Genomic DNA, 169,551 nt, shown 5'->3' with positions numbered 1-169,551 from the left:
ACCGACAACCTGTTGATGCTCACCCTGAGCCGGGGCGGCCCGATCATCTGGCTCAGCGAAGACGACGCCAAGCTGATCGGCGTGGAGGACAACGACTGGATCGAGGCCTACAACGTCAACGGTGCGATTTCGGCGCGCGCGGTGGTGAGCCAGCGCGTCAAGCCCGGCATGGTGATGATGTACCACGCGCAGGAAAAGATCGTCAACACGCCGGGTTCTGAAATCACCGGCCAGCGCGGCGGCATTCACAACTCGGTGACCCGGATTGTGCTGAAACCCACGCACATGATTGGCGGCTACGCGCAGTTGAGCTACGGCTTTAACTACTACGGAACCATTGGCACCAACCGCGACGAATTTGTCGTGGTGCGCAAGATGGACAAGGTCGACTGGTTAGATACGCCGCGCGATGACGACCGCGCCCAACTGGTGCAACAAATGGGAGAAGCAGCATGAAGATACGCGCGCAAATCGGCATGGTGCTCAATCTGGACAAGTGCATTGGCTGCCACACCTGCTCGGTCACCTGCAAGAACGTCTGGACCAGCCGCCCGGGCATGGAATACGCCTGGTTCAACAATGTGGAAACCAAGCCCGGCATCGGCTACCCCAAGGAGTGGGAAAACCAGGACAAGTGGAACGGCGGCTGGCGTCGCCTGGCCGACGGCTCCATCGAGCCGCGCCAGGGCGGCAAGTGGAAGCTCTTGATGCGCCTGTTCGCCAACCCGAACATGCCGGAAATTGACGACTACTACGAGCCCTTCACCTTCGACTATGACCATTTGCAGTCAGCGCCCGAGATGAAGGCCACGCCGACGGCGCGTCCGCGCAGCCTGATCACCGGCAAGCGCATGGAGAAAATTGAATGGGGCCCGAACTGGGAGGAAATTCTGGGCGGCGAGTTTTCCAAGCGCAGCAAGGACGCCAACCTGGCCAACTTTGACCAGGTCCAGAAGGACATGGTCGGCCAGTTTGAAAACACCTTCATGATGTATTTGCCGCGCCTGTGCGAGCACTGCCTGAACCCGACCTGCGTGGCGTCCTGCCCGTCGGGCTCGATCTACAAGCGCGAGGAAGACGGCATCGTGCTGATCGACCAGGACAAGTGCCGGGGCTGGCGCATGTGCGTGTCGGGCTGCCCATACAAAAAAATCTACTACAACTGGAAAAGCGGCAAGGCCGAAAAATGCACTTTCTGCTACCCGCGCATTGAAGCCGGCCAGCCCACGGTGTGCAGCGAAACCTGCGTCGGCCGCATCCGCTACCTCGGTGTGGTGCTCTATGACGCCGACCGCATCCAGGAAGCGGCCAGCGTTGAACATGATCGGGACCTGTACCAGGCGCAACTCGACATTTTCCTCGACCCCAACGATCCCAAGGTGATCGAACAGGCGCGCATCGACGGCATTCCGGACAAATGGATGGAAGCGGCCCGCAAGAGCCCGGTGTACAAGATGGCAGTGGACTGGAAAGTCGCCCTGCCCCTGCACCCCGAGTACCGCACGCTGCCCATGGTCTGGTATGTGCCACCGCTCTCCCCGATCAGCGCCGCGGCCAATGCCGGCCACATCGGTGTCAACGGTGAAATCCCGGACGTCAAGCAACTGCGTATCCCGGTCAAGTACCTGGCCAATCTGCTGACAGCTGGCGACACCCAACCCGTGGAGCGTGCGCTGGAACGCATGCTGGCAATGCGCGCCTACCAGCGCGAAAAACATGTGGATGGCCGCATCAACACCGCTGCCCTAGATCAGGTTCAAATGACCCAGGCGGATGTGGAAGAGATGTACCACGTGATGGCCATTGCCAACTACGAAGACCGGTTCGTGATTCCCAGCACGCACCGCGAATACGCCGAGAACACCTTTGACATGCGCGGCGGTTGTGGCTTCTCGTTTGGCAGCGGCTGCTCTGACGGGACCAGCGAAGCCAGCCTGTTTGGCGGCAGCAAACGCCGAACCATTCCTATCAAGGCGGGGGTCTAAATCATGGCACTAATGTCCAAACTCCCCAATGCATCCATCAGCCTGCGAGTGCTTGCGCGCTTGCTGTCCTACCCTGACGCGGAACTGCGGGGCCAGTTGCCCGACATGCGCCAGGCCCTGCACGCGGACAACACAGTACCTGCTGCTCGCCTGGCAGAACTGGACGCGCTCATGGCCACCCTGGAGAGCGGCGATGCGCTCGAGAATGAGGCCGAGTACGTTCAAATCTTCGACCGGGGCCGTGCAACGTCATTGCACCTGTTTGAGCATGTGCATGGCGACTCGCGCGAGCGCGGACCGGCCATGATCGATCTGGCTCAGACCTACGAAAAAGCAGGGCTTTTTCTGGGTCCGGACGAAATGCCGGACTACCTGCCCGTGGTGCTTGAATTTGTGTCAACCCAGCCACCCAAGGAAGCCCGTGCTTTCCTGGGCGAAATGGCGCACATTTTCAATGCCATCTTCAGCGCGTTGGCAAAGTCCGAAAGCCCGTATGCCAGTGTCATCGGCGCGCTGCTGGAAATCGCCGGCGAGACGGCCCATGCCGTCAAAGTCGTGCCGGACGAGCCACTCGACGTCGCCTGGGAAGAACCCGTTGTTTTTGATGGCTGCTCCACCAAGGGACAGGCCAAACCCGGTGAAGCCCAGCCCATTCACTTTGTAAAAAATGAAGCGATCCGCGCTGGCGCGAAGGCCGCTGCGCAACAAGGAGCATCACTATGAACGCACTCGACAATTTCCTGTTTGGACTGTATCCCTACATCTGCCTCACTGTCTTTCTGCTTGGCAGCCTGATCCGGTTTGACCGGGACCAGTACACGTGGAAGAGCGACTCATCGCAGTTGCTCAAGGCCGGTCAATTGCGGGTTGGCAGCAACCTGTTTCACATCGGCGTGCTGTTCCTGTTCTTTGGCCACTTCTTTGGCATGCTGACGCCGCATTTCTTGTATGAGGCCTTCATCAGTGCGGGCACCAAACAGGTCGTGGCGATGGTTTCCGGCGGTATCGCTGGCGTGCTGGGCCTTATCGGCGTGACCGTACTCTTGCATCGTCGTTTGTCCGAGCCGCGCATTCGCATCAACTCCAAGACCAGTGATATCGTGCTGCTGGTGCTGCTTTGGCTGCAACTGGCGCTCGGCTTGGCGACCATTCCCATGTCGGCGCAGCATCTGGACGGCAGCATGATGATGAGACTGGCCGAGTGGGCGCAGCGGATCGTGACCTTCCGTGCAGGCGCACCCGAGTTGCTGGCTGAAGCGGGCTGGATCTTCAAGATGCATATGTTCCTGGGGATGAGCATCTTCCTGATCTTCCCCTTCACCCGTCTCGTCCACGTCTGGAGCGGCTTCGCCGCCGTGACCTATCTGGTCCGCCCGCATCAGGTGGTTCGGGCTCGCCGCCTGAATGTGCCCGCCGGACACAATCAGCCGCGTCGTCCCGACGCTGGCGTTTAAGGAATTGGCCATGGAAATCAACACCCCCGTCCAATCAAGTATTGCCAGCATCAACGGTGTCGCACTGAATGCGGCCGCTGACGTTCTGAGCGCCGATGACCTGCGTCAGAGGGCCTACTCAGAATTGCTGCGGCAGGCCGCGAAGAACAGCGGCTTGCTCGCGGACAGTGATGTGCCGTCAACCGATGGCGTTCTGAGCGAAGAGGCGTCCAGTGCCATTGAAGCACTGCTGGAGCAAGCCCTGGTGATTCCCGAGCCCTCGGAAGAGGCGTGCCGACGCCACCATGCAGCGAATGTGGCCACCTACAGCACAGGTGAGCGCGTCAATGTGCGCCACATCCTGTTTGCAGTCACCCAGGGCGTGGATGTGGTGGCCCTGCGCAACCGTGCCGAAACCACCCTGCTGGATGTACGCTGCCATGATGGGAGCAACGTGGAAGACACTTTCACCAAGGCAGCCAGCACCCTGTCGAACTGCCCCAGCGGGGCCGAAGGCGGCAGCTTGGGATGGCTGACTGCGGCGGACTGCGCCCCTGAATTTGCCAAAGAACTCTTTGGGCACGCAGAGGTCGGCGTTCTGCCGAGGCTGGTGCACAGCCGTTTCGGCCTGCATGTGGTTGAAGTGCTGGAGCGGGTGCCAGGCGTTGAACAGCCGTTTGACGCAGTCCGCGGCGCCGTGGCCATGGCGCTGCGGCAAAAGACCTACGTGACGGCCTTGCGCCAGTATTTGAGCCTTTTGGCAGGCGAGGCGGACGTGGTGGGGGTGGATCTGGAGGCGGCTGACACACCTCTGGTTCAGTAGCGGATGAATCAAGAATGGGTTTCCCGTGCCTGATGAACTGCTAGACCGACTTCGGCGCTTCCACGACCACACGTTCCCGGGGGCCCAGGAACAATTTCAGAATCTGGTCAAGGATGGTCAACATCCGACCATCCTGTTTATTGGCTGCTCTGACTCACGCCTGGTCCCCTACCTCCTCACAGGCACCGGCCCAGGAGAACTGTTCATTGTGCGCAACGTGGGTGCGTTTGTTCCGCCCTATGACGGATCGGCCGGCTACCACGGCACTTCTGCGGCCATTGAGTTTGGGGTTTTGAACCTCAAGGTTTCCCGCATCGTGGTGTGTGGTCACAGCCATTGCGGCGGTATCCGTGCGCTCTATGAAGAAGTAGCTCCGCAGGCCAAAAACCTCGCGGCCTGGCTGGAACTGGGTCGGGAAGCGGCCCTGCCGGTGCAGGTGACACCGGAAGCCCTTCGCCGCACGGAGCAGCGAGCCGTCGTACTTCAGCTGGAGCGGCTGATGGGCTACCCGATGGTGCGCGAACAGGTCGAAGCAGGGAGACTTTTTCTGCACGGCTGGCACTATGTGATTGAAGATGGCGAAGTACACGTCTTTGACGTTAAAAGCGGTGAGTTTGTTCCGGCGTCCACGGCCTCTCACAGCGGTACGGGGCCTTACCAGGCGTTCGAAGATTCGATTGCCAGCCCGGTGTTCAACGAAATAGATGACAGCTACGCCAAGCAACCCCAATCAGACAAGGCGATATCCGCTATGCCTGACTGACTAAGGTCGCTGACTTGGAACAGGTCTCAAGAATGGACGTCGAACAATTCGATACGCCGCGGTATCTGTCAGTGTTGCCACTGTTCAGCGACCTGTCCCAACAGGAGCGCGAACGGCTGGCCCTGAGTTGCCAGCTTCGGCGACTCGCCCGGGGCGACATGGTGTTTCGGGTTGGGGAAGAATGCGACGCCTTTTACGTCGTCGTCGTCGGGCAGGTGAAACTGTACGTCGCTTCGCCGACCGGCCAGGAGAAGGTCATTGAACTGGTCGGCCCTGGTCAGAGCTTTGCAGAAGCCATGATGTTTCTCAGCATGCCCTGCATCCTGAACGCCCAGGCACTTGCCGAGACCTTGCTTCTGCGCGTTACCAAGCAAGCCGTATTCGGCGAGATCGAGCGCGACCCGCGCTTCTCGATGCACATGCTCGCCGGCATTTCACGCCGGCTACACGGCTTGGTGCGAGACGTCGAGGGCTATGCATTGCACAGTGGGATGCAAAGACTGATTGGCTATTTGCTGCGCGACCTCCAGGATGAAGACACCTTGAAAAGTGGCGTCATCACGGTGTCTCTGCCTGTCAGCAAGGCGACCATTGCCTCGCGGCTATCGCTGACCCCGGAGTACTTCTCTCGCGTGTTGCACGAGCTGGAAGCGGAAAATCTGATTGAAATTGACAAGCGCGAGATCCGTATTCTTGACGTGCAACGCCTCGCCAGCTATGGTTCGCACTGACAGTTCACACTGACTGACAGTTGCAGGCAAGGTGATGAAGTCCAACCCCATCACGCCAGCGTCAACAAGTGACACCTCGCGCGCCGCGAAGATAGACGTCATGGCATTGCCGTGGAGGCCGATCTGGCTCCTGGCAGCACCCCACCGTCTTGCTTTCTTCATGGCTTCGCTCATGCTGGTGGCAAGCTCGCTGTGGTGGGGATTCATATTGGCGGCTCGGTCTCTCAACATGGCCCTCTTCTGGGCAGTACCTGTTTCAGCGGCCCATGCGCTGCTCATGACCATGGGATTCATGCCCCTGTTTTTTGTGGGCTTTCTCTTTACCGCAGGGCCCAGGTGGTTGGGCTTGCCGGAGGTCAACGCGCGCAGTCTGTTGCCGGGCCTGACGCTGATGCTGGGTGGCTGGGTCGTCGTCCTGATCGGGTTTCATACCCATGTCACGGTGGCATGCGCCGGGATGTCACTGGTGGCTGCCGGTTGGACCGGCCTGGCCCTGAAGTTCCTGGCCATGCTGCGGCGAAGCCATGAGCCTGACCGTGTTCACGCCCGCGCCGTGACGCTCGCATCCGGCGTCGGCGTCATCGCGTTATGGATGACGGCGGTGTCGCTGGCTGTCGACTCGGAGTTGCTACTTCGTACAGCCACGCAGGTCGGCCTGTGGGGCTTCATAGCGCCAGTGTTTGCCATTGTTTCGCACCGCATGATTCCATTCTTCGGCGCCAGCGCCGTTCAGTTTCTCGATGCATGGCGCCCGATGTGGCTGCTATGGCTCATGGTGTGCATGTTCTGGATGAAAGCCGTACTGAGTGCTGCAGATTTGTGGTGGTGGCCTGTATCCATCACCCTGCGCTGGTGTCAGGTGGCCCTCGAACTCCCCTATGCCTTCTTGCTGCTCTGGCTGGCGCTGCGCTGGGGTCTGGTGCAGAGTCTGAAAATCCGGCTGATCGCCATGCTTCATGGTGGCTTCGCATGGCTCGCAATCTCCTTCGCGCTGCATGCCGTGTCTCATGCACTGATGGCGCTTACCAATGGAGAACTGTCTCTGGGACTGGCACCGCTTCATGCCATGACTATGGGCTACCTGGGCGCGACCATGTTCGCGATGACCACGCGCTTGAGCAGTGGGCACGGTGGCCGCCCCGTCGCGGCCGACAACCCGGCCTGGACCCTGTACTGGATACTGCAAATGGCTGTGCTGCTGCGTGTCGTTGCAGCCATTTGGCCCGCCGCCAGCACGCCGCTCACCCTGCTGTCAATTTCGGCCTGGACGGCTGCGACTGCAGGCTGGGCCATTCGCTATGGTCGATGGTTTGGGCGACCCCGTCTTGACGGCCGGCCCGGCTAGGCAATCTACCCTCTTGTCCGAAGTCAACGAAGTCGGGCCCATGGATGTCGCCACCGGCGGGGCTCGGGTCTCGCCGCGAACGCCGCGAAACGCGACGGTCGGTGAACAGGCGCCTCTAGCCAAGCATCACCGGCTGGCCCTGCCGGTCAAATGGAATAAAGGTTCCCAGGGTGCCTGCCTTGATGGCTTCCACCATGCGCTCCAGCGGCTTTTCAGCGGCCTGACTGGTCGGCGCGAGCCCGCCGCTGCCGGAAAGGGCTGCTGCAAACACGATGCTCCACTCTTTCCCGAACTGATGCGACTCCTGCACCAGATCGGCGAAAGTGTGCAGTTCCTCGGGTGTCTTGTCCACATACATGAGGGGCACCAGCGCGCCACCCTGGCCTGCCAGAAATTGCTCGCGCTGAGCCGGGGTGCTGTCCTCCGGCAAATCTGCGCCGGCAAATACAAACAGCAAGCGTTGCGGTTCGGACTGTTGTCGTGCAGCCTGCAATAAATCATCAAAACTGGAGATATTCATGGTTCAGTCCTTCTTAAAAAATACGATTTGAGCAGCCAAGCCAGGGAATCCGGCGAACTTCCCCTGAAACAACTTCTCCAACAAGCCCAATCCGCGGGCCTGCTATTGTGTTTCAAACCAAAAGGATGTTGCTTTTCGGGAATTCTTGTTGAGCGCTTGCACTACCTATAGTGTTCAACCATCACGTTGACCACTACCTATAGCGCCCCAAGAGCTAGAATGGTTCGAGCAAGCTTGTTTTAGATCAATGAAACTGGATAGGCCTGGCCCTAGTATTCCACAGCCTTTTTCAGGAAACACCCCATGTCGCAAAAAACCCCCGAACGAACAAAATCAGCCCTTACGCTGCCACCTCAGCAGATCAGCCAGGAGGTGCTTATTGAGAAGTACAGCAAAGGAACCGAGCAGAGCATATTCGACGTCAACCAGCGCGTGGCCCGCGCCTTGGCCCAGGTCGAGGCACCTGAGCACCAAAAGCAGTGGGAGACCAAATTCCTGCAGGCGCTGCAAAACGGATTTCTGCCAGCCGGGCGCATTCAATCTGCTGCCGGCACCGATCTGGCTGCCACGCTGATCAACTGCTTCGTGCAGCCCGTCGGTGATTCCATAGCCCACGTGGAAGATGGTCATCCCGGCATCTACACCGCCCTGACCGAGGCCGCCGAGACCATGCGCCGCGGCGGGGGTGTCGGCTATGACTTCTCGCGCATTCGACCGCGCGGCGCGTGGGTTGGCAGCACGCAAAGCAGTGCGTCAGGACCCGTCAGTTACATGCGGGTGTTTGACCGCTCCTGCGAGACGGTCGAATCCGCCGGCGCCCGACGTGGCGCGCAAATGGGCGTCTTGCGTTGCGACCACCCGGATATTGAAGAGTTCATCCACGCCAAAGACACTGGCGACCTGAAGAACTTCAACATCTCCGTGGGTGTCAGCGACGCTTTCATGCAGGCGGTGCAACAAGACGGTGAGTTCACGCTGGTTCATCGGGCCGAGCCAGGCGCCCCCCAAAAAGCGGCGGGCGCCTACCAGGAGCAGGACAGTGGCTTGTGGGTTTACCGCAAACTGCAGGCGCGCGAGTTGTGGGATCAGATCATGCGATCCACCTACGATCATGCGGAGCCTGGCGTCCTGTTTCTGGATCACATCAATCGGGACAACAACCTGTCCTATTGCGAAACCATCGCCAGCACCAATCCGTGTGCTGAACAACCGCTGCCCCCTTATGGCTGCTGCTGCCTGGGCTCGATCGACCTGACGCGCTTCATCGACCATCCCTTTGAAGAAAACGCCCATTTCGACAAGGCGGCATTTGCCGAAGTGGCGCGCGTTGCCACGCGCATGCTGGACAACGTGCTGGACGTGACGGTGTGGCCGCTGCCACAGCAACAGGAAGAAGCCCGCAGCAAGCGCCGCGTAGGCCTGGGTTTTACCGGACTGGGCGACGCCTTGGTGATGCTCAACTTGCGCTACGACACGCAGGAAGCGCGTGACATGGCCAGACAAATTTCCGAGTTGATGCGCGACACCGCCTACGATGCATCGGTTGAGCTGGCGCGCGAACGCGGCGCCTTCCCGCTGTTCAATGCCGATCTGTACCTCAGCGGCCAGACCTTTGCGTCGCGCTTGCCGCCCGCGCTGAAAGAGCGCATTCGTGCCAACGGCCTGCGCAATTCGCACCTGCTCTCCATCGCGCCGACCGGCACGATCAGCCTGGCATTTGCCGATAACGCCAGCAACGGAATCGAGCCGGCGTTCAGCTGGAGCTACACCCGCAAGAAACGCATGGTTGACGGCAGTTTCAAGGAATATGCCGTCGAAGACCACGCATGGCGTCTGTATCGCCACCTGCACGGCGAGGATGCGCCGCTCACTTCAGCCTTCGTGACTGCACTGGAGATGAGCGCACAGGCCCATGAAGCGATGGTGGCCGCCGTGGCGCCTTTCATCGACACCGCCATCTCCAAGACCGTCAACGTGCCGGCGGACTATCCCTATGCCGACTTCCGGCACCTGTACATGGAAGCCTGGCTGTCCGGCTTGAAGGGGCTGGCCACGTACCGGCCCAACTCGGTGCTGGGGTCGGTGCTGAGCGTCACACCCAGTTCTGCGCCGGCAACCGCCACACCCCTGCAGATCGATGGCGCCAATCAGCGCCTGTCACTGGAGCGCCTGCCCGCCCCCGTGCTGTCTTCCCTGCGCTGGCCAGGCCGACCCGAATTGCCAGGGGGCAATCCGGCCTGGACCTTCATGGTGCATCACCCATTTGGCGACTTCGCGCTGTTCGTGGGTGAACTGGCGCCCGAGGAAGGCGGCGCGCCGAAGCCGTTCGAGGTGTGGGTCAACGGTACGGAACAGCCGCGGGGTCTGGGCGCACTTGCCAAGACGCTGTCCATGGACTTGCGCGCCAACGACCCGGCGTGGCTGCAACTGAAACTGGACGCATTGGCCACGGTGGCAGAAGAACATTCATTTGAGATGCCGTTTCCGCCGCACGGCGAGAACCGCTTGTTCCCGGGCGTGGTGGCGGCGACGGCAGCCGTCATTCGCTGGCGCTGCGACCAGCTCAAGGCCTTGCCTGGCAAGGATGTCAAGGTGCCTACGCCTGTGATCGACGCCATGTTCAGCCGCGGCGAGCCGCAAACCGGTCCTTCAGGCACGCTGGCGTGGTCGGTGGACGTGGACAATCCCGCCACCGGCGAGTCTTTCACGGTCACCCTCAAAGAGGTCAACCTGCCGGGCCATGATGGCGCGACCGTCACCCGGCCCTGCGCCGTGGGCTTTTCAGGCAACTATCCCAGGGCACTTGACGGCCTGGCGCGGCTGTTGTCGCTCGACATGCGGGTGATCGATCCGGCCTGGATTGGCATGAAGTTGCGCAAGCTGCTCAACTATGCGGAACCGCTGGGCCACTTCATGGCCTTTGTGCCGGGTCTGCCACATGGAGAACGCCGCCAGCAAACCTGGCCCTCGACCGTCGCGTATATCGCCCGCCTGATCATTCACCGCTACGCCATGCTGGGCGTGCTGAACGAAGAAGGTTTTCCGCTGCGCGACATGGGTGTGCTCGACTCCCCGGAACATGAGGGAACAGCCACCACCATGGCCGGTAAAGTCTGCCCGGAGTGTGGAAATCCCACCGTCATTCACAAGGACGGCTGTGATTTCTGTACCGCGTGCGGCTACGTCGGGCAGTGCGGTTGACGGTCAACAAAGCCTGCGAGTTCAGTCGCGCACCACCAGAACGGGCAACCGGGTGTGCGATAGAACCGCTTGCGTGACGCTGCCAAGCACCAGCTTCTCCAGGCCGCTGCGTCCATGCGAGCCCATGACGATCAAATCGGCCTGCACTGACTCGGCCGCCTGGACCACGCCGCGCCAGGCGGTGTGAGCTTCAATGACAGAGGTTTCCACGGCAACCCCCGCGCCCTCGAATGCAGCCTTCGTCGCCTTGATCGCCGCATTGGCCTCGGAAGTGGCGGCATTCAGGTACTCGGCCTGGCCATAGGCGAAATCAGTCCCGACCCCGGTAAACGGGTAGGGATCAATGACAAAAATCGCTGTAACCCGACTGCCAAATGCTTTGGCCAGGCCGATGGCTTTCTCGACTGCCAGCTGTGAGGTCGGCGAGCCGTCCACCGGAACGAGGATGTGCTTGAACATGATGAAAACTCCTTGTGACTTGACAGTGGCTAGTGTCTGATTGACTGGTCCGCAAAACCTTGACGGAAATCAAGCTATTGACTATCTCCCTGAAAACCCGAAGCGCGCAAGGTCACCACCAGGGTGTCGCGATGGCCGCCCTGCGTGATTGACTCAAGCGGCTGGATCGGCGTCGACTCATGAATGACACGGGCATCATCCAGCAACAGCACAGACCATGGCTCGGTCAGCGTGAAGCGCTGGCCATTCGGCCCGGCCGCCTCAAACACACGGGTTTCCCCGCCTTTGACACCTTCCCGGTCCACCAGAAACACCGCCACCAGGTCCACCCCATCGCGATGGGCCCCCTCCGGCGTGGGCCGGCCAATACCGTCCGTGGTGTCAATGCGAAACTGGTGCGCCTCTACAAACCAGGGCTGCTCGCCTTTCAGGCCCGAGCACACCTGACCGAGCCACACCAACAATTTCTGCCACACCGGCTGGGCCAGCATTGCGGGCAATATCGGCTCGAACAATCTCTGCATTCCGCCATGCAGGGCGTTGTACTCCACCGGCTGCCAGTGCGCCCGATGCGGCGCCTGGGTCACCTGCCCGTTCTGCACCACGAAGCAGGCATGCCGACGCCGGCGGTAACGCCCACCATCCTTCATGAACGTGTCCGGTGGCAGGTTGGCCCAAAAAGGACGCAGCGCATGCAGTTCAGCCGCTGAGCATCCGCCCAACAGGCCCACGTCATGGGCATCCAGCACGACATAACCTTGCTGTCGCAGAACCGTACCCAGCTCGCGGGGCGCGGCCAAAGAAGGGGGAGAAAATGAGGTGGTCATGGTGCACAAGCTTACAACCTCCGGACTCGAAAGCAGAAGCCGGCGAACGCCATGCGCCCGACGCAGTGCGCTTCGAGGATTCCCATGGGCCGTTTCACAATTTCCTGACTTTGGTCAAACCTGGAAACACCGGATTTCCGTATGCTCGAACAAACTCTCCTGGAAATATCAGCATGTCCACACTGCAATGGTCTGATTCGCTCGCACTCGGTTTGTCTTTCATGGATGACACTCACCATGAATTTGTCGACTTGCTGGCCGAAGTGGTCAATGCCCCTGACGCCACGCTGCTTGGGGCGTGGCGAACATTGATTGAGCACACCGAAGACCATTTCGGCCGTGAAGACCAGTGGATGCAGAGCACCCGTTTTTCAGCCGGCAACTGCCATTCCACGCAACATGACGTAATTCTGCAGGTGATGCGCGAAGGCGACAAACGCGGGCAAGCCGGCGACCTTGCCGTCGTGCGGCAGATGGCTCACGAACTGGGCATCTGGTTTCCTCAACATGCGCAAAGCATGGACGCGGCACTCGCCCTGCATCTGCGCAGCGTGGGCTATGACCCGGCGACGGGCATCGTTCATTCGCCCCAGTCCTTGCCGCAGGAAGTGATTCATGGTTGCGGAGGTGCCACATGCTCCAGCCCGCAGAGCGACAAGGCACAGACAGCCGACGGCGTCCCAGTCTGACCTGTCAGGGCAGCCCTGAGAAAAAGGGTCGACTCAGCAAACCGCCCAATCGCCGAACCAGCCACTTGGGGCTGCCGCGCGACGCCATCATCGCCGCTTGGTTGATCGCACCCGGCACGCAAATGACATCGCCATTCATGCAGGCCTCAAAGCCCTGCCGCGCAACATCGCGCACATCACCGACAAGAAAACCGGGGATTTCACTGACCCTGGCATTGGCGTTCCTGGCCTCGCGCAGCATCGGCGTCGCCGTAATGCCGGGGCACAGTGCGGTGAGCGTGACACCCGTGCCCTTGAGCTCCTCGGACAGCGATTCCGTCAGCGAAAGCACATACGCCTTGCTGGCTGCATACGTGGCCAACGAGGGCACCGGCTGGAACGCCGCAATTGAGGCGACGTTGAGCACACGCCCGACCGCCCCGCTGGTCGCTCGCGCCACCATGCCCGGCACAAACGCCGACAGCATGGCGGTGAGACCGACGATGTTCACGCTGATCATTTGCTGGTGAACCTCCGGCTTGAGGCCGACAAAACTGCCCTGTGACAGCACCCCGGCGTTGTTTACCAGCACGTTCACCGTGCACCGTCTGCGTTTGAGTGTGGCCGCCAGCCGTGCCGCTGCGCCGGGCTCCGACAAATCTGCAACCTGCACCGTCGCAGCAATGCCGTGGCGCTGGACCAACTCATCCGCCAGCGTGCGCAACTTCTCCCCATTGCGGGCGACCAGCACCAGATGATGGCCTGCCTGCGCAAAGCAATGGGCCAGCGCTTCACCAATGCCGGATGAGGCCCCGGTGATCAGCGTCGTGAGGACGGGTTGGGTCGGTGTCGCAGGCATGACAAGGTCTCCTTCAAGGGCATGACGCCGCGGCCAGCATAAACCTCTTTGACGGTACGGCTGTCGCTTGCGCTACCCGCGTCTGAATCGCCTCGCGCTAGGATTCACCGGTTTCACATTCCGGAGTATTCCATGTCCACACTAGTCCCCCTGACCAACCACCAGATTCGCCTCGCCGCCCGCCCGGTCGGCCTGCCCACACGCGCCAACTGGCAAAGCACGAGCGAAGCGGTCGCGGAGCCTGCCGAAGGTGGCGTCCTGCTCAAAACCCTGGCGCTCTCGCTGGACCCCGCCATGCGCGGCTGGATGAATGAGGGCAAAAGCTACATCCCGCCCGTGGGCATTGGCGAAGTGATGCGGGCGGGTGGCGTCGGCCGGGTGATTGCTTCCAAAAACGCGAAATTTGCAGTTGGCGATTTTGTCAGTGCCAGCTTTGGCGTCCAGGAGTATCTGACGCTGGCAGAGGCTGACTTCAAACGCAGTGGTCTGGTGAAAATTGACCTGAACGTGGGCACGCTGACGCAGTGGCTCAACGTGCTGGGCATGCCCGGCATGACCGGCTACTTTGGCCTGATGGATGTGGGCCAGCCCAAGGCGGGCGAAACCGTCGTGGTCTCTGGCGCTGCCGGTGCCGTGGGGCAGACTGTCGGCCAGATGGCAAAGATCAAGGGCTGCCGCGTGGTCGGTATTGCCGGAGGCCAGGCCAAGTGCGACTGGGTCGTCAAGGAACTGGGCTTTGACGCCTGCATCGACTACAAGGCTGGTCCCAGTGCTGTCAAGGATGGTTTGAAGCAACACTGCCCCGCCGGCGTCGATATCTACTTCGACAACGTCGGCGGCGAGATCCTGGACACCGTGCTGACCCGCATCAACCGGGGCGCCCGCATCATCATCTGCGGCGCCATCAGCCAGTACAACAACACGACGGCTGTGCAAGGCCCCAAGAACTACCTGAGCCTGCTGGTCAATCGCGCCCGCATGGAAGGCATCGTCGTGTTTGACTACGCGGACCGCTACCCCCTGGCGGTGGCCGAGATGGCGGCCTATCTGAAGGACGGCCGCATGAAAAGCAAGGAAGACGTCGTGCAGGGACTGGACGCATTCCCCGAGGCCCTCAACAAACTCTTCACCGGCGAGAACTTCGGCAAACTGGTGCTGCAGGTGGCCGAGGCCTGAGCGCTTATATGCTATCAAATAAATAGCATATGAGGCATATAAAACGGGGGCTACAGCCTGATTTCTTATAAATCAGAAAAGAGCCGCGTCAGTCCAGCAGCGTGGCGTACACCAGATCGCGAAACAGCATGCGGTAGTACTCACGCTGGTTGGGGGCCTGCAGCATCAGACAGGCGAACATGTCTTCGGCAGGATCGACGAAGAAGGTCGTACCCGCCATGCCGCCCCAGAAGTACATGCCGACTGAACCCGGCACGGACGCAACACCCAGGTCTTTGCGCACCGCAAAGCCCAGGCCGAAGCCATGTCCGGGTGGCAGCAGATCGCGCGACGCCCCGCCGTTGACAGGAATATCACCCAGATGGTCTGCGGTCATGAACGCGACCGTTCTGGACCCCAGCAGGCGTACACCATCCAGTTCGCCCTTGTTCACCATGAACTGCAGAAACCGCGCGTAATCCCTCGCGGTCGAAGCCAGACCGCCACCGCCCGACTCCATCGCCCCGGCTTCGCGCACATCGATCACCCGCATCTGCAGCCCGCCCTCGGGGTCGCGGGCAAACGGTTCGGCAATGCGGCTGTGATGCTCTGGCGGCACGGAAAAACCCGTGTCGGTCATGTCCAGCGGCTTGAATATGTGTTCCTGCAAATACGCGCCGAGCGTCTGGCCGCTCACCATTTCCACCACGCGCCCCAGCACATCCGTGGCACGGCCGTACTCCCACATGGTGCCGGGTTCGAACATCAGCGGCAAGGCCGCCAGTTGATGCGAAAACTCGGCATTGCTGCGCTCGCGCGAACCGATTCGGCTCTGCGCATACTGCCGCTGCACCGGTCCGTTGCCCATGAATTCATAGGTCAGGCCGGCCGTGTGGCGCAACAAGTCCTGGATGGTCGCCCCCTGCTGCACAGCAGCCAGTTGCACGGCCCCATCCACCATGTGGGCGACTTTCTGGGTCGCGTACTCGGGCAGGTACTTGGCCACCGGGTCATTCAGCAGCAGTTTCCCCTGCTCCATGAGCATCATGACGGCGACCGACACGATCGGCTTGGTCATCGAGTAAATACGGAAGATGGCGTCCCGCGTCATCGCGGTACCCGTCGCCGGGTCCAGCGCGCCCAGGCTTTCAAACAGGGCCAGCTTCCCGTGCCGGGCAATCAGGACGACCGCACCGGGCAGGCGCTGGCGATCCACCTCGGACTGCAACACCGCCATCATCCTGGCCGTGCGCAGCGGGCACAGGCCCGCTTTCTCCGGCGAGACCATGGGTAACGCCAGGGCGGGGGAACCAGCGGTGGAACGCGCCCGGCTCATCAGGCTGCCCCCGCCGTGTCGTAGCGTTGCCGCGCCAGTGCCGCACCGGCCGCCAGCGCCTCCAGTTTCTTCACGGCGATCTCGCGGCTCATCGGCGCCAGCCCGCAATTGGTACACGCAAACAAGCGGTTCCTGGGCACGAACTGCAATGCCTTGCCAATCGTGTCCGCCACCTGCTCAGGCGTTTCGACCTCGTCGCTGGCGACGTCGATCACGCCCACCATCACGTCTTTGCCTTCGAGCAGCTTCATCAGATCCGGCGGCACATGCGAGTGATAGCACTCCAGACTCACCTGCTGGATGCTGCTTTTGGCCAGAGCCGGAAAAATGGCCTCGTACTGGCGCCACTCCTGCCCCAGGGTTTCTTTCCAGTCCAGGTTGGCCTTGATGCCGTAGCCATAGCAAATATGCACGGCGGTGGTACAGGTCAGGCCCCGGGCGGCACGCTCCAGTGCTTTCACACCCCAATCGGCGGCGTCCTGCATGTAGACGTTGAAAGCCGGTTCATCAAACTGGATGATGTCCACGCCGTCGGCCTGCAGGGCCAGCGCTTCCTGATTGAGCAACTCGGCAAAGGCCATCGCCATATCGACCTTGCTCCCATAAAAGCGGTCGGCCACGGTGTCCACGATGGTCAGTGGGCCGGGCAAGGTGAACTTCAGTTTCTTTTTGGTATGTGCGCGCGCCAGTTGTGCTTCGAACGCATGCACGCGGCCTTTGAGCTTCAGCGGCGCAATCACCTGCGGCACCTGGGCGTCGTAGCGCCCATTGCGGATGCCCATGGTGACCTTGTGCTCGAAGTCGATGCCCTCCACCTGCTCGAGAAAGCCATGAACAAAATGCTGGCGCGACTGTTCGCCATCGCCCACGATGTCCAGCCCGGCGTCTTCCTGCAGCTTGATCCATAACAGCGTTGCGTCCATCTTGGCTTGCTGCAACTCTGCGCCTTGCACCTTCCATTGAGGCCAGAGTTTTTCGGTCTCCGAAAGCCAGGCTGGTTTGGGCAGGCTGCCCGCGATAGAGGTTTGAAACACGTCGATCTCCAAAAAAAATAATGCTAATCCTGCGGCAGCCGCTCAAGGGCGGCGTCGTTGAAATATTCAGACAATTTGGCCCCGCAATGCAGACAGAAGTTGGCCTCCGGCAGCTGCCCTTCGGTGAGGCACTCCTGACAGGTGCGCGTCGTCGGTACGGTGGCGAGCCGTCTGGCCGTCATCTCCGCCGTCACGATGCCGGTCGGTACCGCCAGTGTGCCCCAGCCCAGAAGCATCATGGCCGATGAGATCAGGCGGCCCAGATCGGTCTTGGGGGTGATGTCGCCAAACCCGACTGTCGTCATCGTCGTGATCGCCCAATACACCGACGTTGGAATACTGGTGAATCCGTTGGCGGGCCCCTCCACCACATACATCAGGGTGCCCATGACCAGCACAATCATCAACACCGCCGAGAGAAACACAAGAATCTTGCGCCGGCTGGCCTTCAGCGCACGGCCCAGCGACTGGTACTCAGAGACGTAGGCCGTCAATTTGAAGATGCGAAACACGCGCAACAAACGCAGCACCCGCACATCAATCAAGGCGTGCACCTCGGGCACCAGCAGCGCCACATAGGTGGGCAGGAGTGCCAACAAATCAATCACGCCGTAAAAACTGAGGGCGTAACGCAAGGGATGGCGCACGCACAACAGCCTTGCCGCATACTCCAGCGTGAAGGCGATGGTGAAGATCCACTCCAGCCACGAGAAGACCGTGCGGTAGGCCGGCCCTACCCCCTGCACGCTGTCAGCGACGACCACCGCCACACTCGCCAAAATGACCGCAATCAACCACTGGTCAAACAGACGCCCGGCGCGTGTGTCGGCCTCAAAGATGATGGTGTACAGCCGCAGCCGCCACCCGGTCAACGGCTTGCCAAGACTCTCCTGCGCGGGAACTACCATTACTTTCCTTCCGCCTCCTGCAAGGAGCGCCACATCACTTTGCCCGCACCACTCTTGGGCAAGGCATCCACAAACTGCACGACACGCGGCACTTTGTAAACAGCCATATTGTCGCGGCACCAGGTGATGATGTCCTGCTCACTGACCGCGCCCTTGTGCGACGGGCGCAGGACAATCACGGCCTTGACCGATTCACCCCGATAGCTGTCCTTGGTGGAAATAATGCAGGCTTCCTGCACCGCCGGATGCCGGAACATGAGCGCCTCGACCTCGGCTGGCCAGACCTTGAAGCCGGACGCATTGATCATGCGCTTGAGACGGTCGGTCAGGAAGAAATAGCCATCTGCGTCCACATGGCCGAGGTCGCCGGAACGGAAAAAACGCTTGCCCTCGAAGTCAATAAAGGCCGCTTCGGTGGCGTCGGGTCGCTTCCAGTAGCCCTGAAAGACTTCCGGCCCATGAATGATGATTTCGCCCTGCTCGCCCATTGGCATCTCAAGCAGCGTGTCCGGATCAATCACCCGCGCGTCGGTGCTCATGAAGGGAATGCCCAGGCACTGCTGCTTGGGCGCATCCGGCGGATTGCTGTGGGACGGCGCGGCCGTCTCCGTCAGGCCGTAACCCTCCACGTACCGCAGACCAAACTGCTCATACAGCCGCTGCGCCACCGCCTGCGGCATGGCGGCGCCGCCGCCACCAATGTAGACCAGGCTGGAGAGATCGAACTGCTCGAAGTTGGGGCTACCCAGCAGGTCAATCACCATGGTGGGGATGTTGGTCCAGTGCGTCACCTGCCAGATTGATATGAGGCGCCCGGCCAGCTCGCGGTCCCAGCGCGGCATCATGATGAGGGTGGCGCCGCCCCGGATGCTGGTGTGCATCAGGCTCACCATGCCGGTGATGTGGAACATGGGCACCACGGTAAGAACCACGTTCTCGGCCGAACCATTGCCCCACAGGCTGCTGGCCACGGCGTTGTGCATGATGCTGGCATGGGTATGCATGCAGCCTTTGGGCAGCCCAGTGGTGCCGCTGGTGTAAGGCAGGATGGCCAGATCGGCCGGCCCCACGGACAGCTCCGGTGCCGCGGCAGTGACGCTCATCGCCTCATCCCAGCTGTGCACCTGGCCGTCCTGCAAAGTGGGGAGCGCGTGACGTGTCAGCAACCAGTCTGTCCAGGCGGCGGGGGGCACATTGTCACCGGACACCGTGGCGTCAAACGCATCGGTGAAATGCGTCACCAGCAGGTGCGACAGCCGCTGGGCGGGCGCCAATGCGTCGCTGGCGCGCGCCAGTTCAGATGCCAGATCGGCCGTCGTGATCGCCACTTTCGCGTCCGGATCGGTGATGTAGTGCTTGAGCTCTTCGGCGCGGTTCATCGGGTTCACCGGCACCACCACGGCGTTGGCCCGCAGGATCGCAAAGTGCGCAACCACCAGTTGCGGACAGTTCTGCATGTTGAGCACCACCCGGTCACCCTTTTTGACCCCCAGCCCTTGCAGGCAGGCTGCCAGCCGCTCTGCTTTTTGTAGCACCTCGGCGTAACTGAAGACCCGGCCAAAAAACACCAGCGCTGCCTTCTGCGGATAACGCCGGGCGCTGGTCTCCAGGTTGTCCCACAAGGAGGTCGCCGGCAGCGTGATGGCATGGGGCAGGCGCTTGGGCCAAAAACGATGGTGGGCCCGGATGACCCTGGAACCTTGGGAACTTGCAGACTGATTCATATTGCAGTGCTTTCTTGATCTGGCGTGAACAGTAACTGAAAATCGTGCGCGCTCAAAGGATACGGGAGGCCCCATGCACCGCAAGCATTCAGCTGTCGCCGTTGGGACGCGATTGGAATGGGCACGGTGCACCAATTCGGCGCCAATGCGTGCCGTTCTGAATCCCCTGAGCCGTCAAGCGCTGGCACGGTTTCTGCTGAGGACATTGAGAGTTCACGCATGGGCGCGGATCAGGTTATGAACTTTTTGCATGAAGTGCAAGAGTAAACCCCGATGACCACACCGGCCTGGTGGCGCTAAAGTTCGTGTTCCGGGTGACTCTGCAGGAAACTGTCCGAATCCATTTTTTATTACCGCTTTTACTGGAGCAATGCAAATGACCAACAATAAACTGAAGACCATGGCTGCCATCGTGGCCGCCATGGGCGCGATGATGGTGGCCCCCGCCCACGCGGGCAAGACACTGGACGGTATCAAGGCTCGCGGTCAGCTTATTTGTGGCGTGAACGCCGGCCTGGCCGGGTTTTCGGCGGCTGATTCTGCCGGAAAATGGTCAGGGCTCGACGTGGATGTCTGCCGCGCGCTGGCTGCAACCGTCTTGAACGACGCAGAAAAAGTCAAGTACGTTCCCCTCAACGCCCAGCAGCGCTTCACGGCCCTGCAATCTGGCGAGGTCGATGTATTGCCCCGTAACACGACCTTCACCCTGACCCGCGACGCCTCGCTGGGTCTGAACATCACCGTGCCCAACTACTATGACGGCCAGGGCTTCATGGTGCCGACGAAAACCAAGATCAAGAGCGCCAAGCAGCTCAAAGGTCAAACCGTGTGCGTGCAGTCCGGCACCACCACCGAAAAGAACCTGACCGACTACTCCAAAGCCAACAACCTCGGCATCAAGCCCGTCGTGTTTGAAAAACTGGAAGCCGCTGAGAACGCCTACTTCACAGGACGCTGCATTGCCTACACCACCGATGCTTCAGGTTTGTCGTCCACACGGAGCAAAGTTGCCAAAGACCCCAAAGAACACGTCATCCTGCCGGACCTGATCTCCAAGGAACCCCTCGGCCCGATGGTTCGCCGGGGTGACGACGAGTGGTTTGCCATCGTCAAGTGGGTCATGTACGGTCTGATCGAAGCCGAAGAGTACGGCATCACCCAGGCCAATGTGGACAAGATGAAGTCCGACACAAATCCTGTCGTGCAGCGACTGCTCGGCGGCGGCAATGAAGACACCGGCAAGCTGCTGGGTCTGGACAAGGACTGGCTGGCCCGCGCCGTCAAGGCGACCGGCAACTACGGTGAGAGTTTCGAACGCAACGTCGGACCGAACTCACCCCTCGGTCTGCCGCGTGGCCTGAACAACCAGTGGAACAAGGGCGGCCTGATGTACGCCTACCCGGTCCGTTGATGTCAGACTGATCCCGGGCTGACAAGCTAGCTGCTGCCAGTACACGCTGTTTGTGCTGGCAGCATTTTTTTTACTCTCCGTGCCAAGTTCCGCCTTTTCTTGAGAGCGCAAGACAATGACCCCCAAGTCCCCCCCGAAGAAGAAGAGCTGGTCCTGGCGCAGTCAGGCGTTCAGAGGCTTCATCTATCAGCTGGTCGCTATCGGTCTGATTGCTGCTGTCGTCTGGTTCATCGCGCACAACACGATGTACAACATGAAAATCCGCGGCATCCAGAGCGGATTTGACTTTCTCACCGGCCCTGCCGGATTTGATATCGGCGAAAGCCTGTTCCCCTTTGACTCCGCGCAGCCCTACTGGCAGGCCTTTCTGGTGGGCCTCTCCAACACGCTGCGCGTGGCGATCCTGGGCATCATTTTGACGACCATCCTGGGCACGCTGCTGGGCGTTGGCCGGTTCTCGCGCAACGCTCTGGTTCGCGGCGTGTGCTACGCCTATGTGGAGTTTTTCCGCAATGTTCCTGTGCTGCTGCAATTGCTCATGTGGTATCTGCTATTTACAGAGGCACTTCCAGCCGCCGCTGACGCGTGGACCGTTGGCCCCCTGTTCCTGAGCAAGGGGGGCTTGAGCTACCCGATTCCGGTGTGGGCGACAGGTCATTTGTGGGCCGTGTTCGGCCTGCTGGCTGGCATAGTGTTGGCGGTGATCTACCGCAGATGGGCCTACAGGCAATTTGAAGCCACAGGGAAACTCAAAAGCATGTTCTGGGTTCCTGTGGCCATTGTTCTGGCAGGCGCCGTATTGGGATGGCTGGCCGGGGGCGCACCGACTGAGTTGGACTCACCTTTCAAAGGCGAATTTTCCATTGAAAAAGGTGGCTCGCTGACACCAGAATTTCTCGCGGTCCTCCTCGGTTTGACCGTCTACACGGCCGCCTTTGTGGCCGAAGTGGTGCGCTCCGGCATTCAGTCGGTCGCGCGGGGCCAGGGCGAGGCCGCTGCTGCGCTCGGGCTGAACCCGGGCCAGTCGATGCGGCTGGTCATGCTGCCGCAGGCGCTGCGGGTGATCATTCCACCCATGACCAACCAGTTCCTGAACCTCACCAAGAACTCGTCTCTCGCCGTGGCCATTGGCTATCCGGATGTGGTGTCCATTGCCAACACGGCATTGAACCAGACCGGACGGGCCGTGGAATGCATTTCCATCGTCATGCTGGTCTACCTGAGCACCTCGCTGGCGACCTCCTTGCTGATGAACTGGTACAACACCCGCTCTGCGATTCAAGAACGCTGACCCCAGGCAACACCATGACCGCACAAACTTTTCAGCCCATTGAACCGCGCCCGGCTCCGACTCAAACCGGAGGCCCCGTTGCCTGGATTCGGACCAATCTTTTTGGCGACTGGGTGACCGCCCTGATGACCATCGTGATCGGCGGGGCCATTCTCTATCTGATACCCCAACTGCTCAGTTGGGCCATCTTTCGGGCCGCCTGGCGACCCGACTTCAACGCCTGCCGCGTGGAAGGCGTTGGGGCCTGCTGGGGCGTTGTTGCAGAAAAATACCGCATCATCCTGTTCGGCCGATACCCGTTTGAGGAGCAATGGCGCCCCCTGGTAGCGACCCTGCTGATGCTGGGCCTGCTGGCCGCGAGTTGCACCCGTGCCTTCTGGCGGCCCTGGCTGGCCATTCTCTGGGTCGTCGTTCTCACCCTGTTCTTTACCCTGATGTACGGCAACGTCATGGGTTTGAGCAAGGTCGAGACGGACCGCTGGGGCGGCTTGCCCCTCACCATCCTGTTGGCCTCCCTGTCGATGGCGATGGCTTTTCCCATTGCCCTGGTCGTGGCGCTGGGACGGCGCTCCAACTTGCCGGCGATCCGGACCTTCTGCACCATCTATGTCGAGTTGATCCGCGGCGTGCCCCTGATTTCCGTGCTGTTCATGGCCTCATTCATGTTCCCGCTGTTCATGCCGCAGGGTTTCACCATTGACGTGCTGATTCGCGTGCTGGTCGGTATCACACTGTTTGCAGCGGCGTACATGGCTGAAGTCATTCGCGGCGGGCTGCAGGCCATTCCCAAAGGACAAATTGAAGCGGCGGCCACGCTGGGCCTGTCTTACTGGCAAACCCAGCGCAAGATTGTTCTGCCGCAGGCGCTGGCCATGGTGGTGCCCAGCATCATGAACAGTTTCATTTCGACATTCAAGGACACATCACTGGTGACTATCGTGAGTCTGTACGAACTCACGGGCGCCCTGTCACTGGCCTTGAACTCGGATTCGGACTGGCGACCGTTCAAGATTGAAGGCTATCTTTTCATCGCCATGATCTATTTCATTTTTTGTTTTTCCATGTCCCGTTACAGCGTCTGGGTGGAAAAACAGGTCAACAAAGGCAAGCAGCGCTAGAAGGTCATTCACTCACTGCCCTGTTGGCCCATCAAAAATCAACTTCCTTCAGATCATCATGTCAGAACCCATCATCAAATTTGAAAAGCTCAACAAGTGGTACGGCAACAACTTTCACGTGTTGCGCGACATTGACCTGAGCGTGGCCCCCGGTGAGCGCATCGTCATTTGCGGCCCGTCAGGCTCCGGTAAATCAACGCTGATCCGTTGTATCAACCGGCTCGAAGAACACCAGGAGGGACATCTGTTTGTGGACGGCGTTGAAGTCACCGACGACGTCAAAGCGATCGACGACATCCGCAAGAAGGTGGGCATGGTGTTCCAGCAGTTCAACCTGTTCCCGCACCTGACCGTTCTCGAGAATCTGACGCTGTCGCCCATGTGGGTCGGCAAGATGCCGAAGAAGGACGCCGAAGAGAAGGCCATGATCCAGCTCAAGCGCGTCCGCATCGCAGAGCAGGCCAGCAAGTACCCGCTGCAACTCTCCGGCGGCCAGCAGCAGCGTGTGGCGATTGCCCGGGCGCTGTGCCTGACGCCAAAAATCATGCTGTTCGACGAGCCCACCTCGGCACTTGACCCCGAGATGATCAAGGAAGTGCTGGACGTGATGGTGGAGATGGCCAGCCAGGGCATCACCATGCTGTGCGTCACCCATGAAATGGGTTTTGCCAAGGCGGTAGCGGACCGGGTGATCTTCATGGACCAGGGCCAGATCGTCGAGCAGAACAACCCGCACGACTTTTTCAACAACCCGCAAAGCGAACGCAGCAAGGACTTCCTGTCGAAAATCCTGGGGCATTGAACCTTCGGGACAATTGAACCTGTCTGCAGCGGGCTTATCATTAGCTTATGCGTGTGCTGCTTCTCGCCCTCATGATTGCCTTGCTGCCCCTGCGCGGCTGGGTCGGCGATGCGATGGCGATGGAGATGGCTTCCGGGCACTCATCTGCTATGCAAAATATAGCTACTCCCGCATATTCCGCGGGGGCTGGGGCCAGTTATTCCATAAATTCAGGGCGATCCCACAGCGAATGCCATGATGCCGTTGCGGCCCCGGATGCCAGCCTGAACACCGCCGGGCTGGCAGACCATGGCGACTGCAGCGACTGCCGTGACTGCCAGATTTGCCACACAACTGCTGTGCCGTCCGCCATGGGCCGCAATGTTCACGTCACCCGGCCCCCTTTGCTGCAGCCGCGAGGCGGCATCCAGTTTGCCAGCGCTACGCCGGCGCCGCGCCTGAAACCACCGATTTCCTGAACCGGTACCCGTGGTTCGTCCGGAGACGACCGATGGCGGTTGCCAAAGCGCAAGCGCCGCCTCCGGCAAGCTCCCTTAAATGCTATCAAATTAGTAGCTACTAGCCCAATTCTGACGAGGGCTAATGGCACTTTTCATACAAATCAAGATCACCTGGAAGTTGATCAAATCCGAGGACCCCTCATGCAAAGACGCACCCTCCTCCACGCCGCTGCCGCGCTGCTCGGCACCGCCTTCCTCGCATCGCCACTGAGCGGACTAACTCAAACCAAGCCGCTGGTCGAAGTCTGGAAAACCCCGACCTGCGGCTGCTGCCACGACTGGGTCACCCACATGGAGTCCAATGGTTTTCAGGTCAAGACCTACGACATCAGTGACGCCGCCAAAGCTGCCCAGCGGCGCCAACTCGGGCTGGCCGACAAATTTGGTTCCTGCCACACCGCGCTCGTCGACGGCTACGTGCTCGAAGGCCACGTGCCCGCGCGTGAGGTCCGCCGACTTCTCAAGGAGCGCCCCAAAGCGCTGGGCCTGGCCGTGCCGGGCATGCCGATTGGCTCCCCCGGCATGGACGGCCCCGCCTACGCTGGCCGCAAAGACCCGTATGGCGTGTTGCTGGTGCAGCGCGGCGGTGGCTCATCCGTGTACCAATCCTACTGATTGAGACACCGTCCATGAGCAATACCACGCACTTCACCACCCGGCGCGCCTTTGTTGCCGCCACCGGCTTTGGCGGTGTCAGTCTGTACGGACTGTGGGCGGCCTATGGCGCGGCCCCCGGACCGCTGGCACTGCTCGGGCTTGACGCTGCGCACGACGGGACACACGCCCCAGAGGCCGTCCAACTCAACGAGCAGCCTGTCGCCAGTGGCGGTCATGGCGGTCACGGTGCGCCAGCCACAGGGCCGGACTCCAGGGAGTTCAGTCGGCTCACCGCTGAATTCAGTGAGCGCTACCGCATGCCCGATGGCAGCGTGTACCCGCGCCGGCTCGCCGCCGTGGCGGATCAGCACGACGATCCGCACGCCGGCCATGACATGCAAAACATCGCCCTGCCAGCCGACTCGCACGCCGCAAACGGCGACGCCGCCGTCACGACAGTCGGCCTTGCGCCCATCGACGTCCTGATGACAGCCGGCAAGTGGTATTACCTGCCCAATGTGTTGCGTCTGGACGCGGGCCAACCCTACCGTTTCAAAATGATGGCACTGGACATCACCCATGGCGCGTCCATTCAGTTCGGCAAGGGAGGGCGAATGATGCGCCTGCAGCCAGGCCAACTCTCGCAGACCGAGCTGACATTTCGAAAACCAGGGCGATACCTGATGCATTGCACGGTCTACTGCGGTCAGGCGCACGACATGATGCAGGCAACGATTGAGGTGGTATGAGCATGGCACACACACCCAACTACACGGAGCGCTTTGCAGGCCTGCCACCCGGTGACCGGCGCCTGCTCAACAGCATGGCGGCTGTCGCGCTGCTGGCGCTGGCCATCGGCATCGTCGCCGGCCTGGCGACCGCCCTGGTGCGCGGCGGACTGTTGAGCGCAATTCCCAACACCGGCTACCGGTTTCTGACGGTGCACGGCGTCAGCATCTTCTTCTACTGGTTATTCACCACGCAGGCCGCGCTGCTGCTGGGCTTTGCCAGCACCGAACGCGGCAACGGGTTGGCGTGGCCACGCCTGGCGTGGGTCGGCTTCGCGCTGATGCTCGCCGGCCTGGGCCTGAGCATGGCGGGTTCACTCACCGGTACGCCACTGCTTTACAACGGTGCGCCGGAAATAGCCATTGACAAGCCGGGCGACCTGCTGTTGTTCAACCTGGGTTACCTGTCGTTGGCGCTGGGGCTGATGGCCCTGCCCGCCTGCGCCATCGTGACCCTGCTGCGCCCGCGCTGGCGCGGTCAGCAGGAACGCTTGAGCGCGCTTGGGTTTGCCCTGTTTACCTGGGCCGGGTTTTTGATGGTGACCGGCTTTGCCGCCTTGTACACCTTCACGCCGGGCGTTTTGTGGGCGCTCGGCCTCGGGCCTTTCCCGACCAGTCATGGCACCCGTTGGCACATCGTCTTTCACAACATGCATTACCTGCCCCTGATGGCCACGGTGATTCTCTGGTACGTGCTGATGCAGGTGCTCACCGGCGTCAAGTCGGTGTTCGGCGAGCGATTCTCCAAAATCGTGTTCTCGATGTACCTGATCTTTGTGCCACCGACCTCGCTGTACCACATGTTTCTGGAGCCAAATTTACCCAAGGCGGTTCAAATCGGCGGATCGATCTTGTCGCTGTTCGTCAGCGTGCCTACCCTCACCGCTTTTCTCATCATCGTAGCGTCCCTTGAAGTTCACGCCCGCGCCCAGGGCGCTGGGGAAAAAGGCGCAGGACTGTTCGGCTGGCTCCGGCTGCTGCCCTGGCGTCACCCGGCGATGGCGGCAATGGGCGTAGCGGTACTGAGCATGGGACTGGGCCTGGTGTTTGCCTTTGTACTGATTCAGGCGCAACTCGCACCACTGTTGTCCGACACCTTCTTTGTGCCGGGCTACTTCCACTTCTTCACTCTGGGTACCGTGAGCATGACACTGCTGGCCGCCCTGTCGGTGATGTTGCCGGCCATCGGCGGGCGAGCGCTGTGGCGCCCGGAGCTGCTGCGCTGGATGCCCTGGCTGGCGTTTGCCGGTCTGCTGGTGTTTGGAGCGGCTGGCATCACGGCCGGCTACCTGGGCGTGCCGCGTCGGGTGATGAATGTGAGCTACCAGAATCAGGCGCCCGCGCTGTGGCAAGGGTTGATGGTCACGGTGGCCATTGGCGGCGCCCTCATGGCCGCCGCTTTAAGTGTGTTCGCCACCGGCATTGCCGTGTCCCTGTTTCCGGCGCGCCACAAGCTGGCTTCAACCGTTGCACCGCCAGGCGCCAGCCTGACCGTGTCCTGGGGCGGCACGCTGGTGCGACCCGGGCTCAAGGCCTGGGTCGGGCCGATTTCGATCGGGGTGATCGTGATCGCGATGTACGCCTTCTCGGCGATCGGCTTTGAGCTGATGCAGACGCTACCCGTCACCGTTACGGGCAACGGATCGGCGCACTAACGCTCAGGGAGCAAACACATGAATGAAGATTTCTGGCTGATCGTCCCCATCGCCATCGTCTGGGCCATTCTCGGCGTGGTTTATGCCCTGGTGCCCTGGGGTGACATGATTGGCTACGCCTGGGTGTGGGGTTTCGGCTCCATGCTGTTTCTCGGACTGTCCGGGCTGCTGCTTTGGCGCAAGCCATCCCCGGGAGCGCGTGGATAATGAAACGCTATGTCCACAGACCCGCATTCCCGGCCTCCTGAATCTGACCAAGCGCCTGGCGTTGCCCTGGCCGGCTCCGGGGGCTCCATCACCGATGTCGCCGGCATTGAGGTCGGCCACTTCACCGACGCACGCCGCCCCACCGGCTGCACGGTGATCATCACGCGCGACGGCGCCGTGGCCGGCGTGGACGTGCGCGGCGCCGCGCCCGGCACGCGCGAAACTGACCTGTTGCACCCTTCCAACCTGGTAGACCAGGTGCACGCCATCACACTGGCCGGCGGCAGCGCCTGGGGGCTCGATGCGGCCAGCGGCGTGATGCAGTGGCTGGAAGAGAACAACATCGGATTGAGAGTGGGTTTCGGTCTCGTTCCCATCGTGCCTGCCGCCGTACTGTTTGATCTGCCTGTGGGCGACGCCAGAATCCGGCCTGACGCCCAGGCCGGCTACCAGGCTTGCGTCGCCGCCAGCCACAACGCACCTGCAGAAGGCAATGTCGGCGCCGGTGCTGGGGCACTGGTCGGCAAAGTCTTTGGCCTGGAGCGCGCCATGCGCGGCGGTATCGGCACCGCCTCCGTCACAGTCGACGGCATCACGGTCGGCGCCATCATCGCCTGCAACGCCATGGGTGACGTCATCAACCCCGCTACCGGGCAGGTTCTTGCGGGTGCCAGAACGCAGGATGGTCTGTCACTGCTCAACGCCCGCGACGCCATCCTGGCCGGCCAGGCGCCAAAGCCGGTGCTGGCGGGCACCAACACCACGATCGGCGTGATTGCCACCGACGCTATTCTGACCAAGGCCCAGGCACACCGCTTGGCCCAGGTGGCACACGACGGACTGGCCCGTACGATCAACCCGGTGCACACCATGTCCGACGGAGACACCTTGTTCGCGTTGGGAACCGGCAAAGCGGGCAGGCCAGCCGGCATGCTGCTGCTGAGCACCCTGGCGGCCGAGGTCACCGCACGCGCGGTAGTGCGTGCGGTGCTGGCCGCGAGGGGCGCCAGCTCGGGCGGCATGAGCTGGCCCGCTGCGTATGACCTGTCCGCCCCTGCCGCTCCCTGACTCGCCACGACATCGCACACCATGCCCAAATCCATCCGCTACACACTGCTGTCATTGCGCGAGATGCTGACCTCGGCAGGCCCGTTTGTCCTGTTGACCATCGCGTTGCTGGCGCTGGCGTACTGGTGGCTTGACCCGACGCCGTCCAGACACGTGACGCTGGCCACCGGACCCGCCCAGAGTGCCTATGAAGAATTCGGAAAGCGCTATGCCAAGGCCATGGCCGCCTACGGCATTGAGGTGCAGCTTCTGCCCAGCGAAGGCTCGTCACAGAATCTTGAATGGCTGGCGACGGGCAAGGCGGACATCGGTTTTGTTCAGGGCGGCAGCAGTGCTGTGCCCACCAGTGGCCACGAAGGGCTTGTCTCGCTGGGAAGCCTGTTCGTCGAACCCGTGTGGCTGTTCTATCGCGCAGAAGCCGCGCAGAAAGTAACCAAGGATGCCACCCTGAATGCACTGACCCAGCTCAAAGGCCTGCGCATCAATGTGGGCACCGCGGGCAGCGGCGTGCCCAGCTTGATGGACAAATTATTCGAGATCAACCACGTTGACGACAGCGCCATGACGCTGTCCCGGCTGGAGCAGACACCGGCCACCGTGGCGTTTTTGAACGGCGAGCTGGATGCGCTGGTATTCGCCTCGGCGCCCGAATCGCTCATGGTCCAAATGCTGCTGCAGACGCCCGGTGTGAAACTGATGGATTTTGCGCAGAGCGAAGCCTACTCGCGCCGTTTCGCGTTTTTGACGCCGGTGACGCTGCCGCGCGGTGTCGTCGACCTGGCCAATGACATTCCGGCCCAGGACGTGCGGCTGGTGGCCCCTACCACGACGCTGTTGGCTCGGGACACTGTGCATCCGGCCGTGCTGCAACTCTTCTCCCAGGCGTCACTGGGCTTGCACGGCCTGGCCGGCTGGTTCAGCCGTGCCCGCGAATTCCCCAATGCGGCCAATACCGAATTTCCCCTGTCCAAAGAGGCTGAGCGCGCCATGCGCGACGGCGTGCCCATGCTGCAGCGCTACCTGCCTTTTTCCTATGCAAATCTGGTGGAGCGCATGTGGCTGGCACTGGGCATCATCATTGCAATTCTGCTGCCTCTGAGCCGTATCGTGCCGCCCCTGTACGAGTTCAGAATCCGTTCCCGGGTTTTTCGCTGGTACAGGCAGTTGCGTGAAATCGAAGACCGTGCCAATCAAAGCCCGGACTCGGCGCCGAGTCTGGTCGATGAACTGAACAAGCTGGAAACGCGCGTGGGCAAGATCACCGTGCCCTTGTCGTATGCGGACGAGCTATACGCCCTGCGCAACCATATTGAACTGGTCCGGCGAAGGTTGCTCAGAGCCTGACGTCGTCCATGCCGTCACGCATGAACGCGTCACCGTTACCGATTACTTCAGCGCCTTGAACCGCATGCGCTTGGGCTTAGCGCCCTCTTCGCCCAGGCGTTTCTTCTTGTCGGCTTCGTATTCCTGGTAATTGCCGTCAAAGAAGGTCCACTGGCTGTCGCCCTCGCACGCCAGAATGTGGGTGGCGATACGGTCCAGGAACCAGCGGTCATGGCTGATCACCATCACCGATCCGGCAAACTCCAGCAAGGCATCTTCCAGCGCACGCAGTGTTTCCACGTCCAGGTCGTTGGACGGCTCGTCCAGCATCAGAACATTGCCGCCGGCAATCAGGGTCTTGGCCAGATGCAAGCGCCCGCGCTCACCGCCGGACAGGGTACCGACGCGTTTTTGCTGGTCGGCGCCGTTGAAATTGAAACGTCCGCAATAAGCGCGGCTGGCCATCTGGAACTTGCCCACGTTCAGAATGTCGAGCCCGCCGGACACGTCTTCCCAGACGGTTTTTTCGTTCGACAGGTCATCCCGGTGCTGGTCCACAAACGCCATCTTGACGGTGGAGCCAATCTTGACCTCGCCGCTGTCAGGCTTTTCCTTGCCCGCAATCATGCGGAACAGCGTGGATTTGCCGGCGCCGTTGGGGCCGATGATGCCGACAATGGCGCCCGCTGGCACCTTGAAGCTCAGGTTGTCAATCAGCAAACGGTCGCCAAAAGACTTGCTGACATTGACAAATTCGATGACCTCATTGCCCAGGCGTTCGGCCACCGGGATGAAGATTTCATTGGTTTCATTGCGCTTCTGGTATTCAAAGTCCGACAACTCTTCAAAACGGGCCAGACGCGCCTTGCTCTTGGCCTGGCGTGCCTTGGGGTTCTGACGTGACCATTCAAGCTCTTTCTTGAGCGCTTTGGCGCGTGACTCTTCGCCTTTTTGTTCCTGCGACAGTCGTTCCTGCTTCTGCTCCAGCCAGGAACTGTAGTTGCCTTTGTAAGGCATGCCGTTGCCACGGTCCAGTTCCAGAATCCACTCGGCCGCATTGTCCAGAAAATAGCGATCGTGGGTGATGGCCACCACGGTCCCGGGGTAGCGCTGCAGGAACTGCTCCAGCCAGTCGACCGACTCGGCATCCAGGTGATTGGTGGGTTCGTCCAGCAGCAGCATGTCAGGCTTGGACAGCAGCAGGCGGCACAAGGCAACGCGGCGTTTCTCACCACCCGACAACAGACCCACCTTGGCGTCCCACGGCGGCAGGCGCAACGCATCGGCGGCGATCTCGAGCTGGTGCTCGGAGTCGGTGCCAGCGCTGCCAATGATGGCTTCCATCTTGGCCTGCTCCTCGGCGAGCTTGTCAAAATCGGCGTCTTCTTCGCCGTAGGCTGCGTAGATTTCTTCCAGGCGGGCTTTGGCCTTCAACACGTCGCCCATGCCCGCCTCCACACTTTCGCGCACCGTCTGCTCGGGGTCCAGCTGCGGCTCTTGTGGCAGATAGCCGATATTCAGGCCGGCCATGGGGATGGCTTCGCCCTCAAACTCCTTGTCGACACCGGCCATGATCTTGAGCAGCGTGGACTTGCCGGACCCGTTGGTGCCCAGCACGCCAATCTTGGCGCCCGGGAAAAAGCTGAGGGAAATGTCTTTGAGAATGAAACGCTTCGGCGGCACGATCTTGCCGAGGTGGTTCATGGAGAATACGTATTGAGCCATTGGTCTTGCGAGGTAGTTCTGGAGGTAAATACCGCATTATCCCCGCTTGGCCCGTTTTCACGCGGCCGCCCCCCGGATCAGCGCTATTGACTCACCTGGCCCAGATCATTCTGCAAAGCGCTCTGAGCCACCGCATCCAGCGCATTGTCAACCACATGACCGTCTGATACGAAGCGGATAGAGCCCCGCATGCGCAGGCGCTCCATGGTGCGGCGTGACATCGAATGAGCCAGACCGCCGCGTGAGACGAACATGAACAGGGTTCGGTGCGGACTGGCCCAGGTCAGTTGCGCACGCAACCAGACCCCATTCACGATCAATTCGACCCACACCCCGGTATTGAGGTCCCCCACGGACCAGGGACGCTGAACAGTCTCACCCGGTCGCTCGGCATCGTCTGGCAGATAACCGGACTCCTGGGCCTCATCATCCGCGACCCAGAACTCAGCGGCATCATCGAAGCCGGCGTCCTCCATCATCTCGACACTTTCTTGAGGCGACTGATCTGCGGGCCGGGCCACAGGCCTGACTGGATGGCCTTCGAAGGCCTTTTCATGCACCGAGATCAATGCGTCAAAAAAGGCCGGTATGCGATCCTCCGGGTACTGAATGAGCTGCAGGCCCTGACGCAGCGTGACCAGCAAGTTGGGCACCATCTGCACAAGCCGGGCCCGGTTGCGCTGGGTCAGACGGAGTTGCACACTCCAGAGCAGGTCGTCCACCAAGGCCAGATAACCGCCCGGATCAGCGCTGCCATCGGCACACCCCAACTGGGATTGCGCCACCACCTGCGCCCAGGGCCCGCGCAGAAAGCCGGCCACCAGTTCAGGAATGTCCTTGTTCTTCTGGCGTTCATGAAAGTCGTCGGCCCAGCGCTGCGCCAGCAGGTTTCTTTGCTCGGCATGCTGTAGCGCAAGAGCCGCTTCCTCCTGCTGCTGGCGCTGTACCGTTTCATCGCGACCCCAGCCGGCCTCCAGTTCGCGCAACAGCTGCGCAAACGCGGCTGAATCGCCATCTCCACTCGTCAAAACGCCAACAGCATCGGAAATAGACTTGAGAAACCGGAAGAAACCCTCGTCGTTCTCGGACGTGTACGCCAGGCTGCGGTGGGTGAGCCGGTCCAGAAACTGGCGTGCCGGGTGCTGCCGTTCGCTGAAAAAACGTGCGTCGGCCCGGGAGAGCGCCAGCAGCACTGGCTCCAGCGTCTTGATGAGGTCGCGCACCTTGGGCAGCAGCCGGTCGTCCTGCATGAGGTTGTCGACCATCATGCGAACCACTTCCTCACCCAGTTGCTTGCCCAGCTGCTTGCCCTGGGTTGGTTCCCGCACGATCTGCTGCGCGAACATATCCGGATTGACTCCGTCGTCCGACGGCAGACTGGCCCGCTGCGCCAGGCGTCGCATCATGGGCTCGACCAGCTTCATGTCCTCCAGCGCCACATAGGAGGCTGGCACGGTGTGCGTGAAATCCCGAAGACTTGAATTTCCCGAACCGCCGTCCAGCTCACCCGACAGCAGTTTTCGGAGTTTGTCCAACGTCAGCAATGTGCGCGCAACCGAGGTCTCGGCGCCCTTCCCCTTCGCCAGGCTGCCACCGCCAACAGGGGTTCCCACCGGAGTGGCTGCCTCAACGCCCTGCGACCGCAACCACACGCAGATTTCCCGGTAAAGCTGGTGAAGACTGACGCCGAGCAGTCCGGCGGCGGGCATGATCAGCGCGGATCGGCCCTGTTCATCGGGTACATGCTGGAGCAGGCAGGCCTGCAGTGCACGAACAAAAACCTCCGGTTTCAGGGGGTTCAGCTGCGGCTGTACCGTGATCCAGCCCAACAGATTGCTGATCAGTGCATTCAGCGCCGGAAGCACGTCGTCAACACATCGGGAGACTTCCTGCTGGACCATGGCAAATTCAATGCTGGCATCGATCTGTCGGCTGTCGAGCAACTGCAGATCCTCAAAACGGACCAGCGTTTGCTCGGCGAAATCCTGCGACCCACTGTTGTAGATGCCTAGCCGCAACTGCGCCGCGAATGTCTTTTTGACAGCGGACGCCTGGCTGCACAGCGAATCGATGGCGAGCTTGTTGGCGGGCGCACGATCACCAAAACTTCCCTTTTCCTTGCCCTTTTTCTGGGTGATCGAAGTGGCCAGGCCCTCGAGTACCTCACCCATCAGGGTATCTGCCTGCTGCAGCACCACCTCAAGGCAGTCATGCAGTGACGGGCGAACACCGGACCGGTCATCCGCCACACCGATGCGTCGAAGCAGAAATTTCTTCATCAAACACAGTCCCCCAGTTACTTATTCGGTCCGCCTGTGAGATTCTCCCAGTTGCAGGCGCCCGTGAACAGCCTCGTTAACAGACTGTTGCGAATAGGCTCATTGCGGCAGTTCAGGCCGGGTTTTGGGCCTGCTCAGGGCGAAATCCCCCGCTCGTGCGACAATGCAGTTTGTTGTGGAGCGTCAGTTGCCCACAATGCCAGCACCTTGCTGGGAACAATGCCTCTGCGCAACGTTCCACTTTTGTACCCCATCTGCCTTTGACTGACTCGGTGTTTCAAACACCAAGACGGGCCGATGCCATAGCGCCCAGGATAGGCGCCACACTATGAACTTTGAAGAACTAAATCTGGCTCCGGCCATCGTTAAAGCCGTGCTTGAGCAGGGTTACGAGACCCCCACAGCCATTCAGGCCCAGGCCATTCCGGCCGTCCTGGAGGGGCATGACCTGCTCGGCGGCGCACAAACCGGAACCGGAAAAACGGCCGCTTTTGTCCTACCCATGCTGCACAAACTGAGCGCAGGCGAAGCCCCGAAGAACAAATTTGGCGGCGTCGGCATTCGTGCCCTGGTCCTCACACCGACCCGCGAACTGGCGGCGCAGGTGGAAGAGTCGGTGCAGACCTACGGCAAATACCTGGAGCTGTCTTCGACCGTCGTTTTTGGCGGCGTCGGCATGAACCCGCAAATCAGCCGTGTCAAAAAAGGCGTGGACATTCTGGTGGCCACCCCTGGCCGCCTGCTGGACCTGCTGCAACAAGGTGTGCTCGACCTGGGTCAGGTCCAGATCCTCGTGCTTGACGAAGCAGACCGCATGCTGGACATGGGTTTCATCCATGACGTGAAGAAAGTTCTGGCCGTGGTGCCAAAAGACAAGCAGAGCCTGCTGTTCTCGGCCACCTTCAGTGATGAAATTCGCGACCTGGCTGCCACGCTGCTCAAGAACCCGCTGAGCATCCAGGTGACCCCGCGCAATACCACCGTGCAGCGCATCACGCAGGTGATCCACCCGGTGGGCCGCGGCAAAAAGAAGGCCCTGCTGGCTCACATCATCCAGGAACATAACTGGAGCCAGGTGCTGGTGTTCACCCGTACCAAATTCGGCGCCAACAACGTCGCCGAGTTCCTGACCAAAAACGGCATCCAGGCGATGGCGCTGCATGGCAACAAGAGCCAGGCAGCCCGCACCCAGGCACTGGCCGGCTTCAAGAGCGGCGACGTTCGCGCGCTGGTCGCCACCGACATTGCCGCCCGCGGCATTGATATCGACGATCTGCCGCACGTGGTGAACTATGAAATCCCCAATGTGTGCGAAGACTATGTGCACCGCATTGGCCGTACCGGCCGCGCCGGTGCGGACGGCACTGCATCCAACCTGGTGTGTCTGGACGAAGAAGGCTTCATGCAGGCCATTGAACGCTTCACCAAGCAGGATATTCCTGTGCAGGTCGTAGAAGGCTTCATGCCCGAGCCCGGCGAAAAGGCCGAGCCCATCGCCATGGGCCGCCAGACGGTCTGGGGTGGTGCCGGCAAACCGCCGAGCCGTGACGTCATGCAGGCTGCGGCCAAGGCGGCGCGCACTGAAATGCTGACCCGGGTCCGCGAAACCAAGGGCGCCCAGGGCGACCGTGGCGGCAATGCCGGCGGCGGACGTGGTGGCAACGGTGGTGGACGTGGTGGCAATGGCGGCCAGCGCAGCCACAGCCCGGCCGGCGATCAGGCGGCACGCGGCCCCGGCCAACGTCCCGCGCAGGGGCGCGGCGGTAACGGCGGTGGCTATAGTGGTGGCAACACGGGCGGCAATGGCGGTGGATATGGCGGCGGCGCACCAGCGCGGCCGGCTCAAGGCCAGCCCGATCCGATGCGCACCAGTGTGGACATGATGGCCGAACGCGGCGCCCGCCGCGGCGGCGGTGGCTTTGGCGGGGGCAACCGTACTGGTGGAGGTTCCTATGGTGGTGGCGGATCAGGCGGTCGCTCCGGCGGCGGGACGGGTGGCTTTGGTGGCGGGGGCAACGGGTCTCGTGGGCCGGGAAGTTCTCGCGGCTCTTTTAACCGATAAACGCTATACGGCGGTTCACTGTGTGGGCCGCCGGCCGTTGACGGTCAAGCACAGCAAACTGTTCAGTCATGTGGTGGATTTCGCCACCCTGGACACCTTGCCCGGCATCGATCACGTGGACGATGTCTACATCGCGCTGGGCACCACCATCAAGGTGGCAGGCAGTCAGCAGGCCTTTCGCGCTGTCGATTTTGACGCTGTTCTGGCTGTAGCCCGCGCAGCCAAAGCGGCAGGCGCTACTAAATTGGGAGCAATCAGCGCCATGGGCGCCAGCGCCGGCTCGGGAGTTTTCTACAACCGCGTCAAAGGCGAGATGGAGGATGCTCTCAGCCAGCTGGGCTACATGGCCCTGGTCTTTGCGCGGCCCTCCATGCTGGCGGGTGACCGCGAGGCGCTGGCTCAAGCGGCTCGTCCTGCGGAAAAGCTGGGCCTGTTCGCCATGACGCTGCTCAAACCCCTGATTCCGGCCAACTACCAGGCCATCACGGCCACACAAGTGGCCCGTGCGCTGGTCAGCGCCGTTCAAAGCGCAGACAAAGGAACACGCGTCTTGCTCTCGGGTGAAATGCAACAGGTCCACTAGACCGCCGACTGGCTAGCGGTCCGCGGACGATGGCACAGGACGCAATGCGGGCCGCAGCAGCCAGGCGGGCCGCGCCCCGGCGCCGACCGCAAGGCCGACTGCCCAGAACACCACCGACACCCCTACCACCGCCCCGGCCGTGCCAAACAGCATCGGCATCAGCACGCTGGACGCATTGATGGTCATCAACCGCAGACCCAACGCCTCGCCGTGCCGTGCCTCGGGCGTGATCTGGTGCAGCGTGCTCATGATCATGGGCTGGACCGACCCCAGCGCCAGCCCCAGCATCACCGAACAGGCACCCATGGCCAGCGGTGAGACCATGAACGGGTAGACCGCAAAGAGCACCGCCGTCATCACCATGGCCGAGGCGACAACAACCCACTCCCGCACGTGGGCAGCAAACACCGGCAACAGCACCCGGACAAAGGCCGCCGCGATGGCAAAGGCACCCAGAATCGTGCCGATCACGGAGGCGCTCAAGCCGCGCTCGTGGCCCAGAATGGGCACCACAAACGTGTGCACATCCCAGCACGAAGACAGGAGCCAGTTCACCAGCATCAGGCGGCGCATCATCGGCTCCCGCAACAAGTCCCATGCCTTCTTTGGCGCACTGCCCACAACCACCGGCACCGGTGGCAATTCCACCGTGCGGCGCACCCAAAACCAGGTCGCCAGCGGCAGCAGGGCCATCAGCAGAAAGGCGGCGCGAAAACCGCTGTAGTCAATCAGCAGCCCCGCTGCCAGCGGTCCGACGAAATTTGACACCGCCGGACCAATGGCGAGCCAGCTGAATACCTTTTTCAGCTCGGTCGCGTTCTGCGCGGCCCGCCCCACATGGCGCTGCAACGCAATGACGGCCACACCGGTTGCACCTCCCGTCATCAAGGCACTGAGGCACAGGACGGGAAAGACCGGAAATGCCACCGCCAGCCCCGCGCCCAGCGCTGCGGCCACAACACAAAAGCCGACCGGACGCTTGAGCCCGTGCCGGTCCACGTAGCGGCCTGCCGGCAGCGCCAGGAAGACCTGGGTCAGGGCAAACAGGGCGAGCAGGAACCCGACCGCAATGGCGCTGTAGCCCTCTCGTAAAGCCAGCAGGGGCGACGCCATGCGCATGCCGGCCATGCAGGCATGCAGGCAAATCTGTCCGGCAATCAGGCGCGCCAGTGCAAAACGGGGCGGCGCCGGATGGGCGGGCGCCAAGCTCACGCCCGGTCGACCTCCGCGTCGCTGTCAAAGTCCTTGTCCATCGGGATCAGGGTCTGCACCTGCGTCTCGGGCAGTGCTTCGACTTTCTTCAACGCACGGCCCATGGCGCGGCTGCGGGTCTCGGCACTGTCCAGCGTATTGAGCACCGTTTGCGTCTGCGACTTGACCTTGGCCAGCACGTCGCCGAACTTGCCAAACTCGGTCTTGACCGCACCCAGCACCTGCCACACCTCGCTGGAGCGTTTCTCCAGCGTGAGCGTGCGAAAACCCATCTGCAGCGAGCTGAGCATGGCCAGCAGTGTGGTCGGCCCGGCCAGCGTGATGCGGTGCTCGCGCTGCAGCGCCTCCATCAGGCCGGGGCGGCGCAGCACCTCGGCATAGAGGCCTTCCGTCGGCAGGAACAGAATGGCAAAGTCGGTGGTGTGTGGCGGCTCCACGTATTTTTCGGAGATCGACTTGGCTTCCAGGCGGATTCGAATCTCCAGCGCCTTGCCTGCCGCCTCCGCCCCCAGCACGTCGGCCCGGCCCTGCGCGTCCAGCAACCGCTCGTAGTCTTCATTGGGAAATTTGGCGTCAATCGGCAGCCACAGCGGCTCGCCGTGGTCGGATCTTCCGGGCAGCTTGATGGCAAAGTCCACCACATTTTTGCTGCCGGGACGCGTGGCCACCTGCGCCGCGTACTGATCCGCCACAAACACCTGCTCCAGCAGCGACGCCAGTTGCGCCTCGCCAAAAATGCCGCGCGTCTTCACGTTGGTCAGCAGATGCTTGAGGTCGCCCACGCCCTGAGCCAGCGTCTGCATCTCACCCAGGCCCTTGTGCACCTGCTCCAGCCGGTCGGCGACCTGCTTGAAGCTTTCGCCCAGGCGGGTTTGCAGGGTGGTCTGCAGTTTTTCGTCCACCGTGGCGCGCATCTCGTCGAGCTTGGCGGCGTTGGTGGTTTGCAGTTGCACGAGTTGTTTTTCCAGCGTCTCCCGTACTTCGTTCATGCGCCGCGCGTTGGATTCGCTCAGGCCCGAGAGCTGGTTGTTGAGCGTGTCAGACAGCGTTTTTTGCAACAACGCCAGCTGTTGGCCAAAGGCGTCGATCTGCGTGTTTTGCGTGCGCGTGGCCTCTGCCCCCTGCTGCACCAGTGCCAGTTGGAACGTGGCCAGGTTTTGCGTCAGTTCCTGGCGCCCATCGCGCGAGGACTCGCTGATCTCGCGGCGCAGTTCACGCTCCAGCCGCTCCGTGTGGTCGGACGCGCTTTTCACCGCCGCCAGCAGTTCCACTTTAGCCTGCTCTGCGGCACCGCCGTCAGAACGGCGCAGCGCCAGCCACAACAGCAACACCACGTTCACCACACCCAGGGCCACCACCCACCACAGCACCATATTGTTCAAGCCAGATTCCTCCATGCCTCTATTGTTGTGCAAAACGTGGTTTGCCTTACTTTTTAGCAAAATTGGCCTCTAGCCCTCGTGGGATATGCGCCATTAGCTATCCTTTTAATAGCAATTGAAGCCGATCAAGCCGCGGGGTAGCAACGGCGGCAAGGCAAGCCCTGGCAAGTGAACCAGCGCCGCAGACCGATAGAATGGATCAACGGACCGAAGAGTTTGCCAAGAAAGCAAACCGGGGTAAGACATGCCGATTTTGACGAAACTCAGCCTGCATCAGGGCTACGAAACTTTTGCCACGCACGATTCCTCCACCCATGAAAACCGCACTGCTCATCATTGACGTCCAACAGGGTCTGTGCGACGGCGAGCACGCCGCTTTTGAGTCACAGCAAGTGATCAATCGGATCAACCAGGTCGCCGCGAAGGCGCGTGTGGCAGGTGCCGTCGTCATCTTCATACAGCACGAGTCCACGTCCGGCTACCTTGAGTTTGAAACGGATGACTGGCAGCTGGCCCATGGCCTGCACCTTGAACCCCCTGACTTGCGCATTCGCAAGACCACCGTGGATTCTTTTCATCGTACCGAGTTGGAGGAAACCCTGAAACACCATGCGGTGACCGATCTGGTCGTCTGCGGCATGCATACCGAGTTCTGTGTCGACACGACCGTTCGCCGGGCGTTGGCGCTGGGGTACCCGGTTGTGCTGGTGGCAGACGCCCACACGTCGGAGGGCAACGCGCATTTGTCGGCGGCTCAGGTGATTCAGCACCACAACGCAACGCTCACCAACATCAGCAGCTTCGGCCACCGAGTCCGTGCGGTCTCGACCGAGGCGCTGCACTTTGGGGCTTGACCCCCTGCTGATCCGTCAAGCTGCATGGCCGCGCCGGCTGACTTCCCGCTTGAGGTTGATGACGACTGCTGCCGGAGCCCCATGGTTCCACGGATAATCCAGGGTTGGAAACGCAACCCAAACCCCTGATGCCCACACCGCCCGTCCCTCCTCCACTGCCGTCAAAGAGCATTTCCAAAGACGCGGGCGTAGCGCAGCCGGGGATCTGGGGCCCGCGGTCCGACATGGCGCGTCGCGCCGGCATCCTGATCGTGGTTCTGTTCGCCACCGGGTTGCTGGCCCTGTCCGACACGGTTCACCAACAGATCGCCTCCGGCATTGCATTGGTCGAGCCGGTGATTGCGCAGCACCCTGTTCTGGGCGCCCTGATTTTCATGGGGCTGGCGGCGCTGTCGGCCATGCTGGTGTTCTTCTCTGGCGTGCTGCTCGTGCCTATTGGCGTGCAGACCTGGGGCGAACTGGGCTGTTTCTTCCTGTTGTGGAGCGGCTGGTGTCTGGGCGGGCTGGTCACCTACGCGATTGGCCACCGCCTCAAGCGACCCGCCGTGCAGCGGATGTTGTCCGAAGGAATGATCCATCGCTACGAGAGCCGTATTCCCGAAGGGGGCTCGTTCCTCACCGTCCTGCTGGTTCAGCTGGCGGTACCTTCCGACGTGGGAGGGTACTTCTTTGGTCTGCTCGGCTACCCGCTGCGCGTTTATCTCGGTGCGCTGATGCTGGCCGAGCTGCCGTATGCGCTGGGCACGGTTTTCCTGGGCAATGCCTTCATGCAAAAGCAGTATGTGCTGCTGCTGTCGGCCGCCGGTATAGCGCTTGTCGCGCTAGGCCTGGCCTGGCTGCGGTGGCGGCACCAGCGGGCGTCCCGCTCGTAGCCACAAGCGCCCGCGGCGGATCCGCCTGCACGACCAGGTGGTGAACCCTCTCCTCCTTGCTATTTGTCAATCAGCCGGAGGCTTCTTGTCGTTGAATCGACGGATTGGTGAATGTCGATGAGCGATGAACGAACCTCCAGCAAAACAAAACGATCCGCCAACCCCGGAGGTGCAGGGGATTTCCCGTGCGCCGGGCCCCGAATCGCTGGCGCCGCGCTTGCTCGCAACGGTGCGCAGCCTGGCCGACGAGTTGCGGCCGCAGGCCCGGCTGGCGTCCACACTGGGACTGGACCACTCGCTGGAGCGTGACTACGGTCTGGACAGCCTGGCGCGTGTCGAACTGCTTGCCCGCATCGACCACGACCTCGGCGTGTCGCTCGGTGAAGCGGCGCTCACCGAGGCCGAGACGCCACGCGACCTGTTGCGCTTCGTGATGTCGACAAGAGAGCAAGGCGCAATGGCGGCGCCATCTGTCGTGGTGACTGCAACAAAGGCCGATACCTCCCAGCAAGCCGTCAGTGACGGTTATCCGCCGGACTCGGTCCAGACGCTGGTGGATGTTTTCGAATGGCACCTGCAACAACACCCAGAGCGCGTGCTGATCACCTTGTACGAGAACGGCAACCAGAGCGTCGATCTGCGCTACACCGATCTGCACCGCGATGCCGTCGCCCTGGCGGCGGGCTTGCGTGCGCTCGGGCTGGACAAAGGAGCCAAGGTGGCGATCATGCTGCCCACCGGGCGCGAGTTCTTTGCCGCGTTCTATGGCGCGCTGTATGCGGGTCTGGTTCCGGTGCCGCTGTACCCACCGGCGCGGCCGTCGCAGCTGGAGGACCACCTGAAGCGTATCGCCGCCATCCTGCGCAATGCACAGGCTCGGCTGCTGATCACGGTGGAACGCGCAAAGCCGCTCGCCCATCTGCTGCGGGCGCAGGCCGAAGCGCTGCACGGCGTCCACACCGTGGCCGATCTGTCGATGGCGGACGCGCCCCTGGTGCGCCCGGCGCTCACCGCATCGGACATCGCGTTCCTGCAGTACACATCGGGCAGCACCGGCGACCCCAAGGGCGTGATCCTGACGCACGCCAATCTGCTGGCCAACCTGCGCGCCATGTGGAGTGCATCGAAGGTCGGCAGCACCGACACCTTCGTCTCCTGGCTGCCGCTGTATCACGACATGGGGCTGATCGGTGCCTGTCTTGGCGCACTTTACCTGGGCTTTCACCTCGTATTGATGTCGCCACTGGCGTTTCTCGCCCGACCCGCGCGCTGGCTGGAGACCATTCACCGCCATCGCGGCACGGTGTCGGCGGCACCCAATTTTGCTTACGAGTTATGTCTGGCCAAGGTCACCGACGCCGAACTCGCCACGCTGGACCTGTCGTGCTGGCGGCTGGCGTTCAACGGGGCCGAACCGGTGAGTCCCGATACGCTGGAGCGCTTCGCGGCGCGGTTCGCGCCCTGCGGCTTTCAACGAACGGCACTCATGCCGGTATACGGCCTGGCCGAGAACACCGTCGGCCTGTCCTTTGGGCCGGTGGGCCGCGGCCCGCTGGTGGATCGCGTCGATCGGGCCACGCTCGCCCGCGATGGCGTGGCGCAACCGGCGCGACCCGACGACGCGCAAGCGCTGCGCATCGTCTCCTGCGGCTCGCCACTGCCCGGTCACGACCTGCGCGTGGTCGGCGCCGGCGGGCGCGAGTTGCCCGAGCGTGAGCAGGGGCACGTGCAGTTCCGCGGCCCGTCCAGCACGCAGGGCTATCTGAACAATCCGGCGGCCAATCAGGGCCTGTTCGACGGCGACTGGCTCAACACCGGCGACCTCGGCTACATGGCAGGTGGAGAACTGTTCCTCACCGGACGCGAGAAGGACATCATCATCCGCGGTGGTTTTAATATTCATCCGCAGGAACTAGAAACTGCGGTGGCCGGCATCGTCGGCGTGCGCAAAGGCGGCGTGGCGGTGTTCGCGGCCACCGATCGGCGCAGCGGCACGGAACGGCTCGTGGTGCTCGCCGAGACCCGTGTCCGTGAACCGGCGCAGCGTGCGCAAATGATCCGGGCCATCACCGCCCTGTCGGCCACGCTGCTGGGCGCGCCAGCCGACGACGTGGTGCTGGCGCCGCCACGCTCGGTACTGAAGACGTCCAGCGGCAAGACCCGCCGCGCTGCCTGCCGTGAACTGTACGAGCAGGGTCGGCTCGGCGTGACGCAGCGCCCGCCCTGGCAGCAATGGGCGGCGTTGACAGCCACTGCGGCTGCGGCGCGGGCACGCCGCGCACTGCACACCGCAGTGCGCGTGGCGTGGGGCCTGTGGGCCTGGTGCGTCTTCTGCACGCTGGGTGTGCTGGCGTGGTGCGCCGTGATGGTGTTGCCCGGCGTGGCGCGGCGCCGGCGTGCCGCGCGTGCGCTGACGCGCGTGGCCATCCGCCTGATGGGTTTGCCATTGCGGGTGGAGGGGCTGGAGCGGCTGCCTGCGCTGGGGCCGCGCATTGTCGTCGCCAACCACGCCAGCTATGCCGATGCGATCCTGTTGGGTGCGGTGCTTCCACCCGAGTTTTCCTTTGCCGCCAAAAGCGAGCTGGCTGACGTGATGCTGATCGGCGCGGCGCTGCGCAGGCTGGGTATCGCCTTCGTCGAGCGTTTCGACGCAGCGCAGGGCGTCGAGGACACCCGGGCGCTGCAAGCGCGTGTGCGTGCCGGCGAATCCATCGTGTTCTTCCCTGAAGGCCGGCTGCGGCGTGCCGGTGGCCTGCAGCCCTTCAAGCTCGGGGCCTTCGTCATCGCCGCCGAAACCACAACGCCAGTGGTGCCGGTGACGCTGAACGGCACCCGCTCGCTGTTGCGCGACGGCGCCTGGTTGCCGCGGCGCTACGCTATTGAGGTGACGATGGGTGAGACGATCCCTGCAGTGGGTCCAGGCTGGGACCAAGCGCTGGCACTGCGCGATATGGCGCGCAAAGCGCTGGCCGCCCATCTGGCAGAGGCCACGCATGACGATTGAAGGACACCACGAGCCGCCCAATAGCAGTCCAAGGCGGTGCTCGCGTTTCAATTGCTGTGAAGACTGGCGGCCGTGCAGAAACTGGACGGCGCCCCGCCGGAAAAGTCGCTCTGGATCATCTTCTCGCACGCAACGCCAATGTTGACGAACGATTGCATGCCGTCGGGTGAAGGCTCACCGGATGTGGAACAACTCCTGATGGAAGTCGTCGGGGGGCAGCCCCCTGGCGATGAAGTCCTTGCGCAAAGCCTGGCCAAAGCCCGCCGGGCCGCAGAACCAAACGTCGGCGGATTGCCATTCCGGAATGGCCTGACATATGCGCTCTGTGCTTAGCAGGCCATCCCTGGCGTCCACCAGCACATGCAGCCGCACATTCGCGGCCAGCGCGTCGCGCTCCAGCTTGGCTATGGCTGCGTCATCGAGCACCGCAGTGGTGTGGAACAGGTCGATGGTCGTGCCGTCTGGCTGATTCGCCAGCACCTTCATGCGGGCAATGAAGGGCGTGATGCCGATGCCGCCGCCCACCCAGATTTGACGCGGCTTGCTGCTGCGGAAATTAAAGCGCCCATAGGGGCCCTCGACCTTGACGACATCTCCGGTTTTGAGGGCGGCAGACAGTGTGTGGGTGTAATCTCCCAGCCCCTTGATGATGAACGCGATGCGCCCATCCCCCTTCCAGGCCGAAGAGATGGTGTACGGGTGCGCGCCCTCTTTCTCATCGAAGGTCACGAAGGCGAATTGCCCGGCCTCATGACCGGCCCAGCGGCCCTTGAACTGGATCGTGACCTCGATCACCTGAAGATCCTTGTGGTGCGCGATGGCCTCGATCTCACCCACCGCCTGACGGCTTTGCCCCACCCGTCTGAACAAGACGACAAAAGCTGCAACGCTGCCCCCGATCATCAAAACCGCCATTACCGGGCCAACGACTTCACCCCAGAAGCTGAACTTCATCAACACCACGGCATGGAACACGAGGAACAGGTACACGATCGCCAGCAGGCGGTGGGTCTTGAAGAAGTGGCGGTAGGGAAACCGCTTCACCAGCGCCAGGATGATGAGCACCACAGCAGCGTAGAAGGCCCATTCGCCAATGGCTTCCGCCAAGCCACGCTGGCTTTGGAAGTATTTGAAAATCGCCACGGTTTCCTCGGGCGGTCGTATGCGCACGGGGCGCTCGATCAGGCCGGAACCGACCAGCCATTTCGGCACCTGCGCCCACGCCCAGTGAATGACGGAGATCACCAGACCGGTGATGCCCAGCCATTTGTGCAGCCGGTACATCTTGTCCAGGCCGCCCAGATACGGCTCGAACAGCACCGGTCTGACGGCCAGCATAATGGCCACGCTCATGACCCCGATACCCAGGATTCCGCTGTAGTTGATGAGCGAAGCACGTAAGGCAAAGAAGCTGTACGCCGTCGACAACACGGTGTCGGCCATGAGCCAGAGTCCGGTGAGGGCGATGAACAGAGCCACATACGCCAGCTTGATCTTCTTCATGGGGTCACTTCTTTTGAAAGCCTGTCATTCGGACAATGTAACCCTGGCGTGTGAACGGTTCGTGTCTACTGCGTCGACCCCACGCAAAGCGCGGCCAGATCAAGGCTCTGAAAATTAAATCGGCACCTTGGCGTTGAGCGGTGTCAGCGGCTTGTTATTGAGCAAAAACCCGATGAGGTTGTCCGCCGCCAGATTGGCCATGGCCAGCCGCGTGGGCAGGGTGGCGCTGGCGATGTGCGGCGTCAGCACCACGTTGGGCACTGTCAACAAGTCCGGGTGCACCTTGGGCTCGCCTTCAAACACATCGAGTCCAGCTGCCGCAATGGTCTTGTTGCGCAGCGCATGCGCCAGGGCCGCGTCATCCACAATGCCGCCGCGCGCGATATTGACCAGGGTCGCGGTAGGTTTCATCAGCGCCAGCTCAGGCGCGCCAATGGCATGGTGCGAGGCCGCCGAGTACGGCAGCACCAGCACCAGGTGATCGGCCGTCTTGAGCAGTTCTTCCTTGCTGACGTAGTTCGCCCGGCACTCGGCCTCGGTCGCCGCGTCCAGCCGTGAGCGGTTGTGGTAAATCACCTCCATGCCAAAGCCGTAAGCGCCGCGCCGGGCAATGCCCTGCCCGATGCGGCCCATGCCCAGGATGCCGAGCGTGGCGCCGTGGATGTCGGAACCGGCGAACATGTCGTAGCTCCACTTGGTCCAAAGGCCTGCCCGCAGGAAGTGTTCAGCTTCCGCCATGCGCCGGGCCGTGGCCATGAGCAACGCAAAGCCGAAGTCGGCCGTGGTCTCGGTCAGCACATCGGGCGCGTTGGTGCCCAGCACCCCGGCCGCCGTCATGGCGTCGAGATCAAAATTGTTGTAACCCACGGCCATGTTGGCGCAGATTTTCAGGTCGGGGCAGGCCGCCAGCAGCTCGGCGTCAATGCGCTCGCCGCCGGTGGTGAAGACGCCTTGTTTGCCTTGCAGCTTCGCTGTCAGCTGCGCTTTGGTCCAGAGCTCATCGGTCTGGTTGGATTCGACATCGAAGTGCTGCGCCAACTTGGCGATCACTTCGGGGAAGACGGCACGGGCGACAAGAATTTTGGGTTTGTTCATGGGGTGGTTTCTAGCGGAAGAAGTGGCAGTTCATGACGACAAATATCAAGTCGCCGGCTGGGGAATGTCAAACACCTGACGCAGGTAGGCCAGGTATTTCTCGTCGTCGCACATGTCCTTGGACGGCGTATCGCTGAGCTTCGCCACCGGCTGGCCATTGCAGCGCACCATCTTGATGACGATTTGCAGCGGCTCGTAGCCGAGGTCGTTGGTCAGATTGGTGCCAATACCAAAGGCCAGCTGGCAGCGCCCCTTGAACTGCTGGTAGAGCTCGATGGTGCGCGGTATGGTCAGGGCATCGCTGAAGATCAGGGTTTTGGTACGCGGGTCGACCCGGTTGCGGATGTAGTGGTCGATCATGCGCTCACCCCACTGGAAGGGGTCACCACTGTCGTGGCGGGCACCGTCAAACAGCTTGCAGAAGTACAGGTCAAAGTCGCGCAGGAAGGCGCTCATGCCGTAGACATCGCTCAGCGCAATGCCGAGGTCGCCGCGGTACTCCTTGGCCCAGGACTCGAAGGCATAGATCTGGCTGTCGCGCAGACGCGGGCCCAGCGCCTGGCACGCTTGCAGGTACTCATGCGCCATGGTGCCCAGCGGTGTCAGGCCCAGCTTCATGGCGAACAGCACATTGCTGGTGCCCGCGAATTGCCCTGCCGTGCCCGGAACATTGCCGGGGCTCTGGCCCGTGCCCAGGCGGGCCGACAGAACGCGCAAGACCTCTTCATGCCAGGCCACGGAAAAACGCCGGCGCGTACCGTAGTCGGCAATTTTCAGATCGCTCAAACCCTCCGAACGCAGTTGCCCGATCTTGACGTCCAGTCGTTGACGCCCCGCCATCAGGTCCGGCAGTTTTTGCGTATTGCGGAAGTAGACCTCGTTGACGATGGCGAGCACCGGGATTTCAAACAGGATGGTGTGCAGCCACGGGCCCTGGATCGCAATGTCAATCTCGCCCGAGGGCAGCGCCGTGACGGTGATGTATTTTTCGTTGAGCTTGAACAGCCCCAGAAAATCCACGAAGTCGCTCTTGATGAAGCGCAGCGAGCGCAGGTAGGCCAGTTCGGCGTCCTGGAAATGCAGGCCGCACAGCGAACGGATTTCCTCCCGGATTTCATTGGCATGCGCGGCCAGGTTGCGCGCCGCCTGACCGGTGGCGGGGTCGATGCCCGGGTTGCGGCACTTGAATTTGTACTCGGCCTGCGCGCCCGGGAACTGGTGCAACACCACTTGCATCATGGTGAACTTGTACAGGTCGGTGTCAAGGAGACTGGTGATGATCATGGTCAGACTTTAAGGGCTAAGCTGCCCCGCCACCAGCGTAATTACCCGGTCTGCGCGGTCAGCCAGCAGATTGTTTTGCTCGGCCACCAGCATCGGCATGCCCTGGGCCCGCAGCAGCAGCAGCGCGTCCACAATGGATTCGACTAGCACTGGCGAAATGCCTTCGCACGGTTCGTCCAGCAGGAGCAGCCGCGGTGAGGTCATGAGCGTGCGGGCGATGGCCAGCATTTGCTGCTCGCCGCCGCTCATCTGGCTGCTCAGGCGGCGCAGCATGGTCTTCAGCGCCGGGAACAGGGCCAGCACCCGCGCTTCGTTGGCATCCACATCGCCCCGGGCGGCCACCCGCAGGTTCTCGTGCACGGTCAGCCCGGTGAACAGGCGGCGGTCTTCGGCCACGTAGCCCAGGCCCGCCTGTGCCCGGCGGTGCGATTCCCAGGTGGAGATGCTATTATTTTCATAGCTAATGACGCCCGATACACGGGGGCTAAGACCCATAATGGCTTGAAGAAGCGTGGATTTACCGGCGCCGTTGAGTCCCTGCAGCACCACCAGTTCGCCAACGCCCACATTCAGTGACACGTCAAACAGCGCCTGCGCCGCGCCGTACCAGACACTGAGGTCTTGCACCGCCAGGATGGGCGTCGGCGCAGTCAATGACTTTGTCGCAACCATCAAGGGTGGCCTCCATCGGCACGGTCTGACAAGGCCATATGACCCGCCCGGCCCAGATAACGCGTGCGCACCGTCTCGTTTTGCGCGATCTCGTGCGGCGAACCCTGCGCGGCGAGCTGGCCGTCAATCAGCACCAGCACCCTGTCGGCAACGCCGAAGACCGCGTCCATATTGTGTTCGGTGTAGAGCACGGCCATCCCTGCCGCAGTGGAGTCCGCCGCCGGCGCGTCATGGGCCAGCGACTTCACCAGCGCCATCAGGGCCGCGCGCTCCGGTCCGGCCAGCCCGGCAGCGGGTTCGTCAAGCAGCAGCAACTGGGCGCCGGATTTCGGGTAAGCGACATCGGCGCCCACCACGCCCGCCAGCGCCATCGCCAGCTCCAGTCGCTTCTTGGCGCCATAGGACAGTCCGAGCACGTCGGCCTGGGCCAGGTCCTGCAGACCCACGCGGGCCAGCAGGGCATGAGCTGCCTCAAGCGGCATGGCGTCAAGGATGTTCCAGGCCGCCAGCCCCCGTGGCGCCTGCAGCAGCAGCTGCACATTTTGTAGCACGGTGAGTGCTTCAAAAGTCTGCGCCACCTGAAAAGTGCGGGCCACGCCACGCGCCAGCCGTTGCGCCGGACTCAGGCGGTCGATGCGCTCCCCCGCCCACAGCACTTCACCGCTCGTCAAGCGGTGCTGCCCGGCAATGCAGGCAAAGGTGGTGGACTTGCCCGCGCCATTGGGACCGATCAGGGCCACGCACTCGCCGGCACCCACCTCAAAACTGACGCCGCGCACGGCCTGCACGCCATCAAAGTGCTTGAGCAGATTGCGCACTTGCAGCGTCATGCCCGCCTCCACCGCGTGATCAAGCCCAGCAGACCGGACGGCGACACGACCATGATGACCATCACAAACAGGCCCAGGGCACCACGCCAGTAGTCAAAGCCGCGCCCCAGCTCGGCGCCGGCCCAGACCAGCACGGCGCTGCCCGCTGCCACACCCCACAGCTGGTGCACGCCGCCCAGCAGCACCACGAGCAGGGCATCCAGCGAGGTGACAACATTGGCAACGGATGGAAACACCGCGCCCTTGTGCGCCGCAAACAGGCCGCCTGCCAGCGCAGCCAGCACGGCGCTTTCGACAAAGATGCGGTATTTGATCCAGCCCACCGGCAAACCACTGGCTTGCGCGCGCACCGGTGCATCGCGCACCGCCTGCAATGCGGCACCCAGGCTGGAACGGCTCAAACGGCCCAAGGCCCAGACACTGAGCAAGGCCAGGCCCACCAGCAAGAAATAAAACACCGTGCGTGTGTCGTCCACCACCAGGTTCAGGCCGATGACGCCGTTGTCACCGCCGGTCAGGCTCACCCATTGCGTGGCCGTGGCCCACACGACTTGCGCCAGCGCCAGCGACAGCATGGCCAGATAGACACCGCTGCTGCGCACCACCACGGCGCCAAACACCGCCGCCACGGCCAGGGCGGCGGCGCAACCGGTGGCCAGGGCCAGCGGCAGCGACACGCCCCAGTTGCCGTGCGCCAGCGCCGCGCCATAGGCCCCGAGCGCGAAGAACGCCGCGTGGCCAAAGCTGACCAGCCCGCCCAGCGCCATCATGGCTTGCAGGCTGATGCCAAAAATCAACAGGATCAGGCCATCCGCCGCCAGCGATTGCCAGTAGCCACCCGCCCACCAGACGGCACTCAAGGCGATGCCAATCGCTATGAAAGTCATCGCTGACCACGCCCGTTTCACGGGGGCCCGGCTGAACTTCTGCGCGATCTCCTTGGGGCCCGCATCCAGCGCCTTGCCGAACAGACCCATGGGCCGCACCACCAGCACCACCGCCATGGTCAAAAACACCAGCACCAGCGTCGCCTGCGGGAAGAAACTGATCCCCAGGGCATGCACCAGCCCGATCAGCAGCGCGGCAAAAAAAGCCCCGGCAATGCTGCCCAGCCCGCCGGTGACCACCACCACAAAGGTTTCCACCACCACGTTCACATCCATCTGCAGGGTCGCCGGTTCGCGCGGCAACTGCAGGGCACCGCCCAGGCCGGCCAGCATGCAGCCCACCACCACGGCGCCCAGCATCAGCGGCTTCGGGTTCACCCCCAGGGCCGCCAGCATGGCGCGGTCCTGCGTGGCCGCGCGCAGCCGCTGGCCAAACCGCGTGCGGTGCAGCCACAGATACAGCCCCAGCCAGACGAGCGGCCCCAGCGCGATGGTGAGCAGCTGGTATTGCGGAAAGTACTCGCCCCACAACTCCACCGATCCCTTGAGCCCGGGAAAGCGCGGCGCAAACACCTCCTCGGGCCCAAAGCCCCAGCGCATGGCGTCAGACAGGGTCAGGCTCAGGCCGAAGGTGGCCACCAGCTGGTACAACTCGGGGGCGCCGTACAGCCGTCTTAACAAGACAAATTCGGCCACAGCCCCCGCAATACCTGCGCCGATAGCTCCCAAAAGCATAGCAAATGCGTACAGCAGTGCACTGTCACCCCAGGCCGGGTACCAGCGGGTCACCCAGTGCGCGGTGAACAGCGCCCCCAGCATGAAGAAGCTGCCATGGGCAAAGTTCACGATGCGGGTGACGCCAAAAATCAGCGTCAGGCCCGCGGCCATCAGGAACAGGGTCGTGGCGTAGCTCAGGCCGTTGAGGCACTGGATGGCGATGAAAGTCATCTACGACCTGGTGCCACGCATGCTGAAGAGGTGAATGGGGTCCAACGGGTGGCCCCGCTCACTCCAGCCAGTGCGTGAACTCTTCCACCCGCACCCGGGGCGTGTGAAAGGTATTCACCACGTCGCTCTCATCGGCATAGCCCAGCGCCATGCCGCAGACCAGCATCTCGTCGGCACCGGCCCCGATATGCGGCAGGATGATTTTGGCGAAGCCGTTCCACGCCGCCTGCGGGCAGGTGTGCAGACCGTGACCCCGCGCGGCCACCATGATGTTCTGCAGAAACATGCCGTAGTCCACCAGCGAGCCGCGGCCCATGACGCGGTCCAGCGTGAACATCAGGCCGACCGGCGCATCAAAAAACTTGTAGTTGCGCTGGTGCTGCAGATGCATCTTGTCCTTGTCGCCCTTGCCAATGCCCAGCAGGCCATACAGCCCCCAGCCGTTCTCGCGCCGGCGGTCAATGTAGGGGCTGACCCATTTCTCCGGGTAGTAGTCGTACTCTTCGCGGTAGTCGGCGGCCAGCGCCGGATTGGCACGAATGGCATCGTGGGCGGCGCACACCTTCTCGCACAGGGAGTCGCGGCTGGCACCCTGCAGCACGTACACATTCCAGGGCTGGGTGTTGGTGCCCGAGGGTGCCCGGCTGGCCACCTGCAGCAGATCGGTCAGGGTCTGGCGCGCAACCGCTTGCGGGGTAAAGACGCGGACCGACATGCGCGAGGTGATCGCGGCATCCACGATGGTTTGGGTCATACAAGGGTCTCCAGAACAGTTTTGAGGTTCAAAGGCAAGGGCACGGGGCGGCGGGTCTGCTTGTCCACATACACATGGATGAAGTGCCCCTTGGCGGCGGTGAGGGGCTCGCCCTGCGCAAACAGGCCGACTTCGTAGCGAACGCTGCTGGTGCCCAGTCGGGCCACGCGAATGCCTGCCTCCACCGTCTGCGGAAAGGCCAGCGAGGAGAAGTAGTTGCACTGGGTCTCGATCACCAGACCGATGGTCTCGCCCTGATGGATGTCGAGCACGCCCTGCTCGATCAGGTAGGCATTCACTGCGGTGTCGAACCAGCTGTAATAGACCACGTTGTTCACGTGGCCGTAGGCGTCGTTGTCCATCCAGCGCGTGGTGATGGTGCGAAACACCTTGTAGGCACTGCGCGGCGCGGCCTGCGGTTTGTCAGATTTGATTTCAGTCATGGGGCCTGATTTTGCCAGTGCGACAGCCCCCCGCTTTTGTCACGCCGCCATCAAACCGGCAAGGCCTGCCAGCGTTGCCAGTATTCGAGCGCGATGCGATAGGTGTTGAGCTGAATCTGGACGGTGTCCTCGATCTTCACGCCGTAGCCACCGGCCATGACGAAGGCCAGCGGAATGCGCCGGGCAAAGCACCAGTCAAAGACCCGCCGGTCACGCGCCTCCAGCGCATCGATGCTGAGTTTGAGCCGGCCCAGCCGGTCGCCCTCGAACGGGTCCGCACCGGCCAGAAAGATCACCAGTCCGGGATCAAAGCGGCCCGCCAGTTCATCGAGGGCGCGATCCAGGGCCGCAGCGTAGTCGGCGTCGCCACAGCCATCGGGCAGCGCCACATCCAGATCACTGCTCTCCTTGCGAAACGGAAAGTTCTTGTCGCCGTGCAGCGACAGGGTGAACACGCTGTCGTCATCCCGGAAGATGCTGGCAGTGCCATTGCCCTGGTGCACATCGAGATCAATCACCGCCACCCGCAAGGGCGGGCGGCGGACCGCGCCTGACTGCCCTGAGACTGGGGCCCTGCCCGGCCGGCTCCACTCGGCCTGCGCCAGCCGCGCGGCCACGGCCACGTCATTGAATACACAAAAGCCGCCGCCCTTGTCGGCATAGGCACGGTGTGTGCCCCCGGCCAGGTTGGCGGCAATACCCTCGGTCAACGCACGGCGCACGGCGGCGACGGTGGCCCCGACCGAGCGACGCGCGCGCTCCGCCATGGCAGGACTCCAGGGGAAGCCAATCTCCCGCATGGCGGCGGCGGCAATGCTGCCTTCCATGATCGAGGCGACGTAGGCCGGGCTGTGCACCAAAGCCAATTCGCCATCACTGGCACCAGGCGCCTCCAGCAGCGTCGCCGCTGGCAAGGCCTGCGTCACCTGATCGCGCAGCATGGCGTATTTCGCCATGGGGAAGCGATGCCCCGGCGGCAGGGGCAGGACGAAGTGATCCGAGTAAAAAGCCTTCATGCCACTATTGTGTCGGGACCGTGAAAACCCGGCTTTCTAGAACTTCCAGCCTAATATGTTGCAATGCAGCAAAAACCGCTTGCATGGATGCGGGATAACCCTATAATTCGCCTCATGCTGCACTGCAACATAAATCAAGCCTAGGCTGGGTTTCGGCGCAGATACCTTTTTTACCTCACTCTATTGGAGATATTTATATGTTGACCGTCGAACAAGTCATGGCCTCGCAAAAAGCAAGCATCGAAACCCTGTTGGGTTTGACTTCCAAAGCCTTTGAAGGCGTTGAGAAGATTGTTGAACTCAACCTGACCGCATCCAAAGCTGCTTTGGCCGAGTCCGCCGAGCACGCCAAGGCGATGCTGAGCGTGAAAGACGCACAGGAACTGATGGCCCTGCAATCCGGCCTGCTCCAGCCTCTGGCTGAAAAGACCGCTGCCTACAGCCGTCACCTGTATGACATCACCACTGGCTCTACTGCTGAGCTCAGCAAGGCTTTCGAAGGCCAGGCTGCTGAAGCACAGAAGAAATTCATGGGCCTGGTGGACAACGCCGCCAAGAACGCACCCGCTGGTTCCGAGACCGCTGTTGCAGTGATGAAAAGCGCCGTGGCTGCTGCCAACAACGCGCTTGAGTCCGTGCAAAAAGCTGTCAAGCAAGCGACTGACGCTGCCGAAGCCAACTTCACCGCAGTCGCTGCCAGCGCTGTGGACGCAACGAAGCCAGTGTCCAAAAAGCGTTAATTGTGATGTTGGGGTGAAGTAACAAAGAGAAATAAAGTATCTTTCTGGAGCTTGGACTCTATAAAATTAGGGGAAACCCTGAGATACTTCACCCAAGTTAGATTTTTTAGAAACACTTAGTTTCTACAGGTTGTCTCCTCGGGTCCTTTCGAAACCTTCAGGTTCAGGGATCCCTTAATAGGGCTGGTCGCAAGACCAGCCCTTTTTTTTGGCCGCTTCACAAGATTGCCCCGAAAATCCCGAACATGCTGCCGGCACCCGATACCAAACGCCCAAGCTGCGCCATCTGCATGCGTCCGCTCAGCGCCTGCATCTGCCAGTGGATTAAGCCGATTTCCCATGTGGTTGAGGTGGTGGTTTTGCAGCACCCGCTGGAAGTGGCCAACGCCAAAGGCAGCGCGCGACTGTTGTGCCTGAGTCTGCCGCACAGCCGACTGGTAACCGGCGAAGAGTTCGACAGGCAGGAACTGCAGGCCCTGCTGACGGCGCCACTGCAGCCGCAGACTGAGGCCGGCAGCCCGAAACAGGCGATCCTGCTGTACCCGGACACGCTGGACGACCCTGCCTCGCGCCTGCCGACGCCGCCCGCCCTGCCCCGCACCTTGTTGCGTGATCCCTCGCAATTGCGCCTGATCGTGCTCGATGGCACCTGGCGCAAGAGCCGCAAGATGCTGTACCTCAACCCGCTGCTGCAACAACTGCCGCGCCTGTCGCTGCGCGACACACCGCCATCCCACTACCTGATCCGCAAAGCCCACCGCCCCGACCAGCTCTCCACGCTGGAATCAACTTGCGCTGCGCTGATGCAACTGGAGGGCAGTGTGGAGCGGTTTCAGCCCCTGTTGACTGCGTTTGACGGCTTCGTGGCGCAGCAGATGGCGCACCATCAGGCGTCGCGCGCCAGCCGCAGGCCGGAGAACTGCCAGCGCGCATCGGGCGGGAAGAAATTGCGGTAGGTCGCGCGCACATGGCTTGCCGGCGTAGCGCAGGAGCCGCCGCGCAGCACGTACTGGCCGCACATGAACTTGCCGTTGTACTCGCCGACGGCGCCCATGGCGGGCTGGAAACCGGGGTAAGGCCCGTAGTCGCTGCGGGTCCATTCCCACACGTCACCAAAAGCCTGCGCCAGGATGCCGTCGGCCACAGCCTCCCGGGGTGCGAGCGGATGCAGGGCGCCGCTCTCCAGAAAATTCCCGGTGCGCGGCACGCCGCCGGCGGCAATCTCCCACTCGGCTTCGGTCGGCAGCCGGGCCTTGGCCCAGCGTGCAAAGGCGTCTGCCTCAAAAAAACTCACGTGACAGACCGGCGCATTGGGGGTCCACCGGCACCTCGCCGTGCAGCGTGAAGGCGTGCCACTGACCATCGCGCTGCGTCCAATAGGCGGGCGCCTGCCATCCGCGATCGGTCACGGCGTCCCAGCCGGCGGACAGCCACAATTCCGGTCGGCGATAGCCGCCATCGCCAATGAACTCGATGAAGTCACCGTGGGTCACCGGGTGTGACGCAATCTGGAAGGCATCAAGCCAGACCCGATGGCGCGGCATCTCGTTGTCGAAACAGAAGCCGCGTCCATCGTGCCCGATCTCCCGCAGCCCTTCTGCAAAGGGTATCCAGCGCCCCTCGCGCGCGAGCACCTGCGTCAGGGGCCATTGCTTCTGGTAGGCGGGCTTTTGCGGATGGCGCGAGAGCAGATGCTTCACGTCCGTGAGGATGAGTTCCTGATGTTGCTGCTCGTGGTTGAGACCCAGTTCGATCAGGTCAGTGACGGCCGCCGGCAATGGGGTCGACGGCGCCCTGTCAAGCAAGGCGAGCATGGCTTCGTCGACATGCTGACGATAGGCAAGCACCTCTTCCAGCCCGGGGCGCGACAGCAGGCCACGTTCGGGACGCGGGTGCTTGTCGCCGATCGCGTTGTAGTACGAATTGAAGAGCACGCGGTAGGCGGGATCGAATGCACGATAGGCAGGACAGTGCGGCTCGAGCACAAATGTCTCGAAGAACCACGTCGTGTGCGCCAGATGCCACTTCACCGGGCTGGCGTCCGGCATCGACTGGATCGTGCAGTCTTCCGCCGACAGGGGCGCGGCGAGCGCCCGTGTGGCCTCGCGGATAGCGAGGTACTTTTCAGCCTGCCCTGGGGTCGCTTCGGCACGCTGACTTGCCATGGTTGAACTGAGCCCTGGATCCACGGTCACCTCCACCAATTCAGGTTTGCAGGCAACCGAGTTTAATCAACGATTGCACCAGCGAGTCTCACACGAACGGGCCCGCAAAGCCACCGAATAATTGCGGCCGCATAAAGATGGCCGGACGCGCTCAGCCTAGCTATTGCTCGCTGCGGCTATCGGGTCCGCCAGCAGCGCCAGCGATTCATCGATCAGGGCATGCAGCGCCAGCATCCGCGGCATGCCCAGCAGGCGGTTGAGGCGGGTCTGCGCCATCTTCCAGTGGCGCTGGGCGTCCTGGCGCTTCTCGCGGCCTGCATAGGTGATGGCGATCAGACGACTGCGCCCATCCACGCCCTCCGCCAGCTGGACCCAGCCCGCGGCGACCAGGGGCTTGAGATTGCGCGTCAGCGTGGAGGCGTCCATCTTCATGGCCTGCGCCAGATCGCCGGGGCGGATCGGACCCAGCTTGAGCACGTGGGACAAGAGCGAATACTGGGTTGTTTTAAGCCCGGCCTGCGCCAGCTCGGCGTCGTAATGCTGTGTGATGCGCCGCGTCAACTGGCGCAGCTTCAAATTGGTACAGCCCTGCAATTTCGTCGCGGCGACCATCGGCGGGGAAAGCGTGTTTGCATTCATGGTTATTATTGTAGCTACAATTGTTGCATATGCAATTTAATGACTGACTGGAGCTGCCATGACCAAACCGAACCACCTGGAAGCCTGGCTCGCCCAGGAACAGACCATCCGCGCCCTGCTGGACGCTGGCGCGGGGCCGGGTGTTGCCCGCCCCGACCAGATCGCCGGCAAAACCGGGCTGGAGTTGATGCAGGCGATGCTGCGCGGCGAAGTACCTTACCCGCCGATTGCGCAAACGCTGGACTTCCTGATTGTGGAAGCCGGCCATGGCCACGCCGTGTTTCAAGGCACGCCCGGTGCCGCCCACCTGAACCCGATGGGCACGGTGCATGGCGGCTGGTTTGCCACCCTGCTCGATTCGGCCCTGGGTTGCGCCGTCCACACCCGCATGGCGCCGGGCCAGGGCTACACCACGGCCGAACTGAGTGTGAACATCGTGCGCGCCCTGACGCCGAAAGTGACACGGGTGCGGGCCGAAGGAAAAGTCATCCACTGCGGACGGCAACTCGCCACGGCGGAGGCCCGCCTCGTCGGCCCGGACGGCACGCTCTACGCCCATGCCACCACCACCTGCCTGGTGTTTGAACTTGCGCCACAATTGACGACATGAGATTTCTTCACACCATGCTGCGCGTTGGCAACCTTCAACGCTCGATTGATTTCTACACCCAGGTACTGGGCATGCAGTTGCTGCGCACCTCGGAAAACCCCGAGTACAAATACACGCTGGCCTTTGTCGGCTACGGCAGCAACCCGGAGCACGCCGAGATCGAACTCACCTACAACTGGGGGGTGGATTCGTATGAAGCCGGCACCGCTTTCGGCCACATTGCGCTGGGTGTGCCCGACGCCTATGCGGCCTGCGAAAAAATCAGGGCCGCCGGCGGCAACGTCACGCGCGAAGCCGGCCCCGTCAAGGGCGGCACCACCGTGATTGCCTTTGTGACCGACCCCGATGGCTACAAGATCGAGTTGATCCAGCGCGCTGAACACGGCTCTGGCGCCGGCCTGCGCTGACACTAGCTATCATCTAGATAGCTACTGAAGCATAAAGGACGGGGGCTACAGCCAATTTCCTCTTGAAATCTTGAGTGTCGCACGCCAGTTGGGTGATGCGCGCCCAGTCGCCCTGTGCCAGGGCGTCCGCCGGCACCAGCCAGGAGCCGCCCACGCACACCACGTTGGGCAGCGCCAGAAAATCCGGCGCATTGTGCAGGGTCACGCCGCCGGTGGGGCAAAACAGCACATCAAAAAATGGCCCGCTCCAGGCCTTGAGCATGGCCGGGCCACCGGCTTGCATGGCCGGGAAGAACTTCAGTTCGGTAAAGCCATCTTCCTGCGCCATCATGATTTCGCTGCCCGTCGCGACGCCAGGCAACAGCGCCAGCCCGACATCGCGGCAGGCCTGACCGACCGCCGGGGTGTAGCCGGGGCTGACCGCAAAGCGGGCCCCCGCCATCGATGCCGCCTGCGCATCCGCCTTGGTGCGCACCGTGCCAGCACCCACCACCGCCTCCGGCACTTCTCTGGCAATCGCCTCGATGCAGGCCAGTGCCTGCGGCGTGCGCAGCGTCACCTCCAGCATGCGGATACCGCCGGCCACCAGCGCGCGTGCCATCGGCACGGCATGCGCCACGTCGTTCAATACGATGACCGGGATGACCGGCGCGTCCTGCATCACCTGCAGGGCGGTCAGTTTCGGGCTTGAATGCATGCAGTTCTCCAGACCATTAGTGGGGGCCGGCTCATAGCCAGCTGCAGGCGCCTGCTTCGGCAGCCAATGCGTTGTGGCGCATGCTGGCAAACAGCTCACGTCCCATGCCAAGACCATTGGCGACACGCAGCGCCTCGGGCATCGTGGCCAGCGCGCGTGCGGCCCATTCGTCGGCGTCCACCAATGCATCCAGCGTGCCGGCCGTGGCGTCCAGGCGAATGCGATCGCCGTTACGCACCTTGGCCAACGGGCCACCCGCCGCGGCCTCCGGCGACACATGGATGGCGGCCGGCACCTTGCCCGAGGCGCCACTCATGCGGCCATCGGTGACCAGCGCCACCCTGAAACCCTTGCCCTGCAGCACGGCCAGCGGCGGCGTCAGCTTGTGCAACTCGGGCATGCCATTGGCTTGCGGCCCCTGCCAGCGCACCACGCAAATGATGTCCTGATTCAGCTCGTCGGCATTGAATGCCTGGTGCAGCGCCTCCTGCGAATCAAACACCCGGCAGGGCGCTTCAATCACATGCCGGTCGTCCGGCACCGCCGAGACCTTGATCACGCTGCGCCCCAGATTGCCCGTCAACAGCATGAGCCCTCCATGCGGGCTGAAAGGCGCACTGGCCGGTCGCACCACGGTGTCGTCCTTGCTGGCACCGGCATCCACCCAGTGCAGCGCGCCACCGGGGGTGTCGGGACTGGCGGCGGGGATGCCGGTGTATTCACGCAGACCGCCGGCGCGCACCGTCAGCACATCGGCGTGCATCAAGCCGGCATCCAGCAACTCACGAATGACAAAGCCGGGCCCACCTGCCGCCTGAAACTGGTTGACGTCGGCGCTGCCATTGGGATAGACGCGCGTCAGCAGGGGCACCACTTCGGACAGGGCCGAAAAGTCATTCCAGTCGATGACCAGTCCTGCCGCACGCGCCACCGCCACCCAATGGATCAGGTGATTGGTGGAGCCGCCGGTGGCCATCAGGGCCACCATCGCGTTGACGATGCTGCGCTCATCCACCACCTGACCAATCGGAGGACATTTGGCCCCTGTCCCGGCGGCGCTCGATCCCCTGCCCTGGAGCACCGTGCGCACCGCTTCGCGCGTCAGCTCCTCCCGCATCGCGGCGCCGGGGTTGATGAAGGCCGTGCCCGGCACATGCAGGCCCATGGCTTCGAGCAGCATCTGGTTGCTGTTGGCGGTGCCGTAAAAGGTGCAGGTGCCCGGGCCGTGGTAGGCCCGGGACTCGGCTTCCAGCAATTCCGCCCGCCCCACCAGGCCTTGCGCGGCCTTCTCGCGCACCCTGGCTTTTTCGTTGTTCGACAGGCCCGAGGTCATGGGGCCGGCCGGCACAAACACGGTCGGCAAGTGACCAAAATGCAGCGCGCCGATCAGGAGGCCGGGCACGATCTTGTCGCAGACCCCGAGCATCAGCGCGCCATCAAACACGTCATGGCTCAAGGAAACCGCGGTGGCCATGGCAATCACGTCGCGCGAGAACAGGCTGAGCTCCATGCCAGCGGTACCCTGGGTGACACCGTCGCACATGGCGGGCACACCACCGGCCACCTGCGCCGTGGCGCCCAGCCGGCGCGCTTCCACCTTGATCAGTTCCGGGTAATGCTGCAAGGGCGCGTGGGCCGACAGCATGTCGTTGTAAGCGGTGACGATGCCAAGATTGGGCGCGCGCTCGGTCACCACCCGAAATTTGTCACTGATGGGCAACGCGGCAAAGGCGTGCGCCACATTGGCACAGCCCATCCGCTCTGCGCCTGGTTTGCGATTGGCGGCCAGCGCCAGGCGTTCGAGATAGGCGCTGCGCGTTGGTTGGCTGCGCTCGCGGATGCGCGCCGTGACAGCCTCGACAGTGGAATGGAGTTTCATGGCATGTTGGTAACAAAATTACAAGTGCCATGGTACTCCTGAACCCCTGCGAATAGGTGCACTTGCCGTTACCAGTTGGTTACCAAAACAGCTGCACTGGACAGGTCGGGACAAAGCTTCAGGCTGTGAGACGTCGCCTTGCGCGATCCGCCCGATTGCCCTACATTCGCAGCTCACATTCCAACCAGAGGGGGGACTCCAATGATTCGACTTGTTGCACCTGTTGCTGCGGCTTTCTTCGTGACTGCCTGCGCCACCTCGCCCTCCGGCCCTTCTGCTTCGGCCCAGTTGATGGCCACCAAAGGCAACGCCGTGAACGGTCACATTCAGTTCGCCCAGAAGGGTGACAGGGTATTGGTCACCGGTGAAGTCCGGGGGCTCAAGCCCCATGCGGAACACGGCTTTCATGTGCACGAAAAAGGCGATTGCGCCAGCGGCGACGGCATGAGTGCCGGGGGGCATTTCAACCCCGACGGCAAGGCGCATGGGGCACACGGACACGGCGAACACCATGCCGGCGACGTGCCCAGTCTGAAAGCCGACGCCACCGGCACTGCCCGCTTCAGCTTCGAGTCCAGCACCCTGTCAGTGGGGAGCGGCAAGGGAGACGTAGTGGGCCGCGGCCTGATCGTGCACCGCGATCCGGACGACTACAAGACCCAGCCCACCGGCAACTCGGGTCCGCGCCTCGCCTGCGGCGTTATCACCAGGAACTGAGCACAGACCTGATCCTCAGGCCTTCACACACCTTGCAGCAGCCGGGCGGCGGCCTGCAGATCCTCGACGGTGTCGATGTCGGTCACGCAGCCGACATCATTCACTATCAATTCAATAGCAGCATGTGCACTAACGACGGGGGCTGCGCCCTGATTTCCCTTCAATCCCAGAAGTTCCGGGCCACAACGGGCAGAGAAGCCGACCGGGTGCCCGCGCTGGCCGCGGTAGACCGGCACCACTACATCGCGATCACTCAATGCCGCCGCCACGGCACACAGGGTATCGCTTTGGATCAGGGGCAAATCACCGGGAAGAATCAACCAACCAGAAGCCTGTGGCGTAGCCCGCACCGCGGCCGCAATCGAGTCGCCCATGCCGGGGTGGCCGGCGTCTTCAAGATGCCACGGCAGACCACTGGCCCGCACGGCATCCAGCGTGTGTTGCAGCACGGACTTGTCTCCCAGCCGCGCCTGCAGCTTGTGGGTGGTGCCGCCTGAGGCGGCATAGCGCTCACCGCGCCCGGAGGCCAGAACAATGACGGTAGGCAAGTTCACGTGAGTACAGAGCCCGCCGTGCCATGAATGTGAAATTGGACGCTCATCGTGTTGCCTTCCGGGTAGTTTTGGTGTTTGACGAGATGCAAAAGCCCCGTCTATTCTCGCCCCGGACCTGCCTATACTGCTCACATGACCTCCATAGCCGACCTCCGCAAGAGCTACGAACGCGCTGAACTCAGTGAAGACGCCTCGCACGCCAATCCCCTCCTCCAGTTTGAACAGTGGCTGAAGGAAGCCATTGCCTCCGAGGTGCCCGAACCCAACGCCATGACCGTGGCCACCGTGGCCAGCAACCTGCGCCCCAGCACCCGCGTGGTGCTGATCAAGGGCTATGACGAACGCGGCATCACCTGGTTCACCAACTACGAGAGCCGCAAGGGACAGGAACTGGCCGGCAACCCCTATGCCGCCCTGCAGTTCCACTGGGTGGAACTGGAACGGGTGGTGCGCATCGAAGGCGTAGTGGAGAAAGTCAGCGCGCAGGAAAGCGACGACTACTTTCGCAGCCGCCCGCTCGATTCACGCATTGGCGCCTGGGCCTCGCCGCAAAGCCAGGTCATTTCGGGCCGTGGCGTGCTGGTGGCCAACGCCGCCAGATACGGGGCGCAGTTTTTGCTGCGGCCCCCGCGTCCGCCGCACTGGGGTGGCTACCGCCTCAAACCCGACCACTGGCAATTCTGGCAAGGCCGCAAGAGCCGTCTGCATGACCGGCTGCGCTACACCCTGCGCGACAGCACCGGCACCCCGTCAGCAGGCGAACCGGTCTGGATCAGGGAGCGGCTGGCCCCTTGAGCTTCATGGCAGCAGGCTGACCAGCGCCATCACCAGCGAAATGGTGAGCAGCCCCAGCGCGGTGGACACCGCCACGCTGGCCGTGACCAGGTCTTCAGCCACTTCGTAACGCTGCGAGAACATGAACACGTTGGCGCCAATCGGCAGCGAGGCGGTGACGATCATCACGGTGAGCGGCAAGCCGCTCAAACCCAGGGCGATACAGAGAACGGCCACGACGGCCGGAAAGACCAGGTTTTTGGCCAGCGTCAGGCCCAATGCGCCCTTGAGTTGCTCCCCCACCCGCACGTTGGTCAGCGTGACCCCCACCAGCACCAGCGCCAGCGGGCCAAACGCATTGCCCAGCAGTTGCAGCGGGCGGTCCACCACCGCCGGCAGCACCAGGCCGGTCTGCGCAAAAAGCAGCCCGACGATGATGGGCAGCGGCACCGGGTGAATGATGCCGTTGCGCACCGCGCCCAGCACCGTCAGCATCATGTGCCGCCCGCCCCCCGTGCCAGCCGCCGCTTCTTCGCGCGCCACCGCCAGCTCCAGCACCACGGTTGCCAGGGTCAGCAGCACGAGCGCGTGCACAGAAATCAGCGTGAACAGCGTCACCAGCCCGGCGTCACCGTAGGCCAGCCCCACCAGCGGCGTCCCAATCGCCAGGGTGTTGCTGAAGGTGGCCGCCAGCGCCAGCACCGCGGCCCGGCGCGTGCCGCCCTGCCAGAGCAGCATGGCGCCAAACAGCAGAAAAGCGCCCACAAAATACATGGCTACCGGCTTGAAGTTGAGCTGCTCCACATGCACCGTGCTCATGGTGCGAAACAGCAGTGCCGGCGTGAGCACCATGAACACCAGGTTTGACAAGTCTTTTGTGGCCTCAGCCCTTATCCAGCCTGCGCGACCAGCTATAAAACCAATAGCAATCAGCAAGACAACGGGGATCAGGGCAGACAGGACCGGATGGCTCACGGGAGATCGCCTTTGGCATCCGTTGCGCTGGCGGCCCCGCCTGAGCGGGTCGGCACGACTGCGACCGGCTTCTGTACCGGGAGCGCTGCCTTGGACCCGTACTCGTGCGAGTAGACCCAGGTGAACTCGGCACCCAGCAGAAAAATCTGCGCCGAGAAATAGACCCATACCAGCAGCACCACCAGCGAACCGGCGGCGCCGAAGCTCGATGCCACGCCGGTCGTGCCCAGATAGAGACCGATCAGGAATTTTCCGATTTCAAACAGGAGCGCGGTGACCGCCGCGCCGACCCACACGTCCCGCCACGCGATGCTGGCCCGTGGCATCAGCTTGTAGATCATGGCAAAGAGCACCATCGTGATCGCGAAAGAAATGCTGAAATTGATCGCTTGAAGCACACCCTCCCAGCCCTGGAAGACACCATCGCTCCACCGGCCAAATGCTGCGATCACGGCGCTGACCACCAGGGACACCAGCAGCAGGAACGCCAGTCCCAGCACCAGTCCGAACGACAGCAGGCGCGTGCGCAACAAAGTCCACAGGCCGTTCTGCTTCGCCGGGGCGGGAACCCGCCAGATGCGGTCAAGGTCGCTCTGCAATTCCGCGAACACGGTCGTGGCGCCGATGAGCAGCGTCACCAGGCTGATCGCCGTTGCCACGATGCTCTGGGCCGGTTCATTGGCGCTTTTCAGCAGCCCCTGCACGGCGATGGCGCCTTCCTGTCCAATGAGGTCCTGTATTTGCGCGACGATTTCGCCACGGGCCGCGTCCTGGCCAAAAACCAGACCCGCCACCGCGATGACGATGATGAGCAGCGGGGCCATCGAGAACAGTGTGTAGTAGGCGAGCGCAGCACCCATGCTCGGGGCGTAATCGTCCACCCACATTTCGACGGACTTGGCTGTCAGGTCCCAGATCTGCTTGAGGTTCATGCCAGTCTCCGGGTATGGTAATGGGCCAGTATAAGTAAAGGATTGGGCGGCTGGCACCCACTGAGGGAGCGGGGCAATCCCGCCGGGGATGGGGCTATTCGCGCAGAAAAAATCGTTCCAGCGCTTCCACCGGCGCTGGGTGACCAAAATAGAAACCCTGAAAGTTGTGGCAGCCTTCGCGTTCCAGAAAATCGCGCTGCGCCCGGGTCTCCACGCCTTCGGCAATCACCGTCATGCCCATCCGCTGCCCCAGTGCCACGATGACACTGGCAATCACCGCGTCCCGGGGGTTGCTCAGGGCCTCATGCAGGAAAGACTGGTCGATCTTGAGCTGGTCCAGCGGCAGGCGCTTGAGATAGCTCAGCGACGAATACCCAGTGCCAAAGTCATCCAGCGCGAAACCCACACCATGCGCCTTCAGGGCCATCATCTTGGCAATGATGTCGTCCACATCCTTCACCAGCAGGCTTTCCGTCAGCTCCAGCTTGAGCCGTGAGGCCGGCGCGCCGGCGCGGTCAATCGTGGCCAGCACCTCGCGCACGAAGTCCGCGCGATGGAACTGGATGGCGCTGACGTTGACGGCCAGCGTCAGATGCGCGGTGTGCGGCTGACCGGCCCAAGCCTTGAGTTGATGACAGGCCGTCTCCAGCACCCATTGACCCAAAGGCAATATCAGCCGGGTGTCTTCGGCCAAGGGGATGAAGTCCGCTGGCGACACCATGCCGCGCCGGGGATGCTGCCAGCGCACCAGCGCCTCCACGCCGGTCAGGCGGCCCTGCTCGTCCACCTGCGGCTGGTAATGGAGCAGGAACTCGCGCTCCTGCAGGCCATGGCGCAGGTCTGCCTCCAGCGCCGCGCGGGCAGTCATGGCGGCCTGCATTTCCGGATCAAAAAAGCGCAGGGTATTGCGCCCGGCGTCCTTGGCCTGGTACAGGGCCAGGTCGGCGCGCTTGAGCAGTTCGTCCACCGAATGGTGGCTCTCGCTGAACAGCGCCACACCCAGGCTGGCGCTGCTGTGGTGCGTCAGCTGGCTGAACTGGTACGGCTGGCGCAGGGCCACCAGTATCTTCTCGCCCACCGCCTCGGCCCGGGTGGCCGCCTCGGTGAGGCCCTCGCTCAAATCCTGCAGCATGACCACGAATTCGTCGCCCCCCAGCCGGGCCACCGTGTCGCCTTCGCGCACGCATTCATTCAGGCGCCGCGCCACCTGCTGCAGCAGGAGATCGCCCTGGTCATGCCCCAGCGTGTCGTTGAGATTCTTGAAATGATCCAGGTCGATGAATAGCAGCGCCCCGGTGTGGTGACTGCGCGCGCAACTTGCCAGCGCCTGTCTCAGCCGGTCCGTCAGCAAGCGCCGGTTGGGCAGTCCGGTGAGCGGGTCATAAAACGCCAGTTGCTCGATTTCGGCATCCGCGGCCTTGCGCCTGGTGATGTCCGTGAACGTGCCCACGTGATGGGTGATCTGGCCCTGACCACCCCGGACCGCAGTGACAGTGAGCCATTCCGGGTAGACCTCGCCGCTCTTGCGCCGGTTCCATATCTCGCCCTGCCAGGCGCCCGTCTGCTGGATGCCTGCCCACATGGCCTCGTAGAAAGCTTCGTCCTGCCGGCCTGAGCGCAGCAGGCTCATCCTTTGCCCCAGCGCCTCGGCGGCACTGTAACCGGTGATCGCCGTGAACGCCTGGTTGACGCGCAGAATCAGGCCATCAGCATCCGTGATCGCCATCCCCTCATGGGATTCAAACGCCACGGCGGCAATGCGCAAGTCATCCTCGGCCAGCTTCCGATCGGTGATGTCGCGTATGTGGGCACAAAAAAAATGAACACCGTTCTGCAACAGGGCGGCAATCGTCAGCTCGATGGGAAACTCAGAGCCATCGACCCGCATGCCCCGTACTTCCACCCGCTGACCGACGATGGTGGGCGTGGCCGTCCTGATATAGCGCGCCATGCCCTGGCGGTGGGCCTCGCGGTGCGCCGGCGGCACGATGAGCTCGGCCACCTCGCGTCCCAGGGTCTGCGCCTGCGAGTAGCCGAACATGCGCTCGGCCTGCCGGCTCCAGCCCGTCACCCGGCCGGCCTCATCCATGTTGATGACGGCATCCAGCGCCGCTTCAAGATTCAGTTGGGCGCGCTCAAGCCTGTCCCGCAGCACTGCGATGGTGGCAAGTGATTCCTCGCTGGCGGCCGGGGTATTGGAAAGGTCCAGTGTCATGAAGCCGTATTTTCACAGACATGGCCACTCTGCGCGTGCGCGCTGCCATTCGCCTGCGTCTTTGACAGCCTTCTTCGTCGTCCCGGTGGTGTTTGTGTGCGGCTAGAATTCCGGACACACTTAAAGGGCACCGTTGGACGTCCTAGCCCTTGCTGGCCGCATGATCTATCCGTTTGTTTTCAGTTCATTGGCGACGGTCATCATCGGCTTCGCCTTGCTGCTGCATTGGCGCAAGTTCCCGGACGCCAAGTTCACACGCGACCTGGGCCTGGGCTACCTGATTCATGCCGCTGTCCCGCTCTTCTATTTTGCCTACACACAAGCCAGCGACGTCGGTCAGGCCCTGGCGCTGGCGGGCACGTTTGCCTGTGGTGTCGCGTATTGGACTTTTCTGATATTGGGCGTCGCCCGCCTGGCCAACCGCCAGTTCTCGGGGCCGATGGTCGCCGTGCTTGTGCCCGTGTTGTCGCTGGTGCTGGGTTACCCCCTGTACCAGCACGACTGGCCACTGGCCAGCGCAATGTCCGGCCTCATTACATTTGGCGTCGGACTGGTGGCCTGGTCCTGGCTGTGGCCGAGTCCGCGATCGGAGCGTTGGGTGGGCCCGCTGCTTTGTTTCATGGGCGTGATCCATTTCACACCGGTTGCGTTCGGGGTCGACGCGGTTGCCGCCCAGGTCACTGCCAACACCCTGCTTCGACTCGTGCTGGGGCTGGTGTTGTTGCATACCGGCTTGCAGCTCTCCATCGTGGACGCCAGACGTCTGCGCCTGCAGAGCGAGCGCCTGACCGAGAACTCCCACCAGGGCGTTGCGGTGGCTTATGCGGCGCAGGTCGTGTACTGCAACCCGGCGTTCCTCAGGATTTATGGTGTGACCAGTCTGCAGGAGGCGTCGGCCGAATGGATCAGTTCCTGCATTCCTGCCGATGAACTGGCATCGATCATGAAGATGCGGCACCAGGTTCTGGACGGCACCCTCGCGGAGGCCCGCTGGGAAGGCTTGCGCCGGCGCAAGGACGGCACGCCTTTGCACCTGCACTTTGTCATCTGGCGCACCGAATGGAACGGCCAGCCCGCGTTGCAGACAGTGATTACCGACGACACCGAGCATCACGACAGGATGGCCACCCTGCTGCACCAGGCGACGCACGATGAGCTCACTGGTTTGCCCAACCGCGCAGCGCTGCTGCAGCGGCTGCGCGAGCGCTGCCACGCGCCAGCGCCCGGCGCCGATTTCGGTCTGGTGGTGCTGGACATCGACCGTTTCAAGCTGTTCAATGACGCCCACGGCCATTCCGTGAGTGACGAAGTGGTCAAAGCCATGGCCGGCATGCTGCAACGTGGCCTGGCCGAGGTGGCCGAGGTGTCGCGCCTGGGTGCCGACGGTTTCGCGCTGCTCACCAGGGCCGGTGTGGCGCCGTCGGAGACGCACGAATTGGCGCAACGCGTGCGCCAGATGCTGGCGTGGCCGCTGGTGCTGACGGCGCAGGAGTTCTTCATCGATGTTTCCATGGGGATCGCCTTGTTCCCGCAAACGGGTACCGACGCCGAATCCCTGCTGCGCGCCGCCAATGCCGCCATGCGTGAAGCCAAGAAAACGCCCGGCACCTCGGTGCTCGTGGCCGACCCGCGTTTTGAGCGTGGTTCGGGCGAAATGCTGGAGCAGGAACAGGCGCTGCGCGCCGGCATCATCAACCGCGAATTCAGTCTGGCCTACCAGCCCAAGGTGGATGCGGCCAGCGGCGCACTGCTCGGTTTTGAAGCGCTCGCGCGATGGCAGCGCGCAGGCATTGGCCACGTCAGCCCAAGCCAGTTCATTGCGGTGGCCGAGCGCACCGGACTGATCGGCTCGCTGGGCATGCTGTTGCTGTCACAGGCGTGCGAGCAGGTGGCGCGCTGGCGCGAACAGGCGACCCGCCTGGTGCCGGTTGCGGTCAACGTGTCACCCCTGCAAATGCTGGACCCCCGGTTTCCACAACTGGTCAGCAGCACACTCCAGCGTCACGGCATCCCCGCGGACTTGATCACGCTGGAGGTGACCGAGAGCGCCGCGACAGCCAACATGGAACAGACGCGCGCGCAACTCATCCAGTTGCGCGATCTGGGTGTGACGGCGGCGCTGGACGACTTCGGCACCGGCTTCTCGTCGCTGGACATGTTGCGCAGCCTGCCGCTGAATGTCGTGAAGATCGATCGAAGCCTGATCGACCCGATGCCGGCCCCCGATGCCATCGCGGTGGTCCAGGCCATCTGCCAGCTTGCTGCCGTGCTGAAGCTCCGGGTGGTGGCGGAAGGCGTCGAGACCGAGGCGCAGGCCGCCGCGGCGCAGCAAGCGGGCTGCCACGAAATTCAGGGCGACTTCTATGGTGAGGCCCTGAATCCGGACGTGGCCCTGCAGTGGCTGCATGCGGGTGAGCAGCCGCGCCTTGTCATGGCGCGGTCTGATCTTCCGGCGCGGGTGGTCTAGAAACTCGCCTGCAGGCCCACCTTCAGACTGCGTCCTGGCAGCGGCGCCTTGCCCGCTGCCGTCTGAGTCAGGATGGAGGTGGCGGAATAGGCCAGGGTGTCGCTCAGGTTATCAATCCTGGCAAACCACAGCAGATTGGCGGCGCCGGCCTTCACGCGGTAGCCCAACCAAGCGTTCCACAAGGTGTAGGCGCCCGTGCCGAGCTGGCCGACGGGCCCTTCCGTCTGGGCGGCCACATGGCTGGCGCCCAGGCGCGCATTCCAGGGGCCCTGTGCCCACAACAGCGTGGCACCCACGCGCGCCGGGGCGATGCGCGGCAGCGGCTGACCGGTGCCGGTGTTCACGGCGTGAACCAGGTCGCCGCGCAGCTCCAGATCCACCGTTTGCGCGCCGTCCAGCAGTCGCGCACTGCCGCTGGCCTCCAGCCCGGTGAAGCGGGCCTGCACCTGGGTATAGGCGTATTCAGGCAAGGCATCGCGGATGGCGCCAGTCGCTTCCTGCGCGATGTAATTGTTGAACTGATTGACAAACGCACTGACGCCAAACCGATGGGCGCCATGCTTCCAGTTCACGCCCAGGTCCAGGTTGGTGGATTGCTCCGGCACCAGGCTGGCGTTGCCGACCTCATAGCTGTGGGTGGCGAGGTGCGGTCCATCGGCAAACAGCTCGTAGTCCTTGGGCGCGCGCTGGGTGTAGGCCAGATTGGAGCTGAGCTGCCAGCCCGGCGCCATGTTCCACAAGGCGCCCAGTGCGTAGCTGGCCGGGGCAAAGCTGCGGCTGCCCGGCGCAAAGCGGGCCATGAGCGGGTTGCCGAAAGATTCGACCGTCACCGACTCGATGCGCGCGCCAGCGCTCAAGCGGCCCCAGCCGGTACCCAACTCCTCATAGGCAAACAGGGCGGTCTGACGGGTTTGGCTGTAGGGCGCAAAGGCTTCTTCGCCATCGGCAGAAAAACGGGAGGTGTCGGCCTGCAACCCCACAACACCGTCGAGTGGGCCCAGCCTGGCGTGGCGTGCTTCCAGCCGCAGGTCGTTGCCGCTGTTTTTGAACACGGTGCCGGCGGTGGCGCCTTCGTATTCGGTGTGTTCGTAGACGCTACGCCCGAGCTGACCCTTGACGCTTTGGAACAAGCCGCCCAGGCCGCGCAGTTCGCCCTCCAGCGCATAGCGGTCCGACTTCATGCCGATGGTCACTTCGTCCTCTGCCACCGTGCCGTAGTCGCTCAGAAATCTGCTGACCGATGCACCCACATAGCCCTGGCTGAAAAACACCGAGCCGCCCACGGCCCCGCCCCGGGTGTCGCTGGCCGAGTTGCAAATCTTGTTGGCCAGACTTGGTGCGCCGGGCTTGCTGCAAGCCAGGGCCAGCGGCACCGACACGTCGCCGGTCGTGCGATTGAAAACATCGGCATGCAGGGCATAACGATCATTGCCGCCTTCCAGCAAAAAGCCGCCGCCCTGCTCGGCGTTGCCGCTGGCCAGCCCGAAGTCCACCTTGCCTGTCACGCCCCCCTTCGCGTCAAACAGGGCTTCACGGGGAATGCGGTTGTCGATCACATTGACCACGCCGCCAACGGCGCTGCCACCGTACTGCAGGGCGCCGGGGCCGCGCAGCACTTCAATGCGTTCGATGCTCAGGGGGTCTGCGGTGACAGCATGGTCGTAACTCAGGCTGGAGGCATCCGCCGTGGCGCCGCCATTGTTCAAGATGCGGATGCGGTCCCCGTCCAGGCCGCGAATGATGGGGCGGCTGGCATTGGGGCCGAAGTAGGTGCTGCTGATGCCGGGCGTGCCGTCAAGCGTTTCGCCCAGCGTGGTCTTGGTTCGAAATAGCAGCTCGGCCCCCGAGTACTGGGCGGCAGGGGCGATTAAATCAGTAGCACCCAGCGGGTTGCCGGTAATGGTGACGGGGGCCAGTGTGACCTCTGGCGGCGTCTGGGCGAACACGGTCGCGCCAGAGAGGGAGCCCAGCGATACGAGGGCGAGCGAGAATTTTTTCATGAGAGAGGTCCGTTGAATCGAAAAGACACGACTGCCCGCCAGCAATCGGGCCGGCGAGCAGTGACTTGCACAGGGGGGATTCAGCGAGCCGAAGGAGGGCCGCGCGCCTGGAACAGCGCATGCCAGCGGGCCACAGCCAGGCCCGGGAGAACAGAAAAGGCAAAAGGCTGCAGAACCAGAGGCAGCGCCAGCACCGGCACGCCCGGCATGGCGTCAAAGTGGCTGGACTGGTCGTACAAACGGCATTCAGGATCACCGTCGTGGCTGATGTGAGCACTGAACAGCCGGGCCAGGAAGTCGTCCGCGTCGTGATCGATTTCAGCCATGACCGCGGCCGCATTCGGCACCGGCGCCACCTGCGCGGCAGTCCCGGCGGCAACGGACGGCCGGTGCGCGATGCCATGCAGCAGACCCAGGGTCTGGTTGATTAGCAGAACGAGCGCGAGCACGCCCATCGGGAGCAGAGCCCAATGCCGTTGCAGGAATCTTCGCGTCGTCAAAACAGGAACGCCGCTACTTCACGCTGACCGCATCGGTGATGCGGTAGTACAGGCCGTAGGAATCGTCGCTCAAGACAGTGAACTTGCCTTCCACCGTGACCGGCTCCAGCGAATATTTGACCGGCGTTCTGGTTTTCACTTCCACCATGCTCTCCGGCCCGCCCGGCACGCAGAAGGAACAGCTCAGCGGCACGGAACTGAGCAGGAAATGCTTCTGCTTTTCGCCCGGCTCCAGCGGCATCATGAAGCCCTGAATGCGCTGGGTTTTATCGTTCAGCGCCTGCACCGTTGCGGGAAACACGGGCAGCAGGCGGTTGTTGACAGCCTTGGTCTTGACCTCCGTCAGCAGCGACCAGGGCAGCACATCGGCACGCGCCGGCAAGGGGGCAAACGGGCTGTTGGGGCTGTGCACACCCGCGCCGGTGCCGGCCGGGATGCCGCCCGCAACCGGCGGACTCAGCTGCGCCTGGGCACTCAAGCCCAGAGTCAGCAGCAACACCGCGAAGAATTTAATGCTCATGTTTCATTCCACAAAACTTGCCAATGGCCAGACCCTTGCAGGCGATCTGAAGTTCCTTGTTGCACACGTCTTCTTTCTTGCCGGATTCCAGGCACTTGGCCGCCGCCTCGTGCGCTGCGGCCATGGCGCGGTGGCGGGCAACATCGGCCTTGGTTTCCTTGTCGCCGTGCGTTTCGGCTGCTATGCAAACAGTAGCTGTCAGCGCAATGGATACGAGGGCTACAAGCACTTTTTCCATAAATTCACCTTGAGTTCAGAAGTTGACCGGCATCGACCCGGTAGGCACTGAGCGCGGGCAGCAAAGCCGCCAGACCGGCCACCGCCACCGCCGCGGCAGGAATCCACGCCTCGGCCGGCACCCACAGCCAGCCGGTCACCGGCAGGGATTTTTCAGCCTGCAGCATCCAGCCTACCAGACCTGTCAAGAGGTGGCCGCCCAGCAGCCCCAAAGCCGAGGCCAGCAGCGCCAGCCACAGCGCCTCGCACAGCAGCAGGCCCGCCACCTTGGCCGGGCTGGCGCCCAGCATGCGCAGCATGGCCAGATCGGCCCGGCGTTCGCGCACCGCGTTCCACAATGCGATGAACACGCTCAAACCGGCGGTCAGCAGGAGCACGGCGCCAAAGCCGCGCAGCACCTCGGTGCCGACGCCCACCATGCGCAGCAGTCGCGTCACTTCCACGGCCGGGGCGGCCGCCTGCATGCCGGTGCTGGAGTTGACATAGCGCGGCAAGGTCACCGCCGCCAGCGGGCTGCTGTACTGGATCAGCGCCAGCGTGATTTCACGTTCAGCCTCCAGCACCTTGCGGTCTTCCTCGCTGAGATCATCGCCAGCACTGGCTTTTTCGTGCACTTGCCACACCGATTCAGCAGCGGTCAGGATCAGCCGGTCCAGCACGCACTGGCAGGGCTTGAGCACGCCGCTGACCTGATAGGGGTTGTCGCCATGCGCATGGCCGCCGCCGCCCAGACCATGCGAGCCAATGAAGGTGTCGCCCGCCTTCATGCCGGTGGCCAGCGCCACCCCGGCCCCCAGCACCGTTTGCATGGACTGACGCCAGGGGGTGCCCTGCGCCAGCGTGGCGCCGTAATGGCTGAGGTAGTCGGGCGAGGTACCGACAATGCGAAAGCCGCGAAAGCTGTCGCCCAGGCTCAAGGGGATCAGCCTGGCCACGCGCGGGTCTTTTTGCAGCGCCTGCACCTCGGCCAGCGGGATATTGCCCGGCGGCACATCGATGTGGAACACGCCGGCCAGAATCAGCTGCATGGGGCTGCCCTTGGCCCCCACCACCAGGTCAATGCCGGCCAGATCGCGCTCAAAGGCACGGTCAATCTGTTCGGAAGTCAGCATCACCAGGGTGATCGACGCCAGCCCCAGCGACAGCAGCAGCAGGTTGAGTGCTGCCGCCAGCGGGCGTGACCACAGGTAGCGAAACGAGAGTGCTATCGTTTTCATAGCTATAAAGGCATATTCGACGAGGGCTGGAGCCTTATTTTATCATCAAACAGCACGACCGCCGCCTGGGGCAGTGCCTCCACCACCCGCGCATCGTGGGTGGCGATCACCAGCGTGGCGTTGGCGCGTGCGGCACTGCGCTTCAACAGGTCCAGCGCATCGCGGGCGGCCTCGTCGTCCAGACTGGCGGTAGGCTCGTCCACCAGGATGACCTGCGGGTTCAGCAGCACGGCGCGTGCCAGCGCCACGCGTTGCGCCTGGCCTCCCGAGAGCTGTGCCGGCCGGCGCCTGGCCAGATGAGCCACGCCCAGGGCGTCCAGCGCACGGCGAATGGCCGCCGCATCTTTGGCCAGACCGGCCGCAAAGTAGGCCAGCGCCAGATTGCCCTCGACCGTGAGGGCCTCACTCAAATGCAGCTTTTGCGGCAGGAAGCCAATCGCCCGTGCCCGCCAGGCGTCACGCGCGATGGGCTTGAGCGCACCGAGGGCCTGCCCCGCCACCGTCAGGGTGCCATGGGTCGCACCCAGCAACCCAGCGGCCAACGCCAGCCAGGTCGATTTGCCCGACCCGGAACGCCCACGCAACAGCAACACACCGCCCTGCGGCACGTCCAGGTCAGGGAAAGCCAGCGCGGGTCCGTTCAGGTACTGGTATTGCAGTCCGTGCGATGAAATCAAGGCTTCACCAGGCGGGCAAAGGTCTTGCGGAACTTGGCCACCTTGGGCGCGGCCACGGCAACGCAGTAGCCCTGGCCCGGGTTCTTCTCAAAGAAGTCCTGGTGGTAATCCTCGGCCGGCCAGTAGTTGGCCAGCGGCAGCACTTCAGTAACGATCGGGCGGCTGTAGACGCCGCTGTCGGCCATTTCCTGAATGAGGTCTTTGGCCACCGCCTCCTGCTCGGGCGTGGAGAAATAGATGCCGCTGCGGTACTGCGTGCCGCTGTCATTGCCCTGCCGGTTCAGCGTGGTGGGGTCGTGAATGACAAAGAATATTTCCAGAATCTCGCGCGCGCTGATCTGAGCCGGATCGAACACGAGTTTGACCACCTCGTTGTGGCCGGTGCTGCCGGTGCAGACCTGCTCGTAGCTGGGGCGAACGGCGTGCCCATTGCTGTAGCCCGACTCCACGTCCATCACGCCCCTGACGTTCACATAAACGGCTTCGGTGCACCAGAAGCAGCCACCGCCCAGGGTGATGGTTTGCAGCGAATCTGACATGGAAAACCTCCTCTCGAATCTGTTGATCGCGTCGAACCCGCGCATCTTACGCGTCGACGGATGCGACGCCCACCCATCGGGGCGCCTCACCAATTGACAGCCCATCCGGCAAAAGCTACATTAATAACCAGTTAGTCATTAATTTCATGCCCCTTTCCAAGCTGATCTGCAATACCAAGCCGACCGTGCCTGCCAAGCACGAGCGGCGCAAGGACGCGCGCCCGGGCGAACTGCTGGCCGCTGCGCTGGACCTGTTCGTGGAAAAAGGCTTTGCCGCTACCAAATCCGAGGAAGTGGCCCGCCGCGCCGGTGTTTCCAAAGGCACGCTGTTTCTGTATTTTGCAAGCAAGGAAGAGCTGTTCAAGGCGGTGGTGCGGGAAAACATCTCGGGACGCTTCCTGGAGTGGAACGCCGAATTCGAGGCCTTTGAGGGCAGCACGGCCGACATGTTGCGCTACGCGCTGGCGATGTGGTGGGCGCGCCTGGGCAGTTCCAAAGCGTCGGGCATCACGAAGCTGATGCTGAGCGAGGCCGACAACTTTCCGGAACTGGCGGTGTTCTACCAGCATGAAGTCATCCAGCCAGCCCGTGATCTGATCCGGCGCATCCTGCAGCGCGGTGTTGACCGCGGTGAGTTCGCGCCCGTGGACATGAAATATGGCGTCTATACGGTCCTGGCCCCCTTGCTTTTTCTGCAGCTGTTGATGCACTCCAAAATCGCCTGCCTTGACAATGCGGACGCGTCCCCGCTGGTGCCCGAGGAGTTCCTCGCGGTTCAGGTGCAAACCATTCTCGACGGCCTGCGCGTGCGACCGGCCTCCCCTCCCACTGACGAAGGACTTGAATCCCTATGAAACGATGGTTGAAATGGGCAATCGTCGCCCTTGTCGTCGCTTTGATCGCCATTGGCGTGTTGCGCGCCCTGGCAGCCCGCAAGGCACAACAGCAGGCGGTGGCCACCCAGGCGGCCCAGCGCACCCAGACCGTGGTGGAGTTGGGCGCGACCGATGTGGTGCAGGTCAAGACCCGCGAGCTGGCGCAGGGACTGCCGATCTCGGGCGCCCTCAAGGCGGTCAACACGGCCATCGTGAAGGCGCGGGTCGCCGGTGAATTGCAGGGCCTGACGGTGCGCGAAGGCGATTCGGTCAAGGCGGGTCAGATCCTCGCCCGGGTCGATTCCACCGAATACCAGGCCCGCGTGCAGCAGGCGCAGCAACAGGCTGAATCGGCCAGGGCCCAGGTGGACATTGCCCGGCGCAACTTCGACAACAACCGCTCGCTGGTGGACCAGGGCTTTATTTCCAAAACCGCGCTGGACTCTTCCGCTGCCAGCCTCGCCTCAGCCGAGGCCACCTACCGCGCCGCGCAGGCCGGCGCCACAGTGGCCGGCAAGTCGCTGACGGATACCGTGCTGCGCGCGCCCATCGCCGGCCTGGTTTCGCAACGACTGGCGCAACCCGGGGAACGGGTGGCGATCGACGCACGCATCGTGGAAATTGTCGACCTGAGCAAACTCGAGCTGGAAGTCAGTCTGAGCGCCAGCGATTCGCTGGACGTGCGGCTCGGCCAGAGCGCGCTGCTCCAGATCGAGGGCGCGGCCAGGCCGGTGACCGCCAGGGTGGTTCGGATCAACCCCAGCGCCGCGGCCGGCAGTCGCGCCATACTGGTCTATCTGGCGGTGGACGCACCCGCCGGCCTGCGCCAGGGCCTGTTTGCCCAGGGCACGCTGGGCACCGAGCGCCTGCAGGCCCTGTCGGTCCCGCTGAATGCCGTGCGCACCGACAAACCCGAGCCCTATGTGCAACTGGTCAGCAACAACCAGGTGGTTCATCAGACCATCGAGATCGGTGCGCGCGGCGAAGTCGACGGACAAACCATGGTCGCCATCAAAGGCGTTCCCGAGAACACCACCGTCGTCGCTGGTGCGGTAGGCACACTGCGTGCGGGCACTGCCGTGAAATTCGCAAACCCTGCGAACCCGGCACCCGGCGGTAAATAGACCATGTGGTTCACCCGCGTCAGCCTTCACAACCCCGTCTTCGCCACCATGGTCATGCTGGCCATCGTGGTGCTGGGTCTGTTTTCCTACCAGCGCCTGCAGGTGGACCAGTTTCCCAATGTTGACTTTCCTGTGGTCGTCGTCACTGCCGACTACCCTGGCGCTTCGCCCGAAATTGTCGAGAGTGAAGTCACGAAAAAGATCGAGGAAGGCGTCAACTCGATCGCCGGCATCAACGCCCTGACCTCGCGCAGCTATGAAGGCCAGTCGGTTGTCATCATCGAATTCCAGCTGCACATCAACGGGCGCAAGGCCGCCGACGATGTGCGCGAGAAAGTCGCCCTGATCCGCCCCAACCTGCGCACCGAGGTCAAGGAGCCGCGGGTCCTGCGCTTCGATCCGGCCAGTCGCGCCGTGTGGTCGCTGGCGGTATTGCCTGTACCCAGTGCCCCCACGCCCGCCGCTTCCGGCGCCGCACCCAGGCAACTGACCGCCGTCGAATTGACCAGCTGGGCTGACCAGACACTGAAAAAACGCCTGGAAAACGTGCGCGGCGTGGGTTCGGTAACCGTGGTGGGCGGCACCAAGCGCGAAATCAATATCTACCTCAACCCCCAGGCGCTGGAAGCCTTTGGCGTCACGCCCGACCAGGTGGTATCAGCGGTGCGCAATGAAAACCAGGACCTGCCGGTCGGCTCGATCCGTTCTCGCGAGCAGGAGCGGGTGGTACAGATCGAAGCCCGCATGAAGCGGCCGGAAGACTTTGGCAAGATCATCGTGACACGCAAGAACGGTGCCCCCGTGCGCGTGGATCAGATCGCCAGGGTCGTTGACGGCGCCCAGGAAATTGACTCGATGGCGTTGTACAACGGTGAGCGCACGCTCTTGCTCAGCGTCCAGAAGTCACAGGACGAAAACACCATTGCCGTCATTGACGGCCTGCTGAAAATGGTCGCAGAGATGAAGACCCAACTGCCGCCCGGCGTGCGGCTGGAGCCGGTCACCGACGGCTCCCGGCAAATCCGGGTCGCGGTGGAAAACGTGCGCCGCACCCTGTTCGAGGGGGCCGCGCTCACCATCCTGATCGTGTTTTTGTTCCTCAATTCATGGCGCTCCACGGTCATCACCGGCCTGACGCTGCCGATTGCACTGATTGGCACCTTCCTGTTCATGAACCTGTTCGGCTTCACCATCAACATGATCACGCTGATGGCCCTGAGCCTGTGTGTGGGCCTGCTGATTGATGACGCGATTGTGGTGCGCGAAAACATCGTCCGCCACGTCCAGATGGGCAAGAAGCCGTTTCAGGCATCACTGGACGGCACCGAAGAAATTGGCCTGGCGGTACTGGCCACCACCTTGTCCATCGTGGCCGTGTTCATGCCGATCGGCTTCATGGGCGGCATCATCGGCAAGTTTTTCCATGAGTTCGGCATCACCATCGTGGCGGCCGTACTGATCTCGATGTTTGTCAGCTTCACGCTGGATCCGATGTTGTCCTCCATCTGGCATGACCCCAGCATCGACGAGCACGGTCACCACGGCCGCAACGCTGACGGCAGCAAACGCCAGCCTGTCACGCTGTACGACAAGACCATTGGCCGGGTTACCGGCTGGTTCGACCATGCCACCGAGTTGCTGATCGATGCCTACCAGGGCATCCTGCGCTGGGCGCTCGTGCACAAGCTGAAAACCGTGTTCATGGCGATCGTCATCTTCGTCATCAGCCTCTTCATGGTGCCGCTGCTGGGCACCGAATTCGTCCCCAAGGCTGACTTCTCCGAGACCTCGCTCAATTTCTACACGCCCATGGGCTCCTCGCTGGAGGCCACCGAAGCCAAGGCGAAACAGGTCGAGGGCATCTTGCGCGAGTTTCCCGAGGTCCGCTACACGCTGGCGACCATCAACACCGGTAATGCGGTGGGCAAGAGCTACGTCGGAGTCTATGTGCGACTGGTGGACCGCAAGGATCGCACACGCAATGTGGACGAGCTGTCGGCCGTGCTGCGCGAGCGCCTGAAACAGGTGCCCGGCATCACCGTCACCCATGCCGGCCTGCTCGATGCGGTCGGTGGGCAAAAACAGGTGGAGTTTTCCCTGCAGGGACCGGATCTGGCTGAACTCGAACGCATCAGCCGGCTGGTCATGGAAAAAATCAGTCCGATTCCCGGCCTGGTGGACCTGGACTCCAGCGTCAAGCCCAACAAACCCACGCTGAATGTTGAGGTCAAGCTCGACACCGCGTCCGACCTGGGCTTGGGCATCGGGCAGATTGGCAGCGCCCTGCGTACCCTGGTGGCCGGTCAGACGGTGGGCAACTGGCGTGCGCCGGATGACCAGACCTACGACGTCAATGTGCGCCTGGCCCCTGAGGCGCGCAACAACCCCGCCGACCTGGAGCGCCTGCCGTTCGCGATGGGCAGCAACGCAGACGGCAGCCCCCGCATCGTGCGACTGAACCAGGTGGCCACGGTGAAGGACTCGACCGGCCCCAACCAGATCAACCGGCGCGACCTGACGCGCGAAGTGGCGATCAATGCCAACGTCTACAATCGCTCGGCTGGTGAAGTCTCCAACGACATCAAGGCCGCGCTGGAGAGCATCAGCTTTCCGCCCGGCTACCGCTACCAGTTTGGCGGCTCCACCAAGAACATGGCGGAATCCTTTGGCTACGCGATTTCGGCGCTGGTACTGGCCGTCGTTTTCATCTACATGATTCTGGCCAGCCAGTTCAAGAGCTTTTTCCAGCCCCTGGCACTGATGACGGCGCTGCCGCTAACCCTGATCGGCGTGGTGCTGGCGCTGCTGATGTTCCGCTCGACCCTGTCGATGTTCTCGGTCATCGGGGTGGTGATGCTGATGGGCCTGGTGACCAAGAACGCCATTTTGCTGGTGGACTTTGCCATCCGTGCCCGCGAACCCGGTATCGACGCAGACGGCCGCCCCATCGCTGGCATGGAGCGCAATGCCGCGCTGCTGATGGCGGCCAAGGTGCGGCTGCGCCCGATCCTGATGACCACGCTGGCCATGATTTTTGGCATGCTGCCGCTGGCGCTGGCGCTCACCGAAGGCTCGGAGCAGCGCGCCCCCATGGGCCAGGCCGTGATCGGCGGCGTGATCACATCTTCCCTGCTGACTCTGGTGGTGGTGCCGGTGGTGTACTGCTACATGGATGATCTGGCGCAATGGTTGCGCCGCCGCTGGGGCCCTGGCGACAGCGCTGCCGGGTAAAATTTTGCAGAATCGGTTAACATACCCCCTGGAGTACCTAAATGAACTTGGAACAAGCCCGCTTTAACATGATCGAGCAGCAGATTCGTCCTTGGGACGTGCTGGATGCCGACGTGCTGCACCTGCTGTCGGTGGTCAAACGTGAAGACTTTGTCCCCCTGGCGCACAAGGCACTGGCGTTTGTCGACATGGAAATCCCCCTGGGCCACGGCCAGTTCATGCTGGCACCGCGCGTCGAAGCCCGGATGCTGCAGGACGCCGCCGTTCAGAAGCATGAAAAAGTGCTGGAGATCGGCGCCGGCTCCGGCTACATGGCCGCCTTGCTGGCGCACCGGGCCCAGCGCGTGATTTCGCTGGAGATCAATCCGGAACTGGCAAAAATGGCCCGCGCCAACCTGCAGAAGGCCGGCATTCACAACGCCGAAGTGCGGCAGTTCGACGGCGCCAAAGGCGCCCCCGCGGAAGGTCCATTTGACGTGATCATTCTGAGTGGCTCGGTGGCCGAGGTACCGCAGGCCCTGCTGGCCAACCTCAAGGTGGGCGGTCGGCTGATAGGCATCGTGGGCGAGGAGCCCGTGATGCGCGCCACCATCGTCACCCGCACCGGCGACGCCAGCTTCAAGACCAGCACGCCATGGGACACCGTCGCCCCACGCCTGCTGAATTTCCCCGAACCCTCACATTTCCGATTCTGACCCCATGATTGCTCAAGTACGCCCCTCCGAATTGTCCGTATGGCTGGAAACAGTGCGCGCCCATGGCGCACCGGTTGTGCTGGATGTGCGCGAACCCTCCGAGTTGCGGGTGGCGAGCATCAAGGCCGACGGATTTGAGCTGTTGACCATCCCCATGGGGGTGATTCCGCCTCGTCTGAACGAACTCGACCCCGGGCAACCCATTGCCTGCCTGTGCCATCACGGCGCCCGCAGCATGCAGGTGGCTTCGTTTTTGAGAGGCAGGGGTTTTGCCCATGTCGCCAATATTGCCGGCGGCATCAACGCCTGGTCTGCCGAGCTTGACCCGACCGTTCCGCGATATTGAATCCGAGTGATCAATTCGCCCCCCACAGCTGTCACAACCTGTCATTGCAAATGACTTCAAGGCCCACCATGAAAAAATTCCGTCTTCTACCCCTTTTCGTGGCCGTCAGCGCTGCGCTGGCCCTGCCTGTGGGCGCGCAAAGCCTGGTGGATCTGTACGAGTCGGCACGGGTCTTTGATGCGTCCTATCAGTCCGCCAAATCCCAGTATGACGCCACCATGGCCAGGGCAGACCAGGCCAAGGCGGCCGTTCTGCCCACGGCCGGCCTGGCGCTCGGTGTGTCGCGGACCAACCAGGAAGTGATTCCAGACACAGGCGCCAGCAGCGACCGTACCTATGACACCCAAAGCGCCTCCGTCAGTGCATCGCAGCCGCTGTACCGTCCAGGCAACCTGGCCAGCTACAGGCAGGGTCTCAAGCAGGCGGATATCGCCCAGGCCCAGCTGGCCGCCGCTGATCAGGACCTGATCGTGCGCGTCAGCCAGGCGTACTTTGACGTGCTGGCCGCGCAGGACAGCCTGACGTTCATCAAAGCCCAGAACGTGGCAGTGGGCGAACAGCTGGCGTCGGCCAAGCGTAATTTTGAAGTCGGCACCTCCACCATCACCGATACCCGTGAAGCACAGGCCCGGTTTGACCTGGTGACGGCGCAGGAAATCGCCGCCGCCAACGACCTTCGCATCAAGAAAATTGCCCTCGATCAGCTGGTGGGCAAGAGCGATACCCAGCCCCAATCCCTGGCTCTGCCCCTGGTTCTGCCGGCGCTTGTGCCCAATGACGTCAACACCTGGGTTCAGCAGTCGGAGTCTTCCCCTAGCATCAAGCAGTCACAGATCGCGCTGGAAGTCGCGCAACTTGAAACCAAAAAGGCAGAAGCGGGCCATAAGCCCACGCTGGATCTGACGGCCAGCTACGGCATGAATCGCTACCCGGACGGCAACCCAAGCAGCAGCCTGCCCAGCAGCTACCGCGCCAATGCCGGTTCGGTCGGCCTGGCGTTCAACCTGCCGCTGTTCGCCGGGTTCTCGACCCAGAACCGCATCAGGGAAACCCTGGCGCTGGAAGAAAAAGCCCGCAATGATCTCGAAAGCGCCAAACGCGCCGTAGCGCAAGGCACGCGCACAGCCTACTACTGTGTGGCGTCAGGCCAGGGCCAGGTCAAGGCCCTGGAAGCCGCCGAGGCCTCCAGCCAGAGCGCGCTGGACGCCAACAAGCTGGGCTACCAGGTGGGCGTGCGCATCAACATCGACGTGCTCAACTCACAAAGCCAGTTGTTCCAGACCAAACGCGATCTGGCCAAGGCCCGCTATGACGTCCTGATGTGCGGCCTGAAACTGCGCCAGGCCAGCGGCACGCTCGAAGCCAACGACTTACAAAGCGTCAACGCCCTGCTGGTCAAGTAAGGCCACCACGGCCGAGGCCGTTTTTTCCAGCGCCCCGCGATGGTCGCCTGAAAAGCCGGTGGCGGCTCGGGCCATGGTGGCTCGCGCCGGCGGATCATTCGCCAGCGCCCGGGCCGCAGCCACCGCCTGCGCCAGCGATGGCACCCGCAAGGCCGCCCCTGCCGCTTCTGCCAGTTCGGCCGCGTCGGCAAAATTGAAGGTATGCGGCCCCATCACCACCGGGCAGGCACAGGCGGCCGCTTCAATCAGGTTTTGGCCGCCCAGCGGCTCAAAGCTGCCACCCAGCAGGGCCACATCGGCCAGACCGTAGTACAGCGCCATTTCGCCCAGCGAGTCACCCAGCCAGATCGCGCTGGCGTCAGGCCCCTCGCTGCCAGGTGGCCCGTCGCCCCAGGCGCTGCGCCGCGAGACGACAAAGTCGTGCTGGCCGATCAGGGCCGCCACCTCGTCAAAGCGCTGCGGATGGCGCGGAACGATCAGCCACTGAATACTATTTGCTATTGAATTAACAGCACCCTGCGCATTACTGACGGGGGCCAGGGGCCGAAATGACCTCAATACTTGAAGCAGGGCCGCTTCCTCACCCTCGCGCGAGCTGGCAAACATGACGACCGGTCGGCCTGCCCTGCCTCGCCACGCCCGTCCTGCGGCCAACTGGTCCGCGTTGGGCGCGGCATCAAACTTGAGGTTGCCAAACACGCCCTGCACCGTGGCGCCGAGTTGGGTCAGGCGCTGGGCATCGGCCTGGGTTTGGGCCCACACCGCCGTCAGCGCGCCAAAGGCCGGGCGGGACAACCAGGCCAGGCGCTGCGCCTGTCGCTGTGATTTTTCGCTCATGCGCGCGTTGGCCAGCACCAGCGGCACGCCGCTCTGCGCGCAAGCCGCCACCAGATTGGGCCAGATCTCGGTCTCCATCAGGATGCCGATGCGGGGCCTGAAGTGCGCCAGAAACCGCCGCACGGCGCCGGGTGTGTCCCAGGGCTGCCAGGTCTGAATGTCGCCCGGCTGCAGCAGGGCGGCCCCTTGCGCCAGCCCGGTGGCGGTGCCGTGCGTCAACAATAGCCGCATACCGGGCAGCCGTTGACGCAACCCGGCAATCAGCAGGGCCGCCGTGCGCGTTTCCCCCAGCGACACGGCATGCACCCAGACCAGGCCGTCACTGGCGCTGCACGGGGCGCTGTCGTAGTACCCAAAGCGTTCTTCCACCGCCTGCAGGTAAAGCGGCTCGGCGACGCCGCGCCGCGCCAGCTTGCGGCGCACCAGCGGCTGCATCAGCCACACCAGCAGGCTGTACAAGGCCCGTGTCATGGGGTGACGATGGCGGCGGACACGCCAAGCCAGGCCAGCCAGACTGCGTCCACATCGGGCGCCGGGTGGCCGTAGACACTGACCTGGCGGGACGTGTCTTGCGGCCCGGTGCGCCAGGCGGTGTCGAAGTTGTAGAGCTGGACATGCGGCAAATCCAGCGCCACCGCCATGTGGCTCAAGCCGCTGTCCACACCGATCACACCCGCACAGGCGGCCAGCGCATCGGTCAGGGCGTCCAGCCCCAGCCGGGGCCAGACCGTGGCACGGGCGAGGCCGCTGGCGATGTTCTGTGCCATGGTCTGCTCCTCATCACTGCCGTGCGGCAGGGCCACGGTGTAACCGTTGTCGTTGAGTCGCTCACCCAATGCGCGCCACGCGACCAGCGGCCACTGCTTGTCGGCACGCGAGGTGCCATGCACCAGGGCCACGACGCGGGGACCGGACGCCTCAGGCGCTATGCTTTTGATAGCTATATGCGCTTTATCTGCGTGGGCTAGAAGCCCAAAAGACTGAATAACTGGCATGGCATAGCCGAAGGCGCGGGCGCACAGCTCACGCGACCGTGTCACGGCATGAATATGAGGCGGCAGCGACACCGCTACATCGGCCACCCAACGCGCGGGCGCTTCAAAGCCGGAGCCTTCGGTCTGGTTGGCCAGGCCATAGCGCTTGCCCTGCGGCGCCAGCCGCGCCAGCCAGGACACCAGCGCGGATTTGCTCAGGCCCTGCAGATCAATCACGGCGTCGTAATGCTCACGCTGCAACTCGGCCTTGAAGGCGCGCCAGGCCAGCCGTGTCGGCGTCGACAAAGGCGACTTGCGCCAGCGCCGCAGTTCGCATTCAATGACGCGATTAACACCCGCGCAGCGCCGCACCAGCGGGGCAAAGCCACGCTCCACCACCCAGTCAATCTGCGCCTGCGGATACGCCCGGCGGAGGTCCTGAACGGCCGGCATGGCGTGCACCACATCGCCAAGCGAAGACAGCTTGACGATCAAAATCTTCAAACTGTGGCCCCCACGCTAGCCACTGCGTGTGCTGCGCTGCCCCCCAAGGGGGCCTTCGCGTCTTGGGATGGCCCGGCGGCGCTCAATGCGCCGCCTCATCCACTACGGCACCGGGTTTCACGGTGCGCAGCAGGGCCAGCATCTCGGCTTCAATGCGGTGCAGCGCCTCGGGCGTGTGCCCTTCAAAGCGCATCACCAGCACGGGCGTGGTGTTGGAGGCGCGAATCAGGCCAAAACCATCGGGCCAGTCCACGCGCAGACCATCGATGGTATTGACGATGGCCGGTGCCGGGAAGCGTGCTGTCGCGACCAGTTTGTCCACCAGCGCGTGGGGCTCGCCCTCGGCGCATTTCACATTCAACTCAGGCGTCGAGAAACTGCTCGGAAGGTCATTGAGCACGGCACTGCCATCGGGTGAGCGACTCAGGATTTCGAGCAGGCGACAGCCCGCGTACGTGCCATCGTCAAAGCCAAACCAGCGCTCCTTGAAGAACATGTGGCCACTCATCTCGCCGCCCAGCGGCGAGTTGACTTCCTTCATCTTGGCCTTGATCAGCGAGTGCCCGGTCTTGTACATGAGTGGCTGGCCACCCGCTGCCTCAATGGCCGGCGCCAGGCGCTGCGAGCACTTCACGTCAAACAGGATGGTGCCGCCCGGCACGCGCGACAGCACGTCGCGTGCGAACAGCATCATCTGCCGGTCGGGGTAGATGTTGTTGCCCTCGCGGGTGATGATGCCCAGGCGGTCGCCATCGCCATCGAAGGCCAGCCCCAGTTCGGCATCGCCCGCGCGCAGCGCCGCAATCAGGTCGCGCAGATTCTCGGGCTTGCTCGGGTCGGGATGGTGGTTCGGGAAATTGCCATCGACTTCGCTGTACAGCTCGGTCACCTCGCAGCCAATCGCCCGCAAAATGGCCGGGGCCGACGCGCCTGCAATGCCATTGCCCGAATCGACCACGATCTTCATGGGGCGTGCCAGTTTGATGTCGCCCACAATGCGATCCCGGTAGGCCTCGAACACATCAACCGTCCGGACCTGCCCGCCGGCTTGCAGCGACCAGTTCTCCGCTTCCATCATGCGGCGCAAGGCCTGAATCTCTTCGCCGTAGATGGCCCGTCCGGCCATCACCATCTTGAAGCCGTTGTAGTCGCGAGGGTTGTGGCTGCCGGTGACCTGAATGCCGCTGCTGCACAGGGTGCTGGCGGCAAAGTACAACATGGGTGTCGTCACCATGCCGACATCGATCACCTCCACGCCGGCTGCCACCAGGCCGCGCACCAGCGCCGCACTCAGGCTGGCGCCACTCAGCCGCCCGTCGCGCCCTACGGCCACACAGGCTTCACCCTCACTGCGTGCCACCGTGCCAAAGGCGCGACCCAGGGCCTCGGCCACTGCCTCGTCGATGGTGGCCGGCACGATGCCGCGTATGTCGTAAGCCTTGAAAATGGAAGCGGATAGTTGCATGATTTTTGTCCCTGAAAGAAATTTTTACCCTGGATTTGTGCATCGGATTGTAGGCCGCCAACGGCCCCAGGGACATGTCCGAAAACGGCTTGTTTGCCTTCGCTGCACGCGTATCATTCCCCGCATGACTCCCCATGAAATCCAGCCAGACGACGACGCCTGCTACCTCGCCCTCAAGGCGCGGGACGCGCGTTTTGACGGCTGCTTTTTCACGGCGGTCACCTCTACCGGCATCTACTGCCGCCCGGTGTGTCGCGTGCGAACCCCGAAGCGCGAGAACTGCCGCTTTTTTGTCCATGCGGCGCAGGCAGAGAGTGCCGGTTTTCGACCCTGCCTGCGCTGCCGCCCGGAACTGGCACCGCGCACACCCGCTGCCAGCACCGGCCTTGACGCCAGGGCCTGGTCCATCCAGGATGCCTCCAGCATTCTGGCCGGTCAGGCGGCCCACCTGCTGGACACGCCCGACGCCTGGGGCGAGGCCACGCCCACCGTACGACAACTGGCCCAGCGCCTGGGCGTGAGCGACCGCCACCTGCGGCGCATTTTTGAAGCGCAGTTTGGCGTGTCACCGCTGCAGTACCTGCAGACGCGGCGCCTGTTGAGCGCCAAACAGCTGTTGACCGACACCACGCTGGCGGTCATCCAGGTGGCGCATTTGAGCGGCTTCGCCAGCGTGCGGCGCTTCAACGCCGCGTTTACCCAGCACTACGCCCTCAACCCGACCCAGCTGCGCCGCGAAGGCGGGAGCCGGGCCAAGGGTGCAAGTGACCCGGGCATCCACGTCAGACTGGCGTATCGCCCGCCCTATGACGTGGACGCCATGCTGCAGTTCTTCGCCACCCGGCAGATCGCCGGCATGGAAGAAGTCAACCTGGTGCCCGGCGACCAGAGCCTGCGCAAGACCGTGGCCGTGCAATACGCCGGCAAGCGCCACACCGGCTGGCTGGTGGCCCGCTTCGATGCGGCTGCCAGCCGGGTTGACCTGCGCGTGAGCGATTCGCTGCGCGACGTGCTGCCCTGGGTCATGTCGCGCATGCGAGCCCTGCTCGATCTGGACGCCGATCCCCGGGCCATCAACAGCCTGCTGCATGCCCACTTCCCGCTGGGAGACGGCTTGCGTGTGCCCGGCACCCTGGACGGCTTTGAGCTGGCCGTGCGCGCCATCCTCGGCCAGCAGATCACCGTGGCGGCGGCGCGCACCGTGGCGACACGACTGGTGACACGCTTTGGCGAACCGCTGGACACCCCGTTCCCCGGGCTGAACCGGCTTTTCCCGGCACCCGCAACGCTGGCCGCCGCCAGTGGCGATGCACTGGGGCAACTGGGCATCGTCAAGCAACGCCAAGCCGCCATCCAGGCCCTCGCCAGCGCGGTCGCGCAGCAGCAGCTGCCACTGCACGCCGGCGCTGACGTGGCGGACACGATCGCCGCCCTGAAGGCACTGCCGGGCGTTGGCGACTGGACGGCCCAGTACATTGCCATGCGCGCCCTGCGCTGGCCCGACGCCTTTCCGGCAGGAGACGTCGCGCTGCACAAGGCGCTGGGCGTGCAGGACAGCAAGAGCCCGGCCCGCGAAGCCCAAGCGGCGTCCCACGCCTGGCAACCGTGGCGCAGCTACGCGGTAATCCGCGCCTGGGCTTCTCTGCCCGTTGTGTCGAGGAATCGGCAGACCACCGCAGCTGCTATTAAATAGATAGCTACTTACGCATATTCCACGAGGGCTACAAGGCAATTTGATATGAAATTCTCAGCATCCACCGTTCAGACGAGCTTTGACAGCCCGCTTGGGCGCATCATCCTGGCCGCTTCGGGCAACGCATTGGTAGGCGTGTGGTTTGACGGTCAAAGCCACCAGCCCGACACATCCATCTGGCCTCAGGCCTCAGAGCACCCCGTGCTGCAACAGGCGCAGCGCCAGTTGAGCGACTACTTTGCCGGCCGCCGCACGTCCTTTGACCTGGCCCTGGACTTCGCGCAAGGCACTGCCTTTCAGCAGGACGTCTGGCGCGCCCTGCTGGAAATCCCGCGTGGCTCCACCCGCAGCTATGGCGCATTGAGCGCCCGCATCGGCAATCCCGCTGCGGTGCGTGCCGCGGCCGCGGCCGTGGGGCGCAACCCCCTGAGTATCATCGTGCCCTGCCACCGCGTGCTCGGGGCAGATGGCAGCCTGACCGGCTACGCCGGCGGACTTGAGCGCAAGGCGGCCTTGCTGCAACTTGAAGGTGCACTTTGAACTCACCCCACTCCAAACAACCCTGGCTCATTGAGTTTGTGCTGCTCGCCGCGCTCTGGGGCTCGTCCTTCCTGTTCATGCGCCTGGGCACAGTCGAATTTGGCGCCATCCCTACCGCTGGCGTGCGCGTGGCGATCGCCTCCCTGTTTCTGTTGCCCTTGCTGCTGTGGCGCGGTCTGGGGCCGCAACTGGCCCGGCACTGGAAGAAAACCATTTTCATCGGACTGCTCAACTCCGGCATTCCCTTCGCCTGCTTTTCCTTCGCGCTGCTGTCAATCAGCACCGGCTTGTCTTCCATCCTCAACGCCACCGTTCCCCTGTTCGGCGCCATGGTCGCCTGGGTCTGGCTCAAGGACCGGCCACACGGCCTGCGCATTCTGGGCCTGGTGATCGGCTTTGTCGGTGTCGCCCTGCTGGCATGGGACAAAGCCAGCTTCAAACCCGATGCCTCCGGCCCGGCCACCGGCTGGGCGGTGCTGGCCTGCCTGCTGGCGTGTCTGTGTTACGCCATCGCGGCCAGCTTCACCAAACGCCACCTGGGTGGATTGCCGTCGCTCGTCACCGCCACTGGCAGCCAGCTGGGCGCCACACTGGGGCTGGCGCTGCCCACCCTGTGGCTATGGCCGCAACGCATGCCGGGCACCACCGCCTGGCTTGCCCTGCTGGCGGTCGGCGTACTGTGCACCGGCGTCGCCTACATCCTGTACTTCCGCCTGATTGAAAACGTCGGCCCGGCGCGCGCCCTGACGGTGACCTTTGTCGTGCCGGTGTTCGCGGTGATCTACGGCACGATCTTCCTGAATGAAGCGGTCTCAATGTGGATGGCGTTTTGTGGCGCCATCATTGTCTGCGGCACGGCACTCTCGGCCGGCTTGCTCAAGCTGCGACGCCCGGCCCTCAGCCCCTGAGTTGCCGCCGTCAGGAGCAATTCTTCACGGGCTCATGCTCCAGTTGATCGACAGAAGATACCAAAGGATCAGCGCCGGGATGACCACCGGCATCGACAGGCCCACGAACATCAGGGTCGTCATCAGGAACGTCCCCATGTCGCTGATCCAGAGCCTGAACAACTCCAGCAGGTCGACGTTCCAGAAACTTTGTTTTTTCATCCCCGAACGATACCCCCGCACGGCGGGCTTTGCAAACAGCCCCGTCGCCGGGCTTGGCCACACGATGCCGGGCACCGCTCAGGACCGGCCTGCGTACATATAGTCGCGTGTCAGCGGCTGCTGCCGCAGCTCGTTGTTTTCGGCCTTGCTGCACAGAATCTGGTAAAGATTCATCCAGCCATTGGCAAAACCATGGGCACAACCGGCGAGATAGATCTGCCAGATGCGGTAGCGGCGCTCGCCCGCAATAGCCATGGCTTCATCCCGGCGGGCTTCAAGGTTGTTTGACCACGCCTCGCAGGTGCGGGCATAGTGCCGCCGCAAGGACTCGACATCCACCACCTCCAGCCCGGCACCGGCCATCTCCTTCAGGGCCAGAGAAACATGCGGCAACTCCCCGTCGGGGAACACATAGCGGTCGATGAACTCACCGGCACCCATGCCAATCCACCGGCTCTCCACATCGCTGGTTGTGATGCCATGGTTGAGAACCAGTCCCTCATCTTTGAGCAGGCCATGCACCGCCCTGAAATAGGTGGGCAGGTTCTTCAGGCCAACATGCTCAAACATGCCGACGCTGGCAATCTTGTCGTACGCCTGCGGTTCATTCAGGTCACGGTAGTCACACAGCAGCACGCGGCAACGGTCGGCCAGGCCAGCACGCTGGATCTTTTCCTGTGCCAGATCAAACTGGTTCTTTGACAGAGTGATACCGGTGGCAATGGCGCCATATTTCTGCGCCGCACGGATGATCAACGCCCCCCAGCCACAGCCGATATCGAGGAATTTCTCGCCCGGCTTGAGCATCAGCTTGTTCAGGATATGGTCGAGCTTCTGGCTCTGGGCCGCGTCGAGGGTGTCTGTTTCGTTTTGAAAATAGGCACACGAATAAACCATGTCGCGGTCAAGAAACAGCGAGTAGAACTCATTGGCAACGTCGTAGTGGTATTCGATCGCCTTGCGATCGCGATCCCGACTGTGATTTCTCGCCCACTGAACCGCCGACGGCAGCCTCGCCGTCACATTGCGCGCCAGTCCCTCCGCGACCTTGAACACGTTTTTCGGCGAGCCATCAACCCGGATATGACCCTCGACAAAGGCCTCTCCCAACTTGTTGAGGTTCGGTGCGATGAAGTAACGAAGCGCCGACGAACTCGGGATGGTTACCGTCACACTCGGGTCGCTGGAAAAGTCAAACTGGCGACCATTCCACAGCTCGATGCGCAATGGCACGGTGGCCTTCGCACGGATCTGGTCCATCGTTTTCAAAAAACGTTTTTCAAAGAACATGTGGCAACCTCCATGACCTCTGACGATGCCTTGATGGCCAGCCAGTGGCGTTGACAATCATCAAGCCGGCGAGCGCCCGGCTTCTTGCGATTTGTCAAGCGTTCGCCCGGGTGTCGAACTTACGCTTTGTCCACCCGTGAGACCTGCCGGATGGAAAAGGAAAATCAATGCAACGCCGTGATCCCAGAGAATGGATGCTGGCCGAAGCCGTCGAACTGCTTCAGACGGCAGACCGGCTTCAGCGCCAGTTTTTCCTGATTGGCCAGGTCGCCGAATCACCCTGCTGGGAGCCTCCGGTCGACATGTACGAAAACGGGCGCGTGCTGGGCCTGCTCATCGCGCTACCAGGTGTCGCGCCGGAACAGTTCGAGGTCACCCTCGAACAGCAGACCATCATGGTTCGTGGCGAGCGGGCGCTGGGTGCAAGCTTTGGCCCGGGCGCCATTCTGCGGCTGGAGATTCCGTACGGGCGCTTCGAGCGCCGCATCGACCTGCCCGAAGGCGACTATCGGCTGGTCGAGATGCAACTGGAGAACGGCTGCCTGAGACTCCATCTTGAGCAACTCACATGAACCAAGTCATCAAGCTGCTGGAAAACAAGGACCTCGACCCGGAAGCGGGCAAGCCCGCCGCGGGGGTACAAGGGAAAGGACCCGACGACACTGGCAACGTTCCGGACGACGCCATGATCATCGTGCCCGTGCGAAACATGGTGCTCTTCCCCGGCATGATTGTGCCCATTGCCATTGGCCGCGAGAGTTCCATTGCGGCGGCCCAATACGCCGTCAAGGCGGGGCGTCCCGTTGGCATCCTGATGCAGCGAGACCCGGACGTGGAGACACCCGAAGCGGATGATTTGCCGCTTGTGGGCACGATCGCCTCCATCCTGCGTTACGTCACGACGCCCGACGGCACCCACCATCTCATTTGCCAGGGCCAGCAGCGCTTTCGCGTGACCGGCTACCTTGCGGGTTTTGCGTTCACAGTGGCCACCATCGAGCGCATCGTTGAAAGCGTGGTCGAGGGTGACAAGGAAATCGAGGCGCGCTTCCTGCAACTCAAGGAGCGGGCCCTGGAAGTCCTGCAACTGCTGCCGCAAGTACCCCAGGAAATGGTTCATGCAGTCCAGGGCGTCGATGCGCCGGGCATGCTGGCCGACCTGGTGGCCGGGTACGTGGATATCAAGGCGTCCGAGAAACAGGAACTGCTGGAAGAAGTGGATCTGCGCAGCCGAATGGACCGGGTGCTTGACATGCTGGTGCATCGCATCGAGGTGCTGGAGCTCTCGCGCGACATCGACAAGCGCACCAAAGAAAGCATGGGACAGCGCGAGCGTGAGTATCTGTTGCGCGAGAAACTCAAGTCGATTCAAAAGGAACTCGGGGAGGACGCGGCAGGCAATGTCGCTGAAATCAACGAGCTGGGCAAACTGATCGCCGACGCCAACATGCCTGAAGAAGTCGCCAAGCAGGCCGGCAAGGAGCTCAAGCGGCTTGAACGCATGTCCGACGGCTCAGCCGAATATTCGATGGTCCGTACCTACCTCGACTGGCTGGTCGAGTTGCCATGGAAGGACCCCGAGCCCGATGCCATTGATGTGGCCCAGGCCCGCCACGTTCTGGACGCCGACCACTTCGGGCTCGAACAAGTGAAAAAGCGCATTCTTGAGTTTCTGGCGGTGCGCAAGCTCAAGCCCGGCGGCCACGGCCCCATTCTTTGCCTGGTGGGTCCGCCTGGCGTCGGCAAGACATCGCTCGGCCAGTCGATCGCCAGGGCCCTGGGCCGGAAATTCGTTCGCGTGTCGCTGGGCGGCGTGCACGACGAGGCAGAAATACGCGGCCACCGGCGCACCTACATTGGCGCGCTGCCCGGCAACATCATCCAGGCGCTGAAAAAAGCCGGCACACGCGGCTGCGTGATGATGCTCGATGAAATCGACAAACTGGGAACCGGTATCCATGGCGACCCCTCCGCCGCCATGCTGGAGGTGCTGGACCCGGAGCAAAACAACACTTTCCGCGACAACTATCTGTCGGTTCCGTACGATCTGTCCCAGGTCCTGTTTATCGCCACCGCCAACGTCCTCGACACCATTCCCGGCCCGTTGCGCGACCGCATGGAGGTATTGCATCTTGCCGGCTATACGCAGGAAGAGAAGCGCGAGATTGCACGCAGGTATCTGGTGGCGCGCCAGCTGGACGACAGTGGGCTTCAGCCCGAGCAACTGGAAATCACCGATGGCGCGATTGCCGCCATCATTCGCGATTACACCCGCGAGGCTGGCGTGCGCAATCTGGAACGTCAGATTGGCGCCGTGTGCCGCCGGGCAGCGGTGCGCATTGCCGAGGGTGAGGTCCAGGCGGTGCGTGTCGATGCACCGGACCTGGCGGAAGTACTCGGTCCAGCCAAATTCGAAAATGAAGTTGCATTGCGTGCGGGCATGCCGGGCGTCGCCACCGGGCTGGCCTGGACGCCGGTGGGAGGTGACATCCTGTTCATCGAAGCCAGCCGCACCGCTGGCAGCGGCCGCCTGATCCTGACCGGCCAACTGGGGGACGTGATGAAGGAGTCGGCGCAGGCAGCCCTGACCCTGGTGAAATCAAGGGCGGCAACGATCAGGCTGGATCCTGCCGTCTTCGAAAAAACGGACGTTCACATTCATGTGCCTGCCGGAGCGATTCCAAAAGACGGACCCAGCGCCGGCGTCGCCATGTTCATTGCGCTGGCCTCCCTGTTCATGGACCGGCCCGTGCGCAACGACGTCGCCATGACCGGAGAAATCAGCCTGCGCGGGCTGGTGTTGCCGGTTGGCGGCATCAAGGAAAAAGTGTTGGCAGCACTGGCCGCGGGGATCAAACGGGTGATGTTGCCGGCGCGCAACCGCAAAGACCTGGAAGAAGTCCCGCAGCAGGCCCGGCAACAACTTGAGTTCGTTTTTCTGGAAGACGTCGAGGAGGCGGTGCGCATCGCCGTTGAGGCAGACCGCACTGACCCGGCGCAATAACCCGGCGCCAAATCCTTGCGGATGTCGCATCCACGATCCGGACACACAATTTATTCCGGTGCACGGCGTCCACTTGCGAAAAGTCAACTATCAACAGGGTCAGCCCCGCTATATTTGCGGCAAGTCACACGTCAGGAGTTGAGCCATGAAAGACTCTGAGTCAAAGACCGAGATGGCGAAGACCATCGGCGAGGTCAGTGCAGCGTTGTTCGAATTGCGCGATGCGTTTGTCGAGCTATCGCTGGCTTTGAAAGACTGGCAATTTGAGCATGACAGTGAACGGAAAAAACAAAGCGAGGAAACGCTTCGGCATCTGCTGGAGCAAGTGATGTCGGCCCGCCATCCGTCCTCTTGAAACCGGGAATATGCCTCTGCGCTACTAGCGCAGGGTGCGAACCAATCTGGCGTGAAACACCAGAGAAAATCGCCTAATGGTGATGTTTCTTTGAAGTCGGTTGCGTCGGTTTCACCTTAATCTCCAGACCACGCATGCCGGGAACCCGCCTGGCCGTTCTTTCAACCTGGAATCTCGTTTGATGTGTGTCAACCTGGCCGCTCAGGGTCACCACTCCGTTGTCAACCATGACTTCAATTTCGGAGGCATTGACAGCGGGAATCGCGTCAAGCCGCTCCATCAAGTCTGCTTTTAACTCTGCATCTGTCTTCATGAGCTCTCTCCTCCAATGGGAACGCAACGCCATCCGGCCAAGGTGCCGTTGTGGCGCTTGAATGACTGTAGACAAAGCCGGCATAGTTATTTTTGAGAATTCTCAAAGCTGAAACCGCTTTTCATTGAGCAGTTGACGTTTCGCAACGTGGTCCGCCGAGCCAGGTGCGAGATTCCAGTTGTGTTCAGTGTCAACAGATGACATGCCCATGCGCAAGAGTGAAAGGACTGATCATGAAACATTTTTTAACAACGACTGGCTTCATTTTTGTTTTGGCGGCGACCTGCGTCTCATGCGACAAGATCAAGCCACCCCAGCCTGAACTACAGAAGCCCCCCGCTGCGTCCGGCCAGGTTGATCAGCAACAGGGGGAGCGCAAGGCATTCTCCGACACTGCGCAAAAAGAGCTGGATGAGCTGCGCGGTGCCATTGCCGAATTCAAGGCAAAGGCCGAGGCTGCCAATGCTGAGACCAAAGCAAAGCTTGGCGAGGAAGTCGGAAAACTTGAAGCCGACCTGCGTGACACGCAACAGCGTCTCACCGAGCTGAAGTCGGCGACGGTTGACTCATGGAATCAGATGAAAGAGTCGTTCGGTAATTCTCTGGGCAAGCTGAAGAACGGCATCGAAAATTTCCGCAAGAGCGCCACTTGAGCGACCATGAAACCGAAGCAGCTCATCTTCCACGATGCCGCCCGCGACAAGATCCGCCGGGGCGTGGATGCGCTGGCTGAGGCGGTCAAGGTCACCCTGGGTCCACGCGGACGGACTGTCATTCTGGAGCGCGACTTCGGACCGCCGCAGATCGTGAATTCTGGCGTTCTGGTGGCCAAATCGATAGAGCTGGAAGACCGGTTTGAAAACATGGGCGCGCAGTTGCTGCGCGAGGTCGCCGCCCGCACCAGCGAGATGGCGGGCGACGGCACCACCACCGCCACCGTGCTGGCCCACGGCATGATTCAGGAAGGTTTGCGGTATCTGGCCGGCGGCATGAATCCGATGGATCTCAAGCGCGGCATTGAGTTGGCCATCGAGACCGTGGTCGCTGAAATCAGGAAGATGGCCAAACCCTGCACCACCTCGCAGGAGATTGCGCACGTGGCGGCGATTTCGGCCAACAACGACCGATCCATTGGCGACCTGCTGGCCAGTGCCATTGACAAGGTGGGGCGTGAGGGCGCGATCTCGATCGAAGACGGCTCCGGGCTGGTCAGTGTGCTCGAAGTGGTGGAGGGCATGCAGTTTGACCGGGGCTTTTTGTCGCCGTACTTCATCAACAATGCCGAGCGGCAAAGCGCCGTGCTGGAAGATGTGGCGATCCTCTTGTGTGAAGGCCGGCTGTCGTCACTGAAGGACCTCCTGCCGCTGCTCGAAGAGATTGTGAAGGCCGGCCGGCCCTTGCTGGTGATCGCGGAGGAGGTAGACAACGATTCGCTGGCCGCGCTGGTGATCAACACGATTCGCGGCACCATCAGAACCTGTGCCGTCAAGGCGCCGGGCTTCGGCGACCGGCGCAAGGCGATGGTGCAGGACATTGCTGTCCTGACCGGGGGCAGCGTCGTCAGCGATGAGGTGGGGTTGACCCTGGCCAAGGTCAAGCTGTCGGATCTGGGGCGCGCCACACGCGCGGAAATCACCAAGGAAAACACGACGCTGATTGGTGGCGCCGGCCAGCCCAAGGCGATTCACGAGAGGATTGCCACCATCCGCAAGGAGCGCGAACTCGCCACCAGCGATTTCGACCGCGAAAAGCTCGACGAGCGGGCCGCCAAACTGGCCGGCGGTGTCGCCCTGATCAAGGTGGGTGCCGCCACTGAGACCGAGTTGAAGGAGCGCAAGCTGCGGGTTGAAGATGCCCTGCATGCGACCCGGGCTGCCGTGGAGGAAGGCATCGTTCCCGGTGGCGGCGTGGCGTTGCTGCGGGCGCGACGTGCACTGGAAAATTTGACCGGCAGTACGCTTGATGAAACATCAGGCATTCGCCTTGTTTCGCGCGCACTCGAAGAACCGCTACGTCGTATCGTCAGCAACGCGGGGGATGAGCCTTCGGTGATTCTCAACCGGGTCGACGAATCGCCGGATCAAGCCTTCGGCTACAACGCGGCAACCCGGACTTACGGTGACCTGCTGCAAATGGGTGTGATCGATCCGGCCAAGGTCACACGGCTGGCGCTGCAAAATGCCGCGTCCATCGCCAGCCTGATTCTGACCACCGACTGCATGATTGCCACAGCCCGCAGGCAATCTCCTGATGAGGGTGCGTTGAGTCCAGAGGGCAACGCACCCATTTTTTAGCGAACACGCAACAAAAGGAAAATTATGGACAAGACTTGGATTCTGATAGCGAACGCCGAGCGGGCACGTTGCTTCGAGCGTCATGCCACGGATCACTCGCTCACCGAACTAGCCGATTTCGTGCATCCTCACACCAGCCTGACTGGCGAGGCCGGCGGGGGCGACTTGACGGGCGCTGCCGGAAAGGGGCATGGTCGCACCGGGCACGCTGGCACGCAATTTGAGCCCCGCACAGAGGCCCACGCCAAAGAGCGTGGCAGCTTCGCCCGACAACTGGCGGACTACCTCAACGAGGGAGTGGCCGCGCAACGATGCAATGCACTCGTGCTGATTGCCACCAGTCCGATGCTGGGCGAACTCCGACCCTGTTTGAGCAGCGCCGCGGAAAAGTTGGTGCGCGGCAGCATCGCCAGCGACCTGACTCTCTATCGGGGTCCCGAGTTGAAGGAGCGCGTCGATCGCGCTCTTCAGCTGCCTGATTGAACGGTGTACGTCCGGTTTCCTTGATATCCGTTTGAACAACAGGAGCACGACATGCTGAAGATTCTGATTGCGGTGGATGGATCCGAACACGCGAACCGGGCGATGGAGGCCGTGGCGAAAATGGCCCGATCTTCATTGGATCTGGAGGCCATCCTGCTCTGCGTCAGTCCTGAGCCGATCTTCTATGGCGACTACACCGCTGCCACCATCCAGAAAATCGAAGAGGATCAAAAAAATCAGCAAAACACCATACTGACCAAGGCAACAGAGCACGCCAGAGCGCTGGAGTTCAAGCTCGGTGAGCCGGCTCGGGCCTACGGCGTTGTTGCCAACGAAATCGTGCGTATCGCGAAAGAGCTGCAAGTCGACCAGATTGCCATGGGCACACGCGGCATGGGCGCCGTTGGCAACATGCTCCTAGGCTCGGTTGCCCAACGCGTGATCCATCAAGCGCCGGTTCCGGTGCTACTTGTCAAATAAGCCCGCAACGCCTGCTGGTGCGTCTGCGGGTTGCCTGCGCTCGACCCAGCGGTGCCCGACCACAGAGTCGCCACCCCTGCTGCCCTCACGGTAGACGGCACACCCTTTGAGTCCAAGTTCCCAGGCGCGTCGCAAGACAACCCCAAGTTCCTGGGCGTTCGCGCTCTGCCGCAGCCGCACCGTCTTGGAGATCGCATTGTCCACACAGGACTGCACGGTCGCCATCATGCGCAACTGATCTTCAGCGCTGACCTCCACTGCCTCAACAAAATACGCCGGCAACGGGGCCTGGGGCCCATTCAGTTCTTTATACGCGCGCCACGCGGCATCTTCCACGTCAAAAGTCACAGGCTGGCCATCGGCGCCACGCACCCGGCGCACGGCCTTGAAGGCAAAGATCGGCTCGATCCCGCTGGAGACGTTGTTGGCAAGCAGGCTGATGGCGCCTGTGGGCGCCACCGCCAGCAGATGGCTGTTGCGAATGCCATGCGCCGCGATCGCGTCCTGAATATCGCGCGGCAGATCCAGCACGAAGGGACTGGCGCCATATTTGATTTTGTCAAACGCGGGGAAGACGCCCTTCTCCCTGGCGATCTCAATGGAAGTGCGGTAGGCCGTGTCACGTATCACGGACATGATCTCGTGCGTCAGGTCAATGCTCGCCTGGGAGCCGTAACGCAAGCCCAGCATGGCAAACATGTCGGCCAATCCGGTGATTCCCAGCCCGATTTTCCGGCTGGCGCCTGCGGCTTTTTCCTGGACCTTGAGCGGAAACATGGAGATATCGTGAACGTTGTCCAGAAAGCGGGTGGCGATGCCGGCAACGGCCTTCAACCCGCCAAAATCCACGCTGGGATGCTGCGCAAAGGGGTGCTGTACAAACCGCGTCAGGTTGATCGAGCCCAGATCGCAGGCGCCATATGGTGCCAGCGGAATTTCGCCGCAGGGGTTGGTGGCTGACAGGTTTTCACAGTACCAGAGGTTGTTGACCCGGTTGATCCGGTCGATGAACAGAACACCGGGCTCCGCACTGGCATGGGCGACGTCAAGCAGTCTGCTCCACAAGGCGCGGGCCGGTACGCGCCGGTGCACCAGGCAAAGCTGCGGTGTCGTGCCGCCGGACCATATACGCTCACACACCTCGCCGCCGACGGGAATCGCGTGTTCTCCGAGGGGGAAGATCAGGGGCCACGGGCCGTCTTCGTCCACGGCACGCATGAAATCGTCAGAGATCAGAACCGACAGGTTGAAATGCGGCAAGGCGTCGCTGGCGATCTTCGCCTCAATAAATTCTTCAATGTCGGGATGATCGCAGCGCAAGGTTGCCATCATGGCGCCGCGGCGCAGGTTGCTCGACTCCAGCACCGTGTTCGATTCTTCCCAGACCCGCATGAAAGAAACTGGTCCCGACGCAACACCACCACTGGCTATCGCCAACGAGCCCGCCGGCCGCAAGGTGGAAAAGTCAACCCCCACCCCACCGCCGGCCTGCAGGGTCACCATGGCCTCACGCAGGGCATTGAAAATGCCTTGTACCGAGTCCTCCACCAAACCCATCACGAAGCAATTGAACAGCGTGGCACGGCGCGACGTTCCTGCCCCGGCCAGTATCCGCCCGCCTGGCAAAAAACGGAAGTCGTTCAGAATTGCCCGGAAGCGCTCGCGCCATTCGTCGTGGTGATTCGCCTCCGCGCCTGAGACCGCAAGCGCCACCCGATCCCAGGTGGCTTCGATCGAGGGCTCCTGCATGTGGCCGCCTTCGCACCAGCGGTATCTGGTGCGCCAGACATGGTCTGAAATCTTCCCGGTGAAGCGAGTTGTCTGCATGGCGCGCCTTCCAAATCCATCATTGGTTTCAGCGTAGCCATCGTCGGCCGGCGAGCTTTGACAAATCGCAAATCCGGGGTGATCGTCAGGGCACCAGCACTGCCGCGCCATCGATGGCGCCAGCCCGTAGCGCCGCGATGGCCTCATTGGCCTGAGCCAGAGCAAATAGCTGCACATGGGTCGTGACCGGGTAGCGGCCGATGAGCGAAAAGAACGCATCGCCATCTTCCCGCGTCAGGTTGGCTACCGACCGGACACTGCGTTCGCCCCACAGCAGCGCGTATTGAAATGAAGGTATATCGCTCATGTGGATGCCGGCACACACCACAACACCGCCCTTGCGCGTGGCACTCAGTGCCGCGGGCACCAGTGAACCCACCGGTGCAAAAATCAGCGCCGCGTCGAGCTCAACGTCGGGCCGGTCATCGGAAGTGCCTGCCCAGCAAGCACCCAACTGAAGCGCAAAACGCTGGCTTTGCTGGTCGCCGGGTCGCACGAACGCATAGACCTGCTGACCCAGAGCGACAGCAATCTGGCAGATGATGTGGGCCGCCGCGCCAAAGCCGTAGAGCCCCAGGCGCATGGCGCCCGATACACCGGACATGCAGTAGGCGCGGTAGCCAATCAGGCCGGCGCAAAGCAGCGGCGCCGCGTGCACATCGTCGTACCGCTCGGGCAGTGCAAAACAAAAACGGTCGTCGGCCGCAACGTACTGTGCAAAACCACCGTTGCGGTCGTAGCCCGTGAATACGGGCGTGTCGCACAGGTTCTCCCGATCACTGGCGCAGTAGTCGCAATGACCACATGTGCCACCCAGCCAGGGAATGCCCACCCGGTCGCCCACCTGAAATCGGGTTGCCAGCGGTCCTGCCGTCACCACGCGGCCAACCACCTCATGCCCTGGCACGATGCCCGGATGCCTGGGTGGCAAATCGCCGTCCAAAATGTGCAAATCGGTACGGCAGACACCGCAGGCCAGTACCTGGATGACCACCTCGTGCGCCTGCGGCTGCGGCATCGGCAAATCGGCCATGGCCAGCGGCTGCCCGGGCGCGGACAAGGTCATGGCCAGCATGGCGCCGTGCCCCTTTCGAGCTTGGCCATGAAGCGGATCATGGCGTTTCAGCAGGCGACGTGGCTACCTGCGGCGTACGAGTTGAATCGATTCGCGTCAGGTCCATAGCCAGGGCACGTATGGCCGCCTCATCCAGTGTTTCCTTGTCCAGCAGGGCACGCGCGCCGCGCTCCAGCACGTCGCGATTCGCACCCAGAATGGCGGTTGCGGCATCAAAGCCGCCCATGACGATGCCCCGGATCGCATCGTCTATGCGTTGCTGCGTGTGTTCCGAGACCGGACTACCCTGAGGCAGCACCCCTGCCGGGACATCGAGCATCTGCTGGCGCTTGGGCTCAAAGGCGACATAACCAAGGTCCTCGTCCATGCCATAGCGGGTCACCATGTCGCGGGCAATGTCAGTGGCTTTGGCCAGGTCGTCCGCCGCACCCGTTGACAGCACTTGAAACACCAGCTTCTCGGCCGCCCGCCCGCCCAGCAAGACGGAGATTTTCTGCTCAAGTTCGGGACGCGTCATCAGGTAGCGGTCCTCGGTGGGGCGCTGGATGGTGTAGCCAAGTGCGCCAATGCCGCGCGGGATGATCGATACCTTGTGCACCGGGTCCGTGCCCGGCTGGGCCAGCGCCACCAGGGCGTGGCCCATCTCGTGAAACGCCACCGCCTCGCGTTCCTTGGGATTGAGCACCCGGTTCCTGCGCTCCAGGCCGGCGACGATGCGTTCCACGGCGGCCGTGAAGTCCGGCAACGTGACCTGATCCGCCTTGCGCCGGGTAGCCACCAGCGTGGCCTCGTTCACGAGGTTGGCCAGGTCGGCGCCGCTGAAGCCGGGAGTCAGGGCTGCCACGTCCTCCAGCCGCACACCCGAGTCGAGCTTCACCTTGCGCACATGCACCTTCAGGATGTCAATGCGGCCCTTCCGGTCCGGACGGTCCACCAGCACCTGACGGTCAAAGCGGCCCGCGCGCAGCAGCGCGGGATCCAGGATCTCGGGCCGGTTGGTCGCCGACAGGATGATCAGCCCGACCGACGAATCAAAACCATCCATCTCCGACAGCAGCTGGTTCAGCGTCTGCTCCTTCTCGTCGTGGCCGCCCAGGCCAGGAAAGGCACCCCGTGCGCGCCCCAGTGCGTCCAGTTCGTCAATGAAGATGATGGCCGGCGCCATGGCGCGCGCCTGCTCAAACAGATCGCGCACCCGCGCGGCACCCACGCCGACGAACATCTCGACGAACTCGCTGCCCGAGATCGAAAAGAAAGGCACGCCGGCTTCGCCCGCCACGGCCCGGGCCAACAAGGTCTTGCCCGTGCCGGGCGGCCCCACCAGCAGCACGCCTTTGGGAATATGGGCGCCCAGACGCCCGTATTCCTGCGGATGCTTGAGGAAATCGACGACCTCTTCGAGCTCATGTCTGGCCTCGTCGACGCCAGCCACGTCAGCAAAGGTGACGCCGGTATCGGTCTGGACGTAAATCTTGGCGCGGCTTTTGCCAATCGACAGGAATCCGCCCATACCCTGCTTGTCGGCAAAGCGGCGGAACAGGAAGAACCACAGCCCAAAAAACACGAGCGCCGGCACGATCCACGACATCAGGTCTCGCACTAGCGTGTTCTCCACGACCCGGGTATACGGCACGTCGTATTTCTCCAGACGTGCCACCAAGTCTGGCTCCACGCGCGCCGCCACCAAGGTGGTCTTCTTCCCTTCAGCCGACTTCAGTCGGCCGATGATCGTGCGGTCGGAAACCGTGATGTCGGCAATGCGGCCGGCGGCCAGGGCCTTTTCGAATTCACTGTAGGGCACCGCCTGCGCCTGACTGGCGTTTTGCCAGACGTCCTGCAGCAGCAACAAAAGCACTAGCGCCATAAGCCAGTAGCCAAGGTTCCAGGTCTGTTTCTTGTCCAAGCCATCTCCTCCGGCAGGCTATTGCAGGCCCACTTCAAGGCGGTTGCGTCCACCGTGTTTGGCCCGGTACAGCGCGCCATCGGCCACGCCCAGCAAGGCCGCAAAGGAAGTCTCGTTCGACAGACAGGCCGCCCCGATGCTGACCGTGTAGGGGATGCGCTCTCCGTCAAACTCAACCGGGCTGACCCGCACACTGTCGATAATCCGTTGCGCCAGCGCACACCCCCCTTCAAGCGCCGTGTTGGGCAGCAAGACCGCGAATTCTTCTCCGCCGATGCGGCCAATCAGATCCGATTCCCGCAAGACAGCGGACACAGTGCGCACAAAGCCCTGCAGAACAACATCGCCCGCCGCATGCCCATGGCGGTCGTTGATCAGCTTGAAATGATCCAGGTCCAGCATCAATACCATCAATGGCAATTCATAGCGAATTGAGCGGGTGATCTCATGCTCGGCCAGATTGAGGAAATTGCGTCGACTCAGGGCGCCAGTCAATGTGTCGATGTTGGCAAGCGTCAGACTGGCCAGTTCGGCCGTCTTGATGCCGGTGACATCTTCATGGCTGATAACGATACGTTCCGCGGCATCGTGAACGGCTGTTACTTTCAAGATGAACCAACGCTTGTCCGATGGCGCGAAGAAGGGCTGCGGAAGCTGGAAATGAGCAAGCTCGCCAGCGATGACTGAAGCAATGCCGGCCGAGGCAGCCAGCACCGTTTCCTGGTCTTTGCCAGTGATGCAATCAAGTGCCTCCAGGTAGTTGCCGCCAACAAAACAGGGCGCATCGGCCAAGCCGTTGTCAATAGCATATTGACGCCATGCGGCATTGGTCTGCAGCACAAGGCCCCGCCGATCCAGCACGGCGATTTGCGCCGCCAGGGAATCAAATACAGCCTGCTGGAACCGGCTGGCGACCCGCAAAGCCTCTTCGATCTGCTTTCTGTGCGTGATGTCGACATTCGTGCCGATCATCCGCAATGGCTTCCCGTCTTCGCCACGGCTGACGACGGTGCCGCGGGAAAGAACCCATTTCCAGCTTCCGTCCTTGCATTGTCCCCGGTGTTCATTGACAAAAACGGCCGAGTTGGCGCTCAAATGCGCCTGCAAATCCGCGATCACACGTGGTTTGTCGTCCGGATGTATGTGGGTAGTCATATCCTCGATGTGGCGTCCGTATTCGGCGTCCGCGAAGCCGAAGAGTTGCCCGAAGCGTTTTGAATAAACTACTTCGCCGGTCTGCACATTCCAGTCCCAGACGCCGTCACCAACGGCATCAAGTGCGAGCTTCCAGCGCTCCTCGCTCGCCCGCAACTGTGCTTCCATTTCCCGGCGGTCCGTGACGTCCATCAGAATGACCTGCCACCCCACGTCGTCCCCCAGCGGCGCGATCTTGATCTGCACATGCGTGACGAGACGCCCTTGCTTCTTGAGCGCCAACTCACAGCCCTGCACATCGCCGGATTTCGCGCACCGCTCCAGCATGGCGGCAAACACAGGGCGCTCCTCGTCAGAGATGTACGAGCCCAATCGGCTGCCCAAGAGCCGGGCACGCTCTCCACCCAGCAAACTGGCACCCGCCAGGTTCAGCTTGGTAATGGCACCGTTCAGGTCAAGCGAGAGAATACCCACGGGCGCAAAGTCATACAGCTCGCTGCTTTGATTGAGCGCCATCTCAAGCTGCGCCCGGGCGGCGTTGAGATGCTCGTTTTGCAGCTCCAGCTCTATCTGATGGACTTCCAGCTCTTCAAACAGCTTTTGAGCCTGCACCAGGGTCAACGCTGTGGCGTCACTGCTCATGCGACCCAACAGCCGCTTTCCGGCGGCGTCACGTAGCTCACCTATCGTCGATGGATTTCTACGATAGGCCATCAACGACGCCCTCGCGCTTTAAATTCTCCAGCAACGCTGCGAGCCGGGCCTGGGCGGCGCGCAACTCTTGCTCCAGCTTCTTGTTCGCGGTGATGTCCGAAAAAGTGATGACCAAGCCGTCGATCCGGTTTTCCTGGGTGCGATACGGCATGGTGCGCACCTTGAACCAGTGCCCCTCCGCCGTTGAGACATCCCGCTCCCGAAACACCAGGGTGCGCAGCACGTCGTGCGCGTCCTGCAGCATCTCTGGATAGTTCAAGTCGGTCACGATGTCGGTAATCGGGCGGCCTATATCACCGGGAATCAGCTTGATGATGCGGGTGGTCTGGGCCGTAAAGCGCCGCACATTGAGTGCCGCATCCAGAAACAGGGTGGCGATTTCAGTGCTGTCGAGCAGGTTCTTCATGTCATTGCCGGTGCGGGACAACTCGGTCACTTTCGCCTGCAGTTCATGGTTGACCGTCTGCAGTTCTTCATTGATGGACTGCATCTCTTCCTTGGAGGTCGTCAGTTCCTCGTTGGTGGACTGCAGCTCCTCATTGGTGGACTGCAACTCTTCATTCGTCGATTTCAGCTCTTCCTGGGAGGTCTGCATTTCCTCCCGGGTGGACTTGGCCTCCTCCCGGGACTGCTGCAGTGCATGCATCAGTTCCTGCATGCGCGCACTGTTGTTCCCTGCATCGGCAGCCGCTTTTGCCGACTTCCTGCGGCTGGGTCCAGCCACATCCTTGAACACAATCAGCGCCATCCCGCGCAGACCCGGGGGGTCCTCCAGGGGCTGGACGACCACATCGACATACTGGCTGACGCCATCGCCGCTGACTTTCACGTTCTTGAGATCGACCGCGGTCTTTCCCCGCACCGCGCGGTGAAAGGCCTCGCTCAGCGCCTGGTTGAGCCCCTCACGGGCCATCGCAAACAGATTCAGGCTGGGCTTGCCGATGGCAGGTTCCAGGTATTTGCCGGTTTTGCCACTGAAATAGAGCATGTCGCCCTGGTCTGTCACCAGGACAGCCGCTGGCGAGTACCGCAACAAAACCTGTCTGTCGACCAGCATCTGAAGATTCGGCGCCGGGATCACGCCCCCATGCTCCGGCGCGTCGGCCCCAGCCCACGATCTGGGAAAAGTCTGGACAAATGCTGCGGGGAAGCCCATCGGCAACACGCGAGCAGGGGCATCAAGTCGCCGGTAAATCCGGGACTTCCCTGCGAGCGGCGCAAACAGGCCGGCCGCGGCACCAACGGACTCCGCGCTCCCCAGCACCAGGAAGCCCCCGGGATTGAGGCTGTAATGGAAAAGCTGAATGAGCTTGGCCTGCAACTCCGATTCCAGATAAATCAGCAGATTGCGGCAGCTCAGCAGATCAAGCTTGGTGAAGGGCGGGTCGACAATCAGGTTTTGCTCGGCAAAGATCACAATCTCGCGAATCTCATTGCAGACCCGGTAGCCGGAGACATCTTCCACAAAAAAGCGGTTCAGGCGTGCTTGCGGCATATCGGATGCAATGCTGCGGGGATAGACGCCTGCCCGGCACGTCGCGATGGCATCCTTGTCCAGGTCAGAGGCAAAAATCTGCAGCGAAAACCGATGCGCCGGCTTGGTTTCTTCGATCACCTCCTTGAAAATCATGGCCAGCGAATAGGCCTCCTCGCCGGTGGAGCAGCCTGGCGACCAAGCCCGCAGCACCGCGCCATCCGGGTGGCTCGCCAGCAGCGCCGGTATGACTTCGGCTTTGAGCTGCTCCCAAACGGCCGCATCCCGAAAAAAGCTGGTAACGCCAATCAGCAGTTCGTTGAACAGCAACTCCGATTCCGCCAGGTTCTCGCGCAAGTAACGCAGATAGTCACTGATTCGCGCCAGCTGGTGCAAGCCCATACGCCGCTCGATGCGCCTGGAGATGGTGCTTTTCTTGTACAGCGAAAAGTCATGCCCGGTCTGGGAGCGCAGCAGGAGAATCACCTTGTCCAGAAAGCCGATGTCTTTTTGATCAACCTCGGCCTCGGTCTCGGCTTGGGCACCAAGCTGGACGCGCCCCACATAGGCCAAGATCTTGCCGGGCAGTTTGTCAGCCGGAGCGACAACGTCGGCGACACCGGCATCGATTGCGCTGCGCGGCATGCTGTCGAACTGGGCTTCAGCCGGCGTCTGTACAAAGCACGCCCCGGCGGCGTGCCTGATGGCGCGCAAGCCCAGTGTCCCATCCGAGCCCATGCCTGACAATATGACGCCAATACTGTTCTGTTGCCGGTCATCGGCCAGTGACTTGAAAAAGAAATCGATCGGCAGGCGCAGCCCGCGGGGCTCCGGCGGCTCCAGCAAATGCAACACGCCGTTCAGCACGGACAGGTCACGGCCTGGTGGAATCACATAGACATGGTCAGGCTCGACCTGCGCCTGGTCTGTGGCTTCAACAATGGGCATGGAGGTGTGACGTTGCAGCAGTTCGACCAGCATGCCCTCCCGATGGGGGTCAAGATGTTGCACGATCACAAAAGCCATGCCACTGTGAAGTGGCACGTTGGACAGAAATTGCTCCAACGCCACCAGACCGCCCGCCGAAGCGCCAATGCCGACAATGGGAAAGAGCCCGCTCGCGGGGAGCGCGTCATTGTTTTTCAATCAACCTCCGCCTGGTCTCTTTGAGGACAGCCTGTCTGGGCTGACTGTAACTGTTCAGAGTGACAGTGTAAATGCAGGCAAAAGCCACAAAAAGACTGGCGTATATCAGGGTTCAATGGCACTTTGGCTCATCAACTCTTCTGCGTGAGCAATCTCCTCCGGCGTCGGTCGGTCCACCAGGACCGGTATGGGGGCCAGGGTCAGCGTCTTGAGCGCTACGCTGCCAAGAAAGACCCTCGACATGCCGCCACGTCCGTGGGACCCAATGAAGATCATGCCACAGTTCTCGCGTTTTGCCGCGTCCACAATGGCCTGTGCCGGCGCCGAGTTGAATTCGATTCGTGTGCTCACAGGCACGCCCTGCGCGCTGGCGGCCTTCACCACAAGGTCAAGATAGCGATCCACGATGGCCCGGCACTGCGTCTCGTAGTCTGCCTCGGATGGATACTCAAACGGGATGCCGCCCACATAGACCGGGTATTGGTAAACAGGTATGGCATGAAAGGCCACCACCCGCACTTCCAGACGCTTCGCGAATGCCACCGCCTTGAGTGCGGCCGCAATGGACAGGGCCGAACCGTCGGTGGGAACCAGCATGCTTTCGAATTTGGGGCTGCTCCCGTGAAGCGACACGACGTTAACGGCAGCCATGACGACTAATTCTCGAATTTACGCAGCGCTTCCAGCGACAGAATCTTGATTTCACGCCGTTCGACCGCGATGATTCCCAAATGGTCCAGCGCAGAGAAGGCGCGGCTGACGGTTTCCAGCGTGACGTTAAGGTGGTTGCCGATGTCGCGTCGGGTCATCGGCAAGGTGAACCGGTTGGGAGAGTAGCCCATGGCCGTAAAACGTTCCGACTGGATGCGCAGGAAACGGGCCACCCGCGCCTCGGACTTGGCCGAGTGCGACAGCGCATAGTTGGTTTGCTCCTGAACGATCTCGCGGCTGATGGCCCAGTAGGCCATGCGCTCGATGTCATTGCAACCCCGGCCCGGTGAAAACAACTCCGCTGCGGGTATCTTGATCAGGTCGCAATCCGTCAAGGCAACGACTTCGCTCAAGTATTTGTTTTTGCAGATGCCGTCAAAACCCAGCAGGTCACCCTTCATCGGAAAGGCGAGCACATGCTCGGCGCCATCGACATGCGTCATCGACGTCTTGAGTGCGCCGAGTCGAACCACATAAAGCCCCTCAAAGGGTTGTCCCATGCTCAAGGCCGACTGGCCTGCCTTGAGGCGACGACGCCGGAACAGGCTGGTGTCGTTCATTTCGTGCACATGGCCGTCGAACCGCAATAAGCTCAAAATCTCCTGAAAATTTGACCAGCGCTCATCGCTCTCCAGCTTAAGCGCAGGTTGATTCGCCGAGGGCAGCCAGCGGGCTGAACTCGATATTGGTTGAACGTTCATCATGTTGTTGCTCTCTTGCCGGATGCCGCGCCCGGTGGGCGCTCAAACAAACCCCGGAGACAACTTTAGGTCGGGCACCGTGTCCAGTCTGTAGGGAGATATTGACGGGTCACGCAGGCAGCGATGGACAGTCAGCTCGACGTATCCGACGAACGCCGGCCCCTGACACCCTGGTCGTCGGAGTCAATCAGCTTGTACCGTACGGCCAGTCGCACCAGGCCCGCGACATCGCTCACACCCAGTTTGGCCATCAGGCGGCTGCGATAAGTCGCAACGGTCTTGGGCGACAAATGGAGCTCCAGACCAATTTTGGCACTGGACTGGCCCTCCACCACCATGGTGATGATTTGACGCTCTCGCGGCGACAGCGCGCTCAAGGGATCGTGCTCATCCTGCTGGGTAAAGACCTGCAGCGCCAGATCGGCCACCTCAGGACCAAGATGTTTTTTCCCCTGAACCGCCGCCTCAATGGCGGCCATGAGATCGCTCCCCGCAGAACCCTTGAGCACATAGGCGCTGGCCCCCATGCGCAGCGCTTCAGCCACCTGGCGCGGCTGGGCCGACATGGTCAGCACGACGCAGCGGGTCGGCAGGTGGCGGCGCTGCAACTCCGCCAGCAACTCGAACCCCGAACGCCCGCCAAGATTGAGGTCCAGCAGCAGCACCTCGGGGCGCAGGCGCAGCAGGTCGGCCAGCGCTTCGGTGGGGTCCGCCGACTCCCCCACGACCGTATGCCCTCTTGCCTCCAGCAGGGCCCGCAGGCCCTCGCGCATCAATTGGTGGTCGTCGACCAGGTACAGGCGGCTCATGATGCTCGCTGCCAGCTGAAAATCACACGCGTGCCCCGGGCTTCACCGGGCTCGATCGTGACGGTGGCGGCAATCGCCTGGGCTCGCTCGTGCATGCCGACAATGCCAAGGTGACCCGGCCGCGAGGTACCGCCTGCTGCGATCCCCACGCCGTTGTCAGCAACCTCCAGCCGCAATGACGCAGGAGTGCCCGTCAGTCGCACGGAAACGATAGACGATCCCGAGTGCCGCAACGCGTTTTCGATCGCTTCGCGCCCGACCATGAACGCGGCATATTCAACCTCGGTCGGCCAGCGCATCAGGGCCACGTCTGGCGCCACGTCAATGGAAAAATCGACTTGGGGCTGCGTCAGGGAGCGGTTTCGAAGCTCGTTGTCGAGCGCTTCCGCAAGACCCTGCTCATCCAGCAAGGGGGGCCGCAAGTCGATCAGCACCTGCCTGACCTGCCGGATGGCCTGACCGATGAGCATGCCCATTTGCGCCTGGAGCCGGTCGACGCCGGTGGTGGCTTTTTCTGCCTGCAATGTCATGATCGTTTCATGGGCCATGCGAATGGCAGCCATGGTCTGCCCCAGCTGATCGTGCAGCGACTGCGCCAGGCGCTTGACGAGCGCCTTCTCCTGCGTCATGAGCCTTTGTGTCAGATCGGAAAGCTGCGCCTGAGACTGCCGGATTTCGGCATCAGCTCGCGCGCGTTCGGTGACATCCCGAAAATTCGCAATCAACACCTGCTGCTGGTTGACCGTCACCTGGGAGATGGTGCTTTCCAGGTCAAGCTCCTGACCGTCTGCGCGCAGCCCCTTCACCAGACCCAATCCCATCATGCGGCTGCTTCCCCTTGATTCGGCGTATTGGCGCAGGCTCTGTCTGTGCCCTTCCCGACACCGCTCGGGCAGCAGCGCATCAATGGACTCGCCCTGCATGCTGGCCTGCGTGCGTCGAAAAATGCGCTCGGCGCCCGGGTTGAACATCTTGATCTTTCCTTCCACATCCACGCTGATGATGGCGTCATTTGTCGCGTTGACCACGGCGGAGAGGGTCTCCCGCTCCTCCAGCAGACGCTGCTCGGGCACACGGCGCTCGGTGACATCGCGGAAGTAAACCGCCAAGCCTTGCTCCGAAGGATAGACGCGCACTTTCCAGAATGCCCCCAGGGGGGCATATTCGGCTTCGAAGGACGATGCGGTGCCCTCGACCATTGCACGTTCGTACTCCCTCTGGAAAATGGTTCCAACTGCTTCCGGAAACTTCTCCCACACATTGAATCCCACCAACTCATCGCGATGGAAATGCAGAAGCTCTTCGGCACGGGAGTTCACGTAGGTGAAGCGCCCGGCACGGTCCAGTGAAAAAAAGCCATCGGGCATGTTCTCCAGCATAGTTGTCAGGCTGCGTTCCAGCTCTCGTTGTGCCTGTTCCGCGCGGCGCTGCGCCGTCAGGTCCCGAACCACCGCCATGCGCGCGCGAATGCCGTCGAGCTCAAGGTCTTCTGTGACCACCTCGACTTCAGACATACCGCCGTCGCGATGCCTGTGCTGCCACAGTCTGGGCATGCGCTGGGCCTCCGGCGGGAGCTCGAGGTGCTCACGCAGTTGCGCCGCATCGTCTTCGTGGTGAAGGTCCAGCAGGGTCAGTCCGACAAACTCCTGCTTGCTATAACCGTACTTGGCAACGGCTGCCTCGTTGACCGCCAGCATGCGCAGGGTCTTGACGTCATACACCCACATCGGCAGGGGATTGCGTTCAAACAGCAGCCGATAAGCCACCTGAAGCTTGTGAGAAACATCTTCAGCGGGCGCATCCACGCCAGGGGTTTCCGTGGAGGTTGACACTTTGGATGATGGTTCTGACGTAATCAATGCGGTGGCCAGGCAATGCGAAAAATCTTACAGGAGATAGGGTACAGCGTAAATAGCGCTGTAGGCAATGATGGATGCCAAGTGGGTCCGCGCTTGAGTTGAGAGTTGTCAATGCGACAGCGTCATCTGTAAATTTCTGCGAGTGGCCGCACTGGCCAGACAGGTGAGAGACGGGTATTGATCTGATACGCTCAGCTGGATGTCTGTTCACCCTTCTCCCACTGCCATTCCTGCCATGCAGCCCGGCCTGACCGTTTTGATTCTGTCACTGCTGCTGGGCCTGCAACCGGTCACCACCGATTTATACCTGCCGGCGCTGCCGGCCCTCACTGAGGGCTTTGGCGCACCCATGGCGCAGGCCCAGTTGACGCTGACGGCCCTGCTGCTGGCCTTTGGCCTGTCGCAACTCATCTGGGGTCCGTTGTCGGACCGGTTTGGCCGGCGCCCGGTGCTGCTGACCGGGATGACGGCCTACGTGCTGGCATCGGTGGCCAGCACGCTGGCACCCACCATGGACATGCTCATTGTGTGGCGCACCGTGCAGGGAGCCGCCATGGGCGCGGGGGTGATGTGCGCCCGCGCCATCGTGCGCGACCTGTACACGCCGGTCCAGGGCGCCCGCATCATGTCCAAGGGGCTGACCGGTCTGGGCGTGATTGCCTGCTTCAGTGCGCCACTGGGAGGCCTGCTGTCGGATCTGTACGGCTGGCGTGCAGCCCTGCTCACGCTGGCGGTTTTTGGGGCCGTTTGCCTGGCCATGGTCGCGCTGCGCTTTGAGGAAACCCTGCCACAGAAGAACATGAAGGCACTCCAGCCCGTCACTCTGGTCCGCACCTGGTTCACCATCCTGAGCAACCCCACATTTCTGGCGTTTTCCGCTCTGTCCGGCGCGTCATATGGTGGCCTGTTCACGTTTCTGGCGTCGTCATCCTTTGTTTTCATCAAGGTGCTGGGCCTGAGCAAGACGCAGTATGGGCTGCTGATGTTTTCGACGTCTTTCGCCTACATCCTGGGCACCTTCCTTTGCCGGCGTCTGCTGCCGCGTTTTGGCGTGCGCCGCTCGGTGGCCATCGCGGGCGGCCTCACCCTCACGGGCGGCACCCTCATGGGCGTGCTGGCACTGGCCGGTCTGCACACGAGCTGGGCCATCATGCTGCCCCTGTACCTTTTCATGCTCGGCCACGGCGTCCACCAGCCCTGCGGCCAGAGCGGTGCCGTGGGGCCATTCCCGCAAGCCGCCGGCGCGGCGTCAGCACTCAATGGATTCCTGATGATGATTGCGGCCTTCGCCATGGGCGGCTGGCTGGGCACGCACATGGACGGCACCGTGTTTCCGCTGGCCCTGGGCGTCTGGTTCTGGAGCGCGCTGATCGCCCTCGCGGCATGGACCGTGGTGCAAAAGCATGGAAAAACCGGTGAGCAGTGACATGCAAAAACATGAGGCGATGGGCGACGCCGGGCCACCCCAAGGTGCGAAGGTCCCCCCGGGGGGCAGCGCGGCACACAAGGTGGCGGGCGTGGGGGCCTATCTGGCGCTGGCTGGCCCGACAGCCTCGGGCAAGACGGCGGCCGCCCTGGCGATTGCCCAGGAACATGACATCGAGATCATCAGCGTCGACTCGGCGCTGGTCTACCGCGGCATGGACATCGGCACCGCGAAACCATCAGCGGCCGAGCTGGCGGCCGTGCCGCACCACCTGATCAACATCCGCGACCCATTGCAGGCCTACAGCGCAGCCGAGTTTGTGGCCGACGCCCAGGCGCTGATCGCCGACATCTCGGCGCGCGGCAAACTGCCGCTGCTGGTGGGCGGCACCATGCTGTACTTCAAGGCGCTGCTGGTCGGGCTCGATGACATGCCCAAGGCGGACCCGGCCATCCGCGCGGAACTGGAAGAAGAAGCCCGCCACAAAGGCTGGCCCGCCATGCACGCTGCGCTGGCGCTGGTCGACCCGGTGACGGCCGCGCGCCTGAACCCCGCTGATTCGCAACGCGTTCAGAGGGCGCTGGAAGTATTCCGGATTTCCGGGCAAGCGCTGTCATCCTTTCATACTGCAAAAATGATAGCTAGTGGCGCACATTTCACGCGGGCTGCAGGCCAAAATGGCTCAAACTCCTCGGAGAATGAGTCACTGCTGATCTCGCTGGAACCGCTGGACCGGGGCTGGCTGCACCAGCGCATTGCCCAGCGCTTTGACGCCATGCTGGCAAGTGGCTTTCTGGAGGAGGTCAAGGCCCTGCGCGCGCGTGGCGACCTGCACGCCGATCTGCCCTCCATGCGCTGCGTCGGCTACCGGCAGGCCTGGGAGGCGCTGGAGGGCAGCAGTCCCATGAGCGAATTGCGCGACAAGGGCATCTTCGCTACGCGCCAGCTGGCCAAGCGCCAGATCACCTGGCTGCGGTCCATGCCGCATCGCCACGTGGTGGCCTGCGACCAGCCTGCCGCCTTGCAGCAGGTGCTCATCAAGGCCCGGGATTTTTCCCGAGCTTTTGCAAAGGGCCGCGCATGAGTCTGGTGATCACAAATTTGAGCAAGCACTACGGCGAAGTGGCCGTGTTCAGCAGGGTATCGCTGACTGTGGCATCCGGCGAGTTCGTCGCCATTGTGGGTGAATCCGGCGTGGGCAAGTCCACCCTGCTCAACTGCATGGCGGGACTCGACAGCTGGGACGCGGGTTCGGTGCTGCTGGACGGCGTTGACCTGGGCCGTCTGAGCGACGACCAGAAGGCCCGCCTGCGTCGGGAGAAAACCGGCTTTGTGTTCCAGGCCTTTCACGTGCTGCCGCACCTGGATGTGGCGCAGAACGTGGCACTGCCGCTGCTGCTGCTGGGCCAGCATGACGACGCCCGCGTGCAGGCCATGCTCGACGCCGTGGGCCTGACCGGCCTGGGCCCACGCCTGCCGCAGCAACTCAGCGGCGGGCAACTGCAGCGCGTGGCCATCGCGCGGGCGCTGATCCACCGCCCCACCCTGCTGCTGGCCGATGAACCTACTGGCAACCTCGACCCCACCACCGCCGCCACGGTGATGGATGCGCTGATTGCCCAGACCCGGGAACACCATGCTTCGCTGGTGCTGGTCACCCATTCGCAGGCGGCTGCCGCGCGCGCTGACCGCGTGCTCAAGCTTGCGGCAGACGGGCTTGTCCGCATCGACTGAGTCACCCTCCCTCGGCGTTGATGTTTCGCAATGCCCCCTGCCACAGGAATGGATACAAACCAGTAGCGTTTTTATCCTTACCGGGAGGTTGCTATGAAACTAATTCGTCTGGCCGCAGTGCTGGCCATTTCGGTCTCGACTCTTGCGCTTTTTGATGGCACTGCGCTGGCGCAAAGCGCGCCCGGTGCAGAGCCCACGCCTGGCATGGGCATGGGACCGGGCATGCGCGCCGGCCGCGGACCGGCCGCGCAGTGGGGGACGGATTTCACGCCGGGGTGGACCCTGATGACACGGGCAGAGCGCAACGAACATCGTGCACGCATGCGGTCCATGACGACCTACGAGGAATGCAAAGCCTATCTGGACCAGCACCACGAACAGATGGCAGCGCGCGCCAAAGAGAAGGGCGGCAAGGCTTTGGCCCAACCGCGGCGGGATGCATGCGCCGGCCTCAAGCCCTGACGGTCGTAGACACAGTGCAGAAGCACTGGGAACACTTCGACCATGGCGCCGACATCGGTGTGCGTGGTATTGGTGCGACCAAGGCCGAGGCATTTGAACAGGCGGCCCTCGCGCTGACGGCTGTCATCACCGACCCCCAGTGCGTGGCCGAGCGCGAGGCGGTGCGCATCACTTGCGAGGCACCAGACGACGAACTGCTGCTGGCGGCCTGGCTCAATGCGCTCGTGTATGAAATGGCGGTGCGGCACATGCTGTTCTCCCGCTTTCATGTCGAACTCAAAGGAACGCAGCTGATTGCACAGGTGATGGGTGAGCCAACGCTGGTGCGGCGCCACCAGCCGGCGGTGGAGGTCAAGGGCGCCACCTATACCGCCTTGCGCGTGGCACCATTCAATGGTGGCTGGCTGGCGCAAACCGTGGTCGATGTCTGAGCCATGGATCTGAATCTGCTCAAACAACACGGCCCCTGCGCCTGGGAGATCCCAGCTCAGGGGAATATGCGTGTGCCGTGCATGGTCTTCGCCAGCCGGGAACTGGTACAGGCCATGGACCACAAGGTGTACGAGCAGGCGGTCAACGTGGCCACGCTTCCCGGCATCGTCGGCGCATCCTGTGTAATGCCCGACGCCCACTGGGGCTACGGCTTTCCGATTGGCGGCGTAGCCGCCTTTGACGCCGATGCCGGTGGTGTGGTCTCGGCCGGTGGCGTGGGCTTTGATGTGTCGTGTGGCGTACGCTGCCTGCACACCGGGCTGCGCCGCGAACACATCACGGCCGTGCAGCACAAGCTGGCCGACGCGCTGTTCCAGCAGATTCCGGCGGGCGTGGGTAGCACCGGGTCGATCCGGCTCAACAGCACGCAGATGGACGCCATGCTCAGCGGCGGCGCGAAATGGGCGGTGCAGCGGGGCTGGGGCACCAGCGCCGATCTGGAACGCATTGAGGAACAGGGCCAGATGCTGCACGCCAAACCGAAATACGTCTCCGACCAGGCCAAAAAGCGCCAGCGCGAGGAGATGGGCACGCTGGGCAGTGGCAACCACTATCTGGAAGTACAGGAGGTGACGGCGGTGTTTGATGACACCATCGCCAGCGCTTATGACCTGCACCTGGGTGATGTCGTGCTGATGATTCACTGCGGCTCGCGCGGGCTGGGACACCAGATAGGTACCGAGTTCCTGCGCCGGATGGTGGAGGCCGCGCCCAGCCACGGCCTCGTGTTGCCGGACCGCGAGCTGGCCTGCGCGCCGATCCACTCGGACCTGGGCCAGGAATACCTGGGCGCGATGCGGGCCGCCATCAACTGCGCCCTGGCCAATCGCCAGATCCTGACCCAGTTGGTGCGCGACGTGTTTGCCAAGCTGCTGCCCGCGGCTCAACTGCCGGTGCTGTACGACGTGTCGCACAACACCTGCAAGCTGGAAACGCACAAAGTCGATGGAAGATTGCGCGAACTCTATGTGCACCGCAAGGGTGCCACGCGGGCCTGGGGCCCCGGCCACCCTGAACTACCGCAAGCCTTGCGCAGCAGCGGCCAGCCGGTGCTGATCGGCGGCTCCATGGGCACCGGCTCATATGTGCTGGCCGGCACACAGGCTTCGGAGTCACTGGCTTTTTCGTCGGCATGCCACGGCGCCGGGCGCGCCATGAGCCGCCACCAGGCCCTCAAAACCTGGAATGGGCGCACCGTCGTCGATGAGCTGGCACAACGCGGCATCCTGGTGCGCAGCCCCTCCATGCGCGGCGTGGCCGAGGAGGCGCCCGACGCCTACAAGGATGTGAACGCGGTCGTCGATGCCGCCGACGCGGCAGGCCTGGCGCGCAAGGTGGCGCGACTGGAGCCGCTGGTGTGCATCAAGGGCTAACACCGCGCGCCATGGACACACTCACGCTCTGGCTGGCTGGCGACGTCATGACCGGGCGTGGCGTCGACCAGATCCAGGCGCACCCGGGCGCGCCGGTGCTGTATGAGAGCTGGGTACGCGACGCACGCGACTACGTGCGGCTGGCCGAGCGCGTGAACGGACGGGTGCCCGCGCCGGTGGCGCCGGACTATATCTGGGGCGATGCACTGGCCGAGATTGAGAGGCGCCAGCCCGAGTTGCGTCTGGTCAATCTGGAGACCGCAATCACCACCTCAGATGAACACTGGCCCAACAAGGGCATTCACTACCGCATGCATCCCGCCAATATCGACTGCCTGACCGCCGCGCGCATTGACTGCTGCGCGCTGGCCAACAACCATGTGCTGGATTGGGGGCGGACAGGACTTGACGAGACCCTGCAAACGCTGCAGCGGGCAGGTATCCATAGTGTGGGAGCGGGCCGCCATACTGAGGCGGCCTGCGCGCCTGCGGCCTTGCCAATTGCTGGCGGCGCACGACTGCTGGTGTTTTCCTGGGCCAGTCCGGACAGCGGCGTACCTTCAGCCTGGGCCGCCACGCCGGAGCGCGCCGGCGTCGCCCTGCTGCCGGATTTGACCGAGACCAGCGCACAGCAAATAGCCACAGCCGTCGCCGGACACCGCCAGCCTGGCGATCTCGTCATGGTGTCCCTGCACTGGGGCGGCAATTGGGGCGCCGAGGTGCCGCAGCTGCAGCGCCGCTTTGCGCAGCGCCTGATTGATCTGGGCGCGGCTGATCTCGTCCATGGCCATTCGTCCCACCATCCGCGGCCGGTCGAGGTGTATCGCGGGCGGCTCATTCTCTATGGCTGTGGCGATCTCATCAACGACTATGAAGGCATCGCGTCCCAGGAGACCTTTGACCCCAGCGCCGTCTGCCTGTACTTCGCGCAACTTTCGCGTGAGACCGGCGCGCTGACACGGCTTGAGATCGTGCCCATGCAATTGCGCCGCCTGCGTCTGACGCACGCCAAACCCGCCGCACGACGCAGCCTGCAATCGCTCTTCGATACCGAAGGCAGGCACTTCAACACAGGCATACAAACGCAGGAGGATGGCAGCTGGCGACTGCACTGGTAATACGACCAGCCATTGAGGCCGGCTTACTTTCGCATCTGGCGCTCGCGCTTGCCTTCGCCGTCAATGGCTCCCACCAACAGACTCAGCTCCTGCGCCAGAATGTCCAGCACATCGTCCAGCGTCACCACGCCGATCAACTCGCCCTGCCCTCCAATGACGGGAACGCGCCGCACGCCCTTGCGGCGCATGGCGCGCATCAAATCAATCAGGGAATCATCCTCGCGCGCGGTGATCAGGTCGGTGCTCATCACGTCTTCGACGCAAAAGCTGTTGAGATCAAGGCCCGGGGCCACCACAGCGGTCACGATGTCGCGGTCGGTGAGCACGCCCACGACGATTCGCATGCCGCCGGTCTCCTCCACAACCACAAGGCAGCCGACATGGTTCTCACGCATGAGCCGCGCCGCCCCGCTCAGGGTCGTTTTCCTGAAGGCGATGGTCACGTTGCGGGTGCATGTTTCACCTGTCGTCAAACGTTCACCCATTGTTTTCTCCCTGTTGTGCTGTGTGTAACCTGCCGAGATTCGCTCAACCCATTCCGTGCTTGCCCAGACTCACGCGCTTGGCCTGCAAGCCTTCGTCACCGGCCTCGGGGATGAACTGCACGGCGCTGCCTTCCTGCACGTGCTCAAACGGCGTGCCGGCTACGTTGTCGCGGCTGAAGTAGTACTCCTCACCTCCCGGCGTACGGATGAAACCAAAGCCACCCGCCTCGTCCAGCCGGACGACCTCGCCATGCAGGGGCACAGCATGCTGCTTTTCCTGCCCCCTGCGCTTGCGCACGACTTCCTCGACCTGGCGCTTCATGCTGTCGAAAGCATCGCGCAGGGCCACATACACATCTTCGTCCTGGACCCGATTCACCACGAGTTCGTGGCCGGGCATGGTGAGGTCGATGCGCACACTGTAGGGACGCCCCTGGTGCTTGTGCTTTTGCTCAAGATCGATAGCGACACGGCAGGCCATCAGGTCGGAGGCAAATGATTCAAGCTTGTGCGCGTGCTCACGCGCGCTTGTCTCAAGCGCATCCGATGGCTCCATGCCATGAAATTGAATGTGAACCGGAAGCTTCATGTTCTACCCTTTGGCCTTTGCTGGCATAGTGTTTCATTTTGCAAGGAGCCACCGCAAGCGCCTTGAGATTTGTCAACGCCAGCCCAGCAAGCCGGGGCGTCAACCCCGGCTTGGCGAGCCCAGTCAGTGCTCCCTACTCAATGGTCAAACGCTGGACGCCTCCGGTGGTCTGCTTCTTGGGCAGCGTCAGGGTGAGCACACCGTTGTCGTACTTGGCTTTGGCCTGTGCCTGGTCAATGTCCACCGGCAGCTGAAAACTGCGCGACACTGCGCCAAAGTAGCGTTCGCTGCGCAACACTTTTTCATCCTTCTCCGTGCTGTCTTGCTGTTTCACTTCGGCGCGCAGGGTCACCACGTTGCCATCCAGCGACACATCAATGTCTTCCTTGCTCACACCGGGAACTTCAGCATGCACGGTGTACAACTTGTCGGTTTCCTTGACATCCACCTTGATCTGGGTCGGGCTCGGCAAAGGGTCGCCGTGCAGAGGTTTGACGTAGAAGCCGGGCGCGACGTCGCGGAAAAAATCGTCGAACAGGTTGCCACGGGTAATCAATGAGCTCATTAGTTCTCTCCTTTGCATAAATGACCAAGATACCGTCCCATGACCCCGATGGCCATGAGCGACACCGCTGAGTATGAGGACTGCCGCGCAGTTCTCAAGAGCCACCTGCAAAGCGGTTGACGAAAATCAACTACCGCAGCTCGCGGCCCACGCTGTCGATGGTGGCATCGCGCACATCCTTGCTCGACGATCAGCTTCTTACCCCACCTTGATGTAGATCTACAGGCAAGGGCAAAAACCCCATTACCCAGATGGGCTACCCAACATCACCCTTTGCGGTGATAGACGCGCCGCAACGCCTCCTCAAGAATCAGCACGTGCAGCGGGCATGGTGCTCGCCGCGAAGGATTGGTTCTGCTTTCCCCCACAATAACCGGCTGCAATCAGTAATCAGTCAACCAATGGAGACAAGATATGGAATTCAACAAGGAATTTGACGCATCTGGCCTGGCCTGCCCGCTGCCCATCGTAAAAACCAAGAAGGCGCTGGCGGACATGACCTCCGGACAGGTGCTGCGGGTGATCTCCACCGATCCAGGATCGGTATGCGACATGGCTGCTTTTGCCGAGCAGACGGGCAATGCGCTGCTGGAACAAGGCAGCGAAAACAGCAAATACGTCTTCTATCTCAAGAAGGCCTGAGCCCAAGGGCGCACCTCAACATACCCCGGAGCACACACGCATGGCAACCAAAAAAATGGCGCTCATCGCCACCAAAGGCACGCTGGACATGGCATACCCGCCGTTCATCCTTGCGTCTACCGCGGCAGCGCTGGGCTGGGATGTCCAGATCTTCTTTACCTTCTACGGCCTGCAGTTGCTCCGCAAGAACCTGGACAGCATCAAGATCAGCCCATTGGCCAATCCCGCCATGCCCATGCCCGTTCCCATGCCTGTGATGGTGCAGATGCTGCCGGGTATGGAATCCATGGCCACGATGATGATGAAGAACAAGATGAAGTCCAAGGGCGTCGCATCGCTGCAGGAACTTCGTGACATCTGCCTTGAGGCCGACGTCAAGTTTGTCGCCTGTCAGATGACTGTGGACCTGTTCGAGTTTGAGACCAGCGAGTTCATCAAGGATGTGGAATACGGCGGCGCCGCCACCTTCATGAAGTTTGCCGGCGAATCCGACGTCTGCCTGTTCATTTAAGAACTTCGTCCTGCCGGTGTACCCGGTGCCACTGCCCCTGGTTGCGCGGCCATCCCCCACGGGGGAGAGGCAGCGCGACATCGCGGAACAACCGAGATGGAGAAGCGCTGTGAGAAAACTGATCCTATGGTGTGCCCTGCTGTGCTCGGCGCAGGTTTGCCTGGCACTTGCGCCCTATGTGCAGGGGGAAAAGCTGCCCGGTGCGGACCTGCCCACCCAGTTGGCACAGCTTGAGAAGAAGCTGCAGGCTGAAGGATTCACGGTCATTGGACGACACACACCAACGGGGCTGCCCGGGCACGCCAGCCTGGTGGTCACCGACCCGGCGATGCTGGAGGCCATTCGCACCATCGGGGGCTCCGCCGTCATTGCATCCGGAATTCGCGTAGGGGTGAAAACTGACGGCGCCGTCTCGTACATGAACCCGGACTACTGGTATCGCGCCTATCTGCGTGGTCAGTTCAAGACTGCGCAACCAGCCGCCAAATCTGTCCAGCTGCGACTGGCGAAGGCCTTGGGCGAAGGTCCTGGTTTTGGTGGCGACGTGCCAGAGGCCGATCTGCCACAGTACCGCTACATGTTGGGCATGGAACGATTCGATTCTGCCAATAGCGAACTCAGCACACACGCCAGCTTTGACGACGCGCTCAAGGCGGTGCAGGCCAATCTGTCCAGCGGGGTGGGTGCAACCAGCCGCGTTTATGAAGTGGTCAACCGGCAGAGCCAGACAGCGGTGTTCGGCGTGGCGATGAACGACCCGGGCGACGGCGAAGGCTGGTGGGTGAACAAGGTGGGAGCCGACCACATGGCCGGCCTGCCCTATGAACTGTTCATCGTGGGCTCCAAGGTCTACGCACCCTATGCCCGCTACCGCATCGCACTGGCCTGGCCTGCTTTGGGCATGGGACAATTCATGGGCATCATCAGCGCCCCTGAAACCATACGGACCACTCTGACCCGTGTCGCTGGCGGCACGGTGCCAGGCAACTAAAAAAAATGATCTGGAGTATCAAATGAGCGAAGCAATCAGTCCAGCCACCCTGGTCGTTTGGGGTGGCTTTGTGCTGGCCTTCATCTTTGGCGCGGTCGCCAACAAGACCAACTTCTGCACCATGGGCGCCGTTTCGGACGTGGTCAACATGGGCCATTGGGGGCGTATGCGCATGTGGTTGCTCACCATTGCGGTAGCCATGATAGGTGCCAACCTGCTGTATTACTTCGGTCTGATTGACCTGTCCAAATCCGTCTACCAGCGCCCCCAGTTGCCCTGGTTGTCCATGCTGGTCGGCGGTTTCCTGTTCGGCATCGGCATGACCATCGCGGCGGGGTGCACCAACAAGAATCTGGTTCGCCTGGGCGGTGGCAGCTTGCGTTCGCTGGTGGTGCTGGTGTTTCTGGCGATCTCGGCCTACATGACGCTCAAGGGCCTGTTTGGTCAGTGGCGGTCCAGCTATCTGGACCCGGTAGCCATCGATTTGTCCGCCTTCGGGCTGGCTACCCAGGGCCTGCCGCAAATCCTGACCAAACTGAGCGGTCTGCCAGAAAAAACCGCCCTGCTCGCCACGCTGGTCGTGATCGGGTTGGGTCTGCTGGTGTTCGTCTTCAAGGACAAACGCTTTCGCGGCAATCTGTCCCATGTCATCGGGTCCATTGTGCTCGGCTTGCTGATCGTCGCGGCCTGGTACCTCACCGGCAACATCGGCCATGGCGAAAACCCGGAGACGCTGGAAACCGTGTATTTCGCCACCAACACCCGCACGCTGGAGTCCCTGAGTTTTGTGGCGCCGACAGCTTTCAGCCTGGAGTTGCTGATGCTGTGGACGGACAAATCGATGCGTGTGACATTCGGCATCGCCACGGTGATCGGTGTTGTTCTCGGCTCCATGGCCTATGCCCTCAGCACGCGGCAGTTTCGCTGGGAAGGCTTCGCTTCGATGGAAGATCTGCGCACCCAGTTGATTGGTGCGGTGCTGATGGGTTTTGGTGGCGTTACCGCTATCGGGTGCACCATTGGCCAGGGACTCTCCGGCGTTTCAACGCTGGCAGTGGGGTCCTTCATCGCGCTGACCGGTATCGTTGGTGGCGCGGTGGCCACCATGAAGTGGCAGCAACGCTGAAAGAGCGCCCCGGCATTGGCGACGCCATGTCGGCGCCAGCGGCAAGCTAGGAGTCGGGAGGTGGCGCGCGGCGCCGCGTCTGCCACGCCACGATGCTGGAGACAATCTGCTCCCAGGGCAAGTCCAGCAGGCTCGCATCGTTCAGCTGCGCCCTTTTCACCATGGCATGGACGTCTGTGGTTGGTGCTGCCACAGCGGCCTGCAAACCACGCAGGCCACCGCACTGCAGCTGCATCGCCTTGGCGTGAACCAGGGGAACGCCCGGGCGCGGCAGACGCAACGCGAACGTAGCCCGCTCACGGAACAGGCTTTCCAGCGTCGTGCAATTGATACGCGCCACTTCCAGTGAACAGGCCACGACCTCGCGCTCGGCCAGCGCGTGCCGTCTGGCCAGCTCGCACTGCGCACAGTCCGCCAGAATGGCTCTCTCAAACACGCAGGGCGAGGGGTTGATGGTCCGGCGTGACGCGTGATACGCAGGCTCATCCATGGCGTAAGTCTCAGTCGTCGCCCCTGGGTCCGGGTGTGCGAACCTGGCATAGCAGGTCTTCGGCCTGCAGTTCATTGTCTGCAAACATGATTTTTATCTTCCCCGGCGCATCGGCAGCCTGTTGGGCGCGCAGGCCCTTGGCATGGGCTGACGCATCCGGAAAGGTTTCAAATTCGGACAATTTCTCCAGCTGTGCGAAGGGTTTGACCCGGTAGATGTAGTAGGGCACGGTGGCTTCTCTCGGAAGGTTGAAAACAGAAGTTCAGATGTAGTGCTTGGAAGCCCGCCGGCGCCCTGGCAGCGCCTTCTGGATGATGACGCCGCGCACGGCAGCCAGACTGTCCAGCGCCGCATCCGCAAAGGCCGGGTTCAGCGGGTGCAACAGCCAGCCGCTGCCCGCACGCAGCAATTGGCGGAAGGTCCATTCTTCGTTGTGCCAGGCCAGCACATAGGAGCCATCCTGGGCCAGCCCGTCGGGTTCGATGATGATGATCTCGCCCTCCAGGAACTCGGGTGCCATGCTGTGACCCAGCACCATCAAGGCAAAGGACTCGCCGCCCCCGCAGTCCGGCACAGCAAGATCGGCAGCTGATGGTGCTGCATCGGCGTAGGTGGCGCCATGCGATGTTGGTGGATTCGTCGGCAGGAGCATATGAACCTCGGTGGGCGGCGCTGGCTTACAGCACCTGGGTGAAGATTTGCGCAGCCGCCACGCCCACCGCCCGCAACTCATCGTGCAGCGTGGTGACGAAGTCGGGCGGCCCGGACAGGTAGAAATCACAGTCAATATCAAACAGGTCTGCCCGCATGGCCTGGGCGATCTGCCGGGCGCCGACTATGACATCGGCATGCGACACCAGCTCGTATTCAAACTGGTCCAGCGCCTGTGACCAGGCGCGGCACTGGTTACCCAGAAAATGCCCGTCGCTCCGTGTGGCCAGCCAGAACAGCGAGAGCGAAGGCGACGCATCCAGTGACAGCGCATGCTCGATCAGGCTCTTGATGGGTGCAAAGCCAGCGTCGCAGGCAGCGAATACAAGGGGGCGATGTCCGTCGGCCAGAACGAACTCGCCGGTTGGCCCCAGGACTGTCACGGCGGCGCCAGGTTTGATATCACCCGCAAACAAATGTCGCGCCATACCGTCGGACTCATCCCGCGAGACAAAAAAGAGCAGATTGCGGTCATCACAGGGGCAACTGGCCACCGGGTACGTGGCATGCGCATCGCCTTGCCCTGGCGTCGTCCACCCCAGCGAGACGGACTGGCCAGCCAGAAAGCGCAGTCGATGCGTGCGCGGCGTCTGCAAATGCAGCAGCCGGGTATCGGGCGCCAGCTCGGTGACCGCACGCACCTGGGTCACGATGTGTTGCTCCGGAATGTCCTGCGGGCCGCTGGCTTCCAGCATCTCCAGCGTGAGCTCACTGCTGGCGGCGGTGTGGCAACACATCAGCGTGTAGCCCTGGGCTTTCTCCGCTTCCGACAGGGGGTAGTCATAGTGCTGGGTCTTCACGACTTCGCCGGAAATCACGCGCACTTTGCACATGCCGCAACTGCCATTGCCACAGCCGTAATTGAGTTTGAGCCCGGCGTGCAGCCCTGACTGCAGCAGGTTAGCGTGCCCCTCCACCGAAAACTCGTGGCCGCTGGGGCGCACCGTGACCTGTGCTGTCATCACTTTGAGCATATCGTCCATCACCTCCAGCAAATCAACCGATTCGGTCGCCAGCGCCTGCGCCAGGCCTTGGGTTAGCTGTTGTTCCAGCGCCAGCCAGGTGGCGTCGCCAGGACGCTCCGCGGCCAGTTCCCGAATGCGCTGCTGCAGTTCGATCACCAGGCTGTGGTAGCGCTGCAGGTGTTTGCGCACGTCGGCCAGTTCCTGGCTTTGCGCAAACAGACGTTGCGCCAGCACTTCCTGACTCGGCAACATGCGCTCGCGCACGCGCCTGCCAAATGCTTCGTCCCGGATTTGCGCCACGCGCTCCAACAAACCAGACTCCTCCATCTTCGCGCCGGGATAGAGGCGCAGCAGGGCATCGGTAGATACCAGTCCGTCACTCAAGACCAGTGCACCGGCGCGCACCTGTTGCTGCAAGACGCCGCGCGCCACGCCCACCAACTGGGCCGCACGCCATACGCTGACCTGATGTGACATGATGCTCCTTTGCTATTAATATGATAGCTATATACGCCCTATTTCTGAGGGCCAGGGGCTGATTTTTCAAATAAACTGGCTGCAACAGCGCCAGCGTTGACCGCCGTGGGTGGACGTATGCGATCCAGATAGCGCGCACGGTACAACAACCGGGGTTGCGGCAGGTCATCCACAAAACCAGCGCGGTCATGCAGCACGTTGTTGCACACCAGCCCCATGCCGGGTTCCAGGCGCACACGAAACAGATACGGTCCGCCAGACTCCAGCAACTGCGCCAGGAACGCGACCGCCGCGCGCGTTGGCGCATCGTCCTTCCACTGCACACTGCGTGTACGTGCCGTGTAGCGCATGTGCAGCGCACCGCCGAATTCATCTACTGAGAACACAGGCCCGGTCTGCTCGGCGCGCGCGACACCGTCTTCATCAAGCCGTTCAGGAATGGTCATGGCGTCCGGCGCCATGAGCGCGCGCACCCAGTCAGGGTTGGCTTCACGCACGGCGATGTAGGCCATCTCATGGTCCATCAGGGCGTTCTCGCCGCCGGCAGCAGCCGCACGCACACAATGCAGAATCATCGCCCGGATATGTCTGGACTGGGGGTGATAGTAGCCATCGGTATGCCACTTGATGGAGCGGTTGGTGTAGGGAATGAACGCGGCGCGCTCGCCGACCCCGTTCGACGCCGCGACCGCAATCTGCGAAATACCGTCCTCGTCGGCAAGCCAGTTGCCGTCCAGCCGGTGCAGCCCCAACTGTTGCGCCAGCTGGCGCGGAATGCCTTTGTCCTCGCCACACACGGGGCTGCGGTAGATGGCCATATTGGCCGTGGCACAGCGCTGCAGCAAGGCCTGCTTCTCCGCAGCACTCAGGGCGCGTGGATCGGCCACATCCACCACCAGATCTTGTGCGCGCAGCGGATGGCTGGCGCGCTTGGCGTCACGCCAGCGCTGGTAGGCGGCATGCGCATCAAGGTCGAACGGCGTGCTCATTCTGACTCTGTGTTCAGTCGCCCGATGTGGCGGTACGGGCGGCGCGCGGCGCGCGCGGCTCGGTTGACAGCACATCCTGCATGGCGCGTTGCAGCATTTCCACTGCCTCGGGCACTTCGGTGGCCATGATCTGATCGACCACCCAACGCTGGTCTTTTTGCGGCATGAGCGCCTCGATGCGATGCCCCAGATAGCGGACAAAGGCAAAGTCCGGCCCGTCAGGGCCATAGGCGAACTCGGCGTAATGGTCGGCCAGTTCGTTGAACAGGTCTATGAATTCGTCGTAGTGACTGGGCTGGCCCGCAGGGCGTATGCCCAGCAGGGTGTCCTCGTTGTCCTGCAGTACCTCGGCTACCCGTTTGACCAAGGCCGTGATGAACTCGGCGCGCCCTTCAGCACCCATGCGCTCATGGGCCATGCGGTCCAGCACCTGCGTCAGGAACACCAGCACTTCGCGCGTGAAGGCAAAGTATTGCGCGCCCACCTCAATGTCGAAGTGGGCCGAGCGCATCTGCTTGAGCATGTTTTGCGCCACGCGCCAGGCGATGAAGGCCATCGCACTGGCAGTTTGCTGCGGGGTCTTGGCGGCGCCGTTACGGAACCACTGGCTCTTGATTCTGATATTGGCCATATCAAACCAGCGAACGGGGGGGAATCCGGCCGCCGCGCCGGGCCGCCCCAAGCAAGGCCAGCCCCCTTGGGGGGCAGCGCAATACACGCAGTGACAAGCGTGGGGGCATCAATATCCGCCCTTGCCCAGGGGCTGCGGCAAGGCAGCCACCTTGGGTCCCTGCTTGGCGGGCCCGATCGGAAACAGATCGTAGAGATACTTGCTGTCCACTTCAGGGCGTATTTCGGCCATGCCCTTGAGCATGGCGCGAAAATTCGGTGTGTGGCCATGCTCGCGGTACTCGTCACGCAGGTAGTTGATGACTTCCCAGTGAGCGTCGGTCAACTCGATCTGTTCCGCCGCTGCGATAGCGCGCACCGCATCATCTTCAAAAACAGGCTCCAGCAGGTAGCCCTGGTCATCGGCCTCAAGCTCCACGCCATTGACGTTGTACATCATCGTTTTTTCTCCATTTCCATTGACAAAGAAATCTATGACCCTACGGCTGCCGCCGACCTGTGCGGCACAAATATTCCGCAACCCAGCAGTCGGTGCAAACCCAGGCCATGTTGCTGAAGACGCAGCGATTGCTCAGGCGGCAGCGAGTGCAGCATCAGGCTGAACGTATCCAGCGCGTGGCCTGAAACCATCATCCGCTGGCGCTTGCCACACACCCGCTCGCCGCCGATGGACCATTCAGCCAGTTCCCGCTCCACCGCTGCCATGAACGTCAGTTCATCCGCGCTCTCGGCTGCCACCCGGTATGCATACAGGGTGGTGTGAGCCAGCAGTTCGCGCAGGTGCGGCCGGCTCAGGCGCAGAAGATGCCCCCCCACACTCAGCTCAAGCTTTGCCAGCGCCAGCAGTTCGTCCGCGCGCCCCGCGCCCACCCGCAGCAACAGAGACGTGCGCCGGGACAAGAGGGCTTGATCGTCATTGCCTTGCACCACCTTGACGGGATGTATGCCTGCCACCGGATCTGCATCCAGCCAGGGCAACTTCTCAGACAGGGCCTGCTGCAACGCCTGTGCATAGTCACGCGGCAAGGTCTGGCCTTCGATGGGAAACACCACGTCCACCGCTGCATCAGCCAATACGGGCGACATCGTCATGTCGGTTCCTGGGCCTCGGGCGCCGTCTGGGGCTGCGTCTCCACCCAGCGCAGCAAGGCCTCGCCCCAAAGCCGCGCCGTGTGGGGATCAATCTCAAACACCGTGAAACGGCTTTTCTCACGGATGCGCGTGCGCAGCAGGCTCATGCCTCCCGCGTCATAGTCCAGCTGCTGCAATTCGATGACCTGCCCGCCCAGAGGGCTGGTCAGCTTTTCAAGCGGTGTAATGGTCGTCATATTGCGTATTATTTGTCCTGTACTGGCCGTTCAGGTGCCGCTGCGCCGTGAACGCTGACGCCGACCGGCGGAATAAGCCCCAGTACCGCTATTTGGCGCAATGCCGGGCCACCCCGTCTATAACCGGGACGGGTGGGCTCATATAGCCCTAATGGGTAGCACAGAATAATCAACGAGGGTGATAGCGTCAGCCACACCGGGACACGTACTATCCATCCCAGAGTTGACTGTGAACCGGCCCGAAGAGGCAGACGTCAACAAGGCCAATTTGACCGACCGGCGCACCCCGTTCGACCCCTTGACAGGAGACACACCATGAGCAAGAAACAACACGACACCCCCATGCTCGACCAGCTAGAGGCTGGTCCATGGCCCAGCTTTGTCACCGGTCTGAAGCGTCTGGCCAAAGACAGCGACTACATGACCGACCTGATGGGTCAACTGGAGCACTCCTACAAAACCCGCAAAGGCTACTGGAAAGGTGGCACGGTGGGGGTTTTTGGTTACGGCGGCGGCGTGATTCCGCGCTTCTCCGAAGTGGCCGAGATGTTCCCCGCCTCCAAGGAGTTCCACACCCTGCGGGTGCAACCGCCGGCAGGCATGCACTACAACACCGATGTGCTGCGCAAGATGTGCGATATCTGGGAGCGTCACGGTTCAGGCCTGATCGCCTTTCACGGCCAGTCGGGCGACATCATGTTTCAGGGTGCCAGCACAGCCAACGTGCAGGGTGCCTTCGATGAGTTGAACGAGTTGGGCTTTGACCTCGGCGGCGCCGGCCCGGCGGTACGGACCTCCATGTCCTGTGTCGGTGCGGCGCGTTGCGAACAATCGTGCTTTGACGAAGCACGGGCACACCGTCAGGTGGTCAACACCTTCCTGGACGACATGCACCGCCCGGCGCTTCCGTACAAGTTCAAGTTCAAGTTCTCGGGTTGCCCGAATGACTGCATGAATTCGATCCAGCGTGCGGACATGGCGGTCATTGGCACCTGGCGTGACAACATGCGCACTGATGAACCCCTGGCGCGCAAATGGTTTGCCAAGCATGGCATGACCGAACTGGTGAATGATGTGGTCAGCCGTTGCCCGACCAAGGCCATCATGCTCAAGGAGACCAAGGACGTCTCCAAGGGCCCCAAGATTTCAAGCGTTGCCCTGAACGATACCCAGTCGCTCGAGATCGACAACGCCAACTGCGTGCGCTGCATGCACTGCATCAATGTCATGACCGGTGCCCTGGCCTCGGGCACGGACAAGGGTGTCACGGTGTTGATGGGGGGCAAGCGTACTCTCAAGATCGGCGACCTGATGGGCACTGTGGTGACACCCTTCATGCCCATGAAGACCGATGAGGATTACCAGGCCCTGGTGGAACTGGCTCAGAAGTCGATCGACTTCTTCGCTGAAAACGCGCTGGAGCATGAGCGCACCGGCGAGATGATTGAGCGCATCGGCTTGATCAATTTCCTGGAAGGCATTGGGCTGGAGATTGACCCGAACATGGTTTCCACGCCGCGCACCAACCCGTATGTCCGCACTGACGGCTGGGACGACGAAGTAGCCAAGATCAATGCCCGCAAGGCGGCGGCCTGAAACTCTGACGAACACAGGAAGACCAACATGGCAACCATGCGCACCCCCATCGAAAGCGGCGTACCGGATAACAAGCAGTACCTGCATCCGCTGATGCTCAAAAACTACGGAAACTGGAAGTACCACGACCGGCCACGCCCGGGCGTGCTGCACCATGTCTCGCACACTGGCGACGAAATCTGGACGGTGCGCGCCGGCACGCAGCGTCAGATGGACCTGTTCACCATTCGCAAGCTGTGCGACATTGCCGACACTTACGCCGACGGGCACGTGCGCTTCACGATTCGCTCCAACATCGAGTACATGGTGTCTGACCCGGGTCGGGTGGCTCCGTTGGTCGAAGCGCTGACCACCAACGGGTTCCCGGTGGGCGGCACCGGCAATTCAGTATCGGCGATTGCGCATACCCAGGGCTGGCTCCATTGCGATATTCCGGGCACCGACGCCTCGGGCGCGGTCAAAGCGTTGATGGACGATCTGCACGCCGAGTTCATCAAGGAAGAGATGCCGAATCGGGTTCACCTGTCGACCTCGTGCTGCGAGATCAACTGTGGTGGCCAGGCCGACATTGCCATCGTCATTCAGCACACCAAGCCGCCCAAAATCAACCATGATCTGGTGGCCAATATGTGCGAACGACCGACTGTGGTGGCGCGTTGCCCGGTCGCGGCCATCCGGCCCGCCATGGTCAACGGCAAGCCGTCGCTGGAAATCGATGAATCCAAATGCATGTGCTGTGGTGCCTGCTACCCACCCTGCCCCCCGATGCAGATCAACGATCCCGAGCACAGCAAGCTGGCGATCTGGGTCGGCGGCAAGAACTCCAATGCCCGTGGCAAGCCTACTTTCATGAAGATGGTGGCATCGGGTCTGCCCAACAACCCGCCGCGCTGGCCTGAAGTTTCGGCCATGGTCAAGAAGATTTTGTACACCTACAAGGAAGATGCGCGTTCGTGGGAGCGGGTGTCCGACTGGATCGAACGTATCGGCTGGCCACAATTCTTTGAGAAGTGCGATCTGCCCTTCACCAAGTACCTGATTGATGACTGGCGCGGTTCGCGTTCCAGCCTCAATGCCTCGACGCATATCCGTTTTTAATTGACACCGGAACGAACGCACCATGAAATTTGGTTTACTTGTGAGCGAAGGGCCCTACACGCACCAGGCGTCCGACACTGCCTACCAGTTCGTCGTAGCGGCCTTGGCCAAAGGCCATGAGATTCAGCGCGTGTTTTTCTACCACGACGGTGTCAATAACGCGACCCGCCTCACCGAGCCGCCACAGGACGACCGCCATGTCGTGAACCGCTGGTCGGCCCTGGCCGCAGAGCACAAGGTGGATCTGGTGGTGTGTGTGGCGGCCGCCTTGCGCCGTGGCATCAAGGAAGAAGTGCTGGCGCCGGGCTTTCGCATCTCCGGTTTGGGGCAATTGGTGGACAGCGGCATCAAGGCCGATCGCCTGGTCACGTTTGGCGATTAATCGACTACAGGGAAGACACCCGATATGAGTGAACAGCAAGCAACCCCGGCGACCGGCCCCAAAGTGAAGAAATTCATGTTTGTGAACCGCAAGGCGCCCTACGGCACCATCTATGCGCTGGAAAGCCTGGAGGTGGTATTGATCACCGCCACTTTTGACCAGGATGTGAGTCTGGTGTTCATGGACGACGGCGTCTATGAACTGGTCAAGGGACAGCAAACCAAGGGCATCGGCATCAAGAACTTCTCGCCCAGCTACCGGGCGCTGGACGGCTACGACGTGGAAAAACTCTATGTCGATCAGGACTCACTGGCGCAGCGCGGCCTCACCGAGAAAGACCTGCTGGTTCCGGTCGAGGTGCTCAACGGGCAGCAAATGGGTCAGCTCATGCAGCAACAGGACGTGATCCTGAGCTTTTGAAGGAAGAACGAAACCCATGTTGCACATCATCAATAAATCCCCCTTCCAGACCAGCACGCTGGACACCTGCTTGCGAATGGCCCAGCCGGGCAATGCGCTGCTGCTCATCGAAGATGGCGTATATGCCGCCACGGCAGGAAGCGCCGCAGAAGCCCGCATGCGCCAGGCCTGCACCACCCTCAAGGTCTATGCCCTGCAACCCGACATGGATGCCCGCGGCGTGACCGGCAAACTGATCGAGGGCGTCACGCTGGTGGACTATGCCGGCTTTGTCGACCTGACCGTGGAATACAGCACCTCTCACTCGTGGTTGTGAGCTGAACACGATTCACTACCCATTTTTTACCTGGAGAAATACATGAGCTTTGAAATTGACGGAAAGAACTACGAAACTGATGAGGAGGGCTACCTTCTGAACTTGGCTGACTGGACGACGGACGCCGCGGTGCACCTGGCCGAAGAAGAGAAAGTGGCGCTGACCGACAACCACTGGGAAGTCATCAATTTCCTGCGTGAGTACTACAACGAGTACCAGATTGCGCCCGCTGTGCGCGTGCTGACGAAGGCGATTGGCAAGCAATTCGGTGAGGAAAAGGGCAATAGCAAATACTTGTACGACCTGTTTCCCTATGGGCCAGCCAAGCAGGCCTGCAAGATCGCCGGCCTGCCCAAGCCTACCGGCTGTATCTGACCGCAGACACTGCATTCCAGTTGCGCCTGCTACGCCGATAAACCGCCGGTACTGCCCATGTCACTCCTGACGATTTTCTACGCCGTGTTGTTCTACGTCGCCACAGGGGTGTTCGTTGTCGGGCTGGCGCGCAAGATCCGCAGCTATGCCAAGACCCCTGCGCCGCTGAAGATTCCCACCACACCGGCACCGATGACCACCGCCGGAGTGGGCTGGCGCATGACCCGCGAGGTCGTTTTCTTTGAAAGCCTGTTCAAGTCCAGCAAATGGACCTGGATCTTCGGCTGGACGTTTCACGCAGCGCTGTTGCTGGTGGTATTGCGTCATCTGCGGTATTTTCAGGAGCCGGTCTGGTTGCCCGTCGCCTTGATCCAGCCCTTTGGCACCTATGCGGGTTTTGCCATGGTGGCGGGCCTGGCCGGTTTGTGGGCTCGGCGCTGGCTGGTTGATCGCGTGCGCTACATCTCCACGCCATCGGACCATCTGATGCTCGCTCTGCTGCTGGCCATCGGCCTGACCGGGCTGGGTATGCGCTTTGTGGCACATACCGACATCATCGCCGTCAAGGCATTCATGCTGGGACTGATGCGGTTTGACTGGCAACCCTTGCCGAGCGACCCGGTGCTGCTGGTGCATCTGGCATTGGTAGCACTGCTCATGATCATCTTTCCCATCAGCAAGCTATTGCATGCGCCGGGCCTGTTTTTCAGCCCCACCCGCAATCAGGCGGACAACGCCCGCGAAGTCCGGCACGTCTCGGCATGGGCCGCGGCGCTGGACAAACGACCCTGAGCACCCACATTCATCATGGCCACCGCCGCATTTGAAACCCCGAAGCTCAAGAGCTACCCGGTCATCCCGCTGGTACAGGCAGGGGCCGTATCGCACCTCAAGCCCTTTGTGGCGAGCGGACCGATTCAGAAAGCGCTTGGATTCCCGGAAGAACTGGTAGAGGACTGGCAGGCCAAGGCCATTGCCAAGATGGGCGAGTTGCTGGGCAAGTACCGCTCGCTCCAGGTCTATATGGACGCCTGTGTGCATTGCGGAGCCTGCTCGGACAAATGCCACTATTTCCTGGGCACGGCCGATCCGAAAAACATGCCGGTGGCGCGTCAGGACCTGATGCGCAAGGTTTACCGGCGCTACTTCACGTTTGCAGGCAAGCACTTCCCCAAGCTGGTGGGCGCAGTGGACCTCACGCGCGAAGTGCTCGACGAGTGGTACAGCTATTTCAACCAGTGCTCGGAGTGCCGTCGCTGCTCGGTGTTTTGCCCTTACGGCATCGACACCGCCGAGGTCACCATGGCCGCCCGCGAGATCATGGACTCCATCGGCATGGGGCAAAAATACTCGAATGAGATCATCGGCAAGGTGCACCGGATCGGCAACAACCTGGGCATCCCGGGCCCGGCCCTTGAAAACACACTGGAAGGCCTGGAAGAAGACACCAAAGACGAGACCGGACTGGATATCAAATTTCCACTTGACGTGAAGGGCGCCGAAGTATTGCTGATCACCCCGTCGGCCGACTTTTTCTCCGAACCCCATGTCGAGAGCCTGATCGGTTACGCCAAAGTGTTTCACGCTGCCGGTATCAGCTGGACCTTGAGTTCGCACGCCTCGGAGGCCGGCAATTTCGGCATGTTCATCGGCAACTACGAGCAGATGCGCAATATCTCGCTGCGGGTGCGTGAGGCTGCCCTTGAACTCGGTGTCAAGCGCATCGTGGTCGGCGAGTGCGGTCATGCCTGGCGCGTGGCCTACAGCTTCTGGAACACGCTGATTGGTCCGTTCGACTATCTGGATCAACGCTACCCCGTGCCGCAGCACATCTGCGAGGTCACCGATGACCTGATTCAACGCGGCGCGCTCAGCTTCAATAAAGACGCCAACGACGACCGCATCATCACCTTTCATGATTCCTGCAATGTGGCGCGTGCCTCGCGCATGGGCAACATGCCTGGCGGACAGTTCATCATCCCACGGCGAATCATCACATCCGTGGCCAACCATTTTCATGACATGGCGCCGAAAACCATCCATGAAAGCACTTTCTGCTGCGGTGGCGGTGGTGGCCTGCTGACGGACGATTTGATGGAATTGCGCGTCAAGGGTGCCCTGCCCCGCATGGAAGCCTTGAAAGATGTGGTGGACGACCACGGCGTGAATTTCATGGCGACGATCTGCGCCATCTGCAAAGCGCAATTCACCAAGGTATTGCCCTACTACGGCTTCAACATGAGCATGGTGGGCGGTGTCCACCAGTTGGTCAGCAAGGCGATCCGCCTGGGCGACAAGTAGCGCCGCCCCCGGCTGCAAATACATACATCAGGAGACTTCAACATGTCCACGCCCACCGAATCCGTTACAGCCAAGCCACTCAACTTCCGTCGCTACAAGGACGGCGACAGCAAGGTCGGGTCCTGGCAAAAAGAGATTTTTGATGCGGGCCACTCGCACAAGTGTCCCACCTACATTCAGAGCACCCCCCCGTGCCAGGGCAGTTGCCCGGCGGGCGAGGACATCCGCGGCTACCTCAACATCGTGCGTGGCATCGAGAAGCCGCCCACAGGCATGGTGTGGCAGGAATACGCGTTTCGCCGGCTGACCGAGGCCAACCCCTTCCCCTCCGTCATGGGACGCGTGTGCCCGGCCCCATGCGAGTCTGGCTGCAACCGCAACGAAGTGGAGGACTTTGTCGGCATCAACTCGGTCGAGCATTTTCTGGGTGATTACGCGATTGAAAAAGGACTCGCCTACCCCAAGCCGGCTACCCAGACCGGTAAGAAAGTTGCGGTGATCGGGGGTGGCCCGGCTGGTTTGTCAACGGCCTACCAATTGGCACTCAAGGGCCACGAGGTGACCCTGTTTGATGAGCGCGCGGAGCTGGGCGGCATGATGCGCTATGGCATTCCAGGGTTTCGCACGCCACGTGATGTGCTGGACGCAGAGATCCAGCGCATCATCGACCTGGGCGTGAAGACCCGCATGAACTGCCGCATCGGCACCGACATCAGCATGGCGCAAATTCGTGCTGAGTTCGATGCCGTGTTCCTGGGTCTGGGTGCGCAGGCCGGCCGCGCGCTGCCGGTCGAAGGCGCTGATGCCCCCAACTGCGTCACGGCTACATCCTTCCTCAAGGCCTTCAATGACGGTCGCTTGCGCCATGTCGGCAAGCGCGTGGTGGTGGTCGGGGGTGGCGACACCTCGATCGACGTGGCCACGGTGGCCCGGCGGTTGGGTCACATCGAAAAGATCCATGAGTCCGATCGACCCGAACACGCCATCGCCGGCCATGTGGCACACGATGTGGCGGAGGCGTCGGCACGTCAGGGTGCAGAAGTCACGCTCACCTCCATCTTTGCCGTGGACAAGATGCAGGCCACCAAGCACGAGGTGGAGCAGGCCATGTCCGAAGGCATCACTATCCGGGGTGGCATGACGCCGGTAGCGGTCGTGCGCGGGCCGGATGGTCGCGCCACCGCGCTGCGCGTGATGCGCTGCGAGGCAAAAGTAGTGGGCGGTCGGCTGGAGATCAAGAACATTGAAGGAACGGAGGAAGACATTCCCGCTGACCTGATCGTGTCGGCCATCGGCCAGGCGGTGGATTTCACCGGACTGGACGAATTCAACAACGGCAAAGGCGCCATCAACAGCGACAAGAACTACCAGGTGCAGGGGCAGCCCGGGTTCTTTGTAGGCGGTGACGTCGTGCGCCCCCATCTGCTGACCACCGCGATCGGACACGGCGCCATAGCGGCCGATGGCATCGACCGCTTTTTGCAGAGCGAACCACTGGAGAAGCGCCCCAAGATCGACGTGCATGCCTTCGATCTGAAGCGCAAGATGCTGGAAAAAGGCTACGCCTTCAGTGAAGTGCATGAACCCATACGCGGCACAGACAAGAACACGGCGGCGATTCACAATTTTGATAACCGCTCGGACCGCTATGTGATCTCCCACAAGGAATTGTTCCTGGGGCACTTTCCCTATGTGGCGCGCAATCGTCGCGGCATGGTCACGCTTACCGCCGAGCAGGCCCTGAACAATTTCGAAGAGCGTCTGCGCCCCCTGCTGGAGGCCCAGGCGGTGGCTGAGGCCAAACGCTGCATGAGTTGCGGGCAATGTTTTGAATGCGACAACTGCGTCGTTTATTGCCCGCAGGTGGCGGTCTTCAAGGTGCCGAAAGCCAAGTCCACTATCGGACGCTATGTGGATACCGACTACAGCAAATGCATTGGTTGCCATATCTGTGCCGACGTCTGTCCGACCGGCTATATCCAGATGGGGCTGGGAGACTAGCGTTATGTCACGGCTTGCTGTTTTTTTTGTCAGGGCAGTTCGCCAGGTGATCGGCGCGGCCTTGCTGCTGACCGCAAGCCACGCCGCTCTAGCCGATGGCACGAGCGCGACAGTCGCAGCTGGGCGGGTGCCGCAGCCGGTCATCGAAGCGGCACGCGGCGACAAATGTGTGGAAGACCCCGCTTTCATGCGGCGCAATCACATGGAATTGCTCAAACACCAGCGCGACGACACGGTTCGTGGCGGGATTCGCGCTGCGAAGTACAGCCTGAAGGCCTGCATTGAGTGCCATGCCAGCAAGACCAGCGGCAGCGTGACAGTGGCAAGCACCAACTTCTGTCAGAGTTGCCATAGCTACGCCGCAGTAAAAATTGACTGTTTTGAGTGCCACGCCAACAAGCCACCCCAGACATCATTCCATCCGCTGGTTTCCCACGGCGAGCCAGGTGGCCAGCCACTCAGTCTGCAATTGCGACGGGTGGTAGCGCAGCAACAAATCAAGCCATGAAGCAAGACAAGACGACCCCATCGAGCGACACGACTGATACGACTGACACGAAGACCAGCCGCCGCGGTTTTCTGGGTGTGGCCGCAGCCGGCTTGGCAGGTATCATGATTGCGCCCGGCGTCCGGCTGATCGAGATCGCCCAAGCCGCCCCCGTGGGCGTTGGGTCCAGCCCCGGGGCCAGCAGCAAAGTCCGGTGGGGCATGCTGATTGACAGCGGCAAGTGCGCCAGCGGCTGCACCGACTGCGTCACTGCCTGCAACACGGAAAACGGTCTTTCCGGGGGCACACGAACCACCGATTCACAGTGGATTCGAAAGATCGAAATCAAGGAAATTCGTACCGGCAAAACGCAGTCCCTGCCCATGATGTGCCAGCATTGCGCCGAGCCACCTTGCGTCGACGTGTGCCCAACCGGTGCATCCTTCAAGCGTGCTGACGGCATCGTGCTGGTGGACAAGCACATTTGCATAGGTTGCCGTTACTGCGTCATGGCCTGCCCTTACAAGGCACGCTCCTTCGTGCATGAACCGCTGCAGGACCAGAAAGTCGATGTTCCCCGTGGCAAGGGTACCGTTGAAGGCTGCACCCTGTGTGTCCACAAGGTAGACCGCGGCGAGCAACCGGCCTGCGTGAGCGCCTGTTCCAAAGCGGGGCACGAAGCCATTGTGTTTGGCGATCTGAACGACCCCAACAGCGAGATATCCAAACGGGTTGCCCGTTACCCAACGCGCCAGATCCGTGAGGACCTCAATCTCGACACTGGCGTGCGCTACCTCGGAATCTGAACCATGAAAATCACTCTGCGTGAACTGCAAGGTAACAGTCCCGGCTACTACCTGCTGCTGGGTGCTCTCGGGCTGGTCACGCTCTTTGGCCTGGGGGCTGTCTGGATCATGGAGCACCAGGGCCACATCGTGACCGGCATGAACAACCAGATCGTCTGGGGTCTGCCCCATGTCTTTGCCGTGTTTCTGGTGGTGGCGGCATCGGGGGCATTGAACGTCGCCTCCATGGCCTCGGTGTTCGGTAAAACAGAGTTCAAACCGCTTGCGCCCCTGTCCGGCTTGCTGGCCATTGCGCTTTTGCTGGGTGGCTTGACGGTGTTGATGCTCGATCTGGGGCGTCCCGACCGTTTGATCATCGCCATGACGCACTTCAATTTCAAGTCCATCTTTGCCTTGAACATCTTCCTCTATTCAGGTTTTATGGGTTTTGTCATCGCGTACCTGTGGACCATGATGGAGCGGCGTATGAACCGCTACACCCCCGTGGCGGGTCTGTTCGCCTTCGTCTGGCGCATGGCGCTGACCACCGGAACCGGCTCGATTTTTGGCTTTTTGGTGGCCAGGCAGGCCTACGATTCGGCGTTGCTGGCGCCCTTGTTCATCGCGTTGTCGCTCAGCTATGGTCTGGCCGTGTTCGTGCTGGTGCTGATGCTGGCGTGCCATGGCAGTGGCCGGCCCCTGGGCGACGCACTGGTGGCACGGTTTGCGCGACTGCAAATCATCTTCATTGCAGCTGGCCTTTATTTCGTTCTGGTCTATCACCTGACCAATCTGTATTTCACCAAGCACCACGATTTCGAGCGATTCCTCCTGCTCGAAGGTGGTTTGTACACGACCTTGTTCTGGCTGGGCCAGGTGCTGCTGGGGAGTGTGTTGCCGCTGGTGATGCTGCTGCACCCCCGCATCGGCCAAATGCGTTTGCGCGTCGCTGCAAGCACCGCACTGGTGGTGGGCGGTGGATTTGCGCAGATGTATGTCACCATCATCGGCGGGCAAGCCTTCCCGCTGGTGCTGTTTCCAGGTCGGCAGGTAAGCAGCAGTTTCTATGATGGCGTGCTGAACAGCTATTCGCCCAGCCTGCCGGAGTGGCTGCTGGGCTTTGCGGGTGTGGCCATCGCGGGCCTGATCGTCATGTTGGCGCTGAAGTTTCTGGGTTTTCTTCCCGAGCGGCTGGACGAGGCCGCGCTACAGACCAGCGACGCCACGCAGGCGGTCGCCAGCGCCTGAACCCGATCCAGCATGTCACGCTTTCTGGTTTCGGCTGCGCACAAATCCTCCGGCAAGACCACGATCACGGTCGGCCTTTGCGCTGCCCTGGCGGCTCAAGGCCTTGCCGTTCAGCCTTTCAAGAAAGGACCGGACTACATCGACCCCATGTGGTTGGGCCAGGCCAGCGGACGCGCCTGCTTCAACCTCGACCCGTTTCTGATGACGCCCGAGCAGATCACCGCCTGCTTCACGCAACACGCTGCGCAGGCTGACATCAGCATCGTCGAAGGCAACAAAGGTTTGTACGACGGGCTGGCGCTGGACGGCAGCAACAGCAACGCCGCGCTGGCACATTTACTGGACTTGCCTGTGGTGCTGGTGCTGGATGCGCGCGGTATGACGCGCGGCATCGCGCCGCTGATTCTGGGGTACCAGGCGTTCGATCCGCGCATCCGCATTGCCGGCGTCATCCTTAACCAGTTGGGCGGAGCCCGCCACGAATCCAAGCTCCGCGCTGTGATCGAGCACTACACCGATGTGCCCGTGTTGGGCGCGATTGCGCACGACCCGCGGCTCGCCGTGGTAGAGCGCCATCTTGGGCTGATGCCCAACCATGAGCTGGATGACGCGGCGCAGCGCGTGCATGCCATGGGTGAACTGATTGCGGCACAGGTTGATTTGTCGCGGGTATTGGCGCTGGCCGCCAATGTCGCGCCTTTGCCCTCGCCGTCCCCTGCGCAAACCACGGCCGTGCTGGCACCTGCACCGCAGCCACGGGTTCGCATCGGGCTGGCGCGCGACAAGGCGTTTGGTTTTTACTACCCGGACGACCTGCTGGCCCTGGAAGCGGCCGGGGCCGAGATCGTCCCGTTCAACACCCTGCAAGACGCCTGTCTGCCCGATGTGGATGGGCTGTTCATTGGCGGCGGCTTCCCGGAAATGTTCATGCCGGAACTGCAGGCCAATACGGCCCTGCGGCACGGTATCCGCGCGGCTATCGAAGGGGGACTGCCTGTCTATGCCGAATGTGGCGGCCTCATGTACCTGGCGCGCACACTGCGCTGGAAAGAAAATGTCTACGAAATGGTGGGCGCACTTCCGGCGAACGTGGTGATGCACGAGCGGCCCGTGGGTCGTGGCTACATGGAGCTACAGACTACGACCGATGCGCCTTGGCCCGCCCCCGCGGGTGCCGCACCACAAACCCTGCGTGGGCACGAGTTTCATTACTCCAGCCTGGAAAACCTGGCGCCAGACCTGAAATTCGCCTATCAAGTGTTACGCGGACATGGCGTGGACGGCCAGCGCGACGGCATCGTTTACCGTAACGTACTCGCCTCCTATGCCCATCTGCGCAATGGCGCTGGCACCGACTGGGCGCCTCAGTTTGTCGCCTTTGTGCGCGCGCACTGCATCGCGTCACAGCCGCCGGCCACAGCCGCGGCGCGGAGCGTGCTGATCAATGGCAAAGCCATCGCCACCGACGTCGAAGGCTATCTGAGAAACCTGGATGACTGGTCGGAAGATTTTGCACGGGCACAGGCGAAGGCCGAAGGCCTGGAGTTGACCGATGAACATTGGCAAGTGATCCACTTTTTGCGCTCGTATTTCGAGGAGCATCGGGTACAAGCGCAAGTGCGTGCGATGATTTGGCACTTCGCCAGAGTGTGGGGGCCGGAACGTGGCAATAATCACCATCTGCACGATCTATTCCCCATCGGTGGGCCGCAGAAACAAGGCAACCGTCTGGCCGGGCTTTTGAAAACCAAAGGTGAGCATTAGGCATTCGAATATTCGGTGAGACAGGCCTCAGCGATGCGATCGCCGGGCAAGCTCTCTCCCCAACTGACCAGGAGTACAACATGTTTACAGTAACCAGTGCGGCTGCCCAGCAAATCCGGGAAGCGGCAAGCGCCAGTGGAGCCCAGGAGATGGCCCTGCGCATCGCCGCCCGGGTCGATCCCGACGGCTCGGTCCAATACGGCATGGGGTTTGACGATCCAAACGAGGAAGACATGAAGCTCGACCTGGAAGGCGTGGCGGTGGTGATCGCTGACGAATACCAGGAATTGCTGGACGAAATCGTGCTGGATTACGTGGAACTCCAGCCCGGTGAATTCAACTTTATCTTCATTGATGGCCGCCAGTCCGGGGATGTGCCCGAGCCGGCGCCGACTGGCGGTGGCGGTTGCAGCAGCGGTGGCTGTAGCGGTGGCGGCTGTGGCAGTACAGGACGCACGCATTGAAAACCGACGCACTGCACCAAGCACCCGGCAGCGGGCGTGTCTACCTGGTGGGCGCCGGCCCCGGTGACCCCGAGCTCCTGACCCTGCGCGCCGTCCGTCTGCTGCAGCAAGCACAAGTGATCGTCTATGACCACCTGGTGTCCAGCGCCGTGCTGGACTTTGTATCGCCCACTGCCGAGCGCATCTATGCCGGCAAGCGTCGCAACGAGCACACCATGCGGCAAGAGCAGATCAACGCGCTGCTGGTCAAACTTGCCATGGAGGGCAAGCAGGTGGTTCGCCTCAAGGGGGGCGATCCGTTCATCTTTGGGCGAGGCGGCGAGGAACTGCAAGCGCTGGCGGCTAGTGGGATCGCGTTTGAGGTGGTGCCCGGTGTGACGGCAGCATCTGGCGTCTCCAGCTACGCTGGCATCCCGCTGACGCACCGCGACTACGCGCAAAGCTGCATGTTCGTGACTGGCCACCTCAAGGACGGGACGGCCGACCTGGACTGGCCCAGCTTGGTCAGACCGCGTCAGACCGTCGTGATCTACATGGGGTTGGGCGGCCTGCCCGAGATTTGCCGCCAGATGATGCAGCATGGTGCTGCAGCCACCCTGCCCATCGCAGTGGTGCAAGACGGCAGCATTTCCACCCAGAAAGTAGTCACTGGAACGCTCGCCGATATGCCTGAACGCGTCGCACAGGCGGGCCTCAAATCACCGTGTCTCACCATCATCGGCGAGGTCGTCAAACTGCATGATTCGCTGGCATGGTTCCAGCCCCAGCTGATGACGCGTCAGCCTTTGGGTTTTTGACCGCCCTCACCCGTCGTCTTGACTCCCTCCGGCGAAGTGCGGTACTCAAACGCAAACACCGCCGCTTCGACCCGCGAGCGCAGGTTGAGCTTGTCCATGATGTGGCGCACGTGCAGTTTGACGGTGTTGTGGCTGATGTCCAGCGCCTTCGCAATGACCTTGTTGCTCTGGCCACTTGCCACGTGGTCAAGCACCTGGCGCTCGCGCTCGGTGAGTGAGGCCACCAAGTCTCCCTTGACCGATCCCCTGGGGCCGGATTGCAGTATTTGCGCGAGCTTCAGTGTCATGGCCGACGCCACGACCATCTCGCCGCGCGCCGCCCGTGCGATGGCATCAATCACCTCCTCAGGCTCCATGTCTTTGAGCAGGTAACCCCGAACGCCGGCGCGCAGTGCAGCCGACATATCATCTTCGTTGTCGCTCATCGTCAATATCACAACCGGGGTTTCACAACCTTCAGCGCGAATCATGCGCAACAGGCTCAAGCCATCTGTCGTGGCCAGGCGCAGGTCCAGCACCATCAGGTCTGGCAGATGCTCGCGAAGCATCGGCACGACCTGCGCAGGGTCGCCCGTGGCCCCCACCACCTTCATGTCGCCCCGGTGCTCCAGCAGTTCCGTCAGGCCGCTGCGACACAGCGCGTGGTCGTCCACCAGCATCACCCGGGTCTTGGCCGTCATACGCTGGACTCCGTGGGCGTTGGCGTCATGGGAAGCACCAGGCGCACGCGCGTGCCGCCACCGTCCTTCATGCCCACTTCAAGGTGGCCGCCCAGACGCTGGGCACGACTCTGCATGATTTCCAGCCCAAAATGGGTGGATGCAGCCAGCCCTGTCGCCATCGTCACAATCGTCGAGACAGACGGCGCGGCCATACCCAGCCCATCGTCCTCAATGACGAACTCAAGCCGCTGGGGCGTCTTGTCAATGGCCACCACGGCCCGCCGGGCCATGGAGTGCTTGGCGATATTGGCGAGCGCCTCCTGAATTATGTGAAACACCTGAACCTCCTGTTCGTCGGTCAGGTTCAGATTTTGCCCCGAATTCCTGATTTCGAGCGTGATGCCGGTGCGACTGAAAAACCCGTCTGCGATACCCTGGAGCGCATGCAGCAGTCCCAGCGGATCCATGCGGGTGCGGAAGTAGGTCATGACCTCACGCAAGTTGTCATGCACTTCTCCTACGGCTGACTTGACATCAGTGAAATACTTCAGCGATCGCTCGTCGTCGTGGGCGAGCATGGCGTCATGCAGCAGGGGGAGGCGCATCCTGGCGTAGGCCAAGGTCTGCGCAAGGGCGTCATGCACTTCATTGACCATTTCCTGCCGCTCTTTCATCACCGTGACTCGCAGTCGCTCGCGCTCAATGCGGGCGTTGTGCAATGTCAGTCCCAACAACTGGCCAATCAGCCGCAGGATGGTCTGTGTCTGGGAATTGATCTGGGTATCTGCTTCAAAAAACAGGTTGTAGATTCCCAGTACCTGGTTGCCGTGGGGCAGCGATATGGCCAGCACACGCCTGCACTGCTGGCCGAAATAGGGGTCATTGCTGTGGCGGGCGCAGGATTGCACGTCTTCCACCCAGCCGAGCACGTCGTTGTCGGCGGCGATCCCGCACATGCCGCAGTCGCGCTCCACCAAGCGTTCGGCGATCAGCACGTGCGCCGGTAAGCCCTGCTGCGCCACCAGGCGCATATGCTGCCCATCGTCGGTCAACAAGCGGACGGCCCCGGCCTGGGCACCAGCCAGCGCAACGATGGAAACCAGAAAGCGCTCCAGCAACAACTCCAGGTCAGTGCCGGCCGCCAGTTCGGTCACCAATCTGGAGACGATGGAACTCCCGTCCGCGCGGCTTGCGAGGGTCGCTGGAGTGAACAGGGTTTGGGCAGGAATCATGGTGAGGTCACAGACAAGCCATGCTAATACATAACCGGGAACTGATCTATCGTAAAAACCCGAAGCCCCCATGAAATGACCGGGCCGGGCCAGATCGGGCCTGAAATCGGGTTGGGACAACTAAAAACGGGGCACGCTACCCATTTGGGTTACGCCGGGTTACCCGTGTCGGCTATAGACGGAGCCGGGTGCCCTTGTCTTTAATAGGGTCACTCCGCACACCCTGCCCGCCAGAAGAATACCCACCGCATGTCTGCCACACCGCTTCACGACCCTTGCCGCCCGCCGCTGCTTGGCGCCACCACCGAGACGCGCAATACGACGTGCTACATGTGCGCCTGCCGTTGCGGCATCCGTGTGCACTTGCGCAATGGCGAAGTGCGCTACATCGAGGGCAATCCCGAACACCCGCTGAACCAGGGTGTGATCTGTGCCAAGGGCTCCTCCGGCATCATGAAGCAGTATTCGCCGGCCCGGCTGACAAAACCCCTGTTGCGCAAGCCCGGCAGCGAGCGCGGTGAAGGCCAGTTTGAGGAGATCGAATGGGAAGCCGCCTTTTCGATGCTCGAAGAGCGCCTGAAGAAAATCCGCGCGACTGACCCGAAAAAATTCGCGTTGTTCACCGGCCGCGACCAGATGCAGGCACTGACCGGTCTGTTTGCACGCCAGTTCGGCACGCCCAATTACGCCGCGCACGGCGGCTTTTGTTCGGTCAACATGGCGGCCGGGATGATCTACACCATCGGTGGGTCGTTCTGGGAGTTCGGTGGCCCCGATCTGGGACGCGCCAAGCTCTTTGTGATGATCGGCACCGCCGAAGACCATCACTCCAACCCGATGAAAGCGGCGCTGTCCAAGTTCAAGCGAAATGGCGGCCGCTTTGTCTCCATCAACCCGGTGCGCACCGGCTACTCGGCCATCGCCGACGAGTGGGTGCCGATCAAGCCGGGCACCGACGGCGCGCTCCTGCTGGCGCTGATCCATGAACTCATCAAGCTGGGGCTGTATGACCGCGAGTTTCTGGCGCGCTACACCAATGCCGGCCAACTGGTGAATCAGGATGCCAGCAGCGATGACTTCGGCATGATGCTGCGCAACCCGGAAGGCGATGTCGTCAACCCGCTACGCCCGGCCAACTTCTACTGGTGGGACCGACTCACCGACCAGGGCGTTGCCGATCACGCAGAAGGCGCCGACCCGGCATTGTTGGGGCATTTCAAACTGCCTGACGGCACGCCGGCGGTGCCGGCCTTCCAGCTATTGGAGGAGCGCGTCAAAGCCTACACACCCGAATGGGCCGAGGGCATCACCGGCATTTCGGCGGCCACCATCCGCCGCTTGGCGCATGAAATGGGCATCACCGCCCGCGACCAGAAAATAGAACTGCCCATCGCCTGGACCGATAGCTGGGGTAAACGCCACGAATCAGTCAAAGGCAATCCGGTGGCGTTCCATGCCATGCGGGGACTGGCGGCACACTCCAACGGCTTTCAGACGATTCGCTCGCTGTCAATTCTGATGTCGTTGCTGGGCACCATCGACCGACCCGGTGGCTTCCGGCACAAGGCGCCCTATCCCCGTGCGGTACCGCCCAACGCGCGCCCACCGAAGGGGCCGCAGGCGGTAAAACCGGATACGCCGCTGGACGGCGCGCCGCTGGGCTGGCCTGAGAGCCCGGATGACTTGTTTGTGGATGATCAGGGCCAGCCGGTGCGCATCGACAAAGGCTTCTCCTGGGAACATCCCTTGTCCGCCCATGGCCTGATGCACAACGTCATCACCAACGCCTGGCGCGGCGACCCGTACCGCATTGACACCCTGCTGATCTTCATGGCGAACATGGCGTGGAACTCCACCATGAACACGTCCGAAGTGCGCAAGATGCTCAATGACAAGCACACGGACGGAGAGCACAGCGGTGAGTACAAGATTCCCTTCCTCGTGGTGTGCGACGCCTTCCAGTCGGAGATGACGGCCTTTGCCGACCTGATCCTGCCCGACACCACGTACCTGGAGCGGCACGACTGCATGTCCATGCTGGACCGCCCGATATCCGAATTCGATGGCCCGGCTGATTCAGTCCGCATCCCGGTGGTCGCGCCCAAAGGCGAGTGCAAACCGTTTCAGGAAGTACTGGTGGAGCTGGCTGGCCGGCTCAAGCTGCCGGCCTTTACCCAGGCGGACGGCTCTCGCAAGTTCAAGAGCTATCCGGACTTCATCGTCAACTACGAAACAGCCCCGGGCTCGGGCATCGGCTTCCTGGCGGGCTGGCGCGGCAAGGGCGGCGAAAAGTCCATGCGCGGTGAACCCAACCCCAAACAGTGGGAGATGTACGAGAAGAACAACTGCGTGTTCCATTACGAGATGCCGCTGGAGTACCAGTACATGCGCAACTGGAACCGCGGCTACATGGAGTGGGCGCAAAAGGTGGGTATCCGGCGTGACAAGGATCCGATCGTCATCCACATCTACTCCGAATTCCTGCAGGGTTTCCGTCGCGCCGCCCAGGGCAAACGCCCGGGCAAACAACCGCCAGACCACCTGCGCAAGCGGGTGGAGACCTACTTCGACCCACTGCCTTTTTACTACGTGCCCCTGGAAGAACAGGCCACCGACACCGCCAAATACCCGCTCAATGCAATCACCCAGCGCCCGATGGCGATGTACCACTCGTGGGACTCGCAGAACGCCTGGCTGCGCCAGATTCACACACACAACTACCTGTTCGTCAACACCAGGACGGCCAGCGCCGCGGGCATTGCCGATGGCGGCTGGATGTGGGTGGAGTCACAGTGGGGCAAGGTGCGCTGCATGTGCCGCTACTCGGAAGCCGTGGAACCCGGCACGGTATGGACTTGGAACGCCATCGGCAAATCCGCGGGCGCCTGGAACCTGACGCCCGACGCGAATGAATCGCAGCGCGGCTTTTTGCTCAATCACCTGATCTCGGAGGAATTGCCGGCAGGAAGCAACGGCGCGTCGCTGTCCAACTCGGACCCCATCACCGGGCAGGCCGCGTGGTACGACGTGCGCGTACGGATCTACAAGGCACAAGACGACGAGCCCGAGCAAACCTGGCCCCAGTTCAAGGCGGTGTCTGCAGCACCCGGAATGCGGCAAGTGCTCCCGCGCTTGCAGGCTTATTTTGCGGGCAAGGGAGACAACAAATGACCCAGTTGGCTCTCGTCATTGATCTGAATGTCTGCGTTGGCTGCCACGCCTGCGTGACCAGCTGCAAGCAATGGAACACGTCCGGTACGGCGGGCGCGCTGGTGGACCTCAACCCCTACGGCGCCGAGCCGAACGGCACCTTCTTCAACCGGGTGCAGACCTTTGAAGTGGGCGAATTCCCGAACACGCAAACGGTGCACTTCCCCAAATCCTGCCTGCATTGCGAAGAGCCGCCCTGCGTGCCGGTATGTCCTACGGGTGCCAGCTACAAACGGGCCGAAGACGGCATTGTGCTGGTGGATTACGACAAATGCATAGGCTGCAAGTACTGCACCTGGGCTTGTCCGTATGGCGCACGAGAGTTCGATGAAGAGCGCAAGGTCATGACCAAATGCACGTTGTGCGTGGACCGTGTCACCAGCACGGCATTGCCGGAGCCCGAGCGCAAACCGGCCTGTGTGCTGGCCTGTCCATCCAACGCGCGCCTGTTCGGCGATGTGCATGATCCGGAATCCATTGTCTCGAAAGCCATCGCGGAACGTGGCGGCTATCAGCTCATGCCCGAATGGGGCACACGTCCGGCCAACCACTACCTGCCCCGGCGCAAGACCGAAGTCCGGATTCACCCCGAAGACCTGGAGCGCGTTGATAACCCGCTGAAGATTGACGGCAAGCAGCCCGAGCACGCGCACCGTGACCCCGGTCGCGAAGACTTCGCCACCTGAACCCCACCACCCGCACGCTATGCAACCTGCTTTTTCAGTCATCTTTCTGACCACGTTGATCGGCGCCGCGCAAGGACTTTTCCTCGCGCTTTACGGCACTGAAATTTCAGGCCTCGGCGGACTCGCCCCGGAGGACAGCCAACGCTTCCTGTTTGCAGGAAACGGGGTCGCGCTGGTGCTGACCGGATTGGGGCTGTTTGCCTCGTTCTTCCACCTGGGTCGCCCGGAGCGCGCATGGCGTTCCGCTGCCATGTGGCGCACCTCCTGGCTGTCGCGTGAGGTGATCGTGCTGCCGTTGTTCATGCTGGGACTGTTCCTCTATGGGGGCGCCCACTTTCTTGGCTTGAGCGGGAGCACGGTGCTCATTGGCGCTGCGGTGGCATTGGTCTGCCTGGCGTTGTTCGTCTGCACCGCCATGATCTACGCCTCGGTGCGCTTTCTGCAAGAGTGGGCCAGCCCGCTGACACTGGTGAACTATTTGCTGCTGGGCTGTGCCTCAGGCCTGACGCTGGCGACGCTCCTGGCGGCCGTTCTGGGCATGTCCACTCTGGTTGTGCCCTACGCCTCAGCCGCAGTCGTGCTGACGTTGCTGGCGCTGATCACACGCAGTGCGTCGCTGGTGCGCAATGCCCGTCTCAAACCCAAATCAACCCTGCAAAGTGCCATTGGTGTCAAACACCCGCGGATCGTGCAAAAGGCCCAGGGCTTCATGGGCGGCTCGTTCAATACACGCGAGTTCTTCCACGGCCGCAGCGCAGCGGTGCTGCGTTCAGTCAAATGGGCTTTCCTGCTGATGGTATTTCCCCTGCCGCTGCTGTGTCTGGCCGTTGGCGTGAATGCCTCATCCATCGGGATGCTGGGGGCGGCCTTCGCGCTGCAGTATGTGGGTTTGCTGGCAGAACGCTGGTTCTTTTTTGCCCAGGCCAACCACCCGCAAAACCTTTACTACCAAACGATCTCCTGAAAGGAATTTTCCATGCGCAAAATTCTATTGTCCATGGCCGTGCTCGCCAGCCTGAATGCCTTGGCCGAGGATGCGCCCTGGCTGATCGAGGCGCGCAAAGTCGCTAGTTCTGTGCCACCCAAACTGCTTCAGGTGCTGACTGAAGAAATCGCCAAAGGCGGACCGGAATCCGCCATTGGCGTTTGCCGGGAAAAAGCACCGCAAATGGCCAAGGCGGCATCCGAGCAAACCGGCTGGGCCATCCGGCGTGTCAGCCTGCGCGAGCGTAACCCCAAGGCGGTTCCCGATGCCTGGGAGCGGGCCACACTGGAAGACTTTGACCGACGCGCCGCCGCTGGCGAAGGCCCGGCCACACTGGAGAAATGGGAGGTCGTGACCGAGGCTGAGCGCAAGGAATATCGCTACATGAAGGCGCTTCCCGTGCAGCAGATATGCCTGGCCTGCCATGGTGCGCCTGAATCCCTCAAGCCGGAAGTCATCACGCAGTTGCGCACGCTGTATCCCGGCGACAAAGGGGTTGGCTATTCCATTGGCCAGATTCGCGGTGCCATGACGATCCGCAAGGCAATGTGAACCTGACATCAGCGGCGACAAAACAACCCGATTCCCCTTCATGCACGACGTTGCCACTCGCACACCGCCCATACTGGCATTTCTCAAGCAGCTGCGTCGACCATGGCTGATGCTGGCCATCCTTCTGGTTCTGCTCCTGGCCGGTCCCGTGCAGGCCGCTGGCAGTGTGGCGCCAACAAGTCCCCTGCCCTGGTGGTTCTGGCCATTGGCGCTGTTTGTGACCTGCTTCTTCATTGGCATTGTGGCGGTGCCCGCGGGCATTGGCGGTGGCACGCTATTTGTGCCGATCATCGGCGGCTTCTTTCCCTTTCACCTGGACTTTGTGCGTGGTGCGGGCTTGCTGGTGGCGCTCGCCAGTGCACTGGCGGCCGGGCCGTTGCTGCTGCGCGGGGGCTTGGCCAGCCTGCGCCTGGCGCTTCCACTGGCACTGCTGGCCTGCATGAGTTCCATTGCCGGCGCCCTGCTCGGTCTGGCACTTCCCGCCTCGGCGATCCAGACGGCACTGGGCTTGATCGTGCTGGGCATCGTGGCACTCATGCTGATGTCGAAGAAATCAGAATTTCCGCATGTGGCGCAACCCGACCGGCTGTCCTCCGCGCTGGGTATTCATGGGGTCTTTATCGACGGCGCCTCCGGGCGTGCCATTGACTGGCAGGTGCACCGCACCCCTTTGGGTCTGGTACTGTTTCTGGCGATTGGTGTCATGGCAGGCATGTTCGGCATCGGCGCCGGCTGGGCCAACGTGCCCGCACTGAACCTGCTGATGGGCGCACCGCTGAAGGTCTCGGCCGGGACTTCCGGCCTCGTGCTGTCGCTGGTGGATTCCTCGGCCGCATGGGTGTACCTGAACCGGGGCGCCGTGTTGCCGATGATCGCCGTGCCCTCGGTGGTGGGCATGATGCTGGGCGCGCGCATCGGCGCCCGCCTGCTGCATGTGCTCAAGGGGTCAGTGATCCGCAAAATGGTGATCACACTGCTGCTGTTTGCGGGCATCCGCGCCCTGCTTAAAGGCTTGGGCCTGTGGGTCTGAGAGCGACCAATCGATGAACACACCAAACCTTACGAACGCCCAAGAGCAGCAAGCCGAGGCTTCGCGCTACGCGCTGTTGCTGGATTGGGGCACGCGCGTTGGCGTGCTGGCGCTCATCCTGAGTTTCGCGGCCTACCTGTTCGGGCTCCTGCAGCCACACGTACCGCTGGAACACCTGCCCAAGGTCTGGAACCTGCCGGTGAGTGCCTACCTGCAAAGCACGGGCACCCCCACCGGCTGGGGCTGGCTAGCCCTGGCGCACAAAGGGGACTTGTCCAACCTGATCGGCATTGCACTGCTGGCCGGCTGTTCGCTGCCCCCCTTGCTGGGCTTGATCCCTTTGTACCTGAAGCGGCGCGACTATGTTTATGCTGGTCTCTGTGCCCTGATCGCATTGGTCATCGGATTGGCTGCATCAGGCATTTTGACGGGGGGGCATTGAGCATGGCAGGACTCTTTTCGCATCTGTTGCTGGCCACCGAGCACACCGAATTCGACACGGGCGCCGAAACGGTGGCCATGGATCTGGCGCAGCGCTGCCAGCTGCCGCTGGCCACCGTCGTCCCCTTGGTAAGCAATCCGGAATATGAAGCGCTGGCGCCCCAGATTGCGGCGCGGGCCGAGCGGGAAGCTTCGACCAAGATCGGCCAGTTGCGCGCCCAGGCGGAGACGGTCGGTGTGACGATCGATCTGCACGTGCGCCGGGGTGAGGAACCTTATCGGGAGATCGTGCAGGAAGCACAAGAACAAGGCAGCGACGTGATCATCATCCGACGCCGTGGCAAGCGGAGCTTTCTGGCAAATCTGCTGGTGGGCGAGATGGTGAGCAAAGTGGTTGCGCACGCGCCATGTCATGTGTTGATCGTGCCGCGGGAGAGTCGCATGTGGCGCCAGCGCGTGTTGGCTGCGGCAGAGCCCAGCGGGCAAGGACGTCAGGTGGTCGCCACGGCGGCTGCGGTTGCCGCCCAATGTGGACTGCCGCTGCATCTGGTGAGCGTGATTGCCGCCGAAGGACTACGTCCGTCGGCGGAAGCCTTCGTTTCCGACATGTTGAGCCAAGTGCGCATTGGTGGTCTTGTTGCACAAGGCGAGGTACTCAGCGGAAACCCATTCAAGGAAATCCTGGCCGCGGCGGCCAGCAGCGGGTCCGACCTGATCGTGATGGGCAGCCGCGGCGACAGCCGCATTGGCCGCGCCCTGCTCGGTGGCGTGGCGCAAAAGGTGATGGGGCTTTCAGAACATCCTGTGCTGGTTCTTCATTCTCAATAGTCGAAGGAGTCTCCCCTGCCATGAGTGACGCACTGAACTACCTCCTCAAGGCCCGGCCCGAGGCGTTGGGCCACTACTTCGCCTTCTTAAAGGATGCCGGCCAGCATCTGGACCCGAAAACCAGGAATCTCATTTCCGTCATCACCAAGGTCCATGCTCAGACCGAACGCGGCTTTCGCCAATACCTGGGGCGCGCACTGCGCGAGGGCTGCACGCCCATGGAGGTTCTGGATGCGCTGCTGATGGCGTTTCCGGCATTGGGGCTGGCCAAGATCATCTGGGCCGTGGACATCATTCTGGACATGAATATCCCCGGGTTTCAGCCCGAGGCCCTCCTCGGCCCGACGCCTGGCCCCGGCCAGTGGCACGATGTACTGGCCAGCGCCGATGTCAAGGACGGTGAAGTCATACGCACCGAATGCGAAGGTCGCGGCCTGTTTATCTACCGCGATGGGAAGACTTTTCAGGTCTACGACAGCCGTTGCCCGCACCAGAGCACCGACATACCGGAACTGGCGCTGAAGGGCAGCACCCTGACCTGCCCCAAGCACCAATGGGAGTTCGATGTGAAAAGCGGCGACTGCATAAAAATTGGCAACAGCCCGCTTAAACGCATCGAGTCCAAAGTCGCCAAAGGCCGTTTGCTGGGCTTTTGGTAAGCCCCGAGCCGCTGTAGCCGTCCGCCCTCCCCCACCGATCACCATCCCAGTGAAAAACCCGCGCTTCCCTTCATTACAACTATCGGAGACCACCATGAAAGCATCCAGAACACTTTTTTGTCTGACACCTCTTTGCGCGCTGCTAGCAGCCGGTTCGGCACACGCCACGAATGGAATGCTGATGGAGGGCTATGGTCCCATCTCTACCGGCATGGGCGGTGCATCCCAGGCGATTGACCATGGCAACGCTGCCATGGCAGCAAACCCGGCGACGCTGGGCTTGATGCCTGACGGCACCTCGCGCCTCGATGTGGCGTTTGGCATTTTGGGACCTGATGTGAAGAGCAGCATGATGGGCATGGACGCCAAATCGAGTGGCACGTCTTATGTCATGCCTGCTTTGGGCTACACCAGGCGTAGTGGTGCCTATACCTACGGCATTGGCATGTTTGCCCAGGGCGGCATGGGGACCGAGTACGAGGCGACTTCGTTCCTGGCCATGGGCTCGGGTGCGCCGGTGCGATCGGAGCTTGGCGTGGGAAATGTCATCTTTCCGGTTGCGTACCAGGTCAATCCAAATTTGACGGTAGGCGCCACCCTGAAATTCATGTGGTCCTCACTGGACATGCTATTTGCGGCAACGCCTGCGCAATTGGGTGGAATGGTTACGGGCGGGTCCGGTGCTCTTGGCGGTGCGATTGCTGGCGGCGCATTGAATACAGCCACTTGGGCGCGAATCAACTTCTCCGACAGCAATGACTTCACCGGCGCCGCCAAGGCCACCGGTTTCGGGGCCTCCCTTGGCGCTGTCTATAAGGTCAACAAAGACGTGACCGTGGGGGGTTCCTACCAGTTCAAGTCCGCGTTGGATGACATGAAGACGTCCAGCAGCGCGGCCAGCATGACAGCCTCCACGGGATTTACTGACAGCGGCCAGCTCACCGTGATTGACTTCCAGATGCCCTCGGTTTTCGCGGTGGGTGCCAGTTGGCAAGCCCAGCCAGCGTTGTTGCTGGCGGCTGACCTCAAATACATCGGCTGGGCTGACGCCATGAAGAGCTTCAAAATGCGCTATGACAGTGCTGTGATGGGTGGTTCGGTGAGTTTTTCGATGCCGCAAAACTGGAAAGACCAGACCGTGCTGAGTCTGGGCATGGCCTGGAAGGCCAATGAACAGCTAACCCTGCGTGCCGGTCTCAATCTGGCTGACAACCCGATTCCTGATGCCTATGTCAACCCCCTGTTCCCGGCGACTGTGAAGAGCCACGTCACGCTGGGTCTGGGCTACAAGGTGTCGCAGGCAGGGGAGTTCAATGCGTCGCTGACCCTTGCGCCTTCAGAGACGGTCAACAGCGGTGCTGGTCCAGCAATTTCGCATGGGCAGACGAACTTGCAGTTGATGTACAGCCATCGTTTCTGAGGCAATTGCAGACCCTAACGATGTGACAGCAGGCCATCGGTATCCAGTTCCACTGGCGCTGGTAGGGAAACACGGGGTCAAGTCAATAGTTCCGCTCCTATTTCTTGACCCACCCTGTAAGCTCAGCGTATAAACCTTTAACAACAGGAGCACACCTCATGGCACACATCGTCATCATGGGCGCAGGTATCGGCGGCATGCCCGCCGCTTACGAAATGCGCGCAACTCTGCCCAAAGAGCATCGCGTCACGGTCGTCAGCGCGGTGGACTATTTTCAGTTCACCCCTTCCAACCCTTGGGTTGCGGTGGGCTGGCGTGACCGTGAGACGGTGACCCTGCCGATTGCACCGCTGCTCGAAAAAAAGGGCATTGGCTTCATTGCCAAGGCGGTGACGGCCATTGACCCGCAGGCCAACCGCCTGACGCTGGACGGGGGCGACACGCTGGACTACGACTATCTGGTCATCACCACAGGACCCAAGCTCTTCTTCGACGAAGTGCCGGGTTCCGGACCGCATGGCGGGCACACGCACTCCGTCTGCACGGTGGACCACGCACAGGCATTCTTCAAGGACTACGAGGCCTTTTTGAAAGACCCCGGCCCGGTCGTGATTGGTGCCATGCCATTTGCCAGTTGCTTCGGTCCGGCGTACGAGTTCGCCTTCATCCTCGACACCGACCTGCGCAAACGCAAACTTCGCCACAAGGTTCCAATTACCTTCGTCACCAGCGAGCCCTACATTGGGCACCTGGGGCTGGGTGGCGTGGGCGACAGCAAGGGCATGCTGGAGTCGGAGTTGCGCGGCCACGACATGAAGTGGATCACCAACGCCAAGACCACCAAGGTGGAAGCGGGCAAGCTCTTTGTGACCGAGCTTGATTCGCAGGGAGGCGTCTTCAAGGAGCATGAGGTGCCATTCAAGATGTCGATGATGCTGCCCGCCTTCAAGGGCGTGGACGCAGTCGCCGCCGTGCCCAACCTGTGCAACCCACGCGGCTTCGTACTGATCGACGAGCACCAGCGCAGCAAGGCCTACCGCAACATCTTCTCTGCCGGGGTATGCGTGGCCATTCCACCAGTGGAGGCAACCGTGGTGCCCACCGGGGCACCCAAAACCGGCTACATGATCGAAACCATGGTCAGCGCCATCGTGCACAACATTGCCGATGAGCTGGCCGGGCAACCGGTGGTCACCAAGGCCACCTGGAATGCCATCTGCCTGGCCGACTTTGGCGATACTGGCGCTGCCTTTGTGGCCTTGCCGCAAATTCCTCCGCGCAACGTCAACTGGTTCAAGAAGGGCAAGTGGGTTCACCTGGCCAAGATCGCCTTTGAGAAGTATTTCATGAGCAAAATGAAGAACGGCACCTCCGAGCCGATCTACGAAAAATACGTGCTCAAGGCACTGGGCATTGTGCGTTTGATGCGCTGAGACAGCGCGGCGCTTGGGGGTAGACTCCCTTGTGCTCGCTCTTCTTCGAACCTTTTCGTGGCAGGAATTGCGCCACCATCCGTGGCGCAACGCAGCGGCCGTCGTCGCCGTCATGCTGGGCGTAGCGCTGGCATTCTCCGTGCAACTGATTAACGCCTCGGCGCTGGACGAGTTTTCACAGGCAGTGCGCTCCGTCAATGGTCAACCGGACCTGGAACTGCGCGGCGTACAAGGCAACTTTGACGAAGCGGTCTTTGCGCGAGTCGCCAACCATGCGCAAGTCGCCGTGGCCTCCCCGGTGCTGGAAGTCAGCACCTATGCACTCGCTGGCGATGCGCAGCGTGTGCCTCTGCGCGTGGTCGGGGTCGACGCCCTCGTGGTGGCCACTGTGGCCCCGGCGCTCATGCCGCGGCCCGCTGCTGGCGCCGACCGCCTGGCGTATTTCTCGCCCAACACGCTGTACTTGAATGCCACCGCGCGCCAGCGCCTGCGCGGCGACAAATTGCAGTTGCAGAGTGCACTGCAAGTCAAACCCGTAACAGTTGCCGGGAGCGTCAGCGCCGGTGGCGCGCCGTTGGCCGTGATGGACATTGGCGCGGCACAGGAACTGTTCGACCGCCAGGGCCAACTCTCCCGCATCGATATCCGCCTGCACACCGGCGTCGACCGGGCAGCCTTTGTGCGTGCCCTGCAAGGCGCCGCCGATTGGCCGCCCGATGTGACAGTGACCGAGCCCGGCGACGCGGCAGCGCGCGTCAGCAACCTGTCGCGCGCCTACCGCGTCAATCTCACCGTGCTGGCCCTGGTCGCCCTGTTTACCGGGGCCTTCCTGGTGTTCTCCGTCCTGTCCCTGAGTGTGGCCAAGCGCGCGCAGCAATTCGCCCTCCTGGGCGTGCTGGGTCTGACTGGGTGCGACCGGCTGGGTCTGGTACTGTGGGAGTCGCTCGCGCTGGGAGCGGTGGGCAGCCTGGCCGGCATTGCCCTGGGCACCGGCCTGGCCGCGCTGGCCTTGCAGGTACTGGGTGGTGATCTGGGTGGTGGCTACTTTGCCGGCGTGGCCCCGGCGCTGCAATGGAACGGATGGGCGGCCCTCGCGTACGGCACGCTGGGTGTGCTGGCTGCGCTCGTAGGTGGCTGGTGGCCGGCACGGCAGGCGCAGGGCCTGCCACTCGCGCAAACGCTCAAAGGACTGGGTGGCAGCCTGGTGACGCGCCGCAGTCACTGGGTGAGTATCATTTTGATAGCGGCTGGCGCACTGTTTTCGAGGGCTCCGGCCATTTATGACATTCCCCTGGCAGCCTATGTGTCGGTCGCGCTGCTGCTGGTAGGCGGTATCACCGCGCTGCCGTGGTTGATTGCATTGCTGCTGGACCAACTGGCGCCGCTGTTGGCGCGTCATGCACTGCCCCTGCTGGCCGTGGAGCGCGCGCGCCGGGTGCGCGAGAGCGCCTCCGTCGCAGTTAGCGGCGTGGTGGCGTCGCTGAGCCTGGCAGTGGCGCTGACCGTCATGGTGGCGAGCTTTCGCGACTCGGTGACGCAGTGGCTGGACCGGGTGCTGCCCGCCGATCTGTATGTGCGCAGCGCCGCCAGCCTGGGAGCCACTGACACGGTGTATTTCACGCCGGAGTTTGTGCAGGCAGCGGCCACAGTGACGGGCGTGCAGCGGGTGCAGCCCCAGCGCACGCTGGCGCTGTTGCTGGACCCGGCCCGACCGGCGGTGGCGCTCATTGCACGCGCGCTCAATGACCCGGCGCGCGATCTGCCGCTCATTGGCGAACCACTGCCCGTACCGCCAGGACAAATCGGCATCTATGTGAGCGAGGCCATGGTCGACCTGCATGGCGCCCGCATGGGCACGGTGTTCACCCAACTTTCAGACTCTTTCAGGCCTCTAGCCCTCGTAGAACAAGCGCCTATAGCTACGTTTTTTGTAGCGGGCGTGTGGCGTGACTATGCGCGACAATCCGGCGCCATTGCGATGGACAAGCGCATCTTTGAGCGGCTCACCGGCGACCGGCGCGCCAACGACCTGGCCCTCTGGCTGGTCGATGGGCTTGGCGCCGAACGCGTGCAGCGGGCCCTGCGCGCCCTGGCCGACCAGTCCGGTCCTGGCGCGGGCCAGCTGCTCGAATTTGGCACAGCCAGCCAGATCCGCGCCACCTCGCTTCGAATCTTTGACCGCAGTTTTGCCGTGACCTACTGGTTGCAGGCGGTCGCCATCGCCATCGGCCTGTTTGGTGTGGCGGCATCTTTCAGTGCCCAGGTGCTGGCGCGGCGCAAGGAGTTTGGCCTGCTGGCGCACCTGGGCCTGACACGGCGGCAAATTCTGACCGTGGTCGCCCTGGAAGGCGCGGCCTGGACGGCCTTGGGTGCCATTGCCGGCCTCGGCCTGGGGCTAGCGGTGTCGGTGGTGCTGGTGCATGTGGTGAACCCGCAGAGTTTTCACTGGACGATGGAGCTGATGCTGCCCTGGGCCCGGCTGCTGGCGCTGTGCCTGGCCGTGGTGCTGGCCGGCACCGTCACTGCCTGGCTAGCGGGCAAAGCGGCTGCGGGCAAGGATGCGATCCTGGCCGTGAAGGAAGACTGGTAGCTGAACGCGGCATATCAACGCGACGATCATGCAGAATGGCTACACTTTGTTTCATTTGACATTCTGGGTTGACTGTGCGGGTCCACCCCTAGGAGAAAAGCAACAGCATGAGTATCTTTGACCGGTTCTGGGCAGCCTCAAAAAGAGCCGAGGCGGAAGAACGCACAGCCGCCGAGGGCAAGTCACCTTCGCTTGACGGATCGGTTGCGGCCAGCTTTGATCGACGGCATCGCAAGCGCAAGAATGCCCGTCACGGAACCAAGGCCCTCATCATTGACGACTCGGCCACAGTCGTTGCGGTGTTGCGCAGAATACTGCGCTCCGCGGGCTACGACACTCGCGACGCTGCCAATGCCGAGCAGGGTCTGGCGCTGATCAACGAAGAAAAACCGGACCTGGTTTTTCTCGACATCATCCTGCCGGGCATGAATGGCTTTGGCGCACTGCGGGCCATCCGCAGGGATGCCGCGACGCATGACATTCCCGTCATCATGATCAGCGGCAATGAGCACGCCACCGAGCAGTTTTACGCCAGCCGGATTGGTGCCGACGACTTCATGAAGAAGCCCTTTCCCCGATTCGAAGTGTTCGCCCGTATCGAGACCTTGCTCGATGACAATCAGATCCCCCGCAGAAAGGGCTTGACTGCGGGGGCCGACGCACCGGCAGGCGTTACCGGCAGGTCCGCGACACCACCGGTCCAAACGCGCAGCGCCGCACCAGCAACATCGACCCGTGCACCCCTCGGTGCCACACAGCGTCGATGGTCCGCACTGGGTGCCCGCAAGGAACTCACCGCCATGGGCTTGCAGTACTTCGATCAGGCGCAGTTCTTTGCGGCTATTCGTCGGGCAGACCAGCTGGCAGTCGAACTGTTTATTGCCAGCGACGCCATCAGGATCGAAGAGCCCTTTGCTGGCACAACTGCGCTCACCGTCGCACAGGAGGCGGGATCGCCGGAGATCATTCGCTTGCTGCGCAGCAGGACCGATGGGCCAGCGCTGGGTTGATCTCGAATCAGCCCAGCCGCCACCGTTCGCCGCGACGGGCCGGAAACAGCGACGGTGCCCCAGGTCACTGACGAGCCAGCACAAGGCCCGGCAGCCTGAACCGACCAGCCATATCCCGCAGATCACCCGCTTGCTCCTGCAGGCTCCGCGTGGCCGCAGCGGACTCCTCGACGGCTGCGGCGTTTTGCTGGGTCATCTGATCCAGGCGATTCACCGCAATGTTGATTTCCGACATGCCGCTGCTTTGTTCGCGGGTGGCAGCGGTGATTTCACCAATGGCCAGCGCCACGCGCCCAACGGAATCCACGATGGCGGTCATGGTGTCGCGCGCCTGACCAACCTTGCTGGTGCCCAGTTCCACCTTGTGCACCGAGGCGCTGATCAGCGACTTGATCTGCCGCGCCGCCGCCGCAGAGCGGTTCGCCAGCGTGCGCACCTCGGCCGCCACCACCGCGAATCCGCGCCCCTCGTCGCCCGCACGGGCCGCCTCGACAGCCGCATTCAGGGCGAGGATGTTGGTCTGGAAGGCGATGCCGTCGATGACTGCCGTGATGTCCACAATCTGGCGTGACGATTCGCGGATATCGTTCATCGTGCGCATCACCTCGGAGATGGCGGTGCCGCCATCGACTGCCTCCATGGCAGCAGATTTCACTAGCACCTCACCTCGGGACGCAGCCTCCAGCGAGTGATGCATGGTCGCGGCAATCTGCTCGATGGCGGCGGCCGTCTGTTGCAGGCTGGATGCAGCCTGTTCGGTCCGGCTGGAGAAATCGATGTTCCCCGCCGCGATCTCGGTTGCCCCCTGCGCCACACTGCGACTGGCACCCTGGACCTGGGACACCAATGTGCCCAAAGACACCTGCATCCGACTCAATGCGCACAGCAACCGTCCGGCCTCGTTGTGATCGTGCCCTTCAATGCGCTCCGTCAAGTCCAGCGCCGCGACCCGATTGGCGGTGTCCACCGCCTGCTGGATGGGCCGGGTGATACCGCGCAGGAGCCTGATCGACAACACAAGCCCCAGCACCAAAGCGAATAACCCAAACAGAATCAGCCCCCATTGGGCTGACACGCTCATGTCGCTGATATGAACCACGGACGCATCAATCCTGGCGCGCTGGGAGTCCCCCAGCCGGGTCACGGCCTGCAGCAAGGCCTGCGCCGCCGGCGTGAAGCGGCTGACATAGACCCGCTCGATGCTCGCCGTCAGGCCGCCATCACGGGCCACCGTCAGGTCCTGGCGGGCTTTCAGGAATTCGCGGTTGGCGTCGGTCATTTGAAGAAGGATGGCCTGGTCTTCCGGGCTGGTCAGCATCCCGCCCAGACTGCGCAGCAGTTCATCCACCACCGCTGTCGTCTGGTTGATCTCGGGGGTCAGCACGTCGCCGACCTGAGGCTCCGAGCTCAACGCAAATGCCTTGGAACGAGCCACGTTCACCGAGATGTGGCGGTGCAATTGCGCCGCCATGCGCTCGGTTGCCATGGCTTCACCGACCATGCGTCCGGTCTCGTTGGACACCCGATGCAAGGACCAGACCCCCAACGCCGAACCCAGGAGGGCGACGGCAAGAACAAGCGACAGGACACCCAGAATACGGCGCGAAAAGGAACCCGATGCCCTGGACCCGCTCCAGGAACTTGAATGTGACATTGATTGGATCTTTCTGAAAAATTTGAACCAATCTTGTGCGGGCGGTGTGACGGTGGCGTGACAAATCCGTGTCAAAGAGCAGGCCGTTTCGACCTCGAACGCCCCGGATCGCGACGACAATCAGCCGGATGACCAAAGGCCTCTTTCGAAGACACCTGCTGGCCGCCGGACTTGCCATGCCCCTGTGGCCTCTGCAGGCAGGGGCACAGGCACCGGCAGAAGCACCAACGCTGCCCCGGCGTGTGTTGCAGTTTCCACGCGACCTGGGCAGTCACCCGAACTTTCGTACCGAGTGGTGGTACATCACCGGGCACCTTCGCTCGGGCGAACGCGAGTTTGGTTTTCAGCTCACGTTCTTTCGTTCCCGCGTGGCCGCCACACAGGGCATGACATCCGCCTTTGCCGCCCGGCAACTGGTCTTTGCGCACGCGGCCGTGACCGACGTGGCAGGCAAGAAACTGTGGCACGACCAGCGCATTGCGCGCGAAGGCTTCGGGGTGGCACAAGCCAGCGAAAAAGACACCACTATCACCCTGCGCGACTGGTCGCTCGAGCGTAACGCCACGCAGTACAAAGCCATTGCGGCTGGCAGCGGCTTTGGGTTCCAGCTGGCCTTGCGCGAAACCCAGCCGCTGCTGCTGCAAGGTGATCGTGGTCTGTCACGCAAGGGGCCGCAAGAAACGCAGGCGAGCTACTACTACAGCCTGCCGCAGTTACAGGCCACGGGCACCCTGGCACTGGATGGGCGGCCGATGCCGGTGCAGGGCACGGCCTGGCTCGACCACGAATGGAGTCAGGCGCTGCTGCATCCAATGGCGGTGGGCTGGGACTGGATCGGCATGAATCTCCTGGATGGCAGCGCCCTGACCGCTTTTCGCCTGCGGGACCAGGCCGGCCAGGCGCTATGGGATGGCGGCTCGTTTCGTCACCCCTCCATGGGTGGCACGCCCCATGTCTTCAGCCATGGCGAGGTCCTGTTCAAGCCGGTGCGCCACTGGACCAGCCCGTTGACCCGGGCCAGGTATCCGGTGGAATGGATCGTGCGCACGCCGGCTGACTTTTATACCGTCAAGGCCGTCATCGACAACCAGGAGCTCGACAGTCGCGCCTCCACCGGCGCGGTCTACTGGGAAGGCCTGAGCGAGCTGTTTGACAGCAATGGCAAACTGGTTGGGCGCGGCTACCTGGAGATGACCGGCTACTCCAGCCCGCTGCAGTTGTAGGGACAGGCATGTGCCCGCACCGCGACCAGCCATCGCCTGGATGCCTCAAGCAATCCCGGGCATTCCACTGGCAGCACTTGAAATGCTATTAATTCAATAGCTAGTTGCGCAATATCCATAAGGGCCAGGGCCTTGTATCATGCATATTCCACCTCGGTGCTTGCGCCGTGCCTAACCTGCCCCCACCTGACTCACCATGACAAGCGAACGCCCCAAGTCCTCCAACCCCAAATCCCTTTCCGGCCTGCTGCCATTTCTGCGACCTTACCGCGGCCGTATCGGGCTGGCGCTGGTGTTTCTGGTGATGGCGGCCATGGCCACGCTGGCGTTTCCAGTCGCCCTGCGCAGCCTGATTGATGGCGGCCTGGTGCAATCCGACAAGGGCGCACAGGTGATGGCGCTGCGCGAGCACTTTGTCGCGCTGTTTGCGGTGGCTGTGGCATTGGGCCTGTTTTCAGCCGGCCGCTTTTACATGGTGAGCTGGCTGGGCGAGCGGGTGACCGCCGATTTGCGCAACGCGGTGTACGGCCATGTGCTGCAGCAAAGCCCCGAGTTCTTCGAGACCACCCAGACCGGTGAAGTGCTGTCGCGCCTCTCCGCCGACACCACGCTGGTGCAGACGGTTGTGGGCTCGTCACTGAGCATGGGCCTGCGCAACACCGTGATGGGCATTGGGGCCCTGGGCATGCTGATCTGGACCAACCCCTATGTGATGATTCAGGTGCTGGGGGTGCTGGTGCTGATCGTCGTGCCGTCCCTGTGGTTTGGCCGCCGCGTGCGCAAATTGTCGCGTGCCAGCCAGGACCGGGTGGCGGATTCAAGCGCGATTGCGGCTGAAGTGCTGAACGCCATTCCGGTCGTGCAGAGCTATACCGCAGAGGGGCGCGAAGCGGCCCGTTTCAATGCCTCCACCGACAGCGCTTTCAACACGGCGGTGCGGCGCACCCGGGCGCGCTCGGTGCTGGTGGCCTTCATCATCATCGCCACCTCGGCGGCGCTTTTGTGGGGCTTGTACCAGGGCACGCAGGCCGTGATGGCCGGGCGCATCAGCGCTGGCGATCTGGGCCAGACGGTGATGTACGTCATCATTCTGGCCAGCGCCTTTGCGATTCTGGGCGAGGTCTATGGCGACTTGTTGCGCGCCGCGGGTGCGACCGAACGGCTGATGGAGTTGCTGGGCAGCCGCTCACCCATTGCATCACCGAAAAATCCAGCCCCAGCCCCCGTGCAGCTTGCGGGGAGTGCTATCAAATTCGAAGCGATCAATTTCCACTACCCATCGCGTCCCAACCAGGCCGCGCTGAGTGATTTTTCATTGACTGTCGAACCGGGCCAGACCGTGGCCATCGTCGGGCCCAGTGGTGCGGGCAAGAGCACGGTGTTTCAGCTGCTGCTTCGTTTTTACGACCCGGCCTCGGGGCGCATCCTGCTGGATGGCGTGGCGACGCGGGACCTGGCTTTGCACGACCTGCGCCAGCGCATCGGCATCGTGCCGCAAGACGCGGTCATTTTCTCCAGCAGCGCGCTGGAGAATATTCGTTACGGCAAACCCGAGGCGAGTGACGATGAAGTCAAGGCTGCAGCCCAGGCGGCCTTTGCCCACGAATTCATCAGCGCGCTGCCCGAGGGCTACGACACCTTCCTGGGCGAGCGCGGCGTGCGCCTGAGCGGCGGTCAACGCCAGCGCATTGCGATTGCCCGCGCCATGCTGAAGAACCCCCCTCTGCTGCTGCTGGATGAGGCGACCAGCGCACTGGACGCCGAAAGCGAACGCATGGTGCAAGCGGCACTGGAGTCCGCGATGCGCGACCGCACCACGCTGGTGATTGCGCACCGGCTGGCGACGGTACAAAAGGCCGACCACATTGTGGTGCTGGATCACGGCCGGCTGGTGGAGCAAGGCACCCACGCCGAACTGGTGGCACGAGGCGGCGTTTATGCGGGCCTGGCCGCGCTGCAGTTCAACGCCTGAGTTGGCAGGCCGATCGGCATCAACAAGCCTGGTTATTAATTTATTGCATAGATGCAGAGGAACTCGGCCTTAGACAGTGGAGCGGGAGCGCACTACAGTGCGGGACTTGATCAACCCACAAGGTACTTCTGCATGTCACAACCGTCCAGCCCAGCCGCCGCCACCCTCCCCGCCACAAGCGCGGCGGCCAGCGTCGCCGCTTCGATCCCCTCCTATCTGCAGGCCGATAATCTTGGCCCCTGGGGCATTTACCTGCAGCAGGTCGACCGCGTCGTGCCCTACCTGGGTCCTCTGGCACGCTGGGCGGAAACCCTCAGGCGGCCCAAACGGGCGCTGATTGTGGATGTGCCCATCCAGCTCGACAACGGCACCGTGGCGCATTTTGAAGGCTATCGCGTGCAACACAACACCTCGCGCGGGCCCGGCAAGGGCGGCGTGCGTTTTCACCAGGATGTGACCTTGTCAGAAGTGATGGCCCTGTCCGCCTGGATGTCGATCAAGAACGCGGCAGTGAACGTGCCCTTCGGTGGCGCCAAAGGCGGCATCCGGGTCAACCCCAAGACACTGTCTCTGGGCGAGCTGGAGCGCATGACGCGCCGCTACACCAGCGAGATCGGCATCATCATCGGCCCGACCAAGGACATTCCGGCGCCGGACGTGAACACCAATGAGCAGATCATGGCCTGGATGATGGACACCTACTCCATGAACGAGGGCGCTACCGCCACCGGTGTGGTCACCGGCAAACCGGTCGACCTGGGCGGCTCACTCGGACGGCGCGATGCCACGGGGCGGGGCGTGTTCACCGTCGGCGTTGAGGCCGCCCGGCACATCGGTCTGGACATTGCCACCGCGCGTGTGACGGTCCAGGGTTTTGGCAATGTCGGCGGCGTCGCAGCCAGGCTGTTTGCGCAGGCAGGCGCGCGCGTCGTTGCGGTGCAGGACCATGGCGGCACCATCTACCGGGAAAGCGGTCTCGATGTGCCGTCGCTGCTGGCCCACGTGGCCGCGGTCGGCACCGTGACCGGTTTTACCCAGGCAGAGGTGTTGCCCAACGACCAGTTCTGGGATGTCGACTGCGACATCCTGATTCCGGCCGCACTGGAGCAGCAGATTACCGAGCTCAACGCGGGGCGCATCAAGGCGCGCATGATCATCGAGGGCGCCAATGGTCCGACGACACCGGCGGCGGACGACATCCTGCACGACCGCAATGTGCTCGTGCTGCCCGACGTGATTGCCAACGCGGGCGGCGTCACGGTGAGCTATTTTGAGTGGGTGCAGGACTTCTCCAGCTTCTTCTGGACCGAGGATGAAATCAACCAGCGCCTGACCCGGATCATGAAGGAAGCCTTCGCAGCGGTATGGCAACTGGCTGCAGACCGCAAGGTATCGCTGCGCACGGCCGCGTTCATCGTTGGCTGCACCCGGGTGTTGCAGGCGCGGGAGATGCGCGGACTCTATCCGTGAATCTACTGAAACGAGTTCGCCTGCCGGCCTCCCTTTTGCTACACTAGGCCGATTGGCAAAACGGCAAGGAGAGGCAATGAAGGCATCCAGGTTGGTGGCAGTACTGATTGGAGCGGGTTTGCTCGCCGGCGCCGCGACGGCCCAGGAATTGACCGGAACGCTCAAGAAGATCAAGGACACCGGCAGCGTCACGCTGGGCGTGCGCGATTCCTCGATTCCGTTTTCCTATCTCGACGACAAGCAGTCCTACCAGGGCTACTCGATCGACCTTTGCCTGCGCGCGGTCACAGCCATTCAGAAGCAGCTCGGCCTGACGGCCCTGAATGTAAAGATGAACCCGGTTACGTCGTCCACCCGCATACCGCTGATGGCGAACGGCACGGTCGACCTCGAGTGCGGTTCCACCACCAATAATCTGGAACGGCAAAAGCAGGTGGCTTTTGCGCCCACCACCTTCGTCACGGCGAACCGTCTGTTGGCGAAGAAGAGTGCGAATATCACCAAGCTTGATGACATGAAGGGGAAGACCCTGGTGTCAACGGCTGGCACGGCGAATCTGAAACAGGTGACCGCACTGAACGCCGAGCGCAAGCTGGGGATGAACATCCTCGCCGCCAAGGATCATGCAGAAGGATTCCTGATGGTGGAGACCGGGCGCGCAGTCGCCTTTGCCATGGACGACATCCTGCTTTCGTCGCTGGCCGCCAGTTCGAAGTCGCCGAACGACTATGCGATCACCAAAGAATCCTTGTCGGTCGAGCCCTACGGCATCATGATGCGCCGGGGCGACGAGCCGTTCAAGAAGGCTGTCGACAGCGCCATCATCAAGCTGATGAAGTCCGGAGAGATCAACAAGATCTATGCGAAGTGGTTCCAGTCGCCGATCCCGCCAAAAGGGATCAACTTGTCGATACCGATGAGCGAACAACTCAAGGCGGTGATTGCCAATCCGACCGACTCGGGCGATCCCGCTACCTACGCAGCCGTTCCCCCGAGCCAGAAAAAATAGGGCTGGCGCCTGTAGTGGCCATGGTCAAGGCTGAGGGGGTAGCTTGAACTACAACTGGAACTGGCGGATCTTCTGGGAGGTTTCCCCCGACGCCGCCGGAACCTATCTCGACACTTTGCTCAGCGGCCTGCTGTGGACCATCGCGACCTCGATGTCCGCCTGGATCATGGCGCTGCTGCTGGGCGCTATCGTCGGCACCCTGCGCACCGTCCCGCAACGCTGGCTGGTCGCCCTGGCCAACGCCTGGATCGAGCTGTTCCGCAATATCCCGCTGCTGGTCCAGATGTTCCTCTGGTACTTCGTTGTGCCCGAGTTGCTGCCCACTGCTGCCGGGGACTGGATAAAAAGCCTGCCCAATTCGGCATTCATCACCGCCGTGCTTTGTCTTGGTTTTTTCACGTCAAGCCGGATTGCCGTGCAGGTCGCGGCCGGCATCGGCTCGCTGCCGCGGGGGCAGCGGCTGGCCGCGCAGGCGCTGGGCCTGACCACGCTGCAGACCTACCGTCATGTGCTGCTGCCGATGGCGTTTCGCATCATCATCCCGCCATTGACCAGCGAATTCCTCAACATCATCAAGAACAGTGCGGTCGCGCTCACGATCGGATTGATGGAGTTGACCGCGAGGGCGCGGTCGATGCAGGAATTCAGTTTCCAGGTGTTCGAGGCGTTCACCGCTGCCACCCTGATTTACGTCGCGTTGAACGTGGTCGTCGTTCTCCTGATGAACAGGCTGGAACGAAACTTCGCTGTTCCCGGATACATCAGCCGCAGCAATGCAGGCGGAGGGCACTGATTGTCCAGCTTCGATTTCAATGTGATCGAGCGTTCCTGGGTCTACCTGTTCACCACGGGGATGAGCTTCACGTTGCAGTTGACCGTGCTGGCGATGATCGGCGGTCTCGTGTTCGGCACCGCACTGGCGATGATGAGGCTGTCCCGATTCCGGGCGCTTTCGCTGGCAGCGGCAGGCTATGTGAACCTGATCCGTTCCATACCGCTGGTACTCGTCATCTTCTGGTTCTATTTCCTGGTCCCTTACATCGGCGCCTGGCTGATCGGCGCGAGCGAGCCGATCAGGGTCGGCGCCTTCTCTTCGTCGCTGATCACTTTCATCCTGTTCGAGGCCGCGTACTACTGCGAAATCATGCGTGCCGGCATCCAGTCGGTTCCGCGCGGACAGGTCAGCGCCGCCCAGGCGCTTGGAATGAATTACTGGCAGGCGATGGCGAACGTAGTCCTGCCACAAGCATTCCGCAACATGATTCCCGTCCTGCTGACCCAGACCATCGTGCTTTTCCAGGACGTCTCGCTGGTGTACGTACTGTCGATCACTGATGTCGTCGGTGCTGCATCGAAGGTGGCGCAGCGCGATGGACGGCTGGTCGAGATGTACCTGTTCGTGGCGCTCGTCTATTTCGTCATCTGCTTCGCGCTTTCCTTGCTCGTGAAAGTGTTGCAGAGACGGGTCACGATTGTGCGTTGAACCTTTCCTGAACGCGCGCCACCAGACCGAAACAGATTCGCCTGCCCCACATGACTGGAAACACAAGATGATCGAGATGAAAGACGTCAGCAAATGGTACGGCAGCTTCCAGGTGCTGACCGATTGCAGCCTGTCTGTGAAGAAAGGCGAGGTTGTTGTGATCTGCGGCCCTTCTGGTTCAGGCAAGTCGACGCTGATCAAGACAGTCAACGGGCTGGAGCCAATCCAGAAGGGCGAGATCAGCGTCGACGGCATCCGCGTGAACGACCCGGGCACCAATCTTTCTGCATTGCGTGCCCGGATCGGCATGGTGTTCCAGAACTTCGAACTGTTCCCTCACCTGTCGGTCCGTGAAAACCTCACCCTCGCGCAGGTCAAGGTGCTCCGCCGCGGCAAGGATGAAGCGACGGCACGCGGGCTGCAATACCTGGATCGGGTCGGCTTGCTGGCCCACAAGGACAAGTTTCCCGGACAACTTTCCGGTGGCCAGCAGCAGCGCGTGGCAATTGCGCGCGCACTGTGCATGGACCCGATCGCCATGCAGTTCGACGAGCCGACTTCAGCGCTCGACCCCGAGATGATCAACGAAGTGCTGGATGTCATGACGCAACTGGCCCAGGAAGGGATGACCATGATGGTCGTGACCCACGAGATGGGATTCGCCCGGCGAGTAGCGCACCGCGTCGTTTTCATGGATCACGGCAGGATCGTGGAAGACACCCGGAAGGACGTTTTTTTCGACACACCGAAGTCCGACCGGGCGCGCGATTTTCTCACCAGGATCATCCACTGACTTCAGTGTCCGTGGCATCGGTTTGCACGCAATTGCGGTTATAGTTGTCGCCTTCGACGGCGCAAACAATTACCAGAATGGATTACAAGAAGCTTTTGCTGGAGAGTTTCCAGCATGCGGTCGCTGCTGCCGACCCGCTCAAGATCGTTGCCGGACAACTTCCGCCGCCAATACCAATTGGGAAAAAACAAAAATTCAAGAAATATATTCCGCAGAATTCGATCGGTATTAGCACGACACCAAATGGGAATTTTACGTGGATCATTTCAGATACGATCCATGGGG

The 169,551-nt window shown here is 62.2% G+C and carries 161 protein-coding genes and 1 pseudogene; 96 read left to right on the top strand and 66 right to left on the bottom strand.

All coding sequences use genetic code 11. The annotated features are described in order from the left end of the window. The 8 genes from Q7T10_RS01560 to Q7T10_RS01525 form a co-directional block, all read left to right on the top strand. Window positions 1-456, top strand: a 456-nt coding sequence (locus Q7T10_RS01560) for a molybdopterin dinucleotide binding domain-containing protein (protein WP_304745162.1), incomplete at its 5' end; no start/stop codon positions are given. Further along, entirely contained in the window at window positions 453-1,985 is a 1,533-nt protein-coding gene (gene narH, locus Q7T10_RS01555) for a nitrate reductase subunit beta (protein WP_304745159.1), read from the top strand. The genes Q7T10_RS01560 and narH, both read left to right, overlap by 4 nt. Before the next feature lie 3 nt (window positions 1,986-1,988). Beyond that, a complete protein-coding gene (narJ, locus tag Q7T10_RS01550) occupies window positions 1,989-2,708 on the top strand; it encodes a nitrate reductase molybdenum cofactor assembly chaperone (protein ID WP_304745157.1) in 720 nt (239 codons plus the stop codon). Continuing rightward, a complete protein-coding gene (gene narI, locus Q7T10_RS01545) occupies window positions 2,705-3,439 on the top strand; it encodes a respiratory nitrate reductase subunit gamma (RefSeq protein ID WP_304745155.1) in 735 nt (244 codons plus the stop codon). The genes narJ and narI overlap by 4 nt, the downstream gene beginning before the upstream one ends. A gap of 10 nt (window positions 3,440-3,449) precedes the next feature. Beyond that, the gene (locus Q7T10_RS01540; protein ID WP_304745153.1) at window positions 3,450-4,241 is read left to right on the top strand and encodes a peptidylprolyl isomerase; all 792 of its coding nucleotides are present in this window, start codon (window positions 3,450-3,452) and stop codon (window positions 4,239-4,241) included. Window positions 4,242-4,266: 25 nt separating this feature from the next. After that, window positions 4,267-5,004 carry a carbonic anhydrase gene (locus Q7T10_RS01535; RefSeq protein ID WP_304745151.1) on the top strand — a complete coding sequence of 246 codons (738 nt, stop codon included), beginning with the start codon at window positions 4,267-4,269 and terminating at the stop codon, window positions 5,002-5,004. 32 nt (window positions 5,005-5,036) lie between these two features. Then, window positions 5,037-5,735, top strand: a complete 699-nt coding sequence (locus Q7T10_RS01530; protein ID WP_304745149.1) for a Crp/Fnr family transcriptional regulator — start codon at window positions 5,037-5,039, stop codon at window positions 5,733-5,735. 34 nt (window positions 5,736-5,769) lie between these two features. Then, window positions 5,770-7,080, top strand: a complete 1,311-nt coding sequence (locus tag Q7T10_RS01525; RefSeq protein ID WP_304745147.1) for an NnrS family protein — start codon at window positions 5,770-5,772, stop codon at window positions 7,078-7,080. 115 nt (window positions 7,081-7,195) lie between these two features. On the opposite strand, the gene Q7T10_RS01520 is transcribed toward Q7T10_RS01525, so the two are convergent. After that, a complete protein-coding gene (locus Q7T10_RS01520) occupies window positions 7,196-7,600 on the bottom strand; it encodes a ribonucleotide reductase subunit alpha (protein WP_304745145.1) in 405 nt (134 codons plus the stop codon). A gap of 303 nt (window positions 7,601-7,903) precedes the next feature. Here Q7T10_RS01520 and Q7T10_RS01515 point away from each other — a divergent pair, with 303 nt between their 5' ends. Next, complete coding sequence (locus tag Q7T10_RS01515; RefSeq protein WP_304745143.1) at window positions 7,904-10,801, top strand: adenosylcobalamin-dependent ribonucleoside-diphosphate reductase; 2,898 nt, start codon at window positions 7,904-7,906, stop codon at window positions 10,799-10,801. A 21-nt stretch (window positions 10,802-10,822) separates the two neighbouring features. Here the strand turns inward: Q7T10_RS01515 and Q7T10_RS01510 are convergent, their stop codons facing one another. Together Q7T10_RS01510 and Q7T10_RS01505 are read right to left on the bottom strand one after the other, a co-directional pair. Further along, complete coding sequence (locus Q7T10_RS01510) at window positions 10,823-11,260, bottom strand: universal stress protein (RefSeq protein WP_304745141.1); 438 nt, start codon at window positions 11,258-11,260, stop codon at window positions 10,823-10,825. Between the two features lie 74 nt (window positions 11,261-11,334). Then, on the bottom strand, window positions 11,335-12,087 hold the full coding sequence (locus Q7T10_RS01505; protein ID WP_304745138.1) for a 2OG-Fe dioxygenase family protein: 753 nt from the start codon (window positions 12,085-12,087) through the stop codon (window positions 11,335-11,337). Between the two features lie 173 nt (window positions 12,088-12,260). Between Q7T10_RS01505 and Q7T10_RS01500 the strand changes: the two genes are divergently transcribed. Next, entirely contained in the window at window positions 12,261-12,776 is a 516-nt protein-coding gene (locus Q7T10_RS01500) for a hemerythrin domain-containing protein (RefSeq protein WP_304745136.1), read from the top strand. A gap of 4 nt (window positions 12,777-12,780) precedes the next feature. Here the strand turns inward: Q7T10_RS01500 and Q7T10_RS01495 are convergent, their stop codons facing one another. Next, window positions 12,781-13,614, bottom strand: coding sequence for an SDR family oxidoreductase (locus tag Q7T10_RS01495; protein ID WP_304745134.1), 834 nt, complete (start codon window positions 13,612-13,614; stop codon window positions 12,781-12,783). Between the two features lie 132 nt (window positions 13,615-13,746). Here Q7T10_RS01495 and Q7T10_RS01490 point away from each other — a divergent pair, with 132 nt between their 5' ends. Beyond that, a complete protein-coding gene (locus Q7T10_RS01490; protein WP_304745132.1) occupies window positions 13,747-14,790 on the top strand; it encodes an NADP-dependent oxidoreductase in 1,044 nt (347 codons plus the stop codon). Between the two features lie 88 nt (window positions 14,791-14,878). Here the strand turns inward: Q7T10_RS01490 and Q7T10_RS01485 are convergent, their stop codons facing one another. From Q7T10_RS01485 to Q7T10_RS01470, 4 genes are read right to left on the bottom strand one after another with little or no spacing between them, the layout of a single operon-like run. Next, window positions 14,879-16,105 carry a serine hydrolase gene (locus Q7T10_RS01485; protein ID WP_304745130.1) on the bottom strand — a complete coding sequence of 409 codons (1,227 nt, stop codon included), beginning with the start codon at window positions 16,103-16,105 and terminating at the stop codon, window positions 14,879-14,881. Further along, the gene (locus Q7T10_RS01480; protein WP_304745128.1) at window positions 16,105-17,139 is read right to left on the bottom strand and encodes a methionine synthase; all 1,035 of its coding nucleotides are present in this window, start codon (window positions 17,137-17,139) and stop codon (window positions 16,105-16,107) included. Before Q7T10_RS01480 ends, Q7T10_RS01485 begins: the two co-directional genes overlap by 1 nt. 23 nt (window positions 17,140-17,162) lie before the next feature. Then, window positions 17,163-18,047, bottom strand: coding sequence for an ion transporter (locus Q7T10_RS01475; protein WP_304745126.1), 885 nt, complete (start codon window positions 18,045-18,047; stop codon window positions 17,163-17,165). After that, a complete protein-coding gene (locus Q7T10_RS01470) occupies window positions 18,047-19,771 on the bottom strand; it encodes a long-chain fatty acid--CoA ligase (protein ID WP_304745124.1) in 1,725 nt (574 codons plus the stop codon). The genes Q7T10_RS01475 and Q7T10_RS01470 overlap by 1 nt, the downstream gene beginning before the upstream one ends. 376 nt (window positions 19,772-20,147) lie before the next feature. Here Q7T10_RS01470 and Q7T10_RS01465 point away from each other — a divergent pair, with 376 nt between their 5' ends. The 11 genes from Q7T10_RS01465 to Q7T10_RS01415 all read left to right on the top strand — a co-directional run bounded on the left by Q7T10_RS01465 (window position 20,148) and on the right by Q7T10_RS01415 (window position 30,552). Beyond that, window positions 20,148-21,182, top strand: a complete 1,035-nt coding sequence (locus Q7T10_RS01465) for an amino acid ABC transporter substrate-binding protein (RefSeq protein WP_304745122.1) — start codon at window positions 20,148-20,150, stop codon at window positions 21,180-21,182. Between the two features lie 115 nt (window positions 21,183-21,297). Beyond that, the gene (locus Q7T10_RS01460; RefSeq protein ID WP_304745119.1) at window positions 21,298-22,473 is read left to right on the top strand and encodes an amino acid ABC transporter permease; all 1,176 of its coding nucleotides are present in this window, start codon (window positions 21,298-21,300) and stop codon (window positions 22,471-22,473) included. A gap of 14 nt (window positions 22,474-22,487) precedes the next feature. Next, window positions 22,488-23,591, top strand: a complete 1,104-nt coding sequence (locus tag Q7T10_RS01455; protein WP_304745117.1) for an amino acid ABC transporter permease — start codon at window positions 22,488-22,490, stop codon at window positions 23,589-23,591. 58 nt (window positions 23,592-23,649) lie between these two features. Next, window positions 23,650-24,393, top strand: coding sequence for an amino acid ABC transporter ATP-binding protein (locus Q7T10_RS01450; protein WP_304745115.1), 744 nt, complete (start codon window positions 23,650-23,652; stop codon window positions 24,391-24,393). 47 nt (window positions 24,394-24,440) lie between these two features. After that, window positions 24,441-24,851 (top strand): hypothetical protein, encoded by a 411-nt coding sequence (locus tag Q7T10_RS01445; RefSeq protein WP_304745113.1) that lies wholly within the window; start codon window positions 24,441-24,443, stop codon window positions 24,849-24,851. Between the two features lie 183 nt (window positions 24,852-25,034). Then, window positions 25,035-25,508: a DUF411 domain-containing protein gene (locus Q7T10_RS01440; RefSeq protein WP_304745110.1), complete on the top strand. Its 474-nt coding sequence runs from the start codon at window positions 25,035-25,037 to the stop codon at window positions 25,506-25,508. Window positions 25,509-25,522: 14 nt separating this feature from the next. Further along, window positions 25,523-26,239 carry a cupredoxin domain-containing protein gene (locus tag Q7T10_RS01435; RefSeq protein ID WP_304745107.1) on the top strand — a complete coding sequence of 239 codons (717 nt, stop codon included), beginning with the start codon at window positions 25,523-25,525 and terminating at the stop codon, window positions 26,237-26,239. A gap of 2 nt (window positions 26,240-26,241) precedes the next feature. Continuing rightward, window positions 26,242-27,933 carry a cbb3-type cytochrome c oxidase subunit I gene (locus Q7T10_RS01430; RefSeq protein WP_304745105.1) on the top strand — a complete coding sequence of 564 codons (1,692 nt, stop codon included), beginning with the start codon at window positions 26,242-26,244 and terminating at the stop codon, window positions 27,931-27,933. 18 nt (window positions 27,934-27,951) lie between these two features. Beyond that, window positions 27,952-28,140, top strand: coding sequence for a hypothetical protein (locus tag Q7T10_RS01425; protein ID WP_304745103.1), 189 nt, complete (start codon window positions 27,952-27,954; stop codon window positions 28,138-28,140). Window positions 28,141-28,149: 9 nt separating this feature from the next. Continuing rightward, window positions 28,150-29,208 (top strand): P1 family peptidase, encoded by a 1,059-nt coding sequence (locus tag Q7T10_RS01420; protein WP_304745100.1) that lies wholly within the window; start codon window positions 28,150-28,152, stop codon window positions 29,206-29,208. Window positions 29,209-29,229: 21 nt separating this feature from the next. Then, complete coding sequence (locus tag Q7T10_RS01415) at window positions 29,230-30,552, top strand: TAXI family TRAP transporter solute-binding subunit (RefSeq protein WP_304745098.1); 1,323 nt, start codon at window positions 29,230-29,232, stop codon at window positions 30,550-30,552. Between the two features lie 42 nt (window positions 30,553-30,594). Here the strand turns inward: Q7T10_RS01415 and ettA are convergent, their stop codons facing one another. Both ettA and Q7T10_RS01405 read right to left on the bottom strand, forming a co-directional pair. After that, on the bottom strand, window positions 30,595-32,256 hold the full coding sequence (gene ettA, locus Q7T10_RS01410) for an energy-dependent translational throttle protein EttA (protein WP_304745096.1): 1,662 nt from the start codon (window positions 32,254-32,256) through the stop codon (window positions 30,595-30,597). A gap of 83 nt (window positions 32,257-32,339) precedes the next feature. Next, the gene (locus tag Q7T10_RS01405) at window positions 32,340-34,535 is read right to left on the bottom strand and encodes a DUF1631 family protein (protein WP_304745094.1); all 2,196 of its coding nucleotides are present in this window, start codon (window positions 34,533-34,535) and stop codon (window positions 32,340-32,342) included. A gap of 328 nt (window positions 34,536-34,863) precedes the next feature. Between Q7T10_RS01405 and Q7T10_RS01400 the strand changes: the two genes are divergently transcribed. Both Q7T10_RS01400 and Q7T10_RS01395 read left to right on the top strand, forming a co-directional pair. Then, window positions 34,864-36,597, top strand: coding sequence for a DEAD/DEAH box helicase (locus Q7T10_RS01400; RefSeq protein WP_304745092.1), 1,734 nt, complete (start codon window positions 34,864-34,866; stop codon window positions 36,595-36,597). Beyond that, window positions 36,488-37,180, top strand: coding sequence for an NAD-dependent epimerase/dehydratase family protein (locus Q7T10_RS01395; RefSeq protein WP_304745090.1), 693 nt, complete (start codon window positions 36,488-36,490; stop codon window positions 37,178-37,180). The genes Q7T10_RS01400 and Q7T10_RS01395 overlap by 110 nt, the downstream gene beginning before the upstream one ends. Window positions 37,181-37,192: 12 nt before the next feature. Here the strand turns inward: Q7T10_RS01395 and Q7T10_RS01390 are convergent, their stop codons facing one another. Together Q7T10_RS01390 and Q7T10_RS01385 are read right to left on the bottom strand one after the other, a co-directional pair. Further along, window positions 37,193-38,299 (bottom strand): MFS transporter, encoded by a 1,107-nt coding sequence (locus Q7T10_RS01390; protein WP_370653707.1) that lies wholly within the window; start codon window positions 38,297-38,299, stop codon window positions 37,193-37,195. An 89-nt stretch (window positions 38,300-38,388) separates the two neighbouring features. Continuing rightward, on the bottom strand, window positions 38,389-39,765 hold the full coding sequence (locus tag Q7T10_RS01385; protein ID WP_304745171.1) for a DNA recombination protein RmuC: 1,377 nt from the start codon (window positions 39,763-39,765) through the stop codon (window positions 38,389-38,391). 323 nt (window positions 39,766-40,088) lie between these two features. Between Q7T10_RS01385 and Q7T10_RS01380 the strand changes: the two genes are divergently transcribed. The 3 genes from Q7T10_RS01380 to Q7T10_RS01370 all read left to right on the top strand — a co-directional run bounded on the left by Q7T10_RS01380 (window position 40,089) and on the right by Q7T10_RS01370 (window position 44,504). Continuing rightward, window positions 40,089-40,628, top strand: a complete 540-nt coding sequence (locus Q7T10_RS01380) for a cysteine hydrolase family protein (protein WP_304745086.1) — start codon at window positions 40,089-40,091, stop codon at window positions 40,626-40,628. Between the two features lie 128 nt (window positions 40,629-40,756). Further along, entirely contained in the window at window positions 40,757-41,500 is a 744-nt protein-coding gene (locus tag Q7T10_RS01375) for a TVP38/TMEM64 family protein (RefSeq protein WP_304745084.1), read from the top strand. Window positions 41,501-41,624: 124 nt separating this feature from the next. Then, entirely contained in the window at window positions 41,625-44,504 is a 2,880-nt protein-coding gene (locus Q7T10_RS01370) for an AMP-binding protein (protein WP_304745082.1), read from the top strand. Between the two features lie 174 nt (window positions 44,505-44,678). Here Q7T10_RS01370 and Q7T10_RS01365 read toward each other — a convergent pair whose 3' ends face one another. From Q7T10_RS01365 to Q7T10_RS01325, 9 genes are all read right to left on the bottom strand, one after another. After that, window positions 44,679-46,007 carry a ferric reductase-like transmembrane domain-containing protein gene (locus Q7T10_RS01365; protein WP_304745079.1) on the bottom strand — a complete coding sequence of 443 codons (1,329 nt, stop codon included), beginning with the start codon at window positions 46,005-46,007 and terminating at the stop codon, window positions 44,679-44,681. A gap of 114 nt (window positions 46,008-46,121) precedes the next feature. After that, the gene (locus Q7T10_RS01360) at window positions 46,122-47,102 is read right to left on the bottom strand and encodes a D-glycerate dehydrogenase (RefSeq protein WP_304745077.1); all 981 of its coding nucleotides are present in this window, start codon (window positions 47,100-47,102) and stop codon (window positions 46,122-46,124) included. A 45-nt stretch (window positions 47,103-47,147) separates the two neighbouring features. Next, window positions 47,148-48,386, bottom strand: a complete 1,239-nt coding sequence (pncB, locus tag Q7T10_RS01355; RefSeq protein ID WP_304745074.1) for a nicotinate phosphoribosyltransferase — start codon at window positions 48,384-48,386, stop codon at window positions 47,148-47,150. A 9-nt stretch (window positions 48,387-48,395) separates the two neighbouring features. After that, window positions 48,396-49,058, bottom strand: a complete 663-nt coding sequence (locus Q7T10_RS01350; RefSeq protein WP_304745072.1) for an ABC transporter ATP-binding protein — start codon at window positions 49,056-49,058, stop codon at window positions 48,396-48,398. Then, window positions 49,058-49,888 carry an ABC transporter ATP-binding protein gene (locus tag Q7T10_RS01345; RefSeq protein WP_304745070.1) on the bottom strand — a complete coding sequence of 277 codons (831 nt, stop codon included), beginning with the start codon at window positions 49,886-49,888 and terminating at the stop codon, window positions 49,058-49,060. The genes Q7T10_RS01350 and Q7T10_RS01345 overlap by 1 nt, the downstream gene beginning before the upstream one ends. After that, window positions 49,885-51,723: an ABC transporter permease gene (locus tag Q7T10_RS01340; protein ID WP_304745068.1), complete on the bottom strand. Its 1,839-nt coding sequence runs from the start codon at window positions 51,721-51,723 to the stop codon at window positions 49,885-49,887. The genes Q7T10_RS01345 and Q7T10_RS01340 overlap by 4 nt, the downstream gene beginning before the upstream one ends. Window positions 51,724-51,781: 58 nt before the next feature. Further along, the gene (locus Q7T10_RS01335; protein ID WP_304745065.1) at window positions 51,782-52,477 is read right to left on the bottom strand and encodes a nitroreductase; all 696 of its coding nucleotides are present in this window, start codon (window positions 52,475-52,477) and stop codon (window positions 51,782-51,784) included. Beyond that, window positions 52,474-52,920 (bottom strand): thioesterase family protein, encoded by a 447-nt coding sequence (locus Q7T10_RS01330; RefSeq protein WP_304745063.1) that lies wholly within the window; start codon window positions 52,918-52,920, stop codon window positions 52,474-52,476. The genes Q7T10_RS01335 and Q7T10_RS01330 overlap by 4 nt, the downstream gene beginning before the upstream one ends. A 50-nt stretch (window positions 52,921-52,970) precedes the next feature. Continuing rightward, window positions 52,971-53,936, bottom strand: a complete 966-nt coding sequence (locus tag Q7T10_RS01325) for a histone deacetylase (protein ID WP_304745061.1) — start codon at window positions 53,934-53,936, stop codon at window positions 52,971-52,973. A gap of 197 nt (window positions 53,937-54,133) precedes the next feature. Here Q7T10_RS01325 and Q7T10_RS01320 point away from each other — a divergent pair, with 197 nt between their 5' ends. Continuing rightward, complete coding sequence (locus Q7T10_RS01320) at window positions 54,134-54,676, top strand: phasin family protein (RefSeq protein WP_304745059.1); 543 nt, start codon at window positions 54,134-54,136, stop codon at window positions 54,674-54,676. 245 nt (window positions 54,677-54,921) lie between these two features. Beyond that, window positions 54,922-55,632 carry a tRNA-uridine aminocarboxypropyltransferase gene (locus Q7T10_RS01315; protein WP_304745057.1) on the top strand — a complete coding sequence of 237 codons (711 nt, stop codon included), beginning with the start codon at window positions 54,922-54,924 and terminating at the stop codon, window positions 55,630-55,632. Here Q7T10_RS01315 and egtB read toward each other — a convergent pair. After that, window positions 55,563-56,841 (bottom strand): annotated as a pseudogene (egtB, locus tag Q7T10_RS01310) (ergothioneine biosynthesis protein EgtB). The gene Q7T10_RS01315 and the pseudogene egtB overlap by 70 nt on opposite strands. 156 nt (window positions 56,842-56,997) lie before the next feature. Then, the gene (locus Q7T10_RS01305) at window positions 56,998-57,480 is read right to left on the bottom strand and encodes a MarR family winged helix-turn-helix transcriptional regulator (protein ID WP_304745055.1); all 483 of its coding nucleotides are present in this window, start codon (window positions 57,478-57,480) and stop codon (window positions 56,998-57,000) included. Between the two features lie 58 nt (window positions 57,481-57,538). Between Q7T10_RS01305 and Q7T10_RS01300 the strand changes: the two genes are divergently transcribed. Together Q7T10_RS01300 and gloA are read left to right on the top strand one after the other, a co-directional pair. Then, window positions 57,539-58,090 (top strand): PaaI family thioesterase, encoded by a 552-nt coding sequence (locus tag Q7T10_RS01300; RefSeq protein ID WP_304745053.1) that lies wholly within the window; start codon window positions 57,539-57,541, stop codon window positions 58,088-58,090. After that, window positions 58,087-58,497 carry a lactoylglutathione lyase gene (gloA, locus tag Q7T10_RS01295; RefSeq protein ID WP_304745051.1) on the top strand — a complete coding sequence of 137 codons (411 nt, stop codon included), beginning with the start codon at window positions 58,087-58,089 and terminating at the stop codon, window positions 58,495-58,497. The genes Q7T10_RS01300 and gloA overlap by 4 nt, the downstream gene beginning before the upstream one ends. 13 nt (window positions 58,498-58,510) lie before the next feature. Here the strand turns inward: gloA and Q7T10_RS01290 are convergent, their stop codons facing one another. Together Q7T10_RS01290 and edd are read right to left on the bottom strand one after the other, a co-directional pair. Further along, window positions 58,511-59,194 (bottom strand): bifunctional 4-hydroxy-2-oxoglutarate aldolase/2-dehydro-3-deoxy-phosphogluconate aldolase, encoded by a 684-nt coding sequence (locus tag Q7T10_RS01290; RefSeq protein ID WP_304745049.1) that lies wholly within the window; start codon window positions 59,192-59,194, stop codon window positions 58,511-58,513. Window positions 59,195-59,225: 31 nt separating this feature from the next. Continuing rightward, entirely contained in the window at window positions 59,226-61,073 is a 1,848-nt protein-coding gene (edd, locus tag Q7T10_RS01285; protein WP_304745047.1) for a phosphogluconate dehydratase, read from the bottom strand. Window positions 61,074-61,274: 201 nt separating this feature from the next. On the opposite strand from edd, the gene Q7T10_RS01280 reads away from it, so the two are divergent. Continuing rightward, window positions 61,275-61,790: a superoxide dismutase family protein gene (locus Q7T10_RS01280; RefSeq protein ID WP_304745045.1), complete on the top strand. Its 516-nt coding sequence runs from the start codon at window positions 61,275-61,277 to the stop codon at window positions 61,788-61,790. Window positions 61,791-61,813: 23 nt separating this feature from the next. Here Q7T10_RS01280 and Q7T10_RS01275 read toward each other — a convergent pair whose 3' ends face one another. After that, window positions 61,814-62,344, bottom strand: a complete 531-nt coding sequence (locus tag Q7T10_RS01275; RefSeq protein ID WP_304745043.1) for a nucleotidyltransferase family protein — start codon at window positions 62,342-62,344, stop codon at window positions 61,814-61,816. Between the two features lie 132 nt (window positions 62,345-62,476). On the opposite strand from Q7T10_RS01275, the gene pdxH reads away from it, so the two are divergent. Beyond that, window positions 62,477-63,139, top strand: coding sequence for a pyridoxamine 5'-phosphate oxidase (pdxH, locus tag Q7T10_RS01270; RefSeq protein WP_304745040.1), 663 nt, complete (start codon window positions 62,477-62,479; stop codon window positions 63,137-63,139). 3 nt (window positions 63,140-63,142) lie between these two features. On the opposite strand, the gene Q7T10_RS01265 is transcribed toward pdxH, so the two are convergent. From Q7T10_RS01265 to Q7T10_RS01255, 3 genes are all read right to left on the bottom strand, one after another. Continuing rightward, a complete protein-coding gene (locus Q7T10_RS01265) occupies window positions 63,143-64,093 on the bottom strand; it encodes an AEC family transporter (protein WP_304745038.1) in 951 nt (316 codons plus the stop codon). Then, the gene (locus Q7T10_RS01260) at window positions 64,090-65,025 is read right to left on the bottom strand and encodes a YihY/virulence factor BrkB family protein (RefSeq protein WP_304745036.1); all 936 of its coding nucleotides are present in this window, start codon (window positions 65,023-65,025) and stop codon (window positions 64,090-64,092) included. The genes Q7T10_RS01265 and Q7T10_RS01260 overlap by 4 nt, the downstream gene beginning before the upstream one ends. 94 nt (window positions 65,026-65,119) lie before the next feature. Then, window positions 65,120-67,240, bottom strand: coding sequence for a bifunctional diguanylate cyclase/phosphodiesterase (locus Q7T10_RS01255; protein WP_304745034.1), 2,121 nt, complete (start codon window positions 67,238-67,240; stop codon window positions 65,120-65,122). A 133-nt stretch (window positions 67,241-67,373) separates the two neighbouring features. On the opposite strand from Q7T10_RS01255, the gene Q7T10_RS01250 reads away from it, so the two are divergent. Next, on the top strand, window positions 67,374-69,707 hold the full coding sequence (locus tag Q7T10_RS01250) for a bifunctional diguanylate cyclase/phosphodiesterase (protein WP_304745032.1): 2,334 nt from the start codon (window positions 67,374-67,376) through the stop codon (window positions 69,705-69,707). On the opposite strand, the gene Q7T10_RS01245 is transcribed toward Q7T10_RS01250, so the two are convergent. The 7 genes from Q7T10_RS01245 to msrA form a co-directional block, all read right to left on the bottom strand. Then, the gene (locus Q7T10_RS01245; RefSeq protein WP_304745030.1) at window positions 69,704-71,707 is read right to left on the bottom strand and encodes a TonB-dependent receptor; all 2,004 of its coding nucleotides are present in this window, start codon (window positions 71,705-71,707) and stop codon (window positions 69,704-69,706) included. The two genes, Q7T10_RS01250 and Q7T10_RS01245, sit on opposite strands and share 4 nt — an antisense overlap. Window positions 71,708-71,787: 80 nt before the next feature. Continuing rightward, entirely contained in the window at window positions 71,788-72,162 is a 375-nt protein-coding gene (locus Q7T10_RS01240; RefSeq protein WP_304745028.1) for a hypothetical protein, read from the bottom strand. Between the two features lie 58 nt (window positions 72,163-72,220). Further along, complete coding sequence (locus Q7T10_RS01235; RefSeq protein ID WP_304745026.1) at window positions 72,221-72,727, bottom strand: DUF3299 domain-containing protein; 507 nt, start codon at window positions 72,725-72,727, stop codon at window positions 72,221-72,223. After that, window positions 72,717-72,965 carry a hypothetical protein gene (locus tag Q7T10_RS01230; RefSeq protein WP_304745024.1) on the bottom strand — a complete coding sequence of 83 codons (249 nt, stop codon included), beginning with the start codon at window positions 72,963-72,965 and terminating at the stop codon, window positions 72,717-72,719. The genes Q7T10_RS01235 and Q7T10_RS01230 overlap by 11 nt, the downstream gene beginning before the upstream one ends. A 4-nt stretch (window positions 72,966-72,969) precedes the next feature. Then, window positions 72,970-74,181: an FtsX-like permease family protein gene (locus Q7T10_RS01225; protein ID WP_304745022.1), complete on the bottom strand. Its 1,212-nt coding sequence runs from the start codon at window positions 74,179-74,181 to the stop codon at window positions 72,970-72,972. 2 nt (window positions 74,182-74,183) lie between these two features. After that, window positions 74,184-74,858, bottom strand: coding sequence for an ABC transporter ATP-binding protein (locus tag Q7T10_RS01220; RefSeq protein ID WP_304745020.1), 675 nt, complete (start codon window positions 74,856-74,858; stop codon window positions 74,184-74,186). Next, window positions 74,855-75,397, bottom strand: a complete 543-nt coding sequence (msrA, locus tag Q7T10_RS01215; protein ID WP_304745018.1) for a peptide-methionine (S)-S-oxide reductase MsrA — start codon at window positions 75,395-75,397, stop codon at window positions 74,855-74,857. The genes Q7T10_RS01220 and msrA overlap by 4 nt, the downstream gene beginning before the upstream one ends. Before the next feature lie 146 nt (window positions 75,398-75,543). Here msrA and Q7T10_RS01210 point away from each other — a divergent pair, with 146 nt between their 5' ends. The 6 genes from Q7T10_RS01210 (at window position 75,544) to Q7T10_RS01185 (ending at window position 83,071) form a co-directional block, all read left to right on the top strand. Next, window positions 75,544-76,251: a TetR/AcrR family transcriptional regulator gene (locus tag Q7T10_RS01210; RefSeq protein WP_304745016.1), complete on the top strand. Its 708-nt coding sequence runs from the start codon at window positions 75,544-75,546 to the stop codon at window positions 76,249-76,251. After that, complete coding sequence (locus Q7T10_RS01205; protein ID WP_304745014.1) at window positions 76,248-77,396, top strand: efflux RND transporter periplasmic adaptor subunit; 1,149 nt, start codon at window positions 76,248-76,250, stop codon at window positions 77,394-77,396. Before Q7T10_RS01210 ends, Q7T10_RS01205 begins: the two co-directional genes overlap by 4 nt. A gap of 3 nt (window positions 77,397-77,399) precedes the next feature. Then, complete coding sequence (locus tag Q7T10_RS01200; RefSeq protein ID WP_304745012.1) at window positions 77,400-80,627, top strand: efflux RND transporter permease subunit; 3,228 nt, start codon at window positions 77,400-77,402, stop codon at window positions 80,625-80,627. A gap of 41 nt (window positions 80,628-80,668) precedes the next feature. Then, on the top strand, window positions 80,669-81,322 hold the full coding sequence (locus tag Q7T10_RS01195; RefSeq protein WP_304745010.1) for a protein-L-isoaspartate O-methyltransferase: 654 nt from the start codon (window positions 80,669-80,671) through the stop codon (window positions 81,320-81,322). A 4-nt stretch (window positions 81,323-81,326) separates the two neighbouring features. Then, window positions 81,327-81,668, top strand: coding sequence for a rhodanese-like domain-containing protein (locus tag Q7T10_RS01190; RefSeq protein ID WP_304745008.1), 342 nt, complete (start codon window positions 81,327-81,329; stop codon window positions 81,666-81,668). Window positions 81,669-81,736: 68 nt separating this feature from the next. Then, on the top strand, window positions 81,737-83,071 hold the full coding sequence (locus tag Q7T10_RS01185) for a TolC family outer membrane protein (RefSeq protein ID WP_304745006.1): 1,335 nt from the start codon (window positions 81,737-81,739) through the stop codon (window positions 83,069-83,071). Here the strand turns inward: Q7T10_RS01185 and Q7T10_RS01180 are convergent. From Q7T10_RS01180 to Q7T10_RS01170, 3 genes are all read right to left on the bottom strand, one after another. Further along, a complete protein-coding gene (locus Q7T10_RS01180) occupies window positions 83,039-84,379 on the bottom strand; it encodes a 3-deoxy-D-manno-octulosonic acid transferase (RefSeq protein ID WP_304745003.1) in 1,341 nt (446 codons plus the stop codon). The genes Q7T10_RS01185 and Q7T10_RS01180 overlap by 33 nt on opposite strands. Continuing rightward, window positions 84,376-85,386 carry a lipopolysaccharide heptosyltransferase I gene (waaC, locus tag Q7T10_RS01175; protein ID WP_304745001.1) on the bottom strand — a complete coding sequence of 337 codons (1,011 nt, stop codon included), beginning with the start codon at window positions 85,384-85,386 and terminating at the stop codon, window positions 84,376-84,378. Before waaC ends, Q7T10_RS01180 begins: the two co-directional genes overlap by 4 nt. Before the next feature lie 82 nt (window positions 85,387-85,468). Then, window positions 85,469-86,851, bottom strand: a complete 1,383-nt coding sequence (locus Q7T10_RS01170) for a phosphomannomutase/phosphoglucomutase (protein ID WP_304744999.1) — start codon at window positions 86,849-86,851, stop codon at window positions 85,469-85,471. 124 nt (window positions 86,852-86,975) lie between these two features. Here Q7T10_RS01170 and Q7T10_RS01165 point away from each other — a divergent pair, with 124 nt between their 5' ends. Genes Q7T10_RS01165 through Q7T10_RS01155 form a run of 3 tightly spaced genes read left to right on the top strand, consistent with a single transcriptional unit; the run spans window position 86,976 to window position 89,992 of the window. Then, window positions 86,976-88,544, top strand: coding sequence for a DNA-3-methyladenine glycosylase 2 family protein (locus tag Q7T10_RS01165; RefSeq protein WP_304744997.1), 1,569 nt, complete (start codon window positions 86,976-86,978; stop codon window positions 88,542-88,544). Window positions 88,545-88,589: 45 nt separating this feature from the next. Then, a complete protein-coding gene (locus tag Q7T10_RS01160) occupies window positions 88,590-89,084 on the top strand; it encodes a methylated-DNA--[protein]-cysteine S-methyltransferase (protein WP_304744994.1) in 495 nt (164 codons plus the stop codon). Beyond that, on the top strand, window positions 89,081-89,992 hold the full coding sequence (locus tag Q7T10_RS01155) for a DMT family transporter (protein ID WP_304744991.1): 912 nt from the start codon (window positions 89,081-89,083) through the stop codon (window positions 89,990-89,992). The genes Q7T10_RS01160 and Q7T10_RS01155 overlap by 4 nt, the downstream gene beginning before the upstream one ends. Window positions 89,993-90,016: 24 nt before the next feature. Here the strand turns inward: Q7T10_RS01155 and Q7T10_RS01150 are convergent, their stop codons facing one another. Both Q7T10_RS01150 and Q7T10_RS01145 read right to left on the bottom strand, forming a co-directional pair. Continuing rightward, window positions 90,017-90,193 (bottom strand): hypothetical protein, encoded by a 177-nt coding sequence (locus tag Q7T10_RS01150; protein WP_304744989.1) that lies wholly within the window; start codon window positions 90,191-90,193, stop codon window positions 90,017-90,019. Between the two features lie 78 nt (window positions 90,194-90,271). Beyond that, on the bottom strand, window positions 90,272-91,483 hold the full coding sequence (locus tag Q7T10_RS01145; protein ID WP_304744987.1) for a cyclopropane-fatty-acyl-phospholipid synthase family protein: 1,212 nt from the start codon (window positions 91,481-91,483) through the stop codon (window positions 90,272-90,274). A 167-nt stretch (window positions 91,484-91,650) separates the two neighbouring features. On the opposite strand from Q7T10_RS01145, the gene Q7T10_RS01140 reads away from it, so the two are divergent. The 3 genes from Q7T10_RS01140 to Q7T10_RS01130 all read left to right on the top strand — a co-directional run bounded on the left by Q7T10_RS01140 (window position 91,651) and on the right by Q7T10_RS01130 (window position 94,842). Continuing rightward, window positions 91,651-92,055, top strand: a complete 405-nt coding sequence (locus tag Q7T10_RS01140) for an Hsp20/alpha crystallin family protein (protein ID WP_304744985.1) — start codon at window positions 91,651-91,653, stop codon at window positions 92,053-92,055. A 113-nt stretch (window positions 92,056-92,168) separates the two neighbouring features. Continuing rightward, window positions 92,169-94,487, top strand: coding sequence for an endopeptidase La (gene lon / locus Q7T10_RS01135; protein ID WP_304745168.1), 2,319 nt, complete (start codon window positions 92,169-92,171; stop codon window positions 94,485-94,487). 145 nt (window positions 94,488-94,632) lie between these two features. After that, on the top strand, window positions 94,633-94,842 hold the full coding sequence (locus tag Q7T10_RS01130) for a hypothetical protein (protein WP_304744983.1): 210 nt from the start codon (window positions 94,633-94,635) through the stop codon (window positions 94,840-94,842). A gap of 73 nt (window positions 94,843-94,915) precedes the next feature. Here the strand turns inward: Q7T10_RS01130 and Q7T10_RS01125 are convergent, their stop codons facing one another. Further along, window positions 94,916-95,155: a BON domain-containing protein gene (locus Q7T10_RS01125; protein ID WP_304744981.1), complete on the bottom strand. Its 240-nt coding sequence runs from the start codon at window positions 95,153-95,155 to the stop codon at window positions 94,916-94,918. 218 nt (window positions 95,156-95,373) lie between these two features. On the opposite strand from Q7T10_RS01125, the gene Q7T10_RS01120 reads away from it, so the two are divergent. Genes Q7T10_RS01120 through Q7T10_RS01105 form a run of 4 tightly spaced genes read left to right on the top strand, consistent with a single transcriptional unit; the run spans window position 95,374 to window position 98,412 of the window. Continuing rightward, complete coding sequence (locus Q7T10_RS01120) at window positions 95,374-95,808, top strand: hypothetical protein (protein ID WP_304744979.1); 435 nt, start codon at window positions 95,374-95,376, stop codon at window positions 95,806-95,808. A gap of 6 nt (window positions 95,809-95,814) precedes the next feature. Then, entirely contained in the window at window positions 95,815-97,449 is a 1,635-nt protein-coding gene (gene groL, locus Q7T10_RS01115; RefSeq protein WP_304744977.1) for a chaperonin GroEL, read from the top strand. A 24-nt stretch (window positions 97,450-97,473) separates the two neighbouring features. Further along, window positions 97,474-97,932: a host attachment protein gene (locus Q7T10_RS01110; RefSeq protein WP_304744975.1), complete on the top strand. Its 459-nt coding sequence runs from the start codon at window positions 97,474-97,476 to the stop codon at window positions 97,930-97,932. Between the two features lie 51 nt (window positions 97,933-97,983). Further along, entirely contained in the window at window positions 97,984-98,412 is a 429-nt protein-coding gene (locus Q7T10_RS01105) for a universal stress protein (protein ID WP_304744973.1), read from the top strand. Here Q7T10_RS01105 and Q7T10_RS01100 read toward each other — a convergent pair. The 9 genes from Q7T10_RS01100 to Q7T10_RS01060 all read right to left on the bottom strand — a co-directional run bounded on the left by Q7T10_RS01100 (window position 98,398) and on the right by Q7T10_RS01060 (window position 111,759). Next, window positions 98,398-100,239 (bottom strand): adenosylcobalamin-dependent ribonucleoside-diphosphate reductase, encoded by a 1,842-nt coding sequence (locus Q7T10_RS01100; protein ID WP_304744971.1) that lies wholly within the window; start codon window positions 100,237-100,239, stop codon window positions 98,398-98,400. The two genes, Q7T10_RS01105 and Q7T10_RS01100, sit on opposite strands and share 15 nt — an antisense overlap. Window positions 100,240-100,324: 85 nt before the next feature. Continuing rightward, complete coding sequence (locus tag Q7T10_RS01095; protein ID WP_304744968.1) at window positions 100,325-101,314, bottom strand: zinc-dependent alcohol dehydrogenase family protein; 990 nt, start codon at window positions 101,312-101,314, stop codon at window positions 100,325-100,327. 37 nt (window positions 101,315-101,351) lie between these two features. Beyond that, a complete protein-coding gene (gene ftsH / locus Q7T10_RS01090; protein WP_304744966.1) occupies window positions 101,352-103,217 on the bottom strand; it encodes an ATP-dependent zinc metalloprotease FtsH in 1,866 nt (621 codons plus the stop codon). 18 nt (window positions 103,218-103,235) lie between these two features. After that, a complete protein-coding gene (locus Q7T10_RS01085; RefSeq protein WP_304744964.1) occupies window positions 103,236-105,086 on the bottom strand; it encodes a diguanylate cyclase in 1,851 nt (616 codons plus the stop codon). Further along, window positions 105,073-107,706, bottom strand: a complete 2,634-nt coding sequence (locus Q7T10_RS01080) for a chemotaxis protein CheB (protein WP_304744962.1) — start codon at window positions 107,704-107,706, stop codon at window positions 105,073-105,075. Before Q7T10_RS01080 ends, Q7T10_RS01085 begins: the two co-directional genes overlap by 14 nt. Before the next feature lie 105 nt (window positions 107,707-107,811). Beyond that, window positions 107,812-108,357 (bottom strand): universal stress protein, encoded by a 546-nt coding sequence (locus Q7T10_RS01075; protein ID WP_304744960.1) that lies wholly within the window; start codon window positions 108,355-108,357, stop codon window positions 107,812-107,814. A gap of 5 nt (window positions 108,358-108,362) precedes the next feature. Continuing rightward, window positions 108,363-109,121: a Crp/Fnr family transcriptional regulator gene (locus Q7T10_RS01070; RefSeq protein ID WP_304744958.1), complete on the bottom strand. Its 759-nt coding sequence runs from the start codon at window positions 109,119-109,121 to the stop codon at window positions 108,363-108,365. 128 nt (window positions 109,122-109,249) lie between these two features. Beyond that, window positions 109,250-109,927: a response regulator transcription factor gene (locus Q7T10_RS01065; protein WP_304744956.1), complete on the bottom strand. Its 678-nt coding sequence runs from the start codon at window positions 109,925-109,927 to the stop codon at window positions 109,250-109,252. Further along, on the bottom strand, window positions 109,924-111,759 hold the full coding sequence (locus Q7T10_RS01060) for a PAS domain S-box protein (protein WP_304744954.1): 1,836 nt from the start codon (window positions 111,757-111,759) through the stop codon (window positions 109,924-109,926). Before Q7T10_RS01060 ends, Q7T10_RS01065 begins: the two co-directional genes overlap by 4 nt. A gap of 226 nt (window positions 111,760-111,985) precedes the next feature. On the opposite strand from Q7T10_RS01060, the gene Q7T10_RS01055 reads away from it, so the two are divergent. The 7 genes from Q7T10_RS01055 (at window position 111,986) to Q7T10_RS01025 (ending at window position 118,391) form a co-directional block, all read left to right on the top strand. Continuing rightward, window positions 111,986-113,212 carry a multidrug effflux MFS transporter gene (locus Q7T10_RS01055; protein WP_304744952.1) on the top strand — a complete coding sequence of 409 codons (1,227 nt, stop codon included), beginning with the start codon at window positions 111,986-111,988 and terminating at the stop codon, window positions 113,210-113,212. 19 nt (window positions 113,213-113,231) lie between these two features. Further along, the gene (gene miaA / locus Q7T10_RS01050) at window positions 113,232-114,296 is read left to right on the top strand and encodes a tRNA (adenosine(37)-N6)-dimethylallyltransferase MiaA (RefSeq protein WP_370653706.1); all 1,065 of its coding nucleotides are present in this window, start codon (window positions 113,232-113,234) and stop codon (window positions 114,294-114,296) included. Continuing rightward, on the top strand, window positions 114,293-114,946 hold the full coding sequence (locus Q7T10_RS01045; protein ID WP_304744948.1) for an ABC transporter ATP-binding protein: 654 nt from the start codon (window positions 114,293-114,295) through the stop codon (window positions 114,944-114,946). The genes miaA and Q7T10_RS01045 overlap by 4 nt, the downstream gene beginning before the upstream one ends. Before the next feature lie 93 nt (window positions 114,947-115,039). Continuing rightward, window positions 115,040-115,408 (top strand): hypothetical protein, encoded by a 369-nt coding sequence (locus Q7T10_RS01040; protein WP_304744946.1) that lies wholly within the window; start codon window positions 115,040-115,042, stop codon window positions 115,406-115,408. Then, on the top strand, window positions 115,387-115,839 hold the full coding sequence (locus Q7T10_RS01035) for an archease (protein WP_304744944.1): 453 nt from the start codon (window positions 115,387-115,389) through the stop codon (window positions 115,837-115,839). The genes Q7T10_RS01040 and Q7T10_RS01035 overlap by 22 nt, the downstream gene beginning before the upstream one ends. A 3-nt stretch (window positions 115,840-115,842) precedes the next feature. Further along, a complete protein-coding gene (locus tag Q7T10_RS01030; RefSeq protein ID WP_304744942.1) occupies window positions 115,843-117,273 on the top strand; it encodes an RtcB family protein in 1,431 nt (476 codons plus the stop codon). Between the two features lie 11 nt (window positions 117,274-117,284). Continuing rightward, on the top strand, window positions 117,285-118,391 hold the full coding sequence (locus Q7T10_RS01025; protein WP_304744940.1) for a CapA family protein: 1,107 nt from the start codon (window positions 117,285-117,287) through the stop codon (window positions 118,389-118,391). A gap of 23 nt (window positions 118,392-118,414) precedes the next feature. On the opposite strand, the gene Q7T10_RS01020 is transcribed toward Q7T10_RS01025, so the two are convergent. The 3 genes from Q7T10_RS01020 to Q7T10_RS01010 all read right to left on the bottom strand — a co-directional run bounded on the left by Q7T10_RS01020 (window position 118,415) and on the right by Q7T10_RS01010 (window position 120,030). Then, a complete protein-coding gene (locus Q7T10_RS01020) occupies window positions 118,415-118,876 on the bottom strand; it encodes a CBS domain-containing protein (RefSeq protein ID WP_304744938.1) in 462 nt (153 codons plus the stop codon). A 43-nt stretch (window positions 118,877-118,919) separates the two neighbouring features. Beyond that, a complete protein-coding gene (locus Q7T10_RS01015; protein ID WP_304744936.1) occupies window positions 118,920-119,465 on the bottom strand; it encodes an HPF/RaiA family ribosome-associated protein in 546 nt (181 codons plus the stop codon). 133 nt (window positions 119,466-119,598) lie between these two features. Continuing rightward, entirely contained in the window at window positions 119,599-120,030 is a 432-nt protein-coding gene (locus Q7T10_RS01010; RefSeq protein ID WP_304744934.1) for an Hsp20/alpha crystallin family protein, read from the bottom strand. A 414-nt stretch (window positions 120,031-120,444) separates the two neighbouring features. On the opposite strand from Q7T10_RS01010, the gene Q7T10_RS01005 reads away from it, so the two are divergent. From Q7T10_RS01005 to Q7T10_RS00990, 4 genes are all read left to right on the top strand, one after another. Then, the gene (locus Q7T10_RS01005) at window positions 120,445-120,672 is read left to right on the top strand and encodes a sulfurtransferase TusA family protein (RefSeq protein ID WP_304744932.1); all 228 of its coding nucleotides are present in this window, start codon (window positions 120,445-120,447) and stop codon (window positions 120,670-120,672) included. Between the two features lie 40 nt (window positions 120,673-120,712). Next, window positions 120,713-121,183, top strand: coding sequence for a DsrE/DsrF/DrsH-like family protein (locus Q7T10_RS01000; protein WP_304744930.1), 471 nt, complete (start codon window positions 120,713-120,715; stop codon window positions 121,181-121,183). A gap of 109 nt (window positions 121,184-121,292) precedes the next feature. Further along, on the top strand, window positions 121,293-122,174 hold the full coding sequence (locus Q7T10_RS00995; protein WP_304744928.1) for a hypothetical protein: 882 nt from the start codon (window positions 121,293-121,295) through the stop codon (window positions 122,172-122,174). 22 nt (window positions 122,175-122,196) lie between these two features. Then, entirely contained in the window at window positions 122,197-123,300 is a 1,104-nt protein-coding gene (locus Q7T10_RS00990) for a YeeE/YedE family protein (protein ID WP_304744926.1), read from the top strand. Between the two features lie 46 nt (window positions 123,301-123,346). On the opposite strand, the gene Q7T10_RS00985 is transcribed toward Q7T10_RS00990, so the two are convergent. The 9 genes from Q7T10_RS00985 to Q7T10_RS00945 form a co-directional block, all read right to left on the bottom strand. Then, complete coding sequence (locus tag Q7T10_RS00985) at window positions 123,347-123,790, bottom strand: hypothetical protein (RefSeq protein ID WP_304744924.1); 444 nt, start codon at window positions 123,788-123,790, stop codon at window positions 123,347-123,349. Window positions 123,791-123,800: 10 nt separating this feature from the next. Continuing rightward, window positions 123,801-124,019 (bottom strand): hypothetical protein, encoded by a 219-nt coding sequence (locus Q7T10_RS00980; protein ID WP_304744922.1) that lies wholly within the window; start codon window positions 124,017-124,019, stop codon window positions 123,801-123,803. A 33-nt stretch (window positions 124,020-124,052) separates the two neighbouring features. Next, window positions 124,053-124,442 carry a S24 family peptidase gene (locus tag Q7T10_RS00975; RefSeq protein ID WP_304744919.1) on the bottom strand — a complete coding sequence of 130 codons (390 nt, stop codon included), beginning with the start codon at window positions 124,440-124,442 and terminating at the stop codon, window positions 124,053-124,055. Window positions 124,443-124,467: 25 nt separating this feature from the next. Continuing rightward, the gene (locus Q7T10_RS00970) at window positions 124,468-125,943 is read right to left on the bottom strand and encodes a 2Fe-2S iron-sulfur cluster-binding protein (protein ID WP_304744917.1); all 1,476 of its coding nucleotides are present in this window, start codon (window positions 125,941-125,943) and stop codon (window positions 124,468-124,470) included. 38 nt (window positions 125,944-125,981) lie between these two features. Continuing rightward, complete coding sequence (locus Q7T10_RS00965) at window positions 125,982-126,932, bottom strand: TauD/TfdA family dioxygenase (protein ID WP_304744915.1); 951 nt, start codon at window positions 126,930-126,932, stop codon at window positions 125,982-125,984. A gap of 13 nt (window positions 126,933-126,945) precedes the next feature. Further along, window positions 126,946-127,563 (bottom strand): hypothetical protein, encoded by a 618-nt coding sequence (locus tag Q7T10_RS00960; RefSeq protein WP_304744912.1) that lies wholly within the window; start codon window positions 127,561-127,563, stop codon window positions 126,946-126,948. A gap of 108 nt (window positions 127,564-127,671) precedes the next feature. Beyond that, window positions 127,672-128,001, bottom strand: a complete 330-nt coding sequence (locus Q7T10_RS00955) for a TusE/DsrC/DsvC family sulfur relay protein (RefSeq protein WP_304744910.1) — start codon at window positions 127,999-128,001, stop codon at window positions 127,672-127,674. A 32-nt stretch (window positions 128,002-128,033) separates the two neighbouring features. Beyond that, the gene (cas6, locus tag Q7T10_RS00950; protein ID WP_304744908.1) at window positions 128,034-128,654 is read right to left on the bottom strand and encodes a type I-MYXAN CRISPR-associated protein Cas6/Cmx6; all 621 of its coding nucleotides are present in this window, start codon (window positions 128,652-128,654) and stop codon (window positions 128,034-128,036) included. After that, complete coding sequence (locus Q7T10_RS00945) at window positions 128,651-128,890, bottom strand: hypothetical protein (RefSeq protein WP_304744906.1); 240 nt, start codon at window positions 128,888-128,890, stop codon at window positions 128,651-128,653. The genes cas6 and Q7T10_RS00945 overlap by 4 nt, the downstream gene beginning before the upstream one ends. A gap of 315 nt (window positions 128,891-129,205) precedes the next feature. On the opposite strand from Q7T10_RS00945, the gene dsrA reads away from it, so the two are divergent. From dsrA to cobA, 15 genes are all read left to right on the top strand, one after another. Further along, window positions 129,206-130,486 carry a dissimilatory-type sulfite reductase subunit alpha gene (dsrA, locus tag Q7T10_RS00940; protein ID WP_304744904.1) on the top strand — a complete coding sequence of 427 codons (1,281 nt, stop codon included), beginning with the start codon at window positions 129,206-129,208 and terminating at the stop codon, window positions 130,484-130,486. A gap of 27 nt (window positions 130,487-130,513) precedes the next feature. Next, window positions 130,514-131,584, top strand: coding sequence for a dissimilatory-type sulfite reductase subunit beta (dsrB, locus tag Q7T10_RS00935; protein WP_304744902.1), 1,071 nt, complete (start codon window positions 130,514-130,516; stop codon window positions 131,582-131,584). Between the two features lie 22 nt (window positions 131,585-131,606). Beyond that, on the top strand, window positions 131,607-131,966 hold the full coding sequence (tusD, locus tag Q7T10_RS00930) for a sulfurtransferase complex subunit TusD (RefSeq protein ID WP_304744900.1): 360 nt from the start codon (window positions 131,607-131,609) through the stop codon (window positions 131,964-131,966). Between the two features lie 24 nt (window positions 131,967-131,990). After that, entirely contained in the window at window positions 131,991-132,386 is a 396-nt protein-coding gene (tusC, locus tag Q7T10_RS00925) for a sulfurtransferase complex subunit TusC (RefSeq protein WP_304744898.1), read from the top strand. A 16-nt stretch (window positions 132,387-132,402) separates the two neighbouring features. Then, the gene (tusB, locus tag Q7T10_RS00920; RefSeq protein ID WP_304744896.1) at window positions 132,403-132,702 is read left to right on the top strand and encodes a sulfurtransferase complex subunit TusB; all 300 of its coding nucleotides are present in this window, start codon (window positions 132,403-132,405) and stop codon (window positions 132,700-132,702) included. A gap of 42 nt (window positions 132,703-132,744) precedes the next feature. Then, a complete protein-coding gene (locus tag Q7T10_RS00915) occupies window positions 132,745-133,077 on the top strand; it encodes a TusE/DsrC/DsvC family sulfur relay protein (RefSeq protein ID WP_304744894.1) in 333 nt (110 codons plus the stop codon). Between the two features lie 57 nt (window positions 133,078-133,134). Beyond that, entirely contained in the window at window positions 133,135-133,869 is a 735-nt protein-coding gene (locus Q7T10_RS00910) for a respiratory nitrate reductase subunit gamma (RefSeq protein WP_304744892.1), read from the top strand. A 15-nt stretch (window positions 133,870-133,884) separates the two neighbouring features. Beyond that, window positions 133,885-135,378, top strand: coding sequence for a sulfate reduction electron transfer complex DsrMKJOP subunit DsrK (gene dsrK, locus Q7T10_RS00905; protein WP_304744891.1), 1,494 nt, complete (start codon window positions 133,885-133,887; stop codon window positions 135,376-135,378). Between the two features lie 42 nt (window positions 135,379-135,420). Beyond that, window positions 135,421-137,379, top strand: coding sequence for an NAD(P)-binding protein (locus tag Q7T10_RS00900; RefSeq protein WP_304744889.1), 1,959 nt, complete (start codon window positions 135,421-135,423; stop codon window positions 137,377-137,379). Between the two features lie 4 nt (window positions 137,380-137,383). Then, window positions 137,384-137,887 carry a hypothetical protein gene (locus tag Q7T10_RS00895; RefSeq protein ID WP_304744887.1) on the top strand — a complete coding sequence of 168 codons (504 nt, stop codon included), beginning with the start codon at window positions 137,384-137,386 and terminating at the stop codon, window positions 137,885-137,887. Then, window positions 137,884-138,672 (top strand): sulfate reduction electron transfer complex DsrMKJOP subunit DsrO, encoded by a 789-nt coding sequence (dsrO, locus tag Q7T10_RS00890; protein WP_304744885.1) that lies wholly within the window; start codon window positions 137,884-137,886, stop codon window positions 138,670-138,672. The genes Q7T10_RS00895 and dsrO overlap by 4 nt, the downstream gene beginning before the upstream one ends. 3 nt (window positions 138,673-138,675) lie before the next feature. Continuing rightward, a complete protein-coding gene (gene nrfD / locus Q7T10_RS00885; protein ID WP_304744883.1) occupies window positions 138,676-139,899 on the top strand; it encodes an NrfD/PsrC family molybdoenzyme membrane anchor subunit in 1,224 nt (407 codons plus the stop codon). 12 nt (window positions 139,900-139,911) lie between these two features. Continuing rightward, window positions 139,912-141,663 carry a cobyrinate a,c-diamide synthase gene (locus Q7T10_RS00880; protein WP_304744881.1) on the top strand — a complete coding sequence of 584 codons (1,752 nt, stop codon included), beginning with the start codon at window positions 139,912-139,914 and terminating at the stop codon, window positions 141,661-141,663. Window positions 141,664-141,743: 80 nt separating this feature from the next. Next, window positions 141,744-142,127: an iron-sulfur cluster assembly accessory protein gene (locus Q7T10_RS00875; RefSeq protein WP_304744879.1), complete on the top strand. Its 384-nt coding sequence runs from the start codon at window positions 141,744-141,746 to the stop codon at window positions 142,125-142,127. Next, on the top strand, window positions 142,124-142,924 hold the full coding sequence (gene cobA / locus Q7T10_RS00870) for a uroporphyrinogen-III C-methyltransferase (protein ID WP_304744877.1): 801 nt from the start codon (window positions 142,124-142,126) through the stop codon (window positions 142,922-142,924). Before Q7T10_RS00875 ends, cobA begins: the two co-directional genes overlap by 4 nt. Here cobA and Q7T10_RS00865 read toward each other — a convergent pair. Continuing rightward, window positions 142,906-143,604 carry a response regulator gene (locus Q7T10_RS00865; RefSeq protein ID WP_304744875.1) on the bottom strand — a complete coding sequence of 233 codons (699 nt, stop codon included), beginning with the start codon at window positions 143,602-143,604 and terminating at the stop codon, window positions 142,906-142,908. The genes cobA and Q7T10_RS00865 overlap by 19 nt on opposite strands. Continuing rightward, entirely contained in the window at window positions 143,601-144,818 is a 1,218-nt protein-coding gene (locus Q7T10_RS00860) for an ATP-binding protein (RefSeq protein ID WP_304744872.1), read from the bottom strand. Before Q7T10_RS00860 ends, Q7T10_RS00865 begins: the two co-directional genes overlap by 4 nt. A gap of 249 nt (window positions 144,819-145,067) precedes the next feature. Between Q7T10_RS00860 and Q7T10_RS00855 the strand changes: the two genes are divergently transcribed. The 12 genes from Q7T10_RS00855 (at window position 145,068) to Q7T10_RS00800 (ending at window position 159,662) form a co-directional block, all read left to right on the top strand. Next, window positions 145,068-147,989 carry a molybdopterin oxidoreductase family protein gene (locus Q7T10_RS00855; RefSeq protein ID WP_304744870.1) on the top strand — a complete coding sequence of 974 codons (2,922 nt, stop codon included), beginning with the start codon at window positions 145,068-145,070 and terminating at the stop codon, window positions 147,987-147,989. Next, window positions 147,986-148,714, top strand: a complete 729-nt coding sequence (soeB, locus tag Q7T10_RS00850) for a sulfite dehydrogenase subunit SoeB (protein WP_304744867.1) — start codon at window positions 147,986-147,988, stop codon at window positions 148,712-148,714. Before Q7T10_RS00855 ends, soeB begins: the two co-directional genes overlap by 4 nt. 19 nt (window positions 148,715-148,733) lie before the next feature. After that, window positions 148,734-149,678 (top strand): DmsC/YnfH family molybdoenzyme membrane anchor subunit, encoded by a 945-nt coding sequence (locus Q7T10_RS00845; RefSeq protein ID WP_304744865.1) that lies wholly within the window; start codon window positions 148,734-148,736, stop codon window positions 149,676-149,678. A gap of 12 nt (window positions 149,679-149,690) precedes the next feature. Further along, window positions 149,691-150,251, top strand: a complete 561-nt coding sequence (locus Q7T10_RS00840) for a DUF3365 domain-containing protein (protein WP_304744862.1) — start codon at window positions 149,691-149,693, stop codon at window positions 150,249-150,251. 40 nt (window positions 150,252-150,291) lie between these two features. Continuing rightward, on the top strand, window positions 150,292-151,281 hold the full coding sequence (locus tag Q7T10_RS00835) for a sulfite exporter TauE/SafE family protein (RefSeq protein ID WP_304744860.1): 990 nt from the start codon (window positions 150,292-150,294) through the stop codon (window positions 151,279-151,281). Window positions 151,282-151,294: 13 nt separating this feature from the next. Further along, a complete protein-coding gene (locus Q7T10_RS00830) occupies window positions 151,295-151,723 on the top strand; it encodes a hypothetical protein (protein ID WP_304744858.1) in 429 nt (142 codons plus the stop codon). Between the two features lie 2 nt (window positions 151,724-151,725). Continuing rightward, entirely contained in the window at window positions 151,726-152,550 is an 825-nt protein-coding gene (locus Q7T10_RS00825) for a universal stress protein (RefSeq protein WP_304744856.1), read from the top strand. Window positions 152,551-152,570: 20 nt separating this feature from the next. Next, the gene (locus Q7T10_RS00820) at window positions 152,571-153,209 is read left to right on the top strand and encodes a Rieske 2Fe-2S domain-containing protein (RefSeq protein WP_304744854.1); all 639 of its coding nucleotides are present in this window, start codon (window positions 152,571-152,573) and stop codon (window positions 153,207-153,209) included. Between the two features lie 94 nt (window positions 153,210-153,303). After that, window positions 153,304-154,629 carry an OmpP1/FadL family transporter gene (locus tag Q7T10_RS00815; protein WP_304744852.1) on the top strand — a complete coding sequence of 442 codons (1,326 nt, stop codon included), beginning with the start codon at window positions 153,304-153,306 and terminating at the stop codon, window positions 154,627-154,629. A 158-nt stretch (window positions 154,630-154,787) separates the two neighbouring features. Next, on the top strand, window positions 154,788-156,062 hold the full coding sequence (locus Q7T10_RS00810) for an NAD(P)/FAD-dependent oxidoreductase (RefSeq protein WP_304744850.1): 1,275 nt from the start codon (window positions 154,788-154,790) through the stop codon (window positions 156,060-156,062). A 31-nt stretch (window positions 156,063-156,093) separates the two neighbouring features. Then, window positions 156,094-158,652 carry an FtsX-like permease family protein gene (locus Q7T10_RS00805; RefSeq protein WP_304744848.1) on the top strand — a complete coding sequence of 853 codons (2,559 nt, stop codon included), beginning with the start codon at window positions 156,094-156,096 and terminating at the stop codon, window positions 158,650-158,652. Between the two features lie 107 nt (window positions 158,653-158,759). After that, window positions 158,760-159,662 (top strand): PleD family two-component system response regulator, encoded by a 903-nt coding sequence (locus Q7T10_RS00800; protein ID WP_304744846.1) that lies wholly within the window; start codon window positions 158,760-158,762, stop codon window positions 159,660-159,662. 64 nt (window positions 159,663-159,726) lie between these two features. Here the strand turns inward: Q7T10_RS00800 and Q7T10_RS00795 are convergent, their stop codons facing one another. Continuing rightward, window positions 159,727-161,316 carry a methyl-accepting chemotaxis protein gene (locus Q7T10_RS00795; protein ID WP_304744844.1) on the bottom strand — a complete coding sequence of 530 codons (1,590 nt, stop codon included), beginning with the start codon at window positions 161,314-161,316 and terminating at the stop codon, window positions 159,727-159,729. A gap of 128 nt (window positions 161,317-161,444) precedes the next feature. On the opposite strand from Q7T10_RS00795, the gene Q7T10_RS00790 reads away from it, so the two are divergent. From Q7T10_RS00790 to Q7T10_RS00755, 8 genes are all read left to right on the top strand, one after another. Then, window positions 161,445-162,539: a lipocalin-like domain-containing protein gene (locus tag Q7T10_RS00790; RefSeq protein ID WP_370653705.1), complete on the top strand. Its 1,095-nt coding sequence runs from the start codon at window positions 161,445-161,447 to the stop codon at window positions 162,537-162,539. Between the two features lie 196 nt (window positions 162,540-162,735). Beyond that, a complete protein-coding gene (locus Q7T10_RS00785; RefSeq protein WP_304744842.1) occupies window positions 162,736-164,511 on the top strand; it encodes an ABC transporter transmembrane domain-containing protein in 1,776 nt (591 codons plus the stop codon). 132 nt (window positions 164,512-164,643) lie between these two features. Further along, window positions 164,644-165,981, top strand: a complete 1,338-nt coding sequence (locus tag Q7T10_RS00780; RefSeq protein WP_304744840.1) for a Glu/Leu/Phe/Val dehydrogenase — start codon at window positions 164,644-164,646, stop codon at window positions 165,979-165,981. 76 nt (window positions 165,982-166,057) lie between these two features. After that, entirely contained in the window at window positions 166,058-166,990 is a 933-nt protein-coding gene (locus Q7T10_RS00775; RefSeq protein ID WP_304745164.1) for an amino acid ABC transporter substrate-binding protein, read from the top strand. A gap of 43 nt (window positions 166,991-167,033) precedes the next feature. Continuing rightward, on the top strand, window positions 167,034-167,783 hold the full coding sequence (locus tag Q7T10_RS00770) for an amino acid ABC transporter permease (RefSeq protein ID WP_304744838.1): 750 nt from the start codon (window positions 167,034-167,036) through the stop codon (window positions 167,781-167,783). After that, window positions 167,784-168,473, top strand: a complete 690-nt coding sequence (locus Q7T10_RS00765; protein WP_304744835.1) for an amino acid ABC transporter permease — start codon at window positions 167,784-167,786, stop codon at window positions 168,471-168,473. Window positions 168,474-168,540: 67 nt separating this feature from the next. Next, window positions 168,541-169,266, top strand: a complete 726-nt coding sequence (locus Q7T10_RS00760; protein WP_304744833.1) for an amino acid ABC transporter ATP-binding protein — start codon at window positions 168,541-168,543, stop codon at window positions 169,264-169,266. A gap of 77 nt (window positions 169,267-169,343) precedes the next feature. Then, window positions 169,344-169,551, top strand: a 208-nt coding sequence (locus tag Q7T10_RS00755) for a hypothetical protein (protein ID WP_304744831.1), incomplete at its 3' end; no start/stop codon positions are given.

It is taken from the genome of Rhodoferax sp. (genome assembly GCF_030646845.1).
Classification (GTDB): Bacteria; Pseudomonadota; Gammaproteobacteria; order Burkholderiales; family Burkholderiaceae_C; genus Rhodoferax.
Note: the sequence above shows the minus strand (reverse complement) of the source record. Positions and strands in the feature narration are given on the sequence as shown.

Excerpts from the sequence above, each read along its gene's own strand:
- Q7T10_RS01540 (WP_304745153.1), top strand. The coding sequence starts at position 3,450 with ATGGAAATCAACACCCCCGTCCAATCAAGTATTGCCAGCATCAACGGT.
- Q7T10_RS01185 (WP_304745006.1), top strand. The coding sequence starts at position 81,737 with ATGAAAAAATTCCGTCTTCTACCCCTTTTCGTGGCCGTCAGCGCTGCG.
- Q7T10_RS00845 (WP_304744865.1), top strand. The coding sequence starts at position 148,734 with ATGCAACCTGCTTTTTCAGTCATCTTTCTGACCACGTTGATCGGCGCC.
- Q7T10_RS01125 (WP_304744981.1), bottom strand. The coding sequence starts at position 95,155 with ATGAAGACAGATGCAGAGTTAAAAGCAGACTTGATGGAGCGGCTTGAC.
- Q7T10_RS01315 (WP_304745057.1), top strand. The coding sequence starts at position 54,922 with ATGCTGCCGGCACCCGATACCAAACGCCCAAGCTGCGCCATCTGCATG.
- dsrO (WP_304744885.1), top strand. The coding sequence starts at position 137,884 with ATGAAGCAAGACAAGACGACCCCATCGAGCGACACGACTGATACGACT.
- Q7T10_RS01075 (WP_304744960.1), bottom strand. The coding sequence starts at position 108,357 with ATGGCTGCCGTTAACGTCGTGTCGCTTCACGGGAGCAGCCCCAAATTC.
- Q7T10_RS01365 (WP_304745079.1), bottom strand. The coding sequence starts at position 46,007 with ATGAAGAAGATCAAGCTGGCGTATGTGGCTCTGTTCATCGCCCTCACC.
- Q7T10_RS01440 (WP_304745110.1), top strand. The coding sequence starts at position 25,035 with ATGCAAAGACGCACCCTCCTCCACGCCGCTGCCGCGCTGCTCGGCACC.
- Q7T10_RS00960 (WP_304744912.1), bottom strand. The coding sequence starts at position 127,563 with ATGGCCAATATCAGAATCAAGAGCCAGTGGTTCCGTAACGGCGCCGCC.
- Q7T10_RS00865 (WP_304744875.1), bottom strand. The coding sequence starts at position 143,604 with ATGACGGCCAAGACCCGGGTGATGCTGGTGGACGACCACGCGCTGTGT.
- soeB (WP_304744867.1), top strand. The coding sequence starts at position 147,986 with ATGACCCAGTTGGCTCTCGTCATTGATCTGAATGTCTGCGTTGGCTGC.
- Q7T10_RS00875 (WP_304744879.1), top strand. The coding sequence starts at position 141,744 with ATGTTTACAGTAACCAGTGCGGCTGCCCAGCAAATCCGGGAAGCGGCA.
- Q7T10_RS01360 (WP_304745077.1), bottom strand. The coding sequence starts at position 47,102 with ATGAACAAACCCAAAATTCTTGTCGCCCGTGCCGTCTTCCCCGAAGTG.
- Q7T10_RS00840 (WP_304744862.1), top strand. The coding sequence starts at position 149,691 with ATGCGCAAAATTCTATTGTCCATGGCCGTGCTCGCCAGCCTGAATGCC.
- Q7T10_RS00775 (WP_304745164.1), top strand. The coding sequence starts at position 166,058 with ATGAAGGCATCCAGGTTGGTGGCAGTACTGATTGGAGCGGGTTTGCTC.
- Q7T10_RS01015 (WP_304744936.1), bottom strand. The coding sequence starts at position 119,465 with ATGAAGCTTCCGGTTCACATTCAATTTCATGGCATGGAGCCATCGGAT.
- Q7T10_RS01030 (WP_304744942.1), top strand. The coding sequence starts at position 115,843 with ATGGATCTGAATCTGCTCAAACAACACGGCCCCTGCGCCTGGGAGATC.
- Q7T10_RS01510 (WP_304745141.1), bottom strand. The coding sequence starts at position 11,260 with ATGTTCAAGCACATCCTCGTTCCGGTGGACGGCTCGCCGACCTCACAG.
- Q7T10_RS01490 (WP_304745132.1), top strand. The coding sequence starts at position 13,747 with ATGTCCACACTAGTCCCCCTGACCAACCACCAGATTCGCCTCGCCGCC.
- Q7T10_RS00795 (WP_304744844.1), bottom strand. The coding sequence starts at position 161,316 with ATGTCACATTCAAGTTCCTGGAGCGGGTCCAGGGCATCGGGTTCCTTT.
- Q7T10_RS01390 (WP_370653707.1), bottom strand. The coding sequence starts at position 38,299 with ATGCGCATGGCGTCGCCCCTGCTGGCTTTACGAGAGGGCTACAGCGCC.
- Q7T10_RS00855 (WP_304744870.1), top strand. The coding sequence starts at position 145,068 with ATGTCTGCCACACCGCTTCACGACCCTTGCCGCCCGCCGCTGCTTGGC.
- Q7T10_RS01035 (WP_304744944.1), top strand. The coding sequence starts at position 115,387 with ATGCGCCGGCCTCAAGCCCTGACGGTCGTAGACACAGTGCAGAAGCAC.
- Q7T10_RS01010 (WP_304744934.1), bottom strand. The coding sequence starts at position 120,030 with ATGAGCTCATTGATTACCCGTGGCAACCTGTTCGACGATTTTTTCCGC.
- Q7T10_RS01455 (WP_304745117.1), top strand. The coding sequence starts at position 22,488 with ATGACCGCACAAACTTTTCAGCCCATTGAACCGCGCCCGGCTCCGACT.
- dsrB (WP_304744902.1), top strand. The coding sequence starts at position 130,514 with ATGGCAACCATGCGCACCCCCATCGAAAGCGGCGTACCGGATAACAAG.
- Q7T10_RS01300 (WP_304745053.1), top strand. The coding sequence starts at position 57,539 with ATGACCAAACCGAACCACCTGGAAGCCTGGCTCGCCCAGGAACAGACC.
- Q7T10_RS01520 (WP_304745145.1), bottom strand. The coding sequence starts at position 7,600 with ATGAATATCTCCAGTTTTGATGATTTATTGCAGGCTGCACGACAACAG.
- Q7T10_RS01160 (WP_304744994.1), top strand. The coding sequence starts at position 88,590 with ATGAAATTCTCAGCATCCACCGTTCAGACGAGCTTTGACAGCCCGCTT.
- Q7T10_RS01525 (WP_304745147.1), top strand. The coding sequence starts at position 5,770 with ATGAAGTCCAACCCCATCACGCCAGCGTCAACAAGTGACACCTCGCGC.
- Q7T10_RS00985 (WP_304744924.1), bottom strand. The coding sequence starts at position 123,790 with ATGGATGAGCCTGCGTATCACGCGTCACGCCGGACCATCAACCCCTCG.
- narH (WP_304745159.1), top strand. The coding sequence starts at position 453 with ATGAAGATACGCGCGCAAATCGGCATGGTGCTCAATCTGGACAAGTGC.
- miaA (WP_370653706.1), top strand. The coding sequence starts at position 113,232 with ATGGGCGACGCCGGGCCACCCCAAGGTGCGAAGGTCCCCCCGGGGGGC.
- Q7T10_RS00780 (WP_304744840.1), top strand. The coding sequence starts at position 164,644 with ATGTCACAACCGTCCAGCCCAGCCGCCGCCACCCTCCCCGCCACAAGC.
- Q7T10_RS01045 (WP_304744948.1), top strand. The coding sequence starts at position 114,293 with ATGAGTCTGGTGATCACAAATTTGAGCAAGCACTACGGCGAAGTGGCC.
- Q7T10_RS01340 (WP_304745068.1), bottom strand. The coding sequence starts at position 51,723 with ATGACTTTCATCGCCATCCAGTGCCTCAACGGCCTGAGCTACGCCACG.
- Q7T10_RS00915 (WP_304744894.1), top strand. The coding sequence starts at position 132,745 with ATGAGCTTTGAAATTGACGGAAAGAACTACGAAACTGATGAGGAGGGC.
- Q7T10_RS01515 (WP_304745143.1), top strand. The coding sequence starts at position 7,904 with ATGTCGCAAAAAACCCCCGAACGAACAAAATCAGCCCTTACGCTGCCA.
- Q7T10_RS01210 (WP_304745016.1), top strand. The coding sequence starts at position 75,544 with ATGCCCCTTTCCAAGCTGATCTGCAATACCAAGCCGACCGTGCCTGCC.
- Q7T10_RS01000 (WP_304744930.1), top strand. The coding sequence starts at position 120,713 with ATGGCAACCAAAAAAATGGCGCTCATCGCCACCAAAGGCACGCTGGAC.
- Q7T10_RS01320 (WP_304745059.1), top strand. The coding sequence starts at position 54,134 with ATGTTGACCGTCGAACAAGTCATGGCCTCGCAAAAAGCAAGCATCGAA.
- Q7T10_RS01025 (WP_304744940.1), top strand. The coding sequence starts at position 117,285 with ATGGACACACTCACGCTCTGGCTGGCTGGCGACGTCATGACCGGGCGT.
- Q7T10_RS01005 (WP_304744932.1), top strand. The coding sequence starts at position 120,445 with ATGGAATTCAACAAGGAATTTGACGCATCTGGCCTGGCCTGCCCGCTG.
- edd (WP_304745047.1), bottom strand. The coding sequence starts at position 61,073 with ATGAAACTCCATTCCACTGTCGAGGCTGTCACGGCGCGCATCCGCGAG.
- Q7T10_RS00785 (WP_304744842.1), top strand. The coding sequence starts at position 162,736 with ATGACAAGCGAACGCCCCAAGTCCTCCAACCCCAAATCCCTTTCCGGC.
- Q7T10_RS01070 (WP_304744958.1), bottom strand. The coding sequence starts at position 109,121 with ATGATGAACGTTCAACCAATATCGAGTTCAGCCCGCTGGCTGCCCTCG.
- Q7T10_RS01530 (WP_304745149.1), top strand. The coding sequence starts at position 5,037 with ATGGACGTCGAACAATTCGATACGCCGCGGTATCTGTCAGTGTTGCCA.
- Q7T10_RS00815 (WP_304744852.1), top strand. The coding sequence starts at position 153,304 with ATGAAAGCATCCAGAACACTTTTTTGTCTGACACCTCTTTGCGCGCTG.
- Q7T10_RS01465 (WP_304745122.1), top strand. The coding sequence starts at position 20,148 with ATGACCAACAATAAACTGAAGACCATGGCTGCCATCGTGGCCGCCATG.
- Q7T10_RS00895 (WP_304744887.1), top strand. The coding sequence starts at position 137,384 with ATGTCACGGCTTGCTGTTTTTTTTGTCAGGGCAGTTCGCCAGGTGATC.
- Q7T10_RS01040 (WP_304744946.1), top strand. The coding sequence starts at position 115,040 with ATGAAACTAATTCGTCTGGCCGCAGTGCTGGCCATTTCGGTCTCGACT.
- Q7T10_RS00955 (WP_304744910.1), bottom strand. The coding sequence starts at position 128,001 with ATGATGTACAACGTCAATGGCGTGGAGCTTGAGGCCGATGACCAGGGC.
- Q7T10_RS01110 (WP_304744975.1), top strand. The coding sequence starts at position 97,474 with ATGGACAAGACTTGGATTCTGATAGCGAACGCCGAGCGGGCACGTTGC.
- Q7T10_RS01495 (WP_304745134.1), bottom strand. The coding sequence starts at position 13,614 with ATGCCTGCGACACCGACCCAACCCGTCCTCACGACGCTGATCACCGGG.
- Q7T10_RS00860 (WP_304744872.1), bottom strand. The coding sequence starts at position 144,818 with ATGATTCCTGCCCAAACCCTGTTCACTCCAGCGACCCTCGCAAGCCGC.
- Q7T10_RS01240 (WP_304745028.1), bottom strand. The coding sequence starts at position 72,162 with ATGGGCGTGCTCGCGCTCGTTCTGCTAATCAACCAGACCCTGGGTCTG.
- Q7T10_RS01085 (WP_304744964.1), bottom strand. The coding sequence starts at position 105,086 with ATGGCCTATCGTAGAAATCCATCGACGATAGGTGAGCTACGTGACGCC.
- Q7T10_RS01255 (WP_304745034.1), bottom strand. The coding sequence starts at position 67,240 with ATGACACTGGACCTTTCCAATACCCCGGCCGCCAGCGAGGAATCACTT.
- Q7T10_RS01150 (WP_304744989.1), bottom strand. The coding sequence starts at position 90,193 with ATGAAAAAACAAAGTTTCTGGAACGTCGACCTGCTGGAGTTGTTCAGG.
- Q7T10_RS01055 (WP_304744952.1), top strand. The coding sequence starts at position 111,986 with ATGTCTGTTCACCCTTCTCCCACTGCCATTCCTGCCATGCAGCCCGGC.
- Q7T10_RS01100 (WP_304744971.1), bottom strand. The coding sequence starts at position 100,239 with ATGCAGACAACTCGCTTCACCGGGAAGATTTCAGACCATGTCTGGCGC.
- nrfD (WP_304744883.1), top strand. The coding sequence starts at position 138,676 with ATGAAAATCACTCTGCGTGAACTGCAAGGTAACAGTCCCGGCTACTAC.
- Q7T10_RS00825 (WP_304744856.1), top strand. The coding sequence starts at position 151,726 with ATGGCAGGACTCTTTTCGCATCTGTTGCTGGCCACCGAGCACACCGAA.
- tusD (WP_304744900.1), top strand. The coding sequence starts at position 131,607 with ATGAAATTTGGTTTACTTGTGAGCGAAGGGCCCTACACGCACCAGGCG.
- narJ (WP_304745157.1), top strand. The coding sequence starts at position 1,989 with ATGGCACTAATGTCCAAACTCCCCAATGCATCCATCAGCCTGCGAGTG.
- Q7T10_RS00835 (WP_304744860.1), top strand. The coding sequence starts at position 150,292 with ATGCACGACGTTGCCACTCGCACACCGCCCATACTGGCATTTCTCAAG.
- Q7T10_RS00790 (WP_370653705.1), top strand. The coding sequence starts at position 161,445 with ATGACCAAAGGCCTCTTTCGAAGACACCTGCTGGCCGCCGGACTTGCC.
- Q7T10_RS01385 (WP_304745171.1), bottom strand. The coding sequence starts at position 39,765 with ATGGTGCTGTGGTGGGTGGTGGCCCTGGGTGTGGTGAACGTGGTGTTG.
- Q7T10_RS01095 (WP_304744968.1), bottom strand. The coding sequence starts at position 101,314 with ATGCTGGCCATGACCTTGTCCGCGCCCGGGCAGCCGCTGGCCATGGCC.
- Q7T10_RS01470 (WP_304745124.1), bottom strand. The coding sequence starts at position 19,771 with ATGAATCAGTCTGCAAGTTCCCAAGGTTCCAGGGTCATCCGGGCCCAC.
- Q7T10_RS01190 (WP_304745008.1), top strand. The coding sequence starts at position 81,327 with ATGATTGCTCAAGTACGCCCCTCCGAATTGTCCGTATGGCTGGAAACA.
- Q7T10_RS01170 (WP_304744999.1), bottom strand. The coding sequence starts at position 86,851 with ATGCAACTATCCGCTTCCATTTTCAAGGCTTACGACATACGCGGCATC.
- Q7T10_RS01430 (WP_304745105.1), top strand. The coding sequence starts at position 26,242 with ATGGCACACACACCCAACTACACGGAGCGCTTTGCAGGCCTGCCACCC.
- Q7T10_RS01205 (WP_304745014.1), top strand. The coding sequence starts at position 76,248 with ATGAAACGATGGTTGAAATGGGCAATCGTCGCCCTTGTCGTCGCTTTG.
- Q7T10_RS00830 (WP_304744858.1), top strand. The coding sequence starts at position 151,295 with ATGAACACACCAAACCTTACGAACGCCCAAGAGCAGCAAGCCGAGGCT.
- Q7T10_RS00820 (WP_304744854.1), top strand. The coding sequence starts at position 152,571 with ATGAGTGACGCACTGAACTACCTCCTCAAGGCCCGGCCCGAGGCGTTG.
- Q7T10_RS01245 (WP_304745030.1), bottom strand. The coding sequence starts at position 71,707 with ATGAAAAAATTCTCGCTCGCCCTCGTATCGCTGGGCTCCCTCTCTGGC.
- Q7T10_RS00990 (WP_304744926.1), top strand. The coding sequence starts at position 122,197 with ATGAGCGAAGCAATCAGTCCAGCCACCCTGGTCGTTTGGGGTGGCTTT.
- Q7T10_RS01435 (WP_304745107.1), top strand. The coding sequence starts at position 25,523 with ATGAGCAATACCACGCACTTCACCACCCGGCGCGCCTTTGTTGCCGCC.
- Q7T10_RS01065 (WP_304744956.1), bottom strand. The coding sequence starts at position 109,927 with ATGAGCCGCCTGTACCTGGTCGACGACCACCAATTGATGCGCGAGGGC.
- Q7T10_RS00975 (WP_304744919.1), bottom strand. The coding sequence starts at position 124,442 with ATGCTCCTGCCGACGAATCCACCAACATCGCATGGCGCCACCTACGCC.
- Q7T10_RS00945 (WP_304744906.1), bottom strand. The coding sequence starts at position 128,890 with ATGACGACCATTACACCGCTTGAAAAGCTGACCAGCCCTCTGGGCGGG.
- Q7T10_RS01375 (WP_304745084.1), top strand. The coding sequence starts at position 40,757 with ATGCCCACACCGCCCGTCCCTCCTCCACTGCCGTCAAAGAGCATTTCC.
- Q7T10_RS01335 (WP_304745065.1), bottom strand. The coding sequence starts at position 52,477 with ATGACCCAAACCATCGTGGATGCCGCGATCACCTCGCGCATGTCGGTC.
- Q7T10_RS01020 (WP_304744938.1), bottom strand. The coding sequence starts at position 118,876 with ATGGGTGAACGTTTGACGACAGGTGAAACATGCACCCGCAACGTGACC.
- Q7T10_RS01505 (WP_304745138.1), bottom strand. The coding sequence starts at position 12,087 with ATGACCACCTCATTTTCTCCCCCTTCTTTGGCCGCGCCCCGCGAGCTG.
- dsrA (WP_304744904.1), top strand. The coding sequence starts at position 129,206 with ATGAGCAAGAAACAACACGACACCCCCATGCTCGACCAGCTAGAGGCT.
- Q7T10_RS00880 (WP_304744881.1), top strand. The coding sequence starts at position 139,912 with ATGTCACGCTTTCTGGTTTCGGCTGCGCACAAATCCTCCGGCAAGACC.
- Q7T10_RS01445 (WP_304745113.1), top strand. The coding sequence starts at position 24,441 with ATGCGTGTGCTGCTTCTCGCCCTCATGATTGCCTTGCTGCCCCTGCGC.
- Q7T10_RS01235 (WP_304745026.1), bottom strand. The coding sequence starts at position 72,727 with ATGAGCATTAAATTCTTCGCGGTGTTGCTGCTGACTCTGGGCTTGAGT.
- Q7T10_RS00910 (WP_304744892.1), top strand. The coding sequence starts at position 133,135 with ATGTCACTCCTGACGATTTTCTACGCCGTGTTGTTCTACGTCGCCACA.
- Q7T10_RS01370 (WP_304745082.1), top strand. The coding sequence starts at position 41,625 with ATGAACGAACCTCCAGCAAAACAAAACGATCCGCCAACCCCGGAGGTG.
- Q7T10_RS01200 (WP_304745012.1), top strand. The coding sequence starts at position 77,400 with ATGTGGTTCACCCGCGTCAGCCTTCACAACCCCGTCTTCGCCACCATG.
- Q7T10_RS00800 (WP_304744846.1), top strand. The coding sequence starts at position 158,760 with ATGAGTATCTTTGACCGGTTCTGGGCAGCCTCAAAAAGAGCCGAGGCG.
- pncB (WP_304745074.1), bottom strand. The coding sequence starts at position 48,386 with ATGATCATCACCAGTCTCCTTGACACCGACCTGTACAAGTTCACCATG.
- lon (WP_304745168.1), top strand. The coding sequence starts at position 92,169 with ATGATCATCGTGCCCGTGCGAAACATGGTGCTCTTCCCCGGCATGATT.
- Q7T10_RS01105 (WP_304744973.1), top strand. The coding sequence starts at position 97,984 with ATGCTGAAGATTCTGATTGCGGTGGATGGATCCGAACACGCGAACCGG.
- Q7T10_RS01345 (WP_304745070.1), bottom strand. The coding sequence starts at position 49,888 with ATGACGCTGCAAGTGCGCAATCTGCTCAAGCACTTTGATGGCGTGCAG.
- narI (WP_304745155.1), top strand. The coding sequence starts at position 2,705 with ATGAACGCACTCGACAATTTCCTGTTTGGACTGTATCCCTACATCTGC.
- Q7T10_RS01305 (WP_304745055.1), bottom strand. The coding sequence starts at position 57,480 with ATGAATGCAAACACGCTTTCCCCGCCGATGGTCGCCGCGACGAAATTG.
- Q7T10_RS01420 (WP_304745100.1), top strand. The coding sequence starts at position 28,150 with ATGTCCACAGACCCGCATTCCCGGCCTCCTGAATCTGACCAAGCGCCT.
- Q7T10_RS00965 (WP_304744915.1), bottom strand. The coding sequence starts at position 126,932 with ATGAGCACGCCGTTCGACCTTGATGCGCATGCCGCCTACCAGCGCTGG.
- Q7T10_RS00810 (WP_304744850.1), top strand. The coding sequence starts at position 154,788 with ATGGCACACATCGTCATCATGGGCGCAGGTATCGGCGGCATGCCCGCC.
- Q7T10_RS01145 (WP_304744987.1), bottom strand. The coding sequence starts at position 91,483 with ATGTTCTTTGAAAAACGTTTTTTGAAAACGATGGACCAGATCCGTGCG.
- gloA (WP_304745051.1), top strand. The coding sequence starts at position 58,087 with ATGAGATTTCTTCACACCATGCTGCGCGTTGGCAACCTTCAACGCTCG.
- Q7T10_RS01400 (WP_304745092.1), top strand. The coding sequence starts at position 34,864 with ATGAACTTTGAAGAACTAAATCTGGCTCCGGCCATCGTTAAAGCCGTG.
- Q7T10_RS01460 (WP_304745119.1), top strand. The coding sequence starts at position 21,298 with ATGACCCCCAAGTCCCCCCCGAAGAAGAAGAGCTGGTCCTGGCGCAGT.
- Q7T10_RS01260 (WP_304745036.1), bottom strand. The coding sequence starts at position 65,025 with ATGAACCTCAAGCAGATCTGGGACCTGACAGCCAAGTCCGTCGAAATG.
- Q7T10_RS01395 (WP_304745090.1), top strand. The coding sequence starts at position 36,488 with ATGGTGGTGGCGGATCAGGCGGTCGCTCCGGCGGCGGGACGGGTGGCT.
- Q7T10_RS01230 (WP_304745024.1), bottom strand. The coding sequence starts at position 72,965 with ATGGAAAAAGTGCTTGTAGCCCTCGTATCCATTGCGCTGACAGCTACT.
- Q7T10_RS01330 (WP_304745063.1), bottom strand. The coding sequence starts at position 52,920 with ATGACTGAAATCAAATCTGACAAACCGCAGGCCGCGCCGCGCAGTGCC.
- Q7T10_RS00970 (WP_304744917.1), bottom strand. The coding sequence starts at position 125,943 with ATGTCACATCAGGTCAGCGTATGGCGTGCGGCCCAGTTGGTGGGCGTG.
- Q7T10_RS01500 (WP_304745136.1), top strand. The coding sequence starts at position 12,261 with ATGTCCACACTGCAATGGTCTGATTCGCTCGCACTCGGTTTGTCTTTC.
- Q7T10_RS00760 (WP_304744833.1), top strand. The coding sequence starts at position 168,541 with ATGATCGAGATGAAAGACGTCAGCAAATGGTACGGCAGCTTCCAGGTG.
- pdxH (WP_304745040.1), top strand. The coding sequence starts at position 62,477 with ATGACCTCCATAGCCGACCTCCGCAAGAGCTACGAACGCGCTGAACTC.
- Q7T10_RS01130 (WP_304744983.1), top strand. The coding sequence starts at position 94,633 with ATGAAAGACTCTGAGTCAAAGACCGAGATGGCGAAGACCATCGGCGAG.
- Q7T10_RS01425 (WP_304745103.1), top strand. The coding sequence starts at position 27,952 with ATGAATGAAGATTTCTGGCTGATCGTCCCCATCGCCATCGTCTGGGCC.
- Q7T10_RS01380 (WP_304745086.1), top strand. The coding sequence starts at position 40,089 with ATGAAAACCGCACTGCTCATCATTGACGTCCAACAGGGTCTGTGCGAC.
- Q7T10_RS01475 (WP_304745126.1), bottom strand. The coding sequence starts at position 18,047 with ATGGTAGTTCCCGCGCAGGAGAGTCTTGGCAAGCCGTTGACCGGGTGG.
- msrA (WP_304745018.1), bottom strand. The coding sequence starts at position 75,397 with ATGTCAGATTCGCTGCAAACCATCACCCTGGGCGGTGGCTGCTTCTGG.
- Q7T10_RS01180 (WP_304745003.1), bottom strand. The coding sequence starts at position 84,379 with ATGACACGGGCCTTGTACAGCCTGCTGGTGTGGCTGATGCAGCCGCTG.
- Q7T10_RS01165 (WP_304744997.1), top strand. The coding sequence starts at position 86,976 with ATGACTCCCCATGAAATCCAGCCAGACGACGACGCCTGCTACCTCGCC.
- Q7T10_RS01325 (WP_304745061.1), bottom strand. The coding sequence starts at position 53,936 with ATGAAGGCTTTTTACTCGGATCACTTCGTCCTGCCCCTGCCGCCGGGG.
- dsrK (WP_304744891.1), top strand. The coding sequence starts at position 133,885 with ATGGCCACCGCCGCATTTGAAACCCCGAAGCTCAAGAGCTACCCGGTC.
- Q7T10_RS01140 (WP_304744985.1), top strand. The coding sequence starts at position 91,651 with ATGCAACGCCGTGATCCCAGAGAATGGATGCTGGCCGAAGCCGTCGAA.
- tusB (WP_304744896.1), top strand. The coding sequence starts at position 132,403 with ATGTTGCACATCATCAATAAATCCCCCTTCCAGACCAGCACGCTGGAC.
- Q7T10_RS01405 (WP_304745094.1), bottom strand. The coding sequence starts at position 34,535 with ATGAAGAAATTTCTGCTTCGACGCATCGGTGTGGCGGATGACCGGTCC.
- Q7T10_RS00900 (WP_304744889.1), top strand. The coding sequence starts at position 135,421 with ATGTCCACGCCCACCGAATCCGTTACAGCCAAGCCACTCAACTTCCGT.
- cas6 (WP_304744908.1), bottom strand. The coding sequence starts at position 128,654 with ATGACGATGTCGCCCGTATTGGCTGATGCAGCGGTGGACGTGGTGTTT.
- Q7T10_RS01280 (WP_304745045.1), top strand. The coding sequence starts at position 61,275 with ATGATTCGACTTGTTGCACCTGTTGCTGCGGCTTTCTTCGTGACTGCC.
- Q7T10_RS01450 (WP_304745115.1), top strand. The coding sequence starts at position 23,650 with ATGTCAGAACCCATCATCAAATTTGAAAAGCTCAACAAGTGGTACGGC.
- Q7T10_RS01415 (WP_304745098.1), top strand. The coding sequence starts at position 29,230 with ATGCCCAAATCCATCCGCTACACACTGCTGTCATTGCGCGAGATGCTG.
- Q7T10_RS01485 (WP_304745130.1), bottom strand. The coding sequence starts at position 16,105 with ATGAGCCGGGCGCGTTCCACCGCTGGTTCCCCCGCCCTGGCGTTACCC.
- Q7T10_RS01350 (WP_304745072.1), bottom strand. The coding sequence starts at position 49,058 with ATGGTTGCGACAAAGTCATTGACTGCGCCGACGCCCATCCTGGCGGTG.
- Q7T10_RS01195 (WP_304745010.1), top strand. The coding sequence starts at position 80,669 with ATGAACTTGGAACAAGCCCGCTTTAACATGATCGAGCAGCAGATTCGT.
- Q7T10_RS01225 (WP_304745022.1), bottom strand. The coding sequence starts at position 74,181 with ATGAAAACGATAGCACTCTCGTTTCGCTACCTGTGGTCACGCCCGCTG.
- Q7T10_RS01290 (WP_304745049.1), bottom strand. The coding sequence starts at position 59,194 with ATGCATTCAAGCCCGAAACTGACCGCCCTGCAGGTGATGCAGGACGCG.
- ettA (WP_304745096.1), bottom strand. The coding sequence starts at position 32,256 with ATGGCTCAATACGTATTCTCCATGAACCACCTCGGCAAGATCGTGCCG.
- tusC (WP_304744898.1), top strand. The coding sequence starts at position 131,991 with ATGAGTGAACAGCAAGCAACCCCGGCGACCGGCCCCAAAGTGAAGAAA.
- groL (WP_304744977.1), top strand. The coding sequence starts at position 95,815 with ATGAAACCGAAGCAGCTCATCTTCCACGATGCCGCCCGCGACAAGATC.